Below are 229837 nucleotides of genomic sequence, written 5' to 3' on the forward strand. Positions count from 1 at the left end.
GGATCGACGTCACCGCACTGGTCGAAGGCACCGGTGCACACAGGGGGAGCATGATGTCCAGCAACCTGCCGCCGTCCGCGGCTCCGGAGCCCGAGGGCTCCCAGGCCGAGTACCTCGAGCAGGGCAGCGGGGCGCCGCTCCCGCCGGCCGCTGCCCCGGCGCGCAACCTCAGGCCCTTCGTGATCGGGGGTGTCGCGGTCGCGGGCCTCGCCGTGGCCGGTGGCGCCGCGTGGGCGGCGATGTCGTTCTTCTCCACGGGTTCACAGCCCGCCGAGGCACTGCCGGGCTCGACCCTCGCCTACCTCGCGGTCGACCTCGACCCGTCGGGCGGTCAGAAGATCGAGGCGATCCGCACGCTGAACAAGTTCCCCGCCTTCAAGGACGAGCTCGACCTCGACACCGACGACGACATCATGAAGCGGCTGTTCGACGAGATCCAGGCGGACGCGGAGTGCGCCAACCTCGACTACGAGGACGACATCGCCTCGTGGCTGGGCAACCGGGCAGGGGTGGCCGTGGTCGACGCCGAGCCGACGGTCGTCGGGGCGATCCAGGTGACCGACGCCGAGGCCGCCGAGGCCGGCCTGGAGAAGCTGCGCAACTGCGGCGCCAACGGCGACGCGTCCGAGCCGGCGCCCGCCGACGCCGAGATGGGGTTCGCGGTCGAGGGTGACTGGGCGGTGGTCGCCGAGACCGACGACATCGCCGCCCGCGTGCTGGCCGACGGCGCCGAGGGCTCGTTGGCCGACGACTCGGCGTACCAGACCTGGACCGAGCGCGCCGGCGACCCCGGCATCGTGACCGTCTACGTCGCTGCCGATGCCGCCGACGCGCTGGTCGACAACCTGGACCGGTTCTTCGGCAGTGCCGAGGACCTGGGCGGTCTGGTGATCGAGCAGTCCGCGTACGACGACGGCACGGTCTCGTCCGAGGGCGACGTGACGGTCGCCGGCGAGCAGGTGCCCGACGACACCGCGGAGACCATGGAGAGCCTCTTCGAGGGCTTCGACGGCATGGCCGCCACGCTGCGCTTCTCCGACGGTGCGATCGAGCTCGAGCAGGCAGGCTCTTTCGGCTCCCAGTTCCAGCTCCTCTACGCCTCCGACCGCGGCGCGGACGCGATGACGACGCTGCCTTCCGACACGGTCGCGGCCTTCGGGGTCGGCTTCGAGGAGGGTTGGCTCCGGGCGCTGGCCGAGCAGTTCGCGCAGCAGTTCGGCGACCTGATGGGCGAGGACATGACGGTCGACGACATGTTCGAGGAGCTGTCGACCCAGACCGGCCTGGACATCCCGCAGGACGTGGAGACGCTGACCGGTGAGTCCATGGTCTTCGCGCTGGGGCCTGACTTCAGCCCGGAGCAGTTCATGAGCTCCGGCGACGGCTCTGACGTGCCGATGGGCGTCAAGATCAAGGGCGACGCCGAGGGCATCGAGGAGGTCCTCGACAAGCTGCGCGACCTGGCCGGCACCGACGCCGACATCATCGGCTCCGAGTCGGCCGACGGCTTCGTGGCGATCAGCCCCAGCGACGACTTCCGCGCGGCTCTCCTGGAGGACGGCGGTCTTGGTGACACCGCCGCGTTCAAGGATGTGATCCGCGAGGCCGAGCAGGCGGGGGCGGTCTTCTACGTCGACTTCGACGCCGGCGACGACTGGCTGGTCGAGCTGTCCGGGGACGACCCCGAGGCGAAGGCCAACCTCGCGCCGCTCTCCGCCGTCGGCGGCTCCACCTGGACCGAGGGCGACGTCATCCACGCCGTGCTGCGGCTGACCACCGACGATTGACGCCGGCACGAGAGGGCGCTTTCCTCACGAGCGCCCGATCGCCGCGACGACGGCGCCGGTGACGGTCACCAGGTCGGTCGGCGCGAGCTCGAGGTCGAGGCCGCGTCGGCCGGCTGAGACGTAGACGGTCGGCCAGGCGAGCGCCGACTCGTCGAGGACGGTCGGGTGGGCGCGTCGCTGCCCGACCGGCGAGATGCCGCCGGCGACGTACCCGGTCGCACGCTCGGCAGTGGTCAGGTCGGCCATGGTCGCCTTCGATCCGCCCAGCGCCCGGGCCAGCGCCTTCAGGTCGAGCTGGCCGGTGACCGGCACGATGCCCACGACCAACGCGCCGTCCAGCGACGCCATCAGGGTCTTGAAGACCCTGCCGGGCTCCACGCCGAGGGCGTCGGCCGCCTCGAGGCCGTACGACGGGGAGCGCGGGTCGTGCTCATAAGGGTGCAGCGTGAAACCGATGCCGGCCCTGGCCAGGGCCACCGTGGCCGGCGTACCCCCGGCCGCCTTCTTCGCCATGCGATCCGGGTGGCTCAGTTGGGGGACCAGCGCGTGCGCGCGACCTCGGTCGCCGGCAGCGAGGGGATGGCGTTCATGGCGCGCAGCTCCGAGCGCAGCATCTCGCTGACCATGAGCAGGCGGCCGGTCGTGTCGTCGGACTCCAGGAGCGCCTGGCGGTCGGGCATCGGCAGGGGGGCGACCGCCGCCAACGTCCAGGAGAGGTACGTCGGGTCCTTGGGCAGCGCGCCCGGGTGCGGGTCGCCGCGATAGGGCGTCACGGCGGCCCGGTAGGCGGTGAAGAGCGCCAGGGCTCGTTCGACGACGGCAGGGTCCACGTCGGAGTCGCTGAGCGGGATCGCCTCGACCTCACCGGCGGGGAACGGGCCCGACGTGACCAGCCGGTCGAGGCGGATCCGGTCGCGGCCGACGGCGATGATGTCGAAGGTGCCGTCGTCGTGGGACTCGACGTCGGTCAGCTGCAGGCGGCATCCGACCCTGAACAGCGACTGCGCGCCGTGGTCGCCGACCTCGTAGCCCTCCCGGATGCCGACCGAGCCGAAGAGCCGGTGCGCCGGGTCGGGTTCGCGGATCAGGTGGTGCACGAGCGCGCGGTAGCGATCCTCGAAGACTCGCAGCGGCACCACCACGCCAGGGAAGAGCACCGTCCCGAGCGGGAACATCGGCAGCGTCGCGCTCACGTCGCCCAACCTACTGCGGCACCCGTCCCGCACACCGGCGCACCGCCGGGCGTTCGGGTGGTCGCGCCTAGTCTTGTCCCATGATCCGACGCATCGACCTGCGAGGAGCCGCCCGCGTGGGCGACTCCGCGACGCCTGTCGACTACCGCGCCGTCGTCCCACGCGCGGAGCTCGACGTCGAGGCAGCGGTGCCCGCCGTGCATCGGATCATCGAGGAAGTCCGGGTGCGCGGCGTGGAGGCGATCCGCGAGCTCTCCCAGCAGCACGACGGCGTCGCTCCGGAGCGGCTCCGGGTGCCGGCCGCGGCCCTCGTCGAGGCGCTGGAGTCGCTGGACGCCGACGTCCGCGCCGGGCTCGAGGAGTCGATCGCGCGCCTGCGCGTGACCAGCGCGGCAGAGCTCGAGCGCGAGGTGGCCACCGAGGTCGCCCCCGGCGCCCGGGTCACGCGCCGGATCGTGCCGATGGACCGGGTGGGGCTCTACGTTCCCGGTGGACTCGCACCGCTGGTGTCGAGCGTGCTGATGAACGTCGTGCCCGCGCAGACCGCGGGCGTGGGCGCCATCGCCCTCGCCTCCCCGCCGCAGAAGGACCACGGGGGCCTGCCACACCCGACGATCCTCGCGGCGTGCGCCCTGCTGGACGTCGACGAGGTGTACGCCGTCGGCGGAGCCCAGGCGATCGCGATGTTCGCCCACGGAGTCGGCGAGTGCGCGAAGGTCGACCTGGTGACAGGACCCGGCAACATCTGGACGGTCACGGCCAAGCGCCTGCTCAAGGGCGTGGTCGGCATCGACTCCGAGGCCGGCCCGACCGAGATCGCGATCCTCGCCGACGACTCCGCCGAGGCGGCGTACGTCGCGGCCGACCTGGTCAGCCAGGCCGAGCACGACCCGTTGGCGGCCGCCGTGCTGGTCACGGACTCGGAGCGGCTGGCCCACGACGTCGAGCGCGAGCTGGAGAAGCAGGTGCTCGCCACCCGCCACATCGAGCGGATCCGCATCTCGCTCGGCGGCACCCAGTCGGCCATCGTGCTCGTCGACGACGTCGACCAGGGCGTCGAGGTCGTCAACGCGTACGCCGCCGAGCACCTCGAGCTGCACACCGTCGACGCCGCCGCGCTGGTGCCGCGCATCCGCAACGCAGGCGCGATCTTCGTCGGTGCCCACGCGCCGGTCTCGCTGGGCGACTACTGCGCCGGCTCCAACCACGTGCTGCCGACCGGTGGCTGTGCCTGCCACTCCTCGGGGTTGTCGGTGCGCGCCTTCACCCGGACCGTGCAGGTGGTCGACTACTCCCGCGACGCGCTCGCCGAGGTCGCGGGTCACGTCGTGGCGCTGGCCGAGGCCGAGGACCTGCCCGGCCACGCAGCAGCCGTCCGCGTGCGCTTCGAGGGCTGAGCGATGACCTTCCCACCGCTCCGCGAGGAGCTGCGAGGCCTCCTGCCCTACGGCGCGCCGCAGCTGCCCATCGACGAGGTGCCGGTGCAGCTCAACGTCAACGAGAACCCCTACGGACCGAGCGACGCGTGCGTCGCCGACATCGCGAGCGCCGTCGCGGTGGCCGCGGCCACCCTCAACCGCTACCCCGACCGCGAGTTCACCGAGCTGCGGGCGGCCCTGGCGGCGTACCTCTCGGGCGACACCAGCGCCTCCGTGGGACCGGAGCAGGTGTGGGCGGCCAACGGGTCCAACGAGGTGATGCTCCAGCTGCTGCAGGCCTTCGGGGGCCCCGGGCGCTTGGCGCTGTCGTTCGCGCCGACGTACTCCATGTATCCCGAGTACGCCCGCGACACCGTCACCGAGTGGGTCGAGGGACGCCGCGAGGACGACTTCACCCTCGATCTCGACCGGGCGCGGGCGCTGGTCGAGGAGCGACGTCCGAGCGTCGTGCTGCTGCCCTCGCCCAACAACCCCACGGGCACCGCGCTGGCCCCCGAGGCGGTGACAGTCCTCTGCGACGCCGTCGGCGACGGTCTGGTCGTGGTGGACGAGGCCTACGGCGAGTTCCGGCGTGACGGCACTCCCAGCGCGCTCGACCTGCTGCCGACGCACCGCAACCTCGTGGTCACCCGCACCATGAGCAAGGCCTTCGCCCTCGCCGGTGGCCGGCTGGGCTACCTCGCCGCGCATCCCGCCATCTGCGACGCGATCCGGGTCGTGCGGCTGCCCTACCACCTCTCCGCGGTCACGCAGGCCACCGCACTGGCGGCGCTCCGGCACGCGCCGGAGCTGCTGGCGCGGGTCGACGACCTGCGCAAGGAGCGGGACGCCACCGTCGACTGGCTGCGCGACCGAGGTCACGACGTGGCCGACAGCGACGCCAACTTCGTGCTCTTCGGCACCTTCGCCGACCGGCACGCGGTGTGGCAGGGACTCCTCGATCGTGGGGTCCTGATCCGCGAGGTCGGGCCGTCCGGCTGGCTACGGGTGTCGGTCGGGACGCCCGAGGAGATGGGAGCATTCCGTGAGGCACTGGTGCACGTGACGGAGGAGCAACGATGACAGCACCGACGAGGACCGCGACGATCGACCGTGAGACCAAGGAGTCAAAGGTCCACGTCGCGCTCGACCTCGACGGCACCGGCCGGTCGCACGTGTCGACGGGAGTCGGGTTCTACGACCACATGCTCACCGCCTTCTCCCGGCACTCGCTGATCGACCTCGAGGTCGAGACGGCGGGCGACCTGCACATCGATGCCCACCACACCGTCGAGGACACCGCCATCGCGCTCGGTGACGCCTTGCGCGAGGCGCTGGGCGACAAGGCCGGCATCCGCCGCTTCGGCGACGCCACCGTTCCGCTCGACGAGGCGCTGGTGCAGGCCGTCGTCGACGTCTCAGGGCGTCCCTACTGCGTGCACACGGGTGAGCCGGACGCGCAGGCGTACGTCGCCATCGGCGGGCAGGTCGGGCCGCCCTACCAGGGGTCGCTGACTCGGCACGTCTTCGAGACGTTGGCCTTCCACGCCCAGATCGCGCTGCACGTCCGCGTGCTGTCCGGTCGCGACCCCCACCACCTGGTGGAGGCGCAGTTCAAGGCCGTGGCCCGCGCGCTGCGCGACGCGATCGCTCGCGACCCGCGCGAGACCGGCGTGCCGTCGACCAAGGGCACGCTGTGACCTCGGTGACCGGGCTTGTCGAGATCTAGCGTCGTCGTCCTCGACTACGGGTCGGGGAACCTCCGCTCCGCCGTGCGCGCTCTCGAGCGCGCCGGTGCCGACGTGACGCTGACGGCCGACCGCGCCGCGGCGGCGGACGCCGACGGTCTCGTCGTCCCCGGGGTCGGCGCGTTCGCCGCGTGCATGCGCGGGCTGCTCGGCGTCCGCGGTCCCGAGCTCATCGGCCGTCGCCTTGCGGGCGGGCGCCCGGTCCTGGGCATCTGCGTGGGCATGCAGGTGCTCTTCGAGACCGGGATCGAGCACGGCGTGACCACACAGGGCTGCGGCGAGTGGCCGGGCGTGGTCGAGCGGCTCCAGGCGCCGGTCGTCCCGCACATGGGCTGGAACACCGTCGAGCCCCCCGCGGGCACCGCGCTCTACGAGGGCATCGAGCAGGAGAGGTTCTACTTCGTGCACTCGTACGCCGTCCGCGACTGGACGCTCGTCACCAACGACCGCACCCGCGCGCCCCTGGTGACGTGGGCCGAGCACGGTGGCGACCGCTTCGTGGCCGCAGTGGAGAACGGGCCGCTGACCGCGACGCAGTTCCACCCCGAGAAGTCCGGCGACGCGGGCGCCGCGCTGCTGCGCAACTGGGTGCGGTCACTGTGACCGGCCGGGGGAGCGCCTACCTCGAGCTGCTGCCTGCCGTCGACATCGCCGGCGGCCAGGCGGTCCAGCTCGTGCAGGGCGTGGCCGGGTCGGAGAAGCGCTTCGGCGACCCGATCGAGGCCGCGCTGCGCTGGCAGGACGCCGGCGCCGAGTGGATCCACCTCGTCGACCTCGACGCCGCCTTCGGGCGCGGCCACAACCGCGAGCTCCAGGCGGAGATCGTCGGGCGGCTCGACATCAAGGTCGAGATGAGTGGCGGCATCCGCGACGACGAGTCGCTGGAAGCCGCGATGTCCACTGGCTGCCGCCGGGTCAACATCGGCACCGCCGCTCTCGAGCGGCCCGAGTGGTGCGCGGCGGCGATCGCGTCGTACGGCGACCGTGTGGCCGTGGGGCTCGACGTCCGGGGACGCACCCTCGCCGCGCGCGGGTGGACGCGGGAGGGCGGCGACCTCTACGACGTGCTGGCCAGGCTCGACGCCGAGGGCTGTGCCCGCTACGTCGTCACCGACGTCAACAAGGACGGCATGCTGCAGGGGCCCAACCTGCAGCTGCTCCGCGACGTGGCGGCCGCCACCGACCGGCCGCTGGTCGCCTCGGGCGGCGTCACCACCCTCGACGACATCCGGGCGCTGATGGAGCTGGTGCCGGTCGGCGTCGAGGGAGCGATCGCTGGCACGGCGTTGTACGAAGGTCGCTTCACGCTCGAGGACGCCCTCGCGCTGACGCGCTCGGCGGTCGACCCGGGTCGGGACCGATGACCCTCTCCGTCCGCGTCATCCCGTGCCTCGACGTCGCCGCCGGCCGGGTCGTGAAGGGCGTGCGCTTCCAGGGACTGCGCGACGCGGGCGACCCCGTGGAGCTCGCGGCGAAGTACGACGCCGACGGCGCCGACGAGCTGACCTTCCTCGACATCTCCGCGTCCTACGAAGGCCGCGCCACGACGTTGGAGGTGGTCTCCAGGACCGCCGAGGAGGTCTTCATCCCGTTGACCGTCGGCGGCGGCGTGTCGTCGGTCGACGACGTCGACAGTCTCCTGCGAGCCGGTGCCGACAAGGTCGCGGTCAACACCTCGGCGATCCAGCGCCCCGAGCTGATCGCCGAGATCGCCGACCGGTTCGGCAACCAGGTGCTGGTGCTCTCGGTCGACGCGCGGCGGGCGGCCGGCACCGACTCGGGCTTCGAGGTGACGACCCACGGAGGCCGCACGTCGGCCGGCCTCGACGCGCTGGCGTGGGCAGCCCGGGGCGCCGAGCTCGGCGCGGGCGAGATCCTGCTCAACGCGATGGACGCCGACGGCACCCGCGATGGCTTCGACCTCGAGCTGATCAGGCGGGTCCGCGCCGAGGTCACCATCCCGGTGATCGCCTCCGGCGGTGCCGGCACCGCGGCACACTTCCCGCCAGCCGTCGAGGCCGGCGCCGACGCGGTGCTCGCCGCCAGCGTCTTCCACTTCGGCACGCTCTCCATCGGCGAGGTCAAGGCAGCGCTCTCCGCGGCCGGTCACCCGGTCCGCTGACCAAGCAGCCGGGTCTGAGAGCTCAGAGGGTTCAGAGGGAGAGATCGGCGCCGCGCAGCTTGCGGACGGCGTCGTCGGGGCCATCGAAGGTGAGGCCACGGGTCTGGGCGCGGCCGAAGAGGAAGAGGACGATCTCGGCGACCGGGCCTGAGACGACCACCGGGTCCGGGCCCGACTGCAGCACGGCCTCCTTCAGCGCGTCGCCGGGCTTGTCGGGATCGGTACGCCGGATCGTGACCGGCACGTCGGCGGACCGCGTCAGGAAGACGCCCTGCTTTGAGATCGCCTTCCACAGGGTGCCCCGGGCGCGTCCATCGAGCTCGCGCGGCTCCCAGGTGGGCTGGGCCCGGCGCAGGTCCTCGTGGTGCACGAACAGCTCGAGGCTGTTGACGAGGGCGTCGACCTTCGGCAGCGCGACCGGCGACAGCCAGGGACGGGTGCGGAACCGCTCGACCAGCTCGGCGAAGTCGTCCCGGGCGAGCCGCTTCATCTGGTGCTCGGTCACCCCCGAGAGGAACGGCACGGAGATCCCGGGAGCCCCGATCAGGCTGCGCTCACGCACGAGCAGGTGGCAGATCAGGTCCTTGGCGGTCCAGTCGCCCGACAGCGTCGGGGCGTCCTCGCCGACCTCGAGGGCGGTGTCGCAGAGGGCGTCGCGCTCGGACTGGACGAAGTTCATGGTGGTGAGCCTAGAAGGGGTGCCCCCGGGCCCCGCCGATGCGGCTGTTGTCGGCGCCCCGGAATAGCCTGGCGAGCGCCCGCGGTTGCGGGTGAGAAGCAGAAGAGGCGAGCAGGGGAGCGCACGACGAGCACCACGAGCAGTGAGACCACGGCGACGGAGCCCGACCTCGGTGCCAGCGGGCAGCGAGGCGGCACGACCCTCGCCGGGTTCCGCGTCCTAGCGGTGGCGATCAGGCGCGAGCCCCACATCTTCGCCCTCTCCACCCTCGGCAGCCTGCTGTTCGGGGCGCTCACCGTCGCCGACGCCTGGGTGCTCGGCTGGGCTACCGACCACGTGGTGCTCCCGGCCTTCCGGGACGGCGAGATCGGCACCGGGCTCCTCTGGGTCGTCCTCGCGCTCTTCCTCGGCGTCGCCCTGCTGCGGGCGGTCGGCATCGTCGCCCGCCGGCTCGGGGCGGGCATCATGCAGTTCCGGATGCAGGCGCACACCCGCCGCGCGGTGACCCGTCAATACCTGTCGCTCCCGATGGAGTGGCACCAGCGGCACCCGACCGGCCAGCTGCTCTCCAACGCCTACTCCGACGTCGAGGCCGCCTGGGGCCCGATCGCGCCGCTCCCCATGGCGGTGGGCACGGTCGCGATGATGGTGATCGCCATCGTGCAGATGCTCCTGGCGGACCTGGTGCTCGCCGTGGTCGGCATGCTCGTCTTCCCGGCCGTCGTGGTCGCCAACCTCTTCTACCAGCGGTTCGCCTCGCCGCTGATGACCCGCGCGCAGCAGCTGCGCGCCGAGGTCAGCGAGATCGCCCACGAGTCCTTCGACGGCGCCCTGGTCGTCAAGACGCTCGGCCGCGAGCAGGAGGAGACCGATCGCTTCACGGTCAAGGCCCACGAGCTGCGCGACGTCAACATCCGCGCTGGGCGCATCCGGGCGGCGTTCGACCCCACGCTCGCGTCCCTGCCCAACCTCGGTGTCCTGGTGGTGCTGGGCGTCGGCGTCTCGCGGGTGCTGAGCGGCAGCACCGACCCCGGCGACGTGGTCACGGTCGCCTACCTCCTCACGATCGTGTCGTTCCCGATCCGTTCGATCGGCTGGTTGCTGGGCGAGTTCCCGCGCAGCGTGGTCGGCTACCACCGCGCCGACGCCGTGGTCCGCGCCACCGGCTCGATGGAGTACGGCGACCGCTCGATCCCACGTCCCGACGTCGCCGGGGGCGCCCGGCACGGTGCCCGGCTCGAGGTCGACGGACTGGCCTACTCCTACGACCCGTCGGTGCCGCTGCTGACGGACGTGACCTTCGACGTCGAGCCCGGCCGCACCGTCGCCGTGGTCGGAGCCACCGCGAGCGGCAAGAGCACGCTGACCAACCTGCTCACCCGGTTGATCGACCCGGACGGAGGTCAGGTCCGCATCGACGGGGAGGACCTGCGTGACCTGCGTCCGGGCGCGTTGGCCGAGGCCGTGGCCGTGGTGCCGCAGACGGCGTTCCTCTTCGACGACACCGTGCGCGGCAACGTCACGCTCGGGGCCGACATCGCCGACGAGGAGGTCTGGGCGGCGCTACGTGCGGCGCAGGCCGACGGCTTCGTGGCCGCGTTGGCGCACGGCTTGGACACTCAGCTCGGCGAGCGCGGCACGTCGCTGTCCGGTGGGCAGCGGCAGCGCATCTCGCTGGCGCGCGCCCTCGCACGTCGACCCCGGCTGCTCGTGCTCGACGACGCCACGTCGGCGGTCGACCCCGAGGTGGAGGCCCGCATCCTCGCCAGCCTGCGCAGCGAGGCAGACGGGCACGGCGCCAGCCTGGTCGTCGTGGCCTACCGCAAGGCGACCATCGGCCTGGCCGACGAGGTGGTCCACCTCGAGGACGGTCGCGTGGTCGACCGGGGCACCCACGCCGAGCTGCTGGTCCGCAGCCCCGCCTACGCCACCTTGGTCAACGCCTACGAGCACGTGCCGCCGCACCCCAGCGCCGAGCCTGCGGTGCCGGCGGACGCGACCGAGTGGGAGGTGCCCGACGACCACGGCGGGCGCACGGGCCGCGACGGCCGCGAGGACGACCGCGCCGAGACCGTCTGGCGAGGTGACGACGGATGAGCGCCCGCACCATCGAGCCGGAGTCGACCTCCGGCACCCGCATGGACACCGGCGAGGACATCGGCGCGCTCGACACGATCCGCCGCGGCGTGGCCATCTCGCCCGAGCTCCGGCAGGGCCTCGGCGTCACCCTCCTCCTGGCGGTGGTGGCGTCCTTCGGCCAGGTCATCGTCCCGATCGCCGTGCAGCAGACCCTGGACCGCGGCCTCAACGGGCCGGGTGGCCCGGACGTCCGGTTCGTCGCGTTGATGGGCTTGATCTGCGCGGCCGGCATCGGGTTGACCAGCGCGGCGTCCTACCTCATGACCAGCAGGCTCTTCACCTCTTCCGAGCGCGGCCTCGCGACGCTGCGCACCAAGGCCTTCCGGCACGTGCACGACCTGCCGTTGCTGACGCAGAACACCGAGCGCCGCGGCGCCCTGGTCTCGCGGGTGACGAGCGACGTCGACCAGGTCAGCCAGTTCCTGGTGTTCGGCGGCCTGATCTTCGTGGTCAGCATCGGCCAGATGCTCGTCGCGACGGTGATCATGCTGGTCTACAGCTGGCAGCTCTGCCTGGTGGTGTGGGTCTCGTTCGCCCCGCTGTTCCTCTCGATCCGCTACTTCCAGCGCAAGCTGTCGGACGCCTACAGCCTGGTCCGCCGTCAGGTGGGCGTGCTGCTGTCGGCGATCAGCGAGCCGGTGGTGGGGGCGGCGGTGGTCCGCTCCTACGCGGTCGAGGCGAGGACCCAGCGCCGCATCGACGACGCGATCGACGAGTTCAAGGCCGCCAGCACCCGCGCCCAGACCTTCACGGTCATCTCCTTCAGCCTGGGCGGCATCTCCGCGGGTCTTGCCAACGCGGGCGTGATCGTCGTCGGCGTGCTGCTCGGCTTCACCGGTGACATGACGTCGGGGCAGGTGCTGGCCTTCGCCTTCCTGGTCACCCTGTTCGTGGGGCCCGTCCAGATGGGCACCCAGATCCTCACCGACGCGCAGAACGCCATCGCCTCCTGGCGCCGGGTGATCGGCATCCTCGACACCCCGGCCGACCTCGTCGACCCGGGTGTCGACGGGCAGGTGCTGCCGCGGGGGCCGATCGAGGTGCGTTTCGACGACGTGACCTTCGCCTATCCCGACGGCCCGCCGGTGCTGCGCGACGTCACGCTCTCCATCGCACCCGGCAAGAAGGTCGCGATCGTCGGCGAGACGGGCTCGGGCAAGTCGACCTTCGCCAAGCTGCTGACCCGGCTGATGGACCCCTCCGAGGGTGCGGTGCTCCTCGACGACATCGACGTCCGGCGCATCGCGCAGCGCAGCCTGCGCCGCAGTGTGGTCCTGGTGCCGCAGGAGGGCTTCCTCTTCGACGACACGATCACCGCCAACGTCCAGTACGGCCGCTTGGGCGCCACCGAGGCGGAGATCCTGGCCAGCGCCGACGAGCTCGGCCTGACCGACTGGGTCACCGGGCTGCCCGGCGGCCTCGAGACCCAGGTCGGTCAGCGCGGCGAGTCGCTGTCGGCGGGGGAGCGCCAGCTGGTCGCGCTGCTGCGTGCCCACCTCGCCGACCCCGACCTGCTGGTCCTCGACGAGGCCACGAGCGCGGTCGACCCGGCGCTCGAGATGCGCATCGGCCGGGCGCTCGAGAGGCTGATGTCGGGGCGCACCTCGGTCACCATCGCGCACCGTCTTTCCACGGCCGAGGCGGCCGACGAGGTCGTGGTGGTCGACCGCGGTCGCGTCGTCCAGCGCGGCCCGCACGCCGAGCTGGTGGGCGACCCCGACGGGGTGTACGCCGGGCTGCACCGATCGTGGGTCGCCCAGCAGGGGGCGCCGGCGACCGGTGGATCGGTCAGCCGGCCAGTCGGGCGTTGACGGCGTCCGCCGAGAACTGACGGTCCACCACCAGTCGCGTCAACCCGACGACAGCGGCGTGGGCTCGCGGCGCTGCTGGAGACGCGGCGCGGCTGCCCGGCCTTCGCCCCCAGCTCGCCTCAGCACGTGGAGCAGCACGACGACCGCGTGTTCGTGGTCCGCCAGGGGGCCGGGACGCCGCACGAGCTCGTCTGCGCCACCAACGTGACCAGCGAGGTGGTCGTGATCGACGGGATCGTCGGCACGGACGTCCTCACGGGGCAGCAGGTCGGCCCGCTCCGGCTCCCCGCCTACGGGGACGCCTGGGTCAGTCCTGACGTGCGCTGACCGCGCCCTGGCCGCCGCGGCGGCGCTCGACCACGGGTGACGGATACTGGGCCGGTGCCCGAGCCCATCTCCCTCGCCCCTGCGATCTCCGCGCGTCTCCAGCGCGACGACGCCGGTCTCGTGGCCGCCGTGGTGCAGCAGCACGACACCCGCGAGGTGCTCATGGTCGGCTGGATGGACGACGAGGCGCTCGCCCGCACCCTGTCGACCGGGCGGGCGACGTACTGGTCGCGCTCCCGAGGCGAGTACTGGGTGAAGGGCGACACCTCCGGTCACCGCCAGTGGGTCAAGGAGGTGCGCCTCGACTGCGACGGCGACACGCTGCTGGTCCTGGTCGACCAGGAGGGTCCGGCCTGCCACACCGGCACGCGCACCTGCTTCGACGCCGATGTCCTGCTCGGCTCGCCGGACCTGAACGGATCTGATGGCTGACGTACGCCGCACCTACGCCGCCGTCATGGCCACCGGCGTCCTGTCGGCCGCGCTCGCCGCGGTCATGTCGAGTCGGCGCCTCCTCGACATCGAGGGGTTCCTGGTGGCGGGTGACGGCTCCACGCTGGGCTCGGGACCCGCCACCGACCTGCCACTGGCCACAACCCTGTCGATGGTCGTCCTGGCCGCCTGGGGCGTCCTGGTCGTGACGCGAGGACGCGTCCGTCGTGGGGTCGCCGTGCTCGGCGCCGTCGCTGCCCTCGGCGTGCTGACCACCGTCGCCGCCGGCTACCGGCAGCTGCCCGACGGAGCCGCTGACGAGCTGGCCCGCGTCGGCGCCAGGCCGGAGGTCTCCCTGAGTGCGTCCTACTGGCTCGCCCTCGCTCTGGCGGTCGTCTCGGTGGGGGCCGCCGTCGCCGCCGTCGTCCTCGTGCCGCGGTGGCCCGCCATGGGCACGCGGTACGACGCACCCGTGGGCGGCAGCGCCGGCGGCGTGGGCGTGCAGGGCGAGACCGACGACGACCTGGCACTCTGGAAGGCGCTCGACGAGGGACGCGACCCGACCGCCTGACCCGACCGCCTGACCCGTCTGCGGTTCCCGCCTCGCTAACATGCTTCCGACCGCCCAGACCCCGCTCGACCGCGCAGGAGAATCCATGGCCCACCACGGCAACACCCCGGCAGCCTGGACCGGCGTGACCATCGCGATGATCGGGTTCGTCGTGGGTGGCGTCGCGCTGATGATGACCCCGGTCAACATGACCGTCTTCTGGGTGGCTGCCGTGATCACGGTCCTGGCGCTGCCGGTCTTCGCGGTGATGAACAAGATGGGGATGGGCGACTAGCCCTGGTGCCCCCGATGGCCCACATGACAGGGCAGGCCCCGCCGCAACCTCCGGTCCGGGACCGCTCGCGCGCCGGGCGCCTGGCAACGCCGCTCCTGAGCGCCGGCTTGGTCGGGGCGCTGACCCTGGCGCTCCACCATCGCGACCCGCACGTCCAGGGCAGCTGGGGCGCCTGCCCGACCAAGCTGCTCACGGGGCTCGACTGCCCCGGCTGCGGCGGCCTGCGTGCCGTCAACGACCTCACCCACCTCGACCTGGCCGGAGCGGCGTCGAGCAACCTGCTCTTCGTGCTCGCGATCCCGCTTGTCCTGGGCGTGTGGATCGCCTGGGTACGCCGCTCGTGGCGCGGCGAGGGCAGGCTCCTGCCCGTGGCCCATCCGCAGCGCTGGGCGGTGGCCCTGCTCGTGGTCGCGACGGCCTTCGCCGTCGTGCGCAACCTGCCCGTGGGCGGGTGGCTGGCCGCCTGACCGTGGTCAGGCGGCCAGTCCCGCTTGGCGGATCAGTTGTCGAAGAGGTTGCCGTAGATGCCGCCGCCGGTCGCGAACAGGATCAGGTTGATGACCAGGAACACCAGGGCGATGATGCCCAGGATGAGGCCTGCCTTGGCCATGCCGGCGCCCTGCTGCCCGGTCTGCGCGATCTCCGCCTGCGCCTGACGGCCCATGACGATGGCCGCGATGCCGACCGGCCCGCAGCACAGCAGGCCGACGATGCCGGTGACCAGCGCCCAGATCGCCTTCTGGTTGGTGCCCTGCGGCTGCTGCCCGTAGGGCGACTGCCCGCCGTACTGCGGCGGCGGGGGCGGCGGCGGTGCGTCGTAGCTCATCTGGTCTCCTCGTCCCGAGTGGCGTAGTGGGGGACCCGTCGAGCGTCCCCCGGACGGCAGGAGGCTACACAACAGTTGTGCCGCTGACCGTCAGACGCGCGTCTCGGGCGCCGGTCCCGGCGGAGCCGCGCACGGGTGCGTGAGAGGCTGTGCGCGTCCCGAAGCACCCCTCTCCCGCCCACCAGCCGCCCCGGAGGTCATCGCGTGTCCGTGCTCGACGACATCGTCGCGGGCGTCCGCGAGGATCTCGCCGCACGCGAGTCGGCGACCCCGCTGACGGACCTGCGCGCGGCGCTGGCCGACGCACCCCCGCCCCGGGACCCGATGCCGTCCTTCCGCGCCCCCGGCACCAGCGTGATCGCCGAGGTGAAGCGGCGCAGTCCCAGCAAGGGCGACCTCGCCGACATCCCCGACCCGGCCGAGCTCGCGACGGCGTACGCCCTCGGCGGTGCCCACGCCATCAGCGTGCTGACCGAGCAGCGTCGCTTCGGCGGCTGTCTGGCCGACCTCGCGGCGGTGCGGGCCGCGGTCGGCATCCCGCTGCTGCGCAAGGACTTCATCGTCAGCGACTACCAGCTCGTCGAGGCGCGAGCGACCGGTGCGGACCTCGCGTTGCTCATCGTGGCCGCGTTGGCCGACGACGAGCTGCGCCGGCTCCACGACCTGGCGGGAGAGCTCGGCCTCACCGTGCTGGTCGAGGTCCACGACGAGGCCGAGGCTGCCCGAGCCGTCGACCTCGGCGCAGGGCTGATCGGCGTCAACGCGCGCAACCTGAAGACCCTCGAGGTCGATGACCAGGCGTTCGGCAGACTGGCAGGACAGCTCCCGGCGCACGCGGTCCTGGTCGCCGAGTCCGGGATCTCGAGCCAGGCCGACGTCGACCGCTACGCCGCCGAGGGGGCGCGGGTGGTGCTCGTCGGGGAGGCCCTGGTCAAGGACGGCGACCCGGAGGCCGCCGTGCGACGGATGACCGGACGGACAGGAGCAGCGTGATGTACGACGCCGACGAGCGCGGCTGGTTCGGCGACTTCGGGGGGCGGTTCATGCCCGAGGCGCTCATCGCCGCGCTCGACGAGCTCACCGCCGCCTGGCGCGACGCGATGGCCGACCCCGGGTTCGGGGCCGAGTTCGACGCGATCCTGCGCGATTACGCCGGCGTGCCGAGCCTGCTCTACGACGCCCAGCGACTCAGCACCGAGCTCGGCGGGGCCAGGATCCTGCTCAAGCGCGAGGACCTCAACCACACCGGCGCGCACAAGATCCGCAACGTGCTGGGCCAGGCGCTCCTCACCAAGCGGATGGGCAAGACACGGGTGATCGCCGAGACCGGCGCGGGACAGCACGGCGTGGCCAGCGCGACAGCGGCGGCGTACTTCGGCCTCGACTGCACCGTCTACATGGGGTCGGTCGACGTGAAGCGGCAGGCCCTCAACGTCGCGCGCATGCAGCTGCTCGGCGCCAAGGTCGTGCCCGTCGACTCCGGCAGCGCCACGCTGAAGGACGCCATCAACGAGGCGCTGCGCGACTGGGTCGCCAGCGTCGACCACACGGCGTACCTCTTCGGCACCGCCGCCGGGCCGCACCCCTTCCCCAGCATGGTCCGCGACTTCACCCGCGGCATCGGTGACGAGGCCAGGGCGCAGTGCCTCGAGCTCACCGGTCGGCTCCCCGACGCGATCGCCGCCTGCGTCGGCGGCGGCTCCAACGCGATCGGCCTCTTCACCGCGTTCCTCGACGACCCCGACGTGGCCATCTACGGGTTCGAGCCGGGCGGCGAGGGCGTCGACACCGGGCGGCACGCCGCGACGATCCATGCCGGCGACAGCGGTGTGCTGCACGGCGCCCGCACGTTCGTCCTCCAGGACGAGGACGGCCAGACCGTCGAGTCGCACTCGATCTCGGCCGGGTTGGACTACCCCGGCGTCGGTCCGCAGCACGCCCACCTGGCCAAGTCCGGCCGCGCCGAGTACCTCCCGGTCACCGACGCGCAGGCGATGGACGCCCTCGCCCTGCTCGCCCGGACCGAGGGCATCATCGCCGCGATCGAGTCCGCGCACGCGCTGTCCGGGGCCTACGACATCGCGCGCCGGCTGGGCCCCGAGGGCCTCGTCCTGGTCAACCTCAGCGGCCGTGGCGACAAGGACATGGAGACCGCCATCAAGTGGTTCGACCTCGGCGGCGCGGGAGACTCCCGATGACGCTCAGCGTCGCGACCGCCTTCGACAAGGCCAGGTCCGAGAACCGCGCCGCCCTCGTCGGCTACCTGCCCGCCGGCTACCCCGACGTCGACGGCGGCATCGACGCGATGCGCGTCCTGGTCGACTCCGGCTGCGACGCGATCGAGATCGGGCTGCCCTACAGCGACCCCGTCATGGACGGCCCCACCATCCAGGCCGCGGCGCAGCAGGCGCTCGAGCGCGGCGTGCGCACCAAGGACGTGCTCCGCACGGTGGAGGCGGTCGCGGCCACCGGTGTCCCCACCCTGGTGATGACCTATTGGAACCCCGTCGAGCGCTACGGTCCCGCCCGCTTCGCGGCCGACCTCGCGGACGTCGGGGGAGCCGGGCTGATCACGCCCGACCTGACGCCCGACAGCGCCGACGAGTGGATCGCCGCAGCCGACGCGCACGACCTCGACAAGGTCTTCCTCGTCGCGCCGTCCTCGACCCCTGCACGCATCGCGATGACGACCGCGGCCTGCCGCGGCTTCGTCTACGCCACTGCGGTCATGGGCGTCACCGGCGCCCGCACCACCACGAGCGAGCTGGCCGAGCCGCTCGTGCGTCGCACCAAGGCGGTCACCGACCTGCCGGTCGCGGTCGGTCTCGGGGTGAGCACGGGCGACCAGGCGGCCGAGCTGGCGGCGTACGCCGACGGGGTCATCGTCGGCTCCGCGTTCGTCCGGACGCTGCTCGACCGTGCCGACGACCGCGCTGCCGGCCTGGCCGCCCTCGGCGCGCTGACCGAGGCTCTCGCGCAAGGGGTCCGACAATGACGGCCTCGGTCCGCACCCAGACCCTGCTGCTCGCCCTCGCCGCCCTGCTCCTGGCCGGTTGTTCACAGGTCGAGGGCGGCGGCACCAGCAACGCGATCGTGGTCGGCGGCGACGACGACGGCTACCACGGGGTCGTGCTGACCGAGCCCTACCCGGTCCCCGAGCAGAAGCTCGTCGACACCGATGGCGGCAAGTACTCCCTCGCCACCGACGCGACCAAGCCGCTGACCCTGGTGTTCTTCGGCTACACGCACTGCCCCGACATCTGCCAGATCGTCATGTCCACGATCGCGTCTGCGCTCAACCGGCTGGACGAGTCCGAGCGCGCCGAGGTCGACGTCGTGTTCGTCACCACCGATCCGGCCCGTGACACGGGACCGGTCCTGCGCGACTACCTCGACCAGTTCGACCCGGCGTACGTCGGCCTCAGCAGCGACCTCCAGACCGTCATCGACGCCGGCGAGCCGCTCGGGGTCTACGTCGCCAAGGGCGAGGAGCTGCCGACCGGCGGCTACGAGGTGGACCACGGGACGCCGATCATCGGCGTGGCCCCGGGCGGCACCGCGCCCATCGTGTGGTCGGAGCCGTCGTCGGCCGAGCTTGCCGAGGACCTGCACAAGTTCCTCGCCGACGGAGGCATCTCATGAGCGGTCTCGTGGCCCAGACCGTGCTGTCCATCCCGAGCCCCGGCAACGGCGTCTGGCACCTGGGGCCGCTGCCGCTGCGCGCCTACGCCCTCTGCATCGTCGCCGGCATCGTCGCGGCCGTCTGGATCGCCGACAAGCGCTGGATCGCCCGGGGCGGCGCCCCCAACGAGATCGCCGACCTGGCCATCTGGGCGGTGCCGTTCGGCATGGTGGGCGGCCGGCTCTACCACGTGCTCACCGACTGGGAGCTCTACTTCGGCGAGGACAAGAACCCCGTCACTGCGCTCTACGTCTGGCGCGGCGGTCTGGGCGTCTGGGGCGCGATCGCGATGGGCGCGCTCGGCGTGGTGATCGGTGCCCGGTTCAAGGGGATCAAGCTGCTTCCGGTGATGGACGCGATGGCGCCGGGCGTCCTGGTCGCCCAAGCACTCGGCCGCTGGGGCAACTACTTCAACCAGGAGCTCTTCGGCCGTCCCACCGACCTGCCGTGGGGACTCGAGATCGACGCCGGTCACCGGCCCGCCGGCTACCTCGACGAACCCACCTTCCACCCGACCTTCCTCTACGAGTCGCTCTGGTGCCTGGCCGCTGCCGTCCTGGTGATCTGGGCCGACCGCCGCTTCAAGCTCGGCTACGGCCGCGTCGTCGCGCTCTACGTCATGGCCTACACCGCCGGCCGCGCCTGGATCGAGATGCTGCGCATCGACTCCGTCCAGCTCGACGACGTGCTGGGCCTGCGCTGGAACGTCTGGACCTCGATCATCCTGTTCGCCCTCGCGCTGGCGTACTTCCTCTGGTCCCGGCGCCGCCACCCGGGCCGCGAGCAGTCCGTCTACCGCCGGGAAGACGTCGCGACCGAAGTCGCCTGAACAGTCGCTGACGGTAGGGACGCCCCCGTTCGCCCGCTGAGATGGTGGTCTCGACATCCGGTTGCCCCGGTGTAGCGTTTGACCAGCCGCGCGGGCCAACGTTGTCCCCTGCCGCCGTTCAGCACTCGGCCTCACCACCCCCGATGGTGAGCACGACGACGACGGGAGGAATGCCATGCACGCGTTCCCGCAGAGGGTCCCTGAGGGCCTCTACGACCCGCGGTTCGAGCACGATGCCTGTGGCGTCGCGTTCGTCGCCACCCTGACCGGCGAGGCCAGCCACGACATCGTGCTGAAGGGCCTCACCGCTCTGCGCAACCTCGAGCACCGCGGTGCCGCGGGCGCCGAGCCCAACTCCGGCGACGGCGCGGGCATCCTGCTGCAGGTGCCGGACGCGTTCCTGCGCGCGGTGACCGCCGACCTGGGCGTGACGCTGCCGCCGTCCGGCACGTACGCCGTCGGCACGGCGTTCCTGCCCGGCGACGACGACCACGTGGCCAAGACCCGGCAGCGCATCGAGGAGCTGGCCGAGGAGGAGGGGCTGGCCGTGCTCGGCTGGCGCGACGTGCCCACCGAGCCGGGGCTCCTCGGCGCGACGGCCCGGTCGGTGATGCCGTCGTTCAGCCAGCTGTTCGTGGCGGGTGCCCAGCAGCGCGTGGCCGGCATGGCCCTGGAGCGGATGGCCTTCTGCCTGCGCAAGCGCGCTGAGAGGGAGACCGACGTCTACTTCCCGTCGCTGTCGTCGCGCACGCTGGCGTACAAGGGGATGCTCACCACCGACCAGCTGGACGCGTTCTTCCCCGACCTGGTCGACGAGCGGATCGCCTCGGCGCTGGCGGTGGTGCACTCGCGGTTCTCGACCAACACCTTCCCGAGCTGGCCGCTGGCCCACCCGTTCCGCTTCATCGCGCACAACGGCGAGATCAACACGGTGATGGGCAACCGCAACTGGATGCGGGCCCGCGAGGCGCTGCTGTCCTCCGACCTGATTCCGGGCGATCTGGAGCGGCTGTTCCCGATCTGCACGCCGGGTGCGTCGGACTCGGCGTCCTTCGACGAGGTGCTCGAGCTGCTGCACATGGGCGGCCGCAGCCTCCCGCACTCGGTGCTGATGATGATCCCGGAGGCCTGGGAGAACCACACCGAGATGGACGACGCCCGTCGGGCGTTCTACTCCTTCCACAGCGCCCTGATGGAGCCTTGGGACGGCCCGGCGTGCGTGGTGTTCACCGACGGTTCGCAGATCGGCGCCGTGCTCGACCGCAACGGTCTGCGCCCGTCGCGTTACTGGGTGACCGACGACGGACTCGTCGTGCTGGCCTCCGAGGTGGGTGTGCTCGACCTCGACCCGGCGTCGGTGGTCCGCAAGGGTCGGCTGCAACCGGGCCGGATGTTCCTCGTCGACACCGACGAGCACCGCATCATCGAGGACGAGGAGGTCAAGGCCGAGCTGGCCGCGGAGCACCCGTACGACGAGTGGCTGCACGCCGGCATGGTCAAGCTCAGCGACGTCCCCGAGCGCGAGCACATCGTGCACACCCACGCGTCGGTGACGCGCCGCCAGCAGATCTTCGGCTACACCGAGGAGGAGCTGCGCGTGCTCCTCACGCCGATGGCCAACAACGGCGCCGAGCCGATCGGCTCGATGGGCACGGACTCCCCGATCGCGGCGCTGTCGGCGAAGCCGCGGCTGCTCTTCGACTACTTCAGCCAGCTGTTCGCCCAGGTCACCAACCCGCCGCTGGACGCGATCCGCGAGGAGCTGGTGACCTCGCTCTACGGATCGATCGGCCCCGAGGCCAACCTCCTCGACCCCTCGCCGGCGTCGTGCCGCCAGGTGGTGCTGCCGTTCCCGGTCTTCTCCAACGACGACCTCGCCAAGATCCGGCACATCAACCGCGACGGCGACATGCCCGGCTACACCTGCCACATCGTGCGGGGTCTCTACCCCGTCGAGGGTGGCGGCGAGGCGATGGCGGCCCGGCTCGACGAGCTGTGCGCGGAGGTCTCCGCGGCGATCGCCGAGGGCGCGCGCATCATCGTGCTCTCCGACCGGCACTCGACCCAGGAGCTGGCGCCGATCCCGTCGCTGCTCCTGACGGGCGCGATCCACCACCACCTGGTTCGCGAGAAGACCAGGACCCAGGTGGGCCTGATCGTCGAGGCCGGGGATGTGCGGGAGGTGCACCACGTCGCGCTGCTGATCGGGTACGGCGCCGCGGCGGTCAACCCGTACCTCGCGATGGAGTCCGTGGAGGACCTCGCCCGCGACGGGTTCTACGTCAAGACCGAGCCGGAGGTCGCGGTCAAGCACCTGATCAAGGCGCTCGGCAAGGGCGTGCTGAAGGTGATGTCGAAGATGGGCGTGTCCACGGTGGCGTCGTACACCGGAGCTCAGATCTTCGAGTCCGTCGGGCTGTCCTCGGCCGTGGTCGACCGCTACTTCACCGGCACCACCTCCAAGCTGGGCGGCGTCGGGCTCGACGTGCTCGCAGAGGAGGTCGCGCGCCGGCACGCGACGGCGTACCCCCGTGGCGGCATCGCGCCCTCCCACCGGGAGCTGCAGATCGGCGGCGAGTACCAATGGCGCCGCGAGGGCGAGCCGCACCTCTTCGATCCCGACACGGTCTTCCGGTTGCAGCACTCGACGCGGACCCAGCGCTACGACGTCTTCAAGCAGTACACCCAGCGCGTCGACGAGCAGTCCGAGCGGCTGATGACGTTGCGCGGCCTGTTCCGCTTCAAGGACCCGGCGGCGTCGGGTCGCGCGCCGATCCCGGTCGAGGAGGTCGAGCCGGTCTCGGAGATCGTGAAGCGCTTCTCGACCGGCGCGATGTCCTACGGCTCGATCTCGCAGGAGGCGCACGAGACGCTGGCGATCGCGATGAACCGCCTCGGTGGCAAGTCGAACACCGGCGAGGGCGGCGAGGACGCCGACCGCCTGCACGACCCGGAGCGGCGCTCGTCGGTCAAGCAGGTGGCGTCGGGGCGGTTCGGCGTCACGTCCGAGTACCTCACCAACTCCGACGACATCCAGATCAAGATGGCGCAGGGAGCCAAGCCCGGTGAGGGCGGCCAGCTGCCCGGCAACAAGGTCTATCCCTGGGTGGCCAAGACGCGGCACTCGACACCCGGCGTGGGCCTGATCAGCCCGCCGCCGCACCACGACATCTACTCCATCGAGGACCTGGCCCAGCTGATCCACGACCTCAAGAACGCCAACCCCGAGGCGCGGATCCACGTGAAGCTCGTCAGCGAGGTCGGGGTCGGCACGGTCGCCGCCGGCGTCTCGAAGGCGCACGCGGACGTCGTCCTGATCTCCGGCCACGACGGCGGCACCGGCGCCTCGCCACTGACCTCGCTCAAGCACGCGGGCGGCCCGTGGGAGCTCGGCCTGGCCGAGACCCAGCAGACGTTGCTGCTCAACGGTCTCCGCGACCGGATCGTCGTGCAGACCGACGGCCAGCTGAAGACCGGCCGCGACGTGGTGATCGCCGCGCTGCTGGGGGCGGAGGAGTTCGGCTTCGCGACGGCGCCGCTCGTCGTGTCCGGCTGCATCATGATGCGGGTCTGCCACCTCGACACCTGCCCGGTCGGCGTCGCGACGCAGAACCCCGTGCTCCGCGAGCGGTTCAGCGGCAAGCCAGAGTTCGTCGTCACGTTCTTCGAGTACGTCGCGCAGGAGGTGCGCGAGCTGCTGGCCGAGCTCGGCTTCCGCAGCATCGAGGAGGCCGTGGGCCAGGCCGGGGCGTTGGACGTCGCGGCGGCCGTCGACCACTGGAAGGCCGACGGGCTCGACCTGACGCCGGTGCTGCACGTGCCCGAGGTCAGCGGCGACTTCGGCCAGTTCGCCGGCCAGGACCGGCACCGCACAAAGTCCCAGGACCACGGGCTCGACCGGGCGCTCGACCACGAGCTGATCAGGCTCGCCGGCCCCGCGCTCGAACGTGGCGAGCCGGTGCGGGCCCAGCTGGCCGTGCGCAACGTCAACCGCACGGTCGGCACCATGCTCGGCCACGAGGTGACCAAGCGTTACAAGGGTGCGGGCCTGCCTGACGGCACGATCGACCTCACCTTCACCGGGTCTGCGGGGCAGTCGTTCGGCGCCTTCCTCCCGCGCGGCATCACCCTGCGCCTCGAAGGCGACGCCAACGACTACCTCGGCAAGGGTCTCTCCGGCGGCCGGATCGTGGTCCGGCCCGACCGCGCCGCCACCTTCGCCGCGGAGGACCAGATCATCGCCGGCAACGTGATCGCCTACGGCGGCACCGGTGGCGAGGTCTTCCTGCGCGGCCAGGTCGGCGAGCGCTTCTGCGTGCGCAACTCCGGTGTCACCGCGGTCGTCGAGGGTGTGGGTGACCACGGGTGCGAATACATGACCGGAGGCCGCGCGGTGGTGCTCGGACCGACGGGCCGCAACTTCGCGGCCGGCATGTCGGGCGGGTACGCCTTCGTGCTCGACCTCGACGAGGGCAGGGTCAACCCGGAGCTGGTCGACCTGGTCGCGCTCGACTCGGCCGAGCTCGCCGACACGGCGTACGCCGACGAGGTGCGCGAGCTCGTCCAGCGGCACGCCGAGGAGACCGGCTCGGTGGTCGCCCAGGCCCTGCTGGCCGACTGGGATGCCGCGCTGGGGCGCCTCACGCTCGTGATGCCCCGCGACTACAAGCGGGTGCTGGACACCAAGGACGAGGCGCTCGAGCAGGGCCTCGACGAGGAGCAGGCCGCCAACCGGATCATGGAGGTGCTCTATGGCTGATCCACGCGGATTCATCAAGCACGGCCGGGAAGTGGCGGCGCGCCGACCCGTCGACGAGCGCGTCGACGACTGGGACGAGGTGTACCCCGACGGCATCGGGCGCGCCCTCCTGCCGATCATCACGACGCAGGCGGGGCGCTGCATGGACTGCGGCATCCCCTTCTGCCACCAGGGCTGCCCGCTCGGCAACATCATCCCCGAGTGGAACGACCTGGTCTGGCGCGACGACTGGGACGGCGCCATCGAGCGGCTGCACGCCACCAACAACTTCCCGGAGTTCACCGGGCGGCTGTGCCCCGCCCCCTGCGAGACCGCCTGCGTCCTCGGCATCAACCAGGACCCCGTGACGATCAAGAACGTCGAGGTGGCGATCATCGATCGTGCCTGGGGCTCCGGCTTCGTGCGTCCGCAGCCGCCCGAGTGGCTGTCGGGCAAGACCGTGGCTGTCATCGGCTCCGGTCCCGCCGGCCTCGCCGCCGCTCAGCAGCTGACGCGGGCCGGGCACACCGTCGCCGTCTACGAGCGCGCCGACAAGATCGGCGGCCTGCTCCGCTACGGCATCCCCGAGTTCAAGATGGAGAAGAAGCACCTCGACCGGCGCATCGACCAGATGCGCCGCGAGGGCACGGTCTTCCGCGCCGGCGTGACGGTGGGGGAGCAGATCACCGGCGACCAGCTCCGCGACCGCTACGACGCCGTCGTGATCGCCACCGGCTCCACGATCGGCCGCGACCTGCCCGTGCCGGGGCGCGAGCTCGCGGGCATCCACCAGGCCATGGAGTTCCTGCCCCAGGGCAACCGGGCCGCGCTGGGCGAGGAGGTCGAGGGGCAGATCACCGCGACCGGCAAGCACGTCGTGATCATCGGAGGCGGCGACACCGGAGCGGACTGTCTCGGCACGTCGATCCGACAGCAGCCCGCGTCGGTGACCCAGCTCGAGATCATGGCGCGCCCGCCCGAGGAGCGCCCGGCCGGACAGCCGTGGCCGACGTACCCCATGACGTTCCGGGTCTCCTCGGCTCACGAGGAAGGTGGCGAGCGCGTCTACGCGGTGTCGACCCAGGAGTTCCTGGGCGACGAGGACCGGCGGGTCCGTGCGCTGCGCCTGGTCGAGGTGGACGCGAAGTTCCAGCCGGTCGAGGGCACCGAGCGGGAGATCCCCGCCGAGCTGGTGCTGCTCGCCATGGGCTTCGTCGGTCCCGAGCGGCCGCTGCTCGAGCAGCTCGGCGTCGACCTCGACGAGCGCGGCAACGTCAAGCGCGACGGTGCCTACGCCAGCACCGTCGACGGCGTCTTCGCGGCCGGCGACGCCGGTCGCGGACAGTCGCTGATCGTCTGGGCGATCGCCGAGGGCCGGGCCGCCGCGGCCGCCGTCGACACCTACCTGACCGGTTCGACCACGCTGCCCGCGCCGATCCCGCCGACCGCCCGCCCGCTCACTGTCTGAGCCCGCTGCTTGATGAACCGGCACCACATCCCAGAATTCGCCCGACGGTCGCTTGGAACGATCCAAAGGGCGCTAGGGTCGGGACGTGCGTAGAGCAAAGATCGTCTGCACCCTCGGCCCCGCGGTGAACACCCCCGAGAAGATCCGGGAGCTCGTCGATGCCGGCATGGACGTCGCCCGGCTCAACATGAGCCACGGCACGTACGCCGACCACGAGCGGGCCTACAAGCTCGTGCGCGAGGCGTCGGACGCGACCGGTCACGGCGTCGGCATCTTCGCCGACCTCCAGGGCCCGAAGATCCGCCTCGAGACGTTCGCGAACGGTCCGGTCAAGCTCGAGCCGGACCAGGAGTGGACGATCACCACGCGCGACGTGCCGGGAGACGCCGAGGCGTGCGGCACGACGTACAAGGGTCTGCCCGGCGACGTCGAGGTCGGCGACCCGATCCTGATCGACGACGGCAAGGTCCGTCTCGAGGTCACCGGCGTCAACGAGACCGACGTGACCACCCGGGTGGTGGTGGCCGGAAAGGTCAGCGACCACAAGGGCATCAACCTGCCGGGCGTCGCCGTCTCGGTGCCTGCGTTGTCGGAGAAGGACGTGGACGACCTCCGCTGGGCCCTCAGGCTCGGCGTCGACTACATCGCGCTCAGCTTCGTGCGCAGCGCGGCGGACGTCGAGGACGTCCGGAAGGTGATGCGCGAGGAGGACGTGCTGCTGCCCGTCATCGCCAAGATCGAGAAGCCGCAGGCCATCGACAACCTCGACGAGGTGGTGAAGGCGTTCGACGCGTTCATGGTCGCCCGTGGTGACCTGGGCGTGGAGTGCCCGCTCGAGGACGTGCCGTTCCTGCAGAAGCGGGTCATCGACAAGGCGCGACGCAACGCCAAGCCGGTGATCGTGGCCACGCAGATGCTCGAGTCGATGATCACCAACCCGGCGCCGACCCGCGCGGAGGCCTCCGACGTCGCGAACGCCGTGCTCGACGGCGCCGACGCGGTGATGCTCTCCGGCGAGACGAGCGTGGGGGAGTACCCCATCATCGCCGTCGAGACGATGGCGCGGATCATCGTCTCCACCGAGGACCACGAGCTGCGCAAGATGGCGGCGATCGACTGGCAGCCGCGCACGCAGGGCGGAGTGATCGCCAAGGCCGCCGCCGAGGTCGCCGAGGCGGTCGGGGCGTCGTACCTCGTCGCCTTCACGCAATCCGGCGACTCCGCCAAGCGGATCTCGCGCTACCGCGGCCCGATCCCGGTGCTGGCCTTCACGCCGGAGGCCAAGGTGCGCAGCCAGCTCAGCCTCACGTGGGGTGTCGAGACCTTCAAGACGTCGTTCGTGAACCACACCGACGAGATGGTGCGCCAGGTCGACGAGCAGCTCCTCGAGATCCAGCGCGTGGAGGAGGGGGAGCTCGTCGTCATCATCGCCGGCTCGCCCCCGGGCATCCCGGGCTCGACCAACGCCCTGCGGGTGCACCGGATGGGCGACGCGATCAACGAGGTCGCGCCGGCGTACCGCCGCGAGACCTGACGGGCTGGGTGCCCCGGGTGGGATTCGAACCCACACTGGACGGTGTTTGAGACCGCTTCCTCTGCCGTTGGGATACCGGGGCTCACGTCGCTGAGCACGTCGGCGAGAGCAGGAGAAACGTACCTGAGGGTGAGCCGAACCCTTGACCCCACGGCAATGTAGATTAAATTGATCGACAAATATCGAGGCGAGAGGAAGGCCGATGTTGCGGTTCGTCGACGGATGGGCACGCCGCACGCACGAGCGCGGCATCACCAACGCGCGGGCTGCCTCGACGGAGGCCAGCCGACGCCTGGTCGAGGCAGCAGACGTGGCAGACTTCCTGGACAAGCGGTACGCCGCCAAGGGGCTCGGGAGCCATGTGTCCGAGATTGGCAACAGGGCGTCGCGCGCGGCCGAGAGGCGCTGATCCCGGAGGTCCGTGCGGGATAGCCTTGCCGGGTGAATGACGAGCCACCCGGGCCGACGGGACCGGGTCCAGCCGACCCGACCGTTCGCCGGGTGGTGATCGCCGAGGACGAGGCGCTGATCCGCATGGACCTCGCCGAGATGCTCGCCGAGGAGGGCTACCACGTCGTCGGCCAGGCGGGTGACGGTGAGCAAGCCGTCGCGCTGACCGAGACGCTGCGGCCGGACCTCGTCATCCTGGACGTCAAGATGCCGGTCCTCGACGGCATCGCCGCAGCCGAGCGCATCGCCGCCGCGCGACTCGCGCCGGTGGTCATGCTGACCGCGTTCTCCCAGCGCGACCTGGTCGAGCGCGCGCGCGAGGCCGGCGCGATGGCCTACCTCGTCAAGCCGTTCGGCAGGCACGACCTCGTGCCCGCCATCGAGATGGCCGTCAGCAGGTACGCCGAGCTCACCGGCCTCGAGCGCGAGGTCGACGACCTCACCGAGCGGCTCGCTGCGAGGAAGGCGGTGGACCGCGCCAAGAGCGAGCTCCAGCGCACGCTGGGACTCAGCGAGCCCGAGGCTTTCCGGTGGATCCAGAAGACGGCCATGGACCTACGGCTCAGCATGCGTCAGGTCGCCGACGGAGTAGTCGAGCACGGGCCAGGCATTGCCGGTGACGGTTCGGAGGAGAAAACTTGACCTGTTCGCGACGTCTGGACGACCTGCTGCCGTGTTCGGCCAGTAGTGTTCGGCCCGGCTACCCCTACACTGCCCGTGCGCGTGGGACCCATCACCGGTCCGGCTCCGCGGAGGGAGGACACGAGTGACCACTCGAGCGATCGACCGACCACTGGTCCGGGGGGTGGCAGGCCTCCTGATAGGACTCGTCCTCGCCTCGCTCTCGGTGTTCCTCGCGGCCCCTGCGAACGCGCAGGCGACCCAGCTGTGCCTGGCCAACGAGACCACGTCGTGCATCGTCGGCACGCTGCGCACCGAGGCGGGGGTGGTCGCTGGCGTCGACATCCTGGTCGTCGGCCCGTCGGGTGAGGAGACGCTGACCTCTGGCGAGGACGGCAAGTGGAACCTCGCCGTCACCGAGCCGGGCGACTACACCGTCACCATCGACAAGGAAAGCCTCCCCGACAACGTCGCGGTCGTCGGGTCCGCGGAGAAGAAGCTCACCGTCACCATCGGTGAGCGGACCCGCCAGTTCGGCGCCCTGTTCGAGCTGCGCACCGGCGACTACAGCGCCGAGTCGAGCAAGGCCGACCAGCTCATGCAGAGCGCGGTCAACGGCCTGCGCCTGGGGCTCCTGATCGCGCTGGCCTCGCTCGGGTTGTCGCTGATCTACGGCACGACGGGGCTGTCCAACTTCGCGCACGCCGAGCTGGTCACCCTCGGCGGCGTGCTCGGCTACGCCTTCATCAGGCTGATGGGGCTCCCGCTCGTCGTCGGTGGCATCGCCGTGGTCGTCTGCTGCGGCTTCGTGGGTTGGCTGCAGGACCGGATCATGTGGCAGCCGCTCCGTCGGCGTGGGCTCGGCCTCACGCAGATGATGATCGTGACCATCGGACTCTCCCTGGCCATGCAGTACGTCTTCCAGTACTTCGTCGGCGCCGGCACCGTGAAGGTCGAGCTCGGGACCGGTGACGTCGCCCAGTTCGGGCCGGTCGCGCTGTCGTACCGCTCGATGGTGTCGATGCTGATCGCCATCGTGATGATCGCGGCCGTCGGCTACGCCCTGCTGCGTACCCGGATCGGGCGGGCCACCCGCGCGGTGTCCGACAACCCGGCACTGGCCTCGGCCTCGGGCATCGACGTCGACAAGGTGATCCGCCTCGTCTGGACCGTCGCCGCCGCGATGGCCGGTCTCGCCGGCCTGCTCTACGCCCTGGTGATCAGCAACGGCATCCGGTGGGACACCGGACTGCAGATCCTGCTGCTGCTCTTCGCGGCGGTCACGCTCGGCGGTCTGGGCACCGCCTTCGGTGCGCTGCTCGGGTCACTGATCATCGGCCTGGTGGTCGAGCTGGCCGGTCCGTTGGGAGCGCCTGGCGACCTCAAGTACGCCGTGGCGCTCGGGCTCTTGATCCTGCTGCTGCTGGTCAGGCCCCAGGGCCTGCTCGGCCGGGCCGAGCGAGTCGGCTGAGAGGGGACTGACATGACCATGAACTCGACAGAGCCCGGCGAGTCGCTGGCTGCCGCGGAGTCGCTCGCCGACGAGAACGCCGCCAGCAAGCGACCCGTGCTGCGGGCTGCCGCGATCGTCTTCGCCGTCTTCGTCGCGCTGCTGATCCTGGTGGAGCTCACCGGTGGCAGTCCGACGTTGATCATCAACGGCATGATGCGCGAGGCCGTCGCACCGCAGACAGCCGGTGTGGCCATCGCGGTGATCGGCCTCAACGTGCACTTCGGTTTCACCGGCCTGCTCAACATGGGCCAGGCAGGCTTCATGCTGCTCGGCGCCTACGGCTTCGCGATCTCGATCTCCAAGGGGATCCCCCTACCGGTGGCCATCCTGATCGGCCTGGCCGCCGCCATCGTGTTCGCGCTCATCCTCGGCATGCCGACCCTGAAGCTGCGCGGTGACTACCTCGCCATCGTCACCATCTCCGCCGCCGAGATCCTCCGCTACACCGGGCGGCTGGCCAACCTGGAGGACTTCACGGGCGCGGCCCAGGGCCTGCCGGGCAGCCTCTACCGCGACCCCTTCACCAGCCTGTCGATCTTCCCGGGCGGCGGAGTGGAGTGGGACCCCTTCCGCTTCCTCGGGCTCGACAGCATCGGTCTGGCCCTCAACTACCAGGCGACCGGTGTGAACGGCTGGTGGGTCCGCTTCGTCGCCTGGGTGCTGGTCGCCCTGGTCACGCTCGTGTTCTTCTACCTCGTCCGCAGCCCGTGGGGCCGCCTCCTGCGCGGCATCCGTGAGGACGAGGACGCGATCCGCAGCCTCGGCAAGAACGTCTTCGCCATCAAGATGCAGTCGCTGGTCATCGGCGGCGCCCTGGCGGCGCTGGGCGGCATGATCTACGTCCTGCCCTCGGCGGTGCAGCCCGACGCCATGGGACGTTCGTTGACGTTCTTCATGTGGACGGCGCTGCTGCTCGGGGGCGCGGCCACCATCTTCGGTCCGATCCTGGGCTCCATCCTGTTCTTCGGGCTGCGCATCTTCGTGCAGGGAGCATCCAACTCGATCGTCCCCGACAGCCTGATGAACACCCAGCAGAGCCAGCAGTTCAGCTGGATCGTGATCGGTACGGCGTTGATGCTGCTGGTGATCTTCAGACCGCAGGGCATCCTGGGTGACAAGAGGGAGCTGCGCTTCAATGTCTGATCTCGACCCGACCCTGACCAGAGGGTCACTGGCCGACCCGGCCGCGCGCAAGGCGCTCACCCAGCCCATCGAGCGTCGTCCCGGCTCCGGCAAGCCCGACCCCATCCTCAAGGTCGACAACATCGTCCGGAACTTCGGCGGCATCACGGCGGTCGACGTCGACCACCTGGAGGTGCAGCGCGGCATCATCACCGCGCTGATCGGCCCCAACGGTGCCGGCAAGACGACGTTCTTCAACCTGATCACCGGCTTCGACCGGCCCAGCTCGGCGCGCCAGGGTGCGCACTGGTCCTTCGACGGACGCACCCTCGACAAGACCTCTGCGAGCAGCGTCGCGCTGGCGGGCATGGTGCGCACCTTCCAGCTCACCAAGGCCCTCAACCGCATGACGGTGATGGACAACATGATGCTGGGTGCTCGCGACCAGAAGGGCGAGCGGCTCCTCAACGGCCCGTTCTGGTTCACGTGGAAGAAGCAGGAGGCCGAGGTCGAGGCGAAGGCCAAGGACCTGCTCCAGCGCTTCTCCCTCCTGGCGAAGAAGGACGACTTCGCCGGCAGCCTCTCGGGCGGTCAGCGCAAGCTCCTCGAGATGGCGCGCGCGCTGATGAGCGACCCGAAGATGATCATGCTCGACGAGCCGATGGCGGGGGTGAACCCCGCGCTCACCCAGTCGTTGCTCGGCCACATCCAGAGCCTGCGCGACGAAGGCATGACCGTGCTGTTCGTCGAGCACGACATGCACATGGTCCGGCACATCTCCGACTGGGTCGTGGTGATGGCCGAGGGCCGGATCATCTCCGAGGGCCGAGCGGACGAGGTGATGGCCGACCAGGCCGTCGTCGACGCCTATCTCGGCGCCCACCACGACACCGACCTCGGTGACGACGAGCTGCTCACCGACGAGAAGATGGAAGAGCTCGCCGACGAGGTGGCGGCAGAGGAGGCGGCACGCGACGCGGAGATCGCGGCGCACTCGCACCCGCACCCCGACCACCACCACGAGCTGGACGCCGACCACCACGCGGAGCACCACCACACCGATGCGCCCACCGGCCAGCCGGGCGGGGCGCGTCGCGCCGACGGGAAGGACCCGAAGTGACCGAGCAGCAGGCCGTCGCCGAACGCCCGAGCACGCAGCAGGCCGTGGTCGAGGTGACCGATGTCGTCGCGGGCTACCTCCCGGGCGTCAACATCCTCAACGGCTGCAACCTGGTCGCCTACCCCGGGGAGATGATCGGCATCATCGGGCCCAACGGCGCCGGCAAGAGCACGCTGCTCAAGGCGATGTTCGGGCTGGTGAAGGTGCACTCCGGCAACGTGACGCTCAACGGCCGCGACATCACCAACCTCAAGGCCAACCAGCTGGTCGCGATGGGCGTCGGGTTCGTGCCCCAGACCAACAACGTGTTCCCCTCCCTGACCATCGAGGAGAACCTGCGCATGGGGCTGTTCATGCGGCCCAAGAAGATCGACGAGCGCCTCGCCGCGATGTGGGACCTCTTCCCCGTCCTGCACGACCGGCGCAACCAGCGTGCTGGCGGCCTCTCGGGTGGCGAGCGCCAGTCGCTCGCAATGGCGCGGGCGCTGATGATGGAGCCGTCGGTGCTGCTGCTCGACGAGCCCTCCGCCGGTCTCTCCCCGGTGCGCCAGGACGAGACTTTCCTACGCACCCGCCGGATCAACAAGACCGGGGTCTGCGTCGTCATGGTCGAGCAGAACGCCCGCCGTTGCCTGCAGATCTGCGACCGCGGCTACGTCCTCGATCAAGGTCGCGACGCCTACACCGGCACCGGCCGCGAGCTGTCCAAGGACCCGAAGGTCATCCAGCTCTACCTCGGCACGCTCGCCGAGGACGTCGACACCGCCAAGACCGACTCGGCCTGACGCACCAGAACATCCGGGAGGGCCATTTCCGCGCAATTGCGCGGGAATGGCCCTTTCGTGCGCCGCGCCGGGGGCCACAACCCAGCAATTGCGCGGAAATCTCCCTCGCGGTGCGGCGCTCCAGGAGCTTCACGGGCAGCAGAAAGGCCCCGGACCAGAGGACCGGGGCCTTCCTGTGTGTCAGGAACTAGCTGAGGTCGATCAGTTGACCGACTCGGCCTCGAGGGTCGAGGTCAGCGAGTTCTGGTTGTTGCCGTCGTACTGGTAGATCCCGACGAACGCCGACGACGGGTCGTTGAGGTCGTTGATCGGGCCGATGCCGGACGGGCCGGCGTAGCGGATCTCTTCACCCTCTTCGAGCAGCGCGGCGCAGTCGGCGAAGCTGTTGCACTCGGTGCCCTCGGTGGCACCGGAGACGTCGGCGAAGTTCTTCTGGATCGTCTCCGACTTGGTGTCACCACCCTTGATGGCAGCCAGAGCCGCGAGGATGACCGCGTCGTAGGACTCCGCGGCGTAGGAGTAACCGGTCAGGGGCTCACCCTCGGCGAACTCGGACCAGCCACTGACTCGGTCCTTGAACGCCTGGTCGGGGTCGGCGCCCGGCAGGGTGCCCTGGGCGCCCTCGAGGGTGCCCGGCTCGAAGTCCTCGCTGTAGTCGTTGAGGTTGCCGTCGGTGTAGTAGGTCTTGCTCATGTCCCAGCCCTGAGCGGCGAGCTCGGGAACGATCGCCTTGGTCTCGTCGAAGGCGATGACCACGATCGCGTCGGGGTTCGACGCGAGGGCGGCGGTCACCTCGGAGGAGAAGGTGGTCTGGCCGGCGGGGAACTCGTTGCTGTCGCCCTTGCAGCCGTAGACGCACTCACCGCCGGCGCCCTCGAAGGCGGCTTGGGTGAAGTTGCGAAGACCGGTGCCGTAGGTGTCGTTGAAGACCAGGAAGGCGACCTTGGTGTAGCCGTCCTGAGCGATCAGCGAACCGAGCACGCCACCCTGGACGGAGTCCTCGGGGGCGGTGCGGAAGTAGTACGGCGAGTAGCCGGACAGGTCCGCGGCCGTGTTGGCCGGGGAGACCTCGACGACCTTGTTGTCGGCGAAGTTGTCGACGACGTTCAGCGAGACACTGGACGACGCGGCACCGATGACCACCGACGGGTTCGACGCGATGAGCGCCTGCGCCGAAGCGGTGGAGACCGACATGTCGGTGGAGTCACCGGAGTCCTGGATGTCGTGGCAGGCGTCAGAGCCGTTCACACCCCCAGCGGCGTTGATGTCGGAGACGGCAAGGCCGACGCCCGCGATCTCGGGAGGGCCGAGGAAGGCCAGGTTTCCGGTCAGGGGCAGGATGCCGCCGACACGGAAGGCGTTGTCCGCCGACTGATCGCCCGTGCACTTGTCGTTGGTGAAGGTCTCTTCGGCGGGAGCCTCGGACTCTTCATCGGTCGACTCGGACGCGGTGGGGGTGTCGTCGGCCTCGGGCTCGGGGTCCTCGGACCCACAGGCAGCCAGGGTCAGCGTCAGGACGGCGGTGCCGGCCAGCAGCTTGACCCAGGGGGTGGTTCGGGATCGATTCACGGGGTGAACCTTTCTATGGGCTTGGCGCAAAAGTGACTGCATCCAACCACGATGACCCGAGTCAGTCCCGTGGCAGGACGTCAGCGGGTTCAACCTAAGTCGACGTACTGACTGGACAGTCACCCCGCACCATGTCGTTAGCGAACCGTTACGTCAACGCACCATGCCGACGACCTGCACCAGAAGGGGCGCCACCAGGAGCCCCGGCAGCAGGTCTGCGACCGCGATCTCCCGGATGCGCAGCAGGCGCAGGGACACCCCGATCAGCATCAGGCCGCCGACCGCCGTGATGGCCGACAGGTGGGCGGCGGGCAGCACGTCGCCGAGCAGCACGCCGGCCAGCGTGAGCGAGCCCTGCACAGCGAGGATGGTGACGGCGCTCGCGGCGACGCCCCAGCCGAAGGTGGCGGCGAACGCGATGGCCGCGAAGCCGTCCAGGGTGGCCTTGAGGAACAACTGGTCCGCACCGTTGCCGAGGCCGTCGTTGAGGGAGCCGAGCACCGTCAACGGGCCGGTGCAGAAGACCAGCGAGGCGGCGACGAAGCCCTCCACGAAGCGGTGCCTCTCGACGGAACCGGCGCCCCTGTCGAGACGGCGCTGGAGGGCGCCGCCGAGGCTCTCCACCCGGTCCTGCAGGCGCAAGGTCGCGCCGATGATGCCGCCGACCACGAGCGCGGCCAGGACGATCAGCATCGGGGCTCCGCTCCCGACGTACGACGACAGGGCGGCGTCGGTCACGGCGACCGCGGACAGGCCGCCGATCAACAGCGTGACCAGGCCCAGCGCGTCCATGACGAGGTCGCGGACACGGTCGGGGATCCGGTGACCGAGCAGCACGCCGGCACCCGCGCCGACGAGGACGGTGAGCACGTTGACGGCGGTGCCGAGGCCAGGGAGATCCATGTCGACGTCGGCTCCTCGGGCGGGCTGCGCCGGATACCGGTCGGATCGGCGAGCTCCGGTGCACCATTTGGTGCACCGGGGGTTACAGGTGGGACTGATGAGCGTAGTCTCGTTGCTCGACGTCGCCTCTGGGGGGAGCGGGCGGGAGCGCAGACCCAGTGTGAATCCGTGACCTATTGGTCCCGAAGGTGAGGAGGCAGACGCGTGAGGTCTCCGGTGACGCTGCGCAGGGCGGAGGAGAGCGACGCCGAGGCGCTCGTGGAGCTCTGGGGTGCAGTGATGCGCAAGGCCGACCCGCAGGAGCTGCTCGGCGACGTCCTCCGGATCATCGACGGCTGCCGCTCCAACGACGACAGCCGCATCGTCGTCGCGGAGTACGACGGCGAGGTGGCCGGTTCGGTCTACCTCCGCACGACCACGATCACGCCGGTGAACCTGGAGCCGGTCGTGCAGGCGATCCACCCGCACGTGGCGCCGAGGTTCCAGGGCCGGGGAGTCGGCCGGGCGCTGATGGACGCCGCCGTCACCTATGCCGAGGACCACGGCATCGCGCACGTCGCGTCCGCCGCGCTCGCGGGCTCCCGTGACGCCAACCGCTTCTTCGCCCGCCTCGCCCTGGGTCCCATGGCCACGTTGAGGCTGGCCCCCACCGCGGTGATCAGGGCCAAGCTCTCGGTCGGCAGCCGCCATGCGGTCGGGGTCCGCCCGAGCCGCCAGCTCTCACAGGTCCTCGCTGCCCGCCGGTCCCTGCGCGGCAGCCGCAACGGCGCTCCCGAGTCGGTCTGACCCTCCCTGACGGGGCGGGCGAGCCGGTCGTCAGGCCGGCGCCGCCGACAGCAGCGCGCAGGTGATGCGCGCGGTGCAGATCCGTCGATCGCTCTCGTCGGTGATCACGACCTCGTAGGTCGCCATCGTGCGGCCGCGGTGCACGGCCGTGGCGACCCCGGTCAGCAGCCCCGAGCGGGCGGCACGGTGGTGGGTGGCGTTGATGTCCACGCCGACCGGCACCCGGTCGGGGTAGCCGTGCAACCCGGAGCCGACGGAGCCGAGCGTCTCGGCGAGGACGACGGAGGCGCCCCCGTGCAGGAGACCGTAGGGCTGGGTGTTGCCCTCCACCGGCATGGTCGCCACGACCCGGTCGGGACCGATCTCGACCAGCTCGATGCCCATCCGCTCGTTGAGGGCACCCATGCCCTCGGGGAGGGAAGCGAGGTAGTCCCTGACGCTCGGGGGGACGGTCGGAGGGGTGCTCGGGGGGATGCTGGGTGAGGGGGTGCTCGGGTCGGTCATGCCCACGATTCTGCTGTCGGTGGTGAGCAATAGGGTGACCGGGTGCCTCCGATCACGACCGACCCGGCGACCGCGACCACTCCGCGGCTCCTCCTGCTCGACGGCCACTCGTTGGCATACCGGGCGTTCTTCGCCCTCCCGGTGGAGAACTTCTCGACCACCACCGGCCAGCACACCAACGCCGTGTTCGGGTTCACCTCGATGCTGATCAACGTCCTGCGCGACGAGCAGCCCACGCACATCGCGGTCGCCTTCGACAAGTCACGTCAGACGTTCCGCCTGGCGGAGTACTCCGAATACAAGGCCAAGCGCAACAAGACCCCCGACGAGTTCAGCAGCCAGCTGCCGCTGATCCGCGAGGTGCTCGACGCGTTGCGCATCGCCTACCTCGACAAGGAAGGCTTCGAGGCCGACGACATCATCGCCACGCTCGCCACCCGGGCCGAGCGCGACGACCTCGAGGTCCTCATCCTCAGCGGCGACCGTGACTCGCTGCAGCTGGTCACCGACAAGGTGACGGTGCTCTACCCCAGCCGTGGCGTCTCGGAGCTGGCGCGGATGACTCCCAAGGCCGTGGAGGACAAGTACGGCGTGCCCCCCGCGCGCTACCCCGAGCTCGCGGCGATCGTGGGGGAGACCTCCGACAACCTGCCCGGCGTGCCGGGCGTGGGGCCGGGCTTCGCCGCTCGCTGGATCAACCAGTACGACGGGCTGGACGGCGTGATCACCCACGCAGACGAGATCACGGGCAAGAAGGGCGAGGCGCTGCGCGAGCACCTCGGCGACGTCATCCGCAACCGGCGCCTCAACGCCCTGGTGACCGACCTCGACCTCCCCGTCACACCAGCCGACCTCGAGATGCAGCCGTGGGACCGACAGGAGGTGCACACGCTCTTCGACGGGCTCGAGTTCCGGGTCCTGCGCGAGCGGCTCTTCGACACCGTCCAGGCCCTCAACGAGGAGGACATCGACGAGTCGGGGTTCGAGATGTCCGGCGTGATGCTGGAGCCGGGCGCCGTCGCGGGCTGGCTGGCCGAGCACGCCGGCGTACGCGTGGGGCTGACCGTGCAGGGCACGTGGCGGGCCGGCACCGGCGAGGCCCGCTCGCTCGCGCTGGCCGCTGCCGACGGCTCCGCGGCGTGGGTGGACACCGCGATGATCTCGCCGGACGACGACGCCGCGCTCGGCGCCTGGCTGGCCGACCCGGCCGCGCCCAAGGTGATGCACGACGCCAAGGGCCCGCTGTTGGCGCTGGCCGCGCGGGGGTGGCAGCTCGACGGACTGGTGAGCGACACCGCGCTGGCCGCCTACATCGTCAGGCCGGACCAGCGCACCTTCGACCTCGCCGACCTGACGCTGCGCTACCTCAAGCGCGAGCTCAAGCAGGGGGAGGTCGAGACGTCCCCCGGTGCCGACGAGCAGCTGAGCTTCGACTCCATCCTCGAGGGGGATGACGCCGAGGTCCGGCAGGTGGCGGACACGGCGATGCTGCACGCGCGTGCGGTCCTCGACCTCGCCGAGGCGCTGGACGTCGCCGTCGAGGAGCACGGGGGGACCCGGCTCCTGGCCGAGGTGGAGCTGCCCCTGGTGCACTGCCTGGCGCGGATGGAGCAGGCCGGCATCGCGGTCGACCTCGACCACCTCCAGGCCCTCGACTCCGAGTTCGAGGCAGGGGTGCGCCGGGCGGCCGCCGATGCCTACGAGGTGATCGGCCGGGAGATCAACCTCGGCTCGCCCAAGCAGCTCCAGGTGGTGCTCTTCGATGAGCTCGGCATGCCCAAGACCAAGCGCACCAAGACCGGCTACACCACCGACGCGGACGCACTCGCGGCGCTCTACGACAAGACCGAGCACCCCTTCCTCCAGCACCTGCTGACCCACCGCGACGTGATCCGGCTGCGGCAGACGGTGGTGGGGCTGCTCGCCTCGGTCGCGTCCGACGGCCGCATCCACACCACGTTCAACCAGCTGATCGCGGCGACCGGACGTCTCTCCAGCACCGATCCCAACCTGCAGAACATCCCGATCCGCACCTCTGCCGGGCGCCGGATCCGGGAGGGCTTCGTGGTGGGCGAGGGTTTCGAGTCCCTCATGACGGCCGACTACAGCCAGATCGAGATGCGGATCATGGCGCACCTGTCCGAGGACGCCGGCCTCATCGAGGCGTTCAAGTCCGGGAGAGACTTCCACTCGATCACCGCTGCGAAGGTGTTCGCGGTCGACGCGGACGCGGTCGGCGTCGAGGAGCGGGCCAAGATCAAGGCGATGAACTACGGCCTCGCCTACGGCCTGTCCGCCTTCGGACTCGGCCAGCAGCTCAAGATCGAGCCCTCGGAGGCCCGGCTGCTGATGGACGACTACTTCGAGACGTTCGGCGGGGTGCGTGACTACCTCGGCGGCATCGTCGACGAGGCCAGGCGCACCGGCTTCACCGAGACGTTGCTCGGTCGCCGGCGCTACCTCCCCGACCTGACCAGCGACAACCGCCAGCGTCGCGAGATGGCCGAGCGGATGGCGCTCAACGCACCGATCCAGGGGTCTGCCGCCGACCTGATCAAGGTGGCGATGCTCGGTGTCGAACGGGCGATCGACGAGGCGGGCCTGCGCTCCCGGATGCTGCTGCAGGTGCACGACGAGCTCGTGTTCGAGGTGGCACCCGGTGAGCGGGACGCGCTCGAGGCGGTCGTGCGGGAGCAGATGGGGGCGGCTGCCCAGCTGACCGTCCCGCTGGACGTCTCCGTCGGCACCGGGCGCAGCTGGCACGACGCCGCTCACTGACCCGACGCCTTCGCCCGCTTCGGACTGGTGACCGTCGGGTCGCCGGGATCAGCGGCCGGCGCCGACCGGCTCCCGATCCGGCGCGGTGCGGCGCAGGATGGTGAAGGTGGCGACCAGGAGGGCGCTGAAGAGCAGGCCGTCCACTGCCATCACGACAGTGAGCAGCCCCGTCAGCGAGGCTGTCGTCAGGCCGCCGACGACCATGACGACCAGGGCCAGCCAGACGGCGTACACCGAACGCTGGCCGCGCCGCGCCAGCACGGAGTACAGCAGCAGCTGCAGCATCGCGAGCAGCGTGCCGAGGGCGGCGAACAGCCACAGGGTCCGGGCGATCTCGGCGTACTCGTCGCCGCCGACGAACTTCAGCGCCAGATCCTGCAGCAGCCACGACGAGAGCACCGCGACCACACCGATGGCCGCCACCAGGGCGAGGCTGCGCACCAGCGCGCGGCGCCGCTCACCGGGCGACGACATCGACGGGAACGCGACGACGACCACGAACTGCGGGAGGAAGAGCACCGCCTTGACCATGATCAGGCCGGCGGCGTAGAGGCCGGCGTCGTGCTCGTCGAGCACGTTGCGGGCGATCACCACGTCGATGTTGGAGATCGCGAAGAGAGCCAGCAGGGCCTGGGAGTTCTGCACGGTCTCCCGCAGCACCGCACGGCCGCGGTGGTCCTGGTGGAACCCGGCGACCCGCTTGTGACGCAGGGCGACCGCGCCGATGGCCACCGGCACGAGCAGCGCGATGGTGACGCCGAGCATGGCGAGCTCCACCGAGGGGCGCCACACGATCAGCATCGTGCCGATCGCGAGGCGGGGGATGCCGACCCCGAGGTAGACGGCTCCGAGCGGGAGCCAGCGACGCTCGCCCTGGAGGATGCCGGCCTGCGCACCCATGATCGACGTCGGCACGACCGCGATGCCCACCAAGGCCGCAGCGAGCAGGTTGTCCAGGCGCAGCACCGCATTGATGACGGGAGCGGCGAGCAGCAGCAAGCCACCCAGGGCGAACGACGCGCGATAGCTGACCTTCATGATCGACTTCTCGATCTGCCCCACGTGCTCGGGTTCGGCGGAGATCCGGCGGGCCGCGGTGGCCTGGAGGCCGAGCTGGAGCACTCCGAAGACGAGCAGGGTCGCCATCAGGCCGGCGAAGGCGCCGTACTCACGGGGACCCAGCACGCGCGCCGCCACCATCGTGTAGGCATAGCTCGCGACGTTGGTGACTGCCATGGCCACCGCGATGCCGGTGCCGCTCTGCGCGAAGGCGCGCAGACGCGATCCAGCGGCAAGGGAGGACATCCCCCCAGAGTAGATGCTGGCCTGCGGCGCGGAGGACATTGCCCCGAACGCACTACGGTGGCCGCGTGCTGGGTCGACCGAGGCTGGCTCGCTGGTGGCCGCTGCTCTGGTCGACGGCGCTCGCGGCGCTGCTCCTCGGTCCGGGTCTCGGTCTCGGCTACGTCGTCCGCAACGACATGGTGTGGGTCCCCGACCTGGCGCTGCGCCCCGACTTCTTCGGCCTCGGCACCGGGCTGCCGCGCGCCGTCCCCTCCGATGCGGTCGTCGCTGCGCTGGACCTCGTCCTCCCAGGGATGCTGCTGCAGAAGGCGGCGCTGTTGGGAGCCCTGGTCGCCTCGGGGAGCGGTGCTGCCCGGCTGCTGCCGGAGGGATGGCTGGCGGCGCAGACGGTCGTGGCCACGCTGGCGGTCTGGAACCCCTTCGTCGTCGAACGGTTGCTCATCGGGCACTGGCCGGTGCTGCTGGGGTACGCCGTGCTGCCGTGGGTGGTCCTCGCGTCGCGCGCCTGGCGGGCAAACGGCCGACTGCCCGCGGTGCTGCCTCTCCTGCTGGTCGTCGGCAGCCTCAGTGCGGGGGCCGGCATCGTGACCGGCCTCCTGCTCCTCGCCCTGGTCGCCTCACGCGGATCGGTGCGCCGGAGCGCCGTGGCGGTGGCGCTGGTCGCGGCCGCCAACGCGCCGTGGCTGGTGTCCGGGCTCCTGCACGCCCCCGCGGCGCGGTCCGATGCCGCCGGGGCGGCGGTCTTCGCACTGGGGGACCCGGGGTCGCTGCCCGGACCCGTCGCAGCGCTGGCGCTGGGAGGCATCTGGAACGACGAGGTCGTGCCGTCCTCCCAGGAGGGTGTGCTCGGCTGGGCGTTCGTCGCCATGGTGGTGCTCCTGGCCGGGTTCGGGGCCCGCACCTGGTGGCGCCACGCCGAGCGTCGCGAGCGGACCGCCCTGGCGGGCTGCTGGGTCCTGGGCTACGGGCTGGCGGTGCTGACCTGGGCGTTCCCGGACGCCGTCGGGACGCTCGCCGAGACACTGCCCGGGGGCGGCCTGCTGCGCGACGGGGCTCGCTGGCTCGTCCTCTGCGCGCCGTTGACCCTGACACTGGCGGGACACGGCGCCGCGGCCCTGTTCCGGATGCTGGCGGACGCGCCCGTTCCCCGCGTCACGGCCGCCCTCGTGCTCGCGGTCCTGCCGGTCACGCTGATGCCCGACGCGGCGCTCGGCGTCGGCGGTCGCGTCGAGGCCCGCGACTACCCGGCGGCGTACGCCGAAGCCCGCGCAGCCCTGGTGGGCGACGGAGCCCCGGGCGACGTGCTGCTCCTGCCCCTGTCGGCCTACCGCCAACCAGCCTGGGCGGGCGGGACCAAGATGCTCGACCCTGCCGGCCGGTACCTGCCGCGCGACTACGTGGCCAGCGACGAGCTGGTCGTGTCGGGGCGAGTGGTGGCAGGTGAGGACCCCAGGGTCGTCGAGGCCGCCGCGGCCCTGGCCGCAGGCTCCCCGGAAGCACGCGCAGAGGCGCTCGCCGGGCTGGGGATCGGCTGGGTGGCGACGACGGCACCCGGTGGGCCTGACGTCGCGGGCCGCGCCTTGGTGGATGCGACCGGGCTGCGGCTCGTCCGGATCGAGTCGGCGTCCGCGCCGCCGCCCGCACCGCCGCCCGCGCCGGGGTCGTGGATCGCCGCCATGGTCCTGGCTTGGCTCGCCTTCGCCGGCGTGCTCGCGCTCGGGCCGTCCGTCGCCGTGCGCCGGGTCAGACGGGGTGCGCAGGAAGTTTCTGCCCGGTAACAGTGAGTGCTACGGTTTGCCAGGGTTTCTGAGGGAGGAAAGACGTGGGCGGGTTTCTGGGCGTGCTGGGCAGCATCGTGGTCGGTGGTGCCGTGGCGACCGCGACCACCCTTGGCGTCATCAGCTCTCAGACCGGGCCCGCCGAGCAGTCTCCTGCCGACGTGAGCTCCGAGATCGTCGTCGACTACGGCACCGCGTCCAACTAGCCACTCTCGGGTCTCGTGACGGTCGTTGCCACGACCTCCTCGACCGCCGGGCGGTGCTACTCCGGGTCCTGTGCGTCCAGCCGGCGGCCCGACAGCGCTGCCGCGACGACCAGCCCGAACGACTCCTGGGCGTGCTCCCAGGTGAACTGGTGGCTCATCTCCTGAGCACCGGTGGCCAGCCGGGTCCGCAGACCGGGGTCGTCGAGGAGCGATCCGACCGCCTCGACCAGCTCGGCGCGCGTGTCGACCAGGATCCCTGAGCGACCGTCGGCCACCGACTCCCGCGTCCCGCCCGCGGCGCGATAGGCCACGGTCGGCGTCGCGTGCATGCCTGCCTCCCCGATCACCAGCCCCCAGCCCTCCTTGAGCGAGGGCAGCAGCAGTGCCCAGGCCTGCTCGTAGACCTCGTGCTTGCGTTCCTCGCTGACGTGCCCCTCGAACACCACTGCGTCTCCGGCGCCGCGCTGCGCGGCGTACTCGTGCAGGTGTCCCTCCCACCAGCCGCTGCCGACGACGTGCAGCCGCAACCCTGGATGCCGTTGACGCAGGGCGAGCGCGACGTCGATGGCGTGCTCGACCTGCTTGTGCGGGACCAGCCGCCCCACGACCGCCAGCATCGGGTCCGCCGACTTTCCGGGGAGCACAGGCAGCACCGGGTCGGTGCCGTTGTGCACCACGGCGATGCGAGGGCCGCGCACCCCAAGTCCCTGGAGCTCCGAGCGGGTCGCCTGGGAGACCGCGACGTACTGGCAGCGGCGGTAGAGCAGCGGCGCGAGCCGGCGCTCGATCCACCAGCCCACCCGGCCGGTGAGGCCGGGGTAGACGATCGGCCACTGCTCGCGGTGCACGTGGTGCACCAGGACGACGACCGGTCGGCGGGTCACCAGCCGGGTGAAGAAGGGCAGCCCGTTCTGCACGTCCACGACCACGTCGACGTCGCCCCGATCGTCGCCGAGGTCGCCGCGCCGCAGCGCCTGCATGCCCCGGGCGTAGACGCTGACCTTCGAGCCCCGCCGGACGAAGCGGACCCCGTCGATGACCTCGTCGGGCGGCGCAGCCGCGTGTGCCGCGCAGAAGACCGTGACGGAGCAGCCGCGGGCGACCAGGCCCTCGGCCATCTTCTCCAGGTAGCGCTCGGCGCCGCCGCCCTCAGGGTTGTGGGTGTCGCGCCAGCTCAGGAAGGCGACGTGCTTGCCCGCGAGGTCGCCCGCAGGACTGTCGGGCACGTCGGTCACGCAGCGGCACATTACTCGCCAGTCAGTTGCGGGAAGGAGCGCTCAGGAGGTCGGTTAGGGTCTGCCCGTGCTCGCGCAGGACCGGTCTCCTCAGCTGACCCGGTGGCGACCCGACCTGATGCGGTCGGTGCGGCTCCTGCGCGAGTTCCGCTACGAGCAGCCGGACCCGGACCGGTTCTACTCGGCGATCGCGCGCGACTCCGCCGCCCAGCTGGCGTCGTACGTCGACCTGGACGGCCGCCTGATGCTCGATGTCGGCGGCGGGCCGGGCTACTTCCGTGACGCGTTCGAGGCTCTGGGGGCGATCTACCTCGCCCTCGACGCCGACGCCGGCGAGCTCGCCGGCCTGGGGCGCGGCGTCCCGCCAGGACATCCCTCCGGCCACCTGGGTGGGCGCACCGTCATCGGGAGCGGCACCGCGCTGCCGTTCGCCGACTCCTCGCTGGACGTCACCTACTCCTCCAACGTGCTGGAGCACGTCGCGGCGCCCTGGGCGATGGCTGACGAGATGCTCCGAGTCACCCGTCCCGGCGGGACGGTGCTGCTCAGCTACACCACCTGGTACGGCCCCTGGGGCGGCCACGAGACCTCGCCCTGGCACTTCCTCGGAGGTCGCCGGGCCCGTCGCCGGTACGCCGCGAAGCACGGGCACGAGCCCAAGAACAAGTACGGCGAGTCGCTGTTCGCCGTGACCGTCCGCGACGGCCTCGCATGGGCGGAGCGCCAGGACTCGGCCGAGGTCGTGGAGCTCTTCCCGCGCTACAACCCAAGCTGGTCCTGGTGGCTGCTGAGGGTGCCGGTCCTGCGCGAGCTGGTCACCTGGAACCTCGTCGTCGTGCTGCGCAAGCGATGAGTGACCCGAGCGGTCCGGCGGAAGGTCCGATCGAGGGGGCACGGACACGGTTCCGGGTCCGGTTGGCGGCAGGGTGCCTGCTCCTCGGCGGACTCGCCTTCGTGCAGGACCCCGGCAGCATGGTGGCCGACACGAAGTTCGACCTGGCGGTCGACCCGGGCGCGTTCCTGGCGAGGGCTCTCCATCTCTGGGACCCGCAAGGCGCCCTGGGGCAGCTCCAGAACCAGGCCTACGGCTACCTGTGGCCGATGGGGCCGTTCTTCTGGATCGGCGACCTGCTGGACGCGCAGGGCTGGGTCGTGCAGCGGCTCTGGCTGGCCACCGTGCTGTCGGTCGCCTTCGTGGGCACGGCGCTGCTGGCGCGGGCACTGGGGGTGCGCTCGGACCTCGCCTGTCTCGTGGCCGGGGCGGCGTACGCCTTGTCACCGCGGATGCTGAGCACCCTCGGGCCGATCTCGATCGAGGCCTGGCCCAGTGCACTCGCGCCTTGGGTGCTGCTGCCTCTCGTCCTCGGCTCCGAACGCGGCTCGCCGCGCCGGGCGGCGGGGTTGTCGGCCCTGGCGATCGCCATGGTGGGAGGGGTGAACGCGGCGGCGACGTTCGCCGTGATCCCTCTGGGCGCCCTCTGGTTGCTGACCCGCCGCGGCGGGCCACGACGCAGACGGCTCCTCTTCTGGTGGCCGGTCCTCACCCTGCTCGGGACCCTGTGGTGGCTGGTGCCGCTCTTCGTCATGGGCGGCTACAGCCCGCCCTTCCTCGACTTCATCGAGTCCTCGACCAACACCACCTTTCCGACCACGCCCTTCGACGTGCTGCGCGGCACGTCCAACTGGACGGCGTACGTCGACGGGACGCAGCGGGCCGGCAACGACCTGCTGCGCCAGTCTGTGCTCGTCGTGAACAGCGGGGTGCTGCTGCTGCTCGGCCTCGCCGGGCTGATGGCCGCCCGGACCCGTGAGAGGGCCTTCCTGGCCCTCGGCGTCGGCCTCGGCCTGGTCCTCGTGGGCATGGGTCACGTCGGCAGCACCGCGGGGTGGGGCAGCGGGGACCTGAGGTCCTTGCTGGACGGGGTGCTCTCGCCGCTGCGCAACGTGCACAAGTTCGACCCGGTGGTGCGGCTGCCGCTCGCCCTGGGGCTCGCCTGGACCGTCGAGCACCTCCTGCGCGACCGGGCAGCGCGAGGGGAGGACGGCGCCATGCCCTCGCTGAGCACCCGGAGCAACGCCCTCGTGCTGGTGGGCGCGGCGGTGGTCGCCGTCCTCGGTGCGGCTCTCCCCGCGGTCAACGCCCGGATCCCCCCGGCCGGTGCGGTGCAGACCGTGCCCGGCTACTGGCGCGAGACTGCCGCCTGGCTCGAGCGCGAGGACGCGACCGCACTGCTCGTGCCCGGCTCGTCGTTCGCCCAGTACGTCTGGGGAGCGCCTCGTGACGAGCCCTTGCAGTTCCTTTACGCCGGCCGGTGGGCGGTGCGCAACGCCGTCCCCCTGACGCCACCGGGCAACATCCGCACCCTGGACGCGCTGGAGACCCGCTGGGCGGAGGGACGGGGCAGCCGCGGCCTGACGGGCGCGTTGCGCCGCGCCGGGGTCACGCACCTCGTCCTGCGCAACGACCTCCAACGCTCCATCGACGTCCCGGACCCCGTGCTCGTCCACCAGGCGATCGCCCAGACCCCCGGCCTGGCGAGGGTGGCCACGTTCGGCCCCGACGTGGGCGGCGGCGCGTCCCTCGAGCCCGATGAGGACTTCGGTCGGATCGTGGTCAACGACGGCTGGCAGGACGACTACCCGGCGGTCGAGGTCTACGCCCTCGATGCGTCGACGCCGGCGGTCCGCGTGGCCGGCGAGCCGCCTGTCGTCGTGGGTGGCCCCGAGGACCTCCCCGACCTGGTCGATCTGGGGGTCCTCGACGACCAGCCGACGGAGCTGGCCGTCGATGCCGGGACGTGGGACCCGAACCGTGAGGTCGTCCTCACCGACGGCCTGCGCGACGTGGAGCGGCACTTCGGGCGGGTCCACGACGGCACCTCGTCGACACTCGCTCCCGAAGATCCTCGACGGATGCCCAACCGCTGGGCCGACTACCTCGACCCCGGCAGCGCGCGCTGGACCACGAAGGCGCGGCACGAAGGAGCAGCCGCGGTGGAGGCGTCGTCCTCGATGTCCGACGCCAATGCCCTGCCGAGCGTGCAGCCGGGACGGCTTCCGTACGCCGCCGTGGACGACGATCCCGCCACGGCCTGGTGGTCCAACCGGGTGAGCGAGCCGGCGTGGTGGCGGCTGACCTTCGACGAGCCGGTGGACCTCGACCAGGTGACCGTCACGGCCGGGCCTGAGTCGAGGGAGAACGTCCGCCTGCGCACCGTGCACGGGGTCAGCGACACGGCCACCCTGGAGCCGGGGTCGAGCCGCACTTTCAGCCTGGAAGCCGACCTCGGCGGTGATGTCGGCTGGCTCCAGGTGGAGGACGGGTCCGGCGCGGCGGTCTCGAGCCTGGCACTGGCGGAGGTCGACGTCCCCGGCGTGTCGGTGCGACGCACGCTGGTTCTGCCGCAGCTCCCAGCCGGCTCCCCGGTGCCCGGGACGATCGTGCTGCGGGCACTGACCGACGCGCGCACCGGATGTGTCGACGTCGACGCGGCGGTCCGCTGCGCGGCCGGCCGCGCGGTCGCCTCCGAGGAGCCGGCAGGATTCCGCCGGGCGGTCACGCTGCCGGGCACCGCGGCGTACGACCCGGAGCTGACGGTCCGACCACGCCCGGGGGTCGCCCTCGACGAGCTCATCCAGCGCGATCGGCTGGCCGGCGCGACCGCCTCCAGCACGGGCCCGCCAGACCCGCGGGCCTCGGCGCTGGCTGCTGTCGACGGGGACCTCGGCACCACCTGGACGGCTGCGGACTCCGACCTCAGACCGACGCTGTCCCTGCGCTGGGTCGGCCAACGGCGCGTGTCCGGGTTGACGATGCAGGTCGCCGAGGACAGCCCGGCGCGGCTGCCGCGGACCGTGCGGGTGCGCTGGCCCGAGGGCAGCGTGCGCGTCGAGGTCGACGACGGGCGGGTGCGACTGCCGACACCGGTCGTCACCGACCAGCTGACCGTGGTCGTCAAGGAGGCCGAACCGGCCACGAGCCTGGACTTCGACTCGGTGGCGAGCTTTCTCCCGGTCGGCATCGGCGAGCTGCGCGTGATCGGAGTGCCGGCCTTCCCGATCCAGATCGACCCGGAGCGCAGAGAGCTGCCGTGCGGGTCCGGGCCCACGATCCAGGCCGGCGGTCGCAGCGTGTCCACGGCCGTGACCGCGAGCATGGCCGACCTGTACGCCGGCGCGACGCTCCCGGCTCGCGTGTGCTCGTTCTCGGGGCTGGTCCTCGGGCCCCGGGAGAACCTCGTCGACGTCAGGGCCTCGGCCCAGTTCGCCCCGGTCGCGCTGGTGCTCAGCGCCCGCGGCTCACGGCTCCCGGACGGGCACGTGATCGCGGGCGGGGCCGATCTCGGCGATCCGGTGAGCCGCACGCTGATTCCCGAGGGCGGGGCCGGCAGCGGCGACGCGGTCGTCTGGGTCGCCGAGAACGCCAACACCGGCTGGGAGGCCAGGCAGGACCGTCTGCTGGAGCCGGTGGTGGTCGACGGGTGGCAGCAAGGTTGGCGGCTGGACGGCAGCAGCACGGCCGTGCGCGCGACCTTCGGGCCGGACGACCTCTACCGAGCCGGTCTCGGAGTCGGGGCCGTCACCTTCGGCCTGCTCGTCCTGCTCGTCGTTGCCCGACCACGGCGACGCTGGGCCCCGCATCCGGTGCTCTCGTCCGCTCGACTGCGGTGGCCGGTGGCCGTCGTGCTGGCCGGCGGCGTCGGCGGACTCGTGGTGGGCACGACAGGGGCGCTGGTCGCCGTCGGCGCGGGTGTCGCATCGGCGGTGGCTGCACGGTGGGCGCCGGAGGTCGCGCCCTGGGTGCTCGCCTCGACGCTGGTGCCGGCCGTGGCCGCGTACGCCGCCAGGCCGTGGGGCTCCGGAGACGGGTGGGCAGGCGCCCTGGACTGGCCGCACTACCTCGTCGTCGCGGTGGTCGCGTGCGTCATCGGGGCGTCCTCGAGCGCCGGCGCCCGCCCGGGTGGCTCACGCCGGTGGGCGAAGCGCATGGCCGGGCGCTCCACCAGCCGGTAGGCCAGCTCGGCTGCGACGAGCGAGCCGAGGACGGTCAGCAGCCAGATGGTGAAGCCGTGCCCGCCGAAGAGCGGGTAGCCGGTGAGTCCCATGACGAGGTGCAGCACCGGGAGGTGCAGGCAGAAGATGCTGTAAGAGATGTGACCGAGGTGCCGCAGCGGCGGCCACGAGAGCACCTGCGAGAAGGCGCCGGGGCCGGCGAACACGCCCGGCAGCACGAGCAGGCCCGCCACGAAGGCGTACAACAGATTCTTGGTCAGGGCTTCCGACGGCGTCGACACGAACAGCAGGGCCGGCCCCGCCACCGGCGTGGCGGCGACCAGGAGCAGGCCGAGAGCCATCGCCCAGCAGGCTCCCGGCATCCGGCCGAGGTCGCGCAGTGCGAGGGCCGCACGCGGTGGGCCGGGGCGCTGCTGCAGGACCACGTGGGCGAGCGCGAAGCCGATGCCGACGGAGAACCAGGTGAGGAAGGCCGGCAGCCAGGTGAGCGGGGCGCCGGCCACGAGCTCGTCCATCCGGTGCCCGATGTCGAGGACCCAGGCCGCACTGACTGCGGTCAGGAGCATCAGCAGGCCGACCACGCGCAGCGGGCGCAACGGGCCCCCTCTTCCGACCGCGACCAGCATCAACAAGGGCAGCAGGGCGTAGAAGGCCACCTCGACGCCGAGGCTCCACATCTGCGTGAGGCCTTGGGGGAGCCGCGCCGAGGCGTAGGTGTCGAGCAGCAACAGGCTGCGCAGCCAGTCTCCGGCCGAGGCGCCGTCGTTCTCGGGGATGAGGAGCAGTGCGAGCACCACCGTCACGGCGTACACCGGATAGATGCGCAGCAGCCGCTTCAGGGCGTAGCGCCCCACCGGCTGCGGAGGGCGGCGCAGCGCGGCGCGGGCGAGGTAGGACCGCGAGAGCAGGAACCCCGACAGCACGAAGAAGATCGCCACACCGATGTCGAGGCGCGACAGCAGCGTGCCGAGGTAACCGTGCCCGAGGTAGTCGCCTGACTGGAAGGCCGTGTGCGTGGTGAGCACGGCCAGCGCACCGACGGCACGGAGGGTGTCGAGCACCGGGAAGAGCGGGGCCAGCTGCACGGCGGGCTCGGCGCCGGGGACCTGCTCGGCTTCAGTGCTCACTCCCAGGCTCCTCCGGGCACGACCTGTCCGACCTCCACGATGTCGACACACATCGTCGCACCGTCCTCGAGCCCAAGGATGTGGACCTTGTCGAAGGCGCCTTCGACCTGGACGAACAGCTCGTGCAGGCCGCGCTGCACCTCGGTGGTCACTTCCGAGTCGCCCGCCACCACGGTCACCGGTGACGCCTTGCTCGCCAGGTAGCCGACCCGCACCCACCAGGTCCACTCGAACGCCTCCCCGACGAGGGGGATGTAGCGGCCGCGCTCGGTGACGGTCCACCCGCAGCGTCGGGCAGGCCCGCGCTCGGACCGGACGCCGAGCTCGATCGCGGCCCGGCGGATCCCGCCGTCGGGGGCGAGAGTGGCGAGCTGGCCGGTCGCCTCGGGGAAACGCATCCGGCCGTCCCCCCACAAGTCCGCGTAGGTGGAGAGCTGGTTGGCAGGCGCGAAGAGCGCGGGCACGACGCCCTCGGCGACGGCGGTGTCGGCCAGGTCCACCGAGCCGTAGGCCGCGAGGTCCTGACGCAGGTTGGAGACGTAGGGCTCGGTGGGGTTGGTCGTGTGCCAGATCCGGGCGAACCGGGCCGAGGACACGACCCCGCCCACCGCGACGAGCAGCACCAAGCCGACGACCAGCGACCGGGGCGCTGCTCGCGTGAGCAGCGGCTCCTCCCTCGGACGGCTCGAACCAGCCGCTCCCTGCAACGGCAGGTAGGCCAGCCCCGCGCAGATGACGGCGACGGGAAGGACGTCAGAGAGGTACCTCGGCTGCAGCCCGAGGAGTTCCCCGAACGCACCACCGCGCCCCCAGACAGTGAGACCGACGACGACGGCGAGGTAGCCGCCCAGCATGATCCAGGCGCGCAGCGTGCGCTCACGGCGCAGGAACGAGTAGGCGACGACCGCCGCGATGAGCACCCATGCGGACTGGGTCGCCCAGAGCGGAGGGTCCACGCCGACGGCGGGCTCCGGGAAGTCCGCCCAGCGCCACGGTCCGCCGACCACGCCCGTGCCGAAGGTGGTCCCGACGGCGTTCTGGACGAGTCCGACGTTGCTCTCCTCGGCGGCCTGCCCCCCGACCTGCTCCGCCAGCGAGAGGTACGCCGCGGCGTACCCCGCTCCCAGGAGCGCGCCAAGGACGACTGCGGGCCACCGGGTGCGCAGCAGCGTCCGCAGTCGCGCCAGCGGACCTCCCTCGGCGTACCAGCCGAACGCGAGCGCGCCGAGGAGCGGCAGGACCAGCACCGCCTTCTCCCAGAAGAAGAGCCCGACCATGACCGCCAGCACGGTGACGAGCAGCCAGCGGAGCCGGCCCTCGCGCAGGTAGCGGGCGCCGGCGCCGACGGCGAGGAACATGGCGAGCTGGAGCGGGACGGCGTTGACGGCCGCGGTCCACCAGTGCAGCGCGGGGACGACCAGCGCGCTGGTGAGGTAGACCAGCAGCAGCGTCACCGAGCCCAGGCTGCGCCCGAACAGGCTCGAGAGCATCCACCAGCACGCCGCGCTCGCCGCGATCTGGAGGGCCAGGACAAGGGAGGCGGCGACGGTCCAGTCCAAGCCGCCGCTGGCGAGGACGACCTCCGCGAGCAGGCGCCCCCCGGGCATCAGGTGGCCGTTGTAGGGCTCCAGCAGCGAGTGGAGCGTGAGCGGCTCGGCGAGCGCCTCGCGGAGGAGGTTGAAGTCGTCGAGGTAGAACCAGCCGCCGTACAACGCCCAGGCCCGGAAGGCCGCGTGCGCGAGGACCAGCATCCCGACCCCCCAGAGCAGTGCTCGACCCGGGTCGATCCCGGCCGGGACACGCACGTGACGCGGGGGACTGGTGGGCACACGGCAGTATCCATGGCACGTGTAACTCCCCGGTAACCTGCGCTACTGTTCGGCGACCCAGATGGCTCACGGAAGGTCTCAGCCATGCGGAAGATCGTCGGTCCGGTGCTCGCCGGACTCGGTGCGTTCCTGCTCGTCGTCGGAGTCCTTGCGGTGGCGTACGCCCCCGGCCAGGTGAAGCGGACGCCACTCGGCGTCGACTCGACGACGGTCCTCGAGGGGACGGCCAACCGGCTCGGCGCAGGTGAGCGGCCGATCTTCGGGCTGAGCATCACCAAGTCCGACGACGAGGCCTCGAGCGACGACGTCGTGGTCTTCACCAACATCGCCTGCGGGGTGTTCGACGAGGGCCAGGAGCGCGTCTGCGCGGACGGTGACGACGAGAACGCGCTGTCCCTGAGCACCGACGCCTTCGCCACCGATCGCGTCACCGCGCTGGCGGTCGAGTCCGACGCCGTGCCCCCGGAGTTCGAGCAGCACGAGGGCCTGGTCAACAAGTGGCCCTTCGACGCCAAGCAGGACACCTACCCCTACTGGGACGGCGTGACCGGGCAGGCCGTGGACGCGGTCTTCGAGCGTGAGGACGAGGTCCTCGGCCTCGACGTCTACGTCTACCGCATCGAGATCAACAACGCGGCGATCGAGATCGCCGAGGGAACACCAGGCACCTACACGTCGATGAAGGAGATCTACATCGACCCGCGCACCGGCGCGATCATCCACCAGACCGAGGAGCAGCAGCGCTACCTCGACGACGGCACCCAGGTCCTCGACCTGACCCTCGGGTTCAGCGAGGAGCAGCAGCAGGCGAACGTCGCTGACGCCGAGGACAACATCGCCAGCCTCGACCTGCTCACCGGCACGGTCCCGCTGATCGGGTTCATCGGCGGGTCGCTCCTGCTGCTGGCCGGCCTCGTGCTCATGCTCACCGGCCGCAACAGCGGCGAGCGCGCCAAGTCCTGACCCAGCCCAGGCCGGCGTCCTGACCTAGCGCAGGTCGGCGGCGAAGATCGCCGTCCCCGGGGTCAGCCGGCCGCGGGTGCGCGACCAACCGCCCCAGACCCGGTCGTGGTCCTGCGGCCACTCCGGCTCCAGGAGCGCGGTGAGGGAGAAGCCGGCGCCCGCGAGCACGGACACCCAGTCGGACAGCGTGCGGTGGTGCTCGACGTACGACACCACGCCGGTCTCGTCGTCGATCTCGACGTAGGGCGTGCGGTCCCAGTAGGACTGCGTGGCGGTCAGACCAGGCTCGTCGGGGTCGTCGGGGAACGACCAGCGCGTCGGGTGGGTGATGGAGAACGCGAACCGGCCACCGGCGCGCAGCACGCGGGCGGTCTCGGCGATGCAGCCTTGGAGGTCGGCCACGAACTGCAGGGCCCCGAAGCTCGAGAACACGACGTCGAAGGCATCGCCGGCGAAGGGCAGCGCGGTGGCGGTGCCGAGCACGCTCGGCACCGGGACGCCGGTCTCCTCGTCGAGCCGCCGCGAGTGCTGGAGCTGGCGCCACGACAGGTCCAGACCCACCGGCGTACCCCCTTGCGTGGCCACCCACCGCGAGCACTGGCCGGCACCGCTGCCGACCTCGAGCACCCGCCGGCCCCTGAGATCGCCGAGCACACCTGCTTCTGCCTCGGTGAGGCCCTCGGGGCCCCACACGAAGCCGATGTCGCCGAGGAACTCACCGTGGGTGGCTTGGTACTCGTCGGCGTAGCGGTCCCAGTCGGGACCGTTGGCGCGGCGCGACTCCGCCTCGTCGACGGGGCGTCGCTCGACCCGGACCGGGCGCTGCACTGATCCCGGGGGCCACTCCTCCTGCACGCCAGAACGCTACTGGTGGGAGCCTGAGGGCATGGACCAGTCCTCCCTGGCGGCGTCGCTCACCCCGCTCGCGGGGGGATGGTCCGGCCAGACCTTCGTGGGGGAGGTGGCCGGTGAGAGGTGCGTGGTCCGGGTGTACGCCGGCGACCGGACCGGCCTCCGGGGCGAGCGGGCCCACGAGGTGGACGCCGCGCTGCTCCACCTGGTGCGCGGGCTGGTGCCGGTGCCCCAGGTGCTCGAGCTGCGGGCTCCGGACGTCGCCACAGACGCACCCGCGCTGCTGATCACCTCGTTCCTGCCCGGGGTCCGGGGGGACCTGCTGCTGCCCACCCTCGACGACGCCGGGCTGGCCACGCTCGGGGCGAACATGGGCCGGCTGGCCGCCGACCTCGGGGGCATGCCGATGCTGCGGTCCGGCACCTTCGTGGACGCCGACCTGGCCCTCGGCGACCTGCCCGGTCCCGACGGCCTGCCCGAGTGGGTGGCGGCCCACGAGGTCGCGCTCAGCGGCTTCACCCGTGACGAGCTCGCCGGACTGCGCGAGCTCGCCGTCGACGCCCAGGGCACGCTCGACGTCCACGACCGCCGGTGCCTGGTCCACGGCGACCTCAACCCCAAGAACGTCCTCGTCGACCCTGGGTCGCTGGTGATCACCGGGCTCGTCGACTGGGAGTTCGCCCACGCCGGCCACCCCTTCACCGACCTCGGCAACCTCGTCAGGTTCGAGCGGATGCCGGCGTACGTCGACGGCCTGCTGGCGGCGTACACCGAGCGGCACGGAGGTGCGGAGCACCTCGCAGAGGCGACTGCTCGCGCGGCCGACCTCTGGGCGCTGGTCGACCTCGCGGCGCGCCACCAGAGCGCCCCCGACAACACCGTGGCGGCCGACGCCCACGACCTGCTGCGCGCCATCTCGGCCTCCCGCGACCTCCGCGCACTCCCGGGCCGGGCCTGAGCGAGCGTCCCGAGTTGGACTCCCACGCTCACGCACGCGTATCCTGACCGGTGCGCCTGGAGTCTGCGCGGGTCCCAGACCTAGCGGATCCACGCTCGCTATCACCGCCGCTGCACGGATCGGGTCCCGATCCGCTGTCGCAGGCAAGATTCCATCGGTAGTGAAACAGGCTCTCGCGCGCGCCCGCACGACATCTGCCCACCCCAAGGAATCCATTCCCTTATGACGAGCACGTACGCATTCCCCGAGACCGACGCACCGCAGGTCGCCGTCAACGACATCGGCTCTGAGGAAGACTTCCTCGCCGCGATCGACGAGACGATCAAATACTTCAACGACGGAGACATCGTCGAGGGCACCATCGTGAAGGTCGACCGGGACGAGGTCCTGCTCGACATCGGCTACAAGACCGAGGGCGTCATCCCCTCGCGCGAGCTGAGCATCAAGCACGATGTCGACCCCAACGACGTCGTCAACGTCGGCGACAAGGTCGAGGCCCTGGTCCTCCAGAAGGAGGACAAGGAAGGTCGGCTGATCCTGTCCAAGAAGCGCGCCCAGTACGAGCGCGCCTGGGGCACGATCGAGCAGATCAAGGAGGAGGACGGCGTCGTCGAGGGCACCGTCATCGAGGTCGTCAAGGGCGGTCTCATCATCGACATCGGCCTGCGTGGCTTCCTCCCCGCCTCCCTCGTCGAGATGCGTCGCGTCCGCGACCTGCAGCCCTACGTCGGCCAGACGCTCGAGGCGAAGATCATCGAGCTCGACAAGAACCGCAACAACGTGGTCCTGTCCCGCCGTGCGTGGCTCGAGCAGACCCAGTCCGAGGTCCGCCACGGCTTCCTCACCCAGCTCCAGAAGGGCCAGATCCGCAAGGGTGTCGTGTCCTCGATCGTCAACTTCGGTGCGTTCGTGGACCTCGGCGGTGTCGACGGTCTGGTGCACGTCTCGGAGCTGTCGTGGAAGCACATCGACCACCCCTCCGAGGTCGTCACCGTCGGCGACGAGGTCACCGTCGAGGTGCTCGACGTCGACATGGACCGCGAGCGTGTCTCCCTGTCGCTGAAGGCGACGCAGGAGGACCCCTGGCAGCACTTCGCCCGCACCCACCAGATCGGGCAGATCGTGCCGGGCAAGGTCACCAAGCTGGTGCCCTTCGGCTCGTTCGTCCGGGTCGAGGAGGGCATCGAGGGGCTGGTGCACATCTCCGAGCTCGCCGAGCGCCACGTGGAGATCCCCGAGCAGGTCGTCCAGGTCAACGACGACGTCATGGTCAAGATCATCGACATCGACCTCGAGCGTCGCCGGATCTCGCTGTCGCTCAAGCAGGCCAACGAGACCGCCACAGCCTCCGAGGTCGAGGAGTTCGACCCCACGCTCTACGGCATGGCGGCCACGTACGACGACCAGGGCAACTACATCTACCCCGAGGGCTTCGACTCCGACACGGGCGAGTGGCTCGAGGGCTTCGACGAGCAGCGCGCCCTCTGGGAGGAGCAGTACGCCAAGGCGCACGCGCGCTGGGAGGCCCACGTCAAGCAGCAGGCCGAGGCCAAGGTGGCCGAGGCGGAGGCTGGCGAGGCCACGTCCTACAGCTCCGACTCTGCGGGCGACGGCGTCGAGCAGACCGAGGAGAGCGGCGGCTCGCTCGCCTCGGACGAGGCGCTGCAGGCGCTGCGCGACAAGCTGACCGGCGGCTCCGCCTGACGCTGCCGCGTCAACCTGATCGATCCGAAGGCCCGGGGTCTCCTCTTCTGGAGGCCGCCGGGCTTTCGGCTTCCGCAGGGAACCCATGGAGGGGACTAGGTTCGGAGCGTGACCGAAACCCCCGTCGACTGGGCAGAGCTCTACCGGGAGAACGTGGCGGCGGTGACGGCACTGGCTCACGACCTGACCGACGACCAGCTGGCGGCGGTGGTGCCGGCGACGCCGGAGTGGACGGTCAGCGAGCTCTTGGCGCACCTCTCGGGCGTGGCGCACGACTTCGCCAACGAGCGGCTCGACGGTGCCCCGGGGGCGGAGTGGACGGGGCGGCACGTGGGGGAGCGGCGGGGAAACACGCCCAGCGAGCTCACCGAGGAGCTCGGCCGGCACCGGGACTCGATCGCGGCCTCCGTGGCCGACAACCCCCGGCCGGCGGTCGTGTGGAACATCGCGGTCCACCACGCGGACCTGCACGAGGCTCTGGGACTCGGCCGGGTCCCGGCGTCGTACTGGCGCGACGTGCTCGAGGCGATGCGCTCCCGGGTGCCCGAGGAGCTGTCCGGCGTCGACGACTACGAGCTGTTCCGCGCGCTGTTCTCGCGCCGCTCGCGCGGACAGGTGCGGGGCTGGAGCGGCGCGCTGACCGCGGAGGCGATCGACGAGCTCGGTCTCTTCGGACCTCGCGACGACGACCAGCCGGTCCCCGCTCAGGAATGACCGCGCGCGGGGCGTAGGTTGCCTCCTCGTGCCCCGCGTGTCCGGTCTGTCTGGCCTCCTCGCCGACACGCGGCCGCTGCGCGACGCGCACTTCCGGCGGCTGTGGACCGCGCAGATCGTCACCGTGGTCGGTGCGCAGCTGACGGTGGTGGCCGTGCCGGCCCAGATCTACGCCGACACCGGCTCGTCGGCGTACGTCGGCCTCACCGGGATGTTCGGGCTGGTCCCGCTCGTCGTCTTCGGCCTGTACGGCGGCGCGCTGGCGGATGTCTTCGACCGGCGGGTCATCCTGATCTGCTCCACTGTCGGGCTGATCGTCACGAGCGGGCTCTTCTGGCTGCAGGCGGCGCTCGGCAACGAGAACGTCTGGCTGTTGCTGTGGTTGTTCGCTGTGCAGCAGGCGTTCTTCGCGATCAACTCACCGGCGCGGAACGCGCTGCTGCCCAAGCTGTTGCCGACCGAGCTGCTGCCATCGGCCAACTCGCTGAACATGACGGTCTTCCAGGCGGGGGCGATCGCCGGTCCGCTCGTGGCGGGGGTGCTGATCCCGATCATCGGCTTCGAGTGGCTGTATCTCATCGACACGATCACCTTGTTCACCACGCTCTCGGCCGTGGTGCGGCTTCCGGCCATGGTGGTCGAGGGCGGAGCGGGCCGGACGCCAGGGCTGCGTGCCGTGGTCGACGGGTTCGCCTACTTGCGTGGCCACCCCGTGCTGCTGATGTCGTTCGTCGTGGACATCATCGCCATGGTGTTCGGCATGCCCCGGGCGCTCTTCCCGGAGATCGCCCACGTCGACTTCGGCGGCCCCGACGAGGGCGGCATGGTGTTCGCGTTGCTCTTCGCCGCCATCCCCGCCGGTGCCGTGATCGGCGGGGTCCTCAGCGGGTGGGTGTCCCGCGTCGATGCGCAGGGGCGCGCCGTCATCGCCTGCATCCTGGTGTGGGGCGCGGCGATGGCCGGCTTCGGCGTCGCCGTCGGACTCGCGGAACGCTGGCGGACGCTGATGCTGGTGCTCGCGCTGGTGATGCTGATGCTGGGCGGAGCAGCCGACATGGCGTCGGCGGCGTTCCGCACGAGCATGCTCCAAGCGGCCGCCGACGACGCCGTGCGCGGGCGCTTGCAGGGCGTCTTCCTGGTCGTGGTGGCCGGCGGTCCGCGGGTCGCCGACACGCTGCACGGCGTGGTAGCCGCAGGGGTGGGGACCGCCGCTGCCGCGGCCGGCGGCGGCCTGCTCGTCGTCGTCGGCACGGTCGTCGCCGCGCTGGCCGTGCCGTCGTTCGTGCGCTACCGGATCACCCGGTCAGCGGCGCGCCCCCAGAACGGGTAACGCCCCTTCGCAACCGCTCCTGCCCCCGTATATCGGGGCAGAAGCGCCTGAGAAGGGGCGTTACCGGCAGAGGGGTGGATGGATGGATGGATGGGATGGGATGGGATGGGATCACGTCGGTCAGTACGACGCGGCAGGGGACCGGAACTGCGGGTCCTCGTAGTGGCTGCGTGGCGGGACCGAGGGTCCGCGTCCGTCACGGAAGACCGTGACGACGGTGGCGACGGCCAGGGCGAGCGCGAAGATGCTGAGGATGAGGAGTGCGGTAGTCATGGCAGTAATCATGCGCGATCCGCAATCCTGCCACCAGTGGCAGATATGCCAGAGCACATTGAAAAACTGCCACGTTTCGTGGCAGACTTCCCGCCATGAGCAAAGTGCCGGTGCCGAGGTCGGGCATCCGCAAGGTCGTGGTGATCGTGCAGGACGGCGTCGAGGCGTTCGGCCTGGGCACGATCGTGGAGGTCTGGAACGAGCCCTACCACCCCGAGGACGACAACCCCGTCTTCGACTTCGTCGTCTGCACGCCCAAGCCCGGGGTGGTGACCAGCTCAGGCGGGTTCAGCCTCCTCGTGGAGCACGGCCTGGAGGAGGTCGCGGACGCCGACCTCGTCTGCGTGGCCCCCAAGCGTGGCTTCCGGGACGGCTCGCCTGAGGTCGTCCCGGTGCTCAGGGCTGCCTACGAGCGAGGCGCCCAGATCTTCGCCCACTGCTCGGGCGTCTTCATCCTCGGTGAGGCCGGCCTGCTGGAGGGACGGCGCTGCACCACTCACTGGCGCTACGTCGACGAGCTGTGCGCGACGTACGAGGACGCCAAGGTCGACTGCGACGTGCTCTACGTGCAGGACGGGACCGTCACGACCGGAGCCGGCTCGGCAGCCGGGCTCGACGCAGCCCTGCACCTGATGCGGCAGCAGTTCGGCGCGCGGGTCGCGGCCGCGACCGCCCGGCGCATGGTGGTGCCGCCGCACCGCGACGGCGGGCAGGCGCAGTACATCGCCCGCGCCGTCCCCGAGGTGGACGCCGAGACCCTCGGGCCGGTGCTGTCCTGGATCACCGAGAACCTCGGCGAGGACCTCAGCGTCGACACCCTGGCCCGCCAGCACCACATGTCACCGCGCACCTTCGCCCGCCGGTTCCGCGCGGAGACCGGGACCACCCCGCACCAGTGGGTGACCCAGCAGCGCGTGCGCGCCGCCGAGGAGCTGCTCGAGCTGACCGACCACCCGGTGGAGTGGATCGCCACCGAGGTGGGCTTCGGCAACGCCGGTGCGCTGCGCCACCACTTCACGCGGGTGCGCGGCGTGAGCCCCCAGCAGTACAGGCGGCAGTTCGCCTGCTGACAGGATGGATGCGTGCATGCACGCATCCTGCGGGTCGGGCTAACGGGCGGCGTCGCCTCGGGCAAGAGCACCGTGTCGGCGATCCTCGCCGGCCTGGGTGCGGTCGTGGTCGACGCTGACCTGCTCGCGCGGGAGGTCGTGGCGCGCGGCACCGACGGGCTCGCGGAGGTGGTCGCCGCCTTCGGCGAGGGCGTGCTCACCCCTGAGGGAGACCTCGACCGGCCGGCGGTGGGCGCGATCGTCTTCGGCGACGCGGAGCAGAGGCGTCGCCTGGAGGCGATCATCCACCCGCGCGTGCGTGCGCGCGCCGCCGAGATCGAGGCCGCCGCCCCGCCCGGGTCGATCGTCGTCCACGACATCCCGTTGCTTGTCGAGACCGGTCAGGCGGCGGGCTTCGACGCGGTGGTCGTCGTCGACGCGCCGAGCGACCTCCAGGTGGAACGGATGACGTCGACACGGGGGATGAGCGAGGCGGACGCGCAGGCGCGGATCGCTGCGCAGGCGACCCGCGAGGACCGGCTGGCCGCGGCGACGTTCGTCGTCGACAACGCCGGCTCGATGGACGACCTGCGCCAGCAGGTCGAGCAGGTGTACGCCGCGTTGCTGGCGCTCCGAGAGGCTTGAGGACTACTCGACCACCGAGTCGACCAGTCGCTGACGCCGGCCCAGGAAGAAGATCCCCGGGTCGGTCTCGAAGCCCAGGCTCGGGTTGTCGCTCAGCGTCGACGAGCGGACCGTCAGCGTGCCCGTGCGGTCGTTGCTGACGAAGAAGATCGCGCCGCCGCCCTCCCGGGCGACGTTGCCGGTGATCGAGGTCCCGGCCACGAGCACGTGGAAGTCGTTGCCGTCGGCGTAGATGGCGCCTCCCGACCCGCCGCCGGGCGTGCCGGACCGCGCCGGGTTGGCGCCGCGACCGATGGCCCGGTTGTCGGTGAAGGTGCTGTTGTAGACCTCCCAGGACACGCCGATCGAGCTGAGCGCGGAGCCGTTGCTGCACCGGCCGCCGGTGAAGGTGCTGTCGACGACGTACGCCGGCTGGTCGCGGTGCTGGTCGAGCACCCGCACCGCGGCGCCCCCGAGATCGGGGCCGGTGCGGTCGCAGCGGTTGCCGGTGAAGGTCACGTCGACGATCTTCAGGCGACCGCCCCGCACGAAGACGGCACCGCCACCACCCCCGTCCGCGCGCTCGCCCGTCGCGTTGCCGTCGGCCAGCGTGAGGTGCTGAAGCACCAGCCGAGGTTTCGCCTGGTCGTTGCAGTGCGAGGTGGTCCAGGTCTGCTTCGGGTCGCAGGTGTTCTGGTAGAGGATCCGCCGCTCACCGCCACCGCTGAGGGTGACCAGCCCGCCTCCGTCGAGCACGACCCGCCGGCTGGTGTTGACGACCTTGGCGGTCTTGCGCAGCTCGATCGTCACCGGGTCGGGACCGCAGCGGAACCCGATCACACCGCCGGCCGCGACGGCCCTGACGACGGCCCGCGAGGTGCAGCTCTGCGGCGTCCCGTTGCCCACCCAGCGGTCCGGGTCGGACGTGTCGACAGCGCCTGCCTCGGCCGGCACCGGCACCGCACGTACGCCGTCGGCGGGGCCGATCGCCGGTGACGCGACGGCCCCCGGCCCGGTGACCGGGCCGCTGAGGAGGAGCGCCAGCAGAGCCAGGGCGAGGGTCGCGAGCCTGTGCACCCGTCGAACGTAGCCGGGCAGAGCGGTACCGGTCAGGTCTCCGCGCGGAGCGGCAGGTCCGCCGACAGGGTGATCCCGACGCTGCCGGTGCGATAGCCCAGGAGCTCGTTGAGCCACCGCATCGCCGCATTGTCGTTCTGGGTCCAGGTGTAGACCTCGCGGATGCCGTGCGTCGACGCCCAGTGCAGCGTGTGCCGCTTGAGGTGGGTCGCGACGCCGCGTCCGCGCCAGTCGCGGCGGACACCGGTGAGCGCGTTCTCGGCCCTCGCGGGTTGGTCGTCGTCGAGCAGGAGGCCGGCGCAACCGACCACCTCGCCGTCGTGCAGGGCCAGGAACATCGGCGCGGCGCCCCACTCGTCGACCCACTCGGCGGCGCTGACCTGGAGCTCTCCGTGGAGGGCGAAGTCGGCCAGCACCTCGCGGCCGAAGGAGTCGTAGCAGTCGGCCCACAGGCCCGGGCGTTCGGCCGCCGTGACGAGCTCCAGCCCGTGGGGAGGAGGGCCGGGATCGGGCTCGTCACCGACGTCGTACAGCTGCTCGACCTCGCGGTCGATCTCCACGAACCCGAACTTGCTCGCGAAGGCGAGGGACGCCGCGTCCTCGGCGCTGGCGCGGACCTCTCGCAGGCCGAGGTCCGCACAGTGCTGGGAGAGCACCACCAGCAAGGCCGTGCCCACGCCGCGTCGGCGCCAGTCGGGCAGCACCCTGGGCGCGATCGCGCCCCCGTCACCCACTTCGGACCGGTCGGCCATGCCGGATCCCGCGATCTCCCCACCCGCACGGGCCACGTAGAACTTCTTCTCCGGCGAGGTCAGGGCCTTGAGCTCGGCCACGCTCGGGCAGCGCTCCTCGGGGACCACGGCGAGCCGGACCTGGCGCCAGTCCTCGTAGTCCGTGTCGCTCTCGCAGACCGTGACCTCGATGCCGGTGCCCATGTCGAGCACGGTACGACGCTCGCGCGCGGGTCGCACCCGGGCATGCGCGGGTTTGTGCCGTCCGGCCTTTACCCTCGATGCGATGCCCGGATACGACCCGACCCACCGAGCACCCCGCCCCCCGCGCCGGATCCCCGGCCTCGGCTGGGTGCTGGGTGCCGCCTCGGTGCTGGCGGTGATCGGCCTCGTGATGGGCGCGATGACCTACTTCGGCGGCGATCCTGGGGCAGCCGACGAACAGACGCCGTCGCGAGCCGAGGGCGACCCTGCGGGCGAGAGGGAGACCGTCGGCGCAGCCGCGTCCGACCCGGAGGTGGATCCCGACGAGCCGACCTCGTGGGGTCCGACCGTCGGCGAGCTGGCGCAGGCGCAGGAGCTGGTGGCCGGATGGGACGCCGAGCGCCTGGCAGGGCAGGTGATCATCGGCAGGTACGACGGGTACGACCCCGAGACCCCGGCGGCCCTCGTCCGCGACCTGCACCTCGCGGGCGTGACCATGACGAACTCCAACGTCGAGGACGCCGAGCAGGTGACTGCCACGACCTCGGCCGTGGCCGACGCGATGACCGCCGACGGGCGCACCTTCCCGCCGCTGATCGGCGTCGACCAGGAGGGCGGCCTGGTGGCCCACCTGGGCGACGTCGCGACGACCTATCCGTCCTTCCAGCAGGCCGGTGACGTGATCACCGCAGCCCCCGTCGAGGGTCGCCGGCTGGTCACCGAGGCCACCCGGGCGAGCGGGCTCGAGCTGCGCCAGCTCGGGTTCACCTGGGTCTACGCGCCGGTCGCCGACGTGACCATCGGGTATGGCGACGTCACCATCGGCTCGCGCTCGGCGTCGACGGACCCCGACGTCGCCGCGGACGCCGTCGTGGCCGCGCTCGAGGGGTTCTCCAGCGCGGGTGTGGTGACCAGCACCAAGCACTTCCCCGGCCACGGCAGCGCCACCGAGGACAGCCACGCCGTCGTCCCGGAGGTGACCGCGACGCTCGAGGAGCTGCGCGCCCGCGACCTCGTCCCTTTCGCCGCCGCGGTCGACGCGGGTGCACCGGCGGTGATGCTCGGCCACCTGGGGGTCGACGCGATCGCGCCGGGCGAGCCGGCCAGCATGGCGCCGGCGGCGTACGACTTCCTGCGCGACGAGCTCGGCTTCGAGGGCGTGACCATGACCGACTCGCTCGGCATGGGGGCGGTCTACGGTCGCAACCGGCCTGCGCTGACGGCGTTCCTGGCCGGCGCGGACCTCCTGCTGATGCCGGCGGACACTGCCACGGCGCACGCGACGATCACCGCGGCGATCGAGTCGGGCGAGATCTCGCGCGAGCGCGCCGAGGAGTCGGCGGCCAGGGTGGTGGCGATCCAGCTGTGGCAGCAGCGCATCGCCGCCGAGGTCGCGGTGCCCCTCGACGCGACGACCCAGGCCGAGGCAGCGGCCGCCGCCCTGGTTGCTGCGGCGCCCTAGCGCCCGCTGGACGGCGCCCTAGCGCCCGCTGGACGACGCCCGCTGGACGACGAAGGGCCCCGGACTCGGCGGGAGTCCGGGGCCCTTGCGCCCTACCTGCGTCGGAAGTCTGGGCTCACGAGGCGGTCACGCCGCCAGGTCGGGGTCGCCGAGCCGGCGGAGCTTCTGCAGCGCCTCCCGCTCGAGCTGGCGGACCCGCTCGGCGGAGATGCCGTGCTTGACGCCGATGTCGGCAAGCTTGTGCTGGCGGCCGTCGACCAAGCCGTAGCGCGAGCGGATGATGTCGGCCGCCCGCTCGTCGAGCTGGGACACCAGCGCGTTGAGACGGTCACGGGCCTCGACGTCGAGGACGGTGAGGTCCGGGCCCGGCGAGGTCTCCTGTGCCATCAGGTCGCCGAGGGAGGTGTCGCCGTCCTCGTCGACAGGGGAGTCCAGCGAGACGTGCTCGCGGCCCCATGCCATCAGGTCGAGCACCCGGTCGACGTCCATGCCGAGCTCTGCGGCGATCTCGGCGGGTTCGGGGTCGCGTCCGAGCTGGCGCTCGAGGGTCCGACGCGCGCCGCCCACCTGGTTGAGCTCCTCGACGACGTGCACCGGGAGCCGGACGACGCGGGCCTGCTGGGCGATGCCGCGGGTGATCGCCTGGCGTACCCACCAAGTGGCGTACGTCGAGAACTTGTAGCCCTTGGTGTAGTCGAACTTCTCGACCGCGCGGATCAGGCCGGTGTTGCCCTCCTGGATCAGGTCGAGCATCGGCATCTGGGCGCGGCCGTACTTGCGGGCGATCGAGACCACCAGTCGCAGGTTGGCGGTGATGAAGGTGTCGACGGCCTTGCGGCCCTCCTCGGCGAGCCACTCGAGCTCTTCCTGGGTGGCGTAGCCGGGCGCCCCGCCCTTCCTGCGGCCGACACGGCCCTCGGCGAGCAGGGCCTCGGCCATCAGGCCGGCCTCGATCGCCTTGGAGAGCTCGACCTCGAGGGCGGCGTCCAGCAAGGGGTTGCGGGCGATCTCGTCGAGGTAGAGGCCGACGCTGTCGCGCCCCTCGATCTCACGGGTGGCCCCTCGGGTCGTGCCCCGGGTCGTGCCCCGGGTGGTGCTCTGGGTCGTGCTCTGAGCTGCCACTGCTGTGCTGGTTGCCATCTCCCGACCTCCTCCGTCCTGCGTGCCCGCCGCTCACGCGCGTCTGCACGTCACCTCCAACGCCCGGAGGGTCCCGGGGATTCCCGGGCCGGTCGGTGGCTGTTGGTTCTGTCTTGTTACCCAGAAGGACGTGCGAGCAACGACGGGAGTTGCCTGGGAGACGAACTCTCAGGGACTTCTCAGGAGGCGTACCCAGCAGGCGGACCGCTCAGTCAGGACCGCTCACTCCGCCGGCCCTGCCAAGCCCGGCGCTGGCCCCTCCGCCAAGCCCATCCGCTCGAGCATCCAGGCCAGCGAGAAGGCCCGGTCGTGCCAGGCCTTGTAGCGCCCTGAGACACCGCCGTGCCCCGCCGACATCTCGGTCTTCAGCAGGACGCCCGGCCTCCCGGCTCCGTCGGGATCGGTCTCCCGGAGGCGGGCGACCCACTTGGCCGGCTCGACGTAGAGGACCCGGGTGTCGTTCAGGGACGTCTCGGCGAGGATCGGCGGGTACTCCTGGGACGTGACGTTGTCGTACGGCGCGTAGCCGGCGATGTAGTCGAAGACCGCCGGGTCGTCCTCGGGGTTGCCCCACTCGTCGTACTCGGGGACGGTCAGCGGCAGCGTCGCGTCGAGCATGGTGGTCAGGATGTCGACGAACGGCACCTGGGCGACGAGACCGCCGAACTGAGCGGGGTAGAGGTTGGCCACAGCACCGATCAGCAGCCCGCCCGCGCTGCCGCCCTCGCCGAGGATCGTCTCGTGCGTGGTCCAGCCCTCCTGCACGAGGTGCCGGGCGCAGGCGGCGAAGTCGGAGAAGGTGTTGCGCTTGTGGCCGAGCTTGCCGTTGTCGTACCAACGGCGGCCACGCTCGCCGCCGCCCCGCACGTGCGCGATGGCGAACGCTGCGCCCCTGTCGAGCATGCAGAGCCTGGCCACCGAGAAGTACGGATCGATGGAGAGCTCGTAGGCGCCGTAGCCGTAGAGCAGCAAGGGCACCGGGCCGGCGGGCCGGTCACGTCGGGCGACCAGGGAGATCGGCACCAGCTCGCCGTCGGGTGCTTCCGCCCAGAGCCGGTGTTCCTCGTAGTCGTCCGGGTCGTAACCGCCGAGCACGGGCGTACGCCGCCGCAGCGCCAGCTCGCGGGTCGCGACGTCGTAGTCGTAGACGGAGGGCGGCACCGCCATCGTGGTGAAGCCCAGCCGGATCGTGGGCTGGTCGAAGGCGGGGTTGCTGCCGACGCCGACGGTGTAGACCTCGGCCTCGAACGGCACGAGGTAGTCGTCGGCGATCCCGCCCTCGGCGTCAGCGCCGAGCTCGAGCACCCGCAGCTGGGTCAGGCTGTCGCTGCGCTGGGACACCACGAGGTGGCCGGCGAAGGCGTCGACGTTGTCGAGCCGGACCGCAGGGTCGTGGGGGATGAGCGCGCGCCAGCCGTCCGCCGGCGTGGGGGACACCGGGGCGATGCCCAGCTCGAAGTCCGGTCCGGTCGCGTTGTGCAGCACGAGGAAGACGTCCTCGCCGCCGATGACGGCATGCTCGATCTCGTACTCGATCCCTTCCCGACGCTCTGCGAACACCTGCCAGGTGCCGTCGGGGTCGCGGGTGTCGAGGAACCGCATCTCGGTCGTGGTCTTGGACCCCGCGGCCAGCAGGAGGAAGCGGTCCGACCGGCTGCGCCCGAGGCCGACCCAGAACCGGCCGTCCGTCTCGGCGTGCACGAGCTCGTCGTCGCCCTGCATGGTCCCGATGCGGTGCCGCCAGATCTTGTCGGCGCGCCATGACGCGTCGACCGTCGCGTAGTAGAGGTCGCGGCCGTCGGGGCTCCAGGTGAGGCCGCCGAGCACCCCCTCGACGACGTCGGGCAGCAGCTCGCCGGTGGTGAGGTCCTTGACCCGCACGGTGTAGCGCTCGTCCCCGTTGGTGTCGGTGGAGTACGCCAGGTAGCGGTCGTCGAGGCTCACTGCCGAGGCGCCCATCGAGAAGAACTCGTGGCCTTCGGCGAGGTCGTTGAGGTCCAGCAGCACCTCCTCGCCCGGGAGTGCGGGCTGGTCGACGGTGCTGTCCTCGGCCGGCTCGGGCGGGGTCCAGGAGTCGGGCCCGTCCACCGCGGCGGGGACGCGGCACGAGGCGCCGTACTCCTTGCCCTCGAAGGAGCGCGAGTAGTACCAGTAGCCGCGCTGGCGCGTGGGCACCGAGAGGTCGGTCTCCAGGGTGCGGGCCTTGATCTCGTCGAAGATCGTCTGGCGCAGGTCGGCGAGGTGTGCGGTCTGCTGCTGGGTCCAGGCGTTCTCCGCCTCGAGGTGGGCGCGCACGTCGGGGTCGTCCTTGGCGCGCAGCCACTCGTAGTCGTCCACCCGCTGCTGGCCGTGGTGGGTGGAGGTCAGGGGGCGGCGATCGGCGACGGGTGGGGCATCAGGCATGGCGCCAAAACTAGCCGGGCGTCCGCGGCCGGCCGTTCGCGGTGGCGGTCTGGACCGGTTGCCCCCTCTGTGCACAGGCCAGTGCACAGGTCGGTGCACAGGGCCGTCGAACCTGTGGATGGCCGACCGGAATCTGTGGACGCGGGGCCGATCTGTGTGGAGGGCCGAGAAATGTCCCGATCGGTCGTGAAGAACCCTTGCGCCGCGTCGCTCGGACCCCGTAGAACTCTCCTACCGATCCCGCTTGCGGGGTCGGGCTCCGGAGGAGGAGCAAGGATCCACCCGGCGAGCTTGCTCGCCGCGTCGGCCCGGTGACGGGGACGGCGGGGTCCGCGTCGGCCTCTTGGGGGATCGGGCGTCACATCACCGGTCAAGCCGAGGGGCTCCTGATGCTCATACCATCTGGAGCCCCTCACCCTTTTCCGCGCCTTCCATGGTGCCAAGTCCGCTCCGGGCTTGTCGAGCCTCGCGTGTCTTGTTCGCCCCGTCGCCACGTGCGCAACAGGACGCGGATCAGTGCGCCGGGGTCAGCTCCGGGTCGTCGACGGCGAAGGAGCGGACCGGGCCGGCGGGGCTGTCGCGCGTCTCGAAGCGCACGGTGACCACGCCACGGCCGGACCCCCACACCCAGCCGGGGCCGAGGGTGGCGTGGACGACGTCCGAGCCGGGCGCCCAGGTCCGCTGCCGGTCGGTCGGCAGGTCGGGGACGTCGTCGTCGGGCCCCCACCCGTCGTCGGGGTCGTCGTCGATGCCGAAGAGGTCCTCCTGCACCCAGTCGGCGAGCCCGGAGACACCGACGCCGAGCAACCGGACCCCGCCCGAGGTGTCGATGTCGGTGAGCAGTCCGCGAGCCAGCCGAGCGATCGTGCCCCCGTGGTCGGTGGGCGACGGCAGCGTGACCGAGCGGCTCAGGGTGGTGAAGTCGTGCAGCCGCAGCTTGAGCGTGACGGTGCGCCCCGACAGCGAGTGGGCGCGCAGCCGCTTGGCGACGGCGCCGGACTGCCGGGTGAGAAGCCCCTCCATCAGCCGGCGGTCCGTGAGGTCGGTGTCGTAGGTGCCCTCCACGCTCACCGACTTGGCCTCGCGCTCCGACACCACGGGCCGGTCGTCGTCCGCCCGGGCGAGCCGGTGGAGGCCGTGTCCTTGCGCGTTGCCGAGGATGCGGACCAGCTCGCCCTCGCTCACCGTCTCGAGGTCGGCCACGGTGTGGATGCCGGCCCGCCGCAGCCGTTCGGCAGTCGCCGGGCCGACCCCGGGGATCACGGTCACGTGCATCGGCCGCAGCAGGTCCCGCTCGGTCCCGGGGCTGACCACGACCAGGCCGTCGGGCTTGTCGAGGTCGCTGGCCACCTTGGCGATGAACTTCGACGACCCGACCCCCACCGACGCCGTGAGGCCGCCCGTGACGTCGGTGACGGCAGCCCGCAGCTCTTCGGCGACGCGGGTGACGGTGTCCACCGAGAGGTCGGCGAGGTCGGCGGCGGCGAGGTCGACGAACGCCTCGTCGAGGGACAAGGGCTCGACCAACGGCGACAGCTCCCTCAGCGTGGTCATCACCTGCTCGCTCGCGGCGCGGTAGGCGTGGAAGCGCCCGCTCAGGAACGCCGCGTGCGGGCAGCGCGAGCGCGCCTCCCTCGTCGACATGGCCGAGCGGACGCCGTACCTTCGCGCCTCGTAGGACGCCGTCGCCACCACCCCACGGCCGCCGACCCCGCCCACCACGACCGGCTTCCCCCGCAGCGACGGCTTGTCGCGCTGCTCGACGGAGGCGAAGAACGCGTCGAGGTCCAGGTGCAGGACGGACGCCTCGGACCGCATGCGCGCAGCGTACGGCGGGCCACGGACGCACACGTCGAGCCACGCGGCCCACCCCACGTCCACAGGGCGTCGCATCGTGATGCCTCTCCACACCTGCGAGGGGGCCGGATTGAGGCGCGACCGCGCGGGCAAGCGGTCGCCCATGAACTCATCGCCCAAGATGTCCATGAAAGCTCGTAGCCCCGAGGACGTGCTGGCCATGGTGCCGCTGGTGCTCGGCTTCGTCCCCAACGACTCCCTGGTGATGCTCACCTTCCAGGCCGACCGGATGTTCCACGGTCGTGTCGACCTGCCCGAGTCCGCCCGCGACATCCGACAGGTCGCGGCGACGCTGCTCGAACCCGCGGCCCGGCACCGGGTGACCAAGGTGCTCTTCATCGGCTACGCCGCCGATCCGCGGAGGGTCGACCCGGTCACTCGTGAGGTCGCCGACCGCTTCAAGCGAGCCGGGATCGAGGTGCTGGGCTCACTGGCCGCCGACGGACGCCGCTACTGGCCGCTTCCCCTGGGCCCGGACGACACAGGAACCGAGTACGACGCCGGTGCACACCCGTTCGCGGCGGAGGCGGTCCTCAACGGCCTCGTCACGCATGGGTCGCGGGAGGAGCTGGCAGCGACCCTGACGCCCGATCCGGCCGCCGTGGCCCGCGTCGCGACCGCGCTCGCGCGCCGGTCCGGCACCCTGGCACCGGGAGCTGTCGCGGCGGAGGCAGCTTGGGCGGCAGACCTGGTGCGCCGTGGCGTGCGCGGACGCAAGCCGTTGCGGGTCGGGCAGCTGGCGCGACTGGTCTCCGGCCTCCAGGACCTCGTCGTGCGCGATGCCGCGTGGTTAACTCTGCGCCGGGTTGACGCCCACCAGCACGTCGAGTTCTGGACCGCCGTGGTCAAGCGCTGCCCCGCCAGTCATCTGGCGGCACCGGCCGCGCTGCTCGGTTTCGCCGCTTGGGCGTCGGGTCGAGGCGCGCTGGCCTGGTGCGGGGTCGATGTGGCGCTCACCGCCCAGCCTGGCTACTCGCTGGCGACACTGCTGGCAGAAGGCCTGCAAGCCGCGATGCCGCCGTCCACCTGGGACGACATGGTGGGCGACGGCGACGCCGCCTCATGAAGGGGCATCATGATGCTGCCGCATTCATCTCGTTGCGCCAGGCCACCCAGTCGCGCACCAGCTCCAGGTCGTACGACGGCCCCGAGGCCGAGACGGTGAAGAGTCGGATCCCGAGCCGGTGCAGTGCGGGGCCCAGCTCTCCGGGGGCGCGGCCGACGCCGACGGATCGCTCGATCTCCGCCGGGTCGCGGCCCTCCTTGGCGCACCAGTCGTCGAGCACTCCCACCTTGCGCTCCACGTCAGCAGGGTCCCCGAAGCCGTGCCAGATGTCGGCGTGCCGGGCGACCAGCCGCAGCGTCTTGCGCTCACCGCCGCCGCCGATCAGCACCGGGATGTCGCGGGTGGGCGGCGGGTTCAGCCGCGCCAGGCGCCGCTCGATGCGGGGGAGTGCGTCGCGCAGGTCGTCGAGCCGCGAGCCCTTGGTGCCGAACTCGTAGCCGTACTCGACGTAGTCCTTCTCCTTCCAGCCCGACCCGATGCCGAGGATGAGGCGGCCGCCGCTGATGTGGTCGACCGTGCGGGCCATGTCGGCGAGCAGCTCGGGGTTGCGATAGCTGTTGCAGGTGACCAGGGCGCCGATCTCGACCTGGGAGGTGGCCTGGGCCCAGGCGCCGAGCATCGTCCAGCACTCGAAGTGCTTGCCGTCGGGGTCGCCCCGGAGCGGGAAGAAGTGGTCCCAGTTGAAGAGCACGTCGACGCCGATCTCCTCGGCCTCGGCTGCCGCGCGAGCCAGGTCGGACCACTCCGCGTGCTGGGGCTGCAGCTGGACCCCGATGCGCACCGGGCGGTGCTGCTGGTGGTCTGCAGGCGGCACGAGCAGCCTTCCGAGAGTCGGGTTCGTGTGTCCTCTCGCGAAACTAGCACCGCGGACGAGGGGGTCTCAGAATCCGCCCGGATGGCTACTGTGCCCCCATGGGAGAAGAGGTCGCCGCTCAGGAGTTCACCCGTGCGGACCGCACACGCCACCGCGAGAAGGTGCGGCGCAACCTCGACGTCTTCGCCCGGATGCTGCGCGAGGCGCGCTTCGACACCGACGACCCCATGACGGGCCTCGAGGTCGAGCTCAACCTCGTCGACGAGCACAACGACCCCGCATTGAAGAACGCCGAGGCGCTCGAGGCGATCGCGGACCCCGACTTCCAGACCGAGCTCGGCCAGTTCAACATCGAGATCAACGTCGCGCCGGCCAAGCTCCGCGAGGGCGGCCTCGACACCTTCGAGCAAGGCCTGCGACGCAGCCTCAACGACGCCGAGGACAAGTCGTCCAAGGTCGGCGCCCACCTCGCGATGATCGGCATCCTGCCCACGCTGGCCGAAGGTCACATGGCGCCCAGCTCCATCAGCGCCAACCCCCGCTACGCCCTGCTTGGCGAGCAGATCCTGGCGGCGCGCGGTGAGGACATCGCCATCTCGATCTCGGGCCACGACCGGCTCGAGACGACATCGGACTCGATCGTCCCGGAGGCGGCGTGCACGAGCACGCAGTTCCACGTCCAGACCTCTCCGGACGACTTCGCAGCCGTCTGGAACGCCTCGCAGGTCATCGCCGGCGTCCAGCTGGCGCTGGCCGCCAACTCGCCGTACCTCCTCGGCAAGCAGCTGTGGCGTGAGACCCGGATCCCACTTTTCGAGCAGGCCACCGACACCCGCAGCGAAGAGCTGAAGGCCCAGGGCGTGCGCCCGCGGGTGTGGTTCGGGGAGCGCTGGATCACCTCGGTGTTCGACCTCTTCGAGGAGAACGTCCGCTACTTCCCGGCGCTGCTGCCGATCACCGAGGACGAGGACCCGCTCGAGGTGCTCGAGGGCGGCGGCGTGCCACGGCTCGCCGAGCTCCGGTTGCACAACGGCACGATCTACCGCTGGAACCGACCTGTGTACGACGTCGTGGCCGGTGTCCCGCACCTGCGGGTCGAGAACCGTATCCTCGCCGCCGGCCCGACCGTGGTGGACACGGTCGCCAACGCCGCCTTCTACTTCGGGCTGGTGCGCGCGCTGGCGACGAGCGAGCGGCCGCTCTGGTCGCAGATGTCGTTCAGCGCCGCCGAGGAGAACTTCCACGTGGCCGCCCAGCAGGGCATCGAGGCACAGCTCTACTGGCCCGGCATCGGGCACGTCCGCGCCACCGAGCTGGTGCTGCGGCGCCTCCTGCCGCTGGCCGAGCAGGGCCTCCAGGACTGGGGCGCCCCCCAGGACCAGATCGATCGCCTGCTCGGCGTCATCGAGCAACGGTGCCTGCTGCAGACGAACGGCGCCGAGTGGTTCGTCCAGCGGATGCAGCGCCGCCAGACCGAGGACACCTACGACGCCCTCCGGGCCACGTTGGGGGAGTACCTCGAGCGGATGCACACCAACGAGCCGGTCCACACCTGGGACTGAGGCATTCGAGCGGGTGGCCTAGCCCGTCGGACGCAGTGAGCGGTCGCGCAACCGCTTCCACTCCGCGCGTACGCCGCTGCGCGGGTCGCACCACCCCGACGGCCCGACGACCACGAAGGTGAGCGGCACGTCCGCCTCGGCGTAGGCCGCGGTGGCCGCGGTCAGCCAGTCGCGATCGGCGTCCTGCCAGTCGAGCCCGCCCGGCCGGGCCAGCCACGCGGTCGGAGCGGGCGCGCTGTCGGCGCACTCACGGACGCGCACGAGCAGCGCCGCCACCACCTCGACGCGCACCGCGGCGTCGAGGCCGGCGCCCCGGCGCACGTCGTGGCGCAGGTGCGGACCGCCGGGCTCACCCACGTGCAAAGCGGTCGGGCGCGGCCGCGAGGGTCCCGCGCGGTAGTCGAGCACGGCGCGCCGCAGGGACCGGGCGAGCGCGTGGTCCAGGGGTTCACTGAGCAACGGCACGCCGTCCATCGTGGCCGAGGGCGTCGACAGGTCGCCGTGGCCACTCCACAGGTACCGCTCCCGAGCGGGGTTGGATACGGTTCGAGGGAAGCTCACCTGCGTCAGGCCGGGCGAGCGACGTGCACGCGAGGAGGACCCATGGGAACGATCGTGGTCGGCTACGTGGCCAAGCCGGAGGGCGACGCCGCGCTGCGCAGGGCGATCGAGGAGGCTCAGCTCCGCGGCAGCAAGCTCGTGGTGGTCAACTCACACCGCGGCGGTGACGACTTCGACGGCGAGGCCTCGCGGCAGGCGAACAAGGCCATGGAGCAGGTCGAGTCGATGCTGACCGACTCGGGCGTCGAGCACGAGGTGCGCCAGCTGGTCCGGGGCTTCGAGCCCGCCGAGGACCTCATCGGCATCGCCGACACCGCCGACGCCGACCTCATCGTGATCGGCCTGCGCCGCCGCTCCCCGGTCGGCAAGCTCATCCTCGGCAGCAACGCCCAGCGCATCCTCCTCGACGCGCAGTGCCCGGTCCTCGCCGTCAAGGCCGAGTAGGGCTCCCAGGCGTATGCCACAGATCCGCATCGCCCAGGACCCCGTCGCCGACCAGGTCCTGTCCGACGACTCCTTCGCCCTGCTGACGGGGATGCTGCTGGACCAGCAGTTCCCGATGGAGCGTGCGTTCGCGGGCCCTGCGAAGATCCTCGACCGTTTCGGCACCCTCGACCCGGCGACCGTGGCTGCCGCCGATCCCGAGTCGTTCGCCGACCTCTGTGCCACCCCGCCGGCGGTCCACCGCTATGGCCGGTCCATGGCCGGCCGGGTGCAACAGCTTGCCGCGCACGTCGTGGAGCACTACGACGGCGACGCCGGCCGCGTCTGGACCGACGCCGCCACCGGCGACGACCTGCTGCGGCGGCTGCAGGCGCTCCCCGGCTTCGGCAAGCAGAAGGCTCAGATCTTCACCGCGCTGGTGGCCAAACAGCTCGGCGTACGCCCGGACGGGTGGGAGCGCGCCGCGGGCGACTACGCGCTGGAGGGTCACCGATCGGTGGCCGACGTCGTGGACGCGTCCTCCCTCCAGCGCGTGCGGGAGTTCAAGCAGGTCAAGAAGGCGGCCGCGCGCACGGCCGCGGGCTGACCGGCGACCCCGTCAGGTCCCGGCGTACTCCTGCAGCCGGCAAAGTCAGGAAGAGCCAGGCCGATGTCATGGCTCTGCGCACTCCGTGGCAGAATGAGCAGCGCGGCTCTTGACGACAGCGGGCTTTGCTGCGCCCTTGTTCGACCAGCCCGTTGTGAACCACCCGTTCTATCGCCCCTGATCGATGCAACATCCGACGAGAGGTGTTCGTGTCCTCGAACGCGCGCAAGCTGCTTCCCGCAGCGGTGCTCACCCACCCTGCCATCTCCACTCTTCTCGAGGCGGGACTGCCGACCGGCAGCCTCACCCCGGACCAGGTCCGTCGGGCCAGTGACGACGCGCAGCTCGCGCCGCAGCACCTCAAGCCGCTGCTGGCGCACCTGAGCGCGCGCGGCATCACGATCGCTGTCCCTGCCGCGACCGAGACGCGCGCGGTGGCCGCCACGTCGACCACCAAGAAGGCGGCGACGAAGAAGGCTCCCGCCAAGAAGGCGGCGCCGGCGCCGGCGAAGAAGGCCGCCCCGGCCAAGAAGGCTGCCGCCGCGAAGACGGCAGGCGGTGCGGCCAAGGAGCCGGTCACCGTCGACGAAGCCGCCGCCCCTGCTGTCGACGCAGTCCCCGTGGCCGTCGGCCCGGACGGCAAGAAGCTGCTTCCGGACCTGCCCGACGAGCAGTTCGAGAAGGACGTCAAGGCCGACCCCACGATCGAGGAGGACGAGAAGACGGCCACGTTCGTCGTCTCCGACGCCGACGACACCGGTGAGCCCGAGCAGCAGGTCATGGTCGCCGGCGCGACCGCCGACCCGGTCAAGGACTACCTCAAGCAGATCGGCAAGGTCCCCCTCCTCAACGCCGAGATGGAGGTCGAGCTGGCCAAGCGCATCGAGGCCGGCCTCTTCTCCGAGGAGAAGCTCGCCAAGGGCGGCAAGATCGCGGCGAAGATGCTCGAGGAGCTCGAGTGGATCGCGGAGGACGGCCGCCGCGCCAAGAATCACCTGCTCGAGGCCAACCTGCGCCTCGTGGTGTCGCTGGCCAAGCGCTACACCGGTCGCGGCATGCTCTTCCTCGACCTGATCCAAGAGGGCAACCTCGGCCTGATCCGCGCGGTCGAGAAGTTCGACTACACCAAGGGCTACAAGTTCTCGACGTACGCGACCTGGTGGATCCGACAGGCGATCACCCGCGCCATGGCCGACCAGGCCCGCACGATCCGTATCCCCGTGCACATGGTCGAGGTCATCAACAAGCTCGCCCGCGTGCAGCGGCAGATGCTTCAGGACCTGGGCCGCGAGCCCACGCCCGAGGAGCTCGCCAAGGAGCTCGACATGACCCCCGAGAAGGTCATCGAGGTCCAGAAGTACGGGCGCGAGCCGATCTCGCTGCACACCCCGCTCGGCGAGGACGGCGACTCCGAGTTCGGCGACCTGATCGAGGACTCCGAAGCGATCGTCCCGGCCGACGCGGTGTCCTTCACGCTGCTGCAGGAGCAGCTCCACGCGGTCCTCGACACGCTGTCCGAGCGCGAGGCCGGCGTGGTCTCGATGCGCTTCGGCCTCACCGACGGTCAGCCGAAGACGCTCGACGAGATCGGCAAGGTCTACGGCGTCACCCGTGAGCGGATCCGCCAGATCGAGTCGAAGACGATGTCGAAGCTGCGCCACCCCAGCCGGTCGCAGGTGCTGCGCGACTACCTCGACTGAGCGTCCGCGGCGTAGCTCGAGCCGACACCAAACCGCTCAGAGCGACTACCCCGAACGGGTAGTGTCGGCGGCTGTGTCCAGCGCGCTCATCACGCTCGCACTGGTCGTCGCCGTGGTGTGTGTGCCGACCGTCGCGGGGTTCCGAGGTCGACTAGCGACCGTCGATCTTCTTGTGCCAGTCAGCGTGACGCAACTGGTACAGGTCGGCACGCCCGCTATCTGCCGACTGCCCGACCGTGGCGCCGCATCTCGTGCACACGGAAAGGGAGCCAGTAGCGGACCCCGGAACGAACTCGACGGGGTCTTCGAAAGGGTTGCCTTGCAGGACGTCGTCATCAAGTGCCATACCAACCCGTACCCACCGCGCGGCGCTTCAGGTACAGACAGGAGCGCGTCGTGAGGCCCGGCGCTCAGGAGCGGCGGCGCACCATCGCCCAGAGGTTGGCGCTTCCGCGGCGCTCGTACGAGAGCTCGTCGAGCACCTGCGAGGCCATGGCGAACCCGCGGCCGTCCTCGGCGTCTGCGTCCGGCATCGATGCGTCGGCGAGGACCCGGGCGTCCTCGAAGGCCATCCCGTCATCGGCCAGGGTGGCCTCGATGCGGTCGGGTCGAACCTGGATGCTGAACTTCCAGTGCACGCCCCCGGGTGGCCGGCCATGCTCCACGACGTTGCCGGCGATCTCGATGACAGCGGTCTCGAACAGCATCAGGTCGGCCGGCGACACGTCGGGGTGCTGCACGCCCACCTGCTCCAACAGGTCGTGCAGCTCGTCGAGGCCCTCAGGGACGGCCAGTCCGGAGAGGGTGTGGTCACCAGCCACGATGGGCGTCCTCGACCGTCTGGTGTGGTGTCAGCACCCGGTCGAGATTGGTGAGCGCCAGCACCGTGCGCACTTGCTCCGGCGCCGCGGCGATGCGCAGGTCGCCACCGGCCTGGCGCGCCGACTTCAGTCCGCCCACGAGGGCGCCGAGCCCAGAGGAGTCCACGAACGAGGTCTCGGAGAGATCCACCACGATCCTCCTCACCCCGTCGGCGACGGTCTCGTCCACGGCGGCGCGCAACCGTCCGGCAGCGCCCATGTTCAGGCGGCCACTGCAACGCAGCACCGCGACCTGTCCGTCGACCTGCTTCTCGAGCTCCATCAAGCCACCTTCTCCTTGTCGGCCTCCACCACGTCGTGCAGGTCGTCGGGGCCCCGATAGCGAGCCGCCGCGAACAGCACGCTCATCACCAGGATGTCGTACGCCACCCACACGACGTTGACTCCCGTGCCGATGACGCTGGTGGCGGCCCCCGTCCACAGACGGACCACACCGACGACGCAGGCGACCACGAGCACGGCCATCGCGACGAGCTGCCAGCGGATCAGCCGCCATGGGAAGCCGCCGACCGTCTGCTTCGTCTTGGGCGTGACCGCGAAGCCGAGAGGCCGCTTCAGCACGACGTTGGCGAACGCGGTCCAGCACGCGCGGATCCAGAGCGGGAACAGCGCCAGGCTGTACTGGTGGCCGCGCCAGGTCTTCACGCCGTACCCGACGACGAAGAACGTCATCTGGTTGAGCAGCACGTAGGGCAGGAACATCATCAGGAACGTCAATCCGTACGCCTTCACGGGCATGATCCCGAGCACCAGGTAGCACACCGGTGCGGCCAGGAAGACCACGGCGGCGAAGCCCGACAGATAGCTCCACATCGTGGCGAAGTACATGAGCCGCTGCCCGCCGGTGAGACCGCGCTTGGTGAGCGGGTTCTCCTTCAGCAGCACCTGGATCGTGCCCTGGGCCCACCGGAGCCGTTGGGTGAGCATCGTGCCCAGGTCCTCGGGAGCCAGGCCGAAGGCGAGGTTCTCGTGGTGGTAGACCGACTTCCAGCCCAGTGAGTGCAGACGCATGCAGGTGGCCATGTCCTCGGTGACGGAGATCGTCGCGATCGGCATCACCGGCTGGGCTTCGTCGGCACGGTCGACGTCGACGGCCTTGATCAGCGCCCGCACCGACTCGATCGCCCCCAGTGGGGACCAGTCGATGTCACCGAGCTGGGCCAGCGCCAGGTCGTCGACCACGAGCTGGCCGACGGAGCCGTCCACATGCATCGGCAGTCGTGCCACGGCGTCGAGGTCGGCGCGCATCGTGGCCAGGTCCTGCTCGACCACCGCGCGGCTCGCGGCGTCGACCTTGCTCTGGAACGCGTAGGTCACCTCGGCGACGGCGGCCCCGGCGGCGAGCTCTCGGCGAGCCTCGGATGCAGCGGTGCGCACGCTCTGCAGCGCGGCCAGCAGACGTCGGTGTCCTCCGGTGCCGGTGCCGCCCCCTCGGGCCGCGGAGGCCCGCTCCTGGCGCATGGCCTCGGAGACGATCTTGTCCGCGGCCTTCAAGGCATCGCCCACCGCGACCTGCACCTCGTGCACGTAGCCGACGATGCCCAGCTGCATCAGGGCCTCGCGGCGCAGCAGCGCGTTCGAGCCGCAGAAGAACGCGGCGTTCCAGCCGTCCTTGCCCTGCTGGATCGGCCCGTAGAAGAGGGGCGCTTGGCTGCCGAGCGGATCGGAGTCACCGACGTTGGTGAAGAACTGAGGGGTCTGGACCAGGGCCACCAACGGATCGCGGAACCAGCCCAGCGTCTTGTCGAGGATCTCCGGCTCGGGGATCTGGTCGGCATCGAGGATCAGCAGGAACTCGCCCTCGGTCTGGAAGAGCGCGTTGTTGAGGTTGCCCGCCTTGGCGTGCCGGGGCATGTCCTGCCAGGACGGGTGCCGGGTCAGGTAGCCCACCCCCAGCTCGGCGGCGGCAGCGGCCATCTCCGGCCGGTTGCCGTCGTCGAGGATCCAGGTCTTGTGCGGGAAGGTGATCCGCTCGGCCGCCGCGGCGGTGGTGGCCACCATCTCGACCGGCTCGTTGTACGTCGTGATGAGGACGTCGACCGTGGCCTCGGGGTCCGGTGGCGGTGCGGCCCCCCGCTCCTTCATCCGCCAGATCGTCACGGTGAAGAGGAAGGAGTCGATCAGCGCGTAGGTCTCGGCGATGGCCAGCGGCACCCCGATGTACCAGTGCTCCCAGTAGATCGAGAAACCCCAGCGCCATGCGACGTACAACGTCCCCGAGACCAGGGTGAGCAGTGCGAAGACCCTGGTGAGCTGCTTCCTCATGGTGCGGGTCTCGGGTGTGCGGCCGGCTCGCGCCGGACGACGACGGCCGTGATGTCGTCGTCGTGGACGGTGTCGCCACCCACCCCGGTGATCGCGTCGGCCATCGCGCGCGCGTCACGGACGTCGGCGCTCAGCGCGACACCCGCCTGGAGGGCCGCCCCCGCGTCGGGGAAGAGATCGAGGATCCCGTCGGAGACGACGAGGAGGGTGTCGCCGGGTGCCAGCTGCTCGTGGTGCAGCGTCCAGCTGTCCCCGGAGACCGCCCCGAGCGGAAGGTCCCGCGAGGTGAGGCGGCGTACGTCGCCGTGCGTCGGGATGATGATCGCGAGGCCGTGGCCGGCGTCGACGTAGTCGAGCTGGCCGGTCGACGGTGTCAGCCGGGCCGCGAAGAGCGTGCAGAACGTGCCGGTGTCGGAGAAGTCCTCCTCCATCGCCTGGCCCACGAGGCCGATGCTCTCGGTGAGTGGTCCGAAGCGCGACGCGCCCCGGACCACCGAGCGGACACCTGCTGCCACGACCGCAGCCTCCATGCCCTTGCCCATGACGTCGGCCACCGCGATCTGGGCGGTGCCGTCGGGGAGGGTCATCCAGTCGAAGTAGTCGCCGCCGACGTTGCGCGCGGGACGGCACTGGCCGGCAATCTCGTAGCCCGCCACCTCCAGGGGCCGCCGCGGCAGCAATCGTCGCTGCACCTCGCGGGCCTGGGCGCTGTCCGCATCGATCTGGAGCTCCTTCTCCACCCAGTCGGCGAGGTCGCGCAGCATCCGCTGCTCGTCCACGGTGATCTGCCGCGGCCGGTCGTCGATGATGCAGAGAGCCCCGAGCGCCTGACCCGAGGGCCCGTGCAACGGCTCGCCGGCGTAGAAGCGGATGTGCGGGTCGCCGGTGACCAGCGGGTTGTCCGAGAAACGGTCGTCGACCGAGGCGTCGACGACGACCATGGCCTGGTCGCTGTCGACCACGTGAGGGCAGAAGGCCACGTCGCGTGCCATGTCCGCGCCATCGAGGCCGACCATCGCGACGGTGCTCTGCTTCACGTCGTCGACGAGGTTGACCGCGACCGTCGACACGCCGAAGATCGCTTGCGCCAGCCGCACCACCTGGTCGAAGCGGTCGCCGTAGCGAGGATCGCTGCCGTGCGCCACGGTGGCGTCGCGCAGGACAGCTGGAAGGGATGTCATCCGAAAAGGTCCTCCGGGGGGTGAGGGCTTGTCTCCAGCGTAGTCGTGTGCGGCGGGTGGCACTGGACAAACGAGCGGGTCACCGGGCGGTCACGCGAGGCTTCGTCCGTTCGGACCACCTGTCTAGTCTGTTCGGGTGAGCAGGGGCGTCCTGACCTGTGGGCGCGCCGCCGCGAGCGCCTTGTCGATGTTGCTGCTCGCGGCCTGCACAGCCGATGGCGAGCCGGCTGAGGTGGCGGCCGGGGATCCTGGCGCGACGGCGCCGAACAGCGGGTCCGCCACCGCTCGGGCCGAGCCGGTCGAGCCGAGCCCACCCGACGCCAGCCCGTCCCACGCCAGCCCGCCCGTGCCCGAGCCCTCCGCGCCGCGGGTCGTCCCTGGTGACCTACGGGTGGGGCGGGCGGTCCGCGCTGTCCAGCACCTCGCGGGGCAGATCGGCCCACGCCACGGGACCAGCCCGGCCTATCAGCAGGCCGTGCGCTGGGTCAGCAGGGAGCTGCGTGCCCTCGGGTACGACGTCCGCCGACAAGGCTTCGACGCCCCCGCCGGCGTCTCGTGGGGCGTGCCCGTCGACGCCGGCCGCTCGGCCAACGTGATCGCGACGCTTCCGGGTGCGCGGAGCACCGACCGGCACCTGGTGGTCGGGGCGCACCTCGACACCGTGCCGCAGGCGCCGGGGGCCGAGGACAACGCGTCCGGGATCGGCGTGATGCTGGCGGTCGCGGCGGCCTCCGCCGAGCGGCGGACGAGGCTCCCGGTCACGTTCGTCGCCTTCGGAGCCGAGGAACCGCGCGGCCCCGGCGACGCGCACCACCACTACGGGTCGCGCGCCTACGTCGCCTCGCTGGGTCCCGCCGAGAGGCGAGCCGTCGCAGGGATGGTCTCGCTCGACCGCGTCGGCGTCGGCAGCGTCGTCCCGGTCGGGTCCGCGGACCTCGACGGACGCGACCCCCGTCAGCACGCCGTCATCGACGCTGCGCGGCGGGCGCGCGTCCCGGTCGTGGCGACGTACAACCGCTCCAGCGACCACTGGTCGTTCGCTCGCGCCGGCATGCCCGGGGTCCGTCTCGGCAGCACGTCGTACGCCGCCTACCACTCCGCCCAGGACGTCGCGTCCGTCGTGCGGCCGGCGCAGCTCGAACGGGTCGGCAGGCTCGTGCTCGCCTGGTTGCGCTGACGCGGCGCACCACGGGCATTTGCCCGATGTGTATCTGGCCGAGCCGCGTTTGACTCTGGGTGGGTAGACCGGGGAGGGGGTGCGATGACGGGCACTGGCTCGCTCACGACGTCCCGCAGCGCCGTCCTGCGCCGCGCCTGGGCCAACCGCCGCCTGCGCCGGGTCCTGGCGGCCTGTCTGCTCTTCCACGTCGGCGAGTGGGCGTCGTACGTCGCCCTGCTGGTCTACGCCTACGGTGAGGGCGGCATGCGCGCGTCGAGCGCGATCGTGCTGGCGCAGGTCGTGCCCGCTGCCGTGCTGGCCTCGCCAGCAGCGGCGGCGCTGTCGCGGCTGCCCACCGTTCAGGCGCTGGCGCTCGGCTACGTCGCTCAGGCGGTCACCGGGGGCATGGTCGCGGGCGCCCTGCTCCTTGACCTGCCGTTTCCCGTCGTCGCGACCCTGTCGGCGGTCTTCTCCGTCGCCATCACGTTCACCCGGCCGGTCCACTACGCGTTCCTGCCCGAGATCTCCGACACCACCGGCGAGCTCACTGCCGGCAACGCCGCCTCGGGGATCGTCGAGGCGGTGGCCACACTGGCCGGACCTCTGGCGTGCGGCGCACTGGTGGCCGTCTGGTCGCCCGGAGGCGTGCTCGCGGTGATGGCGTCCGGAGCGCTCGTCTCAGCGGCGCTGGTCCCGCGACCCTCACGCCGCGTCGTCAGCGCGGGGGTGGAGGAGGTGTGGGCTGCGGCGCCTCCTCGGCCCGGCGCGACCGCACAGCTGGCCGAGGTCCTCCGCGACCGGCCGGCGCGGGTCCTGTGCGGACTCGTCGGGGCCGAGTACGCGCTCGTGGGGATGATGGACATCCTGCTCGTCGTGCTGGCCTTCGACCGGCTCGGCCTCGATGACTCCGGGCCGGGCTGGCTCAACGCCGCGATCGGCCTCGGGGGTCTCCTGGGCGCTGCGGTGACCTTCGTCCTGGTCGGCCAACGACGGCTGGCGCCGGCCCTGCTGGCGGGCGCCGTGGCCGCCGGGGTGCCGCTCGCCCTCACCGGGCTGATCCCGAGCGTGTGGATCGCGTTGGTCCTCATCGCGCTGGTCGGCGCCGGCAAGACGTTCTTCGACGTCACCCAGCGCACCCTGGTCCACCGGCTCCTGCCCGACCGCCTCCTCGGTGCCGTCTTCGGGGTCCAGGAGGCGCTGATGATGGCCGGGCTGGCCGTGGGCTCGGTGCTCGCCCCGGTGCTCGTGGAGGTCGCCGGACTCGGGGCCGCGTTCGCGGTGGCGGGGCTGCTGTTGCCGTTGGCCTGTCTGCTCGCCCTCCCGCCGCTGTCGCGCCAGGACGCTGCCGCCGCGGTGCCGGCCGACGTGGTGGCACTGCTGCAGGCGGTGCCGATCCTCGCGGTACTGCCGCCGCGCCTGGTCGAGCGCCTGGCGCGGCTGTCCGAACCCGAGGTGGTGGCAGGAGGCTCGGTCGTCGTCGCCGAGGGTCAGCCCGGCAGCCTCTTCTACGTCGTCGAGTCCGGTGAGCTGGCGGTCAGCCACGGGGACGTCGAGGTACGCCGCCTGGGACCCGGGGCCTGGTTCGGCGAGCTGGCGTTGTTGCGCAACTGCGCCCGCACCGCGACGGTCACGGCGGTGTCCGACGTACGCCTGCGAGCGGTCGACAGGGAGACCTTCCTGACGGCTCTCTCCGGGCAGCCGCGCTCCTACGGTGTGGCGCGCGAGCACGCGACCGAGCACTACCGGTGATCGCCGGCGCCGGCGTCAGCCCGAGGCGACCAGCGCCACGGCGGCCAGGCAGAAGATCAGGCCGAACGCCTGGCCACGGTGGACGGCCTCGCGCAGGACCGCTGCGGCCAGCACGACGGTGACCGCGGGATAGAGGCTGGTGATCACGGCCGCGACGGTCAGGAAACCGGTCTGGGTGGCCAGCAGGAAGCTCAGCGTCGCCCCCGCGCCGAGTAGTCCGCTGATGGTGCCCAGGGCGGCCGCCGGGTCGCGGGGGAGCCACGGGACGCCCACCGCGGTGGCGACGACGATCACGGCCAGCGTCGCCACCACCTGGTTGAGCGCCAATGGGAGGAAGCCTGCATCGTCGGGGATCTGGCCCAGGCAGGCGAAGAGACCACCGAAGCCGACGCCGGCGAGGACCCCGTCCACGAACCCCGTCGCCGGCGAGCCACCGCTGCCGCCGGGCTCGCGGGAGACCAGCCAGATGCCGGGCAGCGCGGCGAGGATGCCCAGCCACACCAGCGTCCCGGGACGCTCCCCGGCCAGGACACCGACGAGGACGGGCAGCGCCGCGGCTCCGACGCCCGAGATCGGGGCGACCACGCCCATCCGCCCCGACGACAGACCCCGGTAGAGGAACGCGGTGCCGATGCCGTTGCAGACGCCGGCACCCACGGCCCACAGGTAGTCGGCGCTCTCCGGTGCCCCGCCCATGACCAGCGCGAGCGCGAGGACGGCGAGAGCGCCCGTCGACTGGGCCACCACCACGATGGCCCAGGGGCTGGTGCGCTTGGACAGCGTGCCGCCGACGAAGTCGCCGATCCCGTAGCAGAGCGCAGCCGAGAGGGAGAGGAGCAGGGCGAGCACGGGTCAGGCCGTCCCAGTGTCCGGGCCGGTCACGTCAGCACGACTCCGGTGAGCCAGACCGCCGTCGCGACCGCTCCCGCGGCGAGCTCGATGAGGATGCTCACCCCGAGCGCGCGGAGCGCCGCCTTGGTGGAGGGCCAGGCCTGCTCCGCCCCCACGCGTTGGCGCTCGGCGGCGTACACCCCGAGCGGAAAGCCGACGAAGATGCCCACGACCGGGATCACGAAGAAGCCCACGACCGCCAGCACCCCGCCCACGAGCAGGGTGGAGGTCGGCACGGTCGCCTTCAGCTGCCGGCCAGGGACGAGGTACTTCACGAGCGTGCCGGCGGCCAGCACGGTCGTCGCGACGGCGAAGACGGCCCACGCCGTCGCGCCGGTGGTGTCGATCGCCCAGATCAGGATCGCCCCCATGATCAGGATCGTGCCGGGCAGCACCGGGACCAGGATCCCGATCAGGCCCACCACGATCGCCAGGGCGACGAACAGCTCGACGAGGGTCACAGGGTCAGCGTCCCATCAGCTCGCGCCGGGACCAGAACGGCCCCGGACCATGAGGTCCGGGGCCGCGATGTCTGGGCGTGCGTCGTGACAGTGGGTCAGCCCTGCGGGGCGTCGACGAGCTTGTCGGTCTCGTCGTGGACGACGACGGCGACCTGGCGGAGCTTGTCGCCGTGCTCGCGGGCGTGGTGGGCGCAGAACAGCAGCTCGGCGCCTTCGGCGAGCTCCACGCGAAGGTAGGCCTGGGCGCCGCAACGGTCACAACGGTCGTGGGCGGTCAACGCAGCACTGGGGACTACGGCAGTGGTCACAGTGGCCTCTCTCTGGTTCATCGGTATCCGTTCCAACCGTACGGACCGGGCAAATGTTCCCGGCCGCCGCCTTCTCGGAGCCCGCGTCTGGCCCTACCTCTTGTCGGACGTCTTCATCCCACCACACTCATCGTTCCCGGCCGGGGACCATCCCACGCGTGGAGCCGTCGAACCGTGGCGTGATCGTGACCTGGAGCGGTTGTCCGAAGACGTGTTGCTTGGTGATACGGAGACGGTAGGGGTTCGGATCGGTCTGCGTTCGCAGGTCCGGTGAGCCCGGGCGTGTCGTCTAGACCGCGGGTCTGCGCGGTCTTGGGGGTGGTTCGAAGTAGATTCGACGTACGCCGGTGAGCGACCGGCGCTACGTCTCGACCAGCACCCCTCGACCAGCACAGCGCAGGAGCCAGACCCATCGCCGACAACACCTACAACGCGGCCCACCTCCTCGTCCTGGAGGGGCTGGAGGCGGTCCGCAAGCGCCCGGGCATGTACATCGGGTCCACCGACACCCGCGGGCTGATGCAGTGCCTGTGGGAGATCATCGACAACGGAGTGGACGAGGCGCTCGCGGGCGCCGCGAAGAGCATCGAGGTGACCCTGCACCCCGACGGCTCGGCCGAGGTCTACGACGACGGCCGCGGCATCCCGATCGACAAGGAGCCCAAGACCGGCCTTCCCGGCCTCGAGGTGGTCTACACCAAGCTCCACGCGGGTGGGAAGTTCGGCGGCGGCTCCTACGTCGCCACCGGCGGCCTGCACGGCGTCGGCGCCTCGGTCGTCAACGCGGTCTCGTCCCGGCTCGACGTCGACGTCGACCGGGCGCCGGCGCAGCAGGGCATGTCCTTCCAGCGCGGCGTGCCGGGCGTCTTCGCCGGCGAGGGCCCCGAGGGGTCGTTCACGGCCAGGTCGGGCCTGACCCGCAAGGGCCGCAAGGTCACCAAGTCCAAGACCGGCACCCGGGTGCGCTTCTGGCCGGACCGGCAGATCTTCACCAAGGACGCCGACTTCGTCTTCGAGGGCCTGCTCGGGCGTGCCCGGCAGACCTCCTTCATCGTCCCGGGCCTCGAGCTGGTCATCCGCAACCTGCGCGGGGACACCCCGGTGGAGGAGAAGTTCCGCCACGACGGCGGCATCGCGGAGTTCGCCGAGTACCTCGCCGGCGACGAGCCGGTCACCGACATCCTGCGGCTGCAGGGCTCGGAGACCTTCACCGAGACCGTGCCGATGCTCGACAGCAAGGGTCACATGACCCCGCAGGAGGTCGAGCGGGAGCTGAGCGTGGACGTCGCCCTGCGCTGGGGCACGGGCTACGACACCGAGCTCCGCTCGTTCGTCAACGTCATCGCCACGCCCAAGGGCGGCACCCACGTCAGCGGCTTCGAGACCGCCGTGACGCAGGCGTTCAACGACGTGATGCGCTCGGCCAAGGTGCTCAAGGTCAACGACGACAACGTGATCAAGGACGACGTCCTGGAGGGATTGACCGCCGTGGTGACGGTCCGGCTCGCCGAGCCGCAGTTCGAGGGCCAGACCAAGGAGATCCTCGGCACCCCCGCGGCGCGCGGGATCGTGCGCAAGGTCGTCTCGGCGGAGCTGAAGAAGTTCCTCACCAGCACCAAGCGCGCCGAGAAGGCGCAGGCGCGCCTCGTGATGGAGAAGGTGCTCGGGGCGTCCAAGACGCGCATCGCCGCTCGGCAGCACAAGGAGACGCAGCGCCGCAAGAACGCCCTGGAGTCGTCCGCGCTGCCCGCCAAGCTCGCCGACTGCCGGGCCAACGACAACGACCGCACCGAGCTGTTCATCGTCGAGGGTGACAGCGCGCTCGGCACGGCCAAGCTCGCTCGCGACTCGGAGTTCCAAGCACTTCTCCCGATCCGCGGCAAGATCCTCAACGTCCAGAAGGCCTCGGTCGGCGACATGCTCAAGAACGCCGAGTGCGCCTCGATCATCCAGGTGGTCGGCGCCGGGTCCGGGCGCACCTTCGACCTCGAGGCGCGCCGCTACGGCCGGATCATCTTCATGGCCGACGCCGACTCCGACGGCGCTCACATCCGCTGCCTGCTCGCCACCCTGTTCTTCCGCTACATGCCCGAGCTGGTGCACGAGGGCCGGGTCTACACCGCCGTACCTCCGCTGCACCGCATCGAGCTGACCAACCCCAAGAAGGGGATGGATAAGTACGTCTACACCTACTCCGACGACGAGCTCCAGCGAAAGCTCGCCGAGCTGACCAAGAAGAACGTCCGCTGGAAAGACCCCGTGCAGCGCTACAAGGGCCTCGGCGAGATGGACGCCGACCAGCTGGCGGAGACCACGATGGACCCCCGCCACCGGACCCTGCGGCGCCTCACCATCGACTCCGCCGAGTCCGCGTCCGACGTCTTCGAGCTGCTGATGGGCTCCGACGTGGCGCCGCGCAAGGAGTTCATCGTGCAGGGTGCCTACGAGGTCGACGTCGAGGCGCTCGACGCCTGATCCTCTTCCCCGTCGGGGTCAAGGGCGCCGGTTAGACTCGCGACATGTTCGGAGTCGGCATCGCCGAGATCGTCGTCATCCTCGTGGTCGTGCTGGCCCTGTTCGTCGGGATCTCACTGGCCATGCGCATGAGCGGCCGTTCGCGCTGACCTCCTTGGCGCGGCGCGAGTGGCGTGCTCAGGCGGGGCAGGACACGTCCGGGTTGTAGTCGGCGTACAGGCCGGCCGGGTTGTCCTTCCAGGCCCACAGGTGCAGCTCGTAGAACGCCGGGATGCCGTAGCGGTTGCCGGCGGGCACGAGCGTGAACTTCTGGCCCTTGAGCGACGGCTTGCCTGACGGGTGCTCGGCCCGCCATGCGGACTTGAAGACGATGTACTCCAGCGCCACCAGCTTGAGCTTGCCGTTGGCCGCCGGCTCGTAGACCAGGGCCTCTGGCTTGCGCGACTTGACCTTGGCGTCGCCGACGCGCTTGCCGTGGACGTAGTGCACTCCCATACCGCCGTCGTGGTGGTGCTCGATGCAAGTGAGCCCCTCGGCGTCGGCGAACAGGCCGTAGCCGTCGGCCTCTGCCTTCGCGACCGACTTGTACGGCGCCGTTGCGTCTCGGACCTCGTCGACCCAGGTGGCCGCCGAGGCCTGAGGTCCGGTGAGCGCGGCCGCGAGCAGGCCCAAAGCCAGGGTCGGGGCGAGGAGGCGACGGACGCTCATGACCCCTCCTTGACCTCGAAGATGTCCTGCGCGACCAGGCCGTGCGCCTCGCGGTGCACAGTCGCGGCGGCGTCGGACGACGGCGCCTCGGCCAGGCAGAAGATGGTGCCGCCGGCCTCGTCGACCCAGTAGCGCAGGTACTTCACGTCGTACTTGTCCTGGTGCTGCAGGTCGGCCATGTGGGCCTTGGCGACGTCGTCGATGGTGACGCTGTCGTCGAGTCGGTGGACGTCCATGAAGAGTGGCATGGGAGTTCCTTCCGGGTTTTGTGTCCCTGGTGTTCGGGTGCTCCGAACGTAGGAAGGAACGAGCCGGAGGGAATCGGGAGCGACTCCCTAGGTTGAGGCGGCGAGCTCCCCATGTTCGAGGAGTGCGAGAGCGTCGGAGGCCTCGCGCCGGTTCGTGACCCCGAGCTTGGCGAGGACCGCGGACACGTGGTGGTCGACGGTCTTGGGGGAGATGACCAGCCGCGTCGCGATCTCGTCGTTGGTGAGTCCCTCGGCGACCAAGCGGAGCACCTCGTCCTCGCGCGTGGTCAGGCCGGCCGGGTGCGCGCGGGTCGAGGGGCGCCGCGACTGCGGGACTCGGCCACCCGCCGAGCGGATCCGTCCGCGCGCCCACGCCAGGGTGGCCGTCGCTCCCAGCCGTTGCAGGAGGGCCAGGGCGTGCCGCCAGCCGTCCTCGTCGGTGTCGTCGAGCAGCGCGAGCGCGGCCTCGTACGGCGTCCCGATCGCTTCCCACTTGGTCGCCGCCGCCGCGTGCTTTCCGGCGAGCTGGAGGTCGAACGGGGTGGCGACCGCCGACCATCCCGGCTCGAGGCCGAGGCGCCGCTGCCACACGGCCACGCTGCCGCGCGTCCAGGGATCACCGTGCCCGACCAGCTGCGCCACCGGCTGGAGCAACGCCCGGGCCGCGTCGAGGTCACCGGCCAGCCAGGAGCGCTCCATGCGGGCCAGGCCGAGCGGCACGAGCCACTGGGGCTCACCTACGCCGTCGGCCAGCGCGAAGCCGTGCGCCAGTGTCTCGTCGGTGCTCGGCGCCCCGCGTCGTACGTCGAGGAAGGCCAGCACGACCCAAGAGTGGATCTTGTTGATGGGGGAGACGTCGGTCTTGGCCAAGAGCTCGCGCGAGTAGGCCTCCGCCTCCTGCCAGCGCCCCGCCAGCTCCAGGCCCTGCGCGCGAGCGCCGAAGAGGCAGTTGCCGTACGTCGCGACGTCCTGCTCCTCGCAGAAGGTCATCGCCTCGTCGTAGAGCTGGTCCGACTCAGAGAGCCGGTAGCTGCCGACCAGGCCCCCGAACAGGTTCACGTACGCACGCCCCGCCTGCTCTGACAGCTTGTGCTCGACCCCGATCGCGATGGCGGCGCGCAGGCCGTCGCCCCAGTCGTGGCCGAGGGCCAGCATGGAGGAGTCCAGGTTGTTGAGCGCGTCGGCCTCGACGTCGGGAAGCCCCAGCTCGCGGGCCAGTCCGATCGCTCGGGTGGCGACCTCGACGGCGTCTGCGTCACGGCCGGTGGTCATCCGCTGGCCGGACAGCTGGGCCAGGGCGCGCGCGAGCTCAGGCGTCGAACCCTCTGGCTCGAGCAGGTCCACGGCCTGTTCGATGAGCCGCTCGGACGTCGCGCCGTCACCCATGCGCCACACCGCGCGCGAGAGATGCCGCAGGTCGTCGCCCTCGCGCAGGACGTCTCCGAGCCGCTGCCACAGCGCGAGGGCGTCGCGCCGAGTCTCGTCGCTCTCGCGCCAGCGGTCGACCAGCGAGTACTCCATGGCCAGTCGGTCGAGCAGGTCGGCGCGGACCCGGTCGTCCGTCGTCGCCCAGCGCACCGCCCGCTCGAGCTGGATGGCCGCCTCCCGGTGTGCCCCTGCCGCGGCCGCCTGCTCGGCGGCCGCCGGTGCGTGCCGGAGGACCGCCTCCGGGTCGCCCGCGCCGTCGGCGTGGTGGGCGAGCACCGCGTCGTCGCGCCGATCGTCGGCCAGGAGCGCCACCAGCGCGCGACGGTGCAGGTCGGTACGCCGGTGCGCCGGTGTGGCGTCGTACACAGCGCGCCGGGTCAGCTCGTGCCGGAAGCGCAGGTCCCGCCCGTCGCTGACCAGCAGGCCACATCCGACGAGGGCGTCCAGGTCGTCGGCGTCCGGATCGCCGACGGCGGCGAGGAGCCGCGGGTCGAACCGGCTGCCGACGACCGCGGCCGCGTGGAGCGCGGCGCGCGCGCTGTGCGTGAGCGTCGCGACCCGGGCGAGGACGGCGTCCCGCACGGACGACGGGAGTGCGTCCCCAGGGGAGCGGAGCACCTCGGTGACGAAGTAGGGGTTGCCCCCGGTCACGGCCAGGACCGCTGCCGGGTCCAGCCCGGTGCCGACGGCGAGGCGGGCCACCGCGGACGCCGTCAGCGGGGGCAGGTCCAGCCTGCGCAGCGAGCGCTCCGACGCGAGGGCGCCGAGGCACGACCTCAACGGGTGGGTGGGCGCCAGCTGCTCGTCGCGGTACGTCGCCAGGACCAGACCGCGTTGGCGTCGCAGCCGCCGGCCGACGTAACGCACCAGGTCGAGGGTCGCCTCGTCCGCCCAGTGCAAGTCCTCCAGCACCAGCACGGTCGGCCGCACGGGGTCGTCCAACACTCGCAGCAGGGCCGCGAACAGCTCCGGACGAGTGGCCCCGGCGCCTCGGACCTCGGCGAGCTCTCCGCCGAGCTGGTCGGCCACGTCGACCAGGGGACCGAGGGGCGGCGGGGTCAGGCCGCCGTCGCACCCGCCCCAGGCCCACCGTGCCTCGGGCCTCGCCGCCTCGAACGCCTCGATGAGGCTCGACTTGCCGACCCCGGCCTCGCCCCGCACCAGCACGAGGCGCCCCTCGCCGCGGGCCGCATCCTCGGCGTACGCGGCGAGGGCGACGAGCTGCTGCTCCCGCTCCAGGAGATCCATGGCTCGGATTGTCCGCCCGGGGGGCTGCCGAGGCCAGCCCCCTCTGGAGTGGTCTGGTCTGGTCTGGTCAGACCTTGTGGTCCAGCAGCCCCGTGTCGACGTCGTACAGAAACCCGCCCACCTGGACGGTCGACGGGATGAGCGGATGCGACACGACCCTGCGCACGTCCTCGTGGAGGGCGGCGAGCTGGTCGTCGATGACGTGGAACCGCTGCCAGGTGGCGTCGATGCCGACCGCACTGCCGATGCGCTCGCGGAGCTCGGCCTCCGAGCTGACCGTCATCGCGCAGCGGGTGTGGGGCACGACGAGAACGCGCTCGACGCCGAGCAGGTGCACCCCGAGGACGATCGCCTCGAGGGCCGCCTCGGTGACACGGCCGCCGGGGTTGCGGAAGATCTTGGCGTCGCCGTGCTGCAGGCCGAGCATCCGGAGCGGGTCGATGCGCGAGTCCATGCAGGTGACGATGGCGACACCGGCATGGGCGACGCCGTCGAAGTGACCGCGGTCGAACGACGCGGCGTACTCACGGTTGGCTGTCAGCAGGTCCTCGAAGTCGTCGGGCACGTGGGCACCGTAGCGCGGCTCAGCCGGCGGCCCGGAGCAGGTCCCGGGCGGCGAGATCTCGCGTCGCGGCGTCCCGGAAGAGGATCAGCGCGAGCACCGCGGCGATCACAGCGCACACCGCAGCGCCGAGGAAGACCGTCTGCTCCTGGGCGATGCCGGCTTCCTTGAGGAGCAGCGTGAACTCCGCGCACCTGCTCTTGCCGTCGCAGGCCTCGCGGACCGTCGGCAGGCCGCCCTGCTCGGAGTAGTAGGAGCGCAGGCCGATCGTGGTGAGGGCCGAGATGCCGACCAGCATCCCGACCATGCGGGCGACCACGACCAGCGCCGTGCTGAGGCCATGGACTTCGTCCGCGGTGGTGGCCAGCACGGCTGCGTTCACCGGAGCAAGGGCCAACCCGAAGCCGAGCCCGCCCACCACGAGGGGGACCGTCGCCGAGGCGTGCTCGAGGGTGGTGATGTCCCACCCGCTCATCAGCAGGAAGCCGGTCGCGGCGAGCAGCATCCCGACCGCGGTCACGACCCCTGCCGGGACGCGGCGCGTGAGGTAGCCGCCGACGATCGCGCCCACCGGCAGCGTGACCAGGAAACGCACCAGCACCAGCGCCGCCTGCAGCTGGGAGTCGGGGTAGATGGTCGTGCGCGCGAAGAGCGGGATGTCGATCAACGCCGCGATCAGCGCGGCGCCGATGAAGAAGCTGACGACGAGCGACCCCCAAGCCGGAGTGGCCGAGAGCGCCCCGTGCGGAACCAGGGGAGTGGCGGTGCGGCGCTGGTGCCGCACGTAGAGGACGGCGGCGAGCGCGCCACCGGCGAGGTACCAGAGCCCCTGGTCGGAGAAGACCTGCACCTTGGGGTCGGCGGTGGCGAACGCGAGAATGACCCCGCTGAGCGCCACCGCCAGCAGCAGCGCACCCGGCAGATCTGCTTCGCGAGCGCTGCGGCCCCAGCCGCGGAGGTCCACGAGCGGACGGCGCGCGAACGAGCAGCGGGCCAGGAACAGCGCCGCCGCCGTGATCGCTACCGCACCGACCGGCGTCAGCCAGCGGCCGTCGCCGGCGAACGGGATGAAGACCTGGCCCCAGGTCAGGTCCTCCATGATCGGCGGCGGCTGGGTGAAGACGAGCGCTCCGGCGACCAGGGTGATGAGGAGCAGGAGCCCGCCCACGACGTCCGGGGGTCTCGACCTTCCGCTCGCTTCGCTCGCTGCTCGACCAGCGAGGGCTGCTCGACCCCCGGAGATGCTTCGGAGCGCCGCAGCCAGGACCAGGCCGACGGCGAGGTTGATCAGGAAGATGGCCCGCCAGTCGGCGATCGACAGCACGAGCGCGCCGAAGAGCGGCCCGAGGACGCTGCCGATCTCCTGGACCGCCGAGACGACGCCGAGCGGGACGCCGCGGCGGTGCACGGGGTACAGGTCGGCGACCAGCGCCAGCGTCGCCGGCACCAGCCCGCCGCCACCCACGCCCTGGAGGAACCTGCCGGTCACGATGCTCGGCATGTCGTAGGCCAGCGCGGTGACGAGCGAGCCCAGTGCGAAGACGACGAGCGCGGCGGTCAGCACCGGGAGGCGACCGCGCAGGTCGGCGATCCGGCCGATGAGGGGGAGCATGGCGACGTAACCGAGCAGGAAGCCGGACACGATCGGCGCCGCGCGCTGCAGCTGGATGACCTCGACGCCGACGCTGGTCATCATGTCCGGCAGCGCCAGGACCACGACGTACGTGTCGGCGGCGGCGAACGCGACCGCGATCGAGGCGAGGCCGAGCAGGAGGCGCCCGGACGTGTCGCCTGGGCTCACGGCTTGGAGATGGCCTTCTCGGTGCCGTAGTCGTCGAACGACACGGTGTAGGTCATCTCCTCGGAGTCGGGGTAGAAGACGCCGACGAAGGTGGCCTCGCGCAGCTGCTCGTCGTTGGCGATCTGGTACGTCGCCTCGAAGCTGTCGCCCGCCGCCGACGGGATGACGTTCTTCATCACGTCGCCGGGGACGGTGCCGGTGTAGGTGGTGAGGACCTCCTTGTTGCCCTCTCCGCCCCGCACGCTCTTGCCCTCGGCGACGTCGGTCGTCGCGGGCAGCAGGCTCGGGAAGCCGGTCTCGCCGGAGATGAAACCGGCCGGGTCGGGTGCGTTGTAGTCGGCCGGGTCGATGTCCTGGAAGACGGTGGTGCCGGGGAGCTCGGCCCAGACCTTGCCCTTCACGGACACCACGGGGACCTTGAACGTCGTCCCGGCCAGCACCACCTCGATGTCGCCCTCGAACGCCGGAGCGTTGGTGACGACGCCGGTGGCGCCCGCAACGCCGGTGACCCCCTCGGGGAGGCCGGGCGTCGTCAGGCGGATGTTGAGCCCGGTCGTCTCGTCGAGAGTCGTCTTGGCCGCGGTCAGGACCTCCTCGGGCGGAGGTCCGTCATCCCCGCTCCCGCCGTCATCGCCACCCGAGCAGGCGGTCAGCGCCAGGATGGCGGCGGCACACATGCCTGCCAGGCGCCGGTGGGTCGCCCGAGATCCGACCGCGGTCCCCGTCATGTGCGTCAGCCTGCCACATCGGTGGCCGCGACCCGGGCGGCCACCGGGCCCGCGCAGGCCGCGATCGGCTGGCTGCCCGGGACGCCGGACCCGTCGCGCCTTCCGGTCGCCTCGGGCAGGTCGATCGGCGCTCCGCTGGCGGCGGCCGCCCGTGCGGGGGCCGGGCCGACCCAGGCGAAGACGAGAGCGTCCTCGCCCTTGAGGAACCGGTGGCAGCGCACGCCGCCGGTGGCCCGGCCCTTGGGCGGGTACTCCGAGAACGGCGTGACCTTGACCGCGCCCGGCTCGGTGCCGGGCAGCGCCGTGGACGACCCGCTGGCCGTCACGACGACGGTGTCGCCGAGGCCCCCGGGACCGAGCGCACCGAACCAGGCGACCTGCTGCCCTGCCGCCAGGCGTACGCCGGCCATGCCCCCGCCGGAGCGGCCCTGCGGGCGCACCCCTTCGGCTCCGAAGTGCAGCAGCTGCGCGTCGGTCGTCACGAAGCAGAGCGTCTCGTGACCGGTGGCGAGCTCGACGGCACCGATGACCTCGTCGCCGTCCTTGAGCCCGATCACCTCCCAGTCGGTCTTGCCGAGCACCTCCGGGTTCACCCGCTTGACCACGCCCTGACGGGTGCCCAGCGCGATGCCGGGCCCGTCGGTCGCCAAGGTGCAGAGCGAGAGCAGGCGCTCGCCGGGCTCGAGGACCAGGACCTCGGTCACCGGGACACCCCCCGCCAGGTGCGGGTCGTTGGCGGTGTCGGGCAGCTGGGGCAGCTCGAGGACGCCGATCTTGACGAGCCGGCCTGCCGAGGTGAGCCCGCCGATCTCGCCGCGGGCGGTGCAGCGCACCGCCGACACGATCACGTCGTGCTTGGCCCGGCCGTCACCCTCGCCGGGAGGATCGACGTTGGCGCTGCGCGCGAGCAGCCCCGAGGACGAGAGATAGACGAAGCAGGGGTCGTCGGCGACCTCGAGCGGGCTGGCCGCTGCCGCGACCGCGGCGGCCCCGGCCGACTCCAGCAGGACCGTACGCCGCGGCGTACCGAACGTCTTGGCGACCTCGGCCAGCTCGTCGGACACCACCGAGCGCAGCCGCCCCTCGTCACCCAGGATCTCGTCGAGCGCCGCTATCCGGGCCAGCAGCTCCTCGCGCTCCTTCTCCAGCTCGATCCGGGAGAACCTCGTGAGGCGGCGCAGCGGCATGTCGAGGATGTAGTCGGCCTGGATCTCCGTCAGGTCGAAGACGGCCATCAGCCGCTCCTTGGCGGCGGCCGCGTTGTCGCTGGTGCGGATCAGCTGGATGACCTCGTCGATGTCGATGATGGCGATCAGCAGGCCGTCGACGAGGTGCAGCCGGTCGGCGGCCTTGCCGCGACGGAACACCGAGCGGCGGCGTACGACGTCGTAGCGGTGGCCCAGGAAGACCTCGAGGATCTCCTTGAGACCGAGCGTGCGCGGCTGCCCGTCCACCAGGGCGACGGCGTTGATGCCGAACGAGTCCTCGAGGGGCGTCTGCTTGTAGAGCTGCTCGAGCAGCGCCTCGGGATGGAAGCCGTTCTTGACCTCGATGACCAGCCGCAGGCCCTTCGCGCGGTCGGTGAGGTCCTTGACGTCGCTGATGCCCTGGATCTTCTTGCCCTGGACCAGGGTCTTGATGCGCTCGACGACCTTCTCGGTGCCGACGCCGTAGGGCAGCTCGGTCACGACGATGCCCTTGCGGCGCCCCAGCGTCTCGACGCGGGCGGTGGCGCGCATCCGGAAGGAGCCTCGGCCCGTCTCGTAGGCGTCGCGGACCCCGTCGAGGCCGACGATCTTGCCGCCGGTCGGCAGGTCGGGGCCCGGGATGAACCGCATCAGGTCGTCGAGCGTGGCCTCCGGCTTCACGATGAGGTGGCGCAGCGCCTGGACGACCTCGACGAGGTTGTGGGGCGCGATGTTGGTGGCCATGCCGACGGCGATGCCGGTCGCGCCGTTGACGATCAGGTGCGGGATCGCGGCCGGCAGCACGCTCGGCTCGAGCTCACGACTGTCGTAGTTGGGCTTGAAGTCGACGGTGTCCTCGTCGAGCGAGGCGGTCATCGCCACGGCCGGCGCGGCCATCCGGCACTCGGTGTAACGCATCGCCGCCGGCGGGTCGTCGGGGGAGCCGAAGTTGCCGTGCCCGTCGATCGTGGGCAGCCGCATCGCCCACGGCTGGGCCAGCCTGACCAGCGCGTCGTAGATCGCGCCGTCGCCGTGCGGGTGCAGCCGGCCCATGACCTCACCGACGACGCGGGCGCTCTTGACGTGCCCCCGGTCGGGACGGAGGTTCATGTCGTCCATCGTGTAGAGGATCCGGCGCTGCACCGGCTTGAGCCCGTCGCGTGCGTCCGGCAGCGCCCGGGAGTAGATGACGGAGTAGGCGTACTCCAGGAAGGACGACTCCATCTCGTCCTTGATGTCGGTGTCGAGGATGTGCTCCTCGAAGTCCTCGGGGAGCGGTTGCTTAGCCGTACGCCTTGCCATGCGCGCATTCTCCCCGGCCGCACCGACGATCCCGCGCCGGACCCGCCGTGAGACGGACAGCCGACCCCGAGCCACGAACGGCCGTCGGGACCCGTGGTCGCGACTGATCGCTCGCTTCGCTCGCTGCTCGACCACCCGGTCCGTCATCTGAGCCAAGTAGATTGCGGGCGTGACCACCAGCGCGGCCCCCCGGCACTGGGAGGCGGACGTCCTGCTCCGGGACGGTCGCACGGCGCACGTGCGCCCCGTTCGGCCCGAGGACGAGTCGCTGATGGTCGAGTTCTACTCGCGCGTCAGTGAGCAGTCGAAGTACTACCGCTTCTTCGCGCCGATGCCGACGCTGTCGGAGAAGGACCTGCACCGCTTCACCAACGTCGACCACGTCGACCGGGTGGCCCTGGTGGTGCTGCTGGGCGGGAAGATGATCGCGGTCGGGCGGTTCGAGGTGACCGCGCCGGGCGAGGCCGAGGTGGCCTTCCTGGTCGAGGACGCCCACCAGGGGCGCGGGATCGGTCAGCTGCTGCTCGAGCACCTGGCACAGGCGGGCCGGGAGCGCGGAGTCGAGCGCTTCGTGGCGGAGGTGCTGCCGGACAACCAGGCGATGATCGCGACCTTCCGCGACGCGGGCTACCGGCTGGTCAGCGACTACGACCAGGGCGTGATGGCCCTGGAGTTCTCGATCGACCCGACCGACACCGCGATCGGGGTGATGGAGCAGCGCGACCACCGGGCCGCGGCGCGCTCGGTCGAGCGGTTCGTCAACGCGCGGTCGGTCGCCGTGATCGGCGCGAGCCGGCGCCAGGACAGCATCGGCCAGGCGCTGGTGCGCAACCTGGTGCTCGGCGACTACACCGGCAAGGTCTACGTGGTGAACCCGTCCGCGACCCCGGTGTCCGGGCTGCCGTCGTACGCCTCGGTCGGCGACATCCCCGGCGAGGTGGACGTGGCGGTCGTGGCCGTGCCCGCCGACTCCGTGCAGGACGTCGTGCTCGACTGTGCCGCCAAGGGGGTGCACGGGCTGATCGTCATCTCGTCGGGCTTCGCCGAGACCGGCGAGGAGGGCCGGGTACGCCAGCGCAAGCTGGTCGGCCTCGCGCGGTCCTACGGCCTGCGGCTGATGGGCCCCAACTGCCTCGGCCTGATCAACACCGACCCGGGCGTGCTGCTCAACGCCTCGCTCTCGCCGCTGATGCCGCCCCGCGGGCGGGCGGGGTTCTTCTGTCAGTCCGGAGCGCTGGGCACGGCGATCCTCAAGAAGGTCTACAACCGCGGCCTCGGCCTCTCCACCTTCGTCAGCGCCGGCAACCGGGCGGACCTGTCCGGCAACGACCTGCTCCAGTACTGGGAGGAGGACGACTCCACCGAGGTCGTGCTGCTCTATCTCGAGTCGATCGGAAACCCCCGCAAGTTCTCCCGCATCGCCCGCCGGGTCTCACGCCGCAAGCCCGTCGTGGCCGTCCGGTCCGGGCGGACGACGCAGGGTGTCCCGATGGGGCACTCCGTCCGCAAGATCGGGGCGCCGCCACCGGCGGTCGACGCCATGTTCCGGCAGGCGGGGATCATCCAGGTCGGCACTCTGGACGAGATGTTCGACGTCGCCCAGCTGGTGGCCCACCAGCCGCTGCCGCGCGGTCGCCGCGTGGCGGTGGTCGGCAACTCCGACGCGCTGGCCCTCCTGGCCACCGACGCGGCCGCCACGGAGGGACTCGTGGTCAACCGGCAGGTCTCGTTGGGTCCGGACGCCGGCGCGGAGGACTTCGAGGACGCGCTGGACGCGGCCATCGACGATCCCGAGGTCGACGCCGTCGTCGCCGTGTACATCCCGCCGCTCAACACCAGCGGGGTCGACGTCGCCAACGTGCTCGCCGCCGTGGGGGAGCAGTCCGACAAGCCGCTGGTCACCACGTTCCTCGGCGCCGAGGGCGTGCCTGAGCTGTTGCGGGTCCCGGACGTCGCGGGCCACACCGCCGGGCGCGGGTCCGTGCCGTCGTACCCCGCGGTCGAGGCGGCCGTGCGCGCCCTCGCCCACGTCGTGGGGTACGCCGTGTGGCTGCGCCATCCAGGCGCTGAGGAGGACGCGGAGGCAGACGCCCTCGCCGACACCGAACGCGCCGGAGACGCGGACCCGGCGGCCGCCCGCCGGCTGGTCAACGAGCTGCTGATGCACCACCCGGACGGGCTGGACCTCGATCCGGCGCAGGCCGGCCAGCTCCTGGCGGCGTACGGCATCGACCTGTGGCCGACGCGGTCGGTCGCCTCGCTCGCCGAGGCACAGGCGGCAGGGGCCGAGCTGGGCTGGGACGTCGTCCTCAAGGCCACCCACGAGCGGCTGCGCAACCGGCCCGACCTCGCCCACGTCTGGCGCAACATCGAGACACCCGAGGAGATGGCGAGCGCCTGGCGCAACCTGTCGCACGTGATCACCGACCCGGCGACCGCGGGCTTCGTCGTGCAGCGCAACGCGGCCCCCGGGGTCCCCGTCTCGGTGTCCTCGCTCGAGGACCCGCTCTTCGGACCGGTGGTGTCCTTCTCGCTCGCGGGACCGCTCACCGAGATGCTCGCGGACCGCTCCTACCGCATCCCGCCCCTGTCGGCCCAGGACGCCGCCGACATGGTGCGCGAGGTGCGCACCTCGCCACTGCTCTTCGGCTACCGCGGCAGCGAGGTCGTCGACGTGGAGGCGCTCGAGCGGCTCATCCTCCGCGTCTCGCGGCTCCAGAACGACCTGCCGCAGGTGCGGTCGCTCGACCTGTCGCTCGTTCAGGTAGGTGACGAGGGGGTGGCCGTCCTCAACGCGGCGGTGCGCGTGGAGCAGGTGCTCGACCCCCGCTCGGACTGGTTCGTGCGTCGTCTGTTGAGCCCGCCCGGCGACACCCTCCCCGGCTGACCGCCCGAGAGCCGCGTGCAAGACTCGTCCCCATGCGTCATGCGAGCGACCGGGACCAGGACCGGGGAGGCGCCCTCCGCACCGAGATCGACCGGACCGGCTACTACCCCGACGTCGTGGCCGATGGCGTCGCCGCCGCAGTCGCGGGGGAGGACGTCGTGGACTTCTACGTCCACCACGAGCCGACCTTCGAGCACGACGAGGTACGCCGCCACCTGACCGTCGTCGTGCTGACCCCGACGCGGCTGATCCTGGCGCACACCGACGAGCACGCGGGCGACGACCTGCTCCCCGAGCCCTACACCTCCACCTCGACCGAGGCGATCACGCTGTCGTCGGTGCGTTCGGTCGTCGTCACCCGCATGGTCACGAACCCCACGAAGGGCCCGTCCACACCGGCCGAGGCGGTCGTGACGATCGGGTGGGGCGGGGTGTCCCGCATCGACCTCGAGCCCGCCGGCTGCCAGGACCCGGAGTGCGACGCCGACCACGGCTACACCGGAGTCCTGGCCGGCGACGACTTCTCGCTGCGCGTCTCCGCCGCAGCCGAGGGCGCGGAGTCGGTGGCCGGGCTGCTGGCCTTCGCCGAGTCGCTCTCGTCGCGGACCCGCGGCGCGTGACCCTCGCATGAGTGCCGCGTGAGCGCGGGGACCGCGCCCCGCGACTTCGTCGAACCTGCCTACCACCGCCGCTCGCTGGGCGACGTGGTCCCGGCCGTCGCTTCGGCGCTCGGACTGGCGGACGCCCTCCGCGTCGAGAGCCCCACCGACCTCGACCTGCCGACCGCGCCGTCGTACGTCGTCTTCCTGGTCGACGGGCTCGGCGCCGAGCTGCTCGACCGCTACGCCCACGCCGCGCCGTTCCTGTCCGGACTGGCCGTCGGGCAGCGACCTGCCACGGCCGGGGTGCCGTCGACCACGGCGACCAGCCTGACCTCGCTCGGCACCGGCCTGACCCCCGGCACGCACGGGCTCGTGGGGTTCACCTCGCGGGTGCCCGGCACCGACCGGTTGCTCAACCATCTCTTCTGGGACAAGCGGGTCGACCCTGTGGAGTGGCAGCCGAACCCGACCGCGTTCAGCCGCCTCGCCGCTGCCGGGGCGACGGTGTCGGTGGTCAACAAGCGTGAGTTCCGGGGCAGCGGACTGACGACGGCGGCCCATCGGGGGGCGACCTTCGTCGGCGCCGACCGCGTCGGGGAGCGGATCGCGGCCGTCGTCGCAGCCGCGCGGCACACGCCGTCGTTGACCTACGTCTACGACGGCGACCTCGACTGGACCGGCCACCGCTACGGCGTCGCCTCCAGCCACTGGCTTCAACAGCTCGCCATGGTCGACCACGAGGCCGAGCAGCTGCGCGAGTCGCTCCCGGACCAGACGCGGCTGCTGGTCGTCGCCGACCACGGGATGGTCGACAGCCCCGCCCACGCCCGCGTCGACGTCGACGAGCACCCGGAGCTGCGCGACGGGGTCGCCCTGCTGGGGGGCGAGGCGAGGTTCCGGCACCTCTACTGCAGCGGGGGCGCGGTGGCCGACGTGTGCGCCACCTGGACCGGCTTCCTCGGCGACCGTGCCGACGTGATCGTCCGTGACGAGGCGGTCGCGCGCGGCTGGTTCGGCGAGGCGGCCCCAGGGATGTTGCCGCGCATCGGCGACGTGGTCGTCGCCGCCCACAGCGACCTCGGCGTCTTCTCGAGCGTCGACTTCGGCTACGAGACCACCCTGATCGGCCTGCACGGGTCGCTCACCGCGGACGAGATGCTCATCCCGATGCTCGTCTGCTAGCCGCTCACTCGGGTGCGTTGCCGGGCTCGCCGCCGATCCGGTACGACGACGTCACGCCGGCGTACATCAGGTGCGCGACGAGACCCTCGGCCGCGTGCGGCAGGTTGTGGCAGTGGTCCATCCAGAGGCCGGGGTTGTCGGCGACGAACGCGACCTCGTAGCTCTCGCCGACCTCGACCTCGAGGGAGTCGACCCACCACGGACTGCCGGTGGCGGCGACCCCGTCTCGCGAGAGCACGACCGCGTGGTGTCCGTGCAGGTGCATCGGGTGGGTGTCGCTGCTGCCGTTCTCGATCCGGAAGACGACGACGTCGCCCTCCTCGACCATGTACATCGGCGTGTCCGGGAAGAGCCTGCCGTTGACCGTCCACCAGTTTCCCGGGTGGCCGTCGAGGAAGCCGGGCCTCCGGCCGATGCGGTAGTCGAAGGTCCGGTCGGGCTGCGCGGGGTCGAACCCGAGGTCGGCGACCGGGGCGCCGTACGACAACGGGTCGAAGGTCTCGTGGGGCCGCTCGGGCCGCGCGCCGGCGGGGGTGGCGCCGACGAGCAAGGTGGTGCCGGCGCTGAAGTCGACGCGGAGGTCCGAGTCGGGCACCGTGAAGCCCAGGTCGACCCGGCCGCCGGCCGGCACCCGCACGGCGGTGCCCTCGAGGTCGCCAGGCTCGTTCACCTCCGAGCCGTCGATCGCCAGCACCCGGAAGGGCGCGCCGGTCACCCACGCCTGCGCCAGGCCGTTGTCGGTGTTGACCACCCGCAGCCGCACCTCGTCTCCGGGCTGCGCGGCGAGGGTGCTGGTGCCGAGCTCGCCGTTGATGGTCGAGCCGCCGTCGTAGCGGTGCACGATCGCCACCTCGTCGACGTCGGCCCGCGCCGTCCCCGCGTCAGCCGGGTGGATGACGATGCCGCCGAGGAGGCCGCCCTGGACCTGCTCGTGCGACACCTGGTGGGAGTGGTACCAGAATGTCCCGACCTGCTCCGCGACGAAGCGGTAGACGAACGACTCGCCCGGCAGGACCGCGTCCTGTGTCACCCCGGCCACGCCGTCCGCGGCGTTGGGCACGTCGATGCCGTGCCAGTGCAGGGTGATGCCGTCCTGGACGTTGTCGTTGACGAGGGTCACCTCGACCAGGTCGCCCTCCGTCACTTCGAGCAGTGGCCCCGGTGAGGTGCCGTTGACGGTGTAGTCGCCGGCCTCGACCCGGACGGTGAGCGTCTCGCTGACGTCGGGTGTGGCGTCCAGGTCCGCGGTCAGGTCCGCGACGGCGGTGCCCTCCATGCCGTCCATCGCCGCGTGGTCGTCGACGGGGCCGCCGCCCCAGTCGGCGACGCCCATCGCCGCCATGTCATAGCTGTCGGGCAGCAGGCTCTGCTGCCAGAACCACCCCAGAGGCAGCACGATCGCGGCCGTGGCCGCCGAGGCGATCCACAGCCGGGTGCGGCCCCGGACGGCCACCCGCTAGGCGGTGACGGACGAGGCAGGCACCTCGTCCGAGACGGGCTGCGACGCACGCCTGCCGGCCATGATCGCGACGCCCAACAACACCAGCGCGTTGACGCCGTGCAGACCACCGAAGGCGGAGCCCGCCGAGCGGGACAGTGCGGGCAGCACGAGGATCTGCAGTGCGACCAGACCGAAGATGGTGGCCGCCAGGGCGACGCCCTTCGGCACCTTCGCGAAGAAGGACACGATGAGCAGGCCGATCGTGACCAGAGGGATGAGGATCGTGCCGTTGAAGAACATGTGGATCGCGAAGCCCCACTCGGCAGTGAAGTTCATGTCGCAGTCGGTGCACTCGAGGAGGGCCTTGTCGACCACGCCGCCGTCGTTGTCGATCCAGTTGGTCATGCCGAAGAAGGCCCAGGCGATGGCGAAGGCCTGCACCACCACCAGCCCGGCGATCAGAAAGGCCAGGACTCGGTACGTCGAACGCATGGTTCCCCCCAAGGAATGCGCGTCGCGACCCCGCCCGCCGCGCGGCCGCCTGGGCTGACCATCTCTCCGGATGGGTCCCCGCGCAAAGGAGAAACGCCGGTGGTCCAGACCGATTCTCGGACGGGTTTCTCTGGTCGATCGTCCAGAGAAGTGCGGATCAGACCGAGAACGGCAGCGGCTCGACCGAGATCGACACGGCCTTGGCGCGGTCCGCGGTGAGCCGGCGGCGGTGGTGCTGGCGGCACAGCACCTCGTAGGCCACGTGCTTGGGCGCGCGGTGGCCGAAACCAAGCGCAGCCGCGTCGTCATCGGAATCTTCGTCGGTGTCACCGACGACGATGACCTCGCCCTCGACCACCATCTCACCGTCCTCGGTGCGAGCGTTGTGGGTGGCGCGCTTGCCGCACCAGCAGAGCGCCTCGACCTGCAGGACGTGCGTCCGGTCGGCGAGCTCGACCAGCCGGGCGCTGCCCGGGAAGAGGTTGCTGCGGAAGTCGGTGAGGATCCCGAAGCAGAAGACGTCGAGCTGGAGCTCGTCGACGATCTTGGCGAGCTGGTCGACCTGCTCGGGGGAGTAGAACTGAGCCTCGTCGCAGATGAGGTAGTCGATGCGACCGCCCTGGGTCAGGTGCGTGACGACGTAGCGCCAGAAGTCGAAGTTCTCGGTGACCTCGATGGCCTCGTGGGTCAGGCCGAGACGGCTGGAGAGGGTCGCCTCGCCGGCGCGGTCGTGGGCGGTGAAGATGCGCCCCACGCGTCCCCGCTGCGCATGGTTGTGGTTGGTCTGGAGGGCGAGTGTGCTCTTGCCCGAGTCCATCGTTCCGGTGAAGAACTGCAGCTCTGCCATGTCGCGGCCGATCTTCGCACATGGTCCTGACAATTCCTGGTCAGTCCATGCCGACAGGGGCCTACTCGGTGCGCCCCGTCACCATCCAGGCGCGAGCGGTGAGACGGAACGGCTCCGACCCCACGCCGAGGCGCTGCCGCATCTCGTCGGCCACCGCGACCTGGAGGTCGGGGGGCATGCTGTTGACCAGCGCACCCGCCGGGCCCACGCCCGCCTGGAACGGCGCCCACAGGTCGTCGAAGCCGTCGTACTTCGCGGGGACCACCGCGGGCTCCACTCGGACGTCCGCGAGCCGAGCGGACGCCCAGAGGTCACGAAGCGAGGCGGGCGTGATGTAGAGGGCATGGCTCTCGTCAGCGGCGCGCGTGGCCGGGTCGACCGCCGCGGCGGCCTCCCAGAAGACGCGCAAGAGCGTCATCTCGCCGCTGTAGTCCCACACAGCGGCCGAGACCGACCCGCCCTGCCGGGTGACGCGGCGCATCTCCGCGAGCCCGGCAGGACCGTCGGGAAGGAAGTTGACCACCAGCTGCGAGAGCACCGCGTCGAAGTCCCCGTCCGCGAAGGGCAGCGACTCGGCGCTCGCGACCCGGACGTCCACCCCGGGCAGGCGGGCGGCGCAGGCCTCGGCGAAGCTCGCCGACGGCTCCACCGCCGCTACGTGTGCCGGCCCGAGCCGCTCGGCCAGCTCGGCGGTCAGTCCGCCCGGCCCGCAGCCGACGTCGAGCGCCCGGTCGCCGGCGCGCAGGGCGGCGTGGTCGCACAGGTGCTTGGCGAGGGCGGGGGAGTAGCGGCCCACGTGCCGGTCGTACGCCTCGGCCGGGACCTGGAAGGAGGCGCGGTGGTCCATGTGTCCAGGATGGACCCATGTCGCCGTCCACGTCTCCCCCAGTGCGGCCGAGCTGACCGACCGCATGGTCGGTGCTCCCAGCGAGGTCACCGTCCTCGACGTCCGCTACGTGCAGGGTGGCGACCCGGCCGCCGCGCTCGCGGCGTACCACGCCGGGCACGTGCCGGGGGCGGCGTACGTCGACCTCGACACGGCGCTGGCCGCTCCGCCGGGCCCGGGCGGGCGGCACCCGCTGCCCGACGTCGGTGTCTTCGAGGCGGCGATGCGCGACGCGGGCGTGCGGTCCGGCAGGCCGGTCGTGGTGTACGACGACTGGGGCGGCCGCGCGGCCGCGCGCGCGTGGTGGTTGCTGCGCTTCCACGGGCACGACGACGTGCGCGTGCTGGACGGCGGTTGGACGGCGTGGCAGGCCGCGGGCGGCGCCGTCGAGACAGGTGCCGTCGGCGTGTCCCCTGGTGACTTCGCAGCCACGGGTGGCGGCGGGATGCCGGTCGTGGAGGCGGACGGCGTGCTCGACGTGGCGGTCGTCGTCGACGCCCGCGCTCCCGAGCGGTGGCGCGGCGAGGTGGAGCCGATCGACCCGGTCGCCGGGCGGGTGCCCGGTGCCGTGAACGTCCCGACCCCGGACAACCTCGGACCGGACGGGCGCTTCAGGCCGGCGTCCGAGCTGGCCGAGCTGTACGCCGCCGTCGGGGCGGTGCCCGGCGCCGACGTGGCGGCGTACTGCGGCTCGGGCGTCACCGCGGCGCACGACGTCCTGGCGATGGAGGTGGCCGGGGTCCGGGCGGCGCTCTATCCCGGCAGCTGGTCGGGCTGGATCACCGACCCCGAGCGGCCGGTCGAGACGGGTCTCGACTGATCGCTCGCTGCGCTCGCTGCTCGACCACCGGCGCGGTCAGTCGCCCTTGCCGCCGCCGAACATGATCTCGTCCCAGCTCGGCACCGAGGCACGGGCGCCCTTCTTGCGGGCCGGACGCTTGGGGGCCGACGGCTCCTCGGCGGCCGGTTCGGCGGTCGCCGGCTCTTCCTCGTCGTCCTGGAGCACCGCGTCGAGGAACGACTCCGGCTCCTCCTTGCGGGTCGGGGGTGCCACGGCGCGCACCTTCGCGGCGGTGTCGGTGAGGTCGACGGTCCGCACCGGAGGCAGCTCGTCGGCCGCCTCGGCAGCGGGAGCATCGGGACGCACCAGCTCGATCGCGTCGTCGCCGAGCGGCAGCTCGAGCTCGTCGGGCACCGCCGCGAGCCGCCGCTGCGCCGGAGCGGACGGCTGGGCGGCGGGTGCCGGCGCGTCGGGAAGCTCGCCGATCAACCAGCGCGCGTCGTCGTTCTCGGTCACCACGAAGTTGCCCGGAGGGTCGTAGGCGAAGCGGGCCGCGCCCCTGCGTGCCACGGTCTCGAAGTCGCCGGTGAGCGCCCAGCGGCCGTCCTCGCGCCGGAAGGAGTCCCACGTCACCACCTCGGGCGAGACGTTCAGGCCGCGCAGGTGACCGGCGACGGCGTCGCCCAGCGTGCTGCGACCGGTGGGGTCCCCCTCGCCCGAGCGGCGCCGCACCGACGAGCGCTGGGCGCGCTCGGCGACGTGCTCGCGCTCGGCCAGGACGGGGGCGGCGAAGGCCATGATCTTGTCGACGGTGGTCTTGGCGGCGGCGGCGACGGCCTCGGGGGTCTCGCCCCCACGGATGCGCGCCTGGATGTCGCGTGGGCGGAGGACGCTGTCCATCTCAATCTCCAACTGGCCGAGTCGGGCGTGCTCGCCGCGGAGCGCGGCCCTGAGCTTGGAGTCGACACCCAGGGTGAACTCGGCCCCCGCGTCATCGACGAGCAGCAGCATCGAGCGGTCGTCGCTCAACCCCACGAGGGTGAGGTGCTGCGTCATACCGTCCGTCTGCTCCTGCCGGGGAAGGGTCGATGTCGGGTGCCTGGCGAGTCCGGACCGGGGTCGATCCGTTGGGGGGAGCCTACGCCAGCGGGAGCGTCGCGTCGGCGTACGACGACGGCGTGCCCCCGCGCCTGTCGTCGCCGTCCGCACCCGGCGCGGCCCCCCTCGGAAGGCTGATCGCGACCACTGCGGCGAGCAACCCGCTGGCCACGGCGACCAAGTAGGCGAGGGAGGCCCCCGACGCGTCGATGACCACGCCGGCTAGCGTGGCTCCCGGGGCGACGCCCGCGACGATGCCGGTGTGGATCACCGTCATGCCCTCGGTGAGCCGGGCCGCCGGGACGGTCTCCTCGGTCAGCGTGAGCGCGGCGATCAGCGTCGGCGCGACTGCGAAGCCCGCCAGGAACAGCGCGCCGCCCATCAGCGGGACCGAGTCGATGAAGACCATCGGTGCCATCACCAGGGTCAGCGCGGCCGCGCCGCGCCGCAGCCGGCTGCCCGCGCCGACCCGCCAGGTGACCGCTCCGGTGACCAGGCCGGCGGCGAGGGAGCCGGCCGCCCACAGGCCGAGCAGCACGCCGGCGTACGCCTTGACGTCGCGCTCGTCGGCGAAGGCGACGGTCGCCACCTCGGCCGACCCGAAGAACGCACCGAGCATCAGCGTGACGAAGAAGAGCGGGAGCACGGTCCGCCACGGCATCGGCGGCCGTGCGCCGTCCCCCTCGGCCCGCCTCGCGCGCTGCGACGGCGGTGCCGTGGAGCGCTGCGCGGCGAGGGCCAGGGTGCCGGCGAGACCGGCGACCACGGCGGTGCCGAGGCCCGCCAGCGGGTGCAGGGACGTGGCCAGCACGGTGACCAGGATCGGTCCGACGATGAAGACGACCTCGTCGACGACCGCCTCCAGGGCGAAGGCGGTCTGCAGCTGCGCCTTGCTGCCCAGGATGTAGGACCACCGGGCGCGCACGCACGCACCGACGGGAGGCATCGACATGCCGGCCACCGCGGCGCCGGCGTAGGTCACCGCGAGCGGCCAGTCGACCTGCACCGACGAGATCATCACCAGGACCCCAGCGGTGGACAGGACGACCGCCACGGCGAGCACCAGGCTCTGGCCACGCGCGTCGACGAGGCGGCCGACCATGATCGACATCAGCGCCTCGGCCAGGAGGAAGGTGGCGCTCACGGTGCCGGCGACGCCGTAGGAGCCGGTCTCCTCCGACACCAGCAGCACGATGCCGAGCCCGATCATGGACATCGGGAGCCGCGCGATCAGGCCGGTCGCGGAGAAGCGGAACGCCCCGGGGTGGGCCAGCACCCGGCGGTAGGTCGCGAGCATCTTGTCGCAGGGTACGGCCGCGCCGACGCGGCGGACCAATCAATACGATGGCGACATGGTCGCCCCCGACGTCTCGCCGTACGACGCTGTCCTGCTCGTGTCGTTCGGCGGTCCTGAGCGTCCAGAGGACGTCGTGCCCTTCCTGGAGAACGTCACCCGTGGGAGGAACATCCCCCGCGATCGCCTCGAGGCCGTCGGCGAGCACTACTTCCACTTCGGGGGGCGTTCGCCGATCAACGACCAGAACAGGGCGCTCGTCGCCGCCGTCCGCGAGGACCTCGCCGGCGCCCGCATCGACCTCCCGGTCTACTGGGGCAACCGCAACTGGCACCCCTTCCTGGCCGAGACGATCGAGCAGATGCGCGACGACGGGGTCACCAGGGCAGCCTGCTTCGTGACGTCGGCGTACTCGTCGTACTCCGGCTGCCGGCAGTACCGCGAGGACCTCGCGGCGGCGGTGGACGGCCTCGACGGCGCCCCGCAGCTGGACCGCCTGCGGCACTTCTTCCACCACCCCGGCTTCGTCGAGTCGTTCGTCGACGCCACGCTCGCCGCGCTGGCCGACCTCCCCGAGACCGCCCGCGACGGGGCCCACCTGGTGTTCGTCACCCACTCGATCCCGGAGCGGATGAACGAGCGGAGCGGGCCTTCCGGCACCGAGGGAGGCCCGGCTCTGGGAGGGGCGTACGTCGCGCAGCACCGCAGCGTGGTCGCCGAGGTCACCGACCGGGTCCGCCAGGAGACCGGCCGCCGGCACCCGAGCCACCTCGTCTACTGCTCGCGGTCGGGTCCGCCCGAGGTGCCGTGGCTCGAGCCGGACATCAACGACCACCTGGAGACGCTGGGCAAGTCCGGGGTCCCCGGCGTGGTCATCGTCCCCATCGGCTTCGTGTCGGACCATATGGAGGTCGTCTGGGACCTCGACACCGAGGCGATCAGCACCGCCAACGGCCTCGCGTTGCCCGTCGCCCGTGCCTCCACGCCGGGCATCGACCCCCGTTTCGTGGCCGTGGTGCGTGACCTGTTGATCGAGCGAGCGGCCGCGGAGCGCGGCGAGCGACCGGAGCGCGTGACCGTCGGGGGCCTGCCCCCGACCGCGGACAGGTGCCCGATCGGGTGCTGCCCCAACCCCCGTGGACCGGTGCCGGCCCTGGGAGGAGTCGGATGATGGCCGGTTCCTCCGGGGCCGACCCGGCCGATCGGGCCCACCCGGCCCACCCGGCCGACCCGGCCGAGCTGCTCGCGCTCGCGCTCGACGTGGCCCGTGCCGCCGGCGCGCTGATCCTGGAGCGCCGCGCGTCGCCGGTCGAGGTCGCCCACACCAAGACCAGCCCCACCGACGTCGTCACCGAGGTGGACCGCGCCAGCGAGGAGCTGGTGCGTTCGCGGCTGCTGGCCGCGCGACCGCACGACGCCGTGCTGGGCGAGGAGGGCGGTGGCGAACCCGGCACCTCCGGCGTCCGGTGGGTGGTCGACCCCATCGACGGCACCGTGAACTTCCTCTACGGGCTCCCGCAGTACGCCGTCTCGATCGCCGCTGAGGTCGACGGGGAGATGGTGGCCGGCGTCGTCCTCAACGTGCCGACCGGTGTCGAGTACGCCGCCACCCTGGGCGGCGGGGCGACCCGCGACGGCCAACGCATCGGCGTACGCCCGACCGTGCCGCTGGCGCAGCGTCTGGTGATCACGGGCTTCAGCTATGACGTGACAGTGCGCACGCTCCAGGCGCAGGCGATCGCCCGGCTGCTGCCCGTCGTCCGTGACGTGCGCCGGCTCGGCTCGTCGGCGCTGGACGTCTGCTACGTCGCCGACGGGTTCGCGGACGCCTACGTCGAGGAGGGCGTCCACCTGTGGGACCACGCCGCTTCGGCCCTGATCGCGCGTGAGGCGGGCGCGACGACCCTGCTGACCGAGGGCGCATCGGGCAGGGAAGCGCTGGTGGTCGCTCCCGCGGAGGGCTTCGACGAGCTGCTCGCCGCCGTCCGCCAGGCGGGTCTCCTCGCCTGACTTCCGTCCTGTCCCGATCTGAGGGGCCGCGTGGAGGGCGGGAATAGCCTCGCGTGGGTACGTGTTCGGGCGACACCACGTGATACCGCTGTGTGCACCAGCCCGTTCATGGTGCACAATCTGGCCCGCCCAATCATGAGCCGGCCGGTTGAGCGGCCCGGAAGACCCCGGGACGTCACGCGAGCTGGACCAGATGAGCTCAGGAGAGTGGAAGACGAGAATGGCGACCGACTACGACGCACCGCGCAAGACCGAAGAGGACCAGAGCGAAGAGAGCATCGAGGAACTCAAGGCGCGTCGTCACGACAAGAACTCCGGCAAGGTCGACGAGGACGAGGCCGAGGCTGCGGAGTCCTTCGAGCTGCCCGGCGCCGACCTGTCCCACGAAGAGCTCGCGGTCGAGGTGAAGCCCAAGCAGGAGGACGAGTTCACCTGCATGAGCTGCTTCCTCGTCCATCACCGCAGCCAGCTGGCCGACGAGAAGAAGATGATCTGCCGCGACTGCGCCTGAGTCGCGGCCGGCGACTCACGTCGTCGGCGCGGGAGCCTTGCTCGCCTTCTGACCGTCCTTCTGGAGATCTGGCGGCAAGTGGCCGGTCGACCGCGCGTAATAGCTGGCGGCCCGCCGGGTCGCCAGCATCCGGGCCAACGCGATGAGCGTGCCGGAGACGACCGCCCACACGACGGCCTCCCGCATGTCGACGTCGGGGTCCGCGGGGTTCGCCGGCGGGTTCTTGCCCGTGGCGGCGCGCCAGCCGGTGTTGAGCGCCTTCTTGGCGACCGCCGCCGCTCCGAGCGCGGAGACGAGCGAGAACAGCGTCCAGACCTTCGACGATTCAGCCATGCGGCAACCCTAGCGACGCGGCGTACAGCCCGGCCCACCCGCGCGGGGGCGGTGACTTGGACAGGGTTCGGCCCGCCCGGAAGCCTGTCTGGCTCACCGCCGCGGGTCGGCGGGCTCGTGCGAGACCGCCTCGAGCGCCTGCACCAGCGCGTCGGGGCGGCGGGTGCCGACGAGCCAGTACGGCGTGGGGTCGGCCGGGTCGGTGATCTCGACCCGAACCCCGCGCTTGAGGTAGGGGCGCAACAGCAAGTAGGCCCGCGCGTCGGCGTCGCGTCCGGCGACCCGGCGGGTCGACTCGGCGTCGAGCGCCTCGGCGGCCCCCAGGTGCACGACCGAGATCCGGGCCGGCCCGGCGCGGAAGACGCCGTCGCCGACCTGGAGCCGCTGCGCGCCGTAGGCCCACAGGCCGGCGAGCACGAGGGCGCCGGCGGCGCCGGTCACCGTCCATGCGGCGGCGAGGGGGAGGGCGACGATGACGGCGAGCCAGAACGTCGCGACGAGCATGATGCCTTGGACCCACCACCGCAGCGGGACCGAGAGTCGCTCGTCGTACTCCACGGGGCCATCGTAGGGAGGCCCTCGATGAAGCACGGAGGCAGGAGCCGGGGAGCCGGCCGGTAGTCTCCTCGCCCGTGCCCGACTCCCCACGCGACGAGCTGCTCGACGTGCAGATCGTCCGCCTCGACGCAGACCTCCCGGCGCCGTCCTACGCCCACCCGGGTGACGCAGGAGCCGACCTGGTCACCACCGTGGACGTGTCGCTGATGCCGGGCGAGCGGGCGCTGGTGCCGACGGGGGTGGCCATCGCGTTGCCACCGGGGTACGCCGCGTTCGTGCAGCCGAGGTCCGGGCTGGCCGCCAGGCACGGCGTCTCCATCCTCAACACGCCCGGCACCGTCGACGCCGGCTACCGGGGCGAGATCAAGGTGCTGCTCGTCAACCTCGACCGGCACGACCCGGTCGACCTCCGCCGTGGGGATCGGGTGGCCCAGCTGGTCGTCCAGCGGGTGGAGCAGGTCCGGTTCGTCGAGGTCACCGCCCTTCCCGGGTCGGCGCGAGGGGCCGGGGGTTACGGTTCTACGGGTGGCTTCGGAGGTCTTTCCGACCCGAACGCCCGAGTTGAGCCGAGTGAGGAGTCGCAGTGAAGTTCCGGCGCAGGTCTGCCGACCCCGACCCGTCCGTCGACCAAGCCGATGAGCTCGCCGAGGGCCAGGCCGGCGACCAGGCGGGCGACCAGGCAGGCGACCAGGCGGGCGACGAGCCCGGCGAGCCGAGGAAGGCCGGCACGGACGGCCCCTACGACGTGTCCGAGATCGACGCCGAGGCCGAGGGCCGGGTCGATCTCGGCTCGCTGCTGATCGCGCCCAGCGAGGGTCGCGAGGTGCGGCTCCAGGTCGACGAGGCCTCCCAGGCCGTCCAGTCCGTGCTCGTCGCCGGCCGCGACGGTGCCCTCGAGCTGAGGGCCTTCGCCGCGCCGCGCAACGGCGACTTGTGGAGCGACGTGCGACCCGAGCTGGTCGCCGACGTCAAGAGCAAGGGCGGCACCGTCGAGGAACGCGAGGGCCGCTTCGGCGTCGAGCTCGTCTGCCAGCGCCCGGTGCAGATGCCCGACGGCACCTCCGGCGTGCAGCCCTCGCGCATCGTCGGCGTCAACGGCCCACGCTGGCTGCTGCGGGGCACCTTCCTGGGTGCGCCAGCGGTGCGACCCGAGGAGGCCGCCGAGTGGGAGGACGTGCTGGCGCAGGTCGCCGTCCGCCGGGGTGACCACGCGATGCCCGTCGGCGACGCCCTCGCGCTGGTGCTGCCCAAACAGGCGCGCAAGCTTCCATGACAACGGAGAAGAGCCGCCTGCGCCGCAGCATCAGCAGGTGGGCCAACAGCGCCGACCAGGAAGCCCGCGACCTGCGCCAGCAGCACCGCGACGGGGGCGGCCTGAGCATCGCCGACGCGCCCGATCGCGACATGGTGACGTTGACCGGGAGCCTGCGGACGGTGACCCTGCGACCGCGCGGCGGCGTGCCCGCGCTCGAGGCCGAGCTGTACGACGGCTCCGACGCGCTGACGCTGGTCTGGCTCGGCCGGCGACGGATCACCGGGATCGCGCCCGGGCGGTCGCTTCGGGTGCAGGGCCGCATCGGTGTCCAGGACCGGACCCGCGTCATGTTCAACCCGCGCTACGAGCTGCTGCCGTGAGCGAAACGGCCGTCCCGGAGGGGGCGGGCCCGACGAGGTCCGACGCGGTCGAGACCGTCGAGTCGGTCGTCCGGCAGCGGCTGTCGGAGGCGTTGGGCGGTCGGCGCGGGATGATCGAAGCGGCCGTGCCGACGATCTTCTTCACCGTGCTGTGGCTCACCACGCGCGAGCTGCGCACCGCGCTGATCGTGTCCGTCGCGGCCGCCGTGGCGCTGCTCGTCGTGCGGATCGTGCAGCGCTCGACCGTCCAGTTCGTGGTGAACGCCCTGGTCGGGATCGGCATCGGCGCGCTGTTCGTCACCCTCTCTGCCCGCGGTGGTGCCAGCGAGGAGGAGCAGGCGCTGGCGTACTTCCTGCCCGGCATCCTCTACAACGCCGGCTACGCCGTCGTCATGATCGCGACCATCCTGATCGGCTGGCCGCTGGTCGGTTTCATGGTCGGCAGCGTGATGGGCGACCCGACCGAGTGGCACCAGGACAAGCAGATCGTGCGGCTCTGCGGTCGGCTCAGCTGGCTCCTCGTGCTGCCGTGCGTGGTCCGCGTCGTCGCCCAAGGGCCGGTCTATCTCTCCGGGCGCTCCGGTGCGCTCGATGCCGACACGGCGGTGGCGGTCCTGGGGGTCCTCAAGATCGTCATGGGCTGGCCACTGCAGGTCGCGGCCCTGACCGCGATGGTCTGGGTGCTCGGCCGCAACCACACCCCGCTCGAGCGGAAGCCGGCAGTCGAGGCCGGCTGAGGGCGGACAGGTCGGCGTCAGCCGCCGTGCGACCCCGGCGCGAGGAGCCGTTCGAGCTCCTCCTCGACCTCGGACGGCGCCACGAAGAGCAGCTCGTCGCCCGCCTCGATCGGCTGCTCGGCGGTCGGCACGTAGACCTGGCCGTCGCGCAGGATCGTGACCAGCGCGCAGTTCTCCGGGAAGGGGATGAGCCCGGCCGGCGTGCCGACGTACGGCGAGTCCCCCGGCAGCGTCAGCTCGACCAGGTTGGCGTTGCCCTGGCGGAAGGTGAACAGCCGCACCAGGTCGCCGACGCTGACGGCCTCCTCGACGAGGGCCGACATGATGCGCGGGGTCGAGACGTTGACGTCGACCCCCCACGCCTCGGTGAAGAGCCACTCGTTGTTGGGGTGGTTGACCCGCCCCACCGTGCGCGGCACGCCGAACTCGGTCTTCGCCAGCAACGCGGTCACCAGGTTGGCCTTGTCGTCGCCGGTGGCGGCGATGACGACGTCGCAGCGGTCGAGCCGCGCCTCCGTCAGGGACGCGAGCTCGCAGGAGTCGGCGAGGAGCCACTCGGCATCGGGCACCCGGTCCTGGCGGATCGACCGCGGCTCCTTGTCGATGAGCAGCACCTGGTGGCCGTTCTGGATCAGCTCACGGGCGATCGAGCGCCCGACGGCACCGGCACCGGCGATGGCCACTCTCATGCGCTCTGCCTCTTCTGTCGTGGCCTCATCAGGTGTCGTCCGGTCCGCGCTCGAGGACGGCGTACGCCTCGGCGGCGTTCTCCTCGCGCATCACGAGGTGCAGCATGTCGCCCTCCTGGAGCACCGACTCGCGGTGGGGCAGCATGCCCTCGCCGAGCCGGTCGATCCAGGCGATGCGCGAGTTCGACTGGTCCTGGAGGTTGACAGTCCGGTGCCCGACCCAGCCTTCCGGAACGGTGATGTGGTCGACGCGGATGGTGCCGGACGGGTCGCGGAAGTCGGGCTCGGCGCCGGCCGGGAGGATCCGCCGCAGCACCTGGTCGGCGGTCCACTTCACCGTCGCGACCGTGGTGATGCCGAGCCGCTGGTAGACCTCGGCGCGGCCGGGGTCGTAGATGCGGGCGACGACCTGCTGGATGCCGAAGGTCTCCCGGGCCACGCGCGCGGCGATGATGTTGGAGTTGTCGCCGCTGGACACCGCGGCGAACGCGTCGGCGCGACGGATGCCGGCCTTCTCCAGGACCTCCTGGTCGAAGCCGTAGCCGGTCACCCGGTCGCCGTTGAACTCAGGCCCGAGACGCCGAAAGGAGTCCGGCTCGCTGTCGATGACCGACACCGTGTGGTTGCGGTCCTCGAGGCTGCGGGCGAGCGTGGAGCCAACCCGGCCGCATCCCATGATCACCACGTGCACGGGCGACACCCTACCGAGGCACGGGCGCCAGTGTTCGCGACGTGTGCGTCCCACGAGGAAGTTGGGTCTACGCTCGTGCCACGTGGGCGTAGGTGACGTTTCCAAGCGGATCCTGCTGGGACGCAAGCTGCGCAGCTCCCAGCTGGGCGAGACCCTGCTCCCCAAACGCATCGCCCTCCCCGTCTTCGCGAGCGACGCGCTCTCCTCGGTGGCCTACGCCCCCGACGAGGTGTTCCTGATGCTGTCCATCGCCGGCTTCTCGACCTACGCCTGGTCGTGGAAGATCGGGCTCGCCGTCGCCCTGGTCATGCTGACCGTGGTGACGTCGTACCGGCAGACGGTGCACGCCTACCCCTCGGGCGGCGGCGACTACGAGGTGGCCACGGTCAACCTCGGACGGTCGGCCGGCATGACGGTGGCGAGCGCGCTCATCGTCGACTACGTGCTCACCGTCGCGGTGTCGATCTCGTCGGGGGCGCAGTACGCCGCCTCGGCGATCGGTCCGCTGCGCGGTCACGAGGCGACGGTCGCGACGGTGATGGTCATCTTCCTGGCGGCGATGAACCTGCGCGGAGTGCGCGAGTCCGGAGCGTTCTTCGCGGTGCCGACCTACGCCTTCATGGCCGCGATCCTCGGCATGTGCGGGTTCGGCCTCCTGCGCGCGCTCTCCGGCAACCTGCCCGACTCCGAGAGCGCCGACCTGATGATCATCCCCCAGGAGGGCTGGGAGGATCCGCTGACCACGGTCGGGCTGGTGCTCCTGCTCGCGCGCGCCTTCTCGTCGGGCTGTGCCGCGCTCACCGGTGTCGAGGCGATCTCCAACGGCGTGCCGGCATTCAAGCGCCCCAAGAGCCGCAACGCCGCCACCACGCTGCTCCTGCTCGGCGTGATCGCGATCACGATGATGCTCAGCGTCATCACGCTGGCGCACCAGATGGGGCTGAAGTACGTCGACCCGCACGAGCTTGACCGGCTGCGCACGGCAGGCGGCCAGGCGCTGCCCGCCGACTACGACCAGCACCCGGTGATATCGCAGATCGCCTCGGGCGTGTTCGACGGTTTCTCGCCCGGCTTCTACTTCGTCGTCACCGTCACCGGGGTCATCCTGGTGCTGGCGGCCAACACCGCCTTCAACGGCTTCCCGGTGCTCGGCTCGATCCTTGCGCAGGACGGGCTGGCGCCGCGGGCGCTGGGGTCGCGCGGTGACCGGCTGGCCTACAGCAACGGCATCGTCTTCCTCGCGGTCCTCTCGATCGTCCTGATCCAGGTCTTCGACGCCCAGACCACCCGGCTGATCCAGCTCTACATCGTCGGCGTCTTCGTGTCGTTCAACCTCAGCCAGCTCGGGATGATCCGCCACTGGACCCGCAACCTCAAGACGACCCACGACCCCGCTGTCCGCCGCCGGATGATGCGCTCGCGGGCCATCAACACCTTCGGGCTCGGCATGACGGCCGTGGTGCTGGTCATCGTGCTGGTGACCAAGTTCCTGGCCGGTGCCTGGATCACGATCCTCGCCATGGTGACCTTCTTCCTGATCATGAAGGGCATCAACCGGCACTACGAGAACGTCAACCTCGAGCTGGCCGCGGACGAGTCCGACAAGCTGCTGCCCACCAGGGTGCACGCGATGGTGCTGGTCTCCAAGCTGCACAAGCCGACGCTGCGGGCGCTGGCGTTCGCCAAGGCGGCCCGTCCCAACATCCTCGAGGGCGTCTACGTCGGCACTGACCAGCAGTCGACCGACCGGCTCCTCGACGAGTGGGACGAGCGCCGCATCGACGTGCCGCTCAAGGTGCTGCACTCGCCGTACCGCGAGGTGATCCGGCCGATCGTCGACTACGCCACCGAGATCCGCAACGCCAACCCGCGCGGGGTGGTCGCGGTCTACATCCCCGAGTACGTCGTCGGGCGCTGGTGGGAGCAGCTGCTCCACAACCAGACCGCGTTGCGGCTCAAGGGGCGACTGCTCTTCACACCGGGCGTCATGGTGATCTCGGTGCCCTACCAGCTGCGGTCCTCGCAGGTGGCCAAGGAGCGCACCGCCCGCGACCAGACGCGCACGCGTGCCGGTGACCTGCGGTCCGGGCGGGTGGCCGACCCGGAGTCCCAGCAGCAGGTGACCTGGAACCGGCAGGACTGACCGGCCGGTGCCCGTGCCACGACGACGGTCCACGCGACAGGCCACGCGCTCGCGCCAGCCGCGTGGCCGCTCGCGCGTCGGCGAGCGCTTCGAGGCCGAGGTCGGCCCGATCGCGCACGGCGGGCACTGCGTCGTCCGCCTGCTCCAGACAGCCGGCCAGCAGGAGTCCCGTGTGGTCTTCGTCCGGCACGCGCTGCCGGGGGAGCGGGTGGTCGTCGAGATCACCGAGGGCACTGAGGGTGACCGCTTCTGGCGTGGCGACGCGGTCGAGGTGCTGGTTCCGTCGCCCGACCGGGTGGTGGCCCCCTGCCTCGTCGCGGGACCTGGCCTGTGCGGTGGCTGCGACTTCCAGCACGTCACGCCGGCCGCTCAGCGCCGGCTCAAGGCCGACGTCGTGCGCGAGCAGCTGCACCGCCTCGCCGGCCTCGACCTGGAGGTCGAGGTCGAAGCGGTCCCGGGAGACGTCGACGGGCTGCGCTGGCGCACCCGGCAGCGCTACGTCGAGCTGCCCGACGGGCGACGCGGCATGCGCAAGCACCGCTCCCACGACGTCGTGCCTGTCGACGATTGCCTGCTCGAGGCGCCCGAGGGGCCGTCGTGCTCCGTGCTGGGGCGCGACTTCTCCGTGGGCCGCGGTGGTTTCTGGCAGGTCCACCCGGGCGCGCCGCAGGTGCTGGTCGAGACGGTGCTGGCGATGTTGCGGCCGGAGCCGGGTGAGGCGGCGTTGGACCTGTACGCCGGGGTCGGCCTCTTCGCCGCCTTTCTCCTGGACGCCGTGGGGGAGACGGGTCACGTGGTCGCCGTCGAGGCCGACGGGTCCGCGTGCGAGCACGCCGGCGTCAACCTGGGCATCGGCGCGTTCGTCGAGCACGGGCCGGTCGACGAGGTGCTCGAACGAGGGCTCGACCGGCCATTCGACCTCGTGGTCCTCGACCCGCCGCGCGAGGGCGCCAAGCGGCACGTCGTGGAGCAGGTCGTCGCACGGACCCCGCGCGCGGTCGCGTACGTCGCCTGCGACCCCGCCGCGCTGGCCCGCGACATCGCGATCTTCGCCGAGCACGGCTACACGGTGCAGGACCTGCGCGCCTTCGACCTGTTCCCGATGACGCACCACGTCGAGTGCGTGGCGTTGCTGGGATTCAGCCGCTGACCGGCGCAGCTGACATCGCGATGGCGACCTTTCCGCGGGTGGCCCCGTTCTCAAGACGCCGCACCGCGTGGGCGGCACGCTCGAGGGGGTAGCAGCGGTCCAAGGCAGGTATGAGCTGGCCGGACTCGATGAGCCGGGCGAGACGTTCGTAGTCGGTGGCGCGTTCACGGGCCAGCAGCAGGACGAGGCGTTGGCCGATGAAGGGAGACAGAAGCGCTCCGCCGACCTGACGACGCATGCCTGTGATGACGCCGCCGCTCTCACCGCCAACGAAGACAACCGTCCCGCGCGGTGTCAGGGCACGACGCAGCCGGCTCACAGGCGGGTTGCCGGCAATGTCGAGGATCAGGTCGTAGCGGCGCGTGCCGTCCGCCCAGTCGTCGCGGTCGTAGTCGATGACCTGGTGGGCGCCGAGGGCGGCGACGTGGTCGAGCTTGGCGCTGCTGCACACGCCGGTCACGTCGGCGCCCAGGCTGGCGGCCAGCTGCACCGCGTAGCTGCCGACGCCGCCCGAGGCGCCGGTGATCAGCACGGACTGGCCGGACTGGACCCTGCCTGCGTCGGTGAGCGCCTGAAGAGCGGTGCCCGCCGAGATCGGGATGACGGCGGCCTCCGCGAAGGAGAGGCTCGCCGGCTTGTGCGCCAGCCGGTTCTCGCCGGTGACGGCGTACTCCGCAAAGGAGCCGGGCGCCACTCCGTAGACGTGGTCGCCGGGGGAGAAGCGTGTCACCATCGCACCGACTCCCACGACGGTCCCCGCGACGTCGCGGCCGAGCACTGGGTTCTTCGGCCGACGGATGCCGGAGGCGAGGCGCACGGCGTACGGCTTGCCGCTCATCAGGTGCTCCGTGCCGCGGTCGAGCCCGGCGGCATGCACGCGAATCAGCACCTGGTCGTCCCGGACCACGGGGCGAGGCACCTCCGCGAGTCGCAGCACGTCGGAGCTGCCGTAGCGGGTATGGGTGATGGCCCGCATCGTGTCGTTGGAGGTGGCGGTGGCTTCGGGGTTCATGGAAACTGTCCTTCTCGTGGGTGTGCTGGCGGGTGGGGGATCAGACCGTGGGCATGGGGTCGTACTGGATGTAGCGACGGACCTCGCGGGCGCGCTCCACGTCGGTGAGCCGCGCCACGAGGTGCAGGGCCATGTCGATGCCGGCGCTGACTCCAGCGCTGGTGATGATGTCGCCGTCGTCGACGAAACGTGCTGCGACGTCGGTGATGACCGTGGGGTCGAGCTCGGACAGCCGGTTCAGGGATGCCCAGTGAGTGGTGGCCCGACGGCCCGTCAGCAGTCGGGCTGCCGCATAGACGAGGCTCCCGGTGCAGACAGAGGTCATCAGGGGCACGGAGCCGCGGAGGTCGCGGACCCATCCGAGGTGGTCGGGGTTCCGAAGCATCGGCCTGGTGCCGGGGCCGCCCGGGTGGATGAGCACGTCGAGTGCCGGAGCGTCGTCGAACGAGTGGTGCGCCCCCAGCACGAGAGACTTCGCACCGACCACGGGCGCCCCGTCGGCCGACAGGCAGAAGACGTCCCAGCCGTCCTCGGGGCACGTCTGGGTCCAGTGGGAGAGGACCTCCCACGGACCGACTGCGTCCAGCTCCTCCACCCCGTCGAAGACGAGGACGCCGATCTGCCGACGCGGCGCCACCCGCGCGAGTCGGTCGTGGTCAGGGTCAGTGGGGGACGTGGGGTGCATGGGGCCCTCCTCGTGGGCGATCGTCAGGTGGGGCGCGATGACGCCCTACGTGCCCGATGCTGCGGGCAGGAGCGGTGGGGTCGCCCCGGTCAAAGTGCCGGGGTTGCACGGATTGCTCGGGCTCGTGAGCGAGTAGGTTCGGCACGTGCTGGTCGGCCGCGGACCCGAACGAGCGCTCCTCGCGGCGCTCGTCGACCGTGCCCGCCACGGGACCGCCGGCTGCGTCGTCGTTCGAGGTGAGCCGGGCGTCGGCAAGTCCGCGCTACTGGACTCGGTGGTCGCCGACAACGAGGGGACCACGGTGCTGCGCACCCAGGGGCTCGAGGTCGAGGCGCCGCTCGCCTTCGCTGCACTGCACCGCCTGCTGAGGCCGCTGGGCCGGTTGCGCGAGCAGCTTCCGCCGCCCCAGGGGCGTGCTCTCCGGGTGGCGTTCGGTGAGGACGACGGTCCCTCGGTCGAGCCCTTCTTGGTGGGGGTGGCCACGTTGTCGTTGCTGACGGCGGCTGCCGAGGAGAGCCTCGTGCTGTGCGTCGTCGACGACGCGCACTGGTTGGACCCGGCCAGTGCGGGAGCGCTGTTGTTCTGTGCCCGGCGGCTCGGAGCGGACAGGGTGGCAATGGTGTTCGCAGCGCGCGACGATGCGGCACTGGTCTTCGAAGCGCCCGGACTGGCCGACCTGGTCCTCACTGGTCTCGACGCCGAGGAATCCCGCGCCCTCCTGGCCGCCAGGCTGGGTGCTGACCCGGCAGACGAGGTTGCACGACGGCTCATCGCGGAGACAGGCGGCAACCCGCTGGCCCTCCTTGAGCTGCCTGGCGAGCTCACGGAAGCCCAGCTCGAGGGCTCGGCAGCACTGCCGACGACGCTCCACCTCACCGCCCGCGTGGAGCAGGCCTTGCTCGACCGCAGCCGCCGACTGCCGGCGCCGGTGCAGCGCCTGCTGCTGCTCGCGGCCGCCGACGACACAGGCCAGCTCGACGTGCTGCGTCGTGCGGGTGCGCACTGGGGACTGGACGACGACGTGGTGGGGCGTGCGATCGACTCCGGGCTGCTGGTGGACGCGGAGGGCTCGGTGTCCCTGCAGCACCCTCTGGTGCGCTCGGCGATCTACCAGGCCGCCACCGTGGCGGACCGTCGGTCAGCTCACCGGGCGCTCGCCTGGGCGTTGGCCGGAGCGGGGTACGAGGACCGTGAGGTCTGGCACCGCGCCTGCGCCGCCGAGGGACCGGACCCCGACGTGGTCGACGCACTCGAGCGGGTGGGTGAGCGCTCGCAACGGCGAGGTGGCCACGTCGCGGCGCTGGCGGCCTACGAGCGCGCAGCGGAGCTGTGCACCGACGCCGCTCGACGCGCCCACCTGGGCTTCGCCGCCGCACGCAGCGCATGGGCGTGCGGGCAGGCGGCCCGCGCGCAGTCGCTGCTCCGTACTGCTAGGGAGGACACGGAGGACGCCCTCCTGCTGTGTGACGTGGCACGGTTGCGCGGGCACATCGAGGTCAACATCGGCTCGGCCCCCGAGGCGCACCGCATGTTCGTGGACGCCGCGCACGCAGTGCTGCCGGTAGATCCGGTCCGAGCGCTTGACATCGGCGTCGCCGCGGCCGTGATGCGCACCTTCGGTGCCGACAGCGGCACGCCGATGCAGACCGAAGAGCTGCTCACGGCGACGACCGCGGACCGCTCTCCGCGGACACGGTGCCTGCGGCAGATGCTGGTGGCCATGACCCTGGTCGCGGACGCGGACTGGGGAGCCGCAGCGGAGGCGCTCGACGTCGCCCTCGAGATCGGTGCCGCTGTCGACGATCGCGACGTGCTGTGGAACCTAGGCAACGCCGCCCTTCAGCTCGGGGACGACCACCGGCAGCAGCAGTTCTACTCCTTCGCCCTCTCGCGCGCGCGGGAGGTGGGCGCCGCCACCGCGGTGACCTACTGCCTCCAGCGGCTCTGCTTCGGGCACTGGACGAGAGGAGACCACGTCGCCCTGCGCGTCAGTGCCGAGGAAGCCGTGGCCCTGGGCGCGAGCATCGGACAACCGGCGGTGACCGCGCTCCCGATCGCCTGGCTCGTCCTCCTGGCGGCCCAGCAGGACCGGGACGACTACGACGACCTGCTGCCGCGGCTCGAGGAGCTGGTCGAGGCGCATCCGCTCGGCATCATGGCGGATCCGGTGCACGACCTGATGCGTTGGGCCATGGGCATACGTGCGGCGAGCATGGGAGACGCCTCCGGTGCGTTCCACCAGTTCGGCCGCATGAGGATGCCGGTGCTCGAGCGTCTGTCGGCCACCGAGCGGATCGAGGCCGCCGTTCGTGCCGGGGAGGCTGCGACGGCACGAGCCTGGGCCGGGGACCTCGCCGCCTTCGCCGAGGGCACCCGTCGCCCGTGGGCGCTCTCCGCCGTCGCGTTCGGCAAGGCGCTCACGGCCGACGCGGATGCCGAGCCGCTGTTCGAGCGAGCGTTGTCGGACGCTGTCACCGGAGGTCGACCTCTGTACGTGGCGCGGGTCGAGCTTGCGTACGGCGAGTGGCTGCGTCGCAGCCAACGGCGCGTGGACGCCCGCATCCACTTGCGTCGCGCTCTCGAGACCTTCCAGGACGTCCGGGCCCATTGGCTGGCCTCGCGGGCGGATTCGGAGCTGCGGGCCTCGGGAGAGACGGCGCGCAAACGGGACCCCTCGACCCTCTTGCAGCTCACGCCGACCGAGCTCAAGGTCGCCCAGCTCGTCAGCTCGGGCATGTCCAACAAGGACGTCGCGGCGCAGTGCTGGATCTCTCCGCGCACGGTGGCCTTCCACCTGCGCAACGTCTTCGCCAAGGCAGGTGTCACCTCGCGCGGCGAGCTGGCCCGGCTGGACCTGGGCTGAGTCGCTCGCTTCTCTGTCCGCTGCATCCCGGCCATCTGGCCGGGGTGACCGTCCGCCAGACCGACCACTCTCGACCGCAGTGCTACCACCGCCCACCACTGCGAGAGCGAGAAGTCCATGAGCGTCGACGTCCACCGCCGCGTCCGATCGAACGTCATGAGTCCCGGAGTCCGGCCCCCCACTGGGATCGCCCTCGGGTCGATGGCCGCAGGCGCTGCGGCCGCGGCCCTCCTGACGATGCTGGTCCTCCCAGGCGCCACAGAGGGGGTGACGGTCGGTGCGACGCTGCTGGGGTTCGGCCTCGGCTGGGCGATGCTCCGCGTGTGTTCCTCACGGACGTCCAGTCCCCAACCTTGGGCGGCGATCCCGGCGGTCGCGATGGTCTCCACGGGCGCAGCGCTCATGGCTGTGGCGCCGTCGGACCACACGATGAACACGCTCACGTGGGTGTGGCCGCCCCTCGCTCTGGCACTGAGCGTGTGGACGTACCTTCGGATGCAGCGGGATCTGACGGGTCCAGGTCGTTGGCTGGTGACGGTCGCCCTGGTCCTCCTCGCCGTCGCCTCCGTGGGCGCCGGCGTCAGGAACATCGCCACCGACTCCTTCGCCAACACCTATCCGGCGCCGGGTGGTATCTACTCCGTGGGTGACCACGACCTGCACCTCGACTGCCGTGGTCAGGGCCAGCCGACGGTCGTGCTGATCAGTGGCCTCGGCGAGTTCTCCGGGTCCTGGGCCCGGATCCTCGACGGGGTCGCCCCCACCACGCGAGTCTGTGCGTACGACCGCGCGGGTCAAGGCTGGAGCGACGACGTCGACCACCCCCAGGACGGCATTGCTGCCGCCGCGGACCTTCACGCACTGCTCGCAGCCGCCGGTGAGACCGGTCCGTTCGTCCTGGTGGGCCACTCGATCGGTGGCCCCTATGCGATGACGTACGCCGCCAACCACGCCGTCGAGGTGGCGGGCATGGTGCTGCTGGACAGCACCAGCCCCGAGCAGTTCACCGCCATCCCCAGCTACCCCATTCAGTACGCGATGATGCGGCGCGCGTACGCCGTCATGCCCACTCTGGCGCGGCTCGGGCTCGGAGTGGCGCTGGCGGGATCGCACCTTCCCGCCGACGATGCGGCACCAGTGGACGCCATGTCGGCGATGCCCCGGGCCGGGCGCAACGCCCGCGACGAGCTCTCGATGCTCCCCGTGGTGTTCGAGCAGGCTCGGGCACTCACCACTCTCGGAGGCAGACCGCTCGTCGTGCTGACCAGCGCAGAGAACGCCCGCGACACCGATGGCTGGTCCGAGGCACAGGTGGACATGGCAGGCCTGTCCAGCAACGCCGTCACCCACGAGGCAGCAGCCAGCCACGCCGGCATCGTCGAGGACCAGGGAGGCGCCGCAGCGTCTGTGCAGGCCATCACCTCCGTCGTCCAGGCAGTCCGCACCGGGACGCCCCTCGCGACGCGCTGACCCCGCGCCAAAGCAGTGGAACCCGGCCATTCGGCCGGTTCGACCGACCCGGCGCAACAGCACCGTGGAGACATCAACAACGACCCAGGCGGTGAGGACGATGGACAGGATCTCGACGATCTCGGACACGACGCAGGTGCGGCCCCCAGCGCCCTCGTCCAGGACAGCAGTGACGATGACGCGACGGGACCGGGTCGCGCTCGGACTGCTGGCACCGTGGGTGGCGGGCAGTGTTCGTGGTGACCGTTCCGGTGTCCCTGGCCGCCTTCGCGATGGCCCGGCGGGTGCTGGCTCAGGACGCACCGGGTGTCCGGCGTACCGTCGACTGGGCGGGTACTGCCACTGTGACCGGGGCGGTGATCGCCCTCGTGCACGGTGCTGTCGATGCCGTCGACCACGCCTGGACCTCCCCGCGGGTCGGCGGACTGTTCGCCGTCTCGTCGGTCCTGATGGCGACGTTCATCGCCATCGAGCGCCGGGCCGCTGACCCACTGGTCCCTGTCGAGCTCTTCCGGTCGCGCATGCTGCGCACCGGAACGGCCGTCGCGCTGCTCGGCGGGGCGTCCCGCGTTCCGACCTTCGTCCTGGTGGCGCTCTACTTCCAGCAAGTCCTGGCGGTGTCTCCGGAGCGGGCGGGCTTCGCCATGGTCCCCACGTCCCTGACGGGGTTCGCCGTCTCGTTGACGGTGCTACCGCGAGTGTTGGGCGTGATCGGACCGTTGCGCAGCATGGTCCTGGGGCTCGTCGTCCTCGCCGCAGGGCACCTCTGGCTGGCGAACGTGCAATCCGGATCCGCGTACGTCGTCGCCGTCCTCCCGGGCCTGCTGCTCGTCACGACCGGTGTCGCGCTCAGCTTCACCCCCACCACCATGGTCCTCGCCTCTGCGGTGCCCGCCCGCCACACCGGTCTGGCGTCCGGGCTCGCGGGCGCCTCGATGCAGGTGGGTGGCGCACTCGGGACGGCCGCCTTCGTCGTCATCGGCATCTCGTCCGGTCGTCGGGTTGAGGGAGCCCTGGACGCCGCGGGCTTCTCCGCAGCGTTCACCGCAGCCGCGGTCGTCGCGCTGCTCACCGCTGCGCTGGGAGCGACCCTCGTGTGGCCTCGCCCCTGACGCGGCAACCCCGGCCATGTGACCGGGGCGACCAGGTCGCATCCCTTGCAGTCTCGACCTCACCGAACCAGCGCCACAGATCTGCACCGTTCACCACTCACTACCGGAGGCACTCATGCACGGACACCACGGCTCCGCCGTCGAGACGGACGCCCACACCGACACACGACCCTGGGGCCCGATGATCGTCGCGCTCGTCGCACAGGTCCTCGTCGTCATCGACATCTCTGTCGTCAACACCGCGATGCCGACCATCGGCCACGAGCTCAGGCTGGGCAGCAGCGACCTGCAGTGGGTCGTCACCGCCTACCTCCTGCTGTCCGGCGGCTGCCTGCTCCTCGGGGGGAGGGTCGCGGATCTCATCTCGCGTCGTACGGTGTTCCTCACCGGTCTGACGCTGTTCACCACGGCCTCGTTGTTCACCGGTTTCGCCAGCGGCGCGGCCGAGCTCATCGGCGGCCGCGCGGCCCAGGGAGCCGCCGCAGCCCTCATGACACCGGCGGCCCTCTCCATCATCAGCACCACCTACGCAGGCACGCAGAAGGCACGGGGCCTGGCGCTGTGGGGAGCCATCGGCGGTTTGGGCATCGCGGTCGGCGTCGCCCTGGGCGGCGTCCTCACCACGTGGGCCAGCTGGGAGGCGATCTTCTGGATCAACGTGCCGATCGGCGTTCTCGCCATCGCCGCCACCCTCCACGTCGTCGCGAAGGACCAGAAGGGTCCTGCCCGCGTGGCCGAGTTCGACGTGCCCGGGGCCCTCGTCGGCGTCGGTTCGCTGGCCACCTTGATGTTCACCCTGGCTCGCGTGGAGTCACAGGGCTGGGCCTCGGTCCAGACCGCCGTCGGCCTGGGCGTCGCCGGGGTCCTGATGGTCGCCTTCGGGTTCATCGAGAGCCGGGCCACCCAGCCCCTGGTGCATCCGCACACCTGGAAGATCTCGAGCCTGGTGTCCAGTACGACCGTGATGCTCGGCATCACAGGCCTGCTCATGGCGGTGGTGTTCCTGACGTCGATCTTCGGGCAGACGGCCCTCGGCTACTCCGCCCTGGAGTCGGGCTTCGCGTTCCTGCCGCTCGCCGTGACCCTCGTCGTCGGCACTCACCTCGCCGCCCACGCCAGTGCGCACCTCCCGGTGCGGACCATCGCCGCCATCGGGCTGGCCATCGTCTCCGGCGGAGGACTGCTCCTGTCTCGTGCCGACTCGTCGTCCTCGTATGTCGGCGGAGTCCTGCCCGGGCTGTGCCTCGTCGGGCTGGGTGCGGGCCTTGTGTTCGCCGCCGTGGCGGGCACCGCGATGAACGGCATCCCGTCCGAGCACGCCGGCATGGCGTCCGGGTTCCTGATGACCGGGCACGAGGTAGGAGCGGCACTCGGCGTGGCCGTCCTGTCGGCCGTGGCCGGTACGGCCGGCAACCTCACCGCCGCCTCCGGAGTGGTCGAGGCCTACTCCCGCGGCTCGATGGCCATCACAGCGATCGCCTTGGTCTTTGCCGCCGTGGCCGCTGTGTGGATGCCTGCCGGGAAGACCGACGCCGCGCACATGCACCTGCACTGAGAGCTCCCGTAGCCGAGGGACGCGTTTCCTTGCCTGGGGGGCCGGGGCTCAGATGGTGCAGGTCAGCGGTTCGATTCCGCTGGGGAACGCAGTTGGCGGCAAACGATCGCGCCGACCACCACCCTCAACGTTGCGCGGTCATCTTCGCGGAACCGTCCGGCCTGGTTCTCGTCACGCGCGCCGGCGGGTGCGAACCGCGGCGATGAGAGGCTCATGGACATGAGCAACTGGTTGGTCATCGTCCGAGACGCGTTCCGGACCCGGCTGTGGCCGATCCCCACGATCGCGGTGGTGCTCGCCCTCCTCCTGGGGCTGGTCGTTCCAGAGGTGGACTCGTCGATCGACGACGACCTCTCAGGCCGCGTCAGCAACTGGCTCTTCGGTGGGGACGCGGACGCCGCCAGGGCGCTGCTCGGTGTCATCGCCTCGTCGATGATCACCGTGACGGCGTTGACCTTCTCCCTGACGGTGGTGACGCTGCAGCTGGCCAGCAGCCAGTTCTCTCCTCGGTTGCTGCGGACCTTCGCGCGTGACCGGTTCGTCCAGGTGACGCTGGCCCTGTTCCTGGCGACCTTCACCTATGCACTCACCGTGCTGCGCGCGGTGCGCGGCGACGGCGGGGGAGGAGACCTGGTTCCCCAGATCGCCGTGTCGTTGGCTTTCGTGCTGACGATCGCCAGTGTCGTGGGGCTGGTGCTCTTTCTTGCGCACCTGACCGAGCAGATCCGGGTCGAGACGATGTTGCGCAACGTGCACCGCGATGCTGTCGGCACGATGCGCACGGTGCTCGCCGACCGTGACTCTGCAAGCCGCGACCGGAAGAGCGTCCCAGCGCCGCCGTCGAATGCTTCTGTCCTGCTGGTCCCGGACGACGGCTTCCTGACGTGGGTCGACCAGGACGGTCTCGTCGCCGTCGCGGAGGACGAAGACGTGGTGGTCCGCCTAAATGTTCACCCGGGGTCCTTCATGGTCGAGGGAACACCCCTGGGAAGCGCCTGGTCGTCAGGAGCCGGCCCGCTCTCGGCTGAGACGTCGGAGCAGATCGGCGACCGGGTTGCGCGCTGCATCCGCGTCGGCTTCGAGCGGACGTCGACCCAGGACGTCGGTTATGGCCTGCGTCAGCTGACAGATGTGGCGAACAAGGCGCTCTCGCCCGCCATCAACGATCCGACGACCGCCATCCATGCCCTAGGCCGCATCTCGGCGTTCCTCTGCGCCTTGAGCGACCGCGCACTGGGCGATGAAGTGCTGAGGGACGAGGACGGCAGGGCGAGGGTCGTGCTGCACCGGCCCGACTTCGCCAGCTACGTCGATCTCGGCCTCTCGCAACCCCGACGCTACGGGGCCGCCGACCCCCAGGTCCTCACGAGGATCTACCAGGTTCTGCTGGACCTCAGCCACCGGGTGTCAACGGAGCAGCGCTCGGTCGTCCTCTCTGAGCTGGGGCGGACTCGTCAGACGGTCGACGCCCAGCGCTTCGATCCCACGGAGAGGGCCGGACTCGACGCGCTCGGCGTCCGCATCGAGGAGAACCTGAGGGCCCCGACCCGGCAAGGAGCGACTGGGTAATCAGATGTCGACGTGGACCGCGGACCCCGACTCGCGAGAGATCGCAGAGCTGCGAAGACGCTCCGCCCAAGCGGCACTGGACCGACATCGAGGGGCGGGTGCTGCGCGACCTCCGCTGAGCCGTGCCAGGCTGGCGTGATGGCGTCGTACTCGGTGAACCAGGCGGCCGTCGCGCACGCGCGCGACCTGATCGAGAAGAAGCAGTACGTCCTCGACAGCGACTGGGGCGAGGTCCAGCCGTCGGCCGAGGACCAGAACCACTACCTCGAGCGACACTCCTGGGAGGAGTACGCCGCGTGGCACCTCGGCCTGACCGAGGGGGCCAACGACGAGACCAAGGCGCGGCACGCGTTCGTCTACGGCGACTTCCGACGCGTGCACCGCACCGCGCTGATCGCCTGCGTCTATCGCGCGTCGGAGTGGCGGCACAAGTCGGTGGAGCTGGCCGCGCACGACCTGCTCCAGCTGCTCGACCGGACCGCAGGCATCGAGTAGGTCGTCAGGCAGAGGGCCGCTGGTGCGCCCGGCCTAGGCTCACGTCATGGAGCTCATCGTCCTGCTGGTCGTGGTCGCAGTGCTCGTCGCAGGCGCCGTTGTCGCGGGTCGTCGCAACCGGGAGCGCATGGAGCTGCTCCGCGAGTCGGAGCTGGCGCCGGTGCGCAAGCTCGTCTTCGAGGACGTGACCGCCCTCGGCGAGGACCTGCAGGAGCTCGACCTCGAGCTGGGCGGGCACACCCTGGACGAAGGAGCCAACGCCGACTACCAGCGCGCCCTGGACGCCTACGAGGCCGCGAAGGTCTCCGGCGACTCGATCTCTCGCCCGGACGACGTGCGGCACGTCACCCAGATCATCGAGGACGCTCGCTACGCGATCGCGTGCGTGCGGGCCCGGGTCGCGGGGGAGCCCCTGCCGACGCGCCGTCCGCCGTGCTTCTTCGACCCGCGACACGGGCTGTCGGTCGCTGACGTCCCCTTCACCCCGCCGCAGGGCGAGACTCGCGACGTGCCCGCCTGTGCGCTCGACGCGGAGCGCGTCCGTGCCGGGGCCGACCCCGACGCCCGCCAGGTCATGGTCGGTTCGCAGCGGATGCCCTACTGGCAGGCCGGCGGCGCCTACCAGCCCTACGCCCTGGGCTACTTCGGCGCCTTCGGCCCGATGTCCTGGATGTTCATGGGCGGGATGATGTTCGGCGGCTTCGGTGACGGGTACGGAGACGGCGGGGGCGATGGCAGCGACGGGGACGGCGGCGGGGACGGCGGCGGGGAGGGCGGCGGGGACGGCGACGGCGGTGACGCGGGCGGCTTCGACGGCGGCGGGTGGGGCGGGTTCGACGGCGGCGGGTTCGACGGCGGGTTCTGATCCGCGAGCGGGTGGCGCGTACCCCCCTGCGTCAGGTATCTTGACGTCAAGAGACTTTGTCGGCGTGACCGAGGGTCGCCCCAGTTCCTCGGGCTCGCGCGGCAGCGGCAAGATGGGGGCTCCGCCACTACGGGGCCCCGGAAGCGACGACGAGGAGACGGACGATGGCCAGTCAGGACAGCTTCGGCGCGAAGAGCACCCTCGAGGTGGGCGACGAGTCCTACGAGATCTACCGGCTGGACGCGGTCACCGGTGACGGCCTGCCCGACGATGCCGTGAGCTCCCTGCCGTTCTCGCTCAAGGTGCTGCTGGAGAACCTCCTGCGCACCGAGGACGGCGCCGACATCACCGCCAACCACGTCAGGGCCATCGCCGGGTGGGACGCGAACGCCCAGCCCGACCAGGAGATCCAGTTCACGCCGGCGCGGGTGATCATGCAGGACTTCACCGGCGTCCCGTGCGTGGTCGACCTGGCCACGATGCGCGAGGCCATGGTCGACCTCGGTGGTGACCCGTCCAAGATCAACCCGCTCGCGCCGGCCGAGATGGTCATCGACCACTCGGTCATCGCCGACGTCTTCGGGTCCGCCGACGCGTTCGCGCGCAACGTCGAGATCGAGTACGAGCGCAACCGCGAGCGCTACCAGTTCCTGCGCTGGGGCCAGGGCGCCTTCGACGACTTCAAGGTCGTCCCGCCCGGCACCGGCATCGTGCACCAGGTCAACATCGAGCACCTTGCCCGCGTGGTCATGGTCAGGGACGCCGGAGACGGTGTGCAGGTCGCCTATCCCGACACCTGCGTCGGCACCGACTCCCACACCACGATGGTCAACGGCATCGGCGTGGTCGGCTGGGGCGTCGGCGGCATCGAGGCCGAGGCCGCGATGCTCGGTCAGCCCGTGAGCATGCTGATCCCGCGCGTCGTCGGCTTCAAGCTGTCCGGCGAGCTGCCCGAGGGCTCCACCGCCACCGACCTCGTCCTCACGATCACCGAGATGCTTCGCGAGCACGGCGTGGTCGGGAAGTTCGTCGAGTTCTACGGCGAGGGCGTGTCCGCCCTGCCCCTGGCCAACCGCGCCACGATCGGCAACATGAGCCCGGAGTTCGGCTCGACGATCGCGGTCTTCCCGATCGACCAGCAGACCATCGACTACTTGCGGATGACCGGTCGCTCCGAGCAGCAGCTCGCGCTCGTGGAGGCCTACGCCAAGGAGCAGGGCCTCTGGCACGACCCCCAGGCCGAGCCCCGCTACTCCGAGCGGCTCGAGCTCGACGTCTCGACCGTGGTGCCCTCGCTGGCCGGCCCCAAGCGGCCCCAGGACCGCGTCGAGGTCTCGGTGGCCAAGGAGTCCTTCCGCACCGCGCTGAAGGCCTACGTCGACGACGACGTCGCCGAGACGACCGGGTACGACGAGGCGGTCGAGGAGTCCTTCCCGGCCAGCGACTCGCCCAGCCACGAGGGCGGCAACGGTGCCCCGGTCCACGCGAGCGCGCCCGCCGACCAGCCATCGGGACGGCCAAGCAGGCCGACCACGATCTCTCTGGACGGCCAGGACGTCGAGATCGACCACGGCGCGGTCGTGATCGCCGCGATCACCTCGTGCACCAACACCTCCAACCCGTCGGTGATGATCGGCGCGGGGCTGCTCGCCAAGAAGGCCGTCGACAAGGGCCTGACGCGCAAGCCGTGGGTCAAGACGTCGCTGGCGCCGGGCTCGAAGGTCGTCTCCGACTACTTCGAGCGGGCTGGCCTGACGCCGTACCTCGACAAGCTCGGCTTCAACCTCGTCGGCTACGGGTGCACGACCTGCATCGGCAACTCGGGCCCGCTGATCCCCGAGGTCTCCGCGGCGGTCAACGAGGCCGACCTCGCCGTCGTGTCCGTGCTGTCGGGCAACCGCAACTTCGAGGGCCGGATCAACCCCGACGTGAAGATGAACTACCTGGCGTCACCGCCGCTGGTCGTGGCCTACGCGCTGGCGGGCTCGATGGACGTCGACCTGTTCGGCGACCCGCTGGGCCAGGACCAGGACGGCAACGACGTCTTCCTCAAGGACATCTGGCCGTCGCCCACCGAGATCGAGCGCGTCATCGGCGAGTCGATCAACTCCACGATGTTCGGCGAGAGCTATGCCGACGTCTTCGCGGGCGACGAGCAGTGGCGCTCGCTGGAGACGCCCGAGGGCGACACCTTCGCCTGGGACGAGAGCTCGACCTACGTCCGCAAGCCTCCCTACTTCGACGGCATGCCCGACGAGCCGGAGCCGGTCGCGGACATCACGGGCGCGCGGATCCTGCTCAAGCTGGGCGACTCGGTCACCACCGACCACATCAGCCCGGCCGGCGCGATCAAGAAGGACAGCCCGGCGGGCAGCTACCTCGCCGAGCACGGCGTCGAGCAGCGCGACTTCAACTCCTACGGCTCGCGCCGTGGCAACCACGAGGTGATGATCCGCGGCACGTTCGCGAACATCCGGCTGCGCAACCAGATCGCCCCCGGCACCGAGGGCGGATTCACGCGTGACTTCACGCAGGACGACGGCCCGGTCGCAAGTGTGTACGACGCCTCGATGAACTACCAGGAGGCGGGCACCCCGCTGGTGGTGCTGGCCGGCAAGGAGTACGGCTCCGGCTCGTCGCGCGACTGGGCGGCCAAGGGCACCGCCCTCCTGGGTGTGAAGGCCGTGATCGCGGAGTCCTACGAGCGCATCCACCGCTCCAACCTGATCGGCATGGGTGTGCTGCCGCTGCAGTTCCCCGAGGGCAAGACCGCCGACGACCTGGGGCTCAACGGAGCCGAGGTGATCAGCATCAGCGGCGTCACCGCGCTCAACGACGGCGAGACTCCCAAGACCGTCAAGGTCCGGGTCGAGCCGGCTCCGGGCACCGACCAGGCGCACGGCGAGGCGAGCGAGTTCGACGCCGTCGTGCGCATCGACACTCCTGGCGAGGCCAACTACTACCGCAACGGCGGGATCATGCAATACGTCCTGCGCTCGCTGCGCGGTCGCTGAGCCTCCGCTGACCCTGGCAGACGTCGAGCCGGGGGCGCTGGCCGTGGTGGCCGTCGCCCTCGTCCTCGGCGCGGCCGCGCAGGGTCTGGTCGGGCTCGGTCTGGGGCTGGTGGCCGCACCGGTGACGATGCTGGTCGAGCCGGGACTGATGCCCGACCTGCTGCTCTGGTTGGCGATGCTCTACCCCGTCGCCACGCTGGTGCGCGAGCACGACGAGATCGACTGGCGCGCGTTGCGCTGGGCACTGGCGGCGCGGGTGCCGGGGACGGTGGTCGGTGTGCTGCTTGTCGCCGCCTTCTCCGACCGCCTGCTCGGCATCGCCGTGGCCGTGATGGTGCTGTTGAGCGTCGCCCTGACGGCGACGACGATCGTGGTTCCCGTGGGTCGATCGACCCTGGTGGGTGCTGGCTTCGCCTCGGGGATCACCGGGACCGCCACGTCGATCGGCGGTCCACCGCTGGCACTGCTGCTGCAGCACCGCGACCCGCTGCAGCTCCGCACGACGCTGGCGGTCTACTTCCTGGTCGGCGCTGCGATCAGCCTTCTCGGGTTGTCCGTCGGCGGTGACCTCGAGCCGCCTGTCGCGCTCATCGCCCTTGCGCTGACACCCGCTCTGCTGGTCGGCCTGCTGCTCGCCCGAGTGCTCCACCCCCGGTTGCGGCGCGGCGGTGTCCGCTGGGGCGTCCTGGCGCTCTGCGCTGCGTCGGCGCTGGTGCTGCTCGTGCGGAGTCTCGTGGCCTGACCGCCGCCAGGGACCGTCGCGGGAAGCGACGCCGGGGCTACTGGGCCTGGAGCGCCTCGGCCGCGATCAGCTCGAGGTGGTCGAGGTCGGCGAGGTCGAGGATCTGGAGGTAGATCCGGCTCACCCCGAGCTCGGCCCACCGGCCGATCTCGTCGCGCACCTGGTCGGGGGTGCCGACGAGGCCGCCTCCGGAGGCGAGGTTGTCGCGGGTGTGGCCGATCGCGGCGAGACGCCGGTCGACCTCGGCGTCGTCGGCGCCCACCGCGGTGACCAGGGCGCAGGAGTACACCAGTGACTCAGGGTCGCGACCGCGCTCCTCGCAGGCGGCGCGGACGCGGGCCAGCTGCTCGCGGCCGAACTCCAGGCCCTTGAAGGAGAGGTTGAACTCCGAGGCGTACGTCGCCGCGAGCCGCGGGGTGCGACGGGGTCCGCCGCCACCGACGATGACGGGGATGCGGTCCTGGACCGGCTTGGGGAGGGCGGGGGAGTCCTCGACGGCGTACTGCTTGCCCAGGAAGGAGAACCGCTCGCCCACCGGGGTCGCCCACAGCCCGGTGACGATCGCGAGCTGCTCCTCGAGCTGGTCGAAGCGCTCCTTCACGTCGGGGAAGGGGATGCCGTAAGCGCTGTGCTCCTGGTCGAACCAGCCCGCGCCGAGGCCGAGCTCGATCCGCCCGCCGCTCATCTGGTCGACGCCCGCGACCTGGATGGCCAGCGGCCCGGGGAGCCGGAAGGTCACCGGCGTGACCAACGTGCCGAGCCGGATCCGCTCGGTGTCGCGGGCCAGGCCGGCCAGGGTCACCCAGGCGTCAGTGGGGCCGGGCATTCCCCCTCGGTCCAGTGCGGTGCCCATGCCGAGGTAGTGGTCGGAGCGGAAGAACGCGTCGAAGCCGAGCCGCTCGGTCGCCTGCGCGACGGCGAGGAGGTCGTCGTACGTCGCGCCCTGCTGGGGTTCGGTGAAGATCCGGAGGTCCACGCGGTCACCTTAGGCAACGCCGAGGCGGTCGAGGATCCAGGCCAGCACCTCGGCCTCGTACGCCAGGTGGCCGAGGCGGCCGCTGGGGCCGACGTGGGAGCCGGTGCCGGTCTCCACGCGGAAGAGCAGCCGCGGCGACCACTCCGGGTCGGTCTCGCGGAGGCGGGCGACCCACTTTGCGGGCTCGCGGACCAGCACCCGCGTGTCGTGGACGGCGCCGGTCACGAGCAGGTCGGGGCGACCCCCGGCGGGGGGCGGGTTGTCGTAGGGCGAGTACGCCAGCATCGCGTCGAAGTCGCCGCGGTCGGCAGGGTCGCCCCACTCGTCCCACTCGTTGACGGTGAGCGGGATCGAGTCGTCGAGCATCGTGGTGACCACGTCGACGAACGGCACCTCGGCCACCACCGCGCGCCACCGGTCCGGCCGCTGGCTGAAGACTGCGCCCTGGAGCAGCCCGCCGGCCGACAAGCCGCGGGTCGCGATCCGGTCGGGGTCGACGAGTCCCTCGGCCGCCAGCCCGTCCGCGACGGCGATGTGGTCGGTGAAGGTGTTCTGCTTGACCCGCATCCGCCCGTCGAGCCACGACTGCCGACCGCCCTCCCCGCCACCGCGCAGGTGGGTGTGCACCCAGATCACTCCGCGATCGAGCAGGGACGGCAGGGCCTCCTCCCACTCGGGCTCGAAGACCGCCTCGTAGGAGCCGTACCCGTAGACGAGCACCGGCGCCGTCCCGTCGAGAGGGGTGTCCCGGTGCCGCACGATGGTCGCGGACACACCGTGCCCGTCGGGGGTCGGGAAGCGCCTGACCTCGCTGACGTACGACCTCGGATCGTGGGTCGGGGCCTCGTGACGCCCCTGGTCCGTGACGGACCCGTCCGCGAACGACACCTCGGCGTGGACCGGCGGCTCGGTCCAGTCCTCGTCGGTGACGGCCACCGAGTCGGCGGCGTACCACGTGTTGCGCGCGAGCTGCAGCCCGCCCGTGGGGAAGCGGCTGCCCACCAGCAGCCCGGCTGACCCGAGATCATCAGCGGGCAGCACCCGCAGCTGGTGCGAGCCGTCCCGGCGGACCGACGCGACCACGTGGGTCTCGAACGCGTCCACACGCTCGAGACGCTCCGCAGGATCCTCCGGGCGCAGCTCGGTCCAGGTCTCGTGCGTCTGGCCGCCTGGCGGCGGGACCGGGGCGCCCATCAACCGGAACTCGACGGCCTCGTCGTTGGTGACCAGGAGGAGCCCGTCGGGACCGTCCTCGGCACGGTACTCGACGCCGCGACGGCGCCCGCCGATCGAGCGGGGCACGAGGTCGACACCAGTGGGGTCGAGCCACCAGCACTCGCTGGTGTCACGACACTGGCTGAGCACCAGGATCGCTCGCTCGCTCCGGCTCAGCCGCACGCTCAGCTCGAACTTGCGGTCCGGCTCCTCCAGCAGGCTCACGTCGTCGGCCTGGTCGGTGCCCAGCCGGTGCAGCCGGATCTCGACGGGCCGCCAGGCGTCGTCGGGGACGGCGTACACGAAGGCCGACGAGTCGGCGGTCCAGGCTCCGGAGTAGTGCACGCCGTCGACGACGTCGGGCAGGTCCTGCCCCGAGCGGAGGTCGCGGAACCGCAGCCGGAAGACCTCGTCGCCGGTGGTGTCGACGGCGTAGGCCAGGAGGTTCTCGTCGGGCGAGACCACGCTGAAGCCGAGGTCGAGGTAGCCCGTGCCGTCGTCCAGATCGTTCACGTCGAGGACCAGTTCGCGCGCAAAATCGTTGCCAACCGAGCCTGGCGCGGCGGATTTCGCGGCATCCGGGGCGAAATTGTTACGACTTTCTCGCCAGATCACCGCGTAGTCCCTGTTTCTTTGGTCCTCGGTGTAGTAGGAAAAACGCGGACGCGACCAGGTGCCGGATCGCGTGACCTCAGGCACCCTCGCTTCCACCTCGGAGCGCAACCTCGCCACCAGGGAGCCCAGATGAGCCGTCGACAGGTCGTACCAGCCTCGTTCCGCCGCCAGGTGGTCGGTGAAGGCGGGGGACTCCTCGGACATCCACGCGTAGGGGTCCGGGCGTACGACGTCGTGCGTCGTGTGCTCGTGGGCTTGCTGGGCGGCGACCGGAGGAGCACCGCCTGGTCGACCCGTGGGATTGCTGAGCTCGGTCACAGGCGGCAACGTACTCGCCTCGCAGCGGCGGTCGCCCTCCTGTTCGCGATGGTGCTGCCGGGCGCGGCCCTCGCCCCCACTGCGGCGAGCGCCTCGTCCGAGGACGACCCGGTCATCTTCACGGTGGGGCTCACCAACGAGGTCGACTCGTTCAACCCGTTCCTCGGCATCGAGGCCGAGTCCTTCGAGATGTGGGCGCTGACCTACGACTACCTCATCAGCTACTCCATGGACGACATGTCGCCGCAGCCTGGCCTGGCGACCGAGTGGGAGACCTCCGAGGACGGCCTGACCTGGACCTTCAAGATCCGCGACGACGTGGTCTTCTCCGACGGGGAGCCCCTGACGTCGGCGGACGTGAAGTTCACCCTCGACCGGGTCCTCGACGGCGGGCCCGAGGCGGCAACCTGGGGCTCCTACCTGACCGGCGTCGAGTCGGCCGAGGCGCCCGACGACACCACCGTCGTGCTGACCTTGTCGGCGCCCAACGCGGTGCTCCCGCTGATCCCGATCCCGATCGTCCCTGAGCACATCTGGAAGGACATCCCGGAGAACGAGGTCAAGAGCTACGGCAACGAGCCCACCGACGGTCAGCCGGTCGTCGGGTCCGGGCCCTTCCGGCTGGTCGAGGGGACCGCCGGCGGATCGACGTACCGCTTCGAGGCCAACCCTGACTACTGGAAGGGCGCGCCCCACATCGACGAGGTCGTCTACCGCGTGTTCAAGAGCGAGGACCCGGCGGTGCAGGCACTGATCAAGGGCGAGATCGACTTCGTCTCCGAGATCTCCGCGCTCCAGGTGAAGGCCCTGGAAGGGCGCGAGGGGATCATCGCCCACAACGGCGACTCGCCCGGCTTCGACGAGATCGCCTTCAACACCGGCTCGGTGGACCTGGAGACGGGCGAGCCGATCGGTGACCCGAACCCGGCCGTGCTCGACGCGAAGTTCCGCTTCGCGCTCAACTTCGCGATCGACCGCGAGCGGCTCATCGAGGCGGCCTACCAGGGCGGCGGGCAACCGGGCACGACGATCATCCCGCCGGCGTACCCCGACTTCCACTGGGAGCCGGACGACCCGGAGGCGTTCGCCTACGACCCCGACAAGGCGGCGCAGCTGCTCGACGAGGCGGGCTACACGATGGGGGACGACGGTCTCCGGACGCTGCCGAACGGTGACCCGATCGGCACCCTGCGACTTGCCGCGCGCAGCGACTCGCAGACCTCGGTCGACGTCATGGACTTCTTCAAGGAGTGGCTGGCCGACATCGGCATCGACGCCGAGGTGACGGCGTACGAGTCGAGCAAGCTGACCAACGTCATCCTCGACGGCGAGTTCGACACCTTCGAGTGGGGCTGGTTCGTCGAGCCGGACCCCGACTCGATGCTCAGCTACATGACCTGCGGGCAGCGCGGCAACTGGTCCGACTCGTGGCTGTGCAACGAGGACTACGACGCCCTCTACGAGGCCCAGCACGTCGAGAACGACGACGCGGCGCGGGCGGACATGGTCAAGCAGATGCAGGAGATCCTCTACAACGAGGCGCCCTACCTGGTGACGGCGTACTCCTCGATCGGCGAGGCCTTCCGCAGCGACCGCTTCGGCTGCTTCCAGCCGCAGCCCGCGCCGGGTGGCATCTGGATCCAGCAGTACGGCTCGCAGAACTACCTCAACGTGCGTCCGGCGGCCGAGGCGGGTGACTGCGACGGCCTTCCGAACGTCGTCGGCACCGCCGAGGAGTCGGGTGGCGGCGACGGCAACGGCGAGGAGGGCAGCGGCGCCGGCACCGGCTTGCTGATCGGCCTCGGTGTCGCCGCCGGCGTGGGTGTCGTCGGCGGAGCCGTGTTCCTGATGCGGCGGCGCGCGAGCGCGGACGAGCGCGAGTGACCCCAGCTGCGACCACAGCCTCGAGGGCCGGCCGATGACGCTCCTCGCGGGCAGCGAGGTCGCTGCCGACAGCGCACCGGCACGGGGGAACTCCTTCGGCCGGTATGCCCTCAGCAGGTGCTTCGGCGCGCTCGGGAGCCTGGTGTTCATGCTGGTCGTCAGCTTCTTCCTGTTCCGGGTGATGCCGGGCGACCCGGCCAGGACGCTGGGCCGCGGCAGGTTCAGCACGCCCGAGCAGCTCGAGGAGTTCAACCGGACCTACGGGCTGGACCAGCCGCTGCCGCAGCAGTTCCTGACGTTCCTCAAGAACACGCTGACCGGTGATCTCGGGATCTCGCTGCGCTACCGAGTGCCCGTCAGCGACCTGATCCTGGACCGCATGTGGCCGACGATCCTGCTCGTCGGCACGTCCACGCTGCTCGCCACGATGGTGGGGGTCTGGCTGGGCATCCGCGGGGCGTGGAACCGCGGCAGCAAGTTCGACAACGTCTCCACGGGCACGTCGCTCACGCTCTACGCCATGCCGGAGTGGTGGCTCGGGCTGATCCTGATCGCGGTGTTCGCGGTCGGCGCCGGGCCGATCCCGGGGTTGTTCCCGACCGGCGGGCTGCACTCGGTGGACGCCGATCCGTCGTCGCTGGCCGGCGTCCTCGACACGATGCGACATCTGACGCTGCCCGTCATCACGTTGGCGCTGGCCTACCTCGCGGACTACGCGCTGATCATGCGCAGCTCGCTGCTCGACGAGCTGGGCGAGGACTACCTCACCACCGCTCGGGCGAAGGGCCTGCGCGACGTGCAGGTGCGCAACCGGCACGCCGTACGCAACGCGCTGCTCCCGACGACCACGCTGGTCGCCCTCAACATCGGCTTCGTGGTGTCGGGTGCGATCACCGTCGAGACGGTCTTCTCCATCCCCGGACTCGGGCTGCTGGCGACCGAGGCGCTGTCCGTGCCGGACTACTGGGTGCTCCAGGGCACCTTCCTGGTCGCGTCCGCGGGCGTCATCCTCGCGAACCTCGTGGCGAACCTGGTCTACGGCCTCCTCGATCCGCGGGTGCGCACATGACGGCGAGCGAAGCGGCTCCGTCGAAGCAGGGCCCCACGATCTCCGCGCGTGCCCTGGCGCGGCAGCGCCGTCGCGACTCCTGGTCCCGCGGCTGGAGGACCTTCCGCCAGCACCGCTCGGGGATGGTCGGCCTGTCGATCCTCGCGTTCTTCATCCTGGTGGCCGTCTTCGCGCCGCTGATCGCCTCGGCGGACGGGCTCGAGGTCACCCAGGCGACCGGCGGCGTGCTCGAGCCGCCGTCCGGCGAGTTCCTGCTCGGCACCGACGACAAGGGCCGTTCGGTGCTGACGCTGCTGATCTGGGGTGCCCGGATCTCGCTGTTCGTCGGCCTGGCGGCGACCGTCATCTCGATCGTGATCGGGACCCTGGTCGGTCTGAGCGCCGGCTACTTCAGCGGCTGGACCGGGGCGTTCCTCTTCCGGCTCACCGAGTGGTTCCTGGTCATCCCGTTCCTGCCGTTGGCCATCGTGATGGCGACGGTGCTGGGCCGGTCACTGCTCAACATCGTGATCGTGATCGGCGTGACGTCCTGGCCGGGCACGGCGCTGCTGATCCGCAGCCAGACGTTGACCATCCGCGAGCGGCCGTACCTCGAGCGCGCCCGAGTGCTCGGCGCGAGCTCGTCGCACCAGATCCGCAAGCACATCCTGCCCAACGTGATGCCGATGGTCTTCGCCAACACCACGCTGACCGTGGCGATCGCGATCCTCACCGAGACCACGTTGAGCTTTCTCGGTCTCGGTGACCCCACTCGGGTGTCGTGGGGATCGATGCTCGACCAGGCGTTCGGTGTCGGCGCGATGACGACGGGGTCGTGGTGGTTCATCGTGCCGCCGGGAGTCTGCGTGGTCCTGGTCGTGCTGAGCTTCACGCTGGTCGGCCGTGCGCTGGAGGAAGTGCTGAACCCACGGTTGGGAGCCAGACGATGAGTCCGACGGGGACACCACTCCTCGCGTTCGAGGACGTCAGCGTCACCTATCGGACCTCGGGGGGCGAGGTGCCCGCCGTACGTGACGTCGACCTGACCGTCGCGTCCGGCGAGGTCGTCGGCGTGGCGGGCGAGTCCGGCTGCGGCAAGTCGACCCTCGCCAGCACGATCCTCCGGCTGCAGCCGCCCACGGCCAAGGTCACCGGGCGCGTGATCTTCGAGGGCGAGGACGTGCAGACCATGAAGTGGGGCGCCCTGCGCGCGCTGCGCTGGGCCGGCGCCTCGATGGTGTTCCAGGGCGCGCTGCACTCCCTCAACCCCGTCCAGCGCGTCGGTGCGCAGATCGCCGAGCCGATCGAGCTGCACCAGCCGTCGCTCACCGAGGCACGGGTCCGGTCGATGGTTGGTGACCTGCTCGAGCAGGTGGGGCTGCCGGCGGCGCGGGCGCGGGCGTACCCGCACCAGCTGTCCGGCGGCCAGCGGCAGCGGGTCATGATCGCGATGGCGCTCGCGTGCGGGCCGCGGCTCATCGTCGCCGACGAGCCGACCACGGCGCTCGACGTCATGGTGCAGGCCCAGGTGCTCGGCGTGCTCGAGGGGCTGGTCCGCGAGCTCGACGTCGGCCTGCTGATGATCAGCCACGACCTGTCCGTGCTGGCAGAGCTCTGCGACCGGATCGCGGTGATGTACGCCGGCCGCGTCATCGAGCACGGCCCGGCGGACAAGGTCTTCAGCGACCCGCTGCACCCGTACGCCGCGGCGCTGTCCGCGTCGTTCCCGCGAATCGGCGATCCCGCCGCCAGATACGCCCCTGCAGGGCTGGCTGGTGACCCGCCCGACCCGGCCGAGCTCCCGGCGGGCTGCTCCTTCCACCCCCGCTGCCCCAAGCGGTTCGACCAGTGCGACACGGTCGAGCCGGAGCTGAGATGGCCGGCGGAGACGCGGTCTCGTGAGGCCGCGTGCCTGCTGGTGGGTCCGTCATGACGCTCCTGGAGGCGCGCGGGCTGCGCGTCGAGTTCGGCGGTCGCGGCGCGGCGACTGCGCGTGCCGTCGACGGCGTGGACCTGCGCGTGGCTGCGGGCGAGATCGTGGCGCTGGTGGGGGAGTCGGGGTCGGGCAAGACCTCGCTGGCCCGGGCGTTGCTCGGCCTCGAGGTGCCTGCGGGTGGCGACGTCTACCTCGACGGGAAGCCGTTGGACCGCTCCGCGCGGGCGCTCAAGGCGTTCCGCCGCCGCGTGCAGCTGGTGCTGCAGGACCCTGCCGGCGCCCTCAACCCGCGCCACACGGTCTACGACTCGGTGGCCGAGGGCATCCGGCTGCACGACCTGGCGGCTCAGGACCCCGAGCGGCGGACCGAGGCGGAGCTGGTCGCGGCCGCCCTGTCGTCGGCGGGCCTGCGACCGCCGGAGCGGCTGTTCCTCCGCTATCCCCACGAGCTCTCGGGCGGCCAGCGCCAGCGGGTGCTGATCGCGGGCGCGCTCGCGATGGCACCGGAGCTGTTGGTCGCCGACGAGCCGGTGTCCTCGCTCGACGCGTCCATCCGGGGCGAGGTGCTGGCGCTGCTGCTGGCGCTGCGCGAGCAGCTCGGCCTGGGGGTGCTCGTGGTGACCCACGACCTCGGGCTGGCGTGGAACATCGCCGACCGCATCGCCGTGATGTACCTCGGCCGCGTCGTCGAGGCAGGTCCCACCGAGGAGGTGCTGCGCGACCCCCAGCACCCCTACACGAAGGCCCTTCTGTCGGTGGTGCCGGAGATCGACGGCCTCGAGCCGATCGTGCTGCACGGCGAGGTGCCGGACCCGACCCGCATCCCTGCCGGATGCCGCTTCCACCCGCGCTGCCCGGCGGTTGCCGACGGCACCGCCGCCTCGGCCGGTGTCGTCGACGCCTGCCTCGGTACACCGCTGGAGGTGCTGCCGGTCACGTCCGGACACGAGGTCTCCTGCCACCTGGTCGCGGCCCAGAAGATCTCGGCATCGACCGCCCCGAAAGGTGCGTGATGGCTCAGCTCGAACCGGCGCTGCCGCGCCAGATGTACGTCGACGAGTCGGCCTGGGTGCATGAGCGCGAGCGCGTGCTCTTCGCCTCGTGGGCGTGCGTCGGCCGGGTCGAAGACCTGGGGCTCGACTCCCCGGGCCGGATGGCGGTCGTCGACGTGGTGGGGGAGTCGGTGCTGCTCACGCGCGACGACGACGGCCTCCACGCGGCGTACAACGTCTGCCGGCACCGAGGCTCGCAGATCGTGCCCACGGAGCCGGGCGCCGCTCCCGCGTGCTCGGCCGCGGGAGCGCTCCGGTGTCCCTACCACTCGTGGACCTACGCCCTCTCCGGCCGGCTGCTGCGGGCGCCGCACACCGACGGGGTGGAGGTCGATCGGGACGACTTCGCGCTGCACCCGGTCGGCGTGGAGGAATGGGCGGGCTTCGTGTTCGTGCACCTGACCCCCTCGGCTGCGGAGCCCTTCGCCGACGGGGTGGCGAAGGCGGCCCAGAACCTCGGCAACTACGACATGGGCTCGCTCGTGACCGGCGTGACCTACTCCTACGACGTCGCGGCCAACTGGAAGGTCATCGCCGAGAACTACAACGAGTGCTACCACTGCGGCCCGGTCCACCCCGAGCTGGTGCGGCTGGTCCCGGCGTTCGGCGGGGGCGGCACCTCCCTCGAGTGGGACGACGGCATCCCGCACCGCGAGGGGGCGTGGACCTTCACCATGTCGGGCACCACGAACCGGCTGCCCCTGCCGCGTCTCAGCGAGGCCGAGAAGGTGCGCCACAAGGGCGAGCTGGTCTACCCCAACCTGATGCTGTCCTGCTCGGCGGACCACGTCGCAGCCTTCGTGCTGCGGCCCCAGTCGGTCGCGCGCACGCGGATCGACTGCCACCTGCTCTTCGCGCGCGACGCCGTCGCTGCCGCCGACTTCGACCCGTCGGACGCCGGCGACTTCTGGGACCTGGTCAACAAGCAGGACTGGGCGATCTGCGAGTCGGTGCAGCGCGGCATGTCGTCGCGCGCCTACACGCACGGGTGGTTCGCGCCGATGGAGGACGACTCCGCCGACATCCGACGCTGGCTGCTGCCCCGGTTGGCCGTGGAGACCGGGGGCTCCGATGACTGAGCGCTACGACGTCGTCGTGGTCGGGCTCGGTGCGCTGGGTGCCGCCACGCTGCAGCAGCTCGCGCGGCGCGGCCAGAAGGTGCTCGGGCTCGAGCGCTTCGAGATCGGCCACCGGCGCGGCGCCAGCCACGACACCAGCCGGATCCTTCGGCACAGCTATCACACCCCGGCGTACGTGCGGCTCACCGAGGAGGCCTACGACGACTGGGCGCGGCTCGAGGAGTGGTCGGGCGAGACGCTGGTGACGGTCGTCGGGGGGCTCGACCTCTTCCCGCCCGACCCCGGCATCCCCATCGAGGACTACACCTCGTCGCTCGACGCCGTCGGCATCGACTACTCGCTGCTCGATGCCGCCGAGGTCATGGGCCGGTGGCCGCAGTTCGCGCTCGACGCCGGCACGGTCGGCTTGTGGCAGTCGCGCGGTGCGATCGTGCCTGCGGGTCCCGGCACGGCTCTGATGCTGGCGCTCGCCCACCAGCAGGAAGCGGTCATCCGCGGCGAGGCTCGCGTGCTGTCGCTGCGCGACACGGGCTCGGGCGTCGAGGTCGTGACCGACCAAGCGACGTACGTCGCCGACTCGGTCGTCGTCGCCGCGGACGCGTGGACCAACGAGGTGCTCGGCTCCCTCGACGTCTCCATCCCGCTGGAGACGACGCTCGAGCAGGCGACGTACTTCGCCCCGCCCACGCCAGGCGGCTTCGCCCCTGACCGGATGCCGCTCTGGATCTGGATGGACGACCCCTGCTACTACGGCTTCCCGCTCTACGGCGAGCCGACGGTCAAGGCCGCGCAGGACGTCGGCGGGCCGATCATCGACGTGTCCGATCCCTTCTCGCGCACCTCGGAGCCCGACCCGGACATGCTGTCCCGGCTCGCCGGCCACATGGCGAGGATGCTGCCCGGCTCGGGTCCGCCCGTGCGGTCGGTGCGCTGCCAGTACACCCTCACGCCCGACCGCGACTTCGTCGCCTCCTCTGTGCCTGGTCACCCGTCGGTGGTCGTCGGGCTCGGTGCCGCACACGGCTTCAAGTTCGCGCCGACCTTCGGGCGGATCCTCGCCGATCTGGCTCTCGACGGCTCGACGACGTCGGACGTCGCGGCGTTCGCGATGGACCGGCCTGCCCTGACCGACCCGGGGTACGAGGCGCACTGGCTGGTGTAACCCGGTGAGGCGTCCGACCGGTGGTCGAGGAGGTCGCGCAGCGACCGTCACGAGATCCGTGATCTCAAGGGGTTGCGGATGGTTGCTGTTGCGGGTTGGTGCGGGGTCGACTACAATCGAACGTGTGTTCGAACGACTTCGGGACCTGACCGCTGAGCTGTCGGCGTCGTTGGAGTCGGGCAGTGGACTGTGCGACACCGAGCTGGTCGAGGGGATCAGGACCCTCGAGGAGGCGGTGTGCGTGATGAGCGCGGCGCAGGCGGCGTTGGCCGTGGAGCTGGACCGGTCCCAGCGTGAGGCCCACGAGGCGGCCGGTGTGCCTGCGGCTCGGCGTGGTCAGGGGGTCGCCGCGCAGGTCGCGCTGGCGCGGCGGGAGTCCCCGCACCGCGGTCGGCGGCACCTGGGTCTGGCGAAGGTGGTGACCACCGAGCTGCCGCACACCTGGGCCGCGTGGCGCGCCGGGCGCATCACCGAGTGGAAGGCGACCCTGGTCGCCCGGGAGACCGCGTGCTTGTCACGAGAGGACCGGGCGCTGGTCGACGCCCAGATCGCCTCCGACCTGGCGGCGCTCGAGGCGATGGGTGAGCGTGAGCTGGCCGCGGCCTGTCAACGGGTGGCCTACCAGGTCGACGCCGAGGCGTTCGTCGCGCGGCGCCGCCGGGCCGAGTCCGAGCGGTTCGTGTCGCTGCGGCCCGCACCGGACGCGATGACCTGGCTGACCGCCCTGCTGCCGGTCAAGGACGGGGTCGCGGCGTACGCCGCGCTGCAGCGCCGCGCTGAGTCCGCCCGCGCCCAGGGCGACCCACGCGGCCGGGGGCAGGTCATGGCCGACGAGCTGGTCGCCGCGGTCACCTCAGTCACCTCAGTCACCTCAGTCACGTCGGTCCCGTCGGGTCTCGACCCTGCTCGACCACCGGATGTCGCCTCGAGGCCGGTGCGGCTCAACCTGGTGATGACCGACACCGCGCTGCTCGGCGACGACGACCAGCCGGCCCACCTCGACGGCTACGGCCCGATCCCCGCCGAGCTCGCCCGCGAGATCGTGGCCGGCGCCTGCGACCGCCAGGAGAAGGTCTGGATCCGGCGGCTCTACACCAGCCCCGAGACCGGCCAGCTCGTCGCAGCCGACGCGAGAGCCCGGCTGTTCCCCCACGCGATGGGCCGGTTCATCCGCCTGCGCGACCAGACCTGCCGCACACCCTGGTGCGACGCACCCATCCGACACATCGACCACGCCCAGAGCTACAACAGCGGCGGCCCCACCAGCCAGCACAACGCCCAAGGACTCTGCGAAGCATGCAGCTACGCCAAAGAGGCGCCCGGCTGGTCGGCCAGGGGACCCGACTCACCGCTCGCTGCTCGATCACCCAACACCGTCGAGACCACCACACCCACCGGCCACACCTACACGACGCGACCACCCGCCCTCGCGACGATCCGGCGTACCCCCTTCACGATCGACTTCGTGCTGGGCCCGGGGTTTCGAGACGTCGCCTAGCGGTGGTTCCTGAGGAGCCGAGGGACGAGGCGTCTCGAAGGGCTCCTCCTCAACCACCGGGAGTTGTGATCGATTGCTCCTCCCAGTGGCGGTGCGAGACCTCGACCCCGTCGCGGCTCGCCCAGGTGTCGATGGTGACGTCGACTCGTCCGTCGACGATCGCGAGGTCCATGACCGAGCGCACCTCGATGTCGACGCGACCGACGTCGAGGGGCCAGCCGAGTCGGTACGTCGTCACCGCGTGCGCGCCCTGCTCGAAGGTGCGGCGGTCGACCCAGACCTCCCCGCGGTAGTCCTCGAGGACCCGGCCGTCGTACGGCGCGCCGTACTCCGACACCGAGACGGTCCGGGCGGTGGTCCGCCGCGCGAGCACGTCGTCCTCGATCGACCAGCCGATGCCCTCGGACGACTCCGACGTGTGCTCGGCGCCGGGCCCGAACGTCGGAGCGGGGAAGGTCTGGTCGATGACCGGCAGCGACAAGGTCGCGGAATGGACGGTGATGGTGACCGGCGCCGGCGGCGCAATGGTGTTGGGCCAGTCGGTGCCGGCGACGGACAGGCGCAGCACCTGGCCGGGCGACCACGTGTAGGCGCACGCGTCGAGGACGACCTCGACGTCGTACTCCTCGCCCGGCTCGAGCGGAGCCGGCGACCCGTGCACGCTCGCCCGGAAAGCGAGGTCGAGGGTGCCGCGGGAGACCAGCGCCGACGTGCCGTCGGGGAAGACGTCGTTGAGCTTCACCGACAGGGAGGCGGCGGGAGCGGACGCCGACACCCGCAGGCGCACGACGGGGTGCCCGACCACGTCCCCCACCGGCGGTGCGAGGTCCCAGGTCAGCGACCGGGCGTCGTCGAGGCGCTGGTCCCCGGAGAGCCCCCACGGCAGGTGGCCGGCGCAGTCGATCCACGCGGCGGTGCCGACGTCGGGGACGACGGCCAACGAGCGTGGACCGGCCAGCTCGTGCACGGAGGCGGAGACAGGCGGGACCGACGGGAGTCGCAGCCAGTGCCCCTCGTGCAGGTCGAGATCGGGTTCTGGCCGGGTCGAGGCGCGCACGAAGACGTCGCAGGCGTCCTCGTGCCCGGTCCCACCCTGCCGCAGCCACAGGTCGAACCACCCCGCGAGCTCGGCCGCGAAGTCGATCCGAGGGCCGGGCATCGCCGTCGTCGCGTCGGCGTGCGCCCACGGCCCGGCCAACAGCCGGTGCGGCGTCCCGGCCGCGGCCAGCTGCGACACCAGGCGGAACGTCGCGTTGCGGTACCCGTCCGCCCAGCCCGCCACGATCAGGGTCGGGATCTCGATCCGCTCGTAGCCCGACGTGGCCGAGCCGCCCAGCCGTACCGACCCGTGGTCCCAGTACGCGCCGTGCTGCGACTCGCGCAGCCAGGTGAGGATCCAGGGCTCGTTCGTCTCGAGTCGACGGTGCCACTCGGCCTCCCAGTCGCTGTCTGGAGTCAGATCGCCCCAGACGGCGGGCACGGGCGGCAGGACGCACATCGGCGTCATGTAGTGGTTGTAGTCGACTTGGTCGACCAGCCGCAGCGCACCGCCGCGCCAGTGCACGTCGTCGGTCCACCGGTCGTCGGTGGCGTAGATCGCGCAGATCGCCTTCAGCGCCGGCGGCTGCTCGCAGGCCATCTGGAGCGAGTTGAAGCCGGAGTACGACGTGCCCCACATCCCGACCTGGCCGTCGCACCAGGCCTGGGCGGCCAGCCAGGCGATCACCTCGGCGAGGTCGCTCTGCTCGATGGGCGGGTACTCGTCCAGCGCGTCACCCGCCGAGGACCCCGTGCCGCGCAGGTCGACGCGGCACACGGCGTACCCGTGCTCGTCGCGGAGCCGCTCGTAGGACTCGGCGTAGGACGACGTGAGGTCGTCCTTGCGGTAGGGCAGCGCCTCGAGCAGGCAGGGCTGCGGACCATCCGCGTCCGGCAGGTAGAGGGTCGCCGCGAGGGCGATCCCGTCGGACATTTCGATCCTGACCTCGGTCTGACGCCCGCTCACCGCCGGATCTTTGCAGCAGACTGGCCCCCGTGGCGACAGTGATGACGGTCCGCGGACCGGTCGAAGCGGATCAGCTGGGCGTGACCCTGCCGCACGAGCACGTCTTCCTCGACCTGACCAGGGAGTACCGCGGCAACGGCCTCCTCAACGACGCCGCGCTGGCCGAGTCGGAGCTGCGCGCGTACGCCGACGCCGGCGGCCGCACGCTCGTCGACGTCACCACCACCGGCCTCCAGGGCGACCCGGCGGGACTGCGCACGATGTCCGAGCGCACCGGGCTGCACGTCCTGCGGGGGGCCGGGTTCTATCGGAAGGCCTACTACCCGGCGTACGTCGACGAGCTCCCGACCGATGCCGTCGCCGACCTGATCGTGCGCGAGATCGAAGAGGGGACCGACGGCGTCAGGGCCGGCATCATCGGCGAGATCGGCTGCGACAAGGTGATGACCGGTGTGGAGGAGCGGGTCTTCCGGGCTGCCGCCCGCGCCCACCGGCGTACCGGCCTCACCATCACCACCCATGCCGCCCGGTGGCCGGTGGGCGGGCTCCAGCTCGACCTGCTCGTGGAGGAGGGTGTCGACCCGCGGCGCGTGGTGATCGGGCACTGCGACATGGTCCCGGACCACGACTACCACCTCGCGCTCGCGAGGCGTGGCGCGTGGATCCAGTTCGACACCGTGCAGGGGGTGAACGAGCACGACACCCGCTGCCGCCTCGACTGGCTCCGCAGCCTCGCCGACGCCGGCTTCCTCGAGCAGGTGCTGCTGAGCCAGGACGTCTGCCTGCGCAGCGACTACGCCGCGATGGGCGGACCCGGCTACGCCTACGTCGTCACGACGTTCGCCGAGCGGCTCGAGGCAGTGGGCTTCGACGACGCCGCTGTGCGCACGCTGCTGGTCGACAACCCGCGCCGGATGCTCACGGGGGAGTAGCGGCACGGCCGTACTTCTGCATCGCGGCCAGCAGCCGGTCGTGCGGCAACGCGTGGACGGTCCGACCCCGCCCGGTCGTGGTCGGGGCGGCCAGCATCGAGTTGAGGATCGCCTCTTCGGTCGCCTCGATCACGGCGTCGAAGATCGGGTTCATCGCGGCGCTGGCCAGCGTCCGCACCTGCGCCACGGTGGTCTCGTCGTCGATCCGCGCGAAGCCTTGGTTGCCGGTGGCGAACGCGAGCACCAGGTCACCGCTCGAGTTCTCGCCGACGCCGCCGGTGCGCGCGATGCCGAAGGTCGCCCGCTGGGCGAGCCGGCGGCACTGGAGCGGCAGCAACGGAGCGTCCGTGGCGACGACCACGATGATCGATCCGCTCCCGGGCGGCAGGCTCGACTTGATCGGGCCGTCCGTGCCGGGGACCACGTCGACCCCGATCTCGAGCCCGACCGGCACGCCGTCGACCGAGAGCCGCTCCCGGCGGCCGTGGTTGGCCTGCACCAGGACGCCGACCGTGTAGTCGCCCGCGACCCGTGACGCCGTACCGATCCCGCCCTTGAAGTCGTGGCAGATCATCCCTGTGCCGCCACCGACCGCGCCCTCCTCGACCGGGCCGCCGGCCGCGGCGGCGTACGCCGCGCGCGCGTGCTCAGCGGTGACGTGGAAGCCGTCGACGTCGTTGAGGTAGCCGTCCCAGGTCTCCGCAACGACCGGAAGCGCCCACGCCTCAACGCCCTCGGGCAGCTCGGCCACCTCCAGCGCCACCATGGAGTCGCGCACCACGCCCACGCTGTGGGTGTTGGTGATGGCGACGGGGGAGTGCAGCAGGCCCACCTCCTCGAGCCAGGGGAGGCCGGTCATCTCGCCGTTGCCGTTGAGGCGGTGGTACGCCGCGTAGAACGGGTCGCTCCACACGTTGCCGTCGTGGGGGACGACGACCGTCACCCCGGTGCGCACGTCGTCGCCCTCGATGACCGTGGTGTGGCCGACCCGGACGCCGGCGACGTCGGTGATCGCGTCGTGCGGGCCGGGCGGCAGTGTGCCGATGTGGATCCCGAGGTCGCGGGCGCGGGTCATGCCGGTCCGCCTGCGTCCAGGCCGTCCTCGCCCAGCAGCTCCTTGGCCAGGTGCAGGTGGAAGCGGACCGACGCGTGCAGGTCGTCGACGTGGATGCGCTCGTCGGCGTTGTGGTAGCCGGCGATCATCACGTCGAGCGGTGTCGTGAAGAACGGCGTGAAGCCGTACGCCGCCGTGCCGGCCGCCGCCCGCAGGTACGCCGAGTCCGTGAAGCCGGTGCCGATGCTCGGCAGCAGGTCGGCCTCGACGCCCTCCGCGACCAGGAAGGACGCGATCGCGTCGACGACGGGCCCGGTGTGCGGCGACGCCCCGCCGGGGATGAGCGGTTCGGGCCAGGTCAGGTCGTAGGCGATCCCCTCGCCCAGCCTGGCGCGCACCGCCGCCTCGACGTCGGCCTCGGTCATGCCCGGTTGGATGCGGCAGTCGAGCTCGACCCAGGCGCGGCTGGGCATCACGTTGCGCTTGTTGGAGGCGCCCACCATCGTCGGCGCCATGGTGATGCCGGCGACGGCGGGGATCAGGTGCTCCAGCTCCGGATGCAGCGCGCTCGCCTTGGCGATGGCGTCGGCCAGGTCGTCGTACTCCCCGACGAGCACGCGCAGCATCGCGTCGACCGAGGGATGCGCGACGGGCTCCGGGAGCCCGCGCCCGATCCTGGTGAGCACCTCGCCCAGGTGTGGCACCGCGTTGTCGCCGACGGTGGGCGTGCTGCCGTGGCCCGCCTCGCCGAGCGCGGTGATGCGGGCCGGATAGGTGCCCTTCTCGCCGACACCCACGCTGTAGATCAGTCGCCCGTCGCTCAGCTCGAGCTTCTCGCCGCCGCCCTCGTTGACGCTGTGGTGGGGCCGGATGTCGGGGCGGTGCTCGAGCAGCCAGTTCATCCCGACCCTGGCCATGCCGTCCTCCTCGTCGGCCACGGCGAGGAACCACAGGTCACCGCGCGGGCGCCAACCGGAGCGGGCCAGCTCCTTCATCGCGACCGCACGCGCGGCGACCTCGCCCTTCATGTCGATCGCGCCGCGGCCGTAGAGGTAGCCCGCGTCGTCGATGACGGCCTCGAAGGGCGGATGCGTCCAGTCGCGGGGATCGACCGGCACGACGTCGATGTGGCCGACGAAGGCGAGGCTCTCGGCATCAGGATCGGTCCCTGGGATCCTGGCCACCAGGTTGGCGCGGTCGGGGTCGCGCGCGACCAGCTCGCACTCGACGCCCGCCTCCTGGAGGTAGTCGGCGAGGTGTCTGGCGACCAGCGTCTCGTTGCCGGGGGCGTTGCTGGTGTCGAGCCGGATGATGTCGCGGGCGAGGCCGACGACCTCGTCGTCCAGAGTGGTCATGCCGGGAAACTACCGGCCCAAGCCCTCCACCGCGTCCGCGAACCTGCCCGGGGCCCCCGTCGGGTCCAGCTGCTTCGCGACGCGCTGCGCGTCGTCTCGCATCGCCGTGGCCCGCCGCACCGCGTCACGCAGCTTCTCCGCCGTCAGGCCCTTCGGCTTCACGGAGACGCCGGCGCCGGCTTCGGTGACCCGACGCGCGATCTCCGGTTGGTCGCGACCGAACGGGACCACGACAGTCGGCACCCCCGCCGAGGCGGCGCGGGTCACGATGCCCATGCCGCCGTGGCACACGACGGCCGCCGCCTCGGGGACCACGTGGCCGTGGGGCACGAACCGCTCGACGCGCACGTTGGCCGCCGTCGGCAGCCGAGCCGCGTCGAAGGCATCGGCCATCGTGATGAGCACCCGCACGGGCTCGCCGGCCAGCGCGTCCACTGCCAGCCGCGCCAGGACGTCGTCGCCCTGGTACTCCGTCGAGCAGGTCACCAGCACCCACGGATGGCCGGGCTCGTCCAGGTACGCCGGTCGCTCGGCCGGGACGTCCCACGGCTGGGTGCCGACGAGCCGGACGGTCGGCGGGAGGTCCACGCGCGCGTACTCGAGCGGCTCGCTGGTCAGCGCGATCACCTCGTACGGCGGCCGCCAGGGCACCAGCGGCGAGTCGAACGGGTCGAGCCCGTGCTCGGCGCGCAGCGCGGTCAGCCCCGGCAGCATGGCCTTTCCGAACAGCTTCTCCATCACCTTCCAGCCGACGCGGTCGCGCACCGCTCCCAGGGGGCCGGACATCGGCTTGAGCCCCACGCCGTACGGCGGGATGCCGGCTCCGGGGACCGGCACGACCGACGGCATCAGCACCGCCCACGGCAGCCCGCTCGCCTCGGCGACGGTGCGGGCGCCGTACGCGTTGGTGTCGACGAGCACCGCGTCCGGCTCGAACTCTTCGAGGTGCCGCGCCAGGTCCGGCCCGTCGCGGCGGCCGCGAGCGATGAGGTCGACCTGGCCGCTGCGCAGCCGCTCGGCATCGGAGGTCGACTTGTAGTCGGTGATCTCCACCTCGGTGACAGCGGGGGAGACGGCGACGGCGTCGAGCCCCGCCTCGCGCAGGGTGTCGACCAACGACGCGATGACCACGGCTCTCACCTCGTGCCCACGCCGTTGGAGCTCCAGCAGCCCAGGGACCAACGGCAGGGTGTGGCCGACCGCCGGCGAGACGTAGACCAGGTAGCGCGACATGACTCTCATCCTTCACTCGATGTCGAGCACCGATGCTCGACATTTGGTTAGTATGAGCATATATTGATTTGTGTCAAGCACTAACAGAACGGAGGGTGCGGACGTGGCCCGGGCCTACGAGATGGGTAGCCGCACTGCGGCGATGCAGCGCACGCGCGAGTCGATCCTCGATGCGGCCGAGGAGCTGTTCGAGCCGGCGTGGTACGACGAGGTGACACTCGCCGACGTCGCCCGCAGGGCAGACGTGTCGCAGCAGACGATCGTCAACCACTTCGGCTCGAAGACCGAGCTCTACCTCGCAGGCCTCGCGGAGCGCTTCGTGCCGCGCGTCCTCGCCCTGCGCGCGGCGGCGCAGCCAGGAGACGTCGGGTCCGTGGTCGACGCCGTGCTGAACGACTACGAGCACACCGGCGACGGGACGATCCGCACCCTCGCGCTCGCCGGACGGATGCCCGAGCTCGCGGGCATCGCCGAGGGTGGCAGGGCCGCGCATGCCGCCTTCGTGGAGCAGAACCTCGGTCCCCTCGTGCCTGAGAGGCGCGGGCTTGGTCGCGTGCAGAGGCTCAGGCTGCTGGCCGTCGCGCTCGACGTGCGCACCTGGCACCAGCTGCGCCGCGAGCACGGTCTCGGCATCCGCGACACCCGCGCGCACCTGGTGACGATGGTGGAGGCCCTGCTCGCCGGTTGAGCGCGGTCTCCCGGTGATCGAGCGCAGTCGAGACCTAAGGCAGCGGCGTGTGGAAGACGGCCTCGTGGCTGACCGAGGACACCCAGATCTCCTCACCGGCGACCGCGGCGTCGACGTTGGCGTTGTCGAAGAGCGCGACGGCGTCGCTGAGCACCTGCGACCAGATGATCTCGCCGGTCTGCGCGTCGAGCTCGTGCACGGTCGGCCCTGCCTCGGCCACCACGAACAACCGCCCGTCGTCGGTCGCCAGGATCGGGTCGGGGGAACCGGTGACCTCGACGCGCCGCTTCACCTCGAGGGTCCTCGGGTCGAGACCCAGTACCTCGTCGGAGAAGGTGCACGCGACCCACACCACGCCGTCGAGGGCGACGGTGTCCTGGGGACCCGAGCAAAGCTTCTTGGAGGCGGTCACCTCACCGGACGTGGGGTCCACCCGGAGCACCTTGTCGTCGTTGAACTGCCCGACCCACATCGCGTCCTTTCCCGCAGACACCAGACGGGCGCCGACCCCGATCTCGATGCGGTCGACGACCTTGCGCGCCTTGGGGTCGACCCGCACCAGCTGGCCCGAGTCCTGGGCCACGACCCAGATCGAGCCGAACCCGCTCGTGACGCCCTCAGCGCCGTCGCCGACCGCGACCCGGTCGGTGACCTTCCCCGACCCGGGGTCGACCCGGTCGAGCTCGCCGGCGTGGAAGGCGGTGAGCCAGACGGCGTCGAACGCCTCGGTCACCCGGAGGGGAGTGTCGCCGACCGGGACGGTCAGGTCGGGCTCGGACCCACCCGGCCGGATCCGGGCCAGCTCCGACGTGCCGAAGCTGACGACCCAGACGGCGTCGCCTGCGCCAGCGGCGACGCCGACCGGGTCCCGTCCCACGGGAACGTTCGGCGCGTCCTCGACCTCGGGCTCCTCGGACTCGGCGTCCTCGGGGTCGTCGGCGTCCGTCGGCGGAGCGGTGGCGTCTCCGCCCTGTGGTGCATCGTCGTCACCCGCGCAACCGGCCAGGCCGCTGACCGAGGCGAACGTGAGGACCAGCAGGGCGGTGAGCCTGGGGACCGTCCGGGACATGCGGCGGAGCCTAGCCATCGGAACGACGAGGTGTCGAGATTTTTCGACAGCACAGCTCGTCGGGGGCAGGATGGGCGCCATGGTCCTCAAGGCACGCGTCGGCTCCGGTACCGGCATCGAGGTGCTGATCACCGCGGCAGCCGTGGCCGACGCCGACTGGCGCGGCGTCTTCACCCACGGTGAGACGGCGCTGTCGTCGGTGCGGACCGCCGGCGGCACCGGCCTGGTCAAGGACGTCGGTCGCTTCGGCAGGTTCGGCTGGATCAACCTCGTCGGGCCGCTCACCCAGCAGCGTGCCGACTGGTCGCACCAGTCGCTGTTGGCGATGGTCGGCGAGCTCGCCCCCGAAGAGCTGCGGGCGGTGCTCGTCGGCGCCCGTCGTCACCAGCTGCGCCGACGACTCGACGAGGAGGTCGTACGCCGGGCGCTGGCGGGCGAGCGGAGCGCCGTACGCCGCTTCCTGGCCACGCTCGGCGACACCCTCCTGCAGGTCGACCCGTGGCTGCTGCGCACCCCGGCGGTCACCCTCCAGCAGCTGTGCCTGGACACCCTCGCGGCGATCCGGCCAGCCTCGGACCGGGCGCCGGACGCCACGTTGGCGCGGCGCAGGCTCAAAGATGTGGGCGCCGCCCGGCTGCTGGAGGAAGTCGCTCCAGGCGTGCACTACGGACCGCAGGTGCTCGACGACGTGGTCCTCGTGACCTCTCCCCAGGTCGCGCCCATCCTGGTCGTGGTCGACGAGGTCGACCGGACCGTGATCCTGCACCCGCCACTGGGCGACGAGGGAGCCACCGACGCAGGAGCGCAGCTGCGTGACCTCGGCCGGGCGGTGGGCGACGCGACGCGGTTGCGTCTCCTGCAGGAGCTGCGGACCGGTCCGCGCACCCTCGTCGACCTCACCACCGCCCTCGACAGCCCTCGTACGACGCTCCTGCACCACCTGGCGCTGCTCAGGTCGGCGGGTCTCATCGAGATCGCGGTGGTGGACGGGGAGCCCAACGTGTACACGTTGCGCGTCGACGGGTTCGAGCGCCTGGCCCAGGCAGCACGCGGATTCTCGCTGAGCTGAGTCGCACGACGCATCGGCGCCCCCGCCGCGTCGCGACGGGGGCGCCGATGCTCGTGCTTGCTCTCACTTCACCTCGGAGCGCATCACCAGCCAGAGGCCGAGGGCCAGCGGGAGGGCGAGCCAGATCGAACCGGTGAGAGCGAGCTGGGCCCAGTTCTCACCGGTGAAGCCACCCTCGAAGAGACTGTTGGCGTTGTAGTTGAAGTCGACCCACGGCTGGGCGTCGCGGAACCACTGCTGGGTCTCGGCGAGCACCGAGGTGATCGTCGGCAGCAGCAGCGAGTACACGAAGTAGCCCACGATCGCACCGGCCGAGTTGCGGATCAGCACGCCGAGCATGAAGCCGATGGCCATGCCGAGGACGTTGCCGAGCGTGACGTAGAGGAAGTCGGTCACCCCGAAGTCCCACGTCGTGTCGACCCCGGCGAGAGCGGTGCCCACGACGTTGCCGAGGGCGCCGACCACTCCGGCGATCACCATGGACACGACCCCGATGACGAGCGCGTTGATCGCCTTGGCCAGGATCACCCGGCCACGGCTCGGCACCAGGGTGAACGTCGTCAGGCCGGTGCGCTGGCTCCACTCGCTGGTGATCGAGAGGATCGCGACCATCGGCAGCACCACGGCCATCGGGAAGCCGATGGCGGCTGCGAAGTTGCCGTAGGTCAGCGCGTCGTCGGGAGCGAACAGGATCGTCGCGCCCGTGGCGACCACCGACAGGATGCCGATGCTCATCATCAGCCAGAATCCCGACCGGGTGTCGAACATCTTGCGCAGCTCGACGCCGACGACGGTGCCGAGGGTGATCGGCGGGATCGTCTCGCGTCTGGCGTCCCGCACGACGGCGGGCGCCTCCGGGACTTGCTCGATCGAGGGGAGGACGGTGGTGCTCATGCTGCTGCTCCTTCACGTTGGGTCTCGGCGGTGAGCTCGAGGAACATCTCTTCGAGGCCGGCGCCTTCGGCGGCGCGCAGCTCGGTCAGGGCTACTCCCGCGGCGAGGGCGACGCGGCCCACGACGTCGGTGCTCGCGTCGGTGCGCAGCGCGTCGGTGGACGCGGTGCCGCCCGCGGCCTGGGCGGTGTGCCCGGCGTCGCGGAGGGCCGCGGTGAGGACGACCGGGTCGGTGCTGCGCACCAGCGTGCCGGCGGACTCGAGGAGCTCACGCTTGGTGCCCTGGGCGACGATCCGGCCGTTGCCGATGACGACGATGTCGTCGGCGATGGCCTCGATCTCGTGGAGCAGGTGCGACGAGAGCAGCACGGTGCCGCCCTGGTCGGCGAAGCCGCGCAGCAGGTCGCGCATCCAGCGGATGCCGGCCGGGTCGAGGCCGTTGGCGGGCTCGTCGAGGATCAGCGACTGCGGACGGCCCAGGAGGGCGGTCGCGATGCCGAGCCTCTGACGCATGCCGAGCGAGTAGTTGCGCACCCGGCGCTCGGACTCCGCCCCGGTCAGGCTGACCAGGTCGAGCATCTCGTCGACCCGGTTCGAAGGCAGTCGCATGGTGCGCTGGGCGATGGTGAGGATCTCGCGGCCGGTGCGGCCGGCGTGCTGGGCGGAGGCGTCGAGGAGGACGCCGACCTCGCGGCCGGGGTTGGGCAGGTCGGCGAAACGGCGACCGTCGATCAGGGCGTGACCGGTGCTCGCGCGGGTGAGGCCGGTCATCACGCGCATGGTCGTGGACTTGCCGGCTCCGTTGGGGCCGAGGAAACCGGTGACCCGGCCCGCGGCGGCGGTGAAGGTGACGTCGTCCACGGCGGTGAACGCGCCGTAGGTCACGGTGAGGTTGTCGACTTCGATCATGACGCTCACGCTCTCGCGCGGAATGGGTACGACACATCGGGGAGTGACCCGCACTGGGTCCCCAGCCGACCCCGAGAACAGCTCGGGGTCAGACCCCGAGAGGATCGACCCATGACCCAGGGCTCACGCGTCCAAGTGCGCGCAGGAAGCCGATCGTGGCCGGAGACCGCCGGGCGGCTGCTGCTCGCCTGGGTGGCGATCGCCGCGGCCGTGGTGGCGTGGGGCTGGTTGCTCACGACGCAGCTCGAGGGATCCGTGGGTGAGGTCGACGACGACCTCGCCCGTGCCATCGCCGACGAGCGGACGGCCGGCCTCACCGACGCCGCGGAGGTCGGCGCCACGTTGGGCATCACCCTGGTCGGCGGCGTCACCGTCGCGGTGGTGGCAGTGGTGTTCGCGCTCTGGAAGCGGACCTGGCTGCCCGTCCTCTTCGTCGGCCTCGTCGAGGCCGGCCTCGGCGGCATCTACTGGCTGGGCACCACCCTCGACGAGCGGGACCGCCCGCCCGTGAAGATCCTCGAGAAGGGGCTGGTGCCCGACCACAGCTTCCCCTCGGGACACACCGCCACGGCGATGGCGGTCTTCCTCTGCGTCGCTTTCCTCGTGTGGACCTACACCCAGGTCTCCCGCGGGTGGGCGCTGCTGCTCGCCGTGGTCCCGCTCGCGTGCCTGGCGTCCCGGCTCTACCAGGGAGCCCATCACCTGACCGACGTGGTGACCAGTGTCGTGTACGCCGCCGTCTGGATCACCGTGGCCGCGCGGCTCGTGCTGGGTAGGTCGCAGATGGACACGCACCGCGCTGAGGAGGCGCCCGCTAGCGTTTCCGCGTGACCGACCAACGTCCGGCGCCGTACTCCGAGCCCTCGCAAGAATGGCCGCCTGAGTCCCCTGCCACCGAAGGCCCGAACCGCCGACGGATCGTGGTCACCACGGTGGCCGTGGTGGCGGCTCTGGCGTTGGTCGCCGGTGCCGCACTGGTCACCTACCTCAACCGCAGCGACGGCGGTGTCGTCGACCCCACCAGGGATGCGCCGCCCGCCACGCTCGCCGACGTGGAGGTCTATCAGGACCTGAGCACCGAGCACGTCTCCGGGGACGTGGACTACCCGCAGTCGCCCCCTGTCGGCGGCGAGCACGACCAGGCCTGGCACGAGTGCGGCGTCTACGACGCGCCCGTCCGCGAGGAGAACATGGTGCACTCGCTCGAGCACGGGACGGTGTGGGTCACCTACCAACCTGGGCTGTCGGCGACGGAGGTCCAGGACGTCGTCGAGCAGCTGCCGGACGACTCGGTCGTCTCGCCGTACCCCGACCAGGACGCGCCGGTCGTCGTCACCGTCTGGGGCGCGCAGCTCGCCCTCGAGGGTCCCGACGACCCGCGGCTCGCGCTGTTCGTCGACGAGTACGGCGACGGGCACACCTCGCCCGAGCCGATGGTCACCTGCAACGGCGGGGTGCGGATCAGCGACGACGGCAGCACGGGGAGCAACGCCTGATGGACAGTGACACCCGCACCTACCGAACCGGTGCCCGCGAGCAGGTGCTCGACCTGACCCGCGACTGCGCGGACTTCGTCTCCGGGCGAGGCGACGGGCTGCTCCACCTCTTCGTGCCCCACGCCACCGCCGGCATCGCGATCATCGAGACCGGGGCCGGGAGCGACACCGACCTGCTGGCGGCCCTGGCCGACCTGCTGCCCGCCGACGACCGGTGGCGGCACCGCCACGGAAGCCCTGGACACGGCCGGTCGCACGTGATGCCGGCGCTGGTGCCGCCGTACGCCACCGTCCCCGTGCTCGACGGCAGCCTCGCCCTCGGCACCTGGCAGAGCATCTGCCTGGTCGACCTCAACGTCGACAATGACGTGCGCGAGGTGCGTTTCAGCTTCTTGGCCGGCTGACCACTCCGTCGATCGGGGTAGGCAGCAAGAGCATCGCGTCGCCGAACTCGTGCCACAGGTACGCCGGCGCGCCCGGCGCGGTGACGTCGGCGTACCCGCGGGAGACCAGCTCGTCGCCGGCGACCGCGCGGAGCAGGTCGACGTGGCTGGCCTCTGGCTCGTGCAGGCCGGTGAGCAGCCCCGTGACGACCCGCGCGGGGCGGTCGGGTCCCAGCACGAGGGAGGTCCAGCCGTCCGTGGGGACGACCCGCCCCGCAGGGGCCGCACTCTCGAGAGCGCGCACGACCGTCGTGCCGACGCCGACCACTCGACGGCCGGCAGTGATCGCCCCGTCGACGATCCGGGCGGTGGCAGCAGGGACGTGGAACCACTCGGGCTGCGGCGGCTCGTGCCCCTCCTGGCTGGACACGCCGGTGTGGAGCACCAGCGGCGCCACCGTCACGCCACGCGCCATCAGCCGCACCAGCGCCCGCTCGGTCAGGCAGCGGCCGGCGCTGGCCATCTCGGCGCTGCCGGGGAGGTCGGCGTACACGTTCTGCAACACGTCGATCGGCCATGGCTCGTCGACGTAGGAGTAACGGATCGGCCGGCCCTGCTCCCAGAGGTACTCCGCACGATCGATCGCCGGGAGAGGCATCGCACGCCACAGTCGCTGCTGGGTCGGCGGGTGCGGCTCCAGCAGCCGCAGGCGGACGCCGCCGGGCAGCCGCAGCACCTCGTCCGCGTCGGGCACGGCCGGGCCGGAGCCGTCGGGGAGCCTGAGCTCGACCACCCACGAGCCGTCGTCGAGCTGGGTGGAGACGTGCAGGCCCCACGTGCAGCCGTGCCGCTCCACGTCGACGGCGGCCGGCAGGGTCGCGCTCGTGTTGACGACGAGCACGTCGCCGGGGTCGAGCAGCTCGGACAGTGCACGCGCGCGCAGGTGCCGGGTGCCGGACGGCTCCACGACGGCGAGCCGCACGTCGTCGCGGGCCAGCCCGCGCGCCTCCGGCGGGCTGTGCGCCGAGCGCACGGCGCTGCGGTCGTAGGCAGGGTCGAGCCCGCGCTCCCAAGCGGGCTCCGGGGCGGAAGACGTCATGCCGTCACCGCCTGCAGGTCCGCAGCCCGCACCCGGCCGCTGGCGTGGTCTCCGTCGATGAGCCGCACCAGCGCGGGCACCACGGCTTCGGGCAGCGGCCGGTCGGAGATGTCGTCGTCCGGGAACGCGTCGCGGTGCATCGCGGTGCGCATGTCGCCCGGGTCGACCGCGTAGACACGCAGCCGGGGCTCCTCCGCGGCCAGGATCCGGGAGGCGTGGTCGAGCGCGGCCTTCGCCGAGCCGTATCCGCCCCACGTCTCGTAGGCCTCTACGGCCGCGTCGGAGGAGATGTTCAGGACGACGCCGTCGTGCTCGCGCAGCTGGGGGAGGAGCACGCGCGTCAACGCCATCGGCGCGACCACGTTGACGCCGAGGATGCGCGTGTACGTCGCCGCCTCCAGGTCCGCGAAGGCAGGCAACGGGCTGCGGCCCAGGGTGCTGGCGTTGTTGACCAGCAGGTCGGCGCCGCCGAGGTCGGCTGCCGCGCTCGCGAGCGCCGATCGGTGGGTCGGGTCGGTGACGTCTCCGGGGACGACGCGGTGCGGGCCGCCCTCGAGGTCCCTCGTGGCCTCGGCCAGCCGGTCCACCCCGCGGGCGTCGAGGACGAGGGACCAGCCCTGTGGGGCGAGGCTCCTGGCGAGGGCGAGTCCCAGTCCTTGGGAGGCTCCGGTGATCACGGCGACGGGCATGATGTTGCTCCTCGGGTCGATGTCGGTTCTGGCCCAAGGTGCAACTTGAAGTAAACTTGAGGTCAAGCGACGCCTTCCGGTGGTCGAGGAGGTCGCGCAGCGACCGTCACGAGACCCGGCGAGACGTGAGCTGCGCCGGAACCTAGGGTCTGGGGTGTGACGAGCTTCTCGATCAGACCCACCACTGAGGCCGACGCGAGGTCGATCCATGACGTCATCGCGGCGGCACGGCCCTGGTGGCGGGGGCGATCGAGGCCGCGAGGCGCATCGGCGTACCTCTGATGTTCCTGGAGGGGAGTCTGGACTACTACGGCAAGCGCGGGTTCGAGTCCGCGACCGCTCGCGGATTCCGGCCGCCGTCCGTGCGCACGCCCGACCCGCCGCCGGCCTGCGCGACCCCGACCTCGCCACGGTCGAGGAGATGATCCAGGAGGATCGAACACACGTTCGAACTTGACGTATGCTCGAGGAGTGAGTGCACTCGTCGCCCCGGCCGGCTGGCCACGTGAGGTCCGTCCGCCCGACGCCCCCGACTGGGAGCGCACGGCGGTCAACTGGCTCTTCGACATCTGCCCACCCGAGTACCGCGCGCACCAGGCGCTGCGCCGCCACGTCGTCGTGCTCGCCAGGTTCGCCGTCCTGCACGTCGAGGCCTCGCAGGCCGCCTGCCGACGAGGGCTGAGCGAGGCGCGAGCCGAGCTGCGCGACGTGGCGACGCTCGACGTCGTCCAGGCCGCGGTCCTCGCCTGGCAGAGCGAGGACGCGCGCCTGTCGAAGGTCCGTCGCGAGGTCGGTCTCGTCGAGGAGGCGTTGCGCGGGCGCCGGTTCGTGGCGCGCCTCTAGGGGTGTGGTCGGCGGGGCGGAGCTGGAGTAACCAAGTGGCATGAACGGAATCGTGGCCACGGCCGAGACCGAGATCGATGCGTCTGCTGCCGACGTGTGGCGAGCCCTGACCGACCCGGCCCACATCGAGCAGTACATGTTCGGCTCCAAGGTCGAGACCGACTGGCAGGTGGGCAGCCCGATCGTCTGGAAGGGCGAGCACGAAGGCAGCGCCTACGAGGACAAGGGCGAGGTCCTCCAGTACGACGAGCCGTCGACGCTGTCGATGACCCACTTCAGCCCGATGTCCGGTCAGGACGATGCTCCCGAGAACTACCACCGGCTGGTCTACGAGCTCGTCGAGCACGACGGTCACACCCACGTGCGCCTCAGCCAGGACGGCAACGGCAGCGAGGAGGAGGCCGAGCACGCCAAGGGCATGTGGGAACAGATGCTGTCGGGCCTGAAGGACCATGTGGAGAGCGCGTCCGGCGGCGCCTGAGCTCGAGAGGTCGGCTGGCAACGCTTCTTAACCCCTTCGATTAGTCTTGGCCCGCCATGCGCCTCCTCGAGTCGATCACCTCTCCCGGTGACCTGCGACGTCTCTCCGACGCCGAGCTGGACACCCTCGCGACCGAGATCCGCGACTTCCTCGTCCTGACTTGCTCGCGCACCGGCGGCCACCTCGGCCCCAACCTCGGCGTCGTCGAGCTGACCATGGCGATCCACCGCGTCTTCGACTCGCCGATCGACCGCGTGGTCTTCGACACCGGTCACCAGGCCTATGTCCACAAGCTCCTGACCGGCCGCAAGTCCGGCTTCGAACGGCTGCGCCAGGAGGGCGGCGTCAGCGGCTACCCCAGCCAGGCCGAGTCCGACCACGACATCGTGGAGAACTCCCACGCCTCGACCGCGCTGTCCTACGCCGACGGCCTGGCGAAGGCCTACCGCCTGCGCGGCGAGCAGCGCCACGTGGTGGCGGTCGTCGGCGACGGTGCGCTCACCGGCGGCATGTCCTGGGAGGCGCTCAACAACATCGCCGTCGCCAAGGACAGCCGGCTCGTCATCGTCGTCAACGACAACGAGCGCTCCTACACCCCGACCGTCGGCGGACTCGCCACCGCGCTCAGCAGCCTGCGCACCAACCCGCGCTACGAGCAGGTGCTCGACCTGGTCAAGAAGCGGCTCAACGCGGTCCGCGGCGCCGGCCCGGCGGCGTACGACGTGCTGCACGCGATGAAGAAGGGCATGAAGGACGCGCTCGCGCCCCAAGGGCTCTTCGAGGACCTGGGCCTGAAGTACGTCGGCCCCGTCGACGGCCACGACCGTTCTGCGGTCGAGCAGGCGCTCGCGCAGGCGAAGCGGTTCGGTGGCCCGGTGATCGTGCATGCGATCACCCGCAAGGGCTTCGGGTACGACGCCGCCGAGCGGCACGTCGCCGACCAGTTCCACAGCCCGGGACCCTTCGACCTCCAGAGCGGCGAGGAGGTGCCGAAGGGCCGGATCTGGACCGACGTCTTCGCCGACGAGATCGTCCGGATCGGGGAGCGGCGGCCCGACGTCGTGGCGATCACGGCCGCGATGATGCATCCGGTCGGCCTCGACAAGTTCCAAGCGCGCTTCCCCGAGCGCACCTTCGACGTCGGCATCGCCGAACAGCACGCGGCCACCTCGGCGGCGGGGCTGGCGATGGGCGGGATGCACCCCGTCGTCGCGGTCTACGCGACCTTCCTCAACCGCGCCTTCGACCAGGTGCTGCTCGATGTCGCCCTGCACAAGTGCGGGGTCACCTTCGTGCTCGACCGCGCCGGCGTCACGGGCGACGACGGCGCCAGCCACAACGGCATGTGGGACATGAGTGTGCTTCAGGTCGTGCCCGGTCTGCGGCTGGCCGCACCACGCGACGGCGCCCGGTTGCGTGAGCTGCTCGGCGAGGCCGTCGAGGTGGCCGACGCGCCAACGGTGGTGCGGTTCCCGAAGGGACCGCCGCCCGACGACGTCCAGGCCGTCGGCCGCGAGGGCGGCTGCGACGTGCTGCTGCGCAACGGGACCAGGGACGTCCTGATCGTGGGCGTCGGCTCGATGGCGACCACCGCCGTCGACGTCGGGCGCCGGCTGGTCGACCAGGGGATCGGCGCGACCGTCGTCGACCCGCGGTGGGTCAAGCCGGTCGATCCCGCGCTGGTCGAGCTCGCCCGCCACCACCGGCTCGTGGTCTCGATCGAGGACAACGGGATCGTCGGCGGCTGCGGCGCCGTGCTGCTCCAGACGCTCAACGACGCGCGGGTCACGACGCCGGTTCGCCTCCACGGCGTGCCCCAGGAGTTCCTCGACCAGGCCAAGCGCGCAGCCATCCTCGAGCGGATCGGCCTGGCCCCCCAGAGGCTGGCGCGCGGCATCGTCGAGGAGCTCACAGCCCTGGACGAGGCACCGGCGGGGTGGTCTACGGTTCCCTGATGGATCTGTTCCGGACGAAGTCGATCGAGCAGTCCCTCTCGGACACAGAAGAGCCTGAGTTCAAGCTCAAGCGCACCCTCACCGCCCTGGACCTCACGGTCTTCGGCGTCGGCGTCATCATCGGCGCCGGCATCTTCACGCTGACCGGCGCCGTGGCCCAGGCCAACGCCGGACCTGGCGTGGTCTTCTCCTTCGTGCTCGCGGCGGTCTGCTGTGGTCTCGCGGCTCTCTGCTACGCCGAGTTCGCGAGCACGGTGCCGGTCTCCGGGTCGGCGTACACGTTCTCCTACGCGACCCTCGGCGAGCTGATCGCCTGGATCATCGGCTGGGACCTGCTGCTCGAGATGATGCTCGGCGCCTCGGTCGTGGCGCAGGGGTGGGCGTCGTACTTCGAGACGTTCCTCGACCAGATCGGCATCACCTGGCCAAGTGGCATCGGCTACGGCGACACCTTCAACCTGCCGGCGTTCCTGCTGGTGGTGATCCTCACCGCCCTGGTGGCCTACGGCATCAAGGAGTCGCTGCGGGTCAACCTCGTGCTGGTGGGGCTGAAGGTCTTCATCGTGCTCTTCGTCATCATCGCCGGCATCCAGTTCATCGACACCGACAACTACAAGCCGTTCGTGCCACCCGCCGAGTCCGTCGAGGGCGGTGGCGAAACCCTGCACACGCCGCTGCTCCAGCTGATCACCGGCAGCCCGCAGGCGTACGGCGTCATGGGCATCATCTTCGCGGCGTCCCTGGTCTTCTTCGCCTACATCGGCTTCGACGTGGTCGCGACGACCGCGGAGGAGGCGGCCAACCCGCAGAAGGACCTGCCCCGCGGCATCATCGGCTCGCTGGTGATCTGCACGATCCTCTACGTCGCGGTCGCCCTCGTGATCACCGGGATGGTGAAGTACTCCGAGATCGACCCGGCAGCCGCACTCGCCAACGCGTTCGTCGCGCAGGGCAGGGACGGCTACGCCACGCTGATCTCTGCTGGCGCGGTCGCCGGCCTGACCACCGTGGTGATGACGCTGATCATCGGCGCGATCCGGGTGACCTTCGCGATGTGCCGCGACAACCTGCTCCCGCGCTCCTTCGCGCACGTCACGCCGTCGACCGGGACGCCACTGCGGATCACCATCGCGATCGGCGTCCTGGTGGCGCTGGTCGCGTCGCTGACGCCGATCGGCAAGCTCGAGGAGATGGTCAACATCGGCACCCTCACCGCGTTCGCGCTGGTGTCGCTGGCCGTGCCGATCCTGCGCAAGCGCCGGCCGGACCTCAAGAGGTCGTTCCAGGTGCCGTTCTCGCCGGTGCTGCCGTGGCTGTCCGCCGCGATCTGCGTCTTCCTGATGCTCAACCTGACCGTCGAGACCTGGTTGCGGTTCCTGGTCTGGATGGCGCTGGGCTTCGCGATCTACTTCTTTTACGGATACAAGAACTCCCGGGTCGGGCGCGGCGTCGCCGAGGCGGGTCAGAGGGTCTGACCGAGTCGCAGCTCCAGCGGTGAGACCGGGGAATATCGTGACCCGCGTCGGCGCTGGGAGCGATGAGCCATCAGTGGGACACACTGGAAGGATTCGGTGACGACGACGAGCGAGAGGAGGTCGCAGTGAGCGCACTCGTGCACATCGTGGACGGCGTGCCGGAGCTGGAGGGCCTCGACGAGCTCACGCTGGTGGTCACCCTCGACGGCTTCCTCGACGCGGGCAACGCGGCGGTCTCCGCGGCGGACCACCTCGAGTCGGTCTCCGGCGGGCCTGGCCCCCTGGGCAGTGCCGGCTCGGGCAAGGTCGTCGCGACCTTCGACGTCGACCAGTTCCACGACTACCGTGCCCGCCGTCCCGCGATGTCCTTCGTGCACGACCACTACGAGCAGTACGACGCACCTCGGCTGCTCGTCCGGCTGCACCACGACACCGCCGGCACGCCCTACCTGATGCTGCGCGGTCCCGAGCCCGACAACCGCTGGGAGGCGTTCTGCTCCGGCGTCCGGGAGGTCATCGAGCGCCTGGGCGTCACCCGCACCGTGCAGATCGGGGCCGTGCCGATGGCGGTGCCGCACACGCGGCCCATCGCGGTCACGCCGCACGCCACCCGGCCCGAGCTGATGACCGGCGCGTCGCCGTGGCGCGGCGAGCTGCGGATCCCCTCGAGCGCACAGTCGCTGCTCGAGCTCAGGCTCGGCGAGTGGGGACACGACGCGCTCGGCTACGTCGCCCACGTGCCCCACTACCTCGCCCAGCTCGACTATCCCCAGGCTGCCATCGCGCTGCTCGAGGACGTGGAGCGTGGCGGCCGGCTCACCATCGACCTGACCGCGCTGCGCGAGGCGGGGGAGGAGCGGGCGGTCGAGATCACCCAATACCTCTCCGGCAACGCAGAGGTCGCCGAGGTGGTCTCCGCCCTCGAGCAGCAGTACGACACGTTCCGCCAGGCCGAGTCCGCCGGGCAGAACCTCCTCGCGCCCGACCAGCCGTTGCCCACCGGTGAGGAGATCGGCCGCCAGTTCGAGCAGTTCCTGGCCGGTCTCGAGGAAGACTGAGACCACCCAGCACAATGACGGCTATGCCGTCCTCAGCTGACCAGCTCATCGAGCTCCTGGACCTCGAGCAGATCGACGTCGACCTCTTCCGCGGCCGGCAGCCGCAGACCGACCGCCAGCGGGTGTTCGGCGGACAGGTCGCGGCCCAGGCGCTCCTCGCGGCGATCCGCTCCATCGACCCGGCGTACATCGTGCACTCGCTGCACTCCTACTTCCTGCGGCCCGGCGACCACAGCGTGCCGATCGTGTACGACGTCGAGCGGCTGCGCGACGGCCGGTCGTTCGCGACCCGTCGGATCGTGGCCCGCCAACACGGTCGGCCGATCTACTTCCAGACCGCCAACTTCCAGACCGAGGAGGACGGCCTCGAGCACGCCGACGCCATGCCGCGCGTGGCGCCGCCCGAGCAGGCCATCGACCTCATCGACGTGATCCGCCAGCGCAGCGAGACCGAGGCGGATGCCTTCGCCCGCGAGTGGGCAGCGCTCGAGATGCGTTACCTCGGGGTCTCCGGCCTCGGGCTGCCGGTCGACCCGGAACGCCCGGCCGAGGCGCGGCTGTGGGCGCGGGTCAACGGACCCCTGGGAGACGACCCCACCCAGCACGTCGCAGCGTTCACCTACGCCAGCGACCTGACGCTCCTGGGGGCGGCGCTGGTGCCGCACGGCATGAACCTCGGCTCGCCGCATCTTCAGCCCGCCTCCCTGGACCACACGATCTGGTTCCACCGGCCGTTCCGGGCCGACGAGTGGTGGCTCTACGACCAGTGGTCCCCGACGGCGGTGGGCGGCCGCGGGCTCGCGCTGGCACGGGTGTTCTCGCAGGACGGCCGGCTGGTGGCGACCGTCGCGCAGGAGGGGTTGATCCGCGTCCTGCCGGAGTCGTGACCGACCCCTGCGGGGGATCGCATATATCATTACAACCATGTAATTCGAGACAGACACGCCGAGCGGCGGATACGGTTGTGCTCTCCTGTGGCGGAAGTGAACTCGCGGTGACCGTGTGACTCGGGTGACGTGAGGCGACGACGGCCACGGGGGCGCGGTAGCTCCCCAAGCCGTCTTCCCTGAAGGTGTCGTCACCTATGAGGTCTCTCCCGACCCGGCCCGCCCGTCCGTCCCGCTTGTCCCGTCTCGCCGGGGCGTGCGTCGTCGCCGCCGTCACCACGGCCCTGGTCGGCACGACCGCCGCGCCCGTTCTGGCGCAGCAGGCCGAGGCCGCCCGACGCAAGGTCACCGGCTTCTACCAGATGCCCTTCCCGTGCGGTCAGACGTGGACCGGCACCACGCGGTCGAGCCACAGCCCCAGCTCGTACGCCATCGACTGGAACCGCCCCGACGACGACGGCGATGACGTGGTCGCCGCGGCGCCGGGCACCGTGAGCGTGGCCAACCCGACCGGCAAGACCGGCTACGGCCGGTGGGTGCGCATCACGCACGCCGGGGGAGAGACCACGGTCTACGCCCACCTCAGCTCGGTCGCGGTGTCGGTCGGCCAGGTGGTCGACCAGGGCCAGCTCATCGGTCAGCTCGGCTCGACCGGCAACTCCACCGGACCGCACCTGCACTTCGAGGAGGCGCTCGGCACGAAGACGATGCCCGCGTCCTTCGGGGGAGTCCCCTTCAAGTACGGCTCCACCATGACCTCGAAGAACTGCGTGGACGTCCCCCTCGCCGGCAACATGCTGGGGGGCGCCGAGGCCGAGCTCGTGGTCTTCCGCCGCGGCGCTAGGTCCACCTTCCAGGTGCAGCGTCCCGGGCAGGCCCCGCTGGCCATCACGTTCGGTGAAGGCACCGACCAGCCCGTGCTCGGCGACTGGGACGGCGACGGGGTCGCCAACGTCGGCGTGCGCCGCCCCGAGAACTCCACGTTCTACCTCTCCACGCCCGGCGGGATCGTCACGGTCGGGTTCGGCATCGCCTCCGACCGGCCCATCGCGGGGGACTGGAACGGCGACGGCAAGGCCGACGTCGGAGTGCACCGGTCCTCCAACGCGACGTTCTACCTGCGGCTGCCGGACGGCACCACGCAGGCGATCGCCCTCGGCGACGCCGACGACCTCCCCGTCACCGGCGACTGGAACGGCGACGGCGTGACCGACCTCGGTGTCTACGACTCCGCGACCGCCACCTTCCAGCTGAGGTACGTCGGAGCGAGCGGCGTGGCCTGGCTGGCGCCGGTCGCCTTCGGCGTGGCCGGCGACCTGCCCGTCGTCGGCGACTGGGAGGGCGACCGAGCCACCGACCTGGGCGTGTGGCGCCCCGGCTCCGCGACGTTCGTGAACCGGTTGGCTCCCGCAGACGCCGCCACCGTCGCTGTGAGCGAGAGCCGCTTCGGGCGACGGCGCGTGCGCTGAGGCGTTCCGCTCAACGCGAACTCCCTGGCCTTCGGGTCCGGTCGGCGGCGAGGGTGGCCGTCATGAGCGAGCGGATCCTGGTCCTGGGCGGCACCCACCACGTCGGTCGAGCCGTGGTGGAGGAGGCGTTGCGCCGCGGCCACGCGGTCACCACCGTGAACCGTGGCCAGAGCGGGACGCCGGCGGCGGGTGCCGAGGCCCGGCACGCCGACCGCACCGACGTCGCGGCCCTGACAGCGGCGCTCGGCGACGACACCTGGGACGCGGTGGTGGACACCTGGTCGTTCGCCCCCAGCGCCGTCCAGGCCTCGGCGCGCGCGCTGTCCGGCCGGGTGGGCCACTACACCTACATCTCGTCGCGCTCGGTCTACACGTGGCCGATCCCGCACGGCGTGGACGAGTCGGCGCCCGTCGTGGATGGCGCGCCGGACGCGGACGTGACCGACTATGCCGCTGACAAGCGTGGCGGCGAGCTCGCTGCGGAGGAGTTCGGTGGAGACCTGCTCATCGCCCGCGCCGGACTCATCCTCGGGCCCTACGAGCGCGTGGGCAGGTTGCCGTGGTGGTTCCGCCGCATCAGTCAGGCCGCGCAGGGGAGTCGCGTGCCGGCGCCCGGGCCTTACGATCGGCCGTTGCAGTACATCGACGCCCGCGACCTGGCCGCCTTCGCGCTGGACCGTCCGGTCGGGGTGTACGACACGGTGAGCCGGCCGGGCCACACCACGATCGGCCTCCTGCTCGACGAGGTCGTCCGGGTCAGCGGCGCCGGGGCCGAGCTGGTCTGGCTGTCGCCCGAGACGATCGAGGAGGCCGGCGTCTCTGGCTGGACCGAGCTGCCGATCTGGGTGCCGCCCAAGGGTGAGCTGTCCTCGCTGCACGACAGCGACACCACCAAGGCTCACGACGCGGGCCTGAGGTGCCGGCCGATGCCGGAGACGGTGGGGGACACGTGGGCGTGGCTCCAGGCCGAGGGGTACCCGGTCGGGTCCGCGCGCGCCGGCACCGGCCTGGACGCCGAGGGCGAGGCTCGCCTGTGGGCGGCCGCCGAGACCCGGGGCGAGCTGGCCTCAGAGCGCTGAGGCCGTCCCGACCAGGTGCTCCGCTCCGTCCTTGGGGCGGGTGAGGGCGAACGCGCGGCCCTCCGGCGTCGCCTCGGTGCCGAACGCGACCGTGCCGGGGAGCAGCACCGGCTTGCGGAACGCGACGTCGACCCGGACCGCATCGGGCAGCCTGTTCTCGATGGCGGCGACGGTGCGCGCCTTCGTCCACATCCCGTGCGCGATCTGCCGGGGGAACCCGAACGCCTTCGCGGTGAGCGCGTAGAGGTGGATCGGGTTGCGGTCGCCCGACACGGCGGCGTACCTCCGGCCCAGGTCGGCGGGAAGCCGCCACTGCGTCGTGCCGACGGGCACGACGACCGGCCCCACGTGCGGCCGCTCGTCGTCGGTGCTCGTCGCGGCACCACCGGCGCCCCTGCGCAGCATCGTCGACGTCTCCTCCCAGACCAGCTCGCCGCGCGAGTGCACGGTCGTGACCAGGTCGAAGAGCCGGCCCTTGGGGTGCGCCCGGAGCGCAGCGGGGCGGACCGTGATCTGCAGCGTCTCGCTCACCTGGATCGGCCGGTGCTGGGTGATGGAGTTCTCCAGGTGGACCGTGCCGATCGCCGGAAAGGGGAAGGCGCCGTCGGTCATGATCGCGAGCTGCAGCGGGAAGGCCAGGACGTGCGGGTACGTCAGCGGCAGCGTGTCCTTGCGCGGGAATCCGCAGACCTCGGCATACCTGCGCAGGTGCGACGGGTCCACCGGTACGTCGTGCCGGGCCAGCGCCACCTCCGGGAGGACCGCGTCGTCGGCCGGCGGCTTGCCCAGGCCGGGGACCAGCCCGACCCCGGGAACCAGCGGGACGGCTGCCTTGAGCATCAACGTCAGGGTCGACGGGTCGCCGTCGACGACCCGCGGGGTGGTGCCGGCAGAGTCCTTCGGCATCTCAGGCGGCATCTCAGGCGGCATCTCAGGCGGCATCTCAGGCGGCATCCCAGGCGGCATCCCAGGCGGCATCTCAGGCTCCCAGCATCATCTGGCCGCAGACGCGGACCACGTTGCCGTTGACGGCGGACGAGCCCGGGTTGGCGAACCACGCGATCGTCTCGGCCACGTCGACGGGCAGCCCGCCCTGGCTCATCGCGTTGAGCCTGCGGCCGACCTCGCGGGTGGCGAAGGGCACCGCCGCGGTCATCTGCGTCTCGATGAACCCTGGAGCGACCGCGTTGATCGTGATGCCGTCGGTGAGCTCGTCGCGGAAGGCGTCGACGAGCCCGATCACGCCCGCCTTCGAGGTGGCGTAGTTGCTCTGCCCCACGTTGCCGGCGATGCCGGAGGTCGACGCGACCCCGACGATCGCACCGTGGGCGTTGACGACGCCCTGGTCGAGCAGCTCGCGGGTGATCCGCTCCGGGGCGGTGAGGTTGACGCCGATCACCGAGGTCCAGCGATCGGCGCTCCCGTCGGTCGGCGCCGCCATGTTGGCGAGCTTGCGGTCGCGGGTGATCCCCGCGTTGTGCACCACGACGTCGACGCCGCCGTGCTTCGTGGTCAGGTGGTGGGCGATGCGCTGGGGTGCGTCCTTGGCGGTGATGTCGAGGACCAGGTGGTCGCCCTCCAGCTCCTCGACGAGGGTCACCAGGTCGCTGGCCGCCTGCGGGACGTCGACCCCGACGACGAGGGCGCCGTCGCGGTGCAGCACCCGGGCGATCTGCTCGCCGATGCCCCGGCTGGCGCCCGTCACCAGGGCGACCTTGCCCTCGAGCGGCTTGAGCCAGTCGGCGGGCTCGGGGGCGTCGGTCGTCGTGCTGCCGACCCGGACCACCTGCCCTGACACGTACGCCGACTTCGGCGAGAGCAGGAACGCCAGCGTGCTCGCGAGCGCCGGCTCGGCCTTGGGGGCCACGTAGACCAGCTGGACGGTCGAGCCGCGGCCGACCTCCTTGCCGAGCGACCGGGTGAAGCCCTCCAGCGCTCGCTGCGCGATGCGTTCCGATCCGGTCGTGAGCTCGGGGGGAGTCCCGATCACGACCACCCGGCCCGAGGGGGCCAGGCTGCGCAGCAGCGGCTGGAAGAAGTCGCGCAGGCCGACCAGCGCCTCGCTCGTGGTGATGCCGGTGGCGTCGTACACCAGGCCCTTGTAGGTGTTGCCGGGGTTGTGCCGGTCGAGTGCCTCGGGGGCTGTGCTCTCGGCGATGCCGAGCCCACCGAGGACCTTCGGCAGCTGGTCGACGACCCGACCTGTGCCTCCGATACCGACGACGCCGTCGACGAGGGGTGCTCCGGCCGTGTAGCGGTCGAGGTACGGCGGGTCGGGCAGGCCCAGCGGGCCGACCAGCAGCTGCCCGAGGGCGCTGTGGGTGAAGTCCTGGTAGCGGTCGCTCATCTCGCGGGGTCCTCCGGGTGATCTCTCGCTCACTGCGTTCCGATTTAGGCTACTCGCGAGTAATGATAGGTCCCATGAACGCCAAGACCCGACGGGTGGCCGTCCTCGGCGGCAACCGCATCCCGTTCGCCCGCTCCAACTCCGTCTACGCCGACGCCTCCAACCAGCAGATGCTGACCGCGGCGATCGACGGGCTCGTCACCCGCTTCGGGCTGGCCGGTGAGCAGGTCGGTGAGGTGGTGGCCGGTGCGGTGCTCAAGCACTCCCGTGACTTCAACCTGACCCGGGAGTCGGTGCTCGGGTCCAAGCTCGCCCCCGAGACGCCGGCCACCGACATCCAGCAGGCCTGCGGGACCGGTCTCCAGGCCGTGATCCAGGTCGCCAGCAAGGTCGCCCTCGGCCAGATCGACTCCGGCATCGCCGGCGGCACCGACACCACCTCCGACGCCCCCGTCGCGATCAGCGACCGGCTGCGGCGCAAGCTGATGAAGGTCAACTCGGCTCGCGACACCCGCGGGCGGCTGACCGCTCTCGCGCAGATCCGTCCGGGCGACATCGGGCTGGACGTGCCCCAGAACTCCGAGCCGCGCACCCGCCTCTCCATGGGCGAGCACGCCGCGCTGACCGCGCTGGAGTGGCAGATCGGGCGTGCGGAGCAGGACGAGCTCGCCGCCACGTCGCACCAGCGGCTCGCGGCGGCGTACGAGCGCGGCTTCCTCGACGACCAGCTCACGGCGTTCCGCGGCCTCGAGAAGGACCAGAACCTGAGGCCGGACTCGTCGGTGGAGAAGCTGTCGACGCTCAAGCCGGTCTTCGGCAAGGGCGCCGCCGCGACCATGACGGCCGGCAACTCGACGCCGCTGACCGACGGTGCGTCGGTGGTGCTGCTCGGGTCCGAGGGTTTCGCGAAGGAGCGCGGGCTCGAGCCGCTGGCGTACCTCGTCGACCACGAGACGGCCGCGGTCGACTACGTGCACGGAGCCGAGGGGTTGCTGATGGCGCCGGCGTACGCCGTGCCGCGGATGCTGGCGCGTCAGGGTCTGACGCTGCAGGACTTCGACTACTACGAGATCCACGAGGCGTTCGCCTCGCAGGTGCTGGCCACGCTCAAGGCTTGGGAGGACCCGGTGTTCTGCAAGGAGCGGCTCGGGCTCGACGCGCCGTTGGGGACCATCGACCGCGCCAAGCTCAACGTCAACGGCTCCTCGCTCGCGGCCGGGCACCCGTTCGCCGCGACCGGTGGCCGCATCGTGGCGACGCTGGCCAAGCTGCTGGCGGAGAAGGGGTCCGGTCGTGGACTCATCTCGATCTGCGCCGCGGGCGGCCAGGGCGTGGTGGCCATCCTGGAGCGCTGACTCGGACGGATAACTGACCACGATCGGCACGCCTCTTGAGGTCGTGAAGCGTGCCTTTCGTGGTCAGCTATCCCGACCAGTCGCCATCGCCAGCGCGGAGGCGACCAGGTAGTCGCGCACCTGCCCGGGTGAGATGGCCCCGACGCCCGGTACGCCCGGCGCAGCCTCCTTCACCAGGATGCCGACCCGCGCGAGCTGCAGGGCGCCGAGACCGCTGGCGTAGAACGCGTTGGCGAGCAGCTGTGGGTCCTCGATCGTGAACTCATCCGTGGCGACTCCGTGCTCGAGGGTGTCGGAGAGCACGACCAGGCACGACGAGATCGCCCGGCCCAGCCGGCCCAGCGCACGCTCGCTGACCTCGGCGAGAAGCTCGGGGCCGGGCAGCCGCATCAGCGCCTGTGCGCAGTCGGCGAACGCCGGGTGCGCGATGCCGTAGTCGACGAACGCCTCGACCAGCGCGGTGAGTCGCGCCCGGGCGGTGTCGTGCCCGGCGACAGCCGCGCTCATCTGCTCGCCCAGCTCGCCGAGATAGCTCACCACCACCAGCGCGAAGATCTCCTCCTTGCCCGTGAAGTGGCGGTAGAGAATCGCCCGGTTGACCCCCGCCGCCCGGGCGATGTCCTCGACCTGTGCGTCCCGGACGCCACGCTCGTCGAAGAGCGCGCGGGTGGCGGCGATGATGTCGGCCGCCTGCTTGCGGCGACGCTCCTCGATGGCCGTACGACGGCCGCCGGTCTCTGCCTGGCTCACGCTGCCGATCGTAGGCCGGGTGCAACCTGGTCGGCCGGGTCGGGCATCCATCAGGTTGGTCGAGATCCAGGGCCCGTCCTGAGGTCACCGGGAAGATGCCGGAGGCCTGGTCGACACCCATCTTCCGGGTTCAGCCACCGAACATCTCGTTGACGGTCGCGAGGGTGTCGGCCTCGTCGGCGGTCTTGTCGTCGCGGTAGCGGACGACGCGGGCGAAGCGGAGCGCGACCCCACCCGGATAGCGCGACGAGCGCTGGATGCCGTCGAGGGCGATCTCGACGACCTGCTCGGGCCGCACCTCGACGACGTAGTGCTCCCTGATCGTGTCGGGGGAGACGGCCAGCTCGGTGAAGCGCTCGGTCTGCCAGGCGAGCATCTCGTCGGTCATCCCCTTGAAGGTCTTGCCCAGCATCACGAACTCGCCCGGCCGCTCGGGGTCGCGCGCGCCCAGGTGGATGTTGGACAGCCAGCCCTCGCGGCGACCGCTGCCCCACTCGACGGCCAGCACGACGAGATCGAGGGTGTGGACGGGCTTCACCTTGACCCAGGAGGCGCCGCGGCGGCCGGCGGCGTACGGCGCCGACAGGTCCTTGACGACGACCCCCTCGTGCCCGTCAGCGAGCACCTGCCGGCTGAACGCCTCGGCAGCGGCCGGGTCGTCGGTGATCAGGCGGGGCACGACGTGGGGCCGCGGCACGAGCGCCTCGAGACGCGCGAGGCGCTCGGTGCCGGGGGCGTCCAGGAGGTCGTCACCGTCGACGTGGAGGAGGTCGAAGAAGTAGGGCGTCACCACGACGCCCGCGGCCTGCGCGGTGCGGGACGCGGTCTCCTGGAAGGGGCGGGGACGGCCTCTCTCGTCGAGTGCGAGCGCCTCGCCGTCGAGGACGAACGAGTCGGCGGGCAGGGTCCTGGCGATCTCGACGACCTCGGGCAGCCGCTCGGTGATGTCGTCGAGGCTGCGGGTGGCGATGACCACCTCGTCACCGGACCGGTGCACCTGGATGCGGATGCCGTCGAGCTTGGCGTCGACGGCCAAGGCGGTGCCGTCGCCGCCGCCGCCGGCCCTGGCGATCGCAGCGGCGAGGTCTGGAGCGCTGGAGGCCAGCATCGGCTGCACCGGCCGGAGCACCTCCAGCCCGACCTCACCCAGCGCGACCTCGCCGCCGGCGAAGGCCGCGACCACGATCGGCACCGTGCCCCCCGCGAGCATCGCGGCGCGGCGGACCGCTTTGAGGGGTGCACCGGAGGCGACGGAGACCGCCTCCTGGACCAGGCTGTCCTGGGCGCCCTGCCGCAGGTTGCCGGTCACGGCGCCGCGCAGCCAGCGCTGCTCGACGTCGGTGGCGCGGCCGAACAGCTCGGACACCGCCTGCGCGCGGGCGGACTGCGAGCCGCTGCCCACGAGGGCGGCGATCGTCTCGAAGGCCTCGTGGACCTCCGTCACCGACAGGCTCGGCTCGTCGGCTGGCTCGACCTGGGCGGCAGCTCCTCTCCACCCGACGCCCGTGCGCCGCTGGCGGAGCGTGCCCCCGAGGTAGGCGGTGACGGTCTCGAGCTCGTCGGGCGTGGTGCGCCGCAACAGCGCCGCGAGCGCCTCGACCTTGGCCTTGCGCGACCTGGTCGCAGCGACGGCGGCGGACGTCTCGACGACCTCGTGGAGCAGCACGTCCTCATTATCCGGTGGTCGAGCAGCGAGCTTGCGAGCGATCAGTCGAGACCAGAGACTGCCCAGGTGACCGATCGCCTCTACGTGCCCCGCTTCAACGCCGTCGACGACGACAAGGCGCTGCTCATGGTCACGGAGATCGCGACGGCCCAGCTGGTGACCGTGGCCGAGGACGGCAGGGCCGACGCGACGTTCCTCCCGGTCCTGCTGCGCGACGGCGAGCTGATCGGGCACGTCGCCCGCGCCAACGGTCACTGGCAGCGCATCGTCGAGGGCTCACCCGCCCTCGCGATCGTGACCGGACCGGACGCCTACGTCAGCCCCGGGTGGTACGCCACGAAGGCCGAGCACGGCCGCGTCGTCCCGACGTGGAACTACTCGGCCGTCCACCTCCGCGGCACCGTGCACGTGCACGACGACGCGGACTGGCTGCGGACGATGGTCACCGCGCTCACCGATCGCCACGAGGCCGCGCGCGACGAGCCGTGGGCGGTCACCGACGCGCCGGAGAAGTACGTCGCCGGGCAGCTGCGCGCGATCGTCGGTGTCTCGCTCACCATCGAGACGGTCGAGGGCAAGGCCAAGCTCAGCCAGAACCGCTCGGCCGAGGACGTCGCGGGCGTCGTCGCCGCCCTCGCGGGTACCCCTGTCGGCGACCAGATGGCCGCCCTCCAGCCACGCTGATCCCGAGCTGAACCCGGGCTAGGCGCCGATCCTCGACCGCACCTCGAACAGCTCGGGGAAGAAGGTGATGTCGAGCGCCCGGCGCAGGAACGACACCCCCGAAGAGCCGCCCGTGCCGACCCGGCCGCCGATGGTGCGCTGGACGACCTGCAGGTGGCGGAAACGCCACTGCTGGAAGTTGTCCTCCATGTCGACGAGCTCCTCGCAGGTCTCGTAGACGATCCAGTGCTGTGCCGGATCGGCGTACACGCCGGCGAAGACGTCGACGACCTCAGGGGAGAGCGAGTGCGGCACGGACCAGTCGCGCTCGACCATCTCGGCGGGGACGGCGTATCCGTGCCGGTGGAGATAGCGGAGGAACTCGTCGTACAGCGACGGCTCCGCGAGGAGTGCCGACAGCGCCGACTGGGCGTCGGGGTCGTGCTTGAACACCTGGACCATGTCGCGGTCCTTGTTGCCCAGCAGGAACTCCACCTCGCGGTACTGCGCCGACTGGAACCCCGACGACGACGCGAGGAACGGCCGGATCTCGGCGTACTCCGACGGTGTCAGCGTCGCCAGCACCGACCACTGGTCGGTCAGCACCCGCTGGATGTGCTTGACCCGGGCCATCCGCTTGAGCGCGGGGGACAGGTCGTCCGCCGCGACCAGGTCACGCGCAGAGCGCAGCTCGTGGACGAGCAGCTTGAGCCACAGCTCGGAGGTCTGGTGCTGGATGATGAAGAGCATCTCGTCGTGCTGCGGGGGGTCGCTCAGCGGCTGCTGCGCCGCGAGAAGGAGGTCGAGTCGCAGGTAGCCGCCGTACGACATCGTCTGGGAGAAGTCGCGCTGGATGCCCGGCTCCAGCGCGCGGCGGCCGGAAGAAGGACGTGCGGTCGGGCCGGTCGCTGGGCCCGTCGACTCACTGTCGGTCATGGGTGGGAACCTATAGCGCGTGGGCGTCGGTCGTCAGGCGGGGGATACGGGGGAGTCAGGCAGGGCGCGCGTCTGGCGGCCCGGCTGGCCCTGCCCCGTCGGGCAGCTGCTCCTCCCGCACCGGCGCGGCGCCGGCGATCCGACCTTCCGGGTCGAGGGAGCCGGCTCGGCGCAGGCCCGGTTCTGGCGGGCCATCCGCACGCCGGCAGGCTCGGCCACCCTCCGCATCGAGGCACGGGTGTCCGACGGCGAGGTCCGCGCCCGTGCGTGGGGTGACGGCGCCGACTGGGCGCTGGACTCCGTGCCCGCGCTGCTCGGGGCCGACGACGACCCGTCGGGCTTCGACCCACGCCACCCCGTGCTGGCCGAGGTGCTCCGTCACCACCCGCACTGGCGGCTGGGCCGCACGGATCGGGTGATGGAGTCGCTGGTCCCCTCGATCATCGAGCAGAAGGTCACCGGCCAGGAGGCGTTCGCCGGCTTCGCGCGGCTCGTGCGCCGCTTCGGCGAGCCCGCCCCGGGGCCGGTCGCCGACCTCCGGCTGATGCTGCAACCTGCGCCCGACACGCTCCGTCAGGTGCCGTCCTGGGAGTGGCTCCGCATGCACATCGACCCGGCCCGCTCCCGTACGGTCGTGCAGGCCGCACGAGTCGCCGATGCCCTGGAACGCAGTGTCGGCCGCCCTATGGACGAGATCGACCGGCGGCTCCGGACGCTGCCGGGCGTCGGCGTCTGGACCTCGGCGGAGGTGCGCCAGCGCGCCTTCGGGGACGCCGACGCGGTCAGCTTCGGTGACTACCACGTGGCCAAGGACATCGGGTGGGCGCTGACCGGACAGCCGTTCGACGACGAGCAGCTGGCGGCGTACCTCGAGCCGTGGCGACCGCACCGCGGCCGGGTGCAGGCGCTGGTCGCGCTGGCGCGCCTGGGGGCACCGCGGCGGGGTCCGCGGATGGCCCCGCGCACGCACCTGCCGGCACCTCGCCGGCCAGGTTGAGTCGAGACCTCAGAGAAGGGGCCGCAGCGGCCCGAGGAACATCTCGGTGAACTTGCGGTGCAGGTCGCGTGCCTCCCACTCGCCGAGCGTGAGCTCGAGGCAGTTGGACTCGTCGACCGTGAAGATCTCCTCCATGGCTCGCGCGAGGTCCTGGTCGATGACCTCCACGTTGATCTCGTAGTTGCCCTGCAGCGAGAGCCGGTCGACGTTGGCGGTGCCGACGGTCGACCAGCTGCCGTCGATGGTCGAGGTCTTGGCGTGCACCATCGCGTCGCGGTAGCGCAGGATGCGCACGCCGGCTTCGAGCATCTGCGAGAAGTACCCCCGGGAGATCCAGTCGGCGACGATGTGGTTGGACTTCAAGGGAAGCAGCAGCCGGACGTCGACACCGCGCCGCCCGGCTTCGCAGAGGGAGTCGACGAAGTCCTGGTCGGGGATGAAGTAGGCGTGCGTCATCCAGATGTTGGTGGTGGCCCGGTTGATCGCCTCGAGGTACATCGACCGGATCGGGAACATCCAGAGCCGCGGGATGTTGCGGTGCACGCGGATCTGCGGTTCCCACATCGACGCCGTCTCGAGGAGCAGTGGCCGCTCACTGCGGCCGAACCGCCGACGGCGGTTCAAGTTCCAGAAGTCGGCGAAGGCACGCTGCAGATCCCACACCGCGGGGCCGGTGAGCCGCACGTGCGTGTCGCGCCACTCCGTCGCGTACGCCGAGCCGATGTTGTAGCCGCCGACGAACCCGACCTCCTCGTCGACGACCAGGATCTTGCGGTGGTCTCGGCCGTAGCGGCGCAGGTCCCAGAACCTCAGCCCCGCGTTGTACACGGGGTAGTGCAGGACCTTCAGCTCGGGAGGGAAGCGTTTGAACGCGGGGGACACCACGAGGTTCGCGAACCCGTCGTAGATCGCGTAGACGTCGACCCCTCGGCGGGCCGCCTCGACCAGCGCCTTCTTGAACTCCTCGCCGACCTCGTCGCCCTTCCAGATGTAGGTCTCGAAGAGGATCTGCCGCTGTGCCCCCCGGATCGCGTCCAGCATCGCGGCGTAGAGATCCTGGCCATAGGTGTACGTCGTCACCCGGCCGTCGCCGACCGGCACCTCGCGTGGCGCACTCACTGGGAACGGCTGAGGCTTCTTCCCACGGCGGCGGTAGGAGTCGACGATCGTGAGGACCAGCGCCAAGGCGACCTGGAGCCCGAGGATCGTCGCCAGGGTCCGCCGCGCGACTGTCAGGGCGCGTACGGCAGGCGTCCGGCTCACCCGGTCAATCTAGCGAGCCCAGGTGAGCTGCGGCGCGCGGTCTGCGTCAGGAAGCCACGCGCTCGCGGAACGACAGGGTCGTGTCGTCACCGCGCATCACGAGCAGGTCGCCATCCATCTCGACCGAGGTGATCGCCTGGATCGCCCCGGGCAGGTTGCCGTCGAGCGGGTCGGGGACGACGTCGGCGTCGCAGTTCTTGCGCGTGGTCTTCGTGAAGTCCGCGAAGTCGAGGTCGTCACCGTCCTGCTCCACCGTCGCCTCGTACTCGTCACACCCGGCGAAGCCCAGAGCCTTGCCGTCGGCGATCTGGAGGAAGTACCGCGCCTCGTCCGGGTCGTCGGGGTCCCAGTGCCCGGCGGGCAGCCGGGCACCGACGAGCATCCAGTTGCCCTCCACGTCCACGGGGTCGGACCCACAGCCGGCGAGCAGGCCGGTCGGCAGGACGAGGACGAGCAGGGCGACGGCCAGTCGGCGACGCATGGATGAAACCTCCAGCAGTGGTGTGGATGCTGGTGTCGAGTATGCCCAGGCGCCTGGGAGCCCGGTCGTGCCGGTCAGCTGGCGCCGGCCGACACCGCCTGCGAGAGCCGCTCCAGGGAGTACTCGGTGACCCGCACGAGAGCGGCCTTGGCCGACTCCCGGTTGCGCGCGTCGACCGGAATGATCGGCACGTGTGGCGGGAGTGCGAGCGCAGCAGCGACATCGTGCATCGCGAACCGCTGCCCGCCCTCGAACTCGTTGACGCACACGATGAAGGGCAGTCCCTTTGCCTCGAAGTAGTCGAGGGGGGAGAACGCCTCGTCCAGTCGCGCGGTGTCGACGAGCACGATGGCGCCGATGGCACCGAGGCACAGGTCGTCCCACATGAACCAGAAGCGGCGCTGCCCAGGTGTGCCGAAGAGGTAGAGCACGAGGTCCTCGGCGAGGGTGATCCTGCCGAAGTCCATGGCCACCGTGGTGGTGTGCTTGCTGGGGACGGCGTCGAGGTTGTCGACGCCTTCTGACTCGTTGGTGACGAGTGCTTCGGTGCGCAGCGGAACGATCTCGGAGACCGACCCGACCAGGGTGGTCTTGCCGACGCCGAATCCACCGGCGACGACGATCTTCGTCGACGCCGCGCTGCGCGAGGCACTAGAGCGCGCGTAGTCCACGGAGGGTCCTTTCGATCAAGTCTCGACGCTCGTCGACCGACGAGCTCTCGGTGAGGGTCGCCTGGACCCTGACGTGCCCCAGCTCGACGAGGTCGCCGAGCAGGACACGAACGACACCGATGGGGAGGCGAACTGCGGCGGACACTTCGGCCACCGACTTGGAGTGGCAGATCTCGAGGATCTGGCCCACTTGTCCTTCGGGCACGTGCGCGCCCTCCAGGGTGATCCGCTCGAGGGTCGCCTCGAGGGGCAGGTCGACCTTGGCCTTGGTGCGGCCGGAGGTGAGCGTGTAGGCACGGACGTACCGCGCCCGCGGGGCGGCGTCCGGCTCGTCGCCGGGCTCAGGCGCAGCCACGGAAGGTCACCCGGCCGCGCCGCTGAGGGAGACCCGGGCGGTGGCCTGCACCATGCGGCCCACCCGGTCCACCAACAGCGCCATCTCGTAGCCCACCTGGCCGATGTCGGCCGAGTTCTGGGTGAGGACCGCGAGGTGCGATCCGTCGCCGACGCTCATCAGGAGGAGGAAGCCGCCCTCCATCTCGATGACGGTCTGCAGCACCGCGCCACCGTCGAAGAGGCGGGCGGCACCCACGGCCAGGCTGGCGAGGCCGCTCGACACCGCGGCCACCTGCTCGGCCCGGTCGTCGGGGATGCTCGCGCTGGCTGCCATGAGCAGGCCGTCGGCGGAGACCAGGATGGCGTGCGCGGTGTCCGGAACGTCATTGACGAACTTGGTCACCAACCAGTCGAGGCCACGCTCCTCGCCTGCCGTCGCGGCTCCGAAGCTGTTCATGTCGGTCATACCAGTCCTGCTTCCTTCTGAGGGGTGTCGTGTGACGTAGGTTCGGAGCCAGAATCGTGAGCCTGGTCGAGGCCCGTCGAACCCGGCGTCGAGGCCGTGCGGCCCCTGGCCACGCCGGCACGGTGTGCCGAGAGCCGGGCGCGGATCGCCTCGGGGTCGCGGACGACCGGCTTGCTGGTGGGCGTCGTGACCCCACCAGGAACCAGCCGTCCTCCCGGGCGCCGCACGGGCAGTCCGGACTCGCTGAGCTGGAGCGGCGCCGGACTCTCGGCGACGCTCTGGGCAGCCTCCCAGCCGGCCTCGATCTCCGGGTCGACCCAGGGCTGCTCGCCCTCGCCGCCCGAGGTGAGCCAGTTGGAACGCAGCGAACGGAACAGCGGAGTGTCGTCGTCACCGCCGTTGTGCTCGACCGGGGTGCTCGCGTCGAGGAAGGACGATGCGGGCACCCTGGTGGGCAGCGCCGGCACGGGCTCGGCGGGCTCGGAGGCAACGGGCTCGGAGGCAACGGGCTCGGAGGCAACGGGCTCGGAGGCAACGGGCTCGGAGGCAACGGGCTCGTCGCCGGTGTCGACGCCCATCGCCGCCCACATCTGCCTGGACGGGTCGTCGACCGGGTCCGGGGCCACGGCCTCGGCTACGGCTTCTTCGCGGTCGTCCTCGGCGTCCTCGGTGTCCGAGGTGTCGTCGTCGACGTGCTCCTCGGCGTCCTCGGTGTCGTCGTCGTCGACGTGCTCCTCGGGTGTGTCTCCTGTCGTGTCCTCCATGGAGTGCTCCGTCGAGTGCTCCGTCGAGTGCTCGTCGCGCGCGGGCCGCTCGAAGGGCGACCGGCTCGGGAGCGCGAAGATCTGCGCGCCCTCGCTCTCCTCCTCGCCCGTCTCGTCCTCGAGGTCCTCGACCTCGGCGACGTCCTCGAGGCTGAGCAGCCCGAGGTCGACGAGCCCCTCGTCGCGCGAGGACTCGGAGGTCTCGCCGGCCGGGCTGTCGTCGGCCGGGCTGTCGTCGGCCGGCCGGGCGACCTTGTCGGAGCCGGGCTCCAGGGCCGCCAGTGGCTCCTTGCGGGCACCGAGGAAGAACCGCTCGGCGCCGGGCCGTTCGCTGATCGGCCGGCCGCCGCCGGGTCGGTCACCGCCAGGCCGGTCAGCGCCGGGGCGGTCACCGCCAGGCCGGTCCGTATCAGACCCACGCGAGAGCAACGACGGACCGCTGGCGGCAGGAGTCGCTGCCAAGGAGCCGGCGCCAGTCGCGCCGGGGCGGCGCTGGGGCAGGCCGATGACGGCGTTGATGGCCGCCTCGATGGGGTCGACCTCGGGCGTGACCTCGACGGCCGCAGCGGCGGGGGCAGCGGGGGCGAGGTCGGGCTCGAGCTCCGGCTCGCTCCCGGGCTCGGGCGCGCTGACCGGCCGCTTGTAGGGCGTCGCGTTGGCGGCTGCCGGCAGAGCGGGCTTGCGCGGCTCGACATCGTCGCCCTCGTCACCCCTACGCAGCAGGTTGCGGGGAATCACGACGGTCGCGGTGACGCCACCGCGCTCGGTGCGCTCCAGGCTCACGGAGATGCCGTGGCGCTTCGCCAAGCGGCTCACCACGAGCAGACCCATCCGGCGGGCAGTCTCGGCGTTGACCTCGCCACCGGACTTGAGCACGCCGTTGAGCGCGGACATGGCGTCGTGGTCGATGCCGAGCCCGGAGTCGGTGATGCGGATGGTCGTCGAGGTGATCGTCGTCGTGGTCATCACGATCACCGGAGCGGTGGGCGGAGAGTACGCCAGCGCGTTGTCCAGCAGCTCGGTGATCATGTGGACGACGTCACCGGCTGCGACCGGCACGATCCGGTCGCCGGGCGTGGAGAGGATCTGCACGCGCTGGTAGTCCGCGACACCTGCGGTCGCGGCGTGCAGGGCGTCGGCCACGGTCAGGGTGTCCGCGGTGGAACCAGCAGCCGGAGTGTCGGCCAGCACCATCAGGCTCTCGGCCGTCCGGCGCATGCGGGAGGCGAGGTGGTCGAGCTTGAAGAGGTTCTCGAGGCGCTTCGGGTCCTCCTCGTCACGCTCAAGGCCTTCGATCAGCGCGAGCTGCTGGTTGACCAGTCCGGTGTTGCGACGCGACAGCGTCACGAACATCTCCGACACCTGGGACCGCAGCTGGGCCTCGCCGGACGCCAGGTGGACGGCCTGCCGGTGGAGGTCGTCGACCGCGCGGGCCAGCTGGCCCATCTCCTCGTGCGTGGTGACGTCGATCGGCTCGATCTCGCCGGGGTCCCCGCCGCCACGGATCTTGCGGACGGCCTCGGGCAGCTTCTCGGTGGCCACCAGCAGGGCACCCTCACGCACTCGGCGGATCGGGTTCAGCAGCCAGCGCGAGACGAGCAGCACCAGGATCAGCGCGGCGAGCAGCGCGGCACCGGTCACCGCCGAGTTGAGGATGGCCAGCGTGCGGGCGTCCCGCGCTTCGGCTGCGAGCTCCTTGTCGATGGAGGCCAGCAGGTTGTTGGTCATGGTGTCGTAGCCGGCGAACGCCTGCTCGCCGCCCACGTCGGTGCCGCCGTCGCGGATGGTTCCGAAGTGCACGTTGTTCTGCTGCGTGAGCTGGAGGACCAGCGGGTCGGTGCTGCCGAGCACGGCGCCGAGCCGGTCGAGCGCGGCGTTCTCGATGCCCAGCTCGGAGGCGAGCTTCGCGACGTCGGACTTCGTGCCGTTGTAGGCGACGTCGAGCTGCACCATGGCGAGCGAGCGGCGGCCGTCGACCGTGTGGTCGAGCAGCTGCAGCTTGGCGTTGGGCTCGAGCTGGGCGGCCTCGATGGTCCCGATCAGGAGGGACACGTTGCGGTGGAGCGTGCGCACCTGGGAGTCGGCCTGCCCCAGGCTGACGTAGCCCATGTTGGTGCGCAGCTGCGAGCTCAGTGCCAGGATCTTCGTGACCTGGTCGCGCTGGGCCGTCGTCAGGTCGGGGTTGGTGCCCGCCTGCTCGAGCGCGGCCGCGGCGTCCTGCACCTTCTTGATCTCGGCGTCGCGCTCCTCGGGCGTGAGGCGGTCCTCGACGCTCGCGCCCTTGAAGAGGAGCGCCACCGCTGCCTGCTCGGCCGCCGAGAGGTAGTCGATCGCGGGGCCGAGCACGTCGACCTGGCTCGCGGAGGCGGCGTAGTTTGCGGACTGCTCCAGCTCGGTGCGCACGCGCAGCCCGCCGAAGACGGCGGCCAGCAGGATCGGGATGGCCACAGCCAGGGCCAGCTTCCTGCGAAGCGGCCATCCAGAAACAGCAAAACGGTTCTGTGCCATCGTTCACCTGGTCCGGTCGAGGGGTGTGCCGCCGGGGGGCTCGGCGACCGGTGACCCGGGGCGGGTCCACGGCCCACGATATGGATTAGAGCGCGCCTGCGTGGCCCTTTCGGGCAAATGCGCTGCTCACAGGGAGGACGGGGAAGACTAGCGCGGTCCGCCGTCGGAGCGCCAGGCCGGGTCCCGGACCACGGCTTCTGGGGGTTGTCGGTGGTCCGTCCTAGGCTCGAGCCATGCGACCAGTGACAGATCTCGAGCGCCGGGTGGCGCCCTTCCGGGTCGTCTCCGACTACCAGCCCTCCGGCGACCAGCCGACCGCGATCGCCGACATCACCTCGCGCCTGCAGGCGGGGGAGAAGGACGTCGTCCTGCTGGGTGCCACCGGCACGGGCAAGACCGCCACGGTGGCCTGGGTCGCCGAGCAGGTGCAGCGCCCGCTGCTCGTGCTCCAGCCCAACAAGACGCTGGCCGCTCAGTTCGCCAACGAGCTGCGCGAGCTCTTCCCGCAGAACGCGGTCGAGTACTTCGTCTCCTACTACGACTACTACCAGCCCGAGGCCTACGTCCCCCAGACCGACACCTACATCGAGAAGGACTCCTCGATCAACGAGGAGGTGGAGCGACTCCGGCACTCGGCGACCAACTCCCTGCTGACGCGCCGTGACGTCATCGTCGTCTCGACGGTCTCGTGCATCTACGGCCTCGGCACCCCGCAGGAGTACGTCGACCGCATGCTGCGGTTGCGCGTCGGCGACGAGCACGACCGCGACTCGGTGCTGCGGCGGCTCGTCGAGATCCAATACACCCGCAACGACATGTCCTTCACCCGTGGCACCTTCCGGGTTCGCGGCGACACCCTGGAGATCTTCCCGGTCTACGAGGAGCTGGCGCTGCGCGTCGAGTTCTTCGGCGACGAGATCGAGCGGCTGATGACACTGCACCCGGTGACGGGCGAGGTGATGAGCGAGGACAAGGAGCTTTACGTCTTCCCCGCCACCCACTACGTCGCCGGCCCACAGAGGATGGAGCGCGCCATCAGCGGCATCGAGGCGGAGCTCGAGCAGCAGCTCGCGACCTTCGAGCGGCAGGGCAAGCTCCTGGAGGCACAGCGCCTGCGGATGCGCACGACGTACGACATCGAGATGATGCGGCAGGTCGGGTCCTGCTCCGGCATCGAGAACTACTCGATGCACATCGACGGTCGCAGCCCCGGCTCGGCGCCCAACTGCCTGCTCGACTACTTCCCCGAGGACTTCCTGCTGGTCATCGACGAGTCGCACGTCGCGGTGCCCCAGGTGGGCGGCATGTACGAGGGCGACATGTCGCGCAAGCGCAACCTGGTCGACCACGGCTTCCGGCTGCCCAGCGCCATGGACAACCGGCCGCTGAAGTGGGAGGAGTTCCTCGACCGCATCGGCCAGACCATCTACCTCTCGGCGACCCCGGGCAACTACGAGCTCGACAAGGTCGGCGGCGCCACCAACGCCGTCGAGCAGATCATCCGCCCCACCGGGCTGATCGACCCCGAGGTGATCGTGAAGCCCACCAAGGGCCAGATCGACGACCTCATCCACGAGATCAACATCCGCGTCGAGCGCAACGAGCGGGTGCTGGTCACCACGCTCACCAAGAAGATGTCCGAGGACCTCACCGACTACCTCCTCGACGCCGGCGTGCGCACGCGCTACCTCCACTCCGAGGTCGACACCCTCCGGCGCATCGAGCTGCTGCGCGACCTGCGGCTGGGGGAGTACGACGTCCTGGTCGGGATCAACCTGCTCCGTGAGGGTCTCGACCTGCCGGAGGTGTCGCTGGTGTCGATCCTCGACGCCGACAAGGAGGGCTTCCTCCGCTCGGACAAGTCCCTGATCCAGACGATCGGACGCGCGGCTCGCAACGTCTCCGGCCAGGTGCACATGTACGCCGACAAGGTCACGCCCTCGATGGAGTCGGCGATCGACGAGACCAACCGTCGCCGCGCCAAGCAGGTCGCCTACAACACCGCGAACGGCATCGACCCGACGCCGTTGCGCAAGAAGATCGCCGACATCACCGCGATGCTGCAGCGCGAGGACGAGAACACCGAGGAGCTGTTGGCGACCTACCAGCACCTCGACCCGCGGTCCAAGAAGGCACCCGTGCCCGGGCTCTCCCGGATGCGCGAGTCCTCGCCCGACCTCGCCGGCCTGCCGAGCAGTGACCTCGCCGAGCTCATTCAGCAGCTCACCGACCAGATGAAGCATGCGGCTGCTGAGCTGCAGTTCGAGCTCGCGGCCCGCCTGCGCGACGAGATCCAGGGCCTCAAGAAGGAGCTCAGGTCGATGATGGAGGCGACCAAGTGAGCGCCGGCCGGCATGCGGCCAAGATCGCCTTGGGGAAGCGCGGCGCCCCGTGGAGCAGAGCGAGCAGGAACGGCGCACCCGTGGGGAGGCAGAGGTCCCTTCGCCGCCGTCGCTAACGTGATCCGCATGACCTCCATCGATCTCGGACGACCCGTCCAAGGCGACGTCGTCGACCTCATCCTCGACGACCACCGCCGCTTCGAGGCGCTGCTGCGCGACCTCCGCGACTCCTCCAGTGATCGCGACGCAGTCCGTCGCGCGCTGTCCGCCCTCCACGTCGCGCACGCCCTCGCCGAGGAGAAGCACGTCTATCCCAAGCTCCGCCGCAAGGGCGCGGTCAGTGAGCACGAGGCCGAGCACGGCGAGGAGGAGCACGCGGAGGGCCACCAGGCGCTGCTCGCCGTGCTCGAGCTGAAGGGCACCGACACCCAGGCCTTCGACGACGCGGTCGAGGAGCTCGCCAAGGTGATCAACCACCACCTCACCGAGGAGGAGCTCACCATCCTCAACCCCGCGCGGGAGGAAGTCGGCGAACAGGCGCGCGCCGAGCTGGGCGACCTCTTCGTCAAGGAGCGCAACGCGCAGCTCGATGCCGACTGCGGGAGCCTCGCCCAGGTCCGCGAGATCGTCGCCGCCGCCGAGCGGGCGGGCAAGCTCGACGACGACGAGGACGACTCCGAGGAGTAGGCCAGCGGGTGGTCGAGGAGGTCGCGCCGGCGACCGTCACGAGACCCGGAGATCAGCTGCGGCGGGCTGTGCGGGCGTTGGTGAGCCCGACGAGGCGGGCGATCACCAGGGCCACGTAGAAGACGCCGGCGACCTGCTCGACCATCACGAAGGCGCGCGCGTGGGGGAGCACGGGGATGACGTCGGACAGGCCGACGCTGGTGAGGGTCGTGAACGACAGGAAGAGCAGCTCGAACCACGATCGGGCGCCGTCGCCGTCGTACGCCACGAACGACCCGGGCCAGATCACCTGCACGGCCGCGAAGACGTAGGCGAAGCCCCAGGCGACGACCGTGAAGGCGGCACCGGTGGCGTACAGCTCGTCGCGGGTGACCTTGTCGTCGTGGAAGAGGTACCTGATCATCCCGTAGGAGATGTAGAAGTAGAACGGCGCGTGCAGGAGCGCCGAGGTCAACGTCACCCACGACGTGTCGGGAAGGAACGCCTCCAGCAGGCTGAACACCATGGCCGGGCCGCCGAGCAGGAGTGCCATCCACGTCAGCGCAGGGCTCCTGCGCACCGCCCACAGGGCGACCGCGACCAGCCCGGTGCCGACGGCGCTCAGCAGTGCTCGGCCAGGAGCGGAGTCGTCGAAGAAGGGGTACGCCAGGATCGCGAGCAGCTGGCCGAAGAGGAGCACCGCCGACGGGTGACTGCGAGCCGCGTCGAAGAGCCGCCTCACGATCGCAGCCTCATGAGGGCGGGAGCTCTCCGCGCTTGTAGAGCTCCTTGGCCTGCTTCTTCTCGAGGTAGCGGACGTTCTCCGCCACCTTCTGCTCGCGCGAGGTCGCCACGCGCAGCAGGTTCATCAGTGCCGCGATCGTCACGAACGCCGGCCACGGGAAACCCCTGCTGGTGGCCACCCAGATCGTCCAGGTCACCGCTGAGACGAACAGCAGGCCGAAGAAGGCTTCTCGCCGGTCGTTGCGCCAGCGCTCGAGCGCCTTGGCCTGGATCTCGTCCGGCGACATGGCCCCGGCGGGGCGACGCACGGCCGGCGTCATCGGGACCAGGTCGCGCACGATCGGCGGCAGGTCGCCGAGGGTCCGGGTGCGCAGCACCAGGTCGGCGCGCTCGTCGAACTCGTCGCGGTCCAGCCGCCCGTCCGCGAACGCCTCGGACAGCAACCCGCGGACCACCTCGCGGTCGGCGTCGGACGCGCGCAGCCCGGCGTTGCCCGCGTCGCGCGGGTCGCGCTCGAAGCCCGACCACCAGTCCGTCACGAGGAAGCATCCTGCCAGGCCCCGCCCAGCGCGGGCGCTTGCCGATACCTCCGCCGCGGGCTTGGATCGGGGAGTGGCCCCGGACCCAGCGCAGGACGTCGAGACCGACCTCCTGATCATCGGCGCCGGGCCGACCGGGCTCTACGCCGCCTACTACGCCGGCTTCCGCGGACTCCGCGTCGCCGTCGTCGACTCGCTGCCCGCGCTGGGCGGTCAGGTGACCGCGATGTATCCGGAGAAGGCGATCCTGGACGTCGCCGGCTTCCCGAACGTGAAGGGCCGCGAGCTGGTCGCCGGCTTGGTGGAGCAGGCGGCCAGCGCGGACCCGACGTACCTGCTCGACCGCAGCGCCACTGGCTGCACGATCTCCGACGACAGCGTCGCGATCGTCCTCGACGACGGCACCACTGTGGTCGCCAAGGCCGTGATCATCACCGCCGGGATCGGGAAGTTCGCTCCGCGCCCCCTGCCCGTCGGGATGGACTGGGTCGGCCGGGGCGTGGAGTTCTTCGTGCCGAGCTTCGAGCCTTATGCCGGCAAGGACGTGGTCATCGTCGGTGGTGGGGACAGCGCGTTCGACTGGGCGCTGCACCTCGAGCCGGTGGCGCGGTCGGTCACGCTCGTGCACCGCCGGGACGCCTTCCGCGCCCACGCGCGCACCGTCGAGCAGGTGCGGGCGTCGCCCGTCGAGATCATCACCAAGGCGCAGGTCACCGGCATGAGCGGCGACGGCACTCTCTCCCACGTCGAGATCACCGTCGACGGGGCGGATCCCGTGCAGCGCCCCGCCCAGGCAGTCGTCGCGGCGCTGGGATTCATCGCCGACCTGGGTCCGCTGCAGACCTGGGGTCTCGAGACCCTGAAGCGCCACATCGTGGTGGACTCCGCGATGCGGACCAACCTCCCGCGCGTCTTCGGGGCCGGCGACATCACGGAGTACCCCGGCAAGGTCCGGCTCATCGCAGTCGGCTTCGGCGAGGCTGCCACCGCGGTCAACAACGCCGCGGTGGTCATCGATCCGTCCGCCCACGTGTTCCCCGGTCACTCGAGTGAAGGAAGCTGATTCCATGAGCCAACCGCCGAAGGCGCCCTATGTGGAGGTCGACTTCAGGAAGTGCGAGTCCAACGGGCTCTGCGAGGCGCTGGCCCCCGCGGTGTTCTACCTCGACGACGACGACTACCTGCAGTTCCACAAGACCGAGCTCGACGACGCCGACCTCGAGCCGGTGCGGCGGGCGGTCGCGTCCTGCCCGACGGCCGCGATCACGCTGCACGAGAGCTAGGCAGTCCACAAGGGACGGCTACAGCACCAGCAGCCGGCAGGCGTCGTCCAGACGTGCCCACACGTCGTCCGCGGTGGTCCGTCCGGTGACCCACCCGACCAGTGCGGCGAGCCACACGTCGGCCAGCACCCGCGCCGTACGCCGGTAATCCTCCCGCGACCCGCCGGGTCCGGCCATCGCGCCGGTGAGCAGGTCGCTGACCACCGCCTCCACCCGGCGGATCTCGGCCGCGACCGAGCCGTCCGCGAAGACGAACGCCCGGGTCATCGCCTCAGTCAGCAGCGGCTCCCGCTGGAGCGCGCGGGTCTGCCCGCCCAGCACGTGCCGCACCCGCTCCTGGGCGTCCTCGCCAGGCGCCGGAACCGTCCGCTGCCGGACCTCGGCGTCCTCGAACCGCTCCAGCAGCGCGCAGACCAGCAGGTGCACCTTCGAGGGGAAGTAGCGGTAGAGGGTGCCCAGCGCCACCTCGGCGCGGTCGGCGACCTCGCGCATCTGGACCGCGTCGAACCCTCCCTCGGTCGCCAGGTCGACGGCCGCGGCGAGGATCCGTCGCCGGCGCTCCCGCTGGGCGGGGGAGCGGGCCTCGATGCTCACGGCTTCCATCACCCGTCATGATAGGAACACGTTTCACTACTGGCCCAAACCGGCCGGGCAGCTCCAGGAGGTCGGATGCGGGTCGCGCTGCTGTCGTACCGCAGCAAGCCCCATTGCGGGGGCCAGGGCGTCTACGTCCGGCACCTGAGCCGGGAGCTGGTGCGCCTGGGCCACGACGTCGAGGTGTTCAGCGGGCAGCCCTACCCCGACCTCGACGAGGGCGTCCGGCTCACCGAGGTGCCGAGCCTCGACCTCTACCGCGAGCCGGACCCGTTCCGCGTGCCGCGGCTGGCTGAGTTCCGTGACCTCGTGGACGTGCAGGAGTTCCTGATCATGTGCACTGCCGGGTTCCCGGAGCCGCGGACCTTCGCCCGCCGGGTGGCCAAGGCGTTGGCCTCCCGTCGTGGCGACTTCGACGTCGTGCACGACAACCAGGTCCTGGCGCACGGGATCCACGACGTCGCGCGCGACCTCGGCGTCCCCGTCGTGACCACGATCCACCACCCGATCACGCTGGACCGCCGCATCGACCTCGCAGCGGCGACGGGCTGGAGGCGTCGTCTCACCCTGCGGCGCTGGTACGGGTTCCTGCGCATGCAGCTGGCTGTCGCCCGCTCCGCGCGACACGTGCTGACGCCGTCGGAGTCGTCGAAGCGGGACGTCGTCCGCGACTTCGAGATCCCCGCCGACCGGATCGAGGTGATCCCGCTGGGCGTGGACGAGGGCTTCGCGCCTCCTGCGGCGCCCCGGGTTCCCGGACGGTTGTTGGCGATGGCGAGCGCCGACGCGCCGCTCAAGGGCATCGGCACCCTCTTGGAAGCGTTCGCCAAGCTGCGCACCGAGCGCCCGGGGCTGGAGCTCTACCTCGTCACCAAGCCGCAGGCAGGTGGGCGCACCGAGCATCTGGTGCGCAGCCTCGCGATCGAGGACCACGTGCACTTCGTGCACAACATCTCGGACGCGGAGCTGGTCGACCTGATGGGGTCGGCAGAGATCGCCTGCGTGCCGTCGCTCTACGAGGGCTTCTCGCTCCCGACCGCCGAGCTGATGGCCTGCGCGACGCCGTTGGTCGTCTCCCGTGCCGGCGCCATCCCCGAGGTGGTCGGGCCGGACGGCGAGTGCGCCGACCTGGTCACGCCCGGCGACGTCGGAGAGCTCACCGCCGCGCTCGATCGGCTGCTGGACGACCCGGACCGCCGCGCGCGGATGGGCGCCGCCGGCCGGGCCCGGGCGCTCGAGCGGTTCAGCTGGACCGCGGTCGCCAAGGCCACCGCGGCTGCCTACGACAGGGCGATCGGTGCAGAGGAGGAGCGGCAGTGCTGACCGTCGACTTCGACCGGCTCGGCCTCCGGCCGGGCGATCGCACCCTGGACCTCGGCTGCGGCGCGGGCCGGCACGCCTTCGAGATGTACCGCCGCGGCGCCGACGTGATCGCCTTCGACCAGGACGCGGACGAGCTCGCGCAGGTGCGCGACCTCTTCGCCGCCATGCGCGAGGCGGGCGAGGTGCCGCTCGGCGCCGAGGCCGACGTCAAGGAGGGCGACGCCCTGGAGCTGCCGTTCGCCGACGGCGAGTTCGACCGGGTCGTGGCCGCGGAGATCCTCGAGCACGTGCCGGCCGACCTGCAGGCGCTCGCCGAGCTGGTCCGCGTCACCCGCCCCGGCGGCACCGTGGCGCTGACCGTGCCGCGCTGGCTCCCCGAGGTGATCTGCTGGAAGCTCTCGCGGCAGTACCACGACATCCCGGGCGGGCACATCCGCATCTACACCGCCGAGGAGCTCCTGGCGAAGGCACGAGGTGCCGGTCTCGAGCACCTCGACACCCACTACGCGCACGGTCTGCACGCGCCGTACTGGTGGCTCAAGTGTGCGGTGGGCGTCGACAACGACGACAACTCCGCCGTGAAGGCGTACCACCGTCTCCTGGTGTGGGACATCATGAAGAAGCCCCGGACGACGAGGTACGCCGAGCGCCTCCTCGACCCCGTGATCGGGAAGTCGATGGTGATGTACTTCCGCAAGCCTCTTCGTGACGCGGACGTGGCGCGCTGACGTGCTGACCCTGGGAGAGGTCGCCGCGACCGCGGCGTCGATCGTCGAGATGCAGGAGTCGAGCGGCGCGATCCCGTGGACCCCCGGCCAGCACACGGACGTGTGGAACCACGTCGAGTCGGCGATGGCGCTCGTCGTCGCCGGCCGGGTCGCGGAGGCGGAGCACGCCTACCGTTGGGCGGTCGAGACGCAACGCCCCGACGGCTCCTGGCCGATGAAGGTCGTCGGCGGTGACGTGGTGGACGCCAGCGGCGAGACCAACATGACGGCGTACCTCGCCGTCGGTCTCTGGCACCACTGGCTGGTACGCCGGGACAGCGCCTTCGTGCACGAGCTGTGGCCGAGCGTGAGCCGCGCGCTCGACTGGGTCGCCGACCTGCAGCTCCCCTGGGGCGGGGTGGCCTGGTCCCAGGAGTGGGACGGCGCGCAGCCGCATCGGGTCAACGCCGAGGCGCTGCTGGCCGGCTCGTCCAGCATCCACCATGCCCTGCGAGCCGGGGTCGCTCTCGCGAGCCTGCTCGGCGACCCGCAGCCCACGTGGGAGCTCGCCGGCGCCCGGCTCGCCCACGCGCTGCGCTCCCACCGCGACCTCTTCCTCGACAAGAGCACCTTCTCGATGGACTGGTACTACCCGGTCCTCGGGGGCGCAGTCCGGGGCGAGGCGGGGCGCGACCTGATCGCGAGCCGCTGGGACGAATTCGTGGTCCCCGGGCTCGGGGTGCGGTGCGTGGACACCAACCCTTGGGTCACAGGCGCGGAGTCGTGCGAGCTGGTCCTGGCGCTCGAGGCGGTGGGCGAGCGGGACCGGGCCGCGCGGCTCCTCGCGGACGTCCAGCACCTGCGCAGCGACGACGGGGCGTACTGGACCGGGCTGGTCTATCCCGAGGCGGTCAACTGGCCGAACGAGCACACGACCTACACGGCGGCGGCGATGATCCTGGCCAGCGACGCCCTCGCCGACCGCACGCCGGGCGCCGACGTCTTCCGGGGCCAGACGCTGCCCGCCTTCGATGGTCTGGCCGTCGACTGCGGCTGTCCGTCGGCGCTCTCAGCCCACGAGGTCGCCGGGCTCGCCTGAGACCCGGGTGAGCACCCGCAGCGAGCCGACCCGTTCCGCGGACCCGAGCTCCGCGAACACTCCGCGCGCCACGGCCCGTTGCCACACGCGGTACGGCGCCTGTCCGCCTTCCTCCGGTCGCTCGAAGACGTCGTGGATGGCCAGGGCTCCGCCCGTCATCAACCAGCGTGCCCAGCCTTCGTAGTCGGCCTGCGCCGGCTCGTCCGCGTGGCCGCCGTCGATGAACACCATCGACAGCGGTGTGCGCCAGTGCGCCGCGACGATCGCGCTGGCCCCGACGATCGGGACGACCACGCCCTCCAGACCCGCTGAGTCCAAGGTGCGGCGCAGGAACGGCAGTGAGTCCATCCGCCCGGTCGTCGCGTCGACGACCTCGGGGTCGTGGTGCTCCCAGCCGGGCTGGATCTCCTCGGAGCCGCGGTGGTGGTCGACCGTGAAGACGACCCCGCCCACCGCCAGCGCCGCCGCGCCGAGGTAGACCGCCGACTTCCCGCAGTACGAGCCGACCTCGAGCACCGGGCCCAGCGGCAGCCGGGCTCGGGCGACGCGGTGCAGCAGCAGCCCCTCGTCCTCGGGCATCCAGCCCTTGGCAGCCCGCGCGTGGGCGACCAGGTCCGCGGGCATGTCGTGGTGGGTGTCGGACACCGCCGCACCCTACGACCAGGGCAGGTTGCGGTCGGTCGGCCAGGGCCCGCTCGACTCGGCCGATCGCCAGTCGGTCGGTAGACTTTGAAGCGAGGGGAGTACTCCCGCGATCGTCGCCGGTCAATCCGGTGTCCCACGACACCTCGGCACGAGCCCGCACCTGTCTCACGGGTCGGGTGGAGGAGACCTCGGACATGTCGACCTGTCCGAGGAGGACACCCCTATGACCACCATCGGCTCTCCGATGCTCTGGACCATCACCATCACCGTGGTCCTGGCGCTGCTGGCGCTGGACTTCGTGCTCACCCGCCGGCCGCATGCGGTCTCCATGAAGGAGGCCCTCGGCTGGTCGGCGTTCTACCTCGCGCTGCCTCTCGCCTTCGGTGGCTGGGTGCTCGCGACGCACGGCTCTGAGCGTGGGTTGGAGTACTACACCGGCTACCTCGTGGAGAAGTCGCTGAGCGTCGACAACCTCTTCGTCTTCATGCTGCTGCTCGCGGCCTTCGCGGTGCCCGACGAGCTCAAGCAGCGGGTGCTGCTCTACGGCATCGTCGGTGCGCTGGTCCTGCGCGGCATCTTCATCGCTCTGGGTGCGGCGGCGTTGTCGGCCTTCGACGCGGTCTTCCTGGTCTTCGGGCTCATCCTGGTCGGCACCGCGGTCAAGATCCTGCGCGACGCCCTGTCCGGGGCCGATCACGCCGTCGACGTTGACGGGTTGACGACCGTGCGGTGGATCCGGCGGTTCCTGCCGGTGACCGAGGAGTACGCCGGCCCCCGCATCACGATCCGTGAGGCCGGACGACGCGCGCTGACGCCGTTCGGCGTCGTCGTGATCGCGGTCTTCGCCACCGACGTCGTCTTCGCGGTGGACTCCGTGCCCGCGGTCTACGGCATCACGAGCGACCCCTACCTGGTCTTCGTCACCAACGCGTTCGCGCTGCTCGGTCTGCGGGCGCTCTACTTCGTGCTCGAGGGCGCGCTGGGGTCGTTGCGCTACCTCGGGCACGGGCTGGCCGCGATCCTGGCCTTCATCGGCGCCAAGCTGGTCGTGCACTGGGCGCACCTGCGCTGGGAGTCCGTCCCCGAGATCCCGACGCTCCTCTCGCTGGGGGTCGTGGTCGGCATCCTCGTGGTCACCGTCCTGGCCAGCATCGTCGCGAACCGGCGCGGCGCCGGGTCCGCCGACCGGCTGGACGAGTCCTCGGCCGTCGAGCTCGAGAACCGCTAGCCTGCTCCAGGATGTACGAGTGACCGCACCCCGCGTCGTACCGCCGAACCCCCACGCCCTTGCCGTCCGGCTCCGGGCAGCCGGGTGCGTGTACGCCGAGGACGAGGCGGCGCTGCTCGTCGAGACCGCGGCCGACGACGCCCAGCTGGAAGCGCTGGTGTCGCGCCGCGTCGCCGGCGAGCCCCTCGAGCACCTGCTGGGGTGGGCGGCGTTCGGCGGTCTCCGCGTGGCTGTCGGGCCAGGCGTCTTCGTGCCGCGGCCCCGCACCGAGGTGCTCGTCGACGTCGCCCTCGAGCGGCTCCCTCCTGGACCGAGCGTGGTCGTGGACCTCTGCTGCGGCTCCGGGGCGATCGGCCTCGTCCTCGCGACCCGGCGGTCTGCGATCGAGCTGCATGCCACCGATGTCGACCCTGTGGCCGTCGCCTGCGCCCGGGTCAACCTCGCGGGCGTGCAAGGGGCGGCGTACGAAGGCGATCTGTGGGCCGCCCTGCCGGCGACTCTGCGCGGCCGCGCGGACCTGGTCGCGGCCAACGTGCCCTACGTGCCCAGCGTCGAACTGGCAGCGATGCCCGCCGAGGCCCGGGAGCACGAGCCGCGCGCGGCGCTGGATGGCGGAGCCGACGGCCTCGACGTCCTGCGTCGCGTGGTGGCCGAGGCGCCGGCCTGGCTCGCTCCGGGCGGCTGCCTCCTGACGGAGACCTCGCGCGCGCAGGCCGACCCCGCTGCCGCGATCGTCGAGGCGGCCGGGCTGACACCCGAGATCGTCGCGAAACTGGATGTCCGCGTGGTCGTCGGCCGTGCGAGGGTCGAGGGATGACCTCTCCGGAGCATGCACACTTCCCAGACTTCAAGGACACCCTCATCCGCTATCTAGAGGCGGCCCGGGACGCGGTCGTGTGGAAGCTCGAGGGTGCCTCCGAGTACGACGTCCGCCGGCCGATGACGCCGACCGGGACCAACCTGCTCGGCATCGTCAAGCACCTGGCCAGCGTCGAGGCGGGCTACTTCGGCGAGACGTTCGGCCGACCGTGGCCCGAGCCGCTCCCGTGGTTCGAGGACGACGCGCCCGTCAACGCCGACATCCTCCGGGAGACCATCGACAGCAGCGCCGGAGTCAACCCGCGCTACACCAACCTGCCCGAGGACGGGTACGACTGGCCGGCGTACGTCGCCAAGGTCGAGCAGGCCGCCCGGGTTGCGTCGGGTCGTACGGTCGAGCCATGACCACGCCACTAAGACCGACGGGCCGCGTCGTCACCGACCGCAAGAACCGACCCGTCAGCGCCGTCGTCGCGATCGTGGTGGCGATCGTGACCGCCGGCTACATGCTGCCCTGGGCGATCGCAGCCGTGCGCGGCACCCGGAACTCGTGGACGGTCTTCTGGGTCAACCTCCTGCTGGGCTGGACCGTCGTGGGCTGGGTCATCGCGCTGGTGATGGCGATCCGGGAGCACCGCATCGTCGCCATCCGCTGAGGGTGGACCTGCGGTCGTCGGTGTGAGTTTCGGCGACGACGGATCCGACCTATGGCGCAGACTGTGCGCATGATGGTCGTCACCTCCGCCCAGTCACTCTTGGGTCGGCTCGTGTCCACAGTCGTCGTTGGTGCCGTCGTCCCCTTGGTCGGCTGGATCACGGCGTACCTCATGATCGACGATGACATGCGGCGTACCCTCCGGGGGCGCGGCCGCGTGGACCTCGGCTTCGGCGACGTGTCGAATCTCGATGGGGTGGCGATGGTGGCCTACCCGATCGCGTGCCTCGCGCTGCTCGGCGCCTTCTACCTCACCGAGACGCGGCATCCCATCGTGGGCGCCCTGCTCTGCGCTGCGGTCCTTCCGGCGTGGTTCGTCGGCCTCAACGGCCTCGACGTCACCGACACCGTCGGCTACTTCGCGCTCCTGAGCGCACCACCAGCGTTGATCCGCCTCGTGATGCCGGTGAAGGACACCGGCGTCTCGATCACCGGTGTGCCGCCGGGAACGCACCTCGAGGCGCCTAGGCGCTGAGCTCGGTTCGGCGGCACCTACGCGTCGGCGCGGCCGACGGGCCGCCCAGGATCGGTCAGCACCAGGGGCCCCTCGGGAGTGATCGCGACGGTGTGCTCCATGTGCGCGCCCCGCGACCCGTCCTCGCTCTTGATGGTCCAGCCGTCCTTGTCGATGAAGATCTGGTCGGTCGAGTGCAGGAACCACGGCTCGATGGCGATCACGAGACCCGCCTTGAGCGGGTAGCCCCGCCCGGCCCGTCCGTCGTTGGCGACGTGCGGGTCGCCGTGCATGGTGCGCCCGACGCCGTGGCCACCGAACTGGAGGTTCACCGAGAGGCCATCCGCCCGGGCGACCGAGCCGATGGCGTGCGAGATGTCGCCGAGCCGGTTGCCGACGACCGCTTGCGCGATCCCCGCCTCGAGGGCCCGGGTCGCGGTGTCGATGAGGCGCAGGTCCTCCTCGCGCGGCGTACCGACCACGAGGCTGACGGCCGAGTCGGAGACCCACCCGTCGACGCTCGCCGCGAAGTCGACCGACAGCAGGTCTCCGTCGGCGAGCACGTAGTCGTGCGGGAGGCCGTGCAGGACGCCGTCGTTGACCGACGTGCACAGCACGAAGCCGAAGGGTGAGGCGCCGAAGGACGGGTGGTAGTCGATGTAGCAGGACTCCGCGCCCCGCTCCTTGATCATCCGATGGGCGAGCGCATCGAGGTCGAGCAGGTTCACGCCCACGTCGGCGGCGGCGACGAGCGCCTGCAGCACGTCGTGGACGAACTGCCCGGCGGGTCGCATCTGCTCGATCTGGGCGGGGGTGCGCAGCTCGATCACGGCACCAACCCTAGGGGCGCGCCCCAGGGCGGTGCCCCCAGGGCGGTGCCCCCAGAGCGGCGTCCCAGAGCGGCGTCCCAGCCGGCGTCCCCAGGATGGGCTCCTAGGGAGGGAGACCTAGGGTCTGCGCATGCCCCTGCGCTCGGGAGACCACGGCTACGGCAGCCTGGCCAAGACTCTGCACTGGTCGACGGTCGTGGCGCTGCTCGCGCAGCTCGTCATCGGCTACCGCCTCGACGTGGACGACTCCGGCCGCGGTCGGGGGCGGGGCCGCGGTGGTGACGACGGCGACGGCGCCGGATCAGGAAGGGGCCGCGGACGCGGGGGAGACGACGACGGCGGCTACCTGTCGGACCCCGACACGCTCCTGAAGGTGCACCTGCTGCTCGGGGTGCTGATCCTCACCCTGGCGGTGGTCCGGCTCGTCGTACGCCGTCTGGACGGCCTGCCACCGTGGGCCGAGACGCTCTCGCACCGGGAGCGCACCCTCGCGCACTGGACCGAGAAGGCGCTCCTCACCCTGCTGTTCGTGGTGCCTCTCACCGGGATCGTGCTGGTCGCCTCCGGCGACGACGACGTGCTCCCACTGCACGTCGCGGCTCACATAGCGTTCTTCCTGGCGCTCGCCCTGCACCTCGGGCTGGTGCTCAAGCACCAGCTGGTGGACCGGGATCGACTGCTGGCGCGGATGCTGCCCTGACGTCAGCCAGCTCGAAGAAGTCGGCCCGGCGGAAGCCGAAGGCGCCGGCGACCAGGTTGGACGGGAACGTCGCGACGCGGGTGTTGTAGGCGCGCACGTTGCCGTTGTAGAAGCGGCGGGCGGCGGCGATCCGGTCCTCGGTGTCGGTGAGCTCCGCCTGCAGGTGCAGGAAGCCGTCGCTCGCCCGCAGCTCGGGGTACGCCTCGGCACGCACCATCGTCGCGGCGACCGCGCCGCCCAACGACTGCTCGTAGCCCTGCCGGGCATCGGGGGCGTCGGCCCGGTGGGCCCGCGCCGCCTCGCGGGCCTGGGTCAGCTCGGTCAGGACGGCCCGCTCATGGGCGGCGTACGCCTCGACCGTGCGGACCAGGTTGGGCACCAGGTCGTGACGGCGGGTGAGCTCGACGTCGGTCTGCCCCCAGCTCTCCTCGACCAGGGTCCGCTGCCGGACGAAGCGGTTGTACATGACGACGACCGACAGCCCGATCGAGACGACCAGCACGCCGGCCACCAACCCCGCCACCGCCGCGACGCCGGTCATCCGGGTCCCTCCTGGCCTCGCAGAGAGCGCCAGACGTGCTCGGGCACCTCGTCGACGATGGCGTCGAGGAGGGCGAGCCTGGTCTCGATCTCAGGCAGCGGCGCAGTGCCGTCGCGGACGGTGAGCACCGAGGGTCCGTCGAACCGGAACGCCAGGTTCGGCTGCGTGAGCAGCAGCTCCATCATCCGCGGGTGCAGCACGTCGGAGGCGAAGCGCGGGCTCGGGCAGGTCACCGTGAAGGCGCGGTTGAAGTCCTCGGACTCGAGCTCGATGTCGTTGCCCGTCACGCGGCCGACCAGCCGGCCGAAGAACCCCTCGGGCGCCACCGACAGCGCCGGCAGCGGGGTGCCGGTGTTGAGGGCGACGACCGTGTGGTCGTGGCGCTGCTCGCGGCTCTGCGAGTGCCCCTGGGCGTTCGTCGACCGCTCGGTCGTGAAGTAGGTGTGGTCGAAGGCCACGAACCCGCGGCCCTCGAACTGCCCGGCGACGATGTTGCGGGTCTGCTGTCCGTGACCGAGCCCGAACGGCGGCCCGGTGAAGCGGCGCGTCCACTGGTCGTCCCGCTCGACGAACGTCCAGCCGCGCCGACCCGCGAGCACGGCCAGGTCCTGGCGGCGCCTCTGGGCCGCCCGGTGGCCGGCGATCGCGGCTACGACGGCCAGGAGGGCAACGGCACCGAAGAGCAGCACCACGAGCACCCCGAACTCCACGGGCGGAGTCTAGGCACCGTCAGGGCTGCTCGCTGTCGTACAGCCACGCAGCGGCGTACGGCGCCAAGCGCACCGCACCCTCCTCCAGGTCGGGCGCGCGGCCGCTGATCGCGTCGTGCAGACCGGGCACGTGCAGGCCGAGCCAGTGGAGGACGTCGGGAGCGACCCACGCCTCCTCGGGGGTGACGTTGTAGGCGCCGAGCAGGGGGCCGGCCGGGTGCTTGCGGACGACGAGGAGCACACCGGGGTCGCGGGGGTCCCAGACCTCGGTCGGCGAGGCCGCGTGCAGGTGGGGGAGCGAGCGGCGGGTCTCGACCAGCTCACGCAGCCCGGCGTTGATCCCGTGCTCGTCGGTCCCCGCGGCGACGGTCTCCCACGGCATCCGCGGCCGGTGCACCCACCGGTTGTCAGCCGCGTGGGCGGGGTCGTCGGCCCACCCGCGGTCGTTGAGCAGGCCGAGCTCGTCGCCCATCCAGATCACCGGCAGGCCGCCGAAGCCCAGGATGAGCGCGTGCGCGAGCAGGATGCGCGCCGCCGCGTCCGGGTCGCCGGCCTCGAGCCCGGCCAGCGACGCGAGCGACCCTGAGATGCGCCGGTCTCCGGTCTGCTCGTTCTGCTGGAAGACCAGGCCGCGGGCCCACGAGCCCGGGAAGGCCCCGGAGTACCAGTCCGAGAGGAAGCGCCGGTGCGCGAAAGGATCGAGGCCCACCGCTCGCGCGTCCTCGTCCGACACTGCCCAGCCGATGTCGTCGTGGCAGCGCACGTAGGTGATCCACGCCGTGGTCGAGGGGGGCTGCGGGAGCTGCTGGAGGGCCCGGGCCGCGAGCCGCGCGTCGGCCGACGCCAGCATCGACCAGATCTGGACCATCAGGCCGTTGTGGTAGGCCAGGTCGCTGACCCGGCCGGCGTGCGGGCCGACCCCGAGGTAGGCCGGCAGGTCCTGAGGTCCCACGATCGCCTCGGCCTTGAAGACCACCGCCGGTGCCGCGATCCGGGCCACGGTGCGCAGCGCGCGGGTCAGCTCGTGGACCTCCGGCTGGTTCTGGCAGGCGGTGCCCATCCGCTTCCAGATGAAGGCGATCGCGTCGAGCCGGAAGACGTCGACGCCGAGGTTGGCGAGGCTGAGGATGATGTCGGCGTACTCGCAGAGCACCGACGGGTTCGACCAGTCGACGTCCCACTGGTAGTCGTTGAAGGTCGTCCAGACCCACCCCGCGAGGTCGTCGTCCCAGGTGAAGTTGCCCGGCGCGAAGTCGGGGAAGACCTCCGGGAGGCTGGCTTCGTACGCGTCGGGCGTGCTCCGGTCGTCGTACACGTGGAAGTAGGCCCGCTTCTCGGCGTCGCCCGCCCTGGCGGCGACCGCCCACTCGTGCTCGCGGGCGACGTGGTTGAGCACGAGGTCGAGGCACAGGCTGATGCCGTCCGCGCGCAGCGTCGTGGTGAGCGCACGCAGGTCGTCGACCGAGCCGAGGTCCGGCCGCACCGACCGGTAGTCCATGACCGCGTAGCCGCCGTCGTTGGGCGCCGGCCGCGGGGTCAGGAGAGGCATGAGGTGCAGGTAGCCGACGCCCAGGTCTCGCAGGTACGACGCCTTGCGACCGACGTCGGCGAGGGTGCCCGCGAACCGGTCGGCGTACGCGGCGTACCCGATCATCGACGGGCGCTGGAACCAGTCGGGCTCGAGCAGCCGTCGTTCGTCGAGGTCGAGCAGGTCCTCGGGGCGGGCCTCGTGGGCGGATCGGGCGATCGCGACCAGCCGCTCGGTGACCTGCGGGGCCGCGACCGGGCCGTAGACCCGGCCCACGGTGCGCCGCAGGTCGTGGCCCCAGGTCTCGAGACGGGCCTCGAACGCGGCCTGGTGCTCGTCGCGCCCGCTCACCCGCGTCACGCTACCGTTGCCGGTCGTGCCCAGCGATGCCCCTCACCAGGGGGAGCCCTCCTACGTCTTGCGGGTCGGGACGGTCGTCCGCGAGACCGCGGACACGGTCTCCGTCTCGCTGGAGGTCCCTGATCACTTGCGCGCGGCGCTCACCTTCCGGCCGGGGCAGTTCCTGACCGTCGCCGTGCCGAGCCTGGAGACCGGACTCGTCGCCCGGGCCTACTCGCTCTCCTCCAGCCCCCTGGAGACCGACCGGATGACCTTCTCGGTCAAGTGGACCCCGGACGGCTACGCGTCGAAGTGGCTGCACGACAACGTGGAGGCCGGTGACCAACTGAGGGTGCTGCGGCCCTCCGGGATCTTCAGCCCGCGCTCGCTCGACGCCGACCTGCTGATGTACGCCGCCGGCTCGGGCATCACGCCGATGATGTCGATCATCCGGACCGTCCTGGCGCCGATCGACGCGGGCGGGGGCGCCGGGCGAATGGCCCTCTTCTACGCCAACCGGGACCGTGCCTCGGTGGTCTTCGCAGCCGAGCTCGACCGACTCGCCGCTGCGCACCCGGGTCGGCTGGTCGTCGAGCACTGGCTCGAGGAGGAGCGTGGGCTCCCCACCGGCGAGGCGATCCGCGAGCACGCAGCGGCGTACCTCGACCGGGACTCGTTCTGCTGCGGACCGAAGCCCTTCATGGACGTGGTCGCCGCGGAGCTGCGGGCGCTGGGGTTCCCTCGCGAGCGGCGGCACCAGGAGCGTTTCGTGTCGCTGGGCGGCAACCCATTCGGTACTGCTCAGCCCCTCTGAGGGGGCCGCGCCCTACCAGCCGCGCTCGCGCCACTGGTCGAGGTGCGGCCGCTCGGCGCCGAGGGTCGAGTCCTTGCCGTGACCCGGGTAGAACCACGTCTCGTCCGGCAGCCGGTCGAACAGCTTGGCGGCGACGTCGGCGAGCAGCGACGTGAAGGCCGCGGAGTCGCCGCGGGTGTTGCCCACGCCGCCCGGGAAGAGGGAGTCGCCGGTGAAGAGGTGCGGGTGTGCTGTCACGTGCTCCGGGTCGTCGAGGAGGAGCGCGATCGAGCCAGGTGTGTGTCCGACGAGCGTGATCACCTCGAGGTCGCACACGCCGACGGCGACCTTGTCGCCGTCGGCGACCCTCCGGGTGACCTCGACGCCGGTCTGCTCGGTGATCGCGTCCGCATCCGCCTCGCCGGCCACCACCGCGGCGCCGGTCGCGGCGACGACCTCGGCCAGCGCGCGGTGGTGGTCCCAGTGCTGGTGGGTGGTGACGACGGCGAGAAGACCTCGGTCACCGATCGCGTCGAGCAGGCGGGGCGCCTCGGCCGCGGCATCGATGAGCACCTGCTCGCCGGTCTCACCGCAGTGCAGGAGATAGCAGTTGTTGTGCATCTCGGGGTCGACCGCGATCTTGGTCAGGGTCAGGCAGCCCAGGCGCCGGGTGGCGGCCGGTCCACCGGGCAGCACCTCTCCGGTCCAGTCGTCCATCAGGTCGTCGTTCATCGCCATGCCCCCAACTCTGGCAGGTGCGGCTCGCCGTGCAGACCTTCGCCGTCCCCCCGGCCGAGCAGCCACCACGTCACGTCGACCCGGCTCCCGCTGACCACGGGACCCTCGCCGGTCCCGACCGGCACCTCGCCCTCCGGCGTGCGCAGCAGCATGGGCGGACCTCCTGAGCGGTCGTCGACGAGGCGCACCAGGATCCCGTCGAGGAACTCGGGCGGCCAGCTCCCCGGCCCGTAGCCGGCGTCGAGATCGGCGTGGTGGATCTCCACCTCGCGGTGCCGCATCCCGGGGAGGCCGATCCGCTGGAACACCTGTCCGCCCGACGGCAGCCGGCGCAACTCGCCGGCCCAACCGCCCTCCGGCACGGCGACGACGGCTTCCTGGAAGTGCGTCGTGCTGGCGAGGAAGCGCTCGCGCAGCTGAGCCGCGGGGCCGCCGGCCAAGCCTTCGATGTCGTCGTTCCTGGCCTCCTCCGAGCGGTACATGGGGACGTCGTCGCCGGCCGTGACGCCGCGGAGGACCCCGATGAACGCCTCGGCGTTGAGGGCCAGGTGGGCGACCACGTGACCGCGCGACCAGCCGGGCAGCACCGAGGGCGCGGCGAGCGCCTCGTCGGTGAGCGAGTCCACGGTCCGGACCAGCCGTCCGGTCGCGTCGGCGAGGCCGTCCAGGGGCTCCACACGGGACTGCGGGTGGGTCATGGACGTCATCCTCACCCATCGGGGGGAGGCGCAGTCCAGCCGTCCGGGCGAGGTGGGCGCCGGGTGAGCAAGCGCGATGGGGTGGCTGTCGGTGCCGCCACCTAGGCTTGCGACCGTGGCCGACCAGCTCATCATCCGGGGCGCCCGAGAGCACAACCTCAAGGACGTGTCGATCGACCTCCCACGCGACTCGCTCATCGTCTTCACGGGTCTCTCGGGCTCCGGCAAGTCCTCGCTCGCCTTCGACACGATCTTCGCCGAGGGCCAGCGCCGTTACGTCGAGTCTCTCTCGGCCTACGCGCGCCAGTTCCTGGGCCAGATGGACAAGCCCGACGTCGACTTCATCGAGGGACTCTCGCCGGCCGTCTCGATCGACCAGAAGTCGACGTCCAAGAACCCTCGTTCCACCGTCGGCACGATCACGGAGGTCTACGACTACCTCCGGCTGCTCTACGCCCGCGCCGGGCGCCCGCACTGCCCGACCTGCGGCGCGCCCATCGAGCGGCAGACGCCCCAGCAGATCGTCGACCGGGTGCTCTCGCTCGAGGAGGGCCGCCGGTTCCAGGTCCTCGCGCCGGTGATCCGCGGCCGCAAGGGGGAGTACGTCGAGCTCTTCAAGCAGCTCCAGACGCAGGGCTTCTCGCGTGCCCGTGTCAACGGCGAGATCCACCCGCTCGACGCCCCGCCCACCCTCGACAAGCAGAAGAAGCACACCATCGAGGTCGTCGTCGACCGCCTCGCGGTGAAGGAGTCCTCCAAGCGCCGGCTCACCGACTCGGTCGAGACCGCGCTGGGTCTGGCCGGCGGGCTCGTGGTCTTCGACTTCGTCGACCTGGACCCCAAGGACCCGGGCCGGGAGACGAAGTTCTCCGAGCGGATGGCCTGCCCCAACGACCACCCGATCGAGACCGACGACCTCGAGCCGCGCTCGTTCTCCTTCAACTCGCCCTTCGGCGCGTGCCCGGAGTGCCACGGCCTCGGCACCCGCATGGAGGTCGACCCCGAGCTGGTCGTGCCCGACCCCGGTGCCACCCTCGGCGAGGGCGCCATCTCGCCGTGGAGCAGCCAGCACGTCGCCGACTACTTCCTCAAGCTGCTGCACGCGCTCGGCGAGGAGCTCGGCTTCGACCTCAACACGCCATGGCAGGACTTGCCGGCGAAGGCCCAGAAGTCGATCATCGGCGGCCACCCGACCAAGGTCCACGTGGTCACGACCAACCGCTACGGCCGTCAGCGGGCCTACTACGCCGAGTTCGAGGGCGTGCAGTCCTACATCGAGCGCCGGCACCGCGAGGCCGAGTCCGACACCAGCCGGGAGCGCTTCGAGGGCTTCATGCGCGAGGTCGCCTGCCCCGTGTGCTCGGGCAGCCGGCTGCGCGCGGTCTCGCGCGCGGTGACGTTGCCCGGCCCGGACGGCGAGCGCAACATCGCCGAGGTCTGCGCGCTGCCGATCAACGAGACCGCCGAGTTCCTGCGCGGCCTCGACCTGACCACCCGCGAGCGCCAGATCGGCGAGCGGGTGCTCAAGGAGATCCAGGAGCGGCTCAACTTCCTGCTCGACGTCGGCCTCGACTACCTCTCGCTCGACCGTCCCTCCGGGTCGCTGTCCGGCGGCGAGGCCCAGCGGATCCGGTTGGCCACCCAGATCGGCGCCGGGCTCGTGGGCGTCCTCTACGTCCTCGACGAGCCCTCGATCGGTCTCCACCAGCGCGACAACAAGCGGCTCATCGAGACCTTGGTCCGGCTCAAGGAGCTCGGCAACACGCTGATCGTCGTCGAGCACGACGAGGACACCATCCGCACCGCCGACTGGGTGGTCGACATCGGTCCGGGTGCGGGCGAGCACGGCGGTCAGGTGGTGCACAGCGGCACGGTCCAGGGGCTCCTGGAGCACGCCGACTCGATGACGGGTCAATACCTCTCCGGCCGCCGGGAGATCCCGACCCCCGCCGTACGCCGGCCGCGCACCAAGGGCCGTCAGCTCACCGTCCACGGTGCTCGCGAGCACAACCTCCGCGACATCACCGTGTCGTTTCCGCTGGGGCTGTTCGTCGCGGTGACCGGGGTGTCCGGCTCGGGCAAGTCCACGCTGGTCAACGACATCCTCTACACCTCGCTCGCCAAGCAGATCTACAACGCCCGGGCCGTCCCGGGACGGCACACCAAGATCACCGGCGTCGACGAGGTCGACAAGGTGATCCACGTCGACCAGTCGCCGATCGGGCGCACGCCTCGGTCCAACCCGGCGACGTACACCGGCGTCTTCGACCACGTCCGCAAGCTCTTCGCCTCGACGCCCGAGGCCAAGATGCGCGGCTACCAGCAGGGCCGGTTCTCGTTCAACGTCAAGGGCGGCCGCTGCGAGGCGTGCGCAGGCGACGGCACGATCAAGATCGAGATGAACTTCCTGCCCGACGTCTACGTCCCGTGCGAGGTCTGCCACGGCGCCCGCTACAACCGCGAGACGCTCGAGGTGCACTTCAAGGGCAAGACGATCGCCGAGGTCCTCGACATGCCGATCGAGGAGGCCGCCGAGTTCTTCTCGGCCGTCCCGGCGATCGCACGGCACATGAAGACCCTCTGCGAGGTCGGGCTGGGCTACGTCAGGCTGGGCCAGCCCGCGACCACCCTGTCCGGGGGTGAGGCGCAGCGCGTCAAGCTCTCCTCGGAGCTGCAGAAGCGGTCCACGGGCCGCACGGTCTACGTGCTCGACGAGCCGACCACCGGCCTGCACTTCGAGGACATCCGCAAGCTGCTGCTGGTGCTCGGCCGCCTCGTCGACCAGGGCAACACCGTGCTGGTCATCGAGCACAACCTCGACGTCATCAAGACCGCCGACTGGCTGGTCGACATGGGCCCCGAGGGCGGCTCGCGCGGCGGCATGGTCGTCGCGGAGGGAACGCCCGAGGACGTCGCCGCCGACCCGTCGAGCTTCACCGGCCAGTTCCTGGTGCCGCTCCTCGAGGGCGGCCGCGCGGCCATCGCGGCTCCGGCCACGAGGGCTCCTGCCAAGACAGCTGCGGCCAGGAAGGCTCCCGCCAAGAAGGCGACCGCCAAGCGCGCCGCCCCACGCAAGACACCGGCCAAGAAGGCCAGCCGATAGACCTTCGGCGAAATCCCCGACCTCTCCGCGGGCCGTAGACGTTGCAGAGACGGGCTCGCGTCGCGCTGTGCCGGCACAGGTCCCGCTCAGGTCTGGTGGCTAGGGTCACCAGCATTCCGATGGCCGATCAGACCGCGAGGAGCGAGCCGTGACCGACACCACCAAGGAACTTTCTGGCGACATCTCGAGCGGCGGGGTGAGCCGCCGCCTGGCCCTGCGGGGCGGCGTGGTCGCCGGCGTGGGGGTGCCTCTGCTGGTCGCCTGCGGCGGGAGCGACGACGGCGACGCCGGCACCGACGGCACCGGGGACGGCGGGGGCTCGGGCTCGTCGGAGGGCTCTGGCGGTGGTCCCTTCGCGACCACGTCCGAGATCCCCGAGGGCGGCGGTGCGATCTTCGACGACGCGGGCATCGTCGTCACCCAGCCCGAAGCCGGGGAGTTCAAGGGCTTCACCAACATCTGCACCCACCGGCAGTGCCCGGTGGCGAGCGTCGACGCAGGCGCCGGGACGATCGACTGCAACTGCCACGGCAGCAAGTACTCCATCGTCGACGGTTCCGTGGTCAACGGCCCGGCGACGCAGCCACTGGCAGAGAAGGCCATCACCGTCGACGGCGACAGCATCTCCCTCGCCTGAGCAGGATCGGGTGAGCCGCCGGCCGTCGAGGTCGTGGCCGACCATGTAAGCAAGCTGATTGACTGCATGTAGAACGTCCCCTCGCGAACCACGGCAACTTTTGCCCGACATCGCCCCGAGCGCCTGACACGAAGCAGGGCGGGCGCCTACCGTCGTCCCGACGTCCGCACACGGTCATGGGGGTTGCATGGGACTCAGGAGGATCGGCGTGCGCTCGGTCGTCTCCGCGCTGGTCCTGGTCGCCGTGACCTCGTCCGGTGGATCGGCGCCGACGGCGCACGCGACGGACGCCGGCACGGATCTCACGCTCACCGGCCGGCTCATCGCCGCGGGCGAGGACGAGCTGGTGTACGCGCTGGCGCGCGATGACGGGGCGCTGGTGCCGGTCACCGGCGACCTCGACGGCCTGGTCGGTGACCGGGTGACCGCGCGTCTCCAGGTTCCCGGGCCGCTCGACGCCAGGCCGGGCTCGCCGCTGACCCAGGAGGCGCTGGGCTCGTGGGGGCTGCCGCTGGCCGCCAGCGTCGTCTCGGCCAGCGACGTCGCGTCCGCCGCCGCGCCGGTCGAGCACCGGGTGTTCGTGGCCAAACCCACCAACGTCGGGGCGTTCACGCTCACCGACGCACAGCTCCTGGCCGAGCTGGGCACGGTCGCGGCCTTCTGGGTGGACGAGGCCGACGGGGAGATCACTTCCTTCGACCTGCCGACCGGTCCCGACGACAGCAGCCAGTTCAAGACCTACTCGACAGCGACCGGCGCGTCCGCCGTGTGCGCGCTGTCGGGGCAGACCTTCACGTCACAGGTCCAGGAGGCGGCCGCGCTCTTCCCGGGCGCGAACTTCTTCGGCGGCGCGGCCACGGACCTGCTGGTGGTCCTGACTCCCGACCAGGGGTGCGATGCCGGCACGGTAGGCATCGGCTCGGTGGGCTCCGGCTACACGGGTGGCGGCGCGACCATCAACCGCACCGAGACGTCCTACTTCGAGAGCGTGCTCGCCCACGAGCTCGGCCACAACTTCGGGCTGGCGCACAGCAACGTCGGCTCGGCGCCGTACCGCAACGTCTACAACGTGATGGCCTACGCGCTCTCCGACGTGAACCAGCTGACCGCGCAGAGCACGGCGTACCGGGTGGGCACCGGGCTCGACGACGCGGGTGAGGTCGAGACGGTCGCGATCCCGGATCCCCAGCAGGCGGTCACGGTCAGCCGGACCTTGAAGCCACGTGCGGACACGAGCGGGCTGCGCGCACTCGAGGTGACGGCTCCGGACACCGGCCGCACCTACTACGTCGAGTACCGCGCCGGTCTCGGTCAGGACGCGGGCTCGGCCTACGCCTCGAACTCGATGGTCGGCGGCTACCAGTTCCGTCCGGGCGTGGTGGTCGAGGAGATCTACGACAACGACCCCGGCATCGGCGTCTCCCTCGTCACCAACACCCCTGGCACCCGGGTCGCGACCGCCGCCACCCAGACGTGGACCAGCCCAGAAGGGAACGTGACGGTCTCCGTGACGTCGACGTCGACGACAGGTGCTGACGTGACCCTGTCGTACTCACCGCCGGTGCCGTTCGCGGCCGCGCCCACGATCGCCCTGCCCGCGGGACCCCGAGCGGGTGACGTGGTGACCCCCGAGGTCGTCGGGGCCTGGGACCCGGCGCCGTCCTCGATCGACGTGCAGTGGCTCCTCGACGGCGGACCGATCGGCGGCGCGACCTCGAGCAGCCTGACGCCGACGTCGAGCATGGTCGGACACCAGCTCAGCGTCCAGATGACCGCCAGTGCGCCGGGACTGATCCCCAGCGTCGTGACCGCTCCTGCAGTGACCGTGCAACCTGCTCCTGAGCCGCCACCGACACCGCCCCCCGCGACGCTGCTCGGGGCGGTGCCCCTCATCGACGGCGACGCCCGCGTCGGTGGGGTGCTGACCGGGCAGATCGGCGCCTGGACGCCCGGCGCCAGCCTGGCCGTCCAGTGGTTGGCGGACAACGCCGCCATCCCCGGCGCGACCACCACGACCTTCACACCCGGCCCGGCGCAGCAGGGGGCCGTGCTCAAGCTCCAGGTCGTCGGCACCCTCGGCGGGAAGTCGCTCACGCGCACCTCCGCCGGCACCCCCAAGGTGGCCCGCGGCATCCTCACGCCCGTCGCCGCGACGATCAAGGGCAAGGCGGTCGTGGGCCGGAAGGTCCGGGTCCGGACCGGCACCTGGCCGACGGGCACGACCTTCACCTATCGCTGGTTCGCCGACGGCAAGAAGGTCAAGAGGGCCCGGGGCGCCGGCAAGGCGCTGACGGTGACCGGAGCCATGGTGGGCCAACGACTCAGGGTCCGGGTCACCGCGTCGCTACCCGGATACACGCCCCTGGTGGTCACCTCGCCGCGTTCCAGGCGAGTCAGGTCCTGACGCCCTGCAGGTCGCTCACGTCGGTGGCCGCGTCACCCTTGCCGTCCTGACCGGACTCAGCGCCCTCTACCTCGGCGCCCTCACCCCGATGAGCCTGTCGGCCCCCGCCCGTAGGGTTGGAGCGTGCCCGACAAGCCTCGACGGCCCCCGCGGAGCCAGTCGCTGGACTACCGTCCTGCACCTGGCTCGATCCCGACCAAACCGGGTGTCTACCGCTTCCGCGACGCCCGCGGCCGGGTGATCTACGTCGGCAAGGCCAAGAACCTGCGCTCCCGGTTGTCGTCCTACTTCCAGGACATCGGCGGTCTGCACCAGCGCACCGCCACCATGGTGACGAGCGCGGCGAGCGTCGACTGGACCGTGGTGGCGACGGAGGTGGAGGCGCTCCAGCTGGAGTACAGCTGGATCAAGGAGTTCGACCCGCGCTTCAACGTGAAGTACCGCGACGACAAGTCCTACCCCTGGCTGGCGGTGACGGTCGGTGAGGAGTTCCCCCGCGTCATGGTCGGGCGCGGCGCCAAGCGCAAGGGCGTCCGCTACTTCGGCCCCTACAGCCATGCCTGGGCCATCAGGGAGACGATGGACCTCCTGCTGAGGGTCTTTCCCATGCGGTCGTGCTCCAACGGCGTCTTCAAGAGGTCCGGCCAGATCGGGCGACCGTGCCTGCTCGGCTACATCGGCAAGTGCGCGGCGCCGTGCGTCGGCAACGTCAGCGCCGAGGAGCACCGCGCGATCGTCGACGACTTCTGCGACTTCATGGCCGGCAACACCCGGCCCTTCACCAAGCGCATCGAGCGGGAGATGTACGCCGCGTCCGACGCCGAGGACTTCGAGCGGGCCGCCCGTCTGCGTGACGACCTCGGCGCGCTCCACAAGGCGCTGGAGAAGCAGACCGTCGTCCTCACCGACGGCACCGACGCCGACGTGATCGCACTGGCCGAGGACCCGCTCGAGGTCGCGGTGCAGATCTTCTACGTGCGCGGCGGGCGCATCCGCGGCCAGCGGGCCTGGGTGGCCGACCGGGTCGACGACGGCGAGACCCCCGACCTGGTCGAGGGCTTCCTCCTCCAGCTCTACGGCGGTGAGTCGACCGACTCGATCCCGCGCGAGGTGCTGGTGCCGGCGCTGCCGCCGGAGACCGCCACCCTGGAGCAGCTGCTCAGCGACCTGCGGGGGAGCCGGGTCTCGATCCGCGTGCCGCAGCGAGGCGACAAGCGCACCCTTCAGGAGACGGTGGCGCAGAACGCCAAGCAGGCCCTGGCGCTGCACAAGACCAAGCGCGCCTCCGACCTCACCACGCGCAACCGGGCCCTCGAGGAGATCCAGGAGGCGCTCGGGCTCGACGAGGTGCCGCTACGGATCGAGTGCTACGACATCTCCAACCTGCAAGGCACCGAGGTCGTCGCCTCGATGGTGGTCTTCGAGGACGGCCTGGCCCGCAAGAGCGAGTACCGCCGGTTCGTGATCAAGGGCGTCGACGGCCAGAACGACGTCGCCTCCATGGACGAGGTCATCACCCGGCGGTTCCGGCGGCTGCTGGACGAGCAGGCGCGGTCGGAGGAGGTCGTGACCGACAGCGGGCCGATGCTCGTCGACCCCGAGACCGGACGGCCGCGCAAGTTCGCCTATGCGCCGGGTCTGGTCGTGGTCGACGGCGGGCCGCCGCAGGTCGCCGCTGCCCAGCGGGCGCTCGACGCGCTCGGGATCGACGACATCCCGGTCGCCGGGCTGGCGAAGCGCCTGGAGGAGGTGTGGCGGCCGGGGGAGGAGGACCCGGTGATCATGCCGCGCACCTCGGAGGGTCTCTACCTGCTCCAACGCGTGCGTGACGAGGCGCACCGCTTCGCGATCACCCACCACCGCTCGCGACGCTCCAAGTCGATGGTCGAGAGCCTGCTCGACGACGTGCCCGGGCTCGGCGAGGTGCGCCGCAAGACGCTGCTCAAGCACTTCGGCTCGCTGAAGAAGCTCCGCGAGGCCAGCGTCGACGAGCTCGCCCTGGTGCCCGGGATCGGGGCGCGCACGGCCACCGCGATCAAGGACGCCGTCGAGGAACAGCAGCGCGCGAAGGTCGCACGCGGTCACACTGGTGCGGTCAACACCGCCACCGGTGAGCTGATCGAGGAGGACTGATGACGGCCGGCTCGGCTCCCACGACCCCCGGCGGGGGTGCCCCCGCCAGCCCTGGCGAGCTGGTGGTGGTGACCGGCATGACGGGGGCGGGCCGCAGCACGGCCGCCAAGGAGCTGGAGGACCTCGGCTTCTACGTCGTCGACAACCTGCCTTCCAGCCTGCTGCCCGACGTGGTCAGGCTGGTCGACCAGGGCCGGGGCGTCCAGCAACCCGTCGCCGTCGTGATCGACGTGCGGTCCGGCGCCTTCTTCGACTCACTGCAGTCGACCCTGGCCCGAGGCGCGACCGGCCGCCGCACCACGTTGCTGTTCCTCGAGGCCAACGACGAGGTGCTCGTACGCCGCCAGGACGCCGCCCGCCGCCCGCACCCGCTCCAGGGCGGGGGAAGGCTCATCGACGGGCTCACCCGCGAGCGCAAGGTGCTCGAAGGGCTGCGCGGCGACGCCGACCTGGTGATCGACACCAGCGACCTCAACGTCCACCAGCTCACCAAGCGCGTCGCGGAGGCGTTCGGTACGCGCGACTCGACCCGCCTCCAGATCACGGTGGTGTCCTTCGGCTTCAAGTACGGCATCCCCGTTGATGCCGACTACGTCGCCGACATGCGGTGGCTGCCCAACCCCCACTGGGTCCCCGAGCTGCGGCCGCAGACCGGACGGGACGCTCCGGTGTCGGCGTACGTCCTCGGTCGCGACGGCGTGGAGCGGTTCCTGACGGAGTACCTCACCGTGCTGGAGACGGTCGCCGCCGGCTATCTCAGCGAGGGCAAGCGCTTCATGACGGTCGCGATCGGGTGCACCGGCGGCAAGCACCGCAGCGTGGCGATGACCGAGGAGATCACCCGGCGGTTGGTCGAGCGCCGCTACGACGCGCACGCGACCCACCGCGACCTGGGGCGCGAGTGACGTCCGTCCGCCCGTCCCCGCGGGCCGACCTGCGCGTCGTGGCGCTCGGGGGAGGCCACGGCCTGCACGCGACCCTGTCGGCGCTGCGCACCGTCGTCATCAACCCCACGGCGGTGGTCACCGTGGCTGACAACGGCGGCTCGTCCGGCCGGTTGCGCGGCGAGTTCGGGGTGCTGCCGCCGGGTGACCTGCGGATGGCGCTGGCCGCCCTCTGCGGCGACGACGCCTGGGGCCGCACCTGGGAACAGGTGCTCCAGCACCGCTTCGCGGGTGACGGCGAGATGAAGGGGCACGTCGTCGGCAACCTCCTCATCGTCTCGCTCTGGGAGCTGCTCGGCGACCACGTCGAGGCGCTCGACTGGGTCGGTCGGCTGCTCGGGGCCGAGGGCACCGTGCTGCCCATGGCGGTCACGCCGATGGACATCACGGCCGAGGTCCGGGGTGCCGATCCCGACCGCCCCGACGACGTCCGGACCGTGCGCGGCCAGGTCGAGGTGGCCACCACCGAGGGACGCATCGTGTCCATCAGCCTCGACCCGGCCGACCCGACGGCCTGCCCGGAGGCCGTGGACGCCGTCCTCGGGGCCGACTGGGTCGTGCTCGGTCCCGGCTCCTGGTACACCTCGGTGATCCCGCACCTCATGGTGCCGTCGCTCCGCAAGGCCCTCGTCGAGACCCAGGCGCGGGTCCTGGTCGTGCTCAACCTCGAGGGGCAGGCCGGAGAGACCCACGGATACGGCCCGGAGGACCACTTGGCCGCCCTCCACGAGCACGCCCCTGACCTCCGCATCCACACCGTGCTGGCCGATCCGACTGCCGTCGAGGATGTCCTGACGCTCGAGCAGGCGACGGCGTCGTGGGGCTCGCGGCTGGACGTGGCCGACGTCTCATTCGGGGGAGGTCTGCCCCGCCACGACACCGACAAGCTGGCGGCGGCTTTCCGCCGGGTGTTCGAGATCGAGATCCCCTGAAACATATGGGGTTTCGAGGGTTGTTGACGTGCGTGGCAGGATCGTCGCCATGGCCATGACAGGGCAGGTGAAGGCAGAGCTCGCCAACACGCAGATCACCAAGACCTGTTGCCGCAAGGCGGAGGTGGCCACCATGCTCCGCTTCGCGGGCGGACTGCACATCGTGAGCGGCCGGATCGTCGTCGAGGCCGAGCTGGACACGGGCGCGGCGGCCCGGCGGTTGCGCAAGGACATCGCCGACGTCTTCGGCCACTCCTCCGACGTGGTCATGGTCCAGGGCAACGGGTTGCGCAAGGGCAGCCGCTACATCGTCCGCGTCGTCAAGGACGGCGAGGCGCTGGCTCGACAGACCGGACTCCTCGACCAGCGCGGCCGACCCGTGCGCGGGCTCCCGCCGACGGTGGTCTCGGGCGGTGCGTGCGACGCCGTCGCCGCCTGGCGAGGCGCGTTCCTGGCGCACGGCTCGTTGACCGAGCCGGGCCGGTCCTCCTCGATGGAGGTCACCTGCCCGGGACCCGAGGCTGCGCTCGCGCTCGTCGGTGTCGCGCGCCGGCTGGGCATCCAGGGCAAGGCTCGCGAGGTGCGCGGGGTCGACCGCGTCGTCGTACGCGACGGCGATGCCATCGGCGCCCTGCTCACCCGCCTCGGGGCCCACGAGTCCCTGATGGCCTGGGAGGAGCGCCGGATGCGCCGCGAGGTGCGCGCGACCGCCAACCGGCTCGCCAACTTCGATGACGCCAACCTCCGTCGCTCGGCCCGGGCCGCTGTGGCGGCGGGGGCGCGGGTCGACCGCGCCATGGAGATCCTCGGCGACGAGATCCCCGACCACCTGCGGATGGCCGGCGAGCTCCGGCTCACCCACAAGCAGGCGTCCCTCGAGGAGCTCGGCCAGCTGCACGACCCCGTGCTCACCAAGGACGCGATCGCCGGACGGATCCGCCGGCTGCTCGCGATGGCCGACAAGCGCGCCGAGGAGCTCGGCGTCCCCGACACCGAGGCCTCACTGACCCCCGAGATGCTCGCCGACGAAGCCTGAGACGGCCGCCTGGGGTGTGTCCGCGCCCCGCGATAGGGTTCGAACGATCCAATCCGCTGGGCCAGTGGTTCCCCCAGGGCCCACCACCGATTCGAGCTTCAGGGAGTCATCGTGACCGTTCGCGTAGGCATCAACGGCTTCGGCCGCATCGGCCGGAACTTCTTCCGCGCCGTCCGCGCGTCAGGTGCCGACATCGAGATCGTCGGCGTCAACGACCTCACCGACAACGCCGTCCTCGCCCACCTGCTGAAGTACGACACGATCCTCGGCCGCCTGGACGCCGACGTGACCTCCGACGACACCTCGATCACGGTCGGCGGCAAGGCGATCCACGCGTTCGCCGAGCGCGACCCCGCCGCCCTCAAGTGGGGCGACATCGGTGCCGACGTCGTCGTCGAGTCCACCGGCTTCTTCACCGACGCGACCAAGGCCAGGGCCCACGTCGAGGCGGGCGCCAAGAAGGTCATCATCTCCGCGCCCGCGTCCAACGAGGACTTCACCGTCGTGATGGGCGTCAACCACGAGCTCTACGACCCGGCCGCGCACACGGTCATCTCGAACGCCTCGTGCACGACCAACTGCCTCGCCCCGATGGCGAAGGCGCTGCACGACGGCCTCGGCATCAACAAGGGGCTGATGACCACCATCCACGCCTACACCGCCGACCAGAACCTCCACGACAACATCCACAAGGACCTGCGTCGTGCCCGGGCGGCCGCCCTCAACATCGTGCCGACCTCGACGGGTGCCGCGAAGGCCATCGGTCTGGTGCTCCCCGAGCTCAAGGGCAAGCTCGACGGCTACGCGCTCCGCGTGCCCGTGCCCACCGGCTCGATGACCGACCTCTCCTTCGAGGCCGCGCGCGAGACGTCCGTCGACGAGGTCAACGAGATCATGAAGGCGGCGGCCGACGGCAAGTACCTCCGCTACTCCACCGACCCGATCGTCTCCTCCGACATCGTGACCGACCCGGCGTCGTGCATCTTCGACGCGCCCCTCACCAAGGTGATCGGCAACCAGGTCAAGGTGGCCGGCTGGTACGACAACGAGTGGGGCTACTCCAACCGGCTGGCCGACCTGATCGCGTACGTCGGCGAGAGCCTCTAGGGCGGGTCAGGGCCGGCCGAGATGGGCAGCATCGACGACCTGGGCGAGCTCCGCGGCAAGCGGGTGCTGGTCCGGTCGGACCTCAACGTGCCCCTCGACGGTGCCACGATCACCGACGACGGGCGGGTGCGCGCCAGCGTGCCGACGATCAAGCAGCTGGCCGACGCCGGGGCGCGGGTCGTCGTGACCGCCCACCTGGGCCGGCCGAAGGGCGCGCCAGACCCGGCCTACACGCTGGAGCCGGTGGCCGAGCGGCTCGGCGAGCTGCTCGGCCAGGACGTCGCGTTCGCGACGGACACCGTGGGCGCGAGCGCCCACGAGACCGTCGAGGCGCTCGAGGACGGCCAGGTCGCGGTGCTGGAGAACGTTCGCTTCAACGAGGGAGAGACCAGCAAGGACGACGACGTGCGCGGGTCGTTCGCCGACCAGCTCGCCCAGCTGGCCGACGCGTTCGTGTCCGACGGCTTCGGCGTCGTGCACCGCAAGCAGGCGTCCGTCTACGACGTCGCGCTGCGGCTGCCCTCCGCGATGGGCGGACTGGTCGCCCGGGAGATCGAGGTGCTGCGCCGCCTGACGGTCGACCCGGAGCGTCCTTACGTCGTGGTGCTCGGCGGCTCGAAGGTCTCCGACAAGCTCGGCGTGATCGACAGCCTCCTGGAGAAGGCCGACAAGCTGCTGATCGGCGGTGGCATGGTCTTCACCTTCCTCAAGGCGCAGGGCCACGAGGTCGGCAAGAGCCTGCTCGAGGACGATCAGCTCGACGCTTGCCGCCGCTACCTCGACCAGGCGGTCGAGCGGGGCGTCGAGATCGTGCTGCCGACCGACATCGTGGTCGACACGGCCTTCCCGTCCGACGACAGGGAGCCGCAGCCCGTGGTGGTCCCGGCGTCCGAGATCCCGGCCGACAGCCTGGGCCTCGACATCGGCCCCGACTCGGCCGCCGCCTTCGTCGCGGCCCTGGCCGATGCCCGCACGGTCTTCTGGAACGGCCCGATGGGCGTCTTCGAGACTGCCGCGTTCGCCGACGGGACCCGGGCGGTCGCCGAGGCGCTCACCAAGGTCACGTCATCAGGTGGCCTGTCCGTCGTCGGCGGCGGGGACTCCGCGGCCGCCGTCCGCACCCTCGGCTTCGACGAGGCCGCGTTCGGCCACATCTCGACGGGCGGCGGTGCCAGCCTCGAGTTCCTCGAGGGCAAGGAGCTCCCCGGCGTCGCGGTCCTGGAAAGGTGACCACATGACCTCGCGCGTCCCGCTCATGGCGGGCAACTGGAAGATGAACCTCAACCACCAGGAGGCAGTGGTCCTGGTGCAGAAGCTCGCTTGGACGCTCTCCGACAAGCGGCACGACTACGCCAAGGTCGAGGTGGTGGTCTGCCCGCCGTTCACCGACCTCAGGTCCGTGCAGACGCTGGTGGACGGAGACCGGCTCTCGATCGGCTACGCCGCGCAGGACGTGTCCACGCACGACGAAGGCGCCTACACCGGTGAGGTGTCGGCGGCGATGCTGGCCAAGCTCGGCTGCTCCTACGTCGTCGTCGGCCACTCCGAGCGGCGGGAGTACCACGCGGAGTCCGACGAGACCGTCAACGTCAAGGCTCACAAGGCGCTCGCGGCCGGGATGACCCCCATCGTCTGCGTCGGCGAGGGCCTCGAGGTCCGCAAGGCCGGTGAGCACGTCGCTCACACGCTCGCGCAGGTCGACGGGTCGCTGGCCGGCTTCACTGCCGGTCAGGTGGGCGACCTGGTGGTGGCCTACGAGCCGGTCTGGGCGATCGGCACCGGCGAGGTGGCCACTCCCGAGGATGCCCAGGAGGTCTGCGCCGCGATCCGGGCCCAGATCCGCGAGGTGCACGGGGACGGTGCCGCCGACGGCGTACGCATCCTCTACGGCGGCTCGGTCAAGGCGGCCAACGTGGGCGGCATCATGGCCAAGGACGACGTGGACGGCTGTCTGGTCGGCGGCGCGAGCCTGCAGGTGGACGAGTTCAGCGGCATCTGCCGCTTCTACGACCTGCCCGTGATCTAGTGCTGTGGATCGCACGCGGCGTGGTCGCTTCGGCGACTGTCGCTCTCGTGACGTAAGGTTTGCCGCGTGACCCTGCTTTTCACGATCCTGCTCATGATCTCGAGCGCACTGCTGATCATGCTCGTGCTCATGCACAAGGGCCGCGGCGGTGGCCTCTCGGACATGTTCGGCGGAGGCATCTCCAGCTCGCTGGGTGGTTCCTCTGTCGCCGAGCGCAACCTCGACCGCTTCACGGTCGGGATCGCCGTCATCTGGTTCGCCTGCATCATGGCCCTCGGCCTGCTGCTGGCCTACTCGGTGTAGCGACACAGTGCCCCTGCTGAGTCTGAACCCCTGAGAGGAACGTCCGTGGCTGGTGGAGGAAACGCGATCCGGGGTAGCCGGGTCGGCGCGGGACCGATGGGCGAGGCCGAGCGTGGCGAGGCCGCGCCGCGGCAAGCCGTCACCTACTTCTGCTCCCACGGGCACCGCTCCGTGGTGACCTTCTCCGTGGAGGCACAGGTCCCCGAGTCGTGGGACTGCCCCAAGTGCGGCCTTCCTGCCTCGATGGACAGCGAGAACCCGCCGCCGGCGCCCAAGATCGAGCCTTACAAGACCCACCTGGCCTACGTGAAGGAGCGCCGCTCCGACAAGGAGGCCGAGGACATCCTCGACGAGGCGATCCAGCTGCTGCGGTCGCGGCGCAAGTCCGGCGAGATCATCTTCTGATCCGTGCCTGACCGGGGCCGGGACCTCACCTTCGGTTGGTCCCTGGTGCCCGACGCGAGCCTCCTAGCGTCGACCTAGCGCCGTCTCGCGCGCGTGGGGGTCGCGCCGACTCGGTCAGAGGCGCGCGGCGGCGGCTTCGTCCACGAAGAAGATCGTCTCCGCGGAGCCGCGCACTCCGCGGGCCGGGGTGTCCCGCACCTCGCCCGGCGAGAGGGCGGCGGCGACCGCGTCGGCCTTCCTCTCGCCCGTGGCGAGGAACCACACCGCCTTCGAGCGGTTGAGTGCCTCGAAGGTGAGGGTGATCCGCTCGGGCGGCGGCTTGGGGGAGTCGAGGACGTACGTCGCCACCTGGTCCTCGACGTGCAGCGCCGGGTGGTGCGGGAAGAGCGAGGCGCAGTGACCGTCGGGACCGATGCCGAGCATGAGCACGTCGAGCTCGCCGTCGCCACTGGCCCGCACGGTGGCGGAGTACGCCGCCGCGCCCGCCTCTGCGTCGCGTGCGTCGTCGGTGGACGGCATCTCGTGCACGAGGGCCGGGTCGACGTCGACGTGGTCGAGCAGTGCCCGGCGAGCCTGGAGCGCGTTGCGGTCGTCGGAGTCGGCAGCGACGAACCGCTCGTCGCCCCACCAGACGTGGACGCGCGACCAGTCGACGTTCGAGTCGGGGGACAGCTCCGCCAGGCGCCGGTGCAGGACGTCGGCGATGGTGCCGCCCGTCAGGCCGATGTGCGGGTCGTGCCCGTTGGCCTGGAAGACGGAGAGCACGTCGAGCAGCCGTCGGGCCACCTCCTCGGCCACGGCGTCGCTGTCGGCGAACCGCTCCACGCGGGGATCGGGGCGGGCCTCGCCGCTCACGAGGCGGCCTGCTTGACCAGAGCGCGGGCCGTGGCGGCGTACACGTCGTCCTCGTCGAGGTGGCGCAGCTCCTCGGCGAGCAGCTCCGGCAGGTCCTTGCGCTTGAGCGCCACCGGGCGGTCGGGCTTGCCCGGCGAGCTGAAGGTCGCCAGCCGGCCGTCGGGCCGGTCGATCCGGATCTCGCCGTCCTTCGTCTCGAGGACGGCCGAGGTGATGCCGGGGCCGTCGGAGGTGCGCCGGGCGACGTCGATCTTGAGGCGGTCGGCGAGCCAGGCCACGAGCAGGTCTGCCGACGGCGAGATGCGTTCCGCGCTCACCGAGGCCGCGGTCACGCGGCCGGGGTGCTGGTCGAGGGCAGCAGCGAGCAGAGCGCGCCAGGGGGTCAGCCGGGTCCAGGCGAGGTCGGTGTTGCCCGGCGAGTAGGCCAGGCACTGCCCGTGCAGCGCCTTGAGCTTGCCCCGCGTCACGAAGGCCGCGTCGGTGATCCGGCGGCCGGCCAGGCGCCCGAGCGCATCCTCCGCAGGGTCGTCCGGGTGGTCCTTCGGCCACCACGCCGCCACGGGCGAGTCGGGCAGCAGCAACGGCAGCACCACCGACTCGGGGTGCTTGGTCACCTCGCCCTTGAGCCGGATCAGCGCGGTCTCGCCCGCCCAGCCGCCGCCGGTGCCGACCTGGGCGTTGACCACGCCCGCGCCGCGACCGTCGCCGAGGATCACGCCGAGCACTCGTGCGGGGTGCTCGTGCGAGGCCTCCTTCGCGGCCTCCATCGCGTCGTCGGCACCGTCCTCGTCGACGACGATGATCAGCGTCATCACCATGCCCATCACGGGGCTGCCGGCTCGGATGCGGGCGCGCATGAACTCCGCCGCGATCTCGGACGCGTTGGTCTCGGTCAGCTGGATCTTCATGAGCCCCTCCTCACTTCACACCTCACGGCCTGCGCCAGCTACGGCCGTCGCGAACCAGCATCTTGTCCGCGCTCGCGGGACCCCACGTCCCGGACGGGTACGCGTCGGGCTTGCCGCGTCGGGCCCAGTGCTCCAGCACGGGGTCGAGGATCTTCCAGGACGCCTCCACCTCGGCGTGCCGGGGGAAGAGCGGCGGGTCGCCGAGGAGCACGTCGAGGATCAGCCGTTCGTACGCCTCGGGGGACGACTCGGTGAACGCCCCGCCGTAGGCGAAGTCCATGCTCACGTCACGGATCTCCATCGCGGTGCCGGGCACCTTCGACCCGAAGCGCAGCGTCATGCCCTCGTCGGGCTGAACCCGGATGACCAACGCGTTGTGCGTCAGGTCCTCCGTCGCGGTCGCGGAGAAGGGCTGGTGCGGGGCCTGCTTGAAGACCACGGCCACCTCGGTGACCCGGCGGCCGAGACGCTTGCCGGTGCGCAGGTAGAACGGCACGTTGGCCCAGCGGCGGGTGTCGATGTGGAGCTTGACGGCGGCGTACGTCTCGGTGTGCGAGTCGGCGGGGATGCCCTCCTCGTCGAAGAAGCCGGGCACCTTGACCCCGCCGGACCAGCCGGCGTCGTACTGACCGCGGGCCGTCGTCAGGTCGAGCCTGGCCGGCAGCCGCACCGAGGAGAGCACCTTGAGCTTCTCGGTGACCAGGCTGGCCGCGTCGAAGGAGATCGGCTCCTCCATCGCCACCAGGGCGAGCAGCTGGAGGAGGTGGTTCTGGATCACGTCGCGGGCGGCGCCGATGCCGTCGTAGTAGCCGGCGCGGCCGCCGATGCCGATGTCCTCGGCCATGGTGATCTGGACGTGGTCGACGTAGTTGGAGTTCCACAGCGGCTCGAACATCGCGTTGGCGAAGCGGATCGCCAGGATGTTCTGCACCGTCTCCTTGCCGAGGTAGTGGTCGATGCGGAAGACCGACTCCGGAGGGAAGACGCCGTCGAGGACGTCGTTGAGCTCACGCGCGGAGGTCAGGTCGTGGCCGAAGGGCTTCTCGACGACCACACGGCGCCAGGAGCCGTCGTCAGGTGAGGCGAGCTTGTGCTCGTGCAGCTGGCGCACGACGTCACCGAAGAACTTCGGCGGGATCGACAGGTAGAACGCGTGGTTGCCGGCGGTGCCGCGCTCCTCGTCGAGCTCCTCGATGGTGCGCCGCAGGTGCTCGAAGGCCACGTCGTCGGAGAAGTCGCCCGGCACGAAGCGGAACCCGGCCGCCAGCTGTCGCCACACCTCTTCGCGGAACTCCGTGCGGGCGTACTGCTTCACCGAGTCATGCACGATCTGCGCGAAGTCCTGGTCGTGCCACTCGCGCCGTGCGAACCCGACCATCGAGAAGCCGGGGGGCAGGAGACCGCGGTTCGCGAGGTCGTAGATCGCGGGCATGATCTTCTTGCGCGACAGGTCGCCGGTGACCCCGAAGAGCACGAGCCCGCAGGGGCCGGCGATGCGTGGCAGGCGCTTGTCCTGAGGGTCGCGCAAGGGGTTGGCGCGTGGTGCCTTCGTCTGGGTCCGAGCGTCCCGATCGGCCATCAGCTGCGGTGCTCCAGGTAGTAGGAGATCAACGACCTTGTCGAGGGGTCCTGCTCGGCGAGCGCCTCGGCATCGCCGGCGACAGCCGGCGCCACCTGCTGGGCGAGCTGCTTGCCGAGCTCGACGCCCCACTGGTCGAAGCTGTCGATGCCCCAGACCACCCCCTGGGTGAACGTGATGTGCTCGTAGAGCGCGATCAGCTGTCCCAGCACCGACGGCGTCAGCGCCGGCGCCATGATCGACGTCGTCGGCCGGTTGCCCTCGAAGACGCGGGCGGGCACCACTGCCTCGGGTGTGCCCTCCGCACGCACCTCGTCGGCGGTCTTGCCGAACGCCAGCGCCTTGGTCTGCGCGAAGAAGTTGGCCAGGAACAGCCCGTGCACGTCCGTGCTCTGTCCGTCGTGGGCGTCCTTGAGAGGGTACGCCGGCTCGGCGACCGCGATGAAGTCAGCCGGGATCAGGCGGGTGCCCTGGTGGATCAGCTGGTAGAACGCGTGCTGCCCGTTGGTGCCCGGCTCGCCCCAGAACACCTCGCCCGTGTCAGTGGTGACAGGCGAGCCGTCCCAGCGCACGCTCTTTCCGTTCGACTCCATAGTGAGCTGCTGGAGGTAGGCCGGGAAGCGGTGCAACAGCTGGGCGTAGGGCAGCACGGCGTGCGTCTGGGCGCCGAGGAAGTTGGTGTACCAGACGTTCAGGAGGCCCATCAGCGCCGGCACGTTCTGGGCCAGGTCGCTCGCGCGGAAGTGCTCGTCCATGGCGTGCATCCCCGCGAGCATCTCGTCGAAGCGCTCCGGCCCGACGGCCACCACCAGCGACGTGCCGATGGCGGAGTCCATGGAGTAGCGGCCGCCGACCCAGTCCCAGAAGCCGAACGCGTTGGCGGGGTCGATGCCGAAGGCCGCCACCTTGTCGAGCGCGGTCGACACGGCCACGAAGTGCTTGGCGACCGCCCCGGACGAGGAGTCGTCGTCGCCGCCGATGGCTCCGGACGAGCGCAGGCCGTCGAGCAGCCACGCCTTGCAGAGGCGCGCGTTGGTCAGCGTCTCGAGGGTCCCGAAGGTCTTGCTCGACACGATGAAGAGCGTGGTGGCGGGGTCGAGCCCTTCGAGCGTGCGTGCGGCGTCGGTCGGGTCGATGTTGCTGATGAATCGGCACTCCGGCCCGTCGGCGTACGGCGCCAGCGCTTCGTAGGCCATCACCGGACCGAGGTCGGAGCCGCCGATGCCGATGTTGACGACCGTGGCGATCTGCTCGCCGGTGACGCCCGTCCACGCGCCCGAGCGCACGTCACCGGCGAACGCGTAGACCCGGTCGAGCACCTCGTGCACGTCGGCCACGACGTCCTGGCCGTCAACCTGCAGGGTCGCGTCGCGGGGGAGCCGGAGAGCGGTGTGGAGCACGGCCCGGTCCTCGGTGACGTTGATGTGGTCACCGCGCAGCATCGCGTCGCGACGCTCGGTCAACCGCACCTCGCCGGCCAGCGCCAGCAGGGCGGCGACGACGTCGTCGTCCGCGAGGTTCTTGGACAGGTCGACGTGCAGGTCGGCGGCGGTGTGGGTCATCCGATCGACCCGCTCCGGGTCGGCCTCGAACCACGCCCTCAGGTCGGGGGCGAACGCCTCGGCCAGCGTGGTCAGCCGGTCCCAGGCGTCCGTGGACGTCGGGTCGACGGGGGAGTCCGTCACTGCCCCGCTCAGCCCTTGGCCTGGTCGAGCTGGCCCTGCACGGTCTCGAGGAGCTCGGTCCAGGACTTCTCGAACTTCTCCACGCCCTCCCGCTCGAGGGTGTCGATCACGTCGTCGTAGTCGATACCAGCATCGGCGAGAGCGGCCATGACCTGCTCGGCGTCGTCGTAGTGGTTGGTGACCTGGTCGCCCTGGATGTCGCTGTGGTCGCGCACGGCGTCGAGGGTCTTCTCGGGCATCGTGTTGACGGTGTCGGCGACGACGAGGTCGTCGACGTACATCGTGTCGCGGTAGTCGGGGTTCTTGACGCCCGTCGACGCCCAGAGCGGGCGCTGCTTGTGGGCACCGGCAGCGGCCAGCGCCTCCCAGCGCTCCCCGGCGAAGAACTTCTCGAACTCGCGGTAGGCGAGCCGGGCGTTCGCCACGCCGGCCTTGCCCTTGAGGTCGTCGTGGCCACCGATCTCGTCGAGCCGCTTGTCGATCTCGGTGTCGACGCGGGAGACGAAGAACGACGCGACCGAGCGGATCCTCGACAGGTCCTGTCCGGCGTCGCGCGCCTTCTCCAGGCCGGAGACGTAGGCCTCCATCACGTGGCGATAGCGCTCCAACCCGAAGATCAGCGTGACGTTGACGCTGATGCCGTTGCCGATCGTGGTGGTGATCGCGGGAGCGCCCTCGGTGGTAGCCGGGATCTTGATGAGGACGTTGGGGCGGTCGACCTCGTCGCGCAGCTCCTGGGCGGACGCGATCGTCGCGGCCTCGTCGTGGGCCAGGTCGGGCGCGACCTCGATGGAGACCCGACCGTCGACACCCCCGCTGGCCTCGAAGCTCTCCATCAGCTGGTCGCACGCCTGCCGGACGTCGCGCGTCGTGAGCATGAAGACCGTGCGGTCGACGTCGGCGCCCTCAGCGGCGAGCTCGCGGACCTGCTCGTCGTACCGCTCGCCGTCTGCCAGCGCCGCGGCGAAGATCGAGGGGTTGGTCGTGACGCCCACGACGTGGCTGTTCTTGATCAGGTCGGCGAGGTTGCCGGTCTCGAGGCGCTCGCGGGACAGGTCGTCGAGCCAGATCGAGACTCCGGCGTCGCTCAGGGACTTCAGGTTGTCGGACATGCGGGGACTCCTTCGTAGGTGGTTCAGGCGCCGGCGAGCGCGACGGAGTCGCGCGCGGCGTTGGCGACGGCTTCTGCCGTGACGCCGTACTCCTGGTAGATGCGGGCGTAGTCGGCGCTGGCGCCGTAGGTCTCGATCGAGACGATGCGGCCGTGGTCGCCGACGATCTCGTGCCAACCCTGGGCGATGCCGGCCTCGACGGCGACGCGCGCCTTGACGATCGGCGGGATGACGATCTCGCGGTACGACGCCTCCTGCTCGTCGAACCACTCGCGGCACGGCATCGACACCACCCTGGCGCGGATCCCGTCGGCCGCGAGCTGCTCACGGGCCTCCACGGCCAGCTGCACCTCGGAGCCGGTGCCGATCAGCACGACGTCGGGCTGGCCGCTGCGGCCGTCGAGGTCGGGGGCGTCGATCAACACGTAGCCGCCGCGGTGCACGTTGGAGGTGTCGGAGAAGCCGTCCTCACCACGGGGAAAGACCGGGAGGTTCTGCCGGCTCAGGCACAGGCCGGCGGGCCGGTCGTCGTGCTCGAGGATCGCCCTCCAGACCGCCGTGGTCTCGTTGGCGTCACCCGGGCGCACCACGTCGAGACCCGGGATCGCCCTGAGCGCGGCGAGGTGCTCGATCGGCTGGTGGGTCGGACCGTCCTCGCCCAGGCCGATCGAGTCGTGCGTCCACACGTAGGTGACCGGCAGCTGCATCAGCGCCGCCAGGCGCACGGCCGGGCGCATGTAGTCGGAGAACGTGAGGAACGTGCCGCCGAAGACGCGGGTGCCGCCGTGGACGGCGATGCCGTTCATGATCGAGCCCATCGCGTGCTCGCGGATGCCGAAGTGCAGCACCCGGCCGGCGTACGGGTCACCGGGGAACATCTTGGTCGAGCGGTCCTTGGGCAGGAACGACGGGACGCCTTCGATGGTGGTGTTGTTGGAGCCGGCGAGGTCGGCCGAGCCGCCCCACAGCTCCGGCATCGCCCCGGCGACGGCGTTGATGACCTTTCCGGAGGCGACGCGCGTGGCCACGCCCTTGGGCTCGTCGCTCCAGGTCGGCAGGTCGGCGTCCCAGCCGTCGGGCAGGGTGCGCGTCTGCATCCGCTCGAAGAGCGCGAGGTCGGCCGAGGGCTTCTTGGACCAGCGCTCGAACTCGCCGTCCCAGTCCTGCTGCGCGGCCTTGCCACGAGCGACGGCCTCACGGGTGTGCTCCAGCACGCCCGGCGGCACCTCGAACGTCTGGTCGGTGTCGAAGCCGAGGACCTTCTTGGTTGCGGCGACCTCGTCGGCACCGAGCGCGGAGCCGTGGGACTTGCCGGTGTTCTGCAGGTTGGGCGCCGGCCAGGCGATGATCGTGCGCAGCACGATGAAGCTGGGCCGGTCGGTGACCGCCTGGGCCTTCTTGATCGCGGCGTAGAGCGCGGGCACGTCCTCGGCGTAGGACGTGTCGTCGTTGGTCCAGTCGACGGTCTGCACGTGCCAGCCGTAGGCCTCGTAGCGGGCGCCGACGTCCTCGCTCAGCGCGATGTCGGTGTCGTCCTCGATGGAGATCCGGTTGGCGTCGTAGATGACGGTGAGGTTGCCGAGCCGCTGCACGCCGGCGATCGCGGAGGCCTCGGCGCTGACGCCCTCCTCGATGTCGCCGTCGCTGCACAGCGCGTAGATGTGGTGGTCGAACGGCGACGCCCCGTCGGCGGCGTTGGGGTCGAGCAGGCCGCGCTCGCGGCGCGCCGCCATCGCCATGCCCACCGCGTTGCCGATGCCCTGGCCCAGCGGGCCGGTCGTGGTCTCGACGCCGGCGGTGTGGCCGTACTCCGGGTGACCAGGGGTCTTGGAGCCCCACGTGCGCAGCGTCTTGATGTCGTCGAGCTCGAGACCCCACCCACCGAGGAAGAGCTGGAGGTAGAGGGTGAGCGACGAGTGGCCGCAGGAGAGGACGAAGCGGTCGCGCCCCGGCCAGTGCGGGTCGGCGGGATTGTGGCGCATGACCTTCTGGAAGAGGAGATAAGCCGCAGGGGCCAGGCTCATCGCCGTGCCGGGGTGGCCGTTGCCGACTTTCTGCACGGCGTCCATGGCGAGGACCCGGACGGTGTCCACGGCCTTCGCGTCCAGGTCGGTCCAGTCGAGACGTTCGGGGAGCGTGCTCACAGCCATCCTTCGCAAGTGGGGAACGGAGTGTGGGGTGCCTCCGTCGCCGAGCCTACTCACGCACGGCGGTAGACTGCGACGACCTGTTAGTACCCATTCCGCACCGAGCTGAGGTCGCCTCTTGTCGTACGTTGGCCAGTCGGCTCGTGCCGCTG

208 protein-coding genes and 1 tRNA gene (1 of these 209 running past the window's edge) are annotated in these 229837 nt (G+C 71.3%); 124 read left to right on the plus strand and 85 right to left on the minus strand.

Annotated features, from left to right (window positions below):
- Window positions 1-53 precede the first annotated feature (53 nt).
- A complete protein-coding gene (locus tag ABD295_RS04260; RefSeq protein WP_344302386.1) occupies window positions 54-1787 on the plus strand; it encodes a DUF3352 domain-containing protein in 1734 nt (577 codons plus the stop codon).
- A gap of 24 nt (window positions 1788-1811) precedes the next feature.
- Here the strand turns inward: ABD295_RS04260 and ybaK are convergent, their stop codons facing one another.
- Window positions 1812-2300, minus strand: coding sequence for a Cys-tRNA(Pro) deacylase (gene ybaK, locus ABD295_RS04265; RefSeq protein ID WP_344302387.1), 489 nt, complete (start codon window positions 2298-2300; stop codon window positions 1812-1814).
- A 14-nt stretch (window positions 2301-2314) separates the two neighbouring features.
- Window positions 2315-2980, minus strand: a complete 666-nt coding sequence (locus ABD295_RS04270; RefSeq protein WP_344302388.1) for an LON peptidase substrate-binding domain-containing protein — start codon at window positions 2978-2980, stop codon at window positions 2315-2317.
- Window positions 2981-3060: 80 nt separating this feature from the next.
- Here ABD295_RS04270 and hisD point away from each other — a divergent pair, with 80 nt between their 5' ends.
- The 6 genes from hisD to hisF are packed head-to-tail and all read left to right on the plus strand — an operon-like array spanning window position 3061 to window position 8268.
- Entirely contained in the window at window positions 3061-4377 is a 1317-nt protein-coding gene (hisD, locus tag ABD295_RS04275; RefSeq protein ID WP_344302389.1) for a histidinol dehydrogenase, read from the plus strand.
- 3 nt (window positions 4378-4380) lie between these two features.
- Entirely contained in the window at window positions 4381-5481 is a 1101-nt protein-coding gene (locus ABD295_RS04280) for a histidinol-phosphate transaminase (protein ID WP_344302390.1), read from the plus strand.
- The gene (gene hisB / locus ABD295_RS04285; RefSeq protein ID WP_344302391.1) at window positions 5478-6098 is read left to right on the plus strand and encodes an imidazoleglycerol-phosphate dehydratase HisB; all 621 of its coding nucleotides are present in this window, start codon (window positions 5478-5480) and stop codon (window positions 6096-6098) included. Before ABD295_RS04280 ends, hisB begins: the two co-directional genes overlap by 4 nt.
- Before the next feature lie 15 nt (window positions 6099-6113).
- Window positions 6114-6749: an imidazole glycerol phosphate synthase subunit HisH gene (hisH, locus tag ABD295_RS04290; RefSeq protein ID WP_344302392.1), complete on the plus strand. Its 636-nt coding sequence runs from the start codon at window positions 6114-6116 to the stop codon at window positions 6747-6749.
- Window positions 6746-7510, plus strand: coding sequence for a bifunctional 1-(5-phosphoribosyl)-5-((5-phosphoribosylamino)methylideneamino)imidazole-4-carboxamide isomerase/phosphoribosylanthranilate isomerase PriA (gene priA / locus ABD295_RS04295; protein WP_344302393.1), 765 nt, complete (start codon window positions 6746-6748; stop codon window positions 7508-7510). The genes hisH and priA overlap by 4 nt, the downstream gene beginning before the upstream one ends.
- Entirely contained in the window at window positions 7507-8268 is a 762-nt protein-coding gene (hisF, locus tag ABD295_RS04300; RefSeq protein ID WP_344302394.1) for an imidazole glycerol phosphate synthase subunit HisF, read from the plus strand. Before priA ends, hisF begins: the two co-directional genes overlap by 4 nt.
- Before the next feature lie 31 nt (window positions 8269-8299).
- On the opposite strand, the gene ABD295_RS04305 is transcribed toward hisF, so the two are convergent.
- Window positions 8300-8947 (minus strand): TIGR03085 family metal-binding protein, encoded by a 648-nt coding sequence (locus tag ABD295_RS04305; protein WP_344302396.1) that lies wholly within the window; start codon window positions 8945-8947, stop codon window positions 8300-8302.
- Window positions 8948-9172: 225 nt separating this feature from the next.
- Here ABD295_RS04305 and ABD295_RS04310 point away from each other — a divergent pair, with 225 nt between their 5' ends.
- The 7 genes from ABD295_RS04310 (at window position 9173) to ABD295_RS04340 (ending at window position 14968) form a co-directional block, all read left to right on the plus strand.
- Window positions 9173-11044 (plus strand): ABC transporter ATP-binding protein, encoded by a 1872-nt coding sequence (locus ABD295_RS04310; protein ID WP_344302397.1) that lies wholly within the window; start codon window positions 9173-9175, stop codon window positions 11042-11044.
- The gene (locus ABD295_RS04315; protein ID WP_344302398.1) at window positions 11041-12897 is read left to right on the plus strand and encodes an ABC transporter ATP-binding protein; all 1857 of its coding nucleotides are present in this window, start codon (window positions 11041-11043) and stop codon (window positions 12895-12897) included. Before ABD295_RS04310 ends, ABD295_RS04315 begins: the two co-directional genes overlap by 4 nt.
- A gap of 126 nt (window positions 12898-13023) precedes the next feature.
- Window positions 13024-13224: a hypothetical protein gene (locus tag ABD295_RS04320; protein WP_344302399.1), complete on the plus strand. Its 201-nt coding sequence runs from the start codon at window positions 13024-13026 to the stop codon at window positions 13222-13224.
- Window positions 13225-13278: 54 nt separating this feature from the next.
- Entirely contained in the window at window positions 13279-13656 is a 378-nt protein-coding gene (hisI, locus tag ABD295_RS04325; RefSeq protein WP_344302400.1) for a phosphoribosyl-AMP cyclohydrolase, read from the plus strand.
- On the plus strand, window positions 13649-14227 hold the full coding sequence (locus ABD295_RS04330; protein ID WP_344302401.1) for a Trp biosynthesis-associated membrane protein: 579 nt from the start codon (window positions 13649-13651) through the stop codon (window positions 14225-14227). The genes hisI and ABD295_RS04330 overlap by 8 nt, the downstream gene beginning before the upstream one ends.
- Before the next feature lie 40 nt (window positions 14228-14267).
- The gene (locus ABD295_RS04335) at window positions 14268-14501 is read left to right on the plus strand and encodes an HGxxPAAW family protein (RefSeq protein ID WP_344302402.1); all 234 of its coding nucleotides are present in this window, start codon (window positions 14268-14270) and stop codon (window positions 14499-14501) included.
- A gap of 23 nt (window positions 14502-14524) precedes the next feature.
- Window positions 14525-14968 carry a DUF2752 domain-containing protein gene (locus ABD295_RS04340; RefSeq protein ID WP_344302403.1) on the plus strand — a complete coding sequence of 148 codons (444 nt, stop codon included), beginning with the start codon at window positions 14525-14527 and terminating at the stop codon, window positions 14966-14968.
- A gap of 32 nt (window positions 14969-15000) precedes the next feature.
- On the opposite strand, the gene ABD295_RS04345 is transcribed toward ABD295_RS04340, so the two are convergent.
- The gene (locus ABD295_RS04345) at window positions 15001-15327 is read right to left on the minus strand and encodes a DUF4190 domain-containing protein (protein ID WP_344302404.1); all 327 of its coding nucleotides are present in this window, start codon (window positions 15325-15327) and stop codon (window positions 15001-15003) included.
- Between the two features lie 204 nt (window positions 15328-15531).
- Between ABD295_RS04345 and trpC the strand changes: the two genes are divergently transcribed.
- The 8 genes from trpC (at window position 15532) to pyk (ending at window position 27578) form a co-directional block, all read left to right on the plus strand.
- Window positions 15532-16320 carry an indole-3-glycerol phosphate synthase TrpC gene (trpC, locus tag ABD295_RS04350; protein WP_344302405.1) on the plus strand — a complete coding sequence of 263 codons (789 nt, stop codon included), beginning with the start codon at window positions 15532-15534 and terminating at the stop codon, window positions 16318-16320.
- Window positions 16320-17525, plus strand: a complete 1206-nt coding sequence (gene trpB / locus ABD295_RS04355) for a tryptophan synthase subunit beta (protein ID WP_344302406.1) — start codon at window positions 16320-16322, stop codon at window positions 17523-17525. Before trpC ends, trpB begins: the two co-directional genes overlap by 1 nt.
- On the plus strand, window positions 17522-18322 hold the full coding sequence (gene trpA / locus ABD295_RS04360; protein ID WP_344302407.1) for a tryptophan synthase subunit alpha: 801 nt from the start codon (window positions 17522-17524) through the stop codon (window positions 18320-18322). The genes trpB and trpA overlap by 4 nt, the downstream gene beginning before the upstream one ends.
- Complete coding sequence (locus ABD295_RS04365) at window positions 18319-18969, plus strand: SCO family protein (RefSeq protein WP_344302408.1); 651 nt, start codon at window positions 18319-18321, stop codon at window positions 18967-18969. The genes trpA and ABD295_RS04365 overlap by 4 nt, the downstream gene beginning before the upstream one ends.
- Window positions 18966-19838: a prolipoprotein diacylglyceryl transferase gene (gene lgt / locus ABD295_RS04370; RefSeq protein WP_344302409.1), complete on the plus strand. Its 873-nt coding sequence runs from the start codon at window positions 18966-18968 to the stop codon at window positions 19836-19838. Before ABD295_RS04365 ends, lgt begins: the two co-directional genes overlap by 4 nt.
- Window positions 19839-20013: 175 nt before the next feature.
- Complete coding sequence (gene gltB, locus ABD295_RS04375; protein ID WP_344302410.1) at window positions 20014-24597, plus strand: glutamate synthase large subunit; 4584 nt, start codon at window positions 20014-20016, stop codon at window positions 24595-24597.
- Window positions 24590-26044: a glutamate synthase subunit beta gene (locus tag ABD295_RS04380; protein WP_344302411.1), complete on the plus strand. Its 1455-nt coding sequence runs from the start codon at window positions 24590-24592 to the stop codon at window positions 26042-26044. The genes gltB and ABD295_RS04380 overlap by 8 nt, the downstream gene beginning before the upstream one ends.
- An 85-nt stretch (window positions 26045-26129) precedes the next feature.
- Window positions 26130-27578: a pyruvate kinase gene (gene pyk, locus ABD295_RS04385; protein WP_344302413.1), complete on the plus strand. Its 1449-nt coding sequence runs from the start codon at window positions 26130-26132 to the stop codon at window positions 27576-27578.
- Window positions 27579-27587: 9 nt separating this feature from the next.
- Here the strand turns inward: pyk and ABD295_RS04390 are convergent.
- Window positions 27588-27660, minus strand: a tRNA-Leu gene (locus tag ABD295_RS04390).
- Between the two features lie 120 nt (window positions 27661-27780).
- On the opposite strand from ABD295_RS04390, the gene ABD295_RS04395 reads away from it, so the two are divergent.
- The 6 genes from ABD295_RS04395 to ABD295_RS04420 all read left to right on the plus strand — a co-directional run bounded on the left by ABD295_RS04395 (window position 27781) and on the right by ABD295_RS04420 (window position 33189).
- Entirely contained in the window at window positions 27781-27987 is a 207-nt protein-coding gene (locus tag ABD295_RS04395; RefSeq protein ID WP_344302414.1) for a hypothetical protein, read from the plus strand.
- Window positions 27988-28019: 32 nt separating this feature from the next.
- Complete coding sequence (locus ABD295_RS04400; RefSeq protein WP_344302415.1) at window positions 28020-28670, plus strand: ANTAR domain-containing response regulator; 651 nt, start codon at window positions 28020-28022, stop codon at window positions 28668-28670.
- Window positions 28671-28794: 124 nt separating this feature from the next.
- Window positions 28795-30120 carry a branched-chain amino acid ABC transporter permease gene (locus ABD295_RS04405; protein ID WP_344302416.1) on the plus strand — a complete coding sequence of 442 codons (1326 nt, stop codon included), beginning with the start codon at window positions 28795-28797 and terminating at the stop codon, window positions 30118-30120.
- A 12-nt stretch (window positions 30121-30132) separates the two neighbouring features.
- Window positions 30133-31305, plus strand: a complete 1173-nt coding sequence (locus ABD295_RS04410; RefSeq protein ID WP_344302417.1) for a branched-chain amino acid ABC transporter permease — start codon at window positions 30133-30135, stop codon at window positions 31303-31305.
- Window positions 31298-32404, plus strand: coding sequence for an ABC transporter ATP-binding protein (locus ABD295_RS04415; protein WP_344302418.1), 1107 nt, complete (start codon window positions 31298-31300; stop codon window positions 32402-32404). Before ABD295_RS04410 ends, ABD295_RS04415 begins: the two co-directional genes overlap by 8 nt.
- A complete protein-coding gene (locus ABD295_RS04420; protein WP_344302419.1) occupies window positions 32401-33189 on the plus strand; it encodes an ABC transporter ATP-binding protein in 789 nt (262 codons plus the stop codon). The genes ABD295_RS04415 and ABD295_RS04420 overlap by 4 nt, the downstream gene beginning before the upstream one ends.
- Window positions 33190-33390: 201 nt before the next feature.
- Here the strand turns inward: ABD295_RS04420 and ABD295_RS04425 are convergent, their stop codons facing one another.
- Together ABD295_RS04425 and ABD295_RS04430 are read right to left on the minus strand one after the other, a co-directional pair.
- Window positions 33391-34758: an ABC transporter substrate-binding protein gene (locus ABD295_RS04425; RefSeq protein ID WP_344302420.1), complete on the minus strand. Its 1368-nt coding sequence runs from the start codon at window positions 34756-34758 to the stop codon at window positions 33391-33393.
- A gap of 153 nt (window positions 34759-34911) precedes the next feature.
- Window positions 34912-35661, minus strand: coding sequence for a DUF554 domain-containing protein (locus ABD295_RS04430; RefSeq protein WP_344302421.1), 750 nt, complete (start codon window positions 35659-35661; stop codon window positions 34912-34914).
- A 204-nt stretch (window positions 35662-35865) separates the two neighbouring features.
- Between ABD295_RS04430 and ABD295_RS04435 the strand changes: the two genes are divergently transcribed.
- On the plus strand, window positions 35866-36447 hold the full coding sequence (locus tag ABD295_RS04435) for a GNAT family N-acetyltransferase (protein ID WP_344302422.1): 582 nt from the start codon (window positions 35866-35868) through the stop codon (window positions 36445-36447).
- A gap of 30 nt (window positions 36448-36477) precedes the next feature.
- Here ABD295_RS04435 and ABD295_RS04440 read toward each other — a convergent pair whose 3' ends face one another.
- Window positions 36478-36951 (minus strand): PaaI family thioesterase, encoded by a 474-nt coding sequence (locus tag ABD295_RS04440; RefSeq protein ID WP_344302423.1) that lies wholly within the window; start codon window positions 36949-36951, stop codon window positions 36478-36480.
- A 51-nt stretch (window positions 36952-37002) separates the two neighbouring features.
- Between ABD295_RS04440 and polA the strand changes: the two genes are divergently transcribed.
- Window positions 37003-39729 carry a DNA polymerase I gene (polA, locus tag ABD295_RS04445; protein WP_425573984.1) on the plus strand — a complete coding sequence of 909 codons (2727 nt, stop codon included), beginning with the start codon at window positions 37003-37005 and terminating at the stop codon, window positions 39727-39729.
- A 48-nt stretch (window positions 39730-39777) separates the two neighbouring features.
- Here polA and ABD295_RS04450 read toward each other — a convergent pair whose 3' ends face one another.
- The gene (locus ABD295_RS04450; protein WP_344302425.1) at window positions 39778-41034 is read right to left on the minus strand and encodes a lipopolysaccharide biosynthesis protein; all 1257 of its coding nucleotides are present in this window, start codon (window positions 41032-41034) and stop codon (window positions 39778-39780) included.
- Between the two features lie 65 nt (window positions 41035-41099).
- On the opposite strand from ABD295_RS04450, the gene ABD295_RS04455 reads away from it, so the two are divergent.
- Window positions 41100-42812, plus strand: a complete 1713-nt coding sequence (locus tag ABD295_RS04455) for an MmpA family trehalose lipid delivery protein (protein WP_344302426.1) — start codon at window positions 41100-41102, stop codon at window positions 42810-42812.
- Window positions 42813-42856: 44 nt separating this feature from the next.
- Window positions 42857-43018, plus strand: a complete 162-nt coding sequence (locus ABD295_RS04460; protein WP_344302427.1) for a hypothetical protein — start codon at window positions 42857-42859, stop codon at window positions 43016-43018.
- Between the two features lie 56 nt (window positions 43019-43074).
- Here the strand turns inward: ABD295_RS04460 and ABD295_RS04465 are convergent, their stop codons facing one another.
- The gene (locus tag ABD295_RS04465; protein WP_344302428.1) at window positions 43075-44253 is read right to left on the minus strand and encodes a glycosyltransferase family 4 protein; all 1179 of its coding nucleotides are present in this window, start codon (window positions 44251-44253) and stop codon (window positions 43075-43077) included.
- 67 nt (window positions 44254-44320) lie between these two features.
- Between ABD295_RS04465 and ABD295_RS04470 the strand changes: the two genes are divergently transcribed.
- Both ABD295_RS04470 and ABD295_RS04475 read left to right on the plus strand, forming a co-directional pair.
- Entirely contained in the window at window positions 44321-45106 is a 786-nt protein-coding gene (locus tag ABD295_RS04470; protein ID WP_344302429.1) for a class I SAM-dependent methyltransferase, read from the plus strand.
- Entirely contained in the window at window positions 45103-49266 is a 4164-nt protein-coding gene (locus ABD295_RS04475) for an alpha-(1->3)-arabinofuranosyltransferase domain-containing protein (protein WP_344302430.1), read from the plus strand. Before ABD295_RS04470 ends, ABD295_RS04475 begins: the two co-directional genes overlap by 4 nt.
- Here ABD295_RS04475 and ABD295_RS04480 read toward each other — a convergent pair.
- Window positions 49149-50393 carry an acyltransferase family protein gene (locus tag ABD295_RS04480; protein ID WP_344302431.1) on the minus strand — a complete coding sequence of 415 codons (1245 nt, stop codon included), beginning with the start codon at window positions 50391-50393 and terminating at the stop codon, window positions 49149-49151. The two genes, ABD295_RS04475 and ABD295_RS04480, sit on opposite strands and share 118 nt — an antisense overlap.
- Window positions 50390-52222 carry a hypothetical protein gene (locus tag ABD295_RS04485; RefSeq protein WP_344302432.1) on the minus strand — a complete coding sequence of 611 codons (1833 nt, stop codon included), beginning with the start codon at window positions 52220-52222 and terminating at the stop codon, window positions 50390-50392. The genes ABD295_RS04480 and ABD295_RS04485 overlap by 4 nt, the downstream gene beginning before the upstream one ends.
- 84 nt (window positions 52223-52306) lie before the next feature.
- On the opposite strand from ABD295_RS04485, the gene ABD295_RS04490 reads away from it, so the two are divergent.
- On the plus strand, window positions 52307-53185 hold the full coding sequence (locus ABD295_RS04490; RefSeq protein ID WP_344302433.1) for a PorA family protein: 879 nt from the start codon (window positions 52307-52309) through the stop codon (window positions 53183-53185).
- 24 nt (window positions 53186-53209) lie between these two features.
- On the opposite strand, the gene ABD295_RS04495 is transcribed toward ABD295_RS04490, so the two are convergent.
- Window positions 53210-54040, minus strand: a complete 831-nt coding sequence (locus tag ABD295_RS04495) for a class I SAM-dependent methyltransferase (RefSeq protein ID WP_344302434.1) — start codon at window positions 54038-54040, stop codon at window positions 53210-53212.
- A 31-nt stretch (window positions 54041-54071) separates the two neighbouring features.
- Here ABD295_RS04495 and ABD295_RS04500 point away from each other — a divergent pair, with 31 nt between their 5' ends.
- The 4 genes from ABD295_RS04500 (at window position 54072) to ABD295_RS04515 (ending at window position 58743) form a co-directional block, all read left to right on the plus strand.
- The gene (locus ABD295_RS04500) at window positions 54072-54995 is read left to right on the plus strand and encodes a phosphotransferase family protein (protein ID WP_344302435.1); all 924 of its coding nucleotides are present in this window, start codon (window positions 54072-54074) and stop codon (window positions 54993-54995) included.
- Window positions 54996-55217: 222 nt separating this feature from the next.
- A complete protein-coding gene (gene rpsA, locus ABD295_RS04505) occupies window positions 55218-56699 on the plus strand; it encodes a 30S ribosomal protein S1 (RefSeq protein ID WP_344302436.1) in 1482 nt (493 codons plus the stop codon).
- A gap of 108 nt (window positions 56700-56807) precedes the next feature.
- Entirely contained in the window at window positions 56808-57413 is a 606-nt protein-coding gene (locus ABD295_RS04510; protein ID WP_344302437.1) for a maleylpyruvate isomerase N-terminal domain-containing protein, read from the plus strand.
- A 28-nt stretch (window positions 57414-57441) separates the two neighbouring features.
- A complete protein-coding gene (locus ABD295_RS04515; protein WP_344302438.1) occupies window positions 57442-58743 on the plus strand; it encodes an MFS transporter in 1302 nt (433 codons plus the stop codon).
- Between the two features lie 120 nt (window positions 58744-58863).
- On the opposite strand, the gene ABD295_RS04520 is transcribed toward ABD295_RS04515, so the two are convergent.
- Complete coding sequence (locus ABD295_RS04520; protein ID WP_344302439.1) at window positions 58864-59016, minus strand: hypothetical protein; 153 nt, start codon at window positions 59014-59016, stop codon at window positions 58864-58866.
- Window positions 59017-59111: 95 nt separating this feature from the next.
- Here ABD295_RS04520 and ABD295_RS04525 point away from each other — a divergent pair, with 95 nt between their 5' ends.
- Window positions 59112-60086 carry a GlxA family transcriptional regulator gene (locus tag ABD295_RS04525; protein ID WP_344302440.1) on the plus strand — a complete coding sequence of 325 codons (975 nt, stop codon included), beginning with the start codon at window positions 59112-59114 and terminating at the stop codon, window positions 60084-60086.
- A 12-nt stretch (window positions 60087-60098) separates the two neighbouring features.
- Complete coding sequence (coaE, locus tag ABD295_RS04530) at window positions 60099-60710, plus strand: dephospho-CoA kinase (protein ID WP_344302441.1); 612 nt, start codon at window positions 60099-60101, stop codon at window positions 60708-60710.
- A gap of 3 nt (window positions 60711-60713) precedes the next feature.
- On the opposite strand, the gene ABD295_RS04535 is transcribed toward coaE, so the two are convergent.
- Window positions 60714-61766, minus strand: coding sequence for a hypothetical protein (locus ABD295_RS04535; protein WP_344302442.1), 1053 nt, complete (start codon window positions 61764-61766; stop codon window positions 60714-60716).
- A 32-nt stretch (window positions 61767-61798) separates the two neighbouring features.
- A complete protein-coding gene (locus ABD295_RS04540) occupies window positions 61799-62701 on the minus strand; it encodes a GNAT family N-acetyltransferase (protein ID WP_344302443.1) in 903 nt (300 codons plus the stop codon).
- A gap of 82 nt (window positions 62702-62783) precedes the next feature.
- On the opposite strand from ABD295_RS04540, the gene ABD295_RS04545 reads away from it, so the two are divergent.
- Window positions 62784-64163, plus strand: a complete 1380-nt coding sequence (locus ABD295_RS04545; protein WP_344302444.1) for a glycoside hydrolase family 3 N-terminal domain-containing protein — start codon at window positions 62784-62786, stop codon at window positions 64161-64163.
- Between the two features lie 126 nt (window positions 64164-64289).
- Here the strand turns inward: ABD295_RS04545 and ABD295_RS04550 are convergent, their stop codons facing one another.
- The 3 genes from ABD295_RS04550 to ABD295_RS04560 form a co-directional block, all read right to left on the minus strand.
- Complete coding sequence (locus tag ABD295_RS04550) at window positions 64290-65303, minus strand: sigma-70 family RNA polymerase sigma factor (RefSeq protein ID WP_344302445.1); 1014 nt, start codon at window positions 65301-65303, stop codon at window positions 64290-64292.
- Window positions 65304-65525: 222 nt separating this feature from the next.
- Window positions 65526-67706: a S9 family peptidase gene (locus ABD295_RS04555; protein ID WP_344302446.1), complete on the minus strand. Its 2181-nt coding sequence runs from the start codon at window positions 67704-67706 to the stop codon at window positions 65526-65528.
- A 513-nt stretch (window positions 67707-68219) separates the two neighbouring features.
- Window positions 68220-69524, minus strand: coding sequence for a DNA polymerase IV (locus tag ABD295_RS04560; RefSeq protein ID WP_344302447.1), 1305 nt, complete (start codon window positions 69522-69524; stop codon window positions 68220-68222).
- A 166-nt stretch (window positions 69525-69690) separates the two neighbouring features.
- On the opposite strand from ABD295_RS04560, the gene ABD295_RS04565 reads away from it, so the two are divergent.
- Complete coding sequence (locus ABD295_RS04565; protein ID WP_344302448.1) at window positions 69691-70629, plus strand: DUF4192 domain-containing protein; 939 nt, start codon at window positions 69691-69693, stop codon at window positions 70627-70629.
- Window positions 70630-70636: 7 nt separating this feature from the next.
- On the opposite strand, the gene ABD295_RS04570 is transcribed toward ABD295_RS04565, so the two are convergent.
- Complete coding sequence (locus ABD295_RS04570) at window positions 70637-71443, minus strand: LLM class F420-dependent oxidoreductase (RefSeq protein WP_344302449.1); 807 nt, start codon at window positions 71441-71443, stop codon at window positions 70637-70639.
- 98 nt (window positions 71444-71541) lie between these two features.
- Between ABD295_RS04570 and ABD295_RS04575 the strand changes: the two genes are divergently transcribed.
- Window positions 71542-73005 (plus strand): glutamate-cysteine ligase family protein, encoded by a 1464-nt coding sequence (locus ABD295_RS04575; protein ID WP_344302450.1) that lies wholly within the window; start codon window positions 71542-71544, stop codon window positions 73003-73005.
- Between the two features lie 18 nt (window positions 73006-73023).
- On the opposite strand, the gene ABD295_RS04580 is transcribed toward ABD295_RS04575, so the two are convergent.
- Entirely contained in the window at window positions 73024-73470 is a 447-nt protein-coding gene (locus tag ABD295_RS04580; protein ID WP_425573964.1) for a hypothetical protein, read from the minus strand.
- 138 nt (window positions 73471-73608) lie between these two features.
- Here ABD295_RS04580 and ABD295_RS04585 point away from each other — a divergent pair, with 138 nt between their 5' ends.
- From ABD295_RS04585 to ABD295_RS04595, 3 genes are all read left to right on the plus strand, one after another.
- Window positions 73609-74010, plus strand: coding sequence for a universal stress protein (locus tag ABD295_RS04585; protein WP_344302452.1), 402 nt, complete (start codon window positions 73609-73611; stop codon window positions 74008-74010).
- Between the two features lie 13 nt (window positions 74011-74023).
- Window positions 74024-74596: an HhH-GPD-type base excision DNA repair protein gene (locus ABD295_RS04590; protein WP_344302453.1), complete on the plus strand. Its 573-nt coding sequence runs from the start codon at window positions 74024-74026 to the stop codon at window positions 74594-74596.
- A 380-nt stretch (window positions 74597-74976) separates the two neighbouring features.
- A complete protein-coding gene (locus ABD295_RS04595; protein ID WP_425573985.1) occupies window positions 74977-76296 on the plus strand; it encodes an RNA polymerase sigma factor in 1320 nt (439 codons plus the stop codon).
- A gap of 410 nt (window positions 76297-76706) precedes the next feature.
- Here ABD295_RS04595 and ABD295_RS04600 read toward each other — a convergent pair whose 3' ends face one another.
- The 4 genes from ABD295_RS04600 to ABD295_RS04615 are packed head-to-tail and all read right to left on the minus strand — an operon-like array spanning window position 76707 to window position 80623.
- Window positions 76707-77117, minus strand: a complete 411-nt coding sequence (locus tag ABD295_RS04600; protein ID WP_344302456.1) for an ATP-binding protein — start codon at window positions 77115-77117, stop codon at window positions 76707-76709.
- Entirely contained in the window at window positions 77107-77439 is a 333-nt protein-coding gene (locus tag ABD295_RS04605; RefSeq protein ID WP_344302457.1) for an STAS domain-containing protein, read from the minus strand. The genes ABD295_RS04600 and ABD295_RS04605 overlap by 11 nt, the downstream gene beginning before the upstream one ends.
- Window positions 77439-79442: a glycosyltransferase family 2 protein gene (locus tag ABD295_RS04610; RefSeq protein ID WP_344302458.1), complete on the minus strand. Its 2004-nt coding sequence runs from the start codon at window positions 79440-79442 to the stop codon at window positions 77439-77441. The genes ABD295_RS04605 and ABD295_RS04610 overlap by 1 nt, the downstream gene beginning before the upstream one ends.
- Window positions 79439-80623: a PP2C family protein-serine/threonine phosphatase gene (locus ABD295_RS04615; protein ID WP_344302459.1), complete on the minus strand. Its 1185-nt coding sequence runs from the start codon at window positions 80621-80623 to the stop codon at window positions 79439-79441. Before ABD295_RS04615 ends, ABD295_RS04610 begins: the two co-directional genes overlap by 4 nt.
- Before the next feature lie 136 nt (window positions 80624-80759).
- Here ABD295_RS04615 and ABD295_RS04620 point away from each other — a divergent pair, with 136 nt between their 5' ends.
- Entirely contained in the window at window positions 80760-81800 is a 1041-nt protein-coding gene (locus ABD295_RS04620) for a M28 family metallopeptidase (RefSeq protein ID WP_344302460.1), read from the plus strand.
- 84 nt (window positions 81801-81884) lie between these two features.
- Window positions 81885-83531 (plus strand): MFS transporter, encoded by a 1647-nt coding sequence (locus tag ABD295_RS04625; protein WP_344302461.1) that lies wholly within the window; start codon window positions 81885-81887, stop codon window positions 83529-83531.
- A 15-nt stretch (window positions 83532-83546) separates the two neighbouring features.
- On the opposite strand, the gene ABD295_RS04630 is transcribed toward ABD295_RS04625, so the two are convergent.
- The 3 genes from ABD295_RS04630 to ABD295_RS04640 all read right to left on the minus strand — a co-directional run bounded on the left by ABD295_RS04630 (window position 83547) and on the right by ABD295_RS04640 (window position 85212).
- Window positions 83547-84380: an EamA family transporter gene (locus tag ABD295_RS04630; protein ID WP_344302463.1), complete on the minus strand. Its 834-nt coding sequence runs from the start codon at window positions 84378-84380 to the stop codon at window positions 83547-83549.
- A gap of 29 nt (window positions 84381-84409) precedes the next feature.
- Complete coding sequence (locus ABD295_RS04635; RefSeq protein WP_344302465.1) at window positions 84410-84883, minus strand: DUF456 domain-containing protein; 474 nt, start codon at window positions 84881-84883, stop codon at window positions 84410-84412.
- A 95-nt stretch (window positions 84884-84978) separates the two neighbouring features.
- Window positions 84979-85212: a DUF7455 domain-containing protein gene (locus ABD295_RS04640; protein WP_344302467.1), complete on the minus strand. Its 234-nt coding sequence runs from the start codon at window positions 85210-85212 to the stop codon at window positions 84979-84981.
- Between the two features lie 390 nt (window positions 85213-85602).
- Between ABD295_RS04640 and ABD295_RS04645 the strand changes: the two genes are divergently transcribed.
- Window positions 85603-87666 (plus strand): DNA gyrase/topoisomerase IV subunit B, encoded by a 2064-nt coding sequence (locus ABD295_RS04645; RefSeq protein ID WP_344302712.1) that lies wholly within the window; start codon window positions 85603-85605, stop codon window positions 87664-87666.
- Window positions 87667-87843: 177 nt separating this feature from the next.
- Here the strand turns inward: ABD295_RS04645 and ABD295_RS04650 are convergent, their stop codons facing one another.
- The 7 genes from ABD295_RS04650 to ABD295_RS04680 form a co-directional block, all read right to left on the minus strand.
- Window positions 87844-88374 carry a hypothetical protein gene (locus ABD295_RS04650; RefSeq protein WP_344302469.1) on the minus strand — a complete coding sequence of 177 codons (531 nt, stop codon included), beginning with the start codon at window positions 88372-88374 and terminating at the stop codon, window positions 87844-87846.
- Window positions 88371-88622 (minus strand): DUF4242 domain-containing protein, encoded by a 252-nt coding sequence (locus tag ABD295_RS04655; protein WP_344302471.1) that lies wholly within the window; start codon window positions 88620-88622, stop codon window positions 88371-88373. Before ABD295_RS04655 ends, ABD295_RS04650 begins: the two co-directional genes overlap by 4 nt.
- A gap of 87 nt (window positions 88623-88709) precedes the next feature.
- On the minus strand, window positions 88710-91298 hold the full coding sequence (locus ABD295_RS04660; RefSeq protein ID WP_344302473.1) for an ATP-binding protein: 2589 nt from the start codon (window positions 91296-91298) through the stop codon (window positions 88710-88712).
- A gap of 67 nt (window positions 91299-91365) precedes the next feature.
- Window positions 91366-91863, minus strand: a complete 498-nt coding sequence (locus tag ABD295_RS04665; protein WP_344302475.1) for a beta-class carbonic anhydrase — start codon at window positions 91861-91863, stop codon at window positions 91366-91368.
- Between the two features lie 19 nt (window positions 91864-91882).
- Window positions 91883-93661 carry an MFS transporter gene (locus ABD295_RS04670; RefSeq protein ID WP_344302476.1) on the minus strand — a complete coding sequence of 593 codons (1779 nt, stop codon included), beginning with the start codon at window positions 93659-93661 and terminating at the stop codon, window positions 91883-91885.
- Window positions 93658-94389: an LppX_LprAFG lipoprotein gene (locus ABD295_RS04675; RefSeq protein WP_344302477.1), complete on the minus strand. Its 732-nt coding sequence runs from the start codon at window positions 94387-94389 to the stop codon at window positions 93658-93660. Before ABD295_RS04675 ends, ABD295_RS04670 begins: the two co-directional genes overlap by 4 nt.
- A gap of 5 nt (window positions 94390-94394) precedes the next feature.
- The gene (locus ABD295_RS04680) at window positions 94395-96878 is read right to left on the minus strand and encodes a DNA gyrase/topoisomerase IV subunit A (protein ID WP_344302478.1); all 2484 of its coding nucleotides are present in this window, start codon (window positions 96876-96878) and stop codon (window positions 94395-94397) included.
- 169 nt (window positions 96879-97047) lie between these two features.
- On the opposite strand from ABD295_RS04680, the gene ABD295_RS04685 reads away from it, so the two are divergent.
- The 3 genes from ABD295_RS04685 to ABD295_RS04695 are packed head-to-tail and all read left to right on the plus strand — an operon-like array spanning window position 97048 to window position 101549.
- A complete protein-coding gene (locus ABD295_RS04685; protein WP_344302479.1) occupies window positions 97048-99765 on the plus strand; it encodes a bifunctional acetate--CoA ligase family protein/GNAT family N-acetyltransferase in 2718 nt (905 codons plus the stop codon).
- A 32-nt stretch (window positions 99766-99797) separates the two neighbouring features.
- Window positions 99798-100385: a DUF5998 family protein gene (locus ABD295_RS04690; RefSeq protein WP_344302480.1), complete on the plus strand. Its 588-nt coding sequence runs from the start codon at window positions 99798-99800 to the stop codon at window positions 100383-100385.
- Between the two features lie 18 nt (window positions 100386-100403).
- On the plus strand, window positions 100404-101549 hold the full coding sequence (locus ABD295_RS04695; protein ID WP_344302481.1) for an alkaline phosphatase family protein: 1146 nt from the start codon (window positions 100404-100406) through the stop codon (window positions 101547-101549).
- A gap of 4 nt (window positions 101550-101553) precedes the next feature.
- Here ABD295_RS04695 and ABD295_RS04700 read toward each other — a convergent pair whose 3' ends face one another.
- The 4 genes from ABD295_RS04700 to ABD295_RS04715 form a co-directional block, all read right to left on the minus strand.
- Window positions 101554-103002: a multicopper oxidase family protein gene (locus tag ABD295_RS04700; protein ID WP_344302482.1), complete on the minus strand. Its 1449-nt coding sequence runs from the start codon at window positions 103000-103002 to the stop codon at window positions 101554-101556.
- 3 nt (window positions 103003-103005) lie between these two features.
- On the minus strand, window positions 103006-103482 hold the full coding sequence (locus ABD295_RS04705; protein ID WP_344302483.1) for a hypothetical protein: 477 nt from the start codon (window positions 103480-103482) through the stop codon (window positions 103006-103008).
- A 157-nt stretch (window positions 103483-103639) separates the two neighbouring features.
- Window positions 103640-104329: a thymidine kinase gene (locus ABD295_RS04710; protein ID WP_344302484.1), complete on the minus strand. Its 690-nt coding sequence runs from the start codon at window positions 104327-104329 to the stop codon at window positions 103640-103642.
- Between the two features lie 61 nt (window positions 104330-104390).
- Window positions 104391-105176 (minus strand): class I SAM-dependent methyltransferase, encoded by a 786-nt coding sequence (locus tag ABD295_RS04715; protein ID WP_344302485.1) that lies wholly within the window; start codon window positions 105174-105176, stop codon window positions 104391-104393.
- Here ABD295_RS04715 and ABD295_RS04720 point away from each other — a divergent pair.
- A complete protein-coding gene (locus ABD295_RS04720) occupies window positions 105175-106035 on the plus strand; it encodes a sulfurtransferase (RefSeq protein WP_344302486.1) in 861 nt (286 codons plus the stop codon). The genes ABD295_RS04715 and ABD295_RS04720 overlap by 2 nt on opposite strands.
- A 36-nt stretch (window positions 106036-106071) precedes the next feature.
- Here the strand turns inward: ABD295_RS04720 and sepH are convergent, their stop codons facing one another.
- Both sepH and ABD295_RS04730 read right to left on the minus strand, forming a co-directional pair.
- Window positions 106072-107052: a septation protein SepH gene (gene sepH, locus ABD295_RS04725; protein ID WP_344302487.1), complete on the minus strand. Its 981-nt coding sequence runs from the start codon at window positions 107050-107052 to the stop codon at window positions 106072-106074.
- 82 nt (window positions 107053-107134) lie between these two features.
- On the minus strand, window positions 107135-108391 hold the full coding sequence (locus ABD295_RS04730) for an MFS transporter (RefSeq protein WP_344302488.1): 1257 nt from the start codon (window positions 108389-108391) through the stop codon (window positions 107135-107137).
- Window positions 108392-108446: 55 nt separating this feature from the next.
- Here ABD295_RS04730 and ABD295_RS04735 point away from each other — a divergent pair, with 55 nt between their 5' ends.
- The 3 genes from ABD295_RS04735 to ABD295_RS04745 all read left to right on the plus strand — a co-directional run bounded on the left by ABD295_RS04735 (window position 108447) and on the right by ABD295_RS04745 (window position 110909).
- Entirely contained in the window at window positions 108447-109559 is a 1113-nt protein-coding gene (locus tag ABD295_RS04735) for a ferrochelatase (RefSeq protein ID WP_344302489.1), read from the plus strand.
- Window positions 109559-110398 (plus strand): inositol monophosphatase family protein, encoded by an 840-nt coding sequence (locus ABD295_RS04740; RefSeq protein ID WP_344302490.1) that lies wholly within the window; start codon window positions 109559-109561, stop codon window positions 110396-110398. Before ABD295_RS04735 ends, ABD295_RS04740 begins: the two co-directional genes overlap by 1 nt.
- A 220-nt stretch (window positions 110399-110618) precedes the next feature.
- Window positions 110619-110909, plus strand: coding sequence for a DUF4193 domain-containing protein (locus ABD295_RS04745; RefSeq protein ID WP_344302491.1), 291 nt, complete (start codon window positions 110619-110621; stop codon window positions 110907-110909).
- A gap of 15 nt (window positions 110910-110924) precedes the next feature.
- Here ABD295_RS04745 and ABD295_RS04750 read toward each other — a convergent pair whose 3' ends face one another.
- Together ABD295_RS04750 and ABD295_RS04755 are read right to left on the minus strand one after the other, a co-directional pair.
- Window positions 110925-111242 (minus strand): DUF4235 domain-containing protein, encoded by a 318-nt coding sequence (locus tag ABD295_RS04750; RefSeq protein WP_344302492.1) that lies wholly within the window; start codon window positions 111240-111242, stop codon window positions 110925-110927.
- A 93-nt stretch (window positions 111243-111335) separates the two neighbouring features.
- Window positions 111336-111800: a DUF3093 domain-containing protein gene (locus tag ABD295_RS04755; RefSeq protein WP_344302493.1), complete on the minus strand. Its 465-nt coding sequence runs from the start codon at window positions 111798-111800 to the stop codon at window positions 111336-111338.
- A gap of 74 nt (window positions 111801-111874) precedes the next feature.
- Between ABD295_RS04755 and dut the strand changes: the two genes are divergently transcribed.
- Genes dut through ABD295_RS04775 form a run of 4 tightly spaced genes read left to right on the plus strand, consistent with a single transcriptional unit; the run spans window position 111875 to window position 114172 of the window.
- Window positions 111875-112387 (plus strand): dUTP diphosphatase, encoded by a 513-nt coding sequence (dut, locus tag ABD295_RS04760; protein ID WP_425573965.1) that lies wholly within the window; start codon window positions 111875-111877, stop codon window positions 112385-112387.
- A complete protein-coding gene (locus ABD295_RS04765; protein WP_344302494.1) occupies window positions 112384-113073 on the plus strand; it encodes a DUF3710 domain-containing protein in 690 nt (229 codons plus the stop codon). The genes dut and ABD295_RS04765 overlap by 4 nt, the downstream gene beginning before the upstream one ends.
- Window positions 113070-113435: an OB-fold nucleic acid binding domain-containing protein gene (locus ABD295_RS04770; protein WP_344302495.1), complete on the plus strand. Its 366-nt coding sequence runs from the start codon at window positions 113070-113072 to the stop codon at window positions 113433-113435. Before ABD295_RS04765 ends, ABD295_RS04770 begins: the two co-directional genes overlap by 4 nt.
- Window positions 113432-114172 carry a DUF3159 domain-containing protein gene (locus tag ABD295_RS04775; protein ID WP_344302496.1) on the plus strand — a complete coding sequence of 247 codons (741 nt, stop codon included), beginning with the start codon at window positions 113432-113434 and terminating at the stop codon, window positions 114170-114172. Before ABD295_RS04770 ends, ABD295_RS04775 begins: the two co-directional genes overlap by 4 nt.
- 17 nt (window positions 114173-114189) lie before the next feature.
- Here the strand turns inward: ABD295_RS04775 and ABD295_RS04780 are convergent, their stop codons facing one another.
- Both ABD295_RS04780 and ABD295_RS04785 read right to left on the minus strand, forming a co-directional pair.
- Window positions 114190-114861 (minus strand): potassium channel family protein, encoded by a 672-nt coding sequence (locus ABD295_RS04780; RefSeq protein ID WP_344302497.1) that lies wholly within the window; start codon window positions 114859-114861, stop codon window positions 114190-114192.
- Window positions 114862-114889: 28 nt separating this feature from the next.
- The gene (locus tag ABD295_RS04785; protein ID WP_344302498.1) at window positions 114890-115552 is read right to left on the minus strand and encodes a potassium channel family protein; all 663 of its coding nucleotides are present in this window, start codon (window positions 115550-115552) and stop codon (window positions 114890-114892) included.
- A gap of 82 nt (window positions 115553-115634) precedes the next feature.
- Here ABD295_RS04785 and ABD295_RS04790 point away from each other — a divergent pair, with 82 nt between their 5' ends.
- Both ABD295_RS04790 and ABD295_RS04795 read left to right on the plus strand, forming a co-directional pair.
- Window positions 115635-117695, plus strand: coding sequence for an APC family permease (locus tag ABD295_RS04790; RefSeq protein ID WP_344302499.1), 2061 nt, complete (start codon window positions 115635-115637; stop codon window positions 117693-117695).
- 13 nt (window positions 117696-117708) lie between these two features.
- Complete coding sequence (locus ABD295_RS04795) at window positions 117709-118845, plus strand: class I SAM-dependent RNA methyltransferase (protein WP_344302500.1); 1137 nt, start codon at window positions 117709-117711, stop codon at window positions 118843-118845.
- Here the strand turns inward: ABD295_RS04795 and ABD295_RS04800 are convergent.
- On the minus strand, window positions 118835-119857 hold the full coding sequence (locus ABD295_RS04800; RefSeq protein WP_344302501.1) for an NAD(P)-dependent alcohol dehydrogenase: 1023 nt from the start codon (window positions 119855-119857) through the stop codon (window positions 118835-118837). The genes ABD295_RS04795 and ABD295_RS04800 overlap by 11 nt on opposite strands.
- A 40-nt stretch (window positions 119858-119897) precedes the next feature.
- On the minus strand, window positions 119898-120542 hold the full coding sequence (locus ABD295_RS04805) for a DJ-1/PfpI family protein (protein WP_344302502.1): 645 nt from the start codon (window positions 120540-120542) through the stop codon (window positions 119898-119900).
- Window positions 120543-120687: 145 nt separating this feature from the next.
- Here ABD295_RS04805 and ABD295_RS04810 point away from each other — a divergent pair, with 145 nt between their 5' ends.
- From ABD295_RS04810 to ABD295_RS04850, 9 genes are all read left to right on the plus strand, one after another.
- Window positions 120688-123405, plus strand: a complete 2718-nt coding sequence (locus tag ABD295_RS04810; RefSeq protein ID WP_344302503.1) for a helix-turn-helix transcriptional regulator — start codon at window positions 120688-120690, stop codon at window positions 123403-123405.
- 156 nt (window positions 123406-123561) lie between these two features.
- A complete protein-coding gene (locus tag ABD295_RS04815; protein WP_344302504.1) occupies window positions 123562-124875 on the plus strand; it encodes an alpha/beta fold hydrolase in 1314 nt (437 codons plus the stop codon).
- Window positions 124876-125105: 230 nt separating this feature from the next.
- A complete protein-coding gene (locus tag ABD295_RS04820; RefSeq protein ID WP_344302505.1) occupies window positions 125106-125987 on the plus strand; it encodes an MFS transporter in 882 nt (293 codons plus the stop codon).
- Window positions 125988-126102: 115 nt separating this feature from the next.
- Window positions 126103-127542 (plus strand): MFS transporter, encoded by a 1440-nt coding sequence (locus ABD295_RS04825; RefSeq protein ID WP_344302506.1) that lies wholly within the window; start codon window positions 126103-126105, stop codon window positions 127540-127542.
- A gap of 219 nt (window positions 127543-127761) precedes the next feature.
- On the plus strand, window positions 127762-129111 hold the full coding sequence (locus ABD295_RS04830; protein WP_344302507.1) for a DUF2254 domain-containing protein: 1350 nt from the start codon (window positions 127762-127764) through the stop codon (window positions 129109-129111).
- 138 nt (window positions 129112-129249) lie between these two features.
- Complete coding sequence (locus ABD295_RS04835; RefSeq protein ID WP_344302508.1) at window positions 129250-129606, plus strand: hypothetical protein; 357 nt, start codon at window positions 129250-129252, stop codon at window positions 129604-129606.
- Window positions 129607-129652: 46 nt separating this feature from the next.
- Window positions 129653-130471, plus strand: a complete 819-nt coding sequence (locus ABD295_RS04840; protein ID WP_344302509.1) for a hypothetical protein — start codon at window positions 129653-129655, stop codon at window positions 130469-130471.
- Window positions 130472-130635: 164 nt separating this feature from the next.
- Window positions 130636-133485, plus strand: coding sequence for an aconitate hydratase (locus ABD295_RS04845; protein ID WP_344302510.1), 2850 nt, complete (start codon window positions 130636-130638; stop codon window positions 133483-133485).
- 43 nt (window positions 133486-133528) lie between these two features.
- Window positions 133529-134227: a TSUP family transporter gene (locus ABD295_RS04850; protein ID WP_344302511.1), complete on the plus strand. Its 699-nt coding sequence runs from the start codon at window positions 133529-133531 to the stop codon at window positions 134225-134227.
- Window positions 134228-134264: 37 nt separating this feature from the next.
- Here ABD295_RS04850 and ABD295_RS04855 read toward each other — a convergent pair whose 3' ends face one another.
- Together ABD295_RS04855 and ABD295_RS04860 are read right to left on the minus strand one after the other, a co-directional pair.
- Window positions 134265-135203, minus strand: coding sequence for an LLM class F420-dependent oxidoreductase (locus ABD295_RS04855; protein ID WP_344302512.1), 939 nt, complete (start codon window positions 135201-135203; stop codon window positions 134265-134267).
- Window positions 135204-135212: 9 nt separating this feature from the next.
- A complete protein-coding gene (locus ABD295_RS04860) occupies window positions 135213-137351 on the minus strand; it encodes a prolyl oligopeptidase family serine peptidase (RefSeq protein WP_344302513.1) in 2139 nt (712 codons plus the stop codon).
- A 237-nt stretch (window positions 137352-137588) separates the two neighbouring features.
- Here ABD295_RS04860 and ABD295_RS04865 point away from each other — a divergent pair, with 237 nt between their 5' ends.
- The 8 genes from ABD295_RS04865 to ABD295_RS04900 all read left to right on the plus strand — a co-directional run bounded on the left by ABD295_RS04865 (window position 137589) and on the right by ABD295_RS04900 (window position 147010).
- Window positions 137589-139235 carry an ABC transporter substrate-binding protein gene (locus ABD295_RS04865; RefSeq protein WP_344302714.1) on the plus strand — a complete coding sequence of 549 codons (1647 nt, stop codon included), beginning with the start codon at window positions 137589-137591 and terminating at the stop codon, window positions 139233-139235.
- Window positions 139236-139269: 34 nt separating this feature from the next.
- The gene (locus tag ABD295_RS04870) at window positions 139270-140304 is read left to right on the plus strand and encodes an ABC transporter permease (RefSeq protein ID WP_344302514.1); all 1035 of its coding nucleotides are present in this window, start codon (window positions 139270-139272) and stop codon (window positions 140302-140304) included.
- The gene (locus tag ABD295_RS04875; protein ID WP_344302515.1) at window positions 140301-141233 is read left to right on the plus strand and encodes an ABC transporter permease; all 933 of its coding nucleotides are present in this window, start codon (window positions 140301-140303) and stop codon (window positions 141231-141233) included. The genes ABD295_RS04870 and ABD295_RS04875 overlap by 4 nt, the downstream gene beginning before the upstream one ends.
- Window positions 141230-142216: an ABC transporter ATP-binding protein gene (locus ABD295_RS04880; RefSeq protein ID WP_344302516.1), complete on the plus strand. Its 987-nt coding sequence runs from the start codon at window positions 141230-141232 to the stop codon at window positions 142214-142216. Before ABD295_RS04875 ends, ABD295_RS04880 begins: the two co-directional genes overlap by 4 nt.
- Window positions 142213-143232, plus strand: a complete 1020-nt coding sequence (locus ABD295_RS04885) for an ABC transporter ATP-binding protein (RefSeq protein WP_344302517.1) — start codon at window positions 142213-142215, stop codon at window positions 143230-143232. The genes ABD295_RS04880 and ABD295_RS04885 overlap by 4 nt, the downstream gene beginning before the upstream one ends.
- On the plus strand, window positions 143232-144350 hold the full coding sequence (locus ABD295_RS04890; RefSeq protein ID WP_344302518.1) for an aromatic ring-hydroxylating oxygenase subunit alpha: 1119 nt from the start codon (window positions 143232-143234) through the stop codon (window positions 144348-144350). The genes ABD295_RS04885 and ABD295_RS04890 overlap by 1 nt, the downstream gene beginning before the upstream one ends.
- Window positions 144343-145512: an N-methyl-L-tryptophan oxidase gene (solA, locus tag ABD295_RS04895; protein WP_344302519.1), complete on the plus strand. Its 1170-nt coding sequence runs from the start codon at window positions 144343-144345 to the stop codon at window positions 145510-145512. The genes ABD295_RS04890 and solA overlap by 8 nt, the downstream gene beginning before the upstream one ends.
- A 124-nt stretch (window positions 145513-145636) precedes the next feature.
- On the plus strand, window positions 145637-147010 hold the full coding sequence (locus ABD295_RS04900) for a DUF222 domain-containing protein (RefSeq protein ID WP_344302520.1): 1374 nt from the start codon (window positions 145637-145639) through the stop codon (window positions 147008-147010).
- A gap of 49 nt (window positions 147011-147059) precedes the next feature.
- Here ABD295_RS04900 and ABD295_RS04905 read toward each other — a convergent pair whose 3' ends face one another.
- On the minus strand, window positions 147060-148982 hold the full coding sequence (locus ABD295_RS04905) for a CocE/NonD family hydrolase (protein WP_344302521.1): 1923 nt from the start codon (window positions 148980-148982) through the stop codon (window positions 147060-147062).
- 62 nt (window positions 148983-149044) lie between these two features.
- On the opposite strand from ABD295_RS04905, the gene ABD295_RS04910 reads away from it, so the two are divergent.
- Window positions 149045-149947 carry a phosphotriesterase family protein gene (locus ABD295_RS04910; protein WP_344302522.1) on the plus strand — a complete coding sequence of 301 codons (903 nt, stop codon included), beginning with the start codon at window positions 149045-149047 and terminating at the stop codon, window positions 149945-149947.
- Here ABD295_RS04910 and ABD295_RS04915 read toward each other — a convergent pair.
- From ABD295_RS04915 to ABD295_RS04925, 3 genes are read right to left on the minus strand one after another with little or no spacing between them, the layout of a single operon-like run.
- Window positions 149934-151022: a DmpA family aminopeptidase gene (locus ABD295_RS04915; protein ID WP_344302523.1), complete on the minus strand. Its 1089-nt coding sequence runs from the start codon at window positions 151020-151022 to the stop codon at window positions 149934-149936. The genes ABD295_RS04910 and ABD295_RS04915 overlap by 14 nt on opposite strands.
- On the minus strand, window positions 151019-152356 hold the full coding sequence (locus ABD295_RS04920) for a M20/M25/M40 family metallo-hydrolase (RefSeq protein ID WP_344302524.1): 1338 nt from the start codon (window positions 152354-152356) through the stop codon (window positions 151019-151021). Before ABD295_RS04920 ends, ABD295_RS04915 begins: the two co-directional genes overlap by 4 nt.
- A 9-nt stretch (window positions 152357-152365) precedes the next feature.
- Window positions 152366-153589 (minus strand): glycosyltransferase, encoded by a 1224-nt coding sequence (locus tag ABD295_RS04925; RefSeq protein WP_344302525.1) that lies wholly within the window; start codon window positions 153587-153589, stop codon window positions 152366-152368.
- A 103-nt stretch (window positions 153590-153692) separates the two neighbouring features.
- Here ABD295_RS04925 and ABD295_RS04930 point away from each other — a divergent pair, with 103 nt between their 5' ends.
- Entirely contained in the window at window positions 153693-154277 is a 585-nt protein-coding gene (locus tag ABD295_RS04930) for a TetR/AcrR family transcriptional regulator (RefSeq protein WP_344302526.1), read from the plus strand.
- Between the two features lie 34 nt (window positions 154278-154311).
- Here ABD295_RS04930 and ABD295_RS04935 read toward each other — a convergent pair whose 3' ends face one another.
- A complete protein-coding gene (locus ABD295_RS04935; protein WP_344302527.1) occupies window positions 154312-155346 on the minus strand; it encodes a Vgb family protein in 1035 nt (344 codons plus the stop codon).
- Window positions 155347-155425: 79 nt separating this feature from the next.
- On the opposite strand from ABD295_RS04935, the gene ABD295_RS04940 reads away from it, so the two are divergent.
- Window positions 155426-156415 carry a helix-turn-helix domain-containing protein gene (locus tag ABD295_RS04940; RefSeq protein ID WP_344302528.1) on the plus strand — a complete coding sequence of 330 codons (990 nt, stop codon included), beginning with the start codon at window positions 155426-155428 and terminating at the stop codon, window positions 156413-156415.
- 63 nt (window positions 156416-156478) lie between these two features.
- Here ABD295_RS04940 and ABD295_RS04945 read toward each other — a convergent pair whose 3' ends face one another.
- Both ABD295_RS04945 and ABD295_RS04950 read right to left on the minus strand, forming a co-directional pair.
- On the minus strand, window positions 156479-157309 hold the full coding sequence (locus ABD295_RS04945) for an ABC transporter permease subunit (protein ID WP_344302529.1): 831 nt from the start codon (window positions 157307-157309) through the stop codon (window positions 156479-156481).
- Complete coding sequence (locus tag ABD295_RS04950) at window positions 157306-158217, minus strand: ABC transporter ATP-binding protein (protein WP_344302530.1); 912 nt, start codon at window positions 158215-158217, stop codon at window positions 157306-157308. Before ABD295_RS04950 ends, ABD295_RS04945 begins: the two co-directional genes overlap by 4 nt.
- 111 nt (window positions 158218-158328) lie before the next feature.
- On the opposite strand from ABD295_RS04950, the gene ABD295_RS04955 reads away from it, so the two are divergent.
- From ABD295_RS04955 to ABD295_RS04965, 3 genes are read left to right on the plus strand one after another with little or no spacing between them, the layout of a single operon-like run.
- A complete protein-coding gene (locus tag ABD295_RS04955; RefSeq protein ID WP_344302531.1) occupies window positions 158329-159048 on the plus strand; it encodes a phosphatase PAP2 family protein in 720 nt (239 codons plus the stop codon).
- A complete protein-coding gene (locus ABD295_RS04960) occupies window positions 159045-159713 on the plus strand; it encodes a thioredoxin-like domain-containing protein (RefSeq protein ID WP_344302532.1) in 669 nt (222 codons plus the stop codon). Before ABD295_RS04955 ends, ABD295_RS04960 begins: the two co-directional genes overlap by 4 nt.
- Complete coding sequence (locus ABD295_RS04965; RefSeq protein WP_344302533.1) at window positions 159713-160117, plus strand: YjbQ family protein; 405 nt, start codon at window positions 159713-159715, stop codon at window positions 160115-160117. The genes ABD295_RS04960 and ABD295_RS04965 overlap by 1 nt, the downstream gene beginning before the upstream one ends.
- On the opposite strand, the gene ABD295_RS04970 is transcribed toward ABD295_RS04965, so the two are convergent.
- Both ABD295_RS04970 and ABD295_RS04975 read right to left on the minus strand, forming a co-directional pair.
- The gene (locus tag ABD295_RS04970; protein ID WP_344302534.1) at window positions 160098-161195 is read right to left on the minus strand and encodes an S-adenosylmethionine:tRNA ribosyltransferase-isomerase; all 1098 of its coding nucleotides are present in this window, start codon (window positions 161193-161195) and stop codon (window positions 160098-160100) included. The two genes, ABD295_RS04965 and ABD295_RS04970, sit on opposite strands and share 20 nt — an antisense overlap.
- The gene (locus ABD295_RS04975) at window positions 161192-161884 is read right to left on the minus strand and encodes an SDR family NAD(P)-dependent oxidoreductase (RefSeq protein WP_344302535.1); all 693 of its coding nucleotides are present in this window, start codon (window positions 161882-161884) and stop codon (window positions 161192-161194) included. The genes ABD295_RS04970 and ABD295_RS04975 overlap by 4 nt, the downstream gene beginning before the upstream one ends.
- Before the next feature lie 471 nt (window positions 161885-162355).
- On the opposite strand from ABD295_RS04975, the gene ABD295_RS04980 reads away from it, so the two are divergent.
- The 8 genes from ABD295_RS04980 (at window position 162356) to ABD295_RS05015 (ending at window position 171131) form a co-directional block, all read left to right on the plus strand.
- Window positions 162356-162727, plus strand: a complete 372-nt coding sequence (locus ABD295_RS04980) for a hypothetical protein (protein WP_344302536.1) — start codon at window positions 162356-162358, stop codon at window positions 162725-162727.
- A gap of 40 nt (window positions 162728-162767) precedes the next feature.
- Complete coding sequence (locus ABD295_RS04985; RefSeq protein WP_344302537.1) at window positions 162768-163208, plus strand: SRPBCC domain-containing protein; 441 nt, start codon at window positions 162768-162770, stop codon at window positions 163206-163208.
- A gap of 56 nt (window positions 163209-163264) precedes the next feature.
- Window positions 163265-165163 (plus strand): 1-deoxy-D-xylulose-5-phosphate synthase, encoded by a 1899-nt coding sequence (dxs, locus tag ABD295_RS04990; protein ID WP_344302538.1) that lies wholly within the window; start codon window positions 163265-163267, stop codon window positions 165161-165163.
- The gene (locus ABD295_RS04995; protein ID WP_344302539.1) at window positions 165163-166638 is read left to right on the plus strand and encodes an amino acid permease; all 1476 of its coding nucleotides are present in this window, start codon (window positions 165163-165165) and stop codon (window positions 166636-166638) included. The genes dxs and ABD295_RS04995 overlap by 1 nt, the downstream gene beginning before the upstream one ends.
- Window positions 166639-166763: 125 nt before the next feature.
- Window positions 166764-167696, plus strand: a complete 933-nt coding sequence (locus tag ABD295_RS05000; RefSeq protein ID WP_344302540.1) for a proteasome assembly chaperone family protein — start codon at window positions 166764-166766, stop codon at window positions 167694-167696.
- Between the two features lie 23 nt (window positions 167697-167719).
- Window positions 167720-168583, plus strand: coding sequence for an acyl-CoA thioesterase (locus ABD295_RS05005; protein WP_344302541.1), 864 nt, complete (start codon window positions 167720-167722; stop codon window positions 168581-168583).
- A 197-nt stretch (window positions 168584-168780) separates the two neighbouring features.
- Window positions 168781-170052: a peptidoglycan DD-metalloendopeptidase family protein gene (locus tag ABD295_RS05010; protein WP_344302542.1), complete on the plus strand. Its 1272-nt coding sequence runs from the start codon at window positions 168781-168783 to the stop codon at window positions 170050-170052.
- Between the two features lie 62 nt (window positions 170053-170114).
- Window positions 170115-171131, plus strand: a complete 1017-nt coding sequence (locus ABD295_RS05015; protein WP_344302543.1) for an NAD-dependent epimerase/dehydratase family protein — start codon at window positions 170115-170117, stop codon at window positions 171129-171131.
- On the opposite strand, the gene ABD295_RS05020 is transcribed toward ABD295_RS05015, so the two are convergent.
- Both ABD295_RS05020 and ABD295_RS05025 read right to left on the minus strand, forming a co-directional pair.
- The gene (locus ABD295_RS05020; protein WP_344302544.1) at window positions 171120-172037 is read right to left on the minus strand and encodes a MaoC family dehydratase; all 918 of its coding nucleotides are present in this window, start codon (window positions 172035-172037) and stop codon (window positions 171120-171122) included. The genes ABD295_RS05015 and ABD295_RS05020 overlap by 12 nt on opposite strands.
- 73 nt (window positions 172038-172110) lie before the next feature.
- The gene (locus ABD295_RS05025; RefSeq protein ID WP_344302545.1) at window positions 172111-173478 is read right to left on the minus strand and encodes a 3-oxoacyl-ACP reductase; all 1368 of its coding nucleotides are present in this window, start codon (window positions 173476-173478) and stop codon (window positions 172111-172113) included.
- Window positions 173479-173552: 74 nt separating this feature from the next.
- Here ABD295_RS05025 and ABD295_RS05030 point away from each other — a divergent pair, with 74 nt between their 5' ends.
- On the plus strand, window positions 173553-174833 hold the full coding sequence (locus ABD295_RS05030; RefSeq protein ID WP_344302546.1) for an acetyl-CoA C-acetyltransferase: 1281 nt from the start codon (window positions 173553-173555) through the stop codon (window positions 174831-174833).
- A gap of 63 nt (window positions 174834-174896) precedes the next feature.
- Here the strand turns inward: ABD295_RS05030 and ABD295_RS05035 are convergent, their stop codons facing one another.
- Both ABD295_RS05035 and ABD295_RS05040 read right to left on the minus strand, forming a co-directional pair.
- Window positions 174897-175583, minus strand: a complete 687-nt coding sequence (locus tag ABD295_RS05035) for a TetR/AcrR family transcriptional regulator (protein WP_344302547.1) — start codon at window positions 175581-175583, stop codon at window positions 174897-174899.
- 130 nt (window positions 175584-175713) lie between these two features.
- On the minus strand, window positions 175714-177249 hold the full coding sequence (locus ABD295_RS05040; RefSeq protein WP_344302548.1) for an ATP-dependent DNA ligase: 1536 nt from the start codon (window positions 177247-177249) through the stop codon (window positions 175714-175716).
- Between the two features lie 66 nt (window positions 177250-177315).
- Between ABD295_RS05040 and ABD295_RS05045 the strand changes: the two genes are divergently transcribed.
- The gene (locus tag ABD295_RS05045; protein ID WP_344302549.1) at window positions 177316-177933 is read left to right on the plus strand and encodes an FMN-binding negative transcriptional regulator; all 618 of its coding nucleotides are present in this window, start codon (window positions 177316-177318) and stop codon (window positions 177931-177933) included.
- A gap of 18 nt (window positions 177934-177951) precedes the next feature.
- Here ABD295_RS05045 and ABD295_RS05050 read toward each other — a convergent pair whose 3' ends face one another.
- Window positions 177952-178848: a tryptophan 2,3-dioxygenase gene (locus tag ABD295_RS05050; protein WP_344302550.1), complete on the minus strand. Its 897-nt coding sequence runs from the start codon at window positions 178846-178848 to the stop codon at window positions 177952-177954.
- 19 nt (window positions 178849-178867) lie between these two features.
- On the opposite strand from ABD295_RS05050, the gene ABD295_RS05055 reads away from it, so the two are divergent.
- Window positions 178868-179845 carry a DNA-3-methyladenine glycosylase family protein gene (locus tag ABD295_RS05055; RefSeq protein ID WP_344302551.1) on the plus strand — a complete coding sequence of 326 codons (978 nt, stop codon included), beginning with the start codon at window positions 178868-178870 and terminating at the stop codon, window positions 179843-179845.
- A gap of 9 nt (window positions 179846-179854) precedes the next feature.
- Here ABD295_RS05055 and ABD295_RS05060 read toward each other — a convergent pair whose 3' ends face one another.
- The 6 genes from ABD295_RS05060 to ABD295_RS05085 all read right to left on the minus strand — a co-directional run bounded on the left by ABD295_RS05060 (window position 179855) and on the right by ABD295_RS05085 (window position 186274).
- Window positions 179855-181108 (minus strand): phospholipase D-like domain-containing protein, encoded by a 1254-nt coding sequence (locus ABD295_RS05060; RefSeq protein ID WP_425573968.1) that lies wholly within the window; start codon window positions 181106-181108, stop codon window positions 179855-179857.
- 46 nt (window positions 181109-181154) lie between these two features.
- Entirely contained in the window at window positions 181155-181589 is a 435-nt protein-coding gene (locus ABD295_RS05065) for an META domain-containing protein (RefSeq protein WP_344302552.1), read from the minus strand.
- A 74-nt stretch (window positions 181590-181663) separates the two neighbouring features.
- A complete protein-coding gene (locus tag ABD295_RS05070) occupies window positions 181664-182260 on the minus strand; it encodes a GTP-binding protein (protein WP_344302553.1) in 597 nt (198 codons plus the stop codon).
- Window positions 182241-182615, minus strand: coding sequence for a DUF742 domain-containing protein (locus ABD295_RS05075; protein WP_344302554.1), 375 nt, complete (start codon window positions 182613-182615; stop codon window positions 182241-182243). The genes ABD295_RS05070 and ABD295_RS05075 overlap by 20 nt, the downstream gene beginning before the upstream one ends.
- Window positions 182616-182621: 6 nt before the next feature.
- Window positions 182622-183062: a roadblock/LC7 domain-containing protein gene (locus tag ABD295_RS05080; protein ID WP_425573969.1), complete on the minus strand. Its 441-nt coding sequence runs from the start codon at window positions 183060-183062 to the stop codon at window positions 182622-182624.
- Window positions 183059-186274: a sensor histidine kinase gene (locus tag ABD295_RS05085; protein ID WP_344302555.1), complete on the minus strand. Its 3216-nt coding sequence runs from the start codon at window positions 186272-186274 to the stop codon at window positions 183059-183061. The genes ABD295_RS05080 and ABD295_RS05085 overlap by 4 nt, the downstream gene beginning before the upstream one ends.
- 293 nt (window positions 186275-186567) lie before the next feature.
- Here ABD295_RS05085 and uvrB point away from each other — a divergent pair, with 293 nt between their 5' ends.
- Complete coding sequence (gene uvrB, locus ABD295_RS05090; protein ID WP_344302556.1) at window positions 186568-188676, plus strand: excinuclease ABC subunit UvrB; 2109 nt, start codon at window positions 186568-186570, stop codon at window positions 188674-188676.
- Between the two features lie 126 nt (window positions 188677-188802).
- Window positions 188803-189363, plus strand: coding sequence for a hemerythrin domain-containing protein (locus ABD295_RS05095; protein ID WP_344302557.1), 561 nt, complete (start codon window positions 188803-188805; stop codon window positions 189361-189363).
- Between the two features lie 52 nt (window positions 189364-189415).
- Here ABD295_RS05095 and ABD295_RS05100 read toward each other — a convergent pair whose 3' ends face one another.
- Window positions 189416-190084, minus strand: a complete 669-nt coding sequence (locus tag ABD295_RS05100) for an ion channel (protein WP_344302558.1) — start codon at window positions 190082-190084, stop codon at window positions 189416-189418.
- A gap of 10 nt (window positions 190085-190094) precedes the next feature.
- Entirely contained in the window at window positions 190095-190625 is a 531-nt protein-coding gene (locus tag ABD295_RS05105; RefSeq protein WP_344302559.1) for a DUF1707 SHOCT-like domain-containing protein, read from the minus strand.
- A 73-nt stretch (window positions 190626-190698) separates the two neighbouring features.
- Between ABD295_RS05105 and ABD295_RS05110 the strand changes: the two genes are divergently transcribed.
- Window positions 190699-191688, plus strand: a complete 990-nt coding sequence (locus ABD295_RS05110; RefSeq protein WP_344302560.1) for an NAD(P)/FAD-dependent oxidoreductase — start codon at window positions 190699-190701, stop codon at window positions 191686-191688.
- Window positions 191689-191692: 4 nt separating this feature from the next.
- A complete protein-coding gene (locus tag ABD295_RS05115; RefSeq protein WP_344302561.1) occupies window positions 191693-191908 on the plus strand; it encodes a ferredoxin in 216 nt (71 codons plus the stop codon).
- A gap of 18 nt (window positions 191909-191926) precedes the next feature.
- Here the strand turns inward: ABD295_RS05115 and ABD295_RS05120 are convergent, their stop codons facing one another.
- Complete coding sequence (locus tag ABD295_RS05120; protein WP_344302562.1) at window positions 191927-192511, minus strand: TetR family transcriptional regulator; 585 nt, start codon at window positions 192509-192511, stop codon at window positions 191927-191929.
- Window positions 192512-192577: 66 nt separating this feature from the next.
- On the opposite strand from ABD295_RS05120, the gene ABD295_RS05125 reads away from it, so the two are divergent.
- The 3 genes from ABD295_RS05125 to ABD295_RS05135 are packed head-to-tail and all read left to right on the plus strand — an operon-like array spanning window position 192578 to window position 195631.
- The gene (locus tag ABD295_RS05125; RefSeq protein WP_344302563.1) at window positions 192578-193825 is read left to right on the plus strand and encodes a glycosyltransferase family 4 protein; all 1248 of its coding nucleotides are present in this window, start codon (window positions 192578-192580) and stop codon (window positions 193823-193825) included.
- The gene (locus tag ABD295_RS05130) at window positions 193819-194553 is read left to right on the plus strand and encodes a class I SAM-dependent methyltransferase (protein ID WP_344302564.1); all 735 of its coding nucleotides are present in this window, start codon (window positions 193819-193821) and stop codon (window positions 194551-194553) included. Before ABD295_RS05125 ends, ABD295_RS05130 begins: the two co-directional genes overlap by 7 nt.
- Window position 194554: 1 nt before the next feature.
- On the plus strand, window positions 194555-195631 hold the full coding sequence (locus ABD295_RS05135; protein ID WP_344302565.1) for a prenyltransferase: 1077 nt from the start codon (window positions 194555-194557) through the stop codon (window positions 195629-195631).
- Here ABD295_RS05135 and ABD295_RS05140 read toward each other — a convergent pair.
- A complete protein-coding gene (locus tag ABD295_RS05140) occupies window positions 195602-196276 on the minus strand; it encodes a class I SAM-dependent methyltransferase (RefSeq protein WP_344302566.1) in 675 nt (224 codons plus the stop codon). The genes ABD295_RS05135 and ABD295_RS05140 overlap by 30 nt on opposite strands.
- Before the next feature lie 223 nt (window positions 196277-196499).
- Between ABD295_RS05140 and ABD295_RS05145 the strand changes: the two genes are divergently transcribed.
- The 5 genes from ABD295_RS05145 (at window position 196500) to ABD295_RS05165 (ending at window position 199513) form a co-directional block, all read left to right on the plus strand.
- Entirely contained in the window at window positions 196500-197504 is a 1005-nt protein-coding gene (locus ABD295_RS05145) for a TerC/Alx family metal homeostasis membrane protein (protein ID WP_344302567.1), read from the plus strand.
- Window positions 197505-197523: 19 nt separating this feature from the next.
- Window positions 197524-198321 (plus strand): putative protein N(5)-glutamine methyltransferase, encoded by a 798-nt coding sequence (locus ABD295_RS05150; RefSeq protein ID WP_344302568.1) that lies wholly within the window; start codon window positions 197524-197526, stop codon window positions 198319-198321.
- On the plus strand, window positions 198318-198728 hold the full coding sequence (locus tag ABD295_RS05155; protein WP_344302569.1) for a mycothiol transferase: 411 nt from the start codon (window positions 198318-198320) through the stop codon (window positions 198726-198728). The genes ABD295_RS05150 and ABD295_RS05155 overlap by 4 nt, the downstream gene beginning before the upstream one ends.
- Window positions 198725-198979, plus strand: coding sequence for a superinfection immunity protein (locus tag ABD295_RS05160; protein WP_344302570.1), 255 nt, complete (start codon window positions 198725-198727; stop codon window positions 198977-198979). Before ABD295_RS05155 ends, ABD295_RS05160 begins: the two co-directional genes overlap by 4 nt.
- A gap of 111 nt (window positions 198980-199090) precedes the next feature.
- Entirely contained in the window at window positions 199091-199513 is a 423-nt protein-coding gene (locus tag ABD295_RS05165; protein ID WP_344302571.1) for a hypothetical protein, read from the plus strand.
- A 17-nt stretch (window positions 199514-199530) separates the two neighbouring features.
- Here the strand turns inward: ABD295_RS05165 and map are convergent, their stop codons facing one another.
- Window positions 199531-200322, minus strand: coding sequence for a type I methionyl aminopeptidase (gene map, locus ABD295_RS05170; RefSeq protein ID WP_344302572.1), 792 nt, complete (start codon window positions 200320-200322; stop codon window positions 199531-199533).
- Between the two features lie 130 nt (window positions 200323-200452).
- Here map and ABD295_RS05175 point away from each other — a divergent pair, with 130 nt between their 5' ends.
- Window positions 200453-201022 carry a cytochrome b gene (locus ABD295_RS05175; RefSeq protein ID WP_344302573.1) on the plus strand — a complete coding sequence of 190 codons (570 nt, stop codon included), beginning with the start codon at window positions 200453-200455 and terminating at the stop codon, window positions 201020-201022.
- On the opposite strand, the gene ABD295_RS05180 is transcribed toward ABD295_RS05175, so the two are convergent.
- From ABD295_RS05180 to ABD295_RS05190, 3 genes are read right to left on the minus strand one after another with little or no spacing between them, the layout of a single operon-like run.
- A complete protein-coding gene (locus tag ABD295_RS05180; RefSeq protein ID WP_344302574.1) occupies window positions 200970-201563 on the minus strand; it encodes a LemA family protein in 594 nt (197 codons plus the stop codon). The genes ABD295_RS05175 and ABD295_RS05180 overlap by 53 nt on opposite strands.
- A complete protein-coding gene (locus ABD295_RS05185) occupies window positions 201560-202273 on the minus strand; it encodes a hypothetical protein (protein WP_344302575.1) in 714 nt (237 codons plus the stop codon). The genes ABD295_RS05180 and ABD295_RS05185 overlap by 4 nt, the downstream gene beginning before the upstream one ends.
- A 19-nt stretch (window positions 202274-202292) precedes the next feature.
- Window positions 202293-203927, minus strand: coding sequence for an alpha-amylase family glycosyl hydrolase (locus ABD295_RS05190; RefSeq protein ID WP_425573986.1), 1635 nt, complete (start codon window positions 203925-203927; stop codon window positions 202293-202295).
- A gap of 250 nt (window positions 203928-204177) precedes the next feature.
- Here ABD295_RS05190 and ABD295_RS05195 point away from each other — a divergent pair, with 250 nt between their 5' ends.
- The gene (locus tag ABD295_RS05195; RefSeq protein ID WP_344302577.1) at window positions 204178-204954 is read left to right on the plus strand and encodes an FAD-binding oxidoreductase; all 777 of its coding nucleotides are present in this window, start codon (window positions 204178-204180) and stop codon (window positions 204952-204954) included.
- Window positions 204955-204966: 12 nt separating this feature from the next.
- On the opposite strand, the gene ABD295_RS05200 is transcribed toward ABD295_RS05195, so the two are convergent.
- Window positions 204967-205671 (minus strand): MBL fold metallo-hydrolase, encoded by a 705-nt coding sequence (locus ABD295_RS05200; protein WP_344302578.1) that lies wholly within the window; start codon window positions 205669-205671, stop codon window positions 204967-204969.
- Window positions 205662-206369 (minus strand): maleylpyruvate isomerase family mycothiol-dependent enzyme, encoded by a 708-nt coding sequence (locus ABD295_RS05205; protein ID WP_344302579.1) that lies wholly within the window; start codon window positions 206367-206369, stop codon window positions 205662-205664. Before ABD295_RS05205 ends, ABD295_RS05200 begins: the two co-directional genes overlap by 10 nt.
- Window positions 206370-206484: 115 nt before the next feature.
- On the opposite strand from ABD295_RS05205, the gene uvrA reads away from it, so the two are divergent.
- The 12 genes from uvrA to ABD295_RS05265 all read left to right on the plus strand — a co-directional run bounded on the left by uvrA (window position 206485) and on the right by ABD295_RS05265 (window position 221399).
- Complete coding sequence (gene uvrA, locus ABD295_RS05210; protein ID WP_344302580.1) at window positions 206485-209472, plus strand: excinuclease ABC subunit UvrA; 2988 nt, start codon at window positions 206485-206487, stop codon at window positions 209470-209472.
- 148 nt (window positions 209473-209620) lie between these two features.
- Entirely contained in the window at window positions 209621-210109 is a 489-nt protein-coding gene (locus ABD295_RS05215) for a Rieske (2Fe-2S) protein (protein ID WP_344302581.1), read from the plus strand.
- 187 nt (window positions 210110-210296) lie between these two features.
- Window positions 210297-212513, plus strand: a complete 2217-nt coding sequence (locus tag ABD295_RS05220) for a M12 family metallo-peptidase (protein ID WP_344302582.1) — start codon at window positions 210297-210299, stop codon at window positions 212511-212513.
- Window positions 212514-212636: 123 nt separating this feature from the next.
- Entirely contained in the window at window positions 212637-214646 is a 2010-nt protein-coding gene (gene uvrC / locus ABD295_RS05225) for an excinuclease ABC subunit UvrC (RefSeq protein WP_344302583.1), read from the plus strand.
- On the plus strand, window positions 214646-215551 hold the full coding sequence (rapZ, locus tag ABD295_RS05230; protein WP_344302584.1) for an RNase adapter RapZ: 906 nt from the start codon (window positions 214646-214648) through the stop codon (window positions 215549-215551). The genes uvrC and rapZ overlap by 1 nt, the downstream gene beginning before the upstream one ends.
- On the plus strand, window positions 215548-216522 hold the full coding sequence (locus ABD295_RS05235) for a gluconeogenesis factor YvcK family protein (RefSeq protein WP_344302585.1): 975 nt from the start codon (window positions 215548-215550) through the stop codon (window positions 216520-216522). Before rapZ ends, ABD295_RS05235 begins: the two co-directional genes overlap by 4 nt.
- A 49-nt stretch (window positions 216523-216571) precedes the next feature.
- Complete coding sequence (gene whiA, locus ABD295_RS05240; protein ID WP_344302586.1) at window positions 216572-217558, plus strand: DNA-binding protein WhiA; 987 nt, start codon at window positions 216572-216574, stop codon at window positions 217556-217558.
- Window positions 217559-217669: 111 nt separating this feature from the next.
- Entirely contained in the window at window positions 217670-218665 is a 996-nt protein-coding gene (gene gap / locus ABD295_RS05245) for a type I glyceraldehyde-3-phosphate dehydrogenase (RefSeq protein WP_344302587.1), read from the plus strand.
- Between the two features lie 21 nt (window positions 218666-218686).
- Window positions 218687-219895 (plus strand): phosphoglycerate kinase, encoded by a 1209-nt coding sequence (locus ABD295_RS05250; RefSeq protein ID WP_344302588.1) that lies wholly within the window; start codon window positions 218687-218689, stop codon window positions 219893-219895.
- Between the two features lie 4 nt (window positions 219896-219899).
- Window positions 219900-220691 carry a triose-phosphate isomerase gene (gene tpiA, locus ABD295_RS05255; protein WP_344302589.1) on the plus strand — a complete coding sequence of 264 codons (792 nt, stop codon included), beginning with the start codon at window positions 219900-219902 and terminating at the stop codon, window positions 220689-220691.
- Between the two features lie 66 nt (window positions 220692-220757).
- Window positions 220758-220994, plus strand: coding sequence for a preprotein translocase subunit SecG (gene secG / locus ABD295_RS05260; RefSeq protein WP_344302590.1), 237 nt, complete (start codon window positions 220758-220760; stop codon window positions 220992-220994).
- A 45-nt stretch (window positions 220995-221039) separates the two neighbouring features.
- Window positions 221040-221399 carry an RNA polymerase-binding protein RbpA gene (locus ABD295_RS05265; protein ID WP_344302591.1) on the plus strand — a complete coding sequence of 120 codons (360 nt, stop codon included), beginning with the start codon at window positions 221040-221042 and terminating at the stop codon, window positions 221397-221399.
- A gap of 114 nt (window positions 221400-221513) precedes the next feature.
- Here the strand turns inward: ABD295_RS05265 and pgl are convergent, their stop codons facing one another.
- From pgl to tkt, 6 genes are read right to left on the minus strand one after another with little or no spacing between them, the layout of a single operon-like run.
- Window positions 221514-222254 carry a 6-phosphogluconolactonase gene (gene pgl, locus ABD295_RS05270; RefSeq protein ID WP_344302592.1) on the minus strand — a complete coding sequence of 247 codons (741 nt, stop codon included), beginning with the start codon at window positions 222252-222254 and terminating at the stop codon, window positions 221514-221516.
- The gene (locus ABD295_RS05275) at window positions 222251-223162 is read right to left on the minus strand and encodes a glucose-6-phosphate dehydrogenase assembly protein OpcA (protein ID WP_344302593.1); all 912 of its coding nucleotides are present in this window, start codon (window positions 223160-223162) and stop codon (window positions 222251-222253) included. Before ABD295_RS05275 ends, pgl begins: the two co-directional genes overlap by 4 nt.
- Window positions 223163-223184: 22 nt before the next feature.
- Complete coding sequence (gene zwf / locus ABD295_RS05280; protein WP_344302594.1) at window positions 223185-224741, minus strand: glucose-6-phosphate dehydrogenase; 1557 nt, start codon at window positions 224739-224741, stop codon at window positions 223185-223187.
- The gene (gene pgi, locus ABD295_RS05285; protein ID WP_344302595.1) at window positions 224741-226426 is read right to left on the minus strand and encodes a glucose-6-phosphate isomerase; all 1686 of its coding nucleotides are present in this window, start codon (window positions 226424-226426) and stop codon (window positions 224741-224743) included. Before pgi ends, zwf begins: the two co-directional genes overlap by 1 nt.
- 8 nt (window positions 226427-226434) lie before the next feature.
- The gene (tal, locus tag ABD295_RS05290) at window positions 226435-227538 is read right to left on the minus strand and encodes a transaldolase (protein WP_344302596.1); all 1104 of its coding nucleotides are present in this window, start codon (window positions 227536-227538) and stop codon (window positions 226435-226437) included.
- A 23-nt stretch (window positions 227539-227561) separates the two neighbouring features.
- Window positions 227562-229688, minus strand: a complete 2127-nt coding sequence (gene tkt, locus ABD295_RS05295) for a transketolase (protein WP_344302597.1) — start codon at window positions 229686-229688, stop codon at window positions 227562-227564.
- A gap of 115 nt (window positions 229689-229803) precedes the next feature.
- Between tkt and ABD295_RS05300 the strand changes: the two genes are divergently transcribed.
- Window positions 229804-229837, plus strand: partial view of a heme o synthase gene (locus ABD295_RS05300; protein ID WP_344302598.1) — the 5' end (the start) only. It continues 926 nt past the right edge of the window; only the first 34 of its 960 coding nucleotides appear in the window; the start codon lies at window positions 229804-229806; the stop codon falls past the right edge of the window.

The organism is Nocardioides bigeumensis, assembly GCF_039531755.1.
In the GTDB taxonomy this organism is placed as follows: Bacteria; Actinomycetota; Actinomycetes; order Propionibacteriales; family Nocardioidaceae; genus Nocardioides; species Nocardioides bigeumensis.

Bases quoted from the DNA above. Each gene is read 5' to 3' on its own strand.
- ABD295_RS04640 (WP_344302467.1), bottom strand. From the start codon at position 85,212: ATGAACCAGAGAGAGGCCACTGTGACCACTGCCGTAGTCCCCAGTGCT.
- ABD295_RS04880 (WP_344302516.1), top strand. From the start codon at position 141,230: ATGAGTCCGACGGGGACACCACTCCTCGCGTTCGAGGACGTCAGCGTC.
- ABD295_RS04490 (WP_344302433.1), top strand. From the start codon at position 52,307: ATGCGGAAGATCGTCGGTCCGGTGCTCGCCGGACTCGGTGCGTTCCTG.
- ABD295_RS04955 (WP_344302531.1), top strand. From the start codon at position 158,329: ATGACCCAGGGCTCACGCGTCCAAGTGCGCGCAGGAAGCCGATCGTGG.
- ABD295_RS04330 (WP_344302401.1), top strand. From the start codon at position 13,649: ATGGCTGACGTACGCCGCACCTACGCCGCCGTCATGGCCACCGGCGTC.
- ABD295_RS04450 (WP_344302425.1), bottom strand. From the start codon at position 41,034: ATGTCCTCCCTTGCCGCTGGATCGCGTCTGCGCGCCTTCGCGCAGAGC.
- ABD295_RS04975 (WP_344302535.1), bottom strand. From the start codon at position 161,884: ATGCCCGTCGCCGTGATCACCGGAGCCTCCCAAGGACTGGGACTCGCC.
- ABD295_RS05205 (WP_344302579.1), bottom strand. From the start codon at position 206,369: ATGACCCACCCGCAGTCCCGTGTGGAGCCCCTGGACGGCCTCGCCGAC.
- ABD295_RS04905 (WP_344302521.1), bottom strand. From the start codon at position 148,982: ATGTCCGACGGGATCGCCCTCGCGGCGACCCTCTACCTGCCGGACGCG.
- ABD295_RS04710 (WP_344302484.1), bottom strand. From the start codon at position 104,329: ATGGCAGAGCTGCAGTTCTTCACCGGAACGATGGACTCGGGCAAGAGC.
- ABD295_RS04935 (WP_344302527.1), bottom strand. From the start codon at position 155,346: ATGTCCCGGACGGTCCCCAGGCTCACCGCCCTGCTGGTCCTCACGTTC.
- ABD295_RS04280 (WP_344302390.1), top strand. From the start codon at position 4,381: ATGACCTTCCCACCGCTCCGCGAGGAGCTGCGAGGCCTCCTGCCCTAC.
- ABD295_RS04305 (WP_344302396.1), bottom strand. From the start codon at position 8,947: ATGAACTTCGTCCAGTCCGAGCGCGACGCCCTCTGCGACACCGCCCTC.
- ABD295_RS04365 (WP_344302408.1), top strand. From the start codon at position 18,319: ATGACGGCCTCGGTCCGCACCCAGACCCTGCTGCTCGCCCTCGCCGCC.
- ABD295_RS04965 (WP_344302533.1), top strand. From the start codon at position 159,713: ATGGACAGTGACACCCGCACCTACCGAACCGGTGCCCGCGAGCAGGTG.
- ABD295_RS04995 (WP_344302539.1), top strand. From the start codon at position 165,163: ATGGATCTGTTCCGGACGAAGTCGATCGAGCAGTCCCTCTCGGACACA.
- ABD295_RS04840 (WP_344302509.1), top strand. From the start codon at position 129,653: ATGGAGCTCATCGTCCTGCTGGTCGTGGTCGCAGTGCTCGTCGCAGGC.
- ABD295_RS05020 (WP_344302544.1), bottom strand. From the start codon at position 172,037: ATGCCGAAGGACTCTGCCGGCACCACCCCGCGGGTCGTCGACGGCGAC.
- ABD295_RS04590 (WP_344302453.1), top strand. From the start codon at position 74,024: ATGCCACAGATCCGCATCGCCCAGGACCCCGTCGCCGACCAGGTCCTG.
- ABD295_RS04730 (WP_344302488.1), bottom strand. From the start codon at position 108,391: ATGCTCGCGACCTACCGCCGGGTGCTGGCCCACCCCGGGGCGTTCCGC.
- ABD295_RS04550 (WP_344302445.1), bottom strand. From the start codon at position 65,303: ATGGCAACCAGCACAGCAGTGGCAGCTCAGAGCACGACCCAGAGCACC.
- ABD295_RS04545 (WP_344302444.1), top strand. From the start codon at position 62,784: ATGCCCGGATACGACCCGACCCACCGAGCACCCCGCCCCCCGCGCCGG.
- ABD295_RS05010 (WP_344302542.1), top strand. From the start codon at position 168,781: ATGAGGTCTCTCCCGACCCGGCCCGCCCGTCCGTCCCGCTTGTCCCGT.
- ABD295_RS04675 (WP_344302477.1), bottom strand. From the start codon at position 94,389: ATGACGGGGACCGCGGTCGGATCTCGGGCGACCCACCGGCGCCTGGCA.
- ABD295_RS04395 (WP_344302414.1), top strand. From the start codon at position 27,781: ATGTTGCGGTTCGTCGACGGATGGGCACGCCGCACGCACGAGCGCGGC.
- ABD295_RS04520 (WP_344302439.1), bottom strand. From the start codon at position 59,016: ATGACTACCGCACTCCTCATCCTCAGCATCTTCGCGCTCGCCCTGGCC.
- ABD295_RS05145 (WP_344302567.1), top strand. From the start codon at position 196,500: ATGACCACCATCGGCTCTCCGATGCTCTGGACCATCACCATCACCGTG.
- ABD295_RS05080 (WP_425573969.1), bottom strand. From the start codon at position 183,062: ATGACCGACATGAACAGCTTCGGAGCCGCGACGGCAGGCGAGGAGCGT.
- ABD295_RS05095 (WP_344302557.1), top strand. From the start codon at position 188,803: ATGACCTCCATCGATCTCGGACGACCCGTCCAAGGCGACGTCGTCGAC.
- gltB (WP_344302410.1), top strand. From the start codon at position 20,014: ATGCACGCGTTCCCGCAGAGGGTCCCTGAGGGCCTCTACGACCCGCGG.
- ABD295_RS04315 (WP_344302398.1), top strand. From the start codon at position 11,041: ATGAGCGCCCGCACCATCGAGCCGGAGTCGACCTCCGGCACCCGCATG.
- trpB (WP_344302406.1), top strand. From the start codon at position 16,320: ATGTACGACGCCGACGAGCGCGGCTGGTTCGGCGACTTCGGGGGGCGG.
- ABD295_RS04750 (WP_344302492.1), bottom strand. From the start codon at position 111,242: ATGGCTGAATCGTCGAAGGTCTGGACGCTGTTCTCGCTCGTCTCCGCG.
- ABD295_RS04985 (WP_344302537.1), top strand. From the start codon at position 162,768: ATGAACGGAATCGTGGCCACGGCCGAGACCGAGATCGATGCGTCTGCT.
- ABD295_RS04735 (WP_344302489.1), top strand. From the start codon at position 108,447: ATGGTCGCCCCCGACGTCTCGCCGTACGACGCTGTCCTGCTCGTGTCG.
- lgt (WP_344302409.1), top strand. From the start codon at position 18,966: ATGAGCGGTCTCGTGGCCCAGACCGTGCTGTCCATCCCGAGCCCCGGC.
- ABD295_RS05015 (WP_344302543.1), top strand. From the start codon at position 170,115: ATGAGCGAGCGGATCCTGGTCCTGGGCGGCACCCACCACGTCGGTCGA.
- ABD295_RS04920 (WP_344302524.1), bottom strand. From the start codon at position 152,356: ATGACCACTCTGGACGACGAGGTCGTCGGCCTCGCCCGCGACATCATC.
- ABD295_RS04925 (WP_344302525.1), bottom strand. From the start codon at position 153,589: ATGTCGCGCTACCTGGTCTACGTCTCGCCGGCGGTCGGCCACACCCTG.
- ABD295_RS04260 (WP_344302386.1), top strand. From the start codon at position 54: ATGTCCAGCAACCTGCCGCCGTCCGCGGCTCCGGAGCCCGAGGGCTCC.
- ABD295_RS05200 (WP_344302578.1), bottom strand. From the start codon at position 205,671: ATGGCGATGAACGACGACCTGATGGACGACTGGACCGGAGAGGTGCTG.
- ABD295_RS05005 (WP_344302541.1), top strand. From the start codon at position 167,720: ATGCCGTCCTCAGCTGACCAGCTCATCGAGCTCCTGGACCTCGAGCAG.
- ABD295_RS04950 (WP_344302530.1), bottom strand. From the start codon at position 158,217: ATGATCGAAGTCGACAACCTCACCGTGACCTACGGCGCGTTCACCGCC.
- ABD295_RS05155 (WP_344302569.1), top strand. From the start codon at position 198,318: ATGACCTCTCCGGAGCATGCACACTTCCCAGACTTCAAGGACACCCTC.
- ABD295_RS05025 (WP_344302545.1), bottom strand. From the start codon at position 173,478: ATGAGCGACCGCTACCAGGACTTCACCCACAGCGCCCTCGGGCAGCTG.
- ABD295_RS05030 (WP_344302546.1), top strand. From the start codon at position 173,553: ATGAACGCCAAGACCCGACGGGTGGCCGTCCTCGGCGGCAACCGCATC.
- ABD295_RS04565 (WP_344302448.1), top strand. From the start codon at position 69,691: ATGAAAGCTCGTAGCCCCGAGGACGTGCTGGCCATGGTGCCGCTGGTG.
- ABD295_RS04770 (WP_344302495.1), top strand. From the start codon at position 113,070: ATGACAACGGAGAAGAGCCGCCTGCGCCGCAGCATCAGCAGGTGGGCC.
- ABD295_RS04970 (WP_344302534.1), bottom strand. From the start codon at position 161,195: ATGACGTCTTCCGCCCCGGAGCCCGCTTGGGAGCGCGGGCTCGACCCT.
- ABD295_RS04525 (WP_344302440.1), top strand. From the start codon at position 59,112: ATGAGCAAAGTGCCGGTGCCGAGGTCGGGCATCCGCAAGGTCGTGGTG.
- ABD295_RS04720 (WP_344302486.1), top strand. From the start codon at position 105,175: ATGTGTCCAGGATGGACCCATGTCGCCGTCCACGTCTCCCCCAGTGCG.
- ABD295_RS04865 (WP_344302714.1), top strand. From the start codon at position 137,589: ATGTCGCCGCAGCCTGGCCTGGCGACCGAGTGGGAGACCTCCGAGGAC.
- ABD295_RS04845 (WP_344302510.1), top strand. From the start codon at position 130,636: ATGGCCAGTCAGGACAGCTTCGGCGCGAAGAGCACCCTCGAGGTGGGC.
- ABD295_RS04870 (WP_344302514.1), top strand. From the start codon at position 139,270: ATGACGCTCCTCGCGGGCAGCGAGGTCGCTGCCGACAGCGCACCGGCA.
- ABD295_RS04615 (WP_344302459.1), bottom strand. From the start codon at position 80,623: ATGACATCCCTTCCAGCTGTCCTGCGCGACGCCACCGTGGCGCACGGC.
- ABD295_RS04940 (WP_344302528.1), top strand. From the start codon at position 155,426: ATGGTCCTCAAGGCACGCGTCGGCTCCGGTACCGGCATCGAGGTGCTG.
- ybaK (WP_344302387.1), bottom strand. From the start codon at position 2,300: ATGGCGAAGAAGGCGGCCGGGGGTACGCCGGCCACGGTGGCCCTGGCC.
- ABD295_RS04655 (WP_344302471.1), bottom strand. From the start codon at position 88,622: ATGCCACTCTTCATGGACGTCCACCGACTCGACGACAGCGTCACCATC.
- whiA (WP_344302586.1), top strand. From the start codon at position 216,572: ATGGCCATGACAGGGCAGGTGAAGGCAGAGCTCGCCAACACGCAGATC.
- ABD295_RS04745 (WP_344302491.1), top strand. From the start codon at position 110,619: ATGGCGACCGACTACGACGCACCGCGCAAGACCGAAGAGGACCAGAGC.
- ABD295_RS05065 (WP_344302552.1), bottom strand. From the start codon at position 181,589: ATGCGTCGCCGACTGGCCGTCGCCCTGCTCGTCCTCGTCCTGCCGACC.
- ABD295_RS05160 (WP_344302570.1), top strand. From the start codon at position 198,725: ATGACCACGCCACTAAGACCGACGGGCCGCGTCGTCACCGACCGCAAG.
- ABD295_RS05115 (WP_344302561.1), top strand. From the start codon at position 191,693: ATGAGCCAACCGCCGAAGGCGCCCTATGTGGAGGTCGACTTCAGGAAG.
- sepH (WP_344302487.1), bottom strand. From the start codon at position 107,052: ATGACGCAGCACCTCACCCTCGTGGGGTTGAGCGACGACCGCTCGATG.
- dxs (WP_344302538.1), top strand. From the start codon at position 163,265: ATGCGCCTCCTCGAGTCGATCACCTCTCCCGGTGACCTGCGACGTCTC.
- rapZ (WP_344302584.1), top strand. From the start codon at position 214,646: ATGACGGCCGGCTCGGCTCCCACGACCCCCGGCGGGGGTGCCCCCGCC.
- tkt (WP_344302597.1), bottom strand. From the start codon at position 229,688: ATGGCTGTGAGCACGCTCCCCGAACGTCTCGACTGGACCGACCTGGAC.
- ABD295_RS04500 (WP_344302435.1), top strand. From the start codon at position 54,072: ATGGACCAGTCCTCCCTGGCGGCGTCGCTCACCCCGCTCGCGGGGGGA.
- ABD295_RS04345 (WP_344302404.1), bottom strand. From the start codon at position 15,327: ATGAGCTACGACGCACCGCCGCCGCCCCCGCCGCCGCAGTACGGCGGG.
- ABD295_RS04430 (WP_344302421.1), bottom strand. From the start codon at position 35,661: ATGGATCTCCCTGGCCTCGGCACCGCCGTCAACGTGCTCACCGTCCTC.
- ABD295_RS04885 (WP_344302517.1), top strand. From the start codon at position 142,213: ATGACGCTCCTGGAGGCGCGCGGGCTGCGCGTCGAGTTCGGCGGTCGC.
- ABD295_RS04380 (WP_344302411.1), top strand. From the start codon at position 24,590: ATGGCTGATCCACGCGGATTCATCAAGCACGGCCGGGAAGTGGCGGCG.
- ABD295_RS04815 (WP_344302504.1), top strand. From the start codon at position 123,562: ATGAGTCCCGGAGTCCGGCCCCCCACTGGGATCGCCCTCGGGTCGATG.
- ABD295_RS04690 (WP_344302480.1), top strand. From the start codon at position 99,798: ATGCGTCATGCGAGCGACCGGGACCAGGACCGGGGAGGCGCCCTCCGC.
- hisF (WP_344302394.1), top strand. From the start codon at position 7,507: ATGACCCTCTCCGTCCGCGTCATCCCGTGCCTCGACGTCGCCGCCGGC.
- ABD295_RS04625 (WP_344302461.1), top strand. From the start codon at position 81,885: ATGACGGGCACTGGCTCGCTCACGACGTCCCGCAGCGCCGTCCTGCGC.
- ABD295_RS04680 (WP_344302478.1), bottom strand. From the start codon at position 96,878: ATGGCAAGGCGTACGGCTAAGCAACCGCTCCCCGAGGACTTCGAGGAG.
- ABD295_RS05120 (WP_344302562.1), bottom strand. From the start codon at position 192,511: ATGGAAGCCGTGAGCATCGAGGCCCGCTCCCCCGCCCAGCGGGAGCGC.
- ABD295_RS05190 (WP_425573986.1), bottom strand. From the start codon at position 203,927: ATGATCGGGTACGCCGCGTACGCCGACCGGTTCGCGGGCACCCTCGCC.
- ABD295_RS04875 (WP_344302515.1), top strand. From the start codon at position 140,301: ATGACGGCGAGCGAAGCGGCTCCGTCGAAGCAGGGCCCCACGATCTCC.
- ABD295_RS04340 (WP_344302403.1), top strand. From the start codon at position 14,525: ATGACAGGGCAGGCCCCGCCGCAACCTCCGGTCCGGGACCGCTCGCGC.
- tal (WP_344302596.1), bottom strand. From the start codon at position 227,538: ATGTCCGACAACCTGAAGTCCCTGAGCGACGCCGGAGTCTCGATCTGG.
- ABD295_RS05175 (WP_344302573.1), top strand. From the start codon at position 200,453: ATGCCCCTGCGCTCGGGAGACCACGGCTACGGCAGCCTGGCCAAGACT.
- ABD295_RS04585 (WP_344302452.1), top strand. From the start codon at position 73,609: ATGGGAACGATCGTGGTCGGCTACGTGGCCAAGCCGGAGGGCGACGCC.
- zwf (WP_344302594.1), bottom strand. From the start codon at position 224,741: ATGGCCGATCGGGACGCTCGGACCCAGACGAAGGCACCACGCGCCAAC.
- ABD295_RS04415 (WP_344302418.1), top strand. From the start codon at position 31,298: ATGTCTGATCTCGACCCGACCCTGACCAGAGGGTCACTGGCCGACCCG.
- ABD295_RS04825 (WP_344302506.1), top strand. From the start codon at position 126,103: ATGCACGGACACCACGGCTCCGCCGTCGAGACGGACGCCCACACCGAC.
- hisD (WP_344302389.1), top strand. From the start codon at position 3,061: ATGATCCGACGCATCGACCTGCGAGGAGCCGCCCGCGTGGGCGACTCC.
- tpiA (WP_344302589.1), top strand. From the start codon at position 219,900: ATGACCTCGCGCGTCCCGCTCATGGCGGGCAACTGGAAGATGAACCTC.
- ABD295_RS05220 (WP_344302582.1), top strand. From the start codon at position 210,297: ATGGGACTCAGGAGGATCGGCGTGCGCTCGGTCGTCTCCGCGCTGGTC.
- ABD295_RS04780 (WP_344302497.1), bottom strand. From the start codon at position 114,861: ATGAGAGTGGCCATCGCCGGTGCCGGTGCCGTCGGGCGCTCGATCGCC.
- ABD295_RS04805 (WP_344302502.1), bottom strand. From the start codon at position 120,542: ATGCACCCCACGTCCCCCACTGACCCTGACCACGACCGACTCGCGCGG.
- solA (WP_344302519.1), top strand. From the start codon at position 144,343: ATGACTGAGCGCTACGACGTCGTCGTGGTCGGGCTCGGTGCGCTGGGT.
- ABD295_RS04475 (WP_344302430.1), top strand. From the start codon at position 45,103: ATGAGTGACCCGAGCGGTCCGGCGGAAGGTCCGATCGAGGGGGCACGG.
- rpsA (WP_344302436.1), top strand. From the start codon at position 55,218: ATGACGAGCACGTACGCATTCCCCGAGACCGACGCACCGCAGGTCGCC.
- ABD295_RS04605 (WP_344302457.1), bottom strand. From the start codon at position 77,439: ATGGAGCTCGAGAAGCAGGTCGACGGACAGGTCGCGGTGCTGCGTTGC.
- ABD295_RS05275 (WP_344302593.1), bottom strand. From the start codon at position 223,162: ATGAAGATCCAGCTGACCGAGACCAACGCGTCCGAGATCGCGGCGGAG.
- ABD295_RS04650 (WP_344302469.1), bottom strand. From the start codon at position 88,374: ATGAGCGTCCGTCGCCTCCTCGCCCCGACCCTGGCTTTGGGCCTGCTC.
- ABD295_RS05180 (WP_344302574.1), bottom strand. From the start codon at position 201,563: ATGACCGGCGTCGCGGCGGTGGCGGGGTTGGTGGCCGGCGTGCTGGTC.
- ABD295_RS04335 (WP_344302402.1), top strand. From the start codon at position 14,268: ATGCTTCCGACCGCCCAGACCCCGCTCGACCGCGCAGGAGAATCCATG.
- ABD295_RS04890 (WP_344302518.1), top strand. From the start codon at position 143,232: ATGGCTCAGCTCGAACCGGCGCTGCCGCGCCAGATGTACGTCGACGAG.
- ABD295_RS04440 (WP_344302423.1), bottom strand. From the start codon at position 36,951: ATGACCGACCCGAGCACCCCCTCACCCAGCATCCCCCCGAGCACCCCT.
- ABD295_RS04835 (WP_344302508.1), top strand. From the start codon at position 129,250: ATGGCGTCGTACTCGGTGAACCAGGCGGCCGTCGCGCACGCGCGCGAC.
- ABD295_RS04915 (WP_344302523.1), bottom strand. From the start codon at position 151,022: ATGACCCGCGCCCGCGACCTCGGGATCCACATCGGCACACTGCCGCCC.
- ABD295_RS04740 (WP_344302490.1), top strand. From the start codon at position 109,559: ATGGCCGGTTCCTCCGGGGCCGACCCGGCCGATCGGGCCCACCCGGCC.
- ABD295_RS04410 (WP_344302417.1), top strand. From the start codon at position 30,133: ATGACCATGAACTCGACAGAGCCCGGCGAGTCGCTGGCTGCCGCGGAG.
- ABD295_RS05250 (WP_344302588.1), top strand. From the start codon at position 218,687: ATGGGCAGCATCGACGACCTGGGCGAGCTCCGCGGCAAGCGGGTGCTG.
- ABD295_RS04575 (WP_344302450.1), top strand. From the start codon at position 71,542: ATGGGAGAAGAGGTCGCCGCTCAGGAGTTCACCCGTGCGGACCGCACA.
- ABD295_RS04830 (WP_344302507.1), top strand. From the start codon at position 127,762: ATGAGCAACTGGTTGGTCATCGTCCGAGACGCGTTCCGGACCCGGCTG.
- ABD295_RS04610 (WP_344302458.1), bottom strand. From the start codon at position 79,442: ATGAGGAAGCAGCTCACCAGGGTCTTCGCACTGCTCACCCTGGTCTCG.
- uvrB (WP_344302556.1), top strand. From the start codon at position 186,568: ATGCGACCAGTGACAGATCTCGAGCGCCGGGTGGCGCCCTTCCGGGTC.
- trpA (WP_344302407.1), top strand. From the start codon at position 17,522: ATGACGCTCAGCGTCGCGACCGCCTTCGACAAGGCCAGGTCCGAGAAC.
- ABD295_RS04715 (WP_344302485.1), bottom strand. From the start codon at position 105,176: ATGGACCACCGCGCCTCCTTCCAGGTCCCGGCCGAGGCGTACGACCGG.
- ABD295_RS04540 (WP_344302443.1), bottom strand. From the start codon at position 62,701: ATGGGCACCGGCATCGAGGTCACGGTCTGCGAGAGCGACACGGACTAC.
- hisB (WP_344302391.1), top strand. From the start codon at position 5,478: ATGACAGCACCGACGAGGACCGCGACGATCGACCGTGAGACCAAGGAG.
- ABD295_RS04555 (WP_344302446.1), bottom strand. From the start codon at position 67,706: ATGCCTGATGCCCCACCCGTCGCCGATCGCCGCCCCCTGACCTCCACC.
- ABD295_RS05125 (WP_344302563.1), top strand. From the start codon at position 192,578: ATGCGGGTCGCGCTGCTGTCGTACCGCAGCAAGCCCCATTGCGGGGGC.
- ABD295_RS04660 (WP_344302473.1), bottom strand. From the start codon at position 91,298: ATGGATCTCCTGGAGCGGGAGCAGCAGCTCGTCGCCCTCGCCGCGTAC.
- ABD295_RS04705 (WP_344302483.1), bottom strand. From the start codon at position 103,482: ATGCGTTCGACGTACCGAGTCCTGGCCTTTCTGATCGCCGGGCTGGTG.
- ABD295_RS04945 (WP_344302529.1), bottom strand. From the start codon at position 157,309: ATGAGCACCACCGTCCTCCCCTCGATCGAGCAAGTCCCGGAGGCGCCC.
- ABD295_RS04800 (WP_344302501.1), bottom strand. From the start codon at position 119,857: ATGAACCCCGAAGCCACCGCCACCTCCAACGACACGATGCGGGCCATC.
- ABD295_RS05050 (WP_344302550.1), bottom strand. From the start codon at position 178,848: ATGACCGACAGTGAGTCGACGGGCCCAGCGACCGGCCCGACCGCACGT.
- ABD295_RS04560 (WP_344302447.1), bottom strand. From the start codon at position 69,524: ATGCGGTCCGAGGCGTCCGTCCTGCACCTGGACCTCGACGCGTTCTTC.